General features: G+C 60.9%; 212 protein-coding genes, 2 tRNA genes, 1 rRNA gene and 1 pseudogene. 99 read left to right on the top strand and 117 right to left on the bottom strand.

Annotated features, from left to right (window positions below; genetic code table 11):
* The first annotated feature begins 43 nt into the window (after nucleotides 1–43).
* The 7 genes from IB244_RS13035 (at nucleotide 44) to hemH (ending at nucleotide 7991) form a co-directional block, all read left to right on the top strand.
* Nucleotides 44–328, top strand: a complete 285-nt coding sequence (locus tag IB244_RS13035) for a YciI family protein (protein ID WP_192304426.1) — start codon at nucleotides 44–46, stop codon at nucleotides 326–328.
* Between the two features lie 180 nt (nucleotides 329–508).
* Nucleotides 509–1447, top strand: a complete 939-nt coding sequence (locus tag IB244_RS13030) for an MBL fold metallo-hydrolase (protein WP_409564061.1) — start codon at nucleotides 509–511, stop codon at nucleotides 1445–1447.
* 100 nt (nucleotides 1448–1547) lie between these two features.
* Nucleotides 1548–2423, top strand: a complete 876-nt coding sequence (locus tag IB244_RS13025; RefSeq protein ID WP_192241591.1) for a heme-dependent oxidative N-demethylase family protein — start codon at nucleotides 1548–1550, stop codon at nucleotides 2421–2423.
* A gap of 133 nt (nucleotides 2424–2556) precedes the next feature.
* Nucleotides 2557–4008 carry a homospermidine synthase gene (locus tag IB244_RS13020; protein ID WP_062373039.1) on the top strand — a complete coding sequence of 484 codons (1452 nt, stop codon included), beginning with the start codon at nucleotides 2557–2559 and terminating at the stop codon, nucleotides 4006–4008.
* 170 nt (nucleotides 4009–4178) lie between these two features.
* Entirely contained in the window at nucleotides 4179–4547 is a 369-nt protein-coding gene (omp10, locus tag IB244_RS13015; protein WP_018859923.1) for an outer membrane lipoprotein Omp10, read from the top strand.
* 400 nt (nucleotides 4548–4947) lie between these two features.
* On the top strand, nucleotides 4948–6831 hold the full coding sequence (locus IB244_RS13010) for a bifunctional metallophosphatase/5'-nucleotidase (protein ID WP_169682318.1): 1884 nt from the start codon (nucleotides 4948–4950) through the stop codon (nucleotides 6829–6831).
* Between the two features lie 122 nt (nucleotides 6832–6953).
* Nucleotides 6954–7991, top strand: a complete 1038-nt coding sequence (hemH, locus tag IB244_RS13005; protein ID WP_169682321.1) for a ferrochelatase — start codon at nucleotides 6954–6956, stop codon at nucleotides 7989–7991.
* Here the strand turns inward: hemH and queE are convergent, their stop codons facing one another.
* From queE to queC, 3 genes are read right to left on the bottom strand one after another with little or no spacing between them, the layout of a single operon-like run.
* Entirely contained in the window at nucleotides 7992–8729 is a 738-nt protein-coding gene (gene queE / locus IB244_RS13000) for a 7-carboxy-7-deazaguanine synthase QueE (protein ID WP_113470646.1), read from the bottom strand.
* A complete protein-coding gene (gene queD / locus IB244_RS12995; RefSeq protein ID WP_018859919.1) occupies nucleotides 8726–9082 on the bottom strand; it encodes a 6-carboxytetrahydropterin synthase QueD in 357 nt (118 codons plus the stop codon). The genes queE and queD overlap by 4 nt, the downstream gene beginning before the upstream one ends.
* On the bottom strand, nucleotides 9082–9792 hold the full coding sequence (gene queC, locus IB244_RS12990; protein WP_018859918.1) for a 7-cyano-7-deazaguanine synthase QueC: 711 nt from the start codon (nucleotides 9790–9792) through the stop codon (nucleotides 9082–9084). Before queC ends, queD begins: the two co-directional genes overlap by 1 nt.
* Before the next feature lie 203 nt (nucleotides 9793–9995).
* Between queC and IB244_RS12985 the strand changes: the two genes are divergently transcribed.
* Nucleotides 9996–11003, top strand: coding sequence for an SPFH domain-containing protein (locus tag IB244_RS12985; protein WP_018859917.1), 1008 nt, complete (start codon nucleotides 9996–9998; stop codon nucleotides 11001–11003).
* A gap of 3 nt (nucleotides 11004–11006) precedes the next feature.
* Nucleotides 11007–11462 carry an NfeD family protein gene (locus IB244_RS12980; protein WP_018859916.1) on the top strand — a complete coding sequence of 152 codons (456 nt, stop codon included), beginning with the start codon at nucleotides 11007–11009 and terminating at the stop codon, nucleotides 11460–11462.
* On the opposite strand, the gene IB244_RS12975 is transcribed toward IB244_RS12980, so the two are convergent.
* Nucleotides 11463–12458, bottom strand: coding sequence for an SIS domain-containing protein (locus IB244_RS12975; protein ID WP_169682323.1), 996 nt, complete (start codon nucleotides 12456–12458; stop codon nucleotides 11463–11465).
* 125 nt (nucleotides 12459–12583) lie between these two features.
* Here IB244_RS12975 and IB244_RS12970 point away from each other — a divergent pair, with 125 nt between their 5' ends.
* Nucleotides 12584–14107, top strand: coding sequence for an outer membrane beta-barrel protein (locus IB244_RS12970; RefSeq protein ID WP_169682325.1), 1524 nt, complete (start codon nucleotides 12584–12586; stop codon nucleotides 14105–14107).
* 65 nt (nucleotides 14108–14172) lie between these two features.
* On the opposite strand, the gene galU is transcribed toward IB244_RS12970, so the two are convergent.
* Nucleotides 14173–15060 (bottom strand): UTP--glucose-1-phosphate uridylyltransferase GalU, encoded by an 888-nt coding sequence (galU, locus tag IB244_RS12965; RefSeq protein WP_007797839.1) that lies wholly within the window; start codon nucleotides 15058–15060, stop codon nucleotides 14173–14175.
* Between the two features lie 199 nt (nucleotides 15061–15259).
* Here galU and IB244_RS12960 point away from each other — a divergent pair, with 199 nt between their 5' ends.
* Both IB244_RS12960 and IB244_RS12955 read left to right on the top strand, forming a co-directional pair.
* Nucleotides 15260–16483: a lytic murein transglycosylase gene (locus tag IB244_RS12960; RefSeq protein WP_192304424.1), complete on the top strand. Its 1224-nt coding sequence runs from the start codon at nucleotides 15260–15262 to the stop codon at nucleotides 16481–16483.
* 61 nt (nucleotides 16484–16544) lie between these two features.
* Nucleotides 16545–17777: a DUF459 domain-containing protein gene (locus IB244_RS12955; RefSeq protein WP_169682327.1), complete on the top strand. Its 1233-nt coding sequence runs from the start codon at nucleotides 16545–16547 to the stop codon at nucleotides 17775–17777.
* A 118-nt stretch (nucleotides 17778–17895) separates the two neighbouring features.
* On the opposite strand, the gene IB244_RS12950 is transcribed toward IB244_RS12955, so the two are convergent.
* Together IB244_RS12950 and gltB are read right to left on the bottom strand one after the other, a co-directional pair.
* The gene (locus tag IB244_RS12950) at nucleotides 17896–19350 is read right to left on the bottom strand and encodes a glutamate synthase subunit beta (RefSeq protein ID WP_026372160.1); all 1455 of its coding nucleotides are present in this window, start codon (nucleotides 19348–19350) and stop codon (nucleotides 17896–17898) included.
* Between the two features lie 222 nt (nucleotides 19351–19572).
* Nucleotides 19573–24294, bottom strand: coding sequence for a glutamate synthase large subunit (gene gltB, locus IB244_RS12945; protein ID WP_018859910.1), 4722 nt, complete (start codon nucleotides 24292–24294; stop codon nucleotides 19573–19575).
* Nucleotides 24295–24834: 540 nt separating this feature from the next.
* On the opposite strand from gltB, the gene IB244_RS12940 reads away from it, so the two are divergent.
* Entirely contained in the window at nucleotides 24835–25884 is a 1050-nt protein-coding gene (locus IB244_RS12940) for a threonine aldolase family protein (protein ID WP_169682329.1), read from the top strand.
* 10 nt (nucleotides 25885–25894) lie between these two features.
* Here the strand turns inward: IB244_RS12940 and IB244_RS32765 are convergent, their stop codons facing one another.
* Nucleotides 25895–26023: a hypothetical protein gene (locus tag IB244_RS32765; RefSeq protein WP_019280707.1), complete on the bottom strand. Its 129-nt coding sequence runs from the start codon at nucleotides 26021–26023 to the stop codon at nucleotides 25895–25897.
* Nucleotides 26024–26292: 269 nt separating this feature from the next.
* Between IB244_RS32765 and IB244_RS12935 the strand changes: the two genes are divergently transcribed.
* Complete coding sequence (locus IB244_RS12935; RefSeq protein WP_192304422.1) at nucleotides 26293–26790, top strand: GNAT family N-acetyltransferase; 498 nt, start codon at nucleotides 26293–26295, stop codon at nucleotides 26788–26790.
* A 16-nt stretch (nucleotides 26791–26806) separates the two neighbouring features.
* Here the strand turns inward: IB244_RS12935 and IB244_RS12930 are convergent, their stop codons facing one another.
* A complete protein-coding gene (locus IB244_RS12930) occupies nucleotides 26807–27664 on the bottom strand; it encodes a LysR substrate-binding domain-containing protein (RefSeq protein WP_018859906.1) in 858 nt (285 codons plus the stop codon).
* A gap of 91 nt (nucleotides 27665–27755) precedes the next feature.
* Between IB244_RS12930 and IB244_RS12925 the strand changes: the two genes are divergently transcribed.
* Entirely contained in the window at nucleotides 27756–28760 is a 1005-nt protein-coding gene (locus tag IB244_RS12925; protein ID WP_169682333.1) for a bile acid:sodium symporter family protein, read from the top strand.
* Nucleotides 28761–28831: 71 nt separating this feature from the next.
* Here IB244_RS12925 and IB244_RS12920 read toward each other — a convergent pair whose 3' ends face one another.
* Nucleotides 28832–29299, bottom strand: a complete 468-nt coding sequence (locus IB244_RS12920; RefSeq protein ID WP_018859904.1) for an Hsp20 family protein — start codon at nucleotides 29297–29299, stop codon at nucleotides 28832–28834.
* Between the two features lie 464 nt (nucleotides 29300–29763).
* On the opposite strand from IB244_RS12920, the gene IB244_RS12915 reads away from it, so the two are divergent.
* On the top strand, nucleotides 29764–30738 hold the full coding sequence (locus IB244_RS12915; protein WP_192304420.1) for an alpha/beta fold hydrolase: 975 nt from the start codon (nucleotides 29764–29766) through the stop codon (nucleotides 30736–30738).
* A gap of 42 nt (nucleotides 30739–30780) precedes the next feature.
* Here the strand turns inward: IB244_RS12915 and hisN are convergent, their stop codons facing one another.
* Nucleotides 30781–31554 (bottom strand): histidinol-phosphatase, encoded by a 774-nt coding sequence (gene hisN, locus IB244_RS12910; protein WP_192304418.1) that lies wholly within the window; start codon nucleotides 31552–31554, stop codon nucleotides 30781–30783.
* 242 nt (nucleotides 31555–31796) lie between these two features.
* Complete coding sequence (locus IB244_RS12905; RefSeq protein ID WP_192304416.1) at nucleotides 31797–32678, bottom strand: N-formylglutamate amidohydrolase; 882 nt, start codon at nucleotides 32676–32678, stop codon at nucleotides 31797–31799.
* 188 nt (nucleotides 32679–32866) lie between these two features.
* Here IB244_RS12905 and cpdR1 point away from each other — a divergent pair, with 188 nt between their 5' ends.
* A complete protein-coding gene (gene cpdR1, locus IB244_RS12900) occupies nucleotides 32867–33229 on the top strand; it encodes a response regulator CpdR1 (protein WP_007527565.1) in 363 nt (120 codons plus the stop codon).
* An 83-nt stretch (nucleotides 33230–33312) separates the two neighbouring features.
* Nucleotides 33313–33387, top strand: a tRNA-Val gene (locus IB244_RS12895).
* Between the two features lie 126 nt (nucleotides 33388–33513).
* Here the strand turns inward: IB244_RS12895 and IB244_RS12890 are convergent.
* A complete protein-coding gene (locus IB244_RS12890) occupies nucleotides 33514–33834 on the bottom strand; it encodes a hypothetical protein (protein WP_018856621.1) in 321 nt (106 codons plus the stop codon).
* 145 nt (nucleotides 33835–33979) lie between these two features.
* Nucleotides 33980–34201 carry a hypothetical protein gene (locus tag IB244_RS12885; protein ID WP_025658946.1) on the bottom strand — a complete coding sequence of 74 codons (222 nt, stop codon included), beginning with the start codon at nucleotides 34199–34201 and terminating at the stop codon, nucleotides 33980–33982.
* Nucleotides 34202–34446: 245 nt separating this feature from the next.
* Here IB244_RS12885 and IB244_RS12880 point away from each other — a divergent pair, with 245 nt between their 5' ends.
* Nucleotides 34447–34926 (top strand): hypothetical protein, encoded by a 480-nt coding sequence (locus IB244_RS12880; RefSeq protein WP_018856619.1) that lies wholly within the window; start codon nucleotides 34447–34449, stop codon nucleotides 34924–34926.
* Between the two features lie 24 nt (nucleotides 34927–34950).
* Here the strand turns inward: IB244_RS12880 and IB244_RS12875 are convergent, their stop codons facing one another.
* The 3 genes from IB244_RS12875 to IB244_RS12865 all read right to left on the bottom strand — a co-directional run bounded on the left by IB244_RS12875 (nucleotide 34951) and on the right by IB244_RS12865 (nucleotide 36264).
* Nucleotides 34951–35649, bottom strand: coding sequence for a hypothetical protein (locus tag IB244_RS12875; RefSeq protein ID WP_018856618.1), 699 nt, complete (start codon nucleotides 35647–35649; stop codon nucleotides 34951–34953).
* A 136-nt stretch (nucleotides 35650–35785) separates the two neighbouring features.
* Nucleotides 35786–35971, bottom strand: a complete 186-nt coding sequence (locus tag IB244_RS12870) for a hypothetical protein (RefSeq protein WP_018856617.1) — start codon at nucleotides 35969–35971, stop codon at nucleotides 35786–35788.
* Between the two features lie 47 nt (nucleotides 35972–36018).
* Nucleotides 36019–36264: a hypothetical protein gene (locus IB244_RS12865; protein WP_192304414.1), complete on the bottom strand. Its 246-nt coding sequence runs from the start codon at nucleotides 36262–36264 to the stop codon at nucleotides 36019–36021.
* Between the two features lie 356 nt (nucleotides 36265–36620).
* On the opposite strand from IB244_RS12865, the gene IB244_RS12860 reads away from it, so the two are divergent.
* Nucleotides 36621–37712 carry a DUF475 domain-containing protein gene (locus tag IB244_RS12860; RefSeq protein WP_018856615.1) on the top strand — a complete coding sequence of 364 codons (1092 nt, stop codon included), beginning with the start codon at nucleotides 36621–36623 and terminating at the stop codon, nucleotides 37710–37712.
* Nucleotides 37713–37837: 125 nt separating this feature from the next.
* Here the strand turns inward: IB244_RS12860 and IB244_RS12855 are convergent, their stop codons facing one another.
* On the bottom strand, nucleotides 37838–38005 hold the full coding sequence (locus IB244_RS12855) for a hypothetical protein (protein ID WP_018856614.1): 168 nt from the start codon (nucleotides 38003–38005) through the stop codon (nucleotides 37838–37840).
* A gap of 215 nt (nucleotides 38006–38220) precedes the next feature.
* Between IB244_RS12855 and IB244_RS12850 the strand changes: the two genes are divergently transcribed.
* Entirely contained in the window at nucleotides 38221–38691 is a 471-nt protein-coding gene (locus IB244_RS12850) for a GNAT family N-acetyltransferase (protein ID WP_246734404.1), read from the top strand.
* Between the two features lie 175 nt (nucleotides 38692–38866).
* On the opposite strand, the gene IB244_RS12845 is transcribed toward IB244_RS12850, so the two are convergent.
* Genes IB244_RS12845 through IB244_RS12835 form a run of 3 tightly spaced genes read right to left on the bottom strand, consistent with a single transcriptional unit; the run spans nucleotide 38867 to nucleotide 41828 of the window.
* Complete coding sequence (locus IB244_RS12845) at nucleotides 38867–40384, bottom strand: tripartite tricarboxylate transporter permease (protein ID WP_018856613.1); 1518 nt, start codon at nucleotides 40382–40384, stop codon at nucleotides 38867–38869.
* Between the two features lie 11 nt (nucleotides 40385–40395).
* Complete coding sequence (locus tag IB244_RS12840; protein WP_018856612.1) at nucleotides 40396–40887, bottom strand: tripartite tricarboxylate transporter TctB family protein; 492 nt, start codon at nucleotides 40885–40887, stop codon at nucleotides 40396–40398.
* Nucleotides 40884–41828 (bottom strand): Bug family tripartite tricarboxylate transporter substrate binding protein, encoded by a 945-nt coding sequence (locus IB244_RS12835; RefSeq protein WP_025658942.1) that lies wholly within the window; start codon nucleotides 41826–41828, stop codon nucleotides 40884–40886. The genes IB244_RS12840 and IB244_RS12835 overlap by 4 nt, the downstream gene beginning before the upstream one ends.
* Nucleotides 41829–42143: 315 nt before the next feature.
* On the opposite strand from IB244_RS12835, the gene IB244_RS12830 reads away from it, so the two are divergent.
* Complete coding sequence (locus IB244_RS12830; RefSeq protein WP_025658941.1) at nucleotides 42144–42332, top strand: hypothetical protein; 189 nt, start codon at nucleotides 42144–42146, stop codon at nucleotides 42330–42332.
* Between the two features lie 15 nt (nucleotides 42333–42347).
* Here the strand turns inward: IB244_RS12830 and IB244_RS12825 are convergent, their stop codons facing one another.
* Nucleotides 42348–43415, bottom strand: coding sequence for an ABC transporter substrate-binding protein (locus tag IB244_RS12825; protein ID WP_192304412.1), 1068 nt, complete (start codon nucleotides 43413–43415; stop codon nucleotides 42348–42350).
* Between the two features lie 170 nt (nucleotides 43416–43585).
* Here IB244_RS12825 and IB244_RS12820 point away from each other — a divergent pair, with 170 nt between their 5' ends.
* The 5 genes from IB244_RS12820 (at nucleotide 43586) to IB244_RS12800 (ending at nucleotide 52389) form a co-directional block, all read left to right on the top strand.
* Nucleotides 43586–44263: a response regulator transcription factor gene (locus tag IB244_RS12820; protein WP_018856608.1), complete on the top strand. Its 678-nt coding sequence runs from the start codon at nucleotides 43586–43588 to the stop codon at nucleotides 44261–44263.
* Nucleotides 44260–45642: a sensor histidine kinase gene (locus tag IB244_RS12815; protein WP_018856607.1), complete on the top strand. Its 1383-nt coding sequence runs from the start codon at nucleotides 44260–44262 to the stop codon at nucleotides 45640–45642. Before IB244_RS12820 ends, IB244_RS12815 begins: the two co-directional genes overlap by 4 nt.
* A 111-nt stretch (nucleotides 45643–45753) precedes the next feature.
* The gene (locus IB244_RS12810; protein WP_018856606.1) at nucleotides 45754–49074 is read left to right on the top strand and encodes a DUF2126 domain-containing protein; all 3321 of its coding nucleotides are present in this window, start codon (nucleotides 45754–45756) and stop codon (nucleotides 49072–49074) included.
* A 13-nt stretch (nucleotides 49075–49087) separates the two neighbouring features.
* Complete coding sequence (locus IB244_RS12805; protein ID WP_169682337.1) at nucleotides 49088–51505, top strand: circularly permuted type 2 ATP-grasp protein; 2418 nt, start codon at nucleotides 49088–49090, stop codon at nucleotides 51503–51505.
* Nucleotides 51502–52389, top strand: coding sequence for a transglutaminase domain-containing protein (locus tag IB244_RS12800; RefSeq protein WP_169682340.1), 888 nt, complete (start codon nucleotides 51502–51504; stop codon nucleotides 52387–52389). The genes IB244_RS12805 and IB244_RS12800 overlap by 4 nt, the downstream gene beginning before the upstream one ends.
* Here IB244_RS12800 and IB244_RS12795 read toward each other — a convergent pair.
* Complete coding sequence (locus IB244_RS12795) at nucleotides 52373–52813, bottom strand: hypothetical protein (protein ID WP_162763411.1); 441 nt, start codon at nucleotides 52811–52813, stop codon at nucleotides 52373–52375. The genes IB244_RS12800 and IB244_RS12795 overlap by 17 nt on opposite strands.
* Before the next feature lie 38 nt (nucleotides 52814–52851).
* On the opposite strand from IB244_RS12795, the gene IB244_RS12790 reads away from it, so the two are divergent.
* From IB244_RS12790 to IB244_RS12760, 7 genes are all read left to right on the top strand, one after another.
* Entirely contained in the window at nucleotides 52852–55314 is a 2463-nt protein-coding gene (locus tag IB244_RS12790) for a glycogen/starch/alpha-glucan phosphorylase (protein ID WP_018856602.1), read from the top strand.
* Nucleotides 55311–57518, top strand: a complete 2208-nt coding sequence (gene glgB, locus IB244_RS12785; RefSeq protein WP_113470639.1) for a 1,4-alpha-glucan branching protein GlgB — start codon at nucleotides 55311–55313, stop codon at nucleotides 57516–57518. Before IB244_RS12790 ends, glgB begins: the two co-directional genes overlap by 4 nt.
* Before the next feature lie 20 nt (nucleotides 57519–57538).
* Nucleotides 57539–58801: a glucose-1-phosphate adenylyltransferase gene (gene glgC / locus IB244_RS12780; RefSeq protein ID WP_113470638.1), complete on the top strand. Its 1263-nt coding sequence runs from the start codon at nucleotides 57539–57541 to the stop codon at nucleotides 58799–58801.
* 3 nt (nucleotides 58802–58804) lie between these two features.
* The gene (glgA, locus tag IB244_RS12775; RefSeq protein ID WP_113470637.1) at nucleotides 58805–60247 is read left to right on the top strand and encodes a glycogen synthase GlgA; all 1443 of its coding nucleotides are present in this window, start codon (nucleotides 58805–58807) and stop codon (nucleotides 60245–60247) included.
* Between the two features lie 6 nt (nucleotides 60248–60253).
* Nucleotides 60254–61885 carry an alpha-D-glucose phosphate-specific phosphoglucomutase gene (locus IB244_RS12770; protein ID WP_018856598.1) on the top strand — a complete coding sequence of 544 codons (1632 nt, stop codon included), beginning with the start codon at nucleotides 60254–60256 and terminating at the stop codon, nucleotides 61883–61885.
* A gap of 9 nt (nucleotides 61886–61894) precedes the next feature.
* Nucleotides 61895–63859 (top strand): glycogen debranching protein GlgX, encoded by a 1965-nt coding sequence (gene glgX, locus IB244_RS12765; RefSeq protein WP_113470636.1) that lies wholly within the window; start codon nucleotides 61895–61897, stop codon nucleotides 63857–63859.
* 91 nt (nucleotides 63860–63950) lie between these two features.
* A complete protein-coding gene (locus IB244_RS12760) occupies nucleotides 63951–64436 on the top strand; it encodes a MaoC family dehydratase (RefSeq protein WP_062374398.1) in 486 nt (161 codons plus the stop codon).
* Here IB244_RS12760 and IB244_RS12755 read toward each other — a convergent pair.
* From IB244_RS12755 to IB244_RS12730, 6 genes are all read right to left on the bottom strand, one after another.
* On the bottom strand, nucleotides 64433–65566 hold the full coding sequence (locus IB244_RS12755; RefSeq protein ID WP_113470635.1) for a zinc-dependent alcohol dehydrogenase family protein: 1134 nt from the start codon (nucleotides 65564–65566) through the stop codon (nucleotides 64433–64435). The two genes, IB244_RS12760 and IB244_RS12755, sit on opposite strands and share 4 nt — an antisense overlap.
* An 82-nt stretch (nucleotides 65567–65648) precedes the next feature.
* On the bottom strand, nucleotides 65649–66044 hold the full coding sequence (locus tag IB244_RS12750; protein WP_018856594.1) for a VOC family protein: 396 nt from the start codon (nucleotides 66042–66044) through the stop codon (nucleotides 65649–65651).
* Between the two features lie 152 nt (nucleotides 66045–66196).
* Nucleotides 66197–66745 (bottom strand): sarcosine oxidase subunit gamma, encoded by a 549-nt coding sequence (locus tag IB244_RS12745; protein ID WP_018856593.1) that lies wholly within the window; start codon nucleotides 66743–66745, stop codon nucleotides 66197–66199.
* Complete coding sequence (locus IB244_RS12740; protein ID WP_192304410.1) at nucleotides 66738–69731, bottom strand: sarcosine oxidase subunit alpha; 2994 nt, start codon at nucleotides 69729–69731, stop codon at nucleotides 66738–66740. The genes IB244_RS12745 and IB244_RS12740 overlap by 8 nt, the downstream gene beginning before the upstream one ends.
* Nucleotides 69728–70069, bottom strand: coding sequence for a sarcosine oxidase subunit delta (locus IB244_RS12735; protein WP_018856591.1), 342 nt, complete (start codon nucleotides 70067–70069; stop codon nucleotides 69728–69730). The genes IB244_RS12740 and IB244_RS12735 overlap by 4 nt, the downstream gene beginning before the upstream one ends.
* 12 nt (nucleotides 70070–70081) lie before the next feature.
* Nucleotides 70082–71335: a sarcosine oxidase subunit beta family protein gene (locus tag IB244_RS12730; protein ID WP_018856590.1), complete on the bottom strand. Its 1254-nt coding sequence runs from the start codon at nucleotides 71333–71335 to the stop codon at nucleotides 70082–70084.
* Between the two features lie 441 nt (nucleotides 71336–71776).
* Here IB244_RS12730 and IB244_RS12725 point away from each other — a divergent pair, with 441 nt between their 5' ends.
* Entirely contained in the window at nucleotides 71777–73210 is a 1434-nt protein-coding gene (locus IB244_RS12725; RefSeq protein WP_409564060.1) for a DUF1254 domain-containing protein, read from the top strand.
* 89 nt (nucleotides 73211–73299) lie between these two features.
* On the opposite strand, the gene IB244_RS12720 is transcribed toward IB244_RS12725, so the two are convergent.
* From IB244_RS12720 to IB244_RS12710, 3 genes are all read right to left on the bottom strand, one after another.
* Entirely contained in the window at nucleotides 73300–73518 is a 219-nt protein-coding gene (locus IB244_RS12720; RefSeq protein ID WP_018856588.1) for a hypothetical protein, read from the bottom strand.
* 39 nt (nucleotides 73519–73557) lie between these two features.
* Nucleotides 73558–73797, bottom strand: coding sequence for a 30S ribosomal protein S21 (rpsU, locus tag IB244_RS12715; protein WP_007527643.1), 240 nt, complete (start codon nucleotides 73795–73797; stop codon nucleotides 73558–73560).
* A gap of 456 nt (nucleotides 73798–74253) precedes the next feature.
* Complete coding sequence (locus tag IB244_RS12710; protein ID WP_018856586.1) at nucleotides 74254–74463, bottom strand: cold-shock protein; 210 nt, start codon at nucleotides 74461–74463, stop codon at nucleotides 74254–74256.
* A gap of 442 nt (nucleotides 74464–74905) precedes the next feature.
* On the opposite strand from IB244_RS12710, the gene rpsU (IB244_RS12705) reads away from it, so the two are divergent.
* The 4 genes from rpsU (IB244_RS12705) to IB244_RS12690 all read left to right on the top strand — a co-directional run bounded on the left by rpsU (IB244_RS12705) (nucleotide 74906) and on the right by IB244_RS12690 (nucleotide 78811).
* Complete coding sequence (gene rpsU / locus IB244_RS12705) at nucleotides 74906–75118, top strand: 30S ribosomal protein S21 (protein ID WP_003585885.1); 213 nt, start codon at nucleotides 74906–74908, stop codon at nucleotides 75116–75118.
* A 134-nt stretch (nucleotides 75119–75252) separates the two neighbouring features.
* Entirely contained in the window at nucleotides 75253–76113 is an 861-nt protein-coding gene (locus IB244_RS12700) for a tetratricopeptide repeat protein (protein ID WP_018856585.1), read from the top strand.
* A 496-nt stretch (nucleotides 76114–76609) separates the two neighbouring features.
* Nucleotides 76610–78268, top strand: coding sequence for a sensor histidine kinase (locus IB244_RS12695; protein WP_018856584.1), 1659 nt, complete (start codon nucleotides 76610–76612; stop codon nucleotides 78266–78268).
* A 60-nt stretch (nucleotides 78269–78328) separates the two neighbouring features.
* Nucleotides 78329–78811, top strand: a complete 483-nt coding sequence (locus tag IB244_RS12690; RefSeq protein WP_018856583.1) for a DUF992 domain-containing protein — start codon at nucleotides 78329–78331, stop codon at nucleotides 78809–78811.
* A 51-nt stretch (nucleotides 78812–78862) separates the two neighbouring features.
* Here IB244_RS12690 and IB244_RS12685 read toward each other — a convergent pair whose 3' ends face one another.
* The 7 genes from IB244_RS12685 to IB244_RS12655 form a co-directional block, all read right to left on the bottom strand.
* The gene (locus IB244_RS12685; protein WP_018856582.1) at nucleotides 78863–79486 is read right to left on the bottom strand and encodes a LysE family translocator; all 624 of its coding nucleotides are present in this window, start codon (nucleotides 79484–79486) and stop codon (nucleotides 78863–78865) included.
* A gap of 81 nt (nucleotides 79487–79567) precedes the next feature.
* Nucleotides 79568–80962 carry an NAD(P)(+) transhydrogenase (Re/Si-specific) subunit beta gene (locus tag IB244_RS12680; RefSeq protein ID WP_192304408.1) on the bottom strand — a complete coding sequence of 465 codons (1395 nt, stop codon included), beginning with the start codon at nucleotides 80960–80962 and terminating at the stop codon, nucleotides 79568–79570.
* Between the two features lie 7 nt (nucleotides 80963–80969).
* Entirely contained in the window at nucleotides 80970–81368 is a 399-nt protein-coding gene (locus IB244_RS12675; RefSeq protein WP_018856580.1) for a proton-translocating transhydrogenase family protein, read from the bottom strand.
* A complete protein-coding gene (locus tag IB244_RS12670) occupies nucleotides 81368–82513 on the bottom strand; it encodes a Re/Si-specific NAD(P)(+) transhydrogenase subunit alpha (protein ID WP_018856579.1) in 1146 nt (381 codons plus the stop codon). Before IB244_RS12670 ends, IB244_RS12675 begins: the two co-directional genes overlap by 1 nt.
* Before the next feature lie 96 nt (nucleotides 82514–82609).
* Nucleotides 82610–82834, bottom strand: a complete 225-nt coding sequence (locus IB244_RS12665; RefSeq protein ID WP_018856578.1) for an aa3-type cytochrome c oxidase subunit IV — start codon at nucleotides 82832–82834, stop codon at nucleotides 82610–82612.
* Nucleotides 82835–83012: 178 nt separating this feature from the next.
* Nucleotides 83013–83765, bottom strand: a complete 753-nt coding sequence (locus IB244_RS12660; RefSeq protein WP_025658921.1) for an N-acyl amino acid synthase FeeM domain-containing protein — start codon at nucleotides 83763–83765, stop codon at nucleotides 83013–83015.
* 162 nt (nucleotides 83766–83927) lie between these two features.
* Nucleotides 83928–86231, bottom strand: a complete 2304-nt coding sequence (locus IB244_RS12655; RefSeq protein WP_026371718.1) for a putative bifunctional diguanylate cyclase/phosphodiesterase — start codon at nucleotides 86229–86231, stop codon at nucleotides 83928–83930.
* Nucleotides 86232–86562: 331 nt separating this feature from the next.
* Here IB244_RS12655 and IB244_RS12650 point away from each other — a divergent pair, with 331 nt between their 5' ends.
* Nucleotides 86563–87102, top strand: coding sequence for a TRAP transporter small permease subunit (locus IB244_RS12650; protein WP_018856575.1), 540 nt, complete (start codon nucleotides 86563–86565; stop codon nucleotides 87100–87102).
* Between the two features lie 20 nt (nucleotides 87103–87122).
* Nucleotides 87123–88670, top strand: a complete 1548-nt coding sequence (locus IB244_RS12645; protein WP_018856574.1) for a TRAP transporter large permease subunit — start codon at nucleotides 87123–87125, stop codon at nucleotides 88668–88670.
* A gap of 59 nt (nucleotides 88671–88729) precedes the next feature.
* On the opposite strand, the gene IB244_RS12640 is transcribed toward IB244_RS12645, so the two are convergent.
* Nucleotides 88730–89839 (bottom strand): TRAP transporter substrate-binding protein, encoded by a 1110-nt coding sequence (locus tag IB244_RS12640; protein ID WP_018856573.1) that lies wholly within the window; start codon nucleotides 89837–89839, stop codon nucleotides 88730–88732.
* Between the two features lie 298 nt (nucleotides 89840–90137).
* On the opposite strand from IB244_RS12640, the gene IB244_RS12635 reads away from it, so the two are divergent.
* The gene (locus IB244_RS12635; RefSeq protein ID WP_018856572.1) at nucleotides 90138–90917 is read left to right on the top strand and encodes a gamma-glutamyl-gamma-aminobutyrate hydrolase family protein; all 780 of its coding nucleotides are present in this window, start codon (nucleotides 90138–90140) and stop codon (nucleotides 90915–90917) included.
* 45 nt (nucleotides 90918–90962) lie between these two features.
* Here IB244_RS12635 and IB244_RS12630 read toward each other — a convergent pair whose 3' ends face one another.
* Both IB244_RS12630 and IB244_RS12625 read right to left on the bottom strand, forming a co-directional pair.
* Entirely contained in the window at nucleotides 90963–91637 is a 675-nt protein-coding gene (locus IB244_RS12630; protein WP_113470631.1) for a VOC family protein, read from the bottom strand.
* A gap of 122 nt (nucleotides 91638–91759) precedes the next feature.
* Entirely contained in the window at nucleotides 91760–92662 is a 903-nt protein-coding gene (locus tag IB244_RS12625; RefSeq protein ID WP_113470658.1) for an adenylate/guanylate cyclase domain-containing protein, read from the bottom strand.
* Nucleotides 92663–92954: 292 nt separating this feature from the next.
* Here IB244_RS12625 and IB244_RS12620 point away from each other — a divergent pair, with 292 nt between their 5' ends.
* Nucleotides 92955–93326, top strand: a complete 372-nt coding sequence (locus tag IB244_RS12620) for a hypothetical protein (RefSeq protein WP_018856569.1) — start codon at nucleotides 92955–92957, stop codon at nucleotides 93324–93326.
* 75 nt (nucleotides 93327–93401) lie between these two features.
* Here IB244_RS12620 and IB244_RS12615 read toward each other — a convergent pair whose 3' ends face one another.
* The 3 genes from IB244_RS12615 to IB244_RS12605 form a co-directional block, all read right to left on the bottom strand.
* The gene (locus tag IB244_RS12615; protein WP_169682347.1) at nucleotides 93402–94349 is read right to left on the bottom strand and encodes a 2-hydroxyacid dehydrogenase; all 948 of its coding nucleotides are present in this window, start codon (nucleotides 94347–94349) and stop codon (nucleotides 93402–93404) included.
* A 19-nt stretch (nucleotides 94350–94368) separates the two neighbouring features.
* Nucleotides 94369–95391 (bottom strand): LacI family DNA-binding transcriptional regulator, encoded by a 1023-nt coding sequence (locus tag IB244_RS12610; protein ID WP_018856567.1) that lies wholly within the window; start codon nucleotides 95389–95391, stop codon nucleotides 94369–94371.
* Between the two features lie 121 nt (nucleotides 95392–95512).
* Nucleotides 95513–96025, bottom strand: coding sequence for a MarR family winged helix-turn-helix transcriptional regulator (locus IB244_RS12605; RefSeq protein ID WP_169682349.1), 513 nt, complete (start codon nucleotides 96023–96025; stop codon nucleotides 95513–95515).
* Nucleotides 96026–96199: 174 nt separating this feature from the next.
* On the opposite strand from IB244_RS12605, the gene IB244_RS12600 reads away from it, so the two are divergent.
* The 3 genes from IB244_RS12600 to IB244_RS12590 all read left to right on the top strand — a co-directional run bounded on the left by IB244_RS12600 (nucleotide 96200) and on the right by IB244_RS12590 (nucleotide 99218).
* Entirely contained in the window at nucleotides 96200–96991 is a 792-nt protein-coding gene (locus IB244_RS12600; protein WP_025658912.1) for a creatininase family protein, read from the top strand.
* A gap of 125 nt (nucleotides 96992–97116) precedes the next feature.
* Nucleotides 97117–98229, top strand: coding sequence for a CobW family GTP-binding protein (locus tag IB244_RS12595; protein ID WP_018856564.1), 1113 nt, complete (start codon nucleotides 97117–97119; stop codon nucleotides 98227–98229).
* Nucleotides 98229–99218 (top strand): WD40 repeat domain-containing protein, encoded by a 990-nt coding sequence (locus IB244_RS12590; RefSeq protein ID WP_026371715.1) that lies wholly within the window; start codon nucleotides 98229–98231, stop codon nucleotides 99216–99218. The genes IB244_RS12595 and IB244_RS12590 overlap by 1 nt, the downstream gene beginning before the upstream one ends.
* 20 nt (nucleotides 99219–99238) lie before the next feature.
* Here IB244_RS12590 and IB244_RS12585 read toward each other — a convergent pair whose 3' ends face one another.
* The 3 genes from IB244_RS12585 to odc2 all read right to left on the bottom strand — a co-directional run bounded on the left by IB244_RS12585 (nucleotide 99239) and on the right by odc2 (nucleotide 102994).
* Complete coding sequence (locus IB244_RS12585; protein ID WP_192304406.1) at nucleotides 99239–100249, bottom strand: serine hydrolase domain-containing protein; 1011 nt, start codon at nucleotides 100247–100249, stop codon at nucleotides 99239–99241.
* Nucleotides 100250–101181: 932 nt separating this feature from the next.
* Complete coding sequence (locus tag IB244_RS12580) at nucleotides 101182–101772, bottom strand: GNAT family N-acetyltransferase (protein WP_018856560.1); 591 nt, start codon at nucleotides 101770–101772, stop codon at nucleotides 101182–101184.
* A gap of 88 nt (nucleotides 101773–101860) precedes the next feature.
* On the bottom strand, nucleotides 101861–102994 hold the full coding sequence (odc2, locus tag IB244_RS12575; RefSeq protein ID WP_025658907.1) for an ornithine/lysine decarboxylase: 1134 nt from the start codon (nucleotides 102992–102994) through the stop codon (nucleotides 101861–101863).
* Nucleotides 102995–103560: 566 nt separating this feature from the next.
* Between odc2 and IB244_RS12570 the strand changes: the two genes are divergently transcribed.
* From IB244_RS12570 to IB244_RS12560, 3 genes are all read left to right on the top strand, one after another.
* Nucleotides 103561–104454 (top strand): LysR family transcriptional regulator, encoded by an 894-nt coding sequence (locus IB244_RS12570; protein WP_018856557.1) that lies wholly within the window; start codon nucleotides 103561–103563, stop codon nucleotides 104452–104454.
* A gap of 87 nt (nucleotides 104455–104541) precedes the next feature.
* Nucleotides 104542–105183, top strand: a complete 642-nt coding sequence (locus IB244_RS12565; RefSeq protein ID WP_192304405.1) for a DUF1007 family protein — start codon at nucleotides 104542–104544, stop codon at nucleotides 105181–105183.
* Complete coding sequence (locus IB244_RS12560) at nucleotides 105177–106256, top strand: nickel/cobalt transporter (RefSeq protein WP_018856555.1); 1080 nt, start codon at nucleotides 105177–105179, stop codon at nucleotides 106254–106256. The genes IB244_RS12565 and IB244_RS12560 overlap by 7 nt, the downstream gene beginning before the upstream one ends.
* An 11-nt stretch (nucleotides 106257–106267) precedes the next feature.
* Here the strand turns inward: IB244_RS12560 and IB244_RS12555 are convergent, their stop codons facing one another.
* The 4 genes from IB244_RS12555 to IB244_RS12540 form a co-directional block, all read right to left on the bottom strand.
* Entirely contained in the window at nucleotides 106268–106483 is a 216-nt protein-coding gene (locus IB244_RS12555; protein WP_018856554.1) for a hypothetical protein, read from the bottom strand.
* The gene (locus IB244_RS12550) at nucleotides 106480–107172 is read right to left on the bottom strand and encodes a GNAT family N-acetyltransferase (RefSeq protein WP_192304403.1); all 693 of its coding nucleotides are present in this window, start codon (nucleotides 107170–107172) and stop codon (nucleotides 106480–106482) included. Before IB244_RS12550 ends, IB244_RS12555 begins: the two co-directional genes overlap by 4 nt.
* A gap of 70 nt (nucleotides 107173–107242) precedes the next feature.
* Nucleotides 107243–107953 carry a tellurite resistance TerB family protein gene (locus IB244_RS12545; RefSeq protein ID WP_192304400.1) on the bottom strand — a complete coding sequence of 237 codons (711 nt, stop codon included), beginning with the start codon at nucleotides 107951–107953 and terminating at the stop codon, nucleotides 107243–107245.
* Between the two features lie 107 nt (nucleotides 107954–108060).
* Nucleotides 108061–108699, bottom strand: coding sequence for a 2-dehydro-3-deoxy-phosphogluconate aldolase (locus IB244_RS12540; protein ID WP_018856551.1), 639 nt, complete (start codon nucleotides 108697–108699; stop codon nucleotides 108061–108063).
* 155 nt (nucleotides 108700–108854) lie between these two features.
* Here IB244_RS12540 and IB244_RS12535 point away from each other — a divergent pair, with 155 nt between their 5' ends.
* The 3 genes from IB244_RS12535 to IB244_RS12525 are packed head-to-tail and all read left to right on the top strand — an operon-like array spanning nucleotide 108855 to nucleotide 111224.
* Nucleotides 108855–109343, top strand: a complete 489-nt coding sequence (locus IB244_RS12535; RefSeq protein ID WP_018856550.1) for a CYTH domain-containing protein — start codon at nucleotides 108855–108857, stop codon at nucleotides 109341–109343.
* Nucleotides 109321–110286: a CHAD domain-containing protein gene (locus IB244_RS12530; protein WP_192304398.1), complete on the top strand. Its 966-nt coding sequence runs from the start codon at nucleotides 109321–109323 to the stop codon at nucleotides 110284–110286. Before IB244_RS12535 ends, IB244_RS12530 begins: the two co-directional genes overlap by 23 nt.
* The gene (locus tag IB244_RS12525) at nucleotides 110283–111224 is read left to right on the top strand and encodes a rhodanese-related sulfurtransferase (RefSeq protein ID WP_018856547.1); all 942 of its coding nucleotides are present in this window, start codon (nucleotides 110283–110285) and stop codon (nucleotides 111222–111224) included. Before IB244_RS12530 ends, IB244_RS12525 begins: the two co-directional genes overlap by 4 nt.
* Here IB244_RS12525 and IB244_RS12520 read toward each other — a convergent pair whose 3' ends face one another.
* The 3 genes from IB244_RS12520 to IB244_RS12510 all read right to left on the bottom strand — a co-directional run bounded on the left by IB244_RS12520 (nucleotide 111225) and on the right by IB244_RS12510 (nucleotide 115567).
* On the bottom strand, nucleotides 111225–113435 hold the full coding sequence (locus tag IB244_RS12520; protein WP_192304396.1) for an EAL domain-containing protein: 2211 nt from the start codon (nucleotides 113433–113435) through the stop codon (nucleotides 111225–111227).
* 166 nt (nucleotides 113436–113601) lie between these two features.
* The gene (locus IB244_RS12515; protein WP_018856545.1) at nucleotides 113602–114150 is read right to left on the bottom strand and encodes an NADPH-dependent FMN reductase; all 549 of its coding nucleotides are present in this window, start codon (nucleotides 114148–114150) and stop codon (nucleotides 113602–113604) included.
* A 43-nt stretch (nucleotides 114151–114193) separates the two neighbouring features.
* Entirely contained in the window at nucleotides 114194–115567 is a 1374-nt protein-coding gene (locus tag IB244_RS12510; protein ID WP_192304395.1) for a GH1 family beta-glucosidase, read from the bottom strand.
* A 169-nt stretch (nucleotides 115568–115736) separates the two neighbouring features.
* On the opposite strand from IB244_RS12510, the gene IB244_RS12505 reads away from it, so the two are divergent.
* Complete coding sequence (locus IB244_RS12505) at nucleotides 115737–116702, top strand: acetylxylan esterase (RefSeq protein WP_192304393.1); 966 nt, start codon at nucleotides 115737–115739, stop codon at nucleotides 116700–116702.
* Nucleotides 116699–117427 (top strand): esterase family protein, encoded by a 729-nt coding sequence (locus tag IB244_RS12500; RefSeq protein ID WP_018856542.1) that lies wholly within the window; start codon nucleotides 116699–116701, stop codon nucleotides 117425–117427. The genes IB244_RS12505 and IB244_RS12500 overlap by 4 nt, the downstream gene beginning before the upstream one ends.
* A gap of 17 nt (nucleotides 117428–117444) precedes the next feature.
* On the opposite strand, the gene IB244_RS12495 is transcribed toward IB244_RS12500, so the two are convergent.
* From IB244_RS12495 to IB244_RS12480, 4 genes are all read right to left on the bottom strand, one after another.
* Entirely contained in the window at nucleotides 117445–119046 is a 1602-nt protein-coding gene (locus tag IB244_RS12495; protein WP_192304390.1) for an ABC-F family ATP-binding cassette domain-containing protein, read from the bottom strand.
* 236 nt (nucleotides 119047–119282) lie between these two features.
* Nucleotides 119283–119666, bottom strand: a complete 384-nt coding sequence (locus IB244_RS12490; protein ID WP_018856540.1) for a hypothetical protein — start codon at nucleotides 119664–119666, stop codon at nucleotides 119283–119285.
* Nucleotides 119667–119792: 126 nt separating this feature from the next.
* Complete coding sequence (locus IB244_RS12485) at nucleotides 119793–120980, bottom strand: Gfo/Idh/MocA family protein (protein WP_192304388.1); 1188 nt, start codon at nucleotides 120978–120980, stop codon at nucleotides 119793–119795.
* 115 nt (nucleotides 120981–121095) lie between these two features.
* On the bottom strand, nucleotides 121096–122148 hold the full coding sequence (locus IB244_RS12480) for a sugar phosphate isomerase/epimerase family protein (protein ID WP_025658891.1): 1053 nt from the start codon (nucleotides 122146–122148) through the stop codon (nucleotides 121096–121098).
* Between the two features lie 285 nt (nucleotides 122149–122433).
* Here IB244_RS12480 and IB244_RS12475 point away from each other — a divergent pair, with 285 nt between their 5' ends.
* On the top strand, nucleotides 122434–124212 hold the full coding sequence (locus IB244_RS12475) for an adenylate/guanylate cyclase domain-containing protein (RefSeq protein WP_169682962.1): 1779 nt from the start codon (nucleotides 122434–122436) through the stop codon (nucleotides 124210–124212).
* Nucleotides 124213–124276: 64 nt separating this feature from the next.
* On the opposite strand, the gene IB244_RS12470 is transcribed toward IB244_RS12475, so the two are convergent.
* From IB244_RS12470 to IB244_RS12460, 3 genes are all read right to left on the bottom strand, one after another.
* Nucleotides 124277–125224, bottom strand: a complete 948-nt coding sequence (locus IB244_RS12470; RefSeq protein ID WP_016556996.1) for a substrate-binding domain-containing protein — start codon at nucleotides 125222–125224, stop codon at nucleotides 124277–124279.
* 88 nt (nucleotides 125225–125312) lie between these two features.
* Nucleotides 125313–126317, bottom strand: coding sequence for an ABC transporter permease (locus tag IB244_RS12465; protein ID WP_113471952.1), 1005 nt, complete (start codon nucleotides 126315–126317; stop codon nucleotides 125313–125315).
* Nucleotides 126318–126396: 79 nt separating this feature from the next.
* Nucleotides 126397–127920 (bottom strand): sugar ABC transporter ATP-binding protein, encoded by a 1524-nt coding sequence (locus tag IB244_RS12460; protein WP_018856535.1) that lies wholly within the window; start codon nucleotides 127918–127920, stop codon nucleotides 126397–126399.
* 170 nt (nucleotides 127921–128090) lie between these two features.
* On the opposite strand from IB244_RS12460, the gene IB244_RS12455 reads away from it, so the two are divergent.
* Entirely contained in the window at nucleotides 128091–129122 is a 1032-nt protein-coding gene (locus IB244_RS12455; RefSeq protein ID WP_018856534.1) for a LacI family DNA-binding transcriptional regulator, read from the top strand.
* A 45-nt stretch (nucleotides 129123–129167) separates the two neighbouring features.
* Here IB244_RS12455 and IB244_RS12450 read toward each other — a convergent pair whose 3' ends face one another.
* Both IB244_RS12450 and IB244_RS31885 read right to left on the bottom strand, forming a co-directional pair.
* Nucleotides 129168–129665, bottom strand: coding sequence for a winged helix-turn-helix transcriptional regulator (locus tag IB244_RS12450; RefSeq protein ID WP_018856533.1), 498 nt, complete (start codon nucleotides 129663–129665; stop codon nucleotides 129168–129170).
* 22 nt (nucleotides 129666–129687) lie between these two features.
* Entirely contained in the window at nucleotides 129688–129900 is a 213-nt protein-coding gene (locus IB244_RS31885) for a hypothetical protein (RefSeq protein ID WP_156828743.1), read from the bottom strand.
* Between IB244_RS31885 and IB244_RS12445 the strand changes: the two genes are divergently transcribed.
* Both IB244_RS12445 and IB244_RS12440 read left to right on the top strand, forming a co-directional pair.
* Nucleotides 129889–130413 carry a hypothetical protein gene (locus IB244_RS12445; RefSeq protein WP_018856532.1) on the top strand — a complete coding sequence of 175 codons (525 nt, stop codon included), beginning with the start codon at nucleotides 129889–129891 and terminating at the stop codon, nucleotides 130411–130413. The genes IB244_RS31885 and IB244_RS12445 overlap by 12 nt on opposite strands.
* Before the next feature lie 33 nt (nucleotides 130414–130446).
* On the top strand, nucleotides 130447–131073 hold the full coding sequence (locus tag IB244_RS12440; RefSeq protein WP_113471954.1) for an isochorismatase family cysteine hydrolase: 627 nt from the start codon (nucleotides 130447–130449) through the stop codon (nucleotides 131071–131073).
* Nucleotides 131074–131206: 133 nt separating this feature from the next.
* Here the strand turns inward: IB244_RS12440 and IB244_RS12435 are convergent, their stop codons facing one another.
* The 9 genes from IB244_RS12435 to IB244_RS12395 all read right to left on the bottom strand — a co-directional run bounded on the left by IB244_RS12435 (nucleotide 131207) and on the right by IB244_RS12395 (nucleotide 140357).
* Entirely contained in the window at nucleotides 131207–131677 is a 471-nt protein-coding gene (locus IB244_RS12435; RefSeq protein WP_018856530.1) for a cupin domain-containing protein, read from the bottom strand.
* A gap of 128 nt (nucleotides 131678–131805) precedes the next feature.
* Nucleotides 131806–132027, bottom strand: coding sequence for a hypothetical protein (locus IB244_RS12430; protein ID WP_018856529.1), 222 nt, complete (start codon nucleotides 132025–132027; stop codon nucleotides 131806–131808).
* Between the two features lie 80 nt (nucleotides 132028–132107).
* Nucleotides 132108–132500 carry an ester cyclase gene (locus IB244_RS12425; protein ID WP_026371712.1) on the bottom strand — a complete coding sequence of 131 codons (393 nt, stop codon included), beginning with the start codon at nucleotides 132498–132500 and terminating at the stop codon, nucleotides 132108–132110.
* A 109-nt stretch (nucleotides 132501–132609) separates the two neighbouring features.
* A complete protein-coding gene (locus IB244_RS12420; RefSeq protein WP_113471969.1) occupies nucleotides 132610–133386 on the bottom strand; it encodes a phosphodiester glycosidase family protein in 777 nt (258 codons plus the stop codon).
* 166 nt (nucleotides 133387–133552) lie between these two features.
* Complete coding sequence (gene xylA, locus IB244_RS12415) at nucleotides 133553–134863, bottom strand: xylose isomerase (protein ID WP_192304386.1); 1311 nt, start codon at nucleotides 134861–134863, stop codon at nucleotides 133553–133555.
* Between the two features lie 39 nt (nucleotides 134864–134902).
* Nucleotides 134903–136357 carry a xylulokinase gene (gene xylB / locus IB244_RS12410; protein ID WP_192304384.1) on the bottom strand — a complete coding sequence of 485 codons (1455 nt, stop codon included), beginning with the start codon at nucleotides 136355–136357 and terminating at the stop codon, nucleotides 134903–134905.
* Nucleotides 136358–136375: 18 nt separating this feature from the next.
* The gene (locus IB244_RS12405; protein WP_018856524.1) at nucleotides 136376–137401 is read right to left on the bottom strand and encodes a LacI family DNA-binding transcriptional regulator; all 1026 of its coding nucleotides are present in this window, start codon (nucleotides 137399–137401) and stop codon (nucleotides 136376–136378) included.
* 147 nt (nucleotides 137402–137548) lie between these two features.
* Entirely contained in the window at nucleotides 137549–139141 is a 1593-nt protein-coding gene (locus IB244_RS12400) for a DHA2 family efflux MFS transporter permease subunit (protein WP_018856523.1), read from the bottom strand.
* A 19-nt stretch (nucleotides 139142–139160) separates the two neighbouring features.
* Nucleotides 139161–140357 carry an HlyD family secretion protein gene (locus tag IB244_RS12395; RefSeq protein ID WP_113471957.1) on the bottom strand — a complete coding sequence of 399 codons (1197 nt, stop codon included), beginning with the start codon at nucleotides 140355–140357 and terminating at the stop codon, nucleotides 139161–139163.
* A gap of 154 nt (nucleotides 140358–140511) precedes the next feature.
* On the opposite strand from IB244_RS12395, the gene IB244_RS12390 reads away from it, so the two are divergent.
* The 3 genes from IB244_RS12390 to IB244_RS12380 all read left to right on the top strand — a co-directional run bounded on the left by IB244_RS12390 (nucleotide 140512) and on the right by IB244_RS12380 (nucleotide 142980).
* Complete coding sequence (locus IB244_RS12390) at nucleotides 140512–141183, top strand: TetR/AcrR family transcriptional regulator (RefSeq protein WP_018856521.1); 672 nt, start codon at nucleotides 140512–140514, stop codon at nucleotides 141181–141183.
* A 106-nt stretch (nucleotides 141184–141289) separates the two neighbouring features.
* Nucleotides 141290–142129 carry an AraC family transcriptional regulator gene (locus tag IB244_RS12385; protein ID WP_018856520.1) on the top strand — a complete coding sequence of 280 codons (840 nt, stop codon included), beginning with the start codon at nucleotides 141290–141292 and terminating at the stop codon, nucleotides 142127–142129.
* A gap of 101 nt (nucleotides 142130–142230) precedes the next feature.
* On the top strand, nucleotides 142231–142980 hold the full coding sequence (locus IB244_RS12380) for a TerC family protein (protein WP_025658875.1): 750 nt from the start codon (nucleotides 142231–142233) through the stop codon (nucleotides 142978–142980).
* Nucleotides 142981–143011: 31 nt separating this feature from the next.
* Here IB244_RS12380 and IB244_RS12375 read toward each other — a convergent pair whose 3' ends face one another.
* Nucleotides 143012–143944, bottom strand: a complete 933-nt coding sequence (locus IB244_RS12375; RefSeq protein ID WP_192304382.1) for a phytanoyl-CoA dioxygenase family protein — start codon at nucleotides 143942–143944, stop codon at nucleotides 143012–143014.
* 93 nt (nucleotides 143945–144037) lie between these two features.
* Between IB244_RS12375 and IB244_RS12370 the strand changes: the two genes are divergently transcribed.
* Nucleotides 144038–144865: a helix-turn-helix transcriptional regulator gene (locus IB244_RS12370; RefSeq protein WP_192304380.1), complete on the top strand. Its 828-nt coding sequence runs from the start codon at nucleotides 144038–144040 to the stop codon at nucleotides 144863–144865.
* Between the two features lie 57 nt (nucleotides 144866–144922).
* Here the strand turns inward: IB244_RS12370 and IB244_RS12365 are convergent, their stop codons facing one another.
* Both IB244_RS12365 and IB244_RS12360 read right to left on the bottom strand, forming a co-directional pair.
* Complete coding sequence (locus IB244_RS12365; RefSeq protein WP_192304378.1) at nucleotides 144923–146506, bottom strand: DHA2 family efflux MFS transporter permease subunit; 1584 nt, start codon at nucleotides 146504–146506, stop codon at nucleotides 144923–144925.
* A 23-nt stretch (nucleotides 146507–146529) separates the two neighbouring features.
* The gene (locus tag IB244_RS12360) at nucleotides 146530–147729 is read right to left on the bottom strand and encodes an HlyD family secretion protein (protein WP_192304376.1); all 1200 of its coding nucleotides are present in this window, start codon (nucleotides 147727–147729) and stop codon (nucleotides 146530–146532) included.
* Nucleotides 147730–147852: 123 nt separating this feature from the next.
* On the opposite strand from IB244_RS12360, the gene IB244_RS12355 reads away from it, so the two are divergent.
* Nucleotides 147853–148509: a TetR/AcrR family transcriptional regulator gene (locus IB244_RS12355; protein WP_018856514.1), complete on the top strand. Its 657-nt coding sequence runs from the start codon at nucleotides 147853–147855 to the stop codon at nucleotides 148507–148509.
* A gap of 9 nt (nucleotides 148510–148518) precedes the next feature.
* Here IB244_RS12355 and IB244_RS12350 read toward each other — a convergent pair whose 3' ends face one another.
* Nucleotides 148519–149067 carry a glutathione peroxidase gene (locus IB244_RS12350; RefSeq protein WP_018856513.1) on the bottom strand — a complete coding sequence of 183 codons (549 nt, stop codon included), beginning with the start codon at nucleotides 149065–149067 and terminating at the stop codon, nucleotides 148519–148521.
* Nucleotides 149068–149204: 137 nt separating this feature from the next.
* On the opposite strand from IB244_RS12350, the gene IB244_RS12345 reads away from it, so the two are divergent.
* A complete protein-coding gene (locus IB244_RS12345) occupies nucleotides 149205–149966 on the top strand; it encodes a DUF4239 domain-containing protein (RefSeq protein WP_018856512.1) in 762 nt (253 codons plus the stop codon).
* Between the two features lie 60 nt (nucleotides 149967–150026).
* On the opposite strand, the gene IB244_RS12340 is transcribed toward IB244_RS12345, so the two are convergent.
* Entirely contained in the window at nucleotides 150027–151061 is a 1035-nt protein-coding gene (locus IB244_RS12340; protein WP_026371710.1) for an aldo/keto reductase, read from the bottom strand.
* Between the two features lie 112 nt (nucleotides 151062–151173).
* Here IB244_RS12340 and IB244_RS12335 point away from each other — a divergent pair, with 112 nt between their 5' ends.
* The 4 genes from IB244_RS12335 (at nucleotide 151174) to lysS (ending at nucleotide 156758) form a co-directional block, all read left to right on the top strand.
* Nucleotides 151174–151728, top strand: a complete 555-nt coding sequence (locus IB244_RS12335) for a TetR/AcrR family transcriptional regulator (RefSeq protein WP_018856510.1) — start codon at nucleotides 151174–151176, stop codon at nucleotides 151726–151728.
* 99 nt (nucleotides 151729–151827) lie between these two features.
* Nucleotides 151828–153708, top strand: coding sequence for an SLC13 family permease (locus tag IB244_RS12330; RefSeq protein WP_246734403.1), 1881 nt, complete (start codon nucleotides 151828–151830; stop codon nucleotides 153706–153708).
* A gap of 79 nt (nucleotides 153709–153787) precedes the next feature.
* Entirely contained in the window at nucleotides 153788–155245 is a 1458-nt protein-coding gene (gltX, locus tag IB244_RS12325; protein WP_025658866.1) for a glutamate--tRNA ligase, read from the top strand.
* Nucleotides 155246–155261: 16 nt separating this feature from the next.
* A complete protein-coding gene (gene lysS, locus IB244_RS12320; RefSeq protein WP_018856507.1) occupies nucleotides 155262–156758 on the top strand; it encodes a lysine--tRNA ligase in 1497 nt (498 codons plus the stop codon).
* 66 nt (nucleotides 156759–156824) lie between these two features.
* Here the strand turns inward: lysS and IB244_RS12315 are convergent, their stop codons facing one another.
* On the bottom strand, nucleotides 156825–157550 hold the full coding sequence (locus IB244_RS12315) for a hypothetical protein (RefSeq protein WP_113471964.1): 726 nt from the start codon (nucleotides 157548–157550) through the stop codon (nucleotides 156825–156827).
* Between the two features lie 181 nt (nucleotides 157551–157731).
* On the opposite strand from IB244_RS12315, the gene IB244_RS12310 reads away from it, so the two are divergent.
* The 8 genes from IB244_RS12310 to IB244_RS12275 all read left to right on the top strand — a co-directional run bounded on the left by IB244_RS12310 (nucleotide 157732) and on the right by IB244_RS12275 (nucleotide 165216).
* Complete coding sequence (locus IB244_RS12310) at nucleotides 157732–158640, top strand: LysR family transcriptional regulator (RefSeq protein WP_018856505.1); 909 nt, start codon at nucleotides 157732–157734, stop codon at nucleotides 158638–158640.
* Between the two features lie 130 nt (nucleotides 158641–158770).
* A complete protein-coding gene (locus tag IB244_RS12305; protein ID WP_192304374.1) occupies nucleotides 158771–159931 on the top strand; it encodes an ABC transporter substrate-binding protein in 1161 nt (386 codons plus the stop codon).
* A 199-nt stretch (nucleotides 159932–160130) separates the two neighbouring features.
* Complete coding sequence (locus IB244_RS12300) at nucleotides 160131–161117, top strand: ABC transporter ATP-binding protein (protein WP_018856503.1); 987 nt, start codon at nucleotides 160131–160133, stop codon at nucleotides 161115–161117.
* Nucleotides 161114–162088, top strand: coding sequence for an ABC transporter permease (locus tag IB244_RS12295; protein WP_018856502.1), 975 nt, complete (start codon nucleotides 161114–161116; stop codon nucleotides 162086–162088). Before IB244_RS12300 ends, IB244_RS12295 begins: the two co-directional genes overlap by 4 nt.
* Complete coding sequence (locus IB244_RS12290; protein WP_018856501.1) at nucleotides 162078–162893, top strand: ABC transporter permease; 816 nt, start codon at nucleotides 162078–162080, stop codon at nucleotides 162891–162893. The genes IB244_RS12295 and IB244_RS12290 overlap by 11 nt, the downstream gene beginning before the upstream one ends.
* Before the next feature lie 15 nt (nucleotides 162894–162908).
* Nucleotides 162909–164336 (top strand): gamma-aminobutyraldehyde dehydrogenase, encoded by a 1428-nt coding sequence (locus tag IB244_RS12285; protein ID WP_018856500.1) that lies wholly within the window; start codon nucleotides 162909–162911, stop codon nucleotides 164334–164336.
* A gap of 70 nt (nucleotides 164337–164406) precedes the next feature.
* The gene (locus tag IB244_RS12280; RefSeq protein ID WP_018856499.1) at nucleotides 164407–164901 is read left to right on the top strand and encodes an ester cyclase; all 495 of its coding nucleotides are present in this window, start codon (nucleotides 164407–164409) and stop codon (nucleotides 164899–164901) included.
* Between the two features lie 141 nt (nucleotides 164902–165042).
* Complete coding sequence (locus IB244_RS12275; RefSeq protein ID WP_018856498.1) at nucleotides 165043–165216, top strand: DUF1328 domain-containing protein; 174 nt, start codon at nucleotides 165043–165045, stop codon at nucleotides 165214–165216.
* Here IB244_RS12275 and IB244_RS12270 read toward each other — a convergent pair.
* The 4 genes from IB244_RS12270 to IB244_RS12260 form a co-directional block, all read right to left on the bottom strand.
* On the bottom strand, nucleotides 165213–166094 hold the full coding sequence (locus IB244_RS12270) for an adenylate/guanylate cyclase domain-containing protein (protein ID WP_246733756.1): 882 nt from the start codon (nucleotides 166092–166094) through the stop codon (nucleotides 165213–165215). The two genes, IB244_RS12275 and IB244_RS12270, sit on opposite strands and share 4 nt — an antisense overlap.
* A gap of 23 nt (nucleotides 166095–166117) precedes the next feature.
* Nucleotides 166118–166459 carry a MerR family transcriptional regulator gene (locus IB244_RS32155; protein ID WP_162763489.1) on the bottom strand — a complete coding sequence of 114 codons (342 nt, stop codon included), beginning with the start codon at nucleotides 166457–166459 and terminating at the stop codon, nucleotides 166118–166120.
* Between the two features lie 38 nt (nucleotides 166460–166497).
* Complete coding sequence (locus IB244_RS12265) at nucleotides 166498–167136, bottom strand: DUF1345 domain-containing protein (RefSeq protein ID WP_026371708.1); 639 nt, start codon at nucleotides 167134–167136, stop codon at nucleotides 166498–166500.
* Between the two features lie 100 nt (nucleotides 167137–167236).
* Nucleotides 167237–167968 carry an SDR family oxidoreductase gene (locus tag IB244_RS12260; protein ID WP_025658861.1) on the bottom strand — a complete coding sequence of 244 codons (732 nt, stop codon included), beginning with the start codon at nucleotides 167966–167968 and terminating at the stop codon, nucleotides 167237–167239.
* Nucleotides 167969–168176: 208 nt separating this feature from the next.
* On the opposite strand from IB244_RS12260, the gene IB244_RS12255 reads away from it, so the two are divergent.
* Nucleotides 168177–169013 (top strand): amidohydrolase family protein, encoded by an 837-nt coding sequence (locus tag IB244_RS12255; RefSeq protein ID WP_026371707.1) that lies wholly within the window; start codon nucleotides 168177–168179, stop codon nucleotides 169011–169013.
* 58 nt (nucleotides 169014–169071) lie between these two features.
* Here the strand turns inward: IB244_RS12255 and tal are convergent, their stop codons facing one another.
* Nucleotides 169072–170037, bottom strand: coding sequence for a transaldolase (gene tal / locus IB244_RS12250; protein WP_018856492.1), 966 nt, complete (start codon nucleotides 170035–170037; stop codon nucleotides 169072–169074).
* A 355-nt stretch (nucleotides 170038–170392) separates the two neighbouring features.
* On the opposite strand from tal, the gene IB244_RS12245 reads away from it, so the two are divergent.
* On the top strand, nucleotides 170393–171376 hold the full coding sequence (locus IB244_RS12245) for a sugar-binding transcriptional regulator (protein WP_018856491.1): 984 nt from the start codon (nucleotides 170393–170395) through the stop codon (nucleotides 171374–171376).
* A gap of 20 nt (nucleotides 171377–171396) precedes the next feature.
* On the opposite strand, the gene IB244_RS12240 is transcribed toward IB244_RS12245, so the two are convergent.
* The 3 genes from IB244_RS12240 to IB244_RS12230 form a co-directional block, all read right to left on the bottom strand.
* The gene (locus IB244_RS12240; RefSeq protein WP_018856490.1) at nucleotides 171397–171876 is read right to left on the bottom strand and encodes a hypothetical protein; all 480 of its coding nucleotides are present in this window, start codon (nucleotides 171874–171876) and stop codon (nucleotides 171397–171399) included.
* 114 nt (nucleotides 171877–171990) lie between these two features.
* Entirely contained in the window at nucleotides 171991–172863 is an 873-nt protein-coding gene (locus IB244_RS12235; RefSeq protein WP_018856489.1) for a methylated-DNA--[protein]-cysteine S-methyltransferase, read from the bottom strand.
* Nucleotides 172864–172932: 69 nt separating this feature from the next.
* Nucleotides 172933–173430 carry a DUF2244 domain-containing protein gene (locus IB244_RS12230; RefSeq protein WP_026371706.1) on the bottom strand — a complete coding sequence of 166 codons (498 nt, stop codon included), beginning with the start codon at nucleotides 173428–173430 and terminating at the stop codon, nucleotides 172933–172935.
* A 22-nt stretch (nucleotides 173431–173452) separates the two neighbouring features.
* On the opposite strand from IB244_RS12230, the gene nth reads away from it, so the two are divergent.
* Nucleotides 173453–174235, top strand: a complete 783-nt coding sequence (gene nth, locus IB244_RS12225) for an endonuclease III (RefSeq protein WP_113471970.1) — start codon at nucleotides 173453–173455, stop codon at nucleotides 174233–174235.
* A gap of 34 nt (nucleotides 174236–174269) precedes the next feature.
* On the opposite strand, the gene IB244_RS12220 is transcribed toward nth, so the two are convergent.
* Nucleotides 174270–174983: a sulfate transporter family protein gene (locus IB244_RS12220; RefSeq protein WP_192304370.1), complete on the bottom strand. Its 714-nt coding sequence runs from the start codon at nucleotides 174981–174983 to the stop codon at nucleotides 174270–174272.
* A gap of 231 nt (nucleotides 174984–175214) precedes the next feature.
* Here IB244_RS12220 and IB244_RS12215 point away from each other — a divergent pair, with 231 nt between their 5' ends.
* Nucleotides 175215–176069 (top strand): MurR/RpiR family transcriptional regulator, encoded by an 855-nt coding sequence (locus IB244_RS12215; protein WP_025658852.1) that lies wholly within the window; start codon nucleotides 175215–175217, stop codon nucleotides 176067–176069.
* Between the two features lie 20 nt (nucleotides 176070–176089).
* Here IB244_RS12215 and IB244_RS12210 read toward each other — a convergent pair whose 3' ends face one another.
* From IB244_RS12210 to IB244_RS12175, 8 genes are all read right to left on the bottom strand, one after another.
* Nucleotides 176090–177673, bottom strand: a complete 1584-nt coding sequence (locus IB244_RS12210) for an FGGY-family carbohydrate kinase (protein WP_113471968.1) — start codon at nucleotides 177671–177673, stop codon at nucleotides 176090–176092.
* Nucleotides 177673–178362 (bottom strand): HAD family hydrolase, encoded by a 690-nt coding sequence (locus tag IB244_RS12205; protein WP_018856483.1) that lies wholly within the window; start codon nucleotides 178360–178362, stop codon nucleotides 177673–177675. The genes IB244_RS12210 and IB244_RS12205 overlap by 1 nt, the downstream gene beginning before the upstream one ends.
* Nucleotides 178363–178445: 83 nt before the next feature.
* Nucleotides 178446–179927, bottom strand: coding sequence for a mannitol dehydrogenase family protein (locus IB244_RS12200; RefSeq protein ID WP_018856482.1), 1482 nt, complete (start codon nucleotides 179925–179927; stop codon nucleotides 178446–178448).
* A 106-nt stretch (nucleotides 179928–180033) separates the two neighbouring features.
* A complete protein-coding gene (locus tag IB244_RS12195; RefSeq protein ID WP_018856481.1) occupies nucleotides 180034–181032 on the bottom strand; it encodes an ABC transporter ATP-binding protein in 999 nt (332 codons plus the stop codon).
* A gap of 18 nt (nucleotides 181033–181050) precedes the next feature.
* Entirely contained in the window at nucleotides 181051–181881 is an 831-nt protein-coding gene (locus IB244_RS12190; RefSeq protein WP_026371704.1) for a carbohydrate ABC transporter permease, read from the bottom strand.
* Nucleotide 181882: 1 nt separating this feature from the next.
* A complete protein-coding gene (locus IB244_RS12185) occupies nucleotides 181883–182755 on the bottom strand; it encodes a carbohydrate ABC transporter permease (RefSeq protein ID WP_025658847.1) in 873 nt (290 codons plus the stop codon).
* A 135-nt stretch (nucleotides 182756–182890) separates the two neighbouring features.
* Nucleotides 182891–184201: an ABC transporter substrate-binding protein gene (locus IB244_RS12180; RefSeq protein ID WP_026371702.1), complete on the bottom strand. Its 1311-nt coding sequence runs from the start codon at nucleotides 184199–184201 to the stop codon at nucleotides 182891–182893.
* A gap of 145 nt (nucleotides 184202–184346) precedes the next feature.
* A complete protein-coding gene (locus IB244_RS12175; RefSeq protein ID WP_025658845.1) occupies nucleotides 184347–185300 on the bottom strand; it encodes a sugar-binding transcriptional regulator in 954 nt (317 codons plus the stop codon).
* 222 nt (nucleotides 185301–185522) lie between these two features.
* On the opposite strand from IB244_RS12175, the gene IB244_RS12170 reads away from it, so the two are divergent.
* From IB244_RS12170 to IB244_RS12160, 3 genes are all read left to right on the top strand, one after another.
* Nucleotides 185523–186176 carry a response regulator gene (locus IB244_RS12170; protein ID WP_192304368.1) on the top strand — a complete coding sequence of 218 codons (654 nt, stop codon included), beginning with the start codon at nucleotides 185523–185525 and terminating at the stop codon, nucleotides 186174–186176.
* A gap of 2 nt (nucleotides 186177–186178) precedes the next feature.
* A complete protein-coding gene (locus IB244_RS12165) occupies nucleotides 186179–187513 on the top strand; it encodes an ATP-binding protein (RefSeq protein WP_025658843.1) in 1335 nt (444 codons plus the stop codon).
* A 72-nt stretch (nucleotides 187514–187585) separates the two neighbouring features.
* A complete protein-coding gene (locus tag IB244_RS12160; protein WP_018856474.1) occupies nucleotides 187586–188509 on the top strand; it encodes an ROK family protein in 924 nt (307 codons plus the stop codon).
* Nucleotides 188510–188553: 44 nt separating this feature from the next.
* On the opposite strand, the gene IB244_RS12155 is transcribed toward IB244_RS12160, so the two are convergent.
* From IB244_RS12155 to IB244_RS12130, 6 genes are all read right to left on the bottom strand, one after another.
* On the bottom strand, nucleotides 188554–191703 hold the full coding sequence (locus IB244_RS12155; protein WP_192304459.1) for an efflux RND transporter permease subunit: 3150 nt from the start codon (nucleotides 191701–191703) through the stop codon (nucleotides 188554–188556).
* Between the two features lie 26 nt (nucleotides 191704–191729).
* On the bottom strand, nucleotides 191730–192866 hold the full coding sequence (locus IB244_RS12150; RefSeq protein WP_192304366.1) for an efflux RND transporter periplasmic adaptor subunit: 1137 nt from the start codon (nucleotides 192864–192866) through the stop codon (nucleotides 191730–191732).
* 52 nt (nucleotides 192867–192918) lie between these two features.
* Nucleotides 192919–193527, bottom strand: coding sequence for a TetR family transcriptional regulator (locus tag IB244_RS12145; RefSeq protein WP_113472061.1), 609 nt, complete (start codon nucleotides 193525–193527; stop codon nucleotides 192919–192921).
* A gap of 295 nt (nucleotides 193528–193822) precedes the next feature.
* Complete coding sequence (locus IB244_RS12140; protein WP_018856470.1) at nucleotides 193823–194254, bottom strand: OsmC family protein; 432 nt, start codon at nucleotides 194252–194254, stop codon at nucleotides 193823–193825.
* Nucleotides 194255–194404: 150 nt separating this feature from the next.
* Entirely contained in the window at nucleotides 194405–195622 is a 1218-nt protein-coding gene (locus tag IB244_RS12135) for an adenylate/guanylate cyclase domain-containing protein (RefSeq protein ID WP_113472049.1), read from the bottom strand.
* Nucleotides 195623–195684: 62 nt separating this feature from the next.
* On the bottom strand, nucleotides 195685–196707 hold the full coding sequence (locus IB244_RS12130; RefSeq protein ID WP_192304364.1) for a LacI family DNA-binding transcriptional regulator: 1023 nt from the start codon (nucleotides 196705–196707) through the stop codon (nucleotides 195685–195687).
* Between the two features lie 94 nt (nucleotides 196708–196801).
* Between IB244_RS12130 and IB244_RS12125 the strand changes: the two genes are divergently transcribed.
* The 4 genes from IB244_RS12125 to IB244_RS12110 all read left to right on the top strand — a co-directional run bounded on the left by IB244_RS12125 (nucleotide 196802) and on the right by IB244_RS12110 (nucleotide 202287).
* The gene (locus IB244_RS12125; RefSeq protein WP_192304362.1) at nucleotides 196802–197983 is read left to right on the top strand and encodes a phytanoyl-CoA dioxygenase family protein; all 1182 of its coding nucleotides are present in this window, start codon (nucleotides 196802–196804) and stop codon (nucleotides 197981–197983) included.
* An 84-nt stretch (nucleotides 197984–198067) separates the two neighbouring features.
* Nucleotides 198068–198889 carry an SDR family oxidoreductase gene (locus IB244_RS12120; RefSeq protein WP_192304360.1) on the top strand — a complete coding sequence of 274 codons (822 nt, stop codon included), beginning with the start codon at nucleotides 198068–198070 and terminating at the stop codon, nucleotides 198887–198889.
* Nucleotides 198890–198988: 99 nt separating this feature from the next.
* The gene (locus IB244_RS12115) at nucleotides 198989–199900 is read left to right on the top strand and encodes an SMP-30/gluconolactonase/LRE family protein (protein ID WP_169682937.1); all 912 of its coding nucleotides are present in this window, start codon (nucleotides 198989–198991) and stop codon (nucleotides 199898–199900) included.
* Between the two features lie 143 nt (nucleotides 199901–200043).
* The gene (locus IB244_RS12110; RefSeq protein ID WP_192304358.1) at nucleotides 200044–202287 is read left to right on the top strand and encodes a glycoside hydrolase family 2 protein; all 2244 of its coding nucleotides are present in this window, start codon (nucleotides 200044–200046) and stop codon (nucleotides 202285–202287) included.
* 38 nt (nucleotides 202288–202325) lie between these two features.
* Here IB244_RS12110 and IB244_RS12105 read toward each other — a convergent pair whose 3' ends face one another.
* The 5 genes from IB244_RS12105 to IB244_RS12085 all read right to left on the bottom strand — a co-directional run bounded on the left by IB244_RS12105 (nucleotide 202326) and on the right by IB244_RS12085 (nucleotide 205395).
* Nucleotides 202326–202610: a hypothetical protein gene (locus IB244_RS12105; RefSeq protein WP_082728634.1), complete on the bottom strand. Its 285-nt coding sequence runs from the start codon at nucleotides 202608–202610 to the stop codon at nucleotides 202326–202328.
* 111 nt (nucleotides 202611–202721) lie between these two features.
* Nucleotides 202722–203420: a L,D-transpeptidase gene (locus IB244_RS12100; protein ID WP_025658833.1), complete on the bottom strand. Its 699-nt coding sequence runs from the start codon at nucleotides 203418–203420 to the stop codon at nucleotides 202722–202724.
* Nucleotides 203417–204379 (bottom strand): glycine betaine ABC transporter substrate-binding protein, encoded by a 963-nt coding sequence (locus tag IB244_RS12095; protein WP_025658832.1) that lies wholly within the window; start codon nucleotides 204377–204379, stop codon nucleotides 203417–203419. Before IB244_RS12095 ends, IB244_RS12100 begins: the two co-directional genes overlap by 4 nt.
* Before the next feature lie 112 nt (nucleotides 204380–204491).
* Nucleotides 204492–205136, bottom strand: a complete 645-nt coding sequence (locus tag IB244_RS12090; RefSeq protein ID WP_113472063.1) for an alpha/beta family hydrolase — start codon at nucleotides 205134–205136, stop codon at nucleotides 204492–204494.
* A 61-nt stretch (nucleotides 205137–205197) separates the two neighbouring features.
* A complete protein-coding gene (locus IB244_RS12085) occupies nucleotides 205198–205395 on the bottom strand; it encodes a hypothetical protein (RefSeq protein WP_018856458.1) in 198 nt (65 codons plus the stop codon).
* A 332-nt stretch (nucleotides 205396–205727) separates the two neighbouring features.
* Here IB244_RS12085 and IB244_RS12080 point away from each other — a divergent pair, with 332 nt between their 5' ends.
* Nucleotides 205728–206192, top strand: coding sequence for a hypothetical protein (locus IB244_RS12080; RefSeq protein ID WP_026371699.1), 465 nt, complete (start codon nucleotides 205728–205730; stop codon nucleotides 206190–206192).
* A 302-nt stretch (nucleotides 206193–206494) separates the two neighbouring features.
* Here IB244_RS12080 and IB244_RS32760 read toward each other — a convergent pair whose 3' ends face one another.
* The gene (locus IB244_RS32760) at nucleotides 206495–206623 is read right to left on the bottom strand and encodes a hypothetical protein (protein ID WP_018856456.1); all 129 of its coding nucleotides are present in this window, start codon (nucleotides 206621–206623) and stop codon (nucleotides 206495–206497) included.
* Between the two features lie 83 nt (nucleotides 206624–206706).
* On the opposite strand from IB244_RS32760, the gene IB244_RS12070 reads away from it, so the two are divergent.
* Both IB244_RS12070 and IB244_RS12065 read left to right on the top strand, forming a co-directional pair.
* Nucleotides 206707–207378, top strand: coding sequence for a VIT1/CCC1 transporter family protein (locus tag IB244_RS12070; RefSeq protein ID WP_018856455.1), 672 nt, complete (start codon nucleotides 206707–206709; stop codon nucleotides 207376–207378).
* A 424-nt stretch (nucleotides 207379–207802) separates the two neighbouring features.
* Nucleotides 207803–209329: an adenylate/guanylate cyclase domain-containing protein gene (locus IB244_RS12065; protein ID WP_312867222.1), complete on the top strand. Its 1527-nt coding sequence runs from the start codon at nucleotides 207803–207805 to the stop codon at nucleotides 209327–209329.
* Between the two features lie 59 nt (nucleotides 209330–209388).
* Here the strand turns inward: IB244_RS12065 and IB244_RS12060 are convergent, their stop codons facing one another.
* From IB244_RS12060 to IB244_RS12045, 4 genes are all read right to left on the bottom strand, one after another.
* Nucleotides 209389–209886 (bottom strand): DUF2971 domain-containing protein, encoded by a 498-nt coding sequence (locus tag IB244_RS12060; RefSeq protein WP_281419614.1) that lies wholly within the window; start codon nucleotides 209884–209886, stop codon nucleotides 209389–209391.
* Between the two features lie 409 nt (nucleotides 209887–210295).
* Entirely contained in the window at nucleotides 210296–211231 is a 936-nt protein-coding gene (locus IB244_RS12055; protein ID WP_018856452.1) for a DUF2950 family protein, read from the bottom strand.
* A gap of 34 nt (nucleotides 211232–211265) precedes the next feature.
* A complete protein-coding gene (locus IB244_RS12050) occupies nucleotides 211266–212693 on the bottom strand; it encodes a DUF3300 domain-containing protein (RefSeq protein WP_113472064.1) in 1428 nt (475 codons plus the stop codon).
* Nucleotides 212694–212739: 46 nt separating this feature from the next.
* The gene (locus IB244_RS12045) at nucleotides 212740–213054 is read right to left on the bottom strand and encodes a hypothetical protein (RefSeq protein WP_026371697.1); all 315 of its coding nucleotides are present in this window, start codon (nucleotides 213052–213054) and stop codon (nucleotides 212740–212742) included.
* 319 nt (nucleotides 213055–213373) lie between these two features.
* Between IB244_RS12045 and IB244_RS12040 the strand changes: the two genes are divergently transcribed.
* The 6 genes from IB244_RS12040 (at nucleotide 213374) to IB244_RS12015 (ending at nucleotide 220689) form a co-directional block, all read left to right on the top strand.
* Entirely contained in the window at nucleotides 213374–213715 is a 342-nt protein-coding gene (locus IB244_RS12040; RefSeq protein WP_018856449.1) for a DUF3302 domain-containing protein, read from the top strand.
* On the top strand, nucleotides 213715–214872 hold the full coding sequence (locus IB244_RS12035; RefSeq protein ID WP_192304354.1) for an HlyD family secretion protein: 1158 nt from the start codon (nucleotides 213715–213717) through the stop codon (nucleotides 214870–214872). The genes IB244_RS12040 and IB244_RS12035 overlap by 1 nt, the downstream gene beginning before the upstream one ends.
* A 104-nt stretch (nucleotides 214873–214976) precedes the next feature.
* Nucleotides 214977–216653 carry a SulP family inorganic anion transporter gene (locus IB244_RS12030; protein WP_018856447.1) on the top strand — a complete coding sequence of 559 codons (1677 nt, stop codon included), beginning with the start codon at nucleotides 214977–214979 and terminating at the stop codon, nucleotides 216651–216653.
* 15 nt (nucleotides 216654–216668) lie between these two features.
* Nucleotides 216669–217505, top strand: coding sequence for a polyphosphate kinase 2 (ppk2, locus tag IB244_RS12025; protein ID WP_018856446.1), 837 nt, complete (start codon nucleotides 216669–216671; stop codon nucleotides 217503–217505).
* Between the two features lie 52 nt (nucleotides 217506–217557).
* A complete protein-coding gene (locus IB244_RS12020) occupies nucleotides 217558–218697 on the top strand; it encodes an AI-2E family transporter (protein WP_018856445.1) in 1140 nt (379 codons plus the stop codon).
* A gap of 201 nt (nucleotides 218698–218898) precedes the next feature.
* On the top strand, nucleotides 218899–220689 hold the full coding sequence (locus IB244_RS12015; protein WP_192304352.1) for a hypothetical protein: 1791 nt from the start codon (nucleotides 218899–218901) through the stop codon (nucleotides 220687–220689).
* A 56-nt stretch (nucleotides 220690–220745) separates the two neighbouring features.
* Here IB244_RS12015 and IB244_RS12010 read toward each other — a convergent pair whose 3' ends face one another.
* Complete coding sequence (locus tag IB244_RS12010; protein ID WP_018856443.1) at nucleotides 220746–221696, bottom strand: hypothetical protein; 951 nt, start codon at nucleotides 221694–221696, stop codon at nucleotides 220746–220748.
* A gap of 942 nt (nucleotides 221697–222638) precedes the next feature.
* On the opposite strand from IB244_RS12010, the pseudogene IB244_RS12005 reads away from it, so the two are divergent.
* A pseudogene (locus IB244_RS12005) lies at nucleotides 222639–223139 on the top strand (IS30 family transposase); the annotation flags it as partial.
* A gap of 39 nt (nucleotides 223140–223178) precedes the next feature.
* Here the strand turns inward: IB244_RS12005 and IB244_RS12000 are convergent.
* The gene (locus IB244_RS12000; protein ID WP_272481247.1) at nucleotides 223179–224177 is read right to left on the bottom strand and encodes a sulfite oxidase; all 999 of its coding nucleotides are present in this window, start codon (nucleotides 224175–224177) and stop codon (nucleotides 223179–223181) included.
* Between the two features lie 385 nt (nucleotides 224178–224562).
* On the bottom strand, nucleotides 224563–225945 hold the full coding sequence (locus IB244_RS11995) for an FAD-binding oxidoreductase (protein WP_018856439.1): 1383 nt from the start codon (nucleotides 225943–225945) through the stop codon (nucleotides 224563–224565).
* Nucleotides 225946–226258: 313 nt separating this feature from the next.
* On the opposite strand from IB244_RS11995, the gene IB244_RS11990 reads away from it, so the two are divergent.
* The gene (locus tag IB244_RS11990; RefSeq protein WP_169684504.1) at nucleotides 226259–229774 is read left to right on the top strand and encodes an adenylate/guanylate cyclase domain-containing protein; all 3516 of its coding nucleotides are present in this window, start codon (nucleotides 226259–226261) and stop codon (nucleotides 229772–229774) included.
* Between the two features lie 41 nt (nucleotides 229775–229815).
* A complete protein-coding gene (locus IB244_RS11985) occupies nucleotides 229816–230076 on the top strand; it encodes a DUF4242 domain-containing protein (RefSeq protein WP_018856437.1) in 261 nt (86 codons plus the stop codon).
* Nucleotides 230077–230199: 123 nt separating this feature from the next.
* On the opposite strand, the gene IB244_RS11980 is transcribed toward IB244_RS11985, so the two are convergent.
* Together IB244_RS11980 and rrf are read right to left on the bottom strand one after the other, a co-directional pair.
* Nucleotides 230200–230276: transfer RNA gene (locus IB244_RS11980), tRNA-Met, on the bottom strand.
* A gap of 264 nt (nucleotides 230277–230540) precedes the next feature.
* Nucleotides 230541–230655: ribosomal RNA gene (gene rrf, locus IB244_RS11975) — 5S ribosomal RNA — on the bottom strand.
* Nucleotides 230656–230686: the final 31 nt, after the last annotated feature.

Below are 230686 nucleotides of genomic sequence, written 5' to 3'. Positions count from 1 at the left end.
TTCACATGCATCGGAACACAACACCCCGAAAGGAAATTCTGCGATGTTCATCCTCGCCCTGACCTATGTGAAGCCGAACGAGGAAGCCGACAGGCATATGGAGCCGCATATGGCCTGGGTCAAGGAAGGCTATGCAAAAGGCTGGCTCCTCGCCTCCGGCCGCAAGGTGCCGCGAACTGGCGGCGTGGTGCTCGCGGTCGGTCAGCATGCCGAAATCGAGGCCTACGTCGCAAAAGATCCCTTCACGGTGCATGGCATCGCCGAATACGAGATCACCGAGGTCGCCATCACCACGACTATCGAGGGATTGGATATTTTAAAGGGCTGATTCACAACCGGCGCACCGCCAATTCACTGTGCTCTACTTGGAGCACGGGCCGCCCCAAACTTAGGTGTACCTCGACCGCCAAAACGCTTCACCATAGAGTCCGCATGGTCCGTTGCCCGATATGTCTCTCACGAAAGACAGGAGCGCATTATGTCACAGGCTGAAGCAAAACGCGGTACGATGGGTCAGCAGAAGTCAGGTATGACCCAGAACAACACCTCACAGCCCGGAAGATTGCGGCCCGAAGAGTTGGTCCCGTCGCGCTACGCGGTCCGGGTCGGTGAGATTGACGTGCTGGTGGTCAGCGATGGGGTACTGCCGCTTCCAACCGCGATGTTGGGACATAACGCCGACCCGACCGCCCGGGCGGCTTGGCTTAAGGACATGTTCCTGCCGCCGGACGCTTTCGACTGGGCGCTGAACGTGGTCGTGGTGCGCAGCGGCGGGCAGACCATACTCATCGACGCTGGGCTGGGATTGGACCCGGACTTGAACTTGCCGCGGGCCGGGCAGTTGACCAAGCGACTGGAGGCGGCTGGCATCGATCTTGGATCCGTCACCGACATCGTGCTCACCCACATGCACATGGACCATGTTGGCGGGCTGCTCGTCGACGGAGTGAAGGAACGGCTGCGGCCGGACCTGCGGATTCACGTGGCGGCCGCCGAGGTCAAATTCTGGGAGTCGCCCGATTTCTCCCGCGTCTCGATGCCGCCGGGGTTCCCGGACGCGCTTCGGGCGGCCGCCAAACGTTTCACGGAAGAATACCGCAGCCATCTGCGGCTGTTCGATGAAGAGCAAGCGGTAGCGCCGGGCGTGGTCGCCACACGTACCGGCGGTCACACCCCTGGGCACAGCGTGGTCCGCGTGGCGTCCGGCAACGATCGGCTGATGTTTGCCGGCGACGCCGTGTTCGCGGTCGGGTTCGAACACCCCGACTGGTATAACGGTTTCGAACACGATCCAGAAGAAGCGGCCCGCGTCCGGGTCCGACTTTTGCGGGAGCTGGCGGAGACCGGCGGACTGCTGGTGGCTACTCATCTGCCGTTCCCGTCCGTTGGCCACGTTGCAGTCGAGGGCGACGATTTTCGTTGGGTGCCGGTCTTCTGGGACTACTGAGGGCTTGTCGGGTCAGGGCATGAGCCAAATCTGGCCCCATCCGGACAGTCTGTGGCGGACGGTCTTCCATCGGGGGACATTGGCGGCATAGAGTGCGATCATGACGCCTCTGACCTATACACCCTATGGCGGCTCCGCCCGGCCTTTCACCATCGGTTTGATGCCGCTCGATCCTAGCCGCTGGATCGAGCCGGATGACGATTGGGCCCGCTATGTCGGCGAGAAACGACGCCTGATCGAGACACATCGCGACGAGATCTTCGTTGCCGAGGCGGATACCGCGGAAGCACAGCAGGAGGTCTTCGATCTCCTGCTGGCTTATCTTGCGGAATATCATCCGAAGCTTGCCGACAGCGTTGCCCATGCAACCGAGCGGGATGCACCGCCCCTGCTGCGTGCCGGCCTGCTGGTGCAGGACGATCTCGTCATCATGCGACGTAGGGAAGACGGCTGGCATCTTGTCGCCGGCTTTGTCGCCTTCCCGTCCTCATGGTCGCTGCAGGAGAAGTTCGGTCGCCCGATGCAGGCAATTCACGCCGACGTGCCCGGTTTCGGCGAAGGTACGCGTAACGCGACACTCATCACCCGCATCTTCGATAACCTGCAGGTTTCGCAACCTGTGGAACGGCTGAACTGGTCCGTGAACGTCACGGATGAACTATTTTTGCCACTCTCCAAACACCGCCGCCCGCCGTCGGCCGACCCGTTCACGCTCGCCGAGCGCTTTGCTCGCGTCGAGCGCCAGACGCTGCACAAACTGCCGAAGTCGGGCGATATTCTGTTTACCATCCGCGTCTATGTCGATTCGATAGCCGCGATCGCCGACCACCCGAATGCCGCCAAACTTGCCGGAAGCTTCGCCGCGCAGCTGGATAGTCTCGATGAGCAGCAGGCGGCCTATAAAGGTCTGATACTGCAGAAGGCCGAACTCGTCGCGAAGCTTCGAGCGCTCGCGGACACCCTCTCTCCCGCCTGAGTTTTATGCTCTTGCTCTTTATTGTGACGCCGTTTTGTGGTTAGAGCCGATAATCTCGCATTCTCTGCGCAATTTCCAGATGAATTCCTAAAGGCCCATCGCCTTCGTCGCCTTCCACAGGAGAAAAGAAAGAATGACGGAACAAACCCACCCGGTATATGCCGAAATTACTGGCCCGATCGTGATGATCGGCTTTGGCTCCATCGGCCGCGGTACCCTGCCGCTGATCGAGCGCCACTTCAAATTCGACAAGAGCCGGATGGTAGTCATCGACCCGCGCGACGACGCAGATCACACCGAAATCATGGCAAAGCATGGCGTGAAGCACATCAAGGCTCATGTCACGAAGGAAAACTACAAGGAACTGCTGAAACCGCTTCTGACCGAAGGCAGTGGCCAGGGTTTTTGCGTCAATCTCTCCGTCGACACCGGTTCGGTCGACCTGATGAAGCTCTGCCGCAAGCTCGGCGCTCTCTACATCGATACCGTCATCGAGCCCTGGCTCGGTTTCTACTTCGACAAGAGCATGAAGAATGCCGACCGCACCAACTACGCACTGCGTGAAACTCTTCGCAAGGAAAAGGCGAAGAACCCGGGCGGTCCGACTGCTGTCTCCACCTGCGGCGCAAACCCGGGTATGGTTTCGTGGTTCGTCAAGAAGGCGCTCGTCAACCTCGCCAACGATATCGGTGTGAAGTTCGAAGAGCCGGATCAGCACGACCGCGAAGGCTGGGCGAAGCTGATGAAGAAGGTCGGCGTCAAGGGCATCCACATCGCCGAGCGCGACACGCAGCGTACCAAGCATCCGAAGCCGCTTAACGTCTTCTGGAACACCTGGTCGGTTGAAGGCTTCATCTCCGAAGGCTTGCAGCCGGCCGAACTCGGCTGGGGCACCCACGAAAACTGGATGCCGAAGAACGGCAAGAAGCACAAGAAGGGTTGCAAGGCTGGTATCTACCTCGAGCAGCCGGGCGCCAACACTCGCGTCCGCACGTGGTGCCCGACCCCCGGTCCGCAGTACGGCTTCCTCGTAACGCACAACGAGGCGATCTCGATCGCCGACTTCTTCACCGTTCGCGACAAGGACGGCGAAGTCACCTTCCGTCCGACCTGCCACTACGCCTACCATCCGGCGAACGACGCGGTTCTCTCGATGCATGAGATGTTCGGCAACGGCGGCAACCCGCAGCCGGTTCACCACGTTCTCGACGAGGACGAGTTGGAGGACGGCATCGACGAACTCGGCGTCCTGCTCTACGGCCATGAGAAGAACGCTTACTGGTACGGTTCCCGCCTGTCGCTGGAGGAAACGCGCCGCATCGCGCCTTACCAGAACGCGACGGGCATGCAGGTCACCTCCGCCGTTCTCGCCGGCATGGTCTGGGCCCTTGAAAATCCGACGGCCGGTATCGTCGAAGCCGACGAAATCGACTACAAGCGCTGCCTCGAGGTGCAGAGCCGGTACCTCGGCCCGGTCGAAGGCCACTACACCGAGTGGACGCCGCTGGAAGGTCGCCCGGGGCTCTTCCCGGAAGAGATCGACACCAAGGATCCGTGGCAGTTCAAGAACATCCTCGTTCGCTGATGCCAGCCCGAACCGCATTTGAAGATGCCCGCCTTGCGGCGGGCATTTTTGTAACGCCTGCTGTATAAATGCCGTCATGAGACCTTGAAGTCTTGCCTTAACTACCGGCTCGCGCCATGTGTTTCACAACCACACGGATAGTTCTCGTTCCGAAGCCCCGGGAGAAACTCATGAGAATCAGACCCCTCCTTGTCCTCATCGGCGCGTCCGCGGCGTTGAGCGCCTGCACCACGTCGTCGCCGCGCCCGGTACCGGTCGCTGCAACCCCGGCTCAGACAGGCGTTGAGGGTTCATGGTCGGATCCGAACGGCATCATCTCCACATTCCAGGCCGGAACCTTCACCACGCGCACGACCGACAGCAACCAGCTTCTCGCGTCGGGCACTTATGTGAACACCTCCCCGTCGCTGGTCGAGATCAACATGACCTCGCTGGTGCGCAAGACGCAATCCAAGGTCAACTGCGCGCTGGTGACCCAGAGCCAGCTCAATTGCACCTCCGACGCCGGTTCCCAATTCACGCTTACGCGCCGCATGTAGAGCTGTAAGGTTCGATTTGCGTTGGACTAAATGGTTCTGGTCTGCCAAAAGGCCCCGAGGACGCGACCGCCGTTATTTATAGAACGGGGTCGGGCGACCGATTGACGTCACGTTGCTGCCGCGAGATCACGCTGGCCGTCCTCAAATTCTCAACAAGCCGGTTTCAGAGGATGACTGCGTTCGCAGCCTGAGCGGATTTTCCTCGTTCGAAAAAAGAAAGCAGCTCTAGGGTTTGTTGAAAGCAGCCTCTCGCGAGGTTTTTCGTTTACCGCCCTTGGAATGCGCCGCTTCTGTCACAGCTTTTTCTCTTGCCGCCGCTAAATGCTTGGTGGAAACATTGATCACCTAGGGACGGCGGAGCGCAGGGGATATGGCTTCGCCGAAAAATCAGGAGAGCAGGATGACGAATTTTCAGTTCGGTCTGTTGACCGCGTCGATGTTGGCGCTGTCAAGCAGCGCCGCTTTTGCCGATTACGAACTCAATATCCTTCACATCAACGATTTCCATTCGCGCATCGAGTCGATCAACAAGTTCGATTCCACCTGCTCGGCCGAGGAAGAAGGCAAGAAGGAATGCTTCGGCGGCGCCGCCCGCCTGAAGACCGCGATCGACCAGCGTCGCGCCGCCCTGAACGGCAAGAACACGCTGCTGCTGAATGCCGGCGACAATTTCCAGGGATCGCTCTTCTACACGACCTACAAGGGCGCGGTCGAAGCCGAAATGCTGAATGACATGAAGTTCGACGTCATGACCGTCGGCAACCACGAGTTCGACGACAGCGAGGATGGCCTGGCGACCTTCCTCGACAAGGTGCAATTCCCAGTCATTTCGGCCAATGTCCTGGCCGGTGACGGCTCCAAGCTCGGCGATCGCATCAAGCCTTCGCTGGTGCTCGAGGTCGGCGGCCAGAAGATTGGCATCGTCGGCGCCGTGACCAACGATACCGAAGAACTGTCCTCGCCCGGCCCGAAGGTGATGATCGCCGACGACGTGCAGACCATCACCGCGGCCGTCGAAGACTTGAAGAAGCAAGGCATCAACAAGATCATCGCGCTGACCCATGTCGGCTATCCGCGCGACCTCGCAGCCATCGCCAAGATCCCCGATGTCGACGTCGTCGTCGGCGGCCATTCGCACAGCCTGCTGTCCAACACCGACCCGAAGGCGGAAGGCCCCTACCCGACGATGGTCGACAATCCCGGCGGCTACAAGGTGCCGGTGGTTCAGGCGGCATCGTACAGCAAGTATCTCGGCGACCTCGTCGTCACCTTCGATGACAACGGCGTCGTCAAGGACGCCAAGGGCGACCCGATCCTGATCGATTTCTCCTTCACTCCGGATCCGAGCCTCACCGCGCGTATCGCCGAACTCGCCAAGCCGATCGAAGAACTGCGCAAGAAGGTCATCGGTTCCAGCGAAGCCCCGATCCAAGGCGACCGCACTGTCTGCCGAGTCGAGGAATGCTCAATGGGCAACCTCGTCGCCGACGCCATGCTCGACCGCGGCAAGAGCCAGGGCATGAGCGTCGCCATCCAGAATGGCGGCGGTCTGCGCGCCTCGATCGATGCCGGCGACGTCACTCAGGGCGAAGTCATCACCGTGCTGCCGTTCCAGAACACGCTGGCGACCTTCCAGCTGACGGGTGCCGATATCCGCAAGGCTCTCGAAAATGGCCTGAGCCAGATTGAACAGGGCGCCGGCCGTTTCCCTCAGGTATCGGGCTTGAAATACACCTTCGATAAGACCAAACCTGCCGGCAGCCGCCTCGTTTCCGTCGAAGCGAAGGAAGGCGACGCCTATGTGGTGCTCGACGATGCTAAGACCTACGGCGTCGTCACCAACAACTTCATGCGTGCAGGTGGCGATGGCTACTCGATCTTCGAGACGGCGGGCAAGAATGCCTACGACTTCGGACCGGACCTCGCCGACGTGACTGCCGAATATCTTGCAGCGCACTCGCCCTACAAGCCTTATACGGACGGTCGCGTGACCGAAGTCGCAGCCTCCGGTACCCAGGCAGCTGCCACGACGGCACCCGCACAGGCCGCGCCCGCCTCCCCGGCAGCACCGGCCGCTTCTACGGCACCCACCGCGGCAGCTCCGGCAGCGCTCGCCCCGAATACGCCGACCAACCACGTCATCGCCGCCGGCGATACGCTTTGGGATCTCTCCAAGCAGTTCTATGGCGAGGGCGCGCTCTGGAAGAAGATTTCCGACGCCAACGGCACGCCGGCGCCACGCCACCTGACGATCGGTAAGGAACTGCAGATTCCGTCGAAGTAAGACGATTTGTCTCGATTCTGAAAGCCGGTCCGGGGTTCCGCGGACCGGCTTTTGTTTCTATAGGGTGAACCACCGAAGTCCGGCTGCGTGTGAGCCGGTCAGACAAGACACCAAGGGTTTAAATGACGACCATTGAAACTGCGCACCGCCCGGTGGACCACCCGCCCGTCAAATCAGGCAAGGTCGGCGTCCTGCTCGTTAATCTGGGCACGCCCGATGGCACCGATTACACGTCCATGCGCCGTTACCTGAAGGAATTCCTGACCGACAAGCGCGTCATCGAGTGGTCACCCTGGAAGTGGTACCCGATCCTCTTCGGCATCGTCCTCAACACGCGCCCGCAAAAGGTGGGCAAGGCCTATGAGACGATCTGGAACAAGGACAGGAACGAGAGCTACCTGCGCACCTACACGCGCAACCAGTCCGATCTCATGGCCGAACGCTTGAAGGACCTGCCAAACGTGAAGGTGGAATGGGCAATGCGCTATGGCACGCCCTCGATTCCATCGCGCATCGAGGCGCTGAAGGACGAGGGTTGCGATCGCATCGTTCTTTTCCCGCTTTATCCGCAATACGCCGCCGCAACGACGGCAACCGTCAACGACAAGGCCTTCCAGCAGCTACTGAAGATGCGCTGGCAGCCGGCGCTGCGGACCGTCCCTGACTATCACGACGACGAGACCTACATCGAAGCGCTTGCCAATTCGGTGAAGAACCATTTGGCGACGCTCGACTGGCAGCCGGACATGGTACTCGCCTCCTTCCACGGCATTCCTATGTCCTATTTCAAGCTTGGCGATCCCTATTATTGCCAGTGCCAGAAGACCGGCCGCCTGCTGCGCGAACGGCTGGGACTGCCGGAAGACAAGTTCATGGTGACCTTCCAATCCCGTTTCGGGCCGGAAGAGTGGCTGCAGCCCTATACCGACAAGACGGTGGAGAAGCTGGCCCAAGACGGCGTCAAGAAGATCGCCGTTCTGAACCCCGGTTTCGTGTCCGACTGTCTGGAGACACTGGAAGAAATCGCCGAGCAGGCCGCTCATTCCTTCCATGAGAATGGCGGCGAGAAGTTCGCTCACATCCCCTGCCTCAACGACAGCGAGGATGGCATGCGAGTGCTCGAAAAGGTCGTTCGCCGCGAACTGCTCGGCTGGGCCTGATCAGACGCCGCGCTTGTTGCCCCAGAGCAGAACATGCAACTGGGGCAGCACACGGGCCTCGAACCACCGGTCCTCGGTCACCTTGTCGACCAGCCACAGCATCCTGTCCATGATACCGTCGATATCGACGCGCGCATCGTCGTCGTCAGGCGGCGGAGGCGTGTGGTTCCCCGGCTGCAGATAGACGGGCAGATCGGGATAGCGCGCCGCCGCCTCGCGGGCATAGGCATAGTCGCGGTCGTCGAAGACGACGATCTTCAGCGCGATATCGGGCCCGCAGGCCGCCATCTTGAGACAGACCTCGAACGCATCCCAATCCGTCGCCATGCCGCTCGAGGGCGGCTTCGGGCTCAGCACCAGCACATCAAGATCGGCAAACCACTCCTTGGCGACGCTCCCCTGCGTTTCCAGCGCGAATCTGTAGCCTTGCTCATGCCCATGCGCGATCAGACCGCCAAGCGGCTGGATCGCCGGGTTGCCACCCGAAAGCGAGACCATCAGAGGCTTGCCGCCGGAGAGCCGCGTCACCTCCGCCCATATGCCATCGACGGTCATCGGCAGCCATTGATCGCGATACTCGCTATCCACAGCATGCAGGCTGTCGCACCAAGAACAGCGATAATCGCAGCCGCCGGTGCGAACGAAGACGGTCGGCAGGCCGATCAGGACGCCTTCCCCCTGGATCGTCGGCCCGAAGATCTCGCTGACGCGGATCTGGGCCTCGCGAGCCCCGCTCACGGTCGGTATTCCGCCCAGGTCTTCGGTGTCTCGCTGACGCGCACGGCGGAAGTCTCCGGCAGTCGCTCCTTGCACCAGTCGTAGAAGTGCTTGGCGAGATATTCCGAGGTCACGCGATCATGGCCGAACACCTCATTCAGATGCCGATGGTCGAAGCGCTCGTCGATGTAGCGCTTCAGCGGCGAAAGCTCTTGATAGTCTCGAACGAAGCCGTTCTCGTCGAGTTCGGCGGCGGCCAGTTCCACCACGACGATATAGTTGTGACCGTGCAGGCGAGCACACTGGTGATCGGCGGGCAGATGCGTCAGCTGATGCGACGCGGAAAAGTGAAACTCCTTGGTGATGCGAAACATCACTTCACCTCCCTGGCCGAATAGCCTGCTGTGGCCGCCACCCAGAAATCCGGATCCTCGTATTCCGTGGGGTCGGCGACGCCGGCCAGATGAAAGGCCTCGCGCCGCTCGACGCAGGTGCCGCACCGTCCGCAATGGCGCGTACCGCCCTTGTAGCAGGACCATGTCTCGGCAAATGGCGTCCCGTATTTCGCACCATCGGTAACGATATCGGCTTTCGAGACGTTGACGTAGGGAGCGAGCAGCGAAACACTGGCATAGCCATCCAGCGCCTGGTTCTGCATCTCCTGGAAAGCATCGATGAAGCCCGGGCGGCAATCGGGATAGATGAAGTGGTCGCCGCCATGCACGGCAACGGCGACCGCGTCGGCTTTCTGGGCCGCTGCGAGACCGAACGCGATTGCAAGCATGATTGCGTTGCGGTTCGGCACCACGGTCGCCTTCATCGTCTCCTCGGCATAGTGGCCGTCGGGCACGTCGACATCGTCGGTCAGGGCCGAACCCGTCAGGTGCCGGCCGATGGTGCGGATGTCGATGATCTGGTGCGGTACGCCGAGCCGCTTGGCGCAGGCTGTGGCAAAGTCCAGTTCCTTGCGGTGGCGCTGTCCGTAATCGAAGGAAAGCAGGCTGATAAGCTGATGCTCCGCCGCCACGCGATGGGCGAGCGAAATGGAGTCCAATCCGCCGGAGCAGATGACGATCGTCTTCATGATGAGGATCCCTTGTTTTGACCGGGTGGGCTGCGACCGGTATTTCCTGCGCGCCTTCTAATGCAAAGCGCTCCCGTTGTGAATAGTCGACTGACATCCCATATCGAATCCATAAACCGGATAGCTTCGCCAGCCGAAGATGCTGGCGTTTCAGGCCGGCTCGTCTAAGGTTGCATCAGTCGATTCTATCGCGGGGGAGTTTCATGGTTCTGAGTGGCTTCGATATCGTCGTCATAGCACTGGTGATCTTCGTCATCCTCGTGCTGTTTGCAGGCATCAAGATCGTGCCGCAGGGCTACCGCTACACCCTCGAGCGTTTCGGCCGCTATACGCGCACGCTGGAGCCCGGCCTCAACCTCATCACCCCCTTCATCGAGCGTATCGGCGCCCGCATGAACGTCATGGAACAGGTCCTGAACGTGCCGACCCAGGAGGTTATAACCAAGGATAACGCCTCCATCTCGACCGACGCCGTCGCTTTCTACCAGGTCCTCAACGCCGCCGAGGCAGCCTATCAGGTCGCGAACCTCGAGAATGCCGTCTTGAACCTGACGATGACCAACATCCGTACCGTCATGGGGTCGATGGATCTCGACGAATTGCTCTCGAACCGTGATGCCATCAACGACCGGCTGCTGCACGTCGTCGACGATGCCGTCCGGCCTTGGGGCATCAAGGTGACGCGCATCGAGATCAAGGACATCCAGCCACCACGCGACCTGGTGGACGCCATGGCGCGGCAGATGAAGGCCGAACGCGAGAAGCGCGCGCAGGTGCTGGAGGCCGAAGGCTCCCGTAACGCTCAGATCCTGCGTGCCGAGGGCTCCAAGCAATCGGCAATCCTGCAGGCCGAGGGTCAGCGCGAAGCCGCCTTCCGCAACGCCGAGGCTCGAGAACGCCTCGCCGAAGCAGAAGCCAAGGCAACCAAGATGGTGTCGGAGGCGATTGCATCGGGCAACATTCAGGCCGTCAACTATTTCGTAGCCCAGAAATATACCGAAGCTCTCACCGCGATCGGTACCGCCGGTAGTTCGAAGGTCGTGCTGATGCCGGTCGAGGCTTCGTCCATCATCGGCTCGCTTGGCGGCATTGGAGCGATCGCCAGGGAGGTCTTCGGCGACAACCCGACGCCGCCGCCACCACCACGCCAGCAGTCAACCCCGCGAACCACCCCGGCCGTCAACCCCTTCAACCCGCCAACGGAGCGCTGAGCCATGATCGCCAGCCTCGTCGCGGAACTCGGACCCTGGAGCTGGTGGATCGCCGGCTTGGTGCTGCTGGCCGCAGAATTGATCGCGCCGGGCGTCTTCCTTGTCTGGATCGGGCTTGCCGCCCTTATCGTCGGCATGCTGTCGCTACTGTTCTGGGACAGCAGCTTCTGGCTTTGGCAGGTTCAGGCCATCCTCTTTGCGCTTCTTGCAGTCGTGGCAACGGTGGTCGGCCGCAAGCTGACCCTGCAGCACGGTGAAACCGATCAGCCTTTCCTCAATCAGCGGGCCGAAAGCCTCATCGGGCGCACCGCGACGCTGGCGGAGCCCATCCGCGAAGGGCGCGGTCGTATTCGCCTCGACGATACGTTCTGGCTCGTAAACGGCCCGGACCTGCCTGTAGGCACCAAGGTAAAGGTGGTGGCGAGCAGCGGGCGCGATCTGACGGTAGAACAGGTCTGATCAGGCCACGCCGATCCGAAGCAGATCATGGAAGTGCACGAGCCCGATCGGGCGGTTGTCGTCGTCGACCACGATCAGTGCTCCGATGCTGTGCTGGTTGAGCATGGCAAGCGCGGCCGTTGCCAGCACTGTCGGCTTCACCGTCTTTGGTGTCCGCGTCATGATATCGTCGACAACGAGCTCGGAGAGGTTGCGCGTCAGGTTGCGTGCCAGGTCGCCTTCCGTGATGATGCCGCAGAGGCGCTCATCGTCGTCCAGAATACCGACGCAGCCGAAATGCTTCCGAGACAACGTCGAGATCGCCAGCGGCACCGGCGTTCCCTTGGCCACCAACGGGACGCGATCGCCCGTATGCATGATATCGGCGACATGGCTGAGACTCGCCCCGAGTTTGCCGCCCGGATGGAACACGTGAAAGTCGCGCGCCGTAAAGCCTCGTGCCTCAAGCAGCGCGATGGCAAGCGCATCGCCCATGGCGAGCTGCATCAGCGTCGAAGTGGTCGGAGCCAGCCCATGCGGACAGGCCTCTTCCTCGTTCGGCATCAACAGGACAATGTCGGATGCCGTGGCAAGCGACGATCTTTCGGAACATGTGACGGCAATCAGCGGAATCGAGAACCGGCGCGTATAGCCGATGATGCTGCGAAGCTCGGCACTTTCGCCGCCCTTGGAAAGGGCAAGGACGATATCCGTCGTGCCGATCATCCCGAGATCGCCATGGTTTGCCTCGGCCGCATGGACAAAGAAGGCCGGCGTTCCTGTCGACGCCAGCGTCGCCGCGATCTTCACACCGATGTGGCCGCTCTTGCCGACGCCTGTAACGATGACGCGACCGGTGACGCCGTTGATCGTCTCGACGGCCCGCATGAAAGGCCCGGCCAAGCCGTCGTCAAAAGCTCGCTCCAGGGCCTCAAGCGCCCGCCTCTCGGTGCCGATTGTCCGTTTCGCAGACTCCAGGACACCGTTTTCGATGACATTTACCGCTCTCTTGATCATGGCACTGCGTTAGCGGTTTTCATCCGCCGTGTCCATCGGCTGCCCTCACGGGCATCGCAGCGCAACGAATGGTTAACCACAAGCCTTTACGTTCGGGTAACGCTTCGACGCATGCCAGGATACACATGAGCCATTGGAAGGACACGAGCAGTCTCACGCCGCTCCGCGCGACGGGCTTTGCCGTGTCCATGGCTCTGATGGCAGGCACTTTCCTCGCGCCCCACGCCGTACTTGCGCAGTCGACGCCCGTTTCCAACAGCTCGATCCGCTCGTCCACCGCACCTGCTGCTGCGGCGGTGGAGGATGAAAGCGATATCCCTGAAACACCGGCCGGCACTATGTCAACGGCCGACAATGCGGCGCCAGCAGCCACTGCTGCGCCGATTGCGGCTGCCGATCAAAAACCGAGCGACGAGACGACCGGTGCGATCCTCGATGAGGACATGATACGCCTCAACACGCGCGAAGCGCCGCTCGACGAGCGGCTGCCGGCCCGCAAGCCGGAGCCGAATCCGGCGGCCGAGGAAACGCCGGGCATCAGCATCGGCACCTTCGTCCTGCGTCCGACCGTTACCCAGAGCATCAACACCGAGACGCAGAAGGACGCCGGCATCAAACAGACGCGTGGCTTCCTCGAAACGGATCTGCACGCCACGATGACCTCCGACTGGGCGCTGCACCAACTCACGGTGACCACCGACGGCGCCTGGCAGAAGAACGTCAGCGGCGAAGGCGAGGAACAGCCGGATTTCAGGATCGACGGCGACCTGCGGCTCGATCTTCCCGAGGATACGACCGCACATATCATCGGCGGCTACCATTTCTACCGCGAAGACACTGATGATCCGAATGCCATCCAGAACGCGGACCAGCAATCGGATGTTCAGGAATTCAGCACCGGCGCCTCGATCGAACGCGACTTCGGCATCCTGCGCGGCAACACCGCTATCGATGTCAGCCGTACGATCTATTCCGACGCGACATTGTCCGATGGAACGACCGTTTCGCTGGCCGATCGCAACGAGACGAGCGGCACGATCCGCGGCCGCATCGGCTACGAGCTTTCCCCGGCTCTCATCCCCTTCATCGAAGGCAATGTCGGCAAGACGGTCTATGACGAGAGTATCGATTCCGCCGGCTTCCGCAGGTCGGGAGATAGCTATGGCGCCAAGGTCGGCGTCGAACTCGATTTGGGTGAAAAGCTCCGCGGCGAGGTCGGGGTTGGCTATCAGACTGCCACCTTCGACGACGACCGCCTCTCGGACATCGACGCGGCCGTGGTGGATGCTCAGCTATTCTGGTCGCCGCTCAGAGGTACGGACGTCAACATCGGCCTGCTGACAAGCATCAACCCGTCGACCACAGCTGGCGAATCCGGCTACGTTTCGCATGCTTTGACGACGGGCGTCACGCATCAACTGCGTGATAATCTGACAGGCACTGTCCTCGGCGGCATCATCTATCGCGACTATCCGTCGGATAGCCCGACCAGCGACGAGACGGTCTACACCACGAGCGCCGGGCTGACCTGGAACATCAACCGCTACCTCGATATGACCAGCACCATTGGCTACGAGCTGACGTCCCGCAAGACAAGCAGCGATTCCGAGCAATGGCGGGCCGGCGTCGGTGTGAAACTGAAGCACTGAAACGAAATCCGCCTCCAAGTGGGAGCCTTGGAGGCGGACTAATTCGTTTGACAGGCAGGCTGGTTTCAGAGGCCCTTCAGCAGCGCCTTGAAGCCTTCCTCGACGGTCGGGCGGATGTCCGCACGTTCCAGGGCGAAGGCCACGTTGGCCAGGATGAAGCCGTCCTTGGCGCCGCAGTCATAGGTCGTGCCGCGGAAGTGATAGCCCGCGAACGTCTGGTCCTTCAGCAGCTTCAGCATGCCGTCGGTCAGCTGGATTTCGTTGCCAGCGCCTCGTTCCTGGGTTTCCAGGATCTTGAAGACTTCAGGCTGCAGGATATAGCGGCCGTTGATGAAATAGTTCGACGGTGCCGTGCCCTTGGCAGGCTTCTCGACCATGCCGGTGATGCGGAAGCCATCACCGATCGCTTCGCCGACGCCGACGATGCCGTACTTGTGAGCTTGATCCGGGGCGCATTCCTCGACGGCGATGATGTTGCCGCCGCTCTGGGCATAAAGGTCGATCATGCCCTTCATGCAGCCCTTGCCTTCGCTCTTCATGATCATGTCGGGCAAGAGCAGCGCAAACGGCTCGTTGCCGACGATCTCGCGAGCACACCAGACGGCATGGCCGAGGCCAAGCGGCTCCTGCTGACGAGTGAAGCTGACCGTACCAGCCTTGGGAAGCTGGCCAGCAAGCAGCGTCATTTCCGCCTGCTTGCTGCGCTCGCGCAGCGTCTGCTCAAGCTCGAAATGGATATCGAAGTAGTCTTCGATGATGTGTTTGTTACGACCTGTGACGAAAACGAAATGCTCGATGCCCGCTTCCAAAGCTTCGTCGACCACATACTGAATGATCGGTTTGTCGACGACAGTCAGCATTTCCTTCGGCACGGCTTTGGTGGCCGGGAGAAAGCGAGTCCCGAGACCCGCGACCGGAAATACAGCTTTGCGAACTTTTTTATGCTCTGCCACACAATCCTCCTGCGATAACTACACCGCTTGAAATAAAGGCATTTTTGATTGAACTAGATGCGATTTGCTACAGTTTTGCAAATGGTGACTGCGTTCCTACGTCATGGTAAAGAATTTGTTGACTTCGTTCAGGTAGTCTCAGGCCTGAGCGGAAATTTGCGCTCCGCTGTGCCTGAAACGAAAGGACGGATGACCGCCGATGACTCAAAATCACAGAAATTCCCTTCGTGGTCTTGCTATTGCACTCATCGTGACCGCGTCCGCCGGCCTGGCCCCCATCAACGCGAAAGCAGATCAGCGGTTCCAGAAGTGGATCGCGGACTTCTATCAAACTGCCGCTCAAAATGGCATCAGCAAGGCAACCTATCGCAAAGCCTTCTCAGGCGTCAGCGATCCGGATCCGACAGTGCTGGAAAAGGCTGCCTATCAGCCTGAATTTACAACGAAAATCTGGGACTACGTTGATTCCCGTGTAAATCCGTACACGGTGCAGATCGGCCGTCAGATGGCCGCCAAACATGCCTCGACGCTGAATGCGGTTCAACGCCAGTTTGGTGTGGACAAGACGATTCTCCTGGCCATCTGGTCGATGGAATCCAATTATGGCGCAGTTCTCGACAAGGACGACCGCCTGCACTACGTGCCGCGCGCCTTGGCGACCCTCGCCTATGCCGACGAACGCCGCGCGAAGTTCGCCAAGAAGCAACTCATTGCGGCGCTGAAGATCCTGCAGAATGGCGATATCTCGCCCGATGGCATGACCGGCTCCTGGGCCGGCGCCATGGGCCACACCCAATTCATTCCGACAAGCTACCTGCTCTATGCGGTCGACGCCGACGACAACGGACATCGCGACATCTGGAACTCCGTGCCTGATGCTCTCGCCACGTCCGCCAACCTGCTGCGGAAAAACGGGTGGGATGCCGGCAAAACCTGGGGCTATGAAGTGGTCGTGCCGCCGAATGCCAGAAAACAGGTCGGTAAAACGCATACACTGGCGCAGTGGGCCTCCCTCGGCCTTAGCCGGCCGAACGGCAAGAGCTTCCGCGATGGCGGCAGCAAGGCCGTGCTCAAGATGCCGGCCGGCCCCGATGGCCCGGGCTTCCTGATGACCAGCAATTTCTTCACCATCAAGAACTACAACGCGTCGGACAGTTACGCGATTGCGGTCGGACTGCTGGCGGACGAGATCGCCGGCTACGGCGGCATGAAGCAGCCCTGGCCACGACCGAACGGTACGCTTGATATGAAGCAAAAGTTCGAACTGCAGACGCGCCTGAAGACACTCGGTTATTACGACGGCGAGGTCGACGGGAACTTCGGCAGCGGATCCAAGGCCGCGATTGCCGCGGTCCAGGCTCGCATCGGAATGCAGCAGGACGGTGAGCCATCGCTGCCGCTCCTGAACGCGCTTCGCAAGTAGACGGAATAATCGGCAACATACACTTTTGGAGTGTGGACGCGAGTTCCCGCTCCATGCGAGAATGCCGGCAGATGCGAGGCTGCTGATTATGCGTAAACGAGTACACCGGGCAACGCTCCGCTGGGGTGCGATTGGCACCGCAACGTTGGTGCTCGTCTTCAGCGCGCTGCCGGTGCACGTGGCCGATGCGCAGGAGCGGTATTACTATCGCCGCTCGATTCTCGATTTTTTCTTTGGCCGTCGCTACATCCAGGAATATCCGCCACAGGCACCGTCTCAGAACGCGCCGCAGCGACAGCCTGCGCCGAGAAGGAAAGCGCCGTCGCCGAAGGCGGCTGCGGCTCCCCGTCCCGCCGCTCCCGTCGTCGTTGAGGAAAAGGCGGTCGAGAAGCTTGCCAACGCCCAGAAGATCCTCGTCGTCGGCGATTTTCTCGCCGGCGGTCTTGGCGTCGGCATGGACGCTGCTTTCAAGGATTCTCCCGGCGTCGTGGTCGAGACACATAGCAACGTCGCCTCGGGTCTGGTCCGAGACGACTACTATGACTGGCCGCAACAGCTGACAAAATTCATGGACGAGGCGAAGCCCGCCATGGTCATCGTCATGCTCGGCGCGAATGACCGCCAGCAGATGGTGACGGATATCGGCAAGGAGAAATTCAGGACCGACGGTTGGTATTCCGAATATCAGCGCCGCGTCGTGGCCTTCGGCCAGCAGGTCACCAGCCGCAAGATTCCGCTGCTCTGGGTCGGACTACCCGCCTTCGATTCGCCTGCGATGACCGCCGATGCCGTGCAGCTTAACCAGTTGTTCCGCAAGCAGATGGAGAGCGTCGGCGGCGAGTTCGTCGACATCTGGGACGGTTTCGTCAGCGAAGGCGGCGACTTCATCGTCACCGGCTCGGATATCAACGGCCAGCAGGTCCGCCTACGCACCTCGGATGGCATCAACCTCACGGAAGCAGGCCGGCGCAAGCTTGCCTTCTATGTCGAAAAGCCCGTGCGCCGCATTCTCGGGGTACAGGCAAGCCCGGACCTCGTCCGCCTTGACGCGGGCAATGCGCCGGTGATCGACGCTGTGGCAATGCCCGGCCGCACCGAGCCGATCAGCCTCTCCGATCCCAACCTGGATGGCGGCGCGGAACTTCTTGGCGGCAGGGCACTCCCGGTCAGTGCCACCAAGTCGCCACGTGATCTTCTGGTTCAGGATGGCGAGATGGCGGCTCCCCCTGTTGGCCGCGTCGATGACTATCGCATGGCTCCTGTGAAGCCCACCGCTCAGGTCACCATCAAATAGCCCGGCTGCATGAAGCCGCGCTCCAAAAACGCGCTCTTGATCTCAGTCGAACGCGAGGCTCACCAAACGAAAAAGGGCCGCTCAGAGCGGCCCAAAATCCAATCATCAACTGTGTCGCTTACCGCGGCAGAACCGTCGAGCCCATCAGGGCTTCGTCGATGGCGCGGGCGGCCTGGCGGCCTTCGCGGATCGCCCAGACCACCAGCGACTGACCGCGGCGCACGTCGCCCGCCGTCCAGAGCTTGTCGACCGAGGTCTTGTAGTCGCGGTCGTCGGCAACGACGTTGGTCGAGCCGCGACGGTCGGTGTTGAGCGTGAGCTTGCCGTCGAGTTCCTTGAGCACGCTGTCCTTGAACGGGCCGCTGAAACCGATCGCGATGAAAGCGAGGTCGGCCTTGATGATGAACTCGGTGCCGGCGATCGGCTTGCGACGCTCGTCGACTTCGCAGCACTTCACGCCGGTCAGAACGCCATCTTCACCGACGAACTCGAGTGTTGCCACCTGGAACTCGCGAATTGCGCCTTCCGCTTGCGAGGACGACGTGCGCATCTTCGTTGCCCAGAACGGCCAGACAGCGAGCTTGTCTTCCTTCTCCGGCGGCTGCGGGCGGATGTCGAGCTGCGTGACCTTCACCGCGCCCTGGCGGAACGCCGTACCGACGCAGTCCGATGCGGTATCGCCACCGCCGACGACGACGACATGCTTGGCGCCGGCGAGGATCGGGTCAGAGGCCCAGCCGACGCTGTCGATGTTTTCACGGCCGACGCGCTTGTTCTGCTGCACGAGGTAGGGCATCGCGTCATGGACGCCCGAAAGCTCGATGCCCGGGATACCCGCTTCGCGTGGCGTTTCAGAACCGCCGCAATAGAGAACCGCATCGTGGTCTGCGAGCAGCTGCTCGACCTTCACGTCGACACCGACATTGACGCCACAGTGGAAGGTGACGCCTTCGCCCTTCATCTGCTCGACGCGGCGATCGATGAAGTTCTTTTCCATCTTGAAGTCAGGGATACCGTAGCGCAGCAGGCCGCCGGGCTTGCTTTCGCGTTCGTACACGTGAACCTCATGCCCTGCGCGGCCGAGCTGCTGTGCAGCCGCCATGCCGGCCGGGCCGGAACCGACGATCGCAACCTTCTTGCCGGTGTGAACCGTTGCCGGCTGCGGACGGATGAAGCCGAGCTCGTAGGCCTTGTCAGCGATCGCCTGTTCGACGGTCTTGATCGCAACCGGCGTGTCCTCGAGGTTCAGCGTGCAGGCTTCCTCGCAGGGCGCCGGGCAGACGCGGCCGGTGAACTCCGGGAAGTTGTTCGTCGAATGCAGGTTCTGGATCGCCGCTTCCCAGTTGTTGTTGTAGACGAGGTCGTTCCAATCCGGGATCTGGTTATGAACAGGGCAGCCGGTTGGCCCATGGCAATAGGGAATGCCACAGTCCATGCAGCGCGCTGCCTGTTTCTGCACTTCCTGGTCCGACATCGGGATCGTGAATTCGCGGAAATGCCGGATGCGATCCGAGGCAGGCTGATACTTTGCCACCTGCCGGTCGATTTCCAGAAACCCTGTGACCTTACCCATATTTTCGTCCCTTACACTCATGACCGCCTCGCCTGCGGCCAGTTGTCCATCGTCAGCCTCGACAGTGGAGGCAAGTTGCTTCTTTCGACCGTCATCCAGCATATCCCTTGAGTGCTATCCACGCGTCTGCGCTGCCTGAGGCTGCTGCCGATCCGTGGGTCATTGAGATATTTCGGTCATCCGCCGCGCCAGCCTTCGCCGGCGCAACGGAAGTAAGCGTATTTACTCGGCCGCAATTCCCATGCGGGCGCGTTCCATTTCTTCAAGCGCACGGCGGTACTCGACCGGCATGACCTTGCGGAACTTCGGACGGTAGTCGGCCCAGTTGTCCAAGATCTGCTTGGCGCGGGTGGAGCCCGTATAGTGCAGGTGGTTGGAGATCAACTGGTAGAGGCGCTCCTCATCGTGGCGCGTCATGTCACCGGAGACGTCGACGCGTCCCTTGTGCATGAGGTCGCCGCCGTGATGATGCAGCTTCTCCAGCATGTCGTCCTCCTCAGGAACCGGCTCGAGCTCGACCATCGCCATGTTGCAGCGCTTGGCGAAATCGCCGGCCTCGTCGAGTACGTAGGCAACGCCACCGGACATACCGGCCGCGAAGTTACGGCCCGTTTGGCCGAGAACGACCACCACGCCACCCGTCATGTATTCGCAGCCGTGGTCGCCCACGCCTTCGACGATGGCGATCGCACCCGAGTTGCGGACCGCGAAGCGCTCGCCCGCGACACCGCGGAAGTAGCACTCGCCTTCGGTCGCACCATAGAGAACGGTGTTGCCGACGATGATCGACTCTTCCGCGACGATCTTCGAATTCTCAGGTGGCCGGACGATGATCTTGCCGCCCGAGAGGCCTTTGCCGACATAGTCATTGCCGTCACCGACCAGATTGAATGTGATGCCGCGTGCCAGGAAGGCGCCGAACGACTGGCCGGCCGTGCCCTTGAGCGTCACGTTGATCGTGTCGTCTTTGAGGCCGCGGTGGTTGTAGCGCTTGGCGACTTCGCCGGACAGCATCGCGCCAGCCGAACGGTCGACGTTCTTGATATCGACCTCGAAGGACACAGGGGTCTTCGAAGACAGTGCCGGCTCGGCCTCCGCGATCAGCTTGCGGTCGAGAACGTCGTCGATCGGGTGCTTCTGGCGTGATGTCCAGTAGGTCGCATCCTTCGGCGCCTCGACCTTGTGGAAGATGCGGCTGAAGTCGAGGCCCTTGGACTTCCAATGCGCCAGCATCTCGTCCTTCTCGAGCAGCTCCGAAGCGCCGATGATGTCATCGAGCTTGGTGAAGCCGAGCGAGGCCAAGATTTCGCGCACTTCGTTGGCGACGAAGAAGAAGTAGTTGACGACGTGCTCAGGCGTGCCCTTGAAGCGCTTGCGCAGGACCGGATCCTGCGTGGCAACGCCGACAGGACAGGTGTTCAGGTGGCACTTGCGCATCATAATGCAGCCGGCGGCGATGAGCGGCGCGGTCGCGAAGCCGAATTCGTCGGCACCGAGAAGCGCACCGATAATGACGTCGCGGCCGGTCTTCAGACCGCCATCGACCTGCAGGGCGATACGCGAACGCAGGCCGTTCAAGACAAGCGTCTGCTGCGTCTCGGCAAGGCCGATTTCCCACGGAGAACCGGCATGCTTCAGCGAGGTCAGCGGCGATGCGCCGGTGCCACCGTCGAAGCCGGAGACGGTGATGTGGTCGGCGCGCGCCTTGGCAACGCCGGCGGCGACCGTGCCGACGCCGACTTCCGAGACGAGCTTGACCGAGACATCGGACGTCGGGTTGACGTTCTTCAGGTCGTAGATCAGCTGCGCCAGATCTTCGATCGAATAGATGTCATGGTGCGGCGGCGGCGAGATAAGGCCGACACCCGGGGTCGAGTGACGTGTCTTGGCAACGGTCGCGTCGACCTTGTGGCCGGGCAGCTGGCCACCCTCGCCGGGCTTTGCGCCCTGCGCGACCTTGATCTGCAGCATATCGGCGTTGACGAGATATTCGGTCGTGACACCGAAACGTCCCGACGCGATCTGCTTGATCGCCGAACGCTCGGGGTTCGACGAACCATCCGGCAGCGGCATGTAGCGGTCGGACTCTTCGCCACCTTCGCCGGTGTTTGACTTGCCGCCGATCTTGTTCATCGCGATCGCGAGCGTCGTGTGCGCCTCGCGGGAGATCGAGCCGAAGGACATCGCGCCCGTCGAGAAACGCTTGACGATATCGGCAGCAGGCTCGACCTCATCGACCGAAACCGGCTCGCGGCCGAGCTGTTCGGCGCTCTTGATGTTAAAGAGGCCGCGGATGGTGTTCATGCGCAAGGCCGAGGTGTTCACCATCTCGGCGAACTCGCGGTAGCGGTCCTCGGCATTGCCGCGAACGGCGTGCTGCAGTGTGGCCACCGCATCCGGAGTCCAGGCATGGCTTTCACCGCGCATGCGGTAGGCATATTCGCCACCGATATCGAGCGTGGTCGCGAGCAGCGGATCCTTGCCGAAGGCGGAGGTGTGACGCGCAACAGTCTCTTCGGCGATCGCCGTGAGATCGACGCCTTCGATCATCGTCGCGGTACCGAAGAAGTACTTGTCAACCAGTTCCTGCTGCAGGCCGATCGCATCGAAGATCTGACCGCCGCAATAGGACTGATAGGTCGAGATGCCCATCTTCGACATGACCTTGAGGATGCCCTTACCGACCGCCTTGATGTAGCGGTAGACAACTTCGGAGGCGTCCACTTCCTTCGGGAACTCGCCCTTGGCATGCATGTCGAGCAGCGTGTCGAAGGCAAGATAAGGGTTGATCGCTTCGGCGCCGTAACCTGCGAGCAGGCAGAAGTGATGCACTTCGCGCGGCTCGCCGGTCTCGACGACGAGGCCGACCGAGGTGCGCAGACCCTTGCGGATCAGGTGATGGTGCACGGCAGCCGTCGCCAGCAGTGCCGGGATCGCTATACGATCAGGCCCGATCTGGCGGTCGGAGAGAACGATGATGTTGTAGCCGCCCTTGACGGCCGCTTCCGCGCGCTCGCAGAGGCGATCGAGCATCTCAGGCATGCCTTCGGCGCCACGCTCGACATCATAGGTGAAGTCGAGCGTCTTCGTGTCGAAGCGGTCTTCCGTGTGACCGATCGAACGGATCTTTTCGAGATCGCCGTTGGTAAGGATCGGCTGACGCACTTCCAGGCGCTTGGCGTTTGCCATGCCGGTATGGTCGAGAATGTTCGGACGCGGCCCGATGAACGAAACGAGGCTCATGACGAGCTCTTCGCGGATCGGGTCGATCGGCGGGTTGGTAACCTGCGCGAAGTTCTGCTTGAAGTAGGTGTAGAGCAGCTTCGACTTTTCCGACATGGCCGAGATCGGCGTGTCCGTGCCCATCGAGCCGACGGCTTCCTGGCCCGTGGTCGCCATCGGCGACATCAGGATCTTGGTGTCTTCGGTCGTGTAGCCGAAAGCCTGCTGGCGGTTGAGCAGCGACACGTCGCGGCGCAGCGCACGCGGCTCGACCGGCTTCAGGTCTTCGAGGATGAGCTGAGTGCGATCCAGCCAGTTGCGGTAAGGATGCTTGGTCGCGAGTTCGGACTTCACTTCCTCGTCGGAAACGATGCGGCCCTTCTCCATGTCGATCAGCAGCATCTTGCCCGGCTGCAGGCGCCACTTCTGCACGATATCCTCTTCAGCCACCGGCAGCGTGCCGGCTTCCGAAGCGAGGATGACGCGGTCGTCTGACGTGACGAGATAGCGGGCCGGGCGCAGACCGTTACGGTCGAGCGTCGCGCCGATCTGCTTGCCATCGGTGAAGGCGACAGCAGCCGGTCCGTCCCACGGCTCCATCAGGGCCGCATGGTATTCGTAGAATGCCTTCCGCTCGGCCGCCATCGACTGGTTGCCGGCCCAGGCTTCCGGGATCAGCATCATCACGGCATGTGCCATGGAGTAGCCGCCGCGCACGAGGAACTCGAGCGCGTTGTCAAAACAGGCAGTGTCCGACTGGCCTTCATACGAGATCGGCCAGAGCTTGGAGATATCCTCACCGAAGAGCGGCGAAGACACCGATGCCTGGCGCGCCGCCATCCAGTTGACGTTGGAGCGCAGCGTGTTGATTTCGCCGTTGTGGGCGACCATGCGGTAAGGGTGCGCCAGCTTCCAGGACGGGAAGGTGTTGGTCGAGAAGCGCTGGTGCACGAGGGCAACCGCGGACTCGAAGCGCGGGTCCGACAGGTCCTTGTAGTAGGCACCGACCTGATAGGCCAGGAACATGCCCTTGTAGACGACGGTCGCCGACGACAGCGACACCGGGTAGAAGTTGCTCTCCTCGCCGTCGAACTCGTCGTAGATGCGGTTGGAGATCACCTTGCGGAGCGTGAACAGGCGGCGCTCGAACTCGTCGTTCGTCGCCGCGTCCTTGCCAGCGCCGATGAAGACCTGAACGTGATGCGGCTCGGTGGCGGCGATGTCGGGCGCCTTCGACAGCGAGGAGTTGTCGACGGGCACGTCGCGGAATCCGATGAAGACCTGGCCTTCATCGGTGATGACGTCCTGGATCACCTTCTTGAAATGCGCGATCTGCTTTTCGTCGTGCGGCATGAAGATGTGACCCATGCCGTACTCGCCGACCTTCGGCAGGGTGATGCCCTGCTTGGCCATTTCCTCACGGAAGAAGCGGTCCGGGATCTGCACGAGAATGCCCGCGCCATCACCCATAAGGGGGTCGGCGCCGACGGCACCGCGGTGCGTCAGGTTCTCGAGAATGAAGAGACCGTCCTTGACGATCTGGTGCGACTTCTGACCCTTCATATGGGCGACAAAGCCGACGCCGCAGGCATCGTGCTCGTTGCGTGGGTCGTAAAGCCCCTGTTTTCGCGGCAGACCGGAGGCGAATTTACGCGTGTTGGCCGTCGCGCGCGTCGTTGCTGCTGCGAACTGGTCAAAACCCGTGGATGGCGTCTTCGTCATCTTTCCCTCCTGTCAGAGCCCGCGGGGCCGCGGGCGGCTTCTTGTCCCGCGCCGTCCCTGATCCTAGGTTCGGCGCGTGACAGCGCTGTTGCATTATCGAAGATCCGGTCGCCGGCGGCAGGCTCTCCAGGGAAAGCACCGTTGCGCTACCGCGCCTGCCATCCGCCTCCGCATGCGGGCTCTTACCCGCTTTTGAAGAACTATAGCGTGAAACCCCACGAGTGTAAGGTTTTTTGGCGCCTCTTCGGCCGTCGCGGCCAAAATAGGACAACAACACTGTCCTAATTCGCTTGATGTATGCCAGAAACATCCAGCCTTCGCAAGAGTGCAGATTCAAAAAATCGGCAGTTTGCGACCTAATATTGCTCAAACAGCCTATCGGCAAGACATAAAATTACACGTTTACGCATTATTTTGTTTATTGATTGCCGACGTCAATTTTTGTGATGGATTTCACGCCGCCCCTTTGACCAGCCGGAGCGTTGGCGTAATGTCGCCGCCGAACCTGATCCTCCACCACATCCCAAGCGGTCTCCTTTCATGTATTTTGCATCCGACAACTGGGCAGGCGCCCATCGATCCATCGCCGAACGTCTGCTCAGGGAATCCGACGGCTTTGCCGCGGCCTATGGCGCAAGTGATCTCGACCGGCGTGTCGAGCGCCGCTTTGCAGAAGTCTTCGAGCGTGAAGTCGCCGTTCTTTTCGTCGGCACCGGCACAGCAGCGAACTCCTTGTCGCTCGCGAGCGTCCAACGGCCGGGCGGCATCACCTTCTGCCATTCCGAAGCACATGTGATTGCGGACGAATGCGGCGCACCCGACTTCTTCAGCGGTGCCCGCCTGCTCGGCGTTCCTGGCCCGGAAGGAAAGATCGACCCGGAAAAACTCAGGGAAAGGATCGCGGAGTTCCCGCAGACGGCAGTGCAGCACGGGCGGGCAACGGCGGTCACGATCACTCAGGCAACGGAAGCCGGAACGGTCTACTCGCTCACGGAGATCGACGAGATCGCTGCGATCGCCCGAAAGGACGGGCTGCCGCTTCATATGGACGGCGCGCGCTTTGCCAATGCCCTCGTCTCCCTTGGTGTCAGCCCGGCCGAGATGACCTGGAAGCGCGGCATCGACATGCTGTCCTTCGGCGGCACGAAGAACGGTTGCTGGTGCGCGGAAGCGATCGTCTTCCTCAATCCGGAGCAGGCCAAGGAGATGCCGTTCATCCGCAAGCGCGCCGCCCAGCTGTTCTCGAAGTCACGCTTCATCGCCGCCCAGTTCGATGCCTATTTCGAGCACGATCTCTGGCTCGATCTCGCCCGCCATGCGAACGGTATGTCCGATCGTCTGCGCGCGGGCATCACCGCGAGCAACGCGTCCCGGCTGGCGTGGCCGACCTCGGCCAACGAAGTCTTCGCCGTCATTCCGAAAGGCGCGGCGAAAACGGCACAAGAAAAGGGCGCGAAGTTCTATGAATGGCCGGTGCCACCGGCCACACCCGAGCTTGTCGGCCGGGATGAGACGCTGATCCGCCTCGTCACCAGCTTTGCGACCAGCGAGGCAGATGTCGATGGTTTCCTGGACTGCCTCGCAAACTGAGTTCTGAGCCTCAATTCTGATGGCCTGTCACGGCGGATTGCGGCTTGCCACCATCCGTCGTTTTCGCGTCGTGTCCTGCCACGACAATCAGCATCACACAGGCAACCAGCCCGGATACGAAGAGTACACCATACGTCATCGGTCCGTTCTCCTTGCCCCGAAGATCGACCATGGTGATCCGAGCCTAGGCTCCGAACCTAACCAGATGCCTAAGTGGTACGGTTGAGGGCACCTTAAGATGGCAAGCAGGCCATTAACTTTTGGGCGAGGCAGCGAATGAACATTGCGCGGCAACGAAGCGTTATTGCGTGATCGGACCATGATTGATTGCCGATCTGCTGGCCACCATGCCGAGGTCGCGCTATCACGGGCCATGCCCTGATACCTGAAGACGACTAGAGAACGCCGATGGAAATCCGTCCTGAACAGCCGAGCGACATCGCGACGATCCGCCAGATTACAAAGGCCGCCTTCGCGCCGATGGAATACGGTAGCCAGACAGAGGCGGAAATCATCGACGCGCTCCGCAAGGCCAACGCGTTGAAAATTTCGCTCGTCGCCGTCGACGGTGGCGCAGTCATCGGACTTGTCGCCTTCTCGCCCGTCACGATCGATGGTGGCGACTACGGCTGGTACGGGCTTGGTCCGGTTTCGGTGCGACCCGACCGCCAGAACGAGGGCATCGGTGGAAACCTCATTCGCGACGGCCTGTTGCGGCTGACCGGTATCGGCGCCGGGGGCTGCGTTGTTCTCGGCGACCCCGGCTACTACGAGCGCTTCGGCTTCGAGAATGACGTCAATCTGATTTTCGAGGGCGTGCCGGCGGAGTATTTCATGCGCCAACGGTTCGATGGCCCGCTGCCTGTCGGCAAAGTCTGCTATCACGACGCCTTCACCGCCACTTAAGACGCCTTAACAGGTCTCATCCGCCGGAACCAAGACGACGTACCTTGCCGAGGATGTCCTCCGACAGCGCATGCACCAGCGCCTGGTCGGCGCCCTTGCGCGGCACAAGGACGAACTCCACCTCCTCGAGGATGGGAAGCCTATCGCGCCCGATCTCCTTCAGACCGGAAGGTGCCATGCTGCGCGGCTGCACCAGCACGCCCATGCCGGCCCGTGCGGCCGCCGTCAGTCCGCTGAGGCTGCCGCAGGTGCAGACGATCCGCCAGGCGACCTGGCTTCGGCCCAGGGCTTCGAGCGCGATGCTGCGCGTCACGCTCGGCGGCGGAAACGCGATCAGCGGCAGAGGCCCACCGCTTAAGACATGCTCCGGATCACGCGCCAGCCACACCAGCGGCTCACGGTAGACCAGCCGTCCGCGCGCATCGCCCAACCGGCGCTTCGCCAACACGAGGTCGATCTCGCCGTTGTCCTGCATTTCGTAAAGCGTTCCTGACAGGGCTACCGTCAGCTCGAGATCGACGGAGGGGTGCGAGCGAACGAAATCCTCGAGCACCGCCGGAAGCTGGCTGGTCACGAAATCCTCGGAGACGCCGAGCCGCAGGTTGCCGCGCAGATTTTGCCCTTTGAATTGCGATTGCACTTGCGCTTCGATCGCCAGCATCGCCCGCGCGTGGCTGAGCAACGCTTCCCCGTCTGTCGTCATGACTACCTTGTGGGTGTCGCGCGCCAGCAATCGCCGCCCGACCGCGCTTTCGAGCCGCTGGATGTGCTGGCTGACGGTCGACTGCCCGAGACCGAGCCGTTCGGCAGCCAGCGTGAAGCTTCCCATCTGTTCGACGGCAACAAAGCTGCGGAGTTGGGTAAGATCGAGCATGGTGATCCAGAAATACGATAACTGTTATTCCTTGCATCCTGTATCATAATGGAAGAAAGAGAAATGATCCACCGATCCGATGAGTAAAGCCATGCGCCGCTTCTTGCCCGATACATTTACGATCCTGCTCGTCTGCACAGTCATCCTCGCCTCATTCCTGCCGGCCACGGGCACCTTTGCCGGCTATTTCGGCATAGCGACGAACCTCGCGGTGGCCCTACTCTTCTTCCTGCATGGCGCACGCCTGTCCCGCGACGTCGTTATCGCCGGCGTTCTGCACTGGCGGCTGCATCTCGTGATCCTGCTGACGACGTTTGGCCTGTTTCCCATCCTTGGCCTCGGCCTTGGCTTTGTGCCGGAGTGGATTCTGCCGAAGCCTCTTTATCTCGGCATACTCTATCTCTGCGTACTGCCTTCGACGGTGCAGTCGTCGATCGCCTTCACCTCCATGGCAGGTGGCAACGTACCGGCCGCCATCTGCTCTGCATCGGCATCGAACATCTTCGGCATGTTCCTGACGCCGCTGCTGGTCGGACTGCTGTTTTCCGTCGGCGGCCATGGCGGCTTCTCATGGGAGGTGCTCGGGCAAATCCTCATGCAACTGCTGCTGCCGTTCATCGTCGGCCAGGTGCTGCAGCCATGGATCGGGGCCTGGATCCGCGCGAAAAAGACGCTGCTGATGCCTGTTGATCGTGGCTCGATCCTGATGGTCGTCTACCTCGCCTTCAGCAAGGCAATCGTTGAAGGGCTGTGGCACGAGTTCTCGGTCACCGACATCGCGGCCGTCATCATCGCCGACACGGCGCTGCTTGCCTTCGTATTGTGTTTCACCATGTTTGGCAGCCGCCTGCTCGGTTTCAACAAGGCCGACGAGATCACCATCACCTTTTGCGGATCGAAGAAGAGCCTCGCCAGCGGCGCGCCGATGGCCAGCGTCATTTTTGCCGGGCAATCGATCGGCGCGATCGTGCTGCCGCTGATGCTGTTCCACCAGATCCAGCTGATGGTTTGCGCGGTCATCGCACAGAAGTACGCGGCAAAGACGGCACATCGCATCACCACGCAAGAAACCGAGGAAGCGGCAAGCCCGGCTTGATGGCAGACAACAAAAAGGCGGCGCTCAAACGAGCGCCGCCGGCATGCTTGGTCTTGGGAGGACCGATTGGGTTAGTTGGTGACCTGTGCCTCGATGGCCTTCGGCGCGCTGACCGGCTCAGCCGCAATCGCGATCTTGCGCGGCTTCATTGCTTCCGGAATGCTGCGAAGCAGGTCGATGTGGAGAAGACCGTTCTTCAGCGAAGCGGCGGTAACCTCGACATGGTCGGCAAGCTGGAAGCGGCGCTCGAAGGCGCGCTTGGCAATGCCGCGATAGAGGAACTCGCTGCCATCAACCTTGTCTTCGCTCTTTTCACCCTTGACGGTGAGAGCGTGAGCCTGTGCCTCGATGGAGATTTCGGTCTCATCGAAACCGGCAACGGCCATGGTGATGCGGTAGGTGTTTTCACCAGTACGCTCGATGTTGTAGGGCGGATAAGTCTGGCCCTGGTCAGGTTGGCCGAGGCTGTCGAGCATGGTGAAGAGACGGTCGAAACCGACGGTCGAACGATAAAGGGGAGAGAAGTCTACGTGACGCATGATGTCCTCCTTAAGGAAGCGACGTGTTGCGATAGTTGCCCCTGAAACCCCTTGATCGGCAGCTTCGGGACGGTTTAGCAGGCCCGTTTGGCACCCGCAGGATTGAGATGGGGATGGCCTTTGCGCAGTTCAAGACCCTGGCGTTGGGAGGGAACTCACGCAGCGTGAACCCCGCATGAACAGCCGGTTCGGAAGCCATTCATGCGCAGGGGATTAGGAATCGTGCCTATCGGGTGACACTGGCCCGATGGCTGGAGTGTATCGTCCCTTCGTCTTCAGCCCGATCTCCAGCCGGCATCGCGGAACCTCAAGTTCAGCATGCCGGCTTTTTTTATGGCGTGACGGCAAAACGGCCAGCTTACGTTCACCGCCTGTTACCAAGCCTCTTTTCTTTGATTTGACAGCCCAATCAGCTATCCGTTTTACTCAATAGGCGAATCCGCGAAGCACACGATCGATCGGCCATGGAACAAGTTCTTTTCTCGACCCCCGAAAATCCGGCTCCGGAGAGCCGAACCGAAGGCTTCTTCGAAACGCATGACGGCCATCGGCTGCGCTATGCCGTCTTCCGCTCCGACGCGCCGGTGGCGAAGGGTACGGTCGTCCTCCTCCAGGGCCGCAACGAGTATATCGAGAAGTATTTCGAGACGATCCGCGACCTGACGGCCAAGGGCCTGTGGGTCGCGACCTTCGATCTGCGTGGCCAGGGCGGCTCGGACCGGCTTCTGAAGACGCGCACCTATGGCCATGTCCGCCGCTTCGTCGATTACGAGCACGACCTCGACACGTTCCTCGAGAAAATCGTGCTGCCGGATACCCGCCTGCCGTTCTTTCTTCTGGCGCATTCGACCGGAGCGCTGATCGCGATGTCCGCCGCCCCGTACCTATCGACACGTATCGAGCGGATGGTGCTGACGGCACCCTTTATTGGTCTTTCAGGTCAGGCAGCATCGGAAGGTACGATCCGGGCGCTTGCCGGGATCGCCTGTTCGCTCGGTCTCGGCTCGTTCCCGCTGACGCGCAAGCTCAAGGAGAAGCCGTTCAGCGACAACCCTCTGACATCGGACGAGACCCGTTTCGAGCGCAATGTCGCTGTTGCCGCCGCACATCCGGAGCTGACGCTCGGCCCCCCGACAGCGCGCTGGCTGCACGACTCGCTGCTGACGATCGACCGCGTAACCGCTCCGAGCCATTTGTTCTCGATCACCATCCCGACGGTCGTCATCGCGCCGACGCGCGACGCCATCGTGCCCTATATCGCGCAGGAGCGGATCTCGCGCTATTTCCGCGCCGCCCAGTTCGTGCCGATCAATGGTGCGCGGCATGAGGTGCTGCAGGAACGCGACGTCTACCGCAAGGCGGCGCTTGCCGCCTTTCACGCCTTCATCCCCGGCAGTGACGCCGAGGCCGTCGAGGAAGTCGAAGGGTTTGGTACCTAGCCCGGTCTCTATCCAAGCGACCGCGACAAATGCCGGTGGATGCTATCGATTGAGAACCGCCATCGCCTGCTCGTAGACGGCGCGGCTGCCGGCCGCAATGATCGAGCCGCCATATTCCGGACGCCCGCCATCCCAGGTCGTGATGATCCCGCCGGCATTCTCAATGACGGGGATGATGCCACCGACATCGTAGGGCTTCAGGCCGTTTTCGATCACAAGATCGACATGGCCGGCGGCGAGCAGCGCGTAGGCGTAGCAGTCCGTGCCATAGCGGAAGAGCCGCACCTGGCTCTCGATCTCACGGTATTTCTCCATCTCGACACCGGCAAACAGATGCGGCGAGGTGGTGAAGAGAATGGCGTTCGCCAGTGCGCCGCAATCGCGAACCTGCAGCCGCCGCTCCCCTTCCGGGCCGTTATAGATCGAACCGTTCGCATCTGCGAAATAGCTTTCGCCAGTAAAGGGCTGGTCGATCATGCCCATGACGGCCCGGCCGTTTCGCTGCAGACCGATCAGCGTTCCCCAGACCGGTACACCGGAGATGAACGCGCGCGTACCGTCGATCGGGTCGATCACCCAGACATATTCGCGGTCCAGGCCAACATTGCCGTGCTCTTCGCCGAGAATGCCGTGATCCGGGAAATGCTCCTCGATCAGCGCCCGAATGGCGACTTCCGCCGCCCTGTCGCCTTCGGTGACGGGGTCAAAGCCGCTCGATAGCTTGTTGGTCACGTCAAGTCCGGAACGGAACCGTGGCAGCGTTTCGGCCTTGGCGGCCTCCGCCAGGCGATTGAAGAACGAGCGATCAGGCAACATGGTGGAATCCATTGGTGGCGCGCGAGTGCCGCTTTTCATAGCCGAATTGCCGCCCGTTGCAAACGAGAGCGGCAGCTTTTAGCCGGCTGCTCAATATTTTTGCACTGCAAAATTTTGATTGACAATTGTGCACCGCAATAGTAGCTTTTGCCCACAGTCTTTGACTGTAAATGCCCTCCTTGGGTGTTTCCTCCCTAGACTTAGACCGCCGCGAGGCGGTCTCTTTTTGATGTCTTGAAGGCCTATTCGGCAGCGAGGGCGGTGTCGGTCGCGAACTGCGCCACATAGACCGCCATCTGGCGCATGAAGGCGGTGATCGCTGCGGCAACCAAGGCGAAGTCGGAGCGCTTCTCCAGCGTAACTTCGTCGACATAGATCGAGCGGTTCACTTCAATCTGCAGCGCATGCAGTCCACGCGACGGGCGGCCATAATGCTCCGTGATAAACCCGCCGGCATATGGCTTGTTGCGGATTGCCGTGAAGCCCATCTCCTCCAAGATGGCGACAGCCGCACGCGACAGCTCGGCCGAGGCACTGGTGCCGTAGCGATCGCCCACGATGAAATCCGGCCGCGCATTGGTGCCGGCGACGCGAACGTTGCCCGGCATGGAGTGGCAATCGATCAGCACGCCGAAGCCGAACTGGACATGCGTGCGGGCGATCAGCCGCCGCAACGCCGCGTGATATGGCTTATAGACGGCTTCGATTCGATCGAGCCCCTCCTGCACCGACAGCCGACGGGCATAGATCTCCATGTTCTCGGCAACGATGCGCGGAATGGTACCGAGCCCGCCTGCCACGCGCAGTGAATTGATGTTCGCGTAGGGCGGCAGCAGACCGTCGAACATGCGCGGATCGAGCTCGTAGGGCTCGCGGTTCACATCGAGATAGGCGCGCGGAAAGTTTGCAAGCAGGAGCGGCGCCCCAAGCGCGCTCGCATCGGCAAACAGTTCATCGACATAGTGATCCTCGGAGCGGCGGATGGAAATGCCCTCGAGCCTGGACTGAGCGATGAATTCGGGGGGATAGATGCGCCCGCTGTGCGGCGAGTTGTAGACGAATGGAATGGCGTGCGACGCAGGCTCCCGGACCTCGAAAAGTGCGTATTCAGGGATTTCGTGCACCCTTTTTTCCCTCTTTACCACATCAGGAGGCCATTGCTTCGCCCATGTTGCCAGTTGCAGCACTCCAAGTCCATACTATCTCATGGGGATGACGGCCCGGATGGCCTCTTCACCGGTTGTTTACTGGGCGAACTCTAGTGTAAATGGCTGGAGCCCAACGCATAAATTACTGATTAGCGGTCTGGATAATGACTCAGAAGATACTTCTTGCAGAAGACGACAATGACATGCGCCGGTTCCTTGTGAAGGCGCTTGAAAAGGCAGGCTACAAGGTCCTCTCCTACGACAACGGCGCCAGCGCCTATGACAGGCTTCGTGAAGAACCCTTCTCGCTGCTCCTGACCGATATCGTCATGCCCGAAATGGACGGAATCGAACTGGCGCGCCGCGCCACCGAACTCGATCCGGACCTGAAAGTGATGTTCATCACCGGATTCGCAGCCGTCGCCCTCAACCCTGATTCGAAGGCCCCGAAGGACGCGAAGGTTCTTTCCAAGCCTTTCCACCTGCGTGACCTCGTCGAGGAAGTAAATAAAATGCTTGCCGCATAAGGCTTCCGGCAAAGCATGTCACAAAACCGAAAAAAGCCTATTGACGGCAAAAAGGGTTTGTGGTCTATGCGCCGCCATCGGATGGGCGTGTAGCTCAGCGGGAGAGCACTACGTTGACATCGTAGGGGTCACAAGTTCGATCCTTGTCACGCCCACCATTCGAATTCAAAGGCTTAGCGGGAAACCGCTAAGCCTTTTTCGTTTCTGGGCCAGCCCAAACATTGATTGCACGCAGCCGACGCGCGGCAAGAGACGGATGGCCGTCTTCGCCTTTGCGTCGGCACCTACGGGTTATTGTAAAAGGACCCACTGTCGTAAGTGCAGGCGTAGTCGAGCGCGCATTGCTTGCCGGTCTTATCCCGGAAATTCGCGGTGGTGCGCGCGTAGCCCAAGCCGCATTTGGCGGGCGGATAGCGAAAGCTGCTGCCGCCGAAACCGGAACGGACGAAAACCTTCTTGTTCTGGCGGATGATCTGGGAAATCTGGCTGCACGTGTAAGCGCGGGCATCGACGTTCAGTGCTCCGGCAGACCATGCCGCGGACGGAAGCATCAACGCAGCGGCCAAGACCCCCGCACCGAAAGCCTTATTGAATGGCGTGCCCATCTCGCCCTGCCTGTAAGTGTGACCGAAGCTTGAATATACTCGTTTTCGGCGAAGCAACAAAACGGCGCTCCATTCCTTGCCAATGCGGAACGCCCGCCAAGGGGCGGGCGCTTCGTTCGGCTTTCGTGCACAACAGCAGCCCATGCTACATGCAGGCGGACGCGGACTTCATTGCCGCCTCGGCAAGCGCCCTCGTCTTGTGCGCGCCGCCGATAGCCATGGCGGTCTTGCCATCAGGACGCTTCGACACGACGCTGCATTTACTGTTGTTCGGAGAATGTTCTACGTAGTAGTGGCTGCTTGCGGCCAGCGCCGGTGCGACGCCGAAGGCCAGGATAGCTACGCTCAGAGCGATTTTCCTGATCATCGCATTCCTCCATCTTGAATCGGCCGGCAGTCTCGCTGCCAGACCAAAGCGTAGCTATCGCGCCCGATGAATTTGACGAAGCGGCATTTCATCGCATGCTCTCATGTCCGGACCAACGACCGCGCAGGAAGGCAGTCGATTGCCAAGTCCACAGGCCAAGCCTATCGACCAATTTCGAACACAGAAGAATGGCAAGCCGCTGCCGACACACTGCACCGCCGACATAAGCACTACGAGGTATAGAGATGAGACTGGCAACTTTGGCCGCCGCTTCGCTGCTCGCCGCAACACTGACAACCGCAGCGGACGCAGCCCCGCAGAACTTCCCCGGCGCTCCGGGGGCACTGACGCTCACCGGCAAATGCGCCAAGCTCGTCGTCGGCAAGGTCGACGCGACGAAGGGCTGCGAAGGCGAACTCGCGAGCGTGACGCTCGTAAATGGACAGGTCACCTTCATCTTCACCTCGGGCGGCAAGATGCTGGGCTTCCAGGGTGACGGCACGGCCATCAAGCCTGCTGCCAACGGCAATGCCCGAATGCCGCTCAACCTGGTGGTCACGGGCGTCGGCCAGAAGATGACAGGTCAGGTCAAAGTTGCCGGCACCTGCACGATGGGTAACCCCTACGGCGGCAAGCCGGTCGCCATCGAATGCTCGGCCGAGAGCAAGGACACCGCCTTTACCGGCAGCTTTCGCACCAACGGCAAGGCGCCGAAGCAGAAGTAGGCCGGCATACGCCGCGGGCTCGCCTCAGGCGCACCACGCGCCATTTGCGCCGGGTTTGCGGGCCAATCCCTCGTTGATCATCTGCGCGCCGATCGACCGACCATCGCGAGACACGACATGCGGGACGCCGCCCTTGCCAGGCTGCCCTGCCGGGTTCATCGCGAAGGATCCGGAGTTCAGGATATTCAGGAGCCGCAGCTTCGCGGCGAAGCCTAGCCGCTTCTCGTTGTCGCAACGGGCCGTCTCAATGCCGGGGCTCACGACGTCGGCAATGGCGATCTTCTCGCCCTTGTACCAGAACGTGCCTCCATCGGCGACGCAGTTGATGTGCTCGCCCTGGCCGCAATAGCCGAAGGCGGCCTTGCCGGTCTGCGCCTGCGCAGGGGAGAGGGAAACCGGCACCGCTTTTTCAAGGACGACAGGTGCCTTGGCCGGAATGGGCACGGCTGCAGGCGGCACCATGCGGGACACTGGCGCGATTGAAGCGGTCTGCCTCGGGCTCGGATCGCGTGCAGGTTCGCTTCGCGCGACCGGCGCTGCCCGAGAGACGATCGAGGCTGGCGCATGCGTGGCCAGCATCGGCTTCACGCTCTTCCAATTGTCGTAAGTCGCAATGCCCCCAACGGCGATGACGCCGATGATTGTCCAGGGGAGAGCGCTTCCGCCTCCCCTTGCCTTCGATCGTGCCGATGATTTGCGGCGGCGTGTCGCAGTCTTTGCCATCTATCCGATTCCCGTGAACACACGGATTATCGCCGGGCAATCCTTTCCGAAAGGTTGGCGACCACGTCATTTTGGTACAGACGTGATGATCCAACGCTCCTGCGAACGGGCGCGCAGTCGCAAAAGTACAAGATATCTAGAGCCGGGCGCCCGGGAACGTGGAGTCCGGCCTTGAGTGCGTCGGCGGGCTCCAACGAGACCTCAGTGAATTCGTGATCTCGATTCTTTCCAGATCGATCTGGATATCAGCGGCCGCGCGAAGCGCCTGCCATTCGATCTCGTGCTTCAGGCAAATGTCGTGCGGCACCAAAGTCGTCTTCATCTTTCCTCACCGGTTGTCGATAATACAGGGCGGCAGGCGTCGATAGGTCAGCGGATCGGCCTTGCGATCGTGGAATCCTCCTCGGCAGCAGGCTTCGACCCGCCTTTCGAAAGATCGCCGCCGGTGCAGTGAGCGGGGATATGGACGTCATCGAAAACGCCATGCGGCAGCGTCAGGTCGACGTGATGCGGCGGCAGCACTTGTGCCTTTTGCATTCGGTTGGGGCGCGCACGCTTCATGCGGTCCGATTTTTCCGTGCGCGTGTCGGGAGTGTGGGTCGAGGGGTGCATCATCGGCCTCCTTTTTATTGCGCATGCCACTGGTGAACGAAGGACTAACGACCTCGGCGCCGAATAGTTCCGAGGAAAAGAACAAACCGCATCGCGCCGCCTTGACTGGCGTGGCAAGTTCACTACCTTCGACTTATCCCGAGGCCTCGGACATCGGCCGACGGGTCAACCTGGTGCCGGGCCCCTCTGGCGAGAGTTTTTACGGCGCTCTCGTGATGTCGGTACCGCCTGCAGCTTAAGCCGGCGGATTTTTCATTGATGAAAAAGCTCACCATGCCTCACGCGCATGCCCTTTGTGGTATGTCGCTTTTTTCCCGCACATCCTTGTTCGACAACCTTCGTGGCTGCGAGGTGCGGCCATGACCAACGGTTCCCCGCAAAAATCGACGCTCAGCTATTTCCGCTGGGCCTTCATCGTCACCTTCCTCGGCCTCGTCCTGGGCGCAGCCCTCGGCTGGCAGACGACGGGCACGATCGGCGGCATGGCGACCGTCTTCTTCATCTGCACGGTGCTCGCCGTGCTGGAGATTTCGCTCTCCTTCGACAACGCCATCGTCAATGCCAACAAGCTCAAGGAGATGACACCGGTCTGGCAGCATCGCTTCCTCACCTGGGGCATCGTCATCGCCGTCTTCGGCATGCGTATCGTCTTCCCGCTCGCAATCGTCGCGATCGCCGCCCAAATCGGCCCGTGGGAAGCTCTGGTGCTCGCTGCCCGCGACCCTGCGGAATACGCCCGCATCATGAACGACGCACACCTGCCGATCGCAGCCTTCGGCGGCACCTTCCTGATGATGGTTGGTCTCAACTACTTCTTCAATCATGAGAAGGACGTCCACTGGATATCAGGGCTTGAAAAGCTCATGGCCCGCTCGGCCACGATCAAGGGCATCGAGATTGCCTTCGTGCTGGCGCTGGTCCTGGTGTTCTCGTCGTTCCTCGGAGAAGAAGAGGCCACAACCTTCGTGCATTGCGCCATCTATGGTCTTCTGACCTTCCTGGCGGTCGAGGTGATCGGCGGCCTGCTCGATGCGTCGCAGCAGACGATGAGCGCCGCCGCCAAAGGCGGTCTCGGTGCCTTCATCTATCTCGAAGTGCTCGACGCCAGCTTCTCCTTCGACGGCGTCATCGGCGCCTTCGCGCTGACGCAGAACCTCTTCGTTATTGCGATTGGCCTCGGCATCGGCGCCATGTATGTGCGTTCGATGACAATCATGCTCGTCGAAAAGGGCACGCTCGCGGAGTACCGCTATCTCGAGCACGGCGCCTTCTACGCAATCCTGATCCTCTCGGTGATCATGTATGTGCAGACGATGTACCATATTCCCGAGGTCATTACCGGCCTTGGTGGTGCCGCCCTGATCGGCATCTCGCTCTGGTCTTCCATCCGCCACAACAAGAAGGAACAGGCGGAAGAGCGCGCTGAGGCGCATAAGGAACTGCACGCCTGAGCTTGCAAGCCGCATTCACCGATGCGGCTTCATCAGAACAAAAATAAAGCCCGCGACCATCCGGTTGCGGGCTGTTTCGTATCCGGCGATCAGAGACCGCCAGCCGCGCCTAAGGCGCAGATAAGCTAGTGGTTGATTCTGCCGAACATGCTCGGGTCGATGCCGAGTTCGCGCAGATCGCGCGCCTTCGGGCGGCGGCCAGCTTCGATGGTGGCGCTCACAGCATTCGCAGCACCGATCATCGCAAAGGCGCGACCAAGGAAACCATCGCGAATGGACTTACGGAAGGACATTTTCTCTCTCGCTTTGCTTTATGATTGACCACTCATACATGTGAACGGAAGCGCGTCTTCACAAGCGACAGAAATTCAGCCCTGCCATGCAAGAACAAGCGATCGAGCGCAAAACGCGCCATGTGGTTGAGAAAACGCGACAAAATGAATGGAGGCATCAAATTGACAGGCTCGTTCACAATCAGACGCGCGCGCCCATCGGACGCCGAAGCGCTTTGCGAATTTGCGGCCAGCAGTTTCGGGCGACCTACGGCAGCGACACGCCCGCATCGGATCTCGAGTCCTACATCCAGGCGAATTTCAGCGCCGAACAGCAGAATGCGGAGATTGGCGACCCGTCAGCCGCTGTTTTCCTCGCCATGCTTGATAATCGCGTCATCGGATATGCTCACCTCATGCTGGATACAGTCGACAGACGATCGGCCTTCCTCAATCGAATTTATGTCCACACCGAGTGGAGGGGACGCGGATTGGCTATGGCCCTCCTCAAAACGGTCCTGCACGACGCGCATCAACGTGGCGCAACTCGCCTGGAGCTGACCGTCTACGAGCGAAACGCACGAGCCATTGCGTTTTATGAGAGGGCCGGCTTTGTCGTGACGGGCAATACGATCTTCGCGGTCGGTCAGGATTTGCAGAGCGACCTGGTGATGGAAATGAAGTTGGCCGAGCGGCCTAACAGCTGAACGGCGCGGCCAGCACACGTGACTGCCGAACAGCAGAAACTCCGCATTGGATGCGCCGCAGAAGCACCCGTGCCGTCCGCAGCAACCACCAATAACACCTTATCGTCACCAGACGAAAAGGCCGGCGATGTTTCCATCGCCGGCCGCAGTTGTGGGGTTCGGGCAGTCTTTTTCTTTAGTCCTCGTTCGCCGCAAGCTGCGACAGAACCTCGCCGCGTCCACGCAGGCGCAGGATCAGCGGGATGATGAAGGCGGCCGCAGCAACGATGAGCAGGCCGGCCGCAATCGGCGACATCACCAGAGTCGTCACGTCGCCCTGACTGATCGCAAGCGCGCGGCGCAACTGTTGCTCGGCCAGCGGGCCAAGGATGAGGCCGACAACAGCAGGCGCGATCGGATAGCCGAAGAGCCGCATGATGTAGCCGAGGATGCCGAAGGCGAGCAGCATGCCCAGTTCGAAGACCGACGGGTTGGCGCCGATCGTGCCGAGTGTCGCAAACAGCAGGATGCCGGCATAAAGCCACGGCTTCGGGATCGTCAGCAGGCGCACCCAGAGGCCGATCAGCGGGAGGTTGAGCACAAGCAGCATCGCGTTGGCGATCAGCAGGCTGGCGATCAGGCCCCAGACGATCTGCGGGTTGTTCGCAAACAGCAGCGGGCCGGGCTGCAGGCCGTATTGCTGGAAGCCGGCGAGCATGATCGCGGCCGTCGCCGTCGTCGGCAGGCCGAGCGTCAACAGCGGCACCAGGGTCCCTGCCGCCGACGCATTGTTCGCGGCCTCCGGACCGGCCACGCCTTCGATCGCGCCGTGACCGAACTCCTCGGGGTTCTTCGCCAAGCGCTTTTCCGTGGCATAGGAAAGGAAGGTCCCGATCTCGGCACCGCCGGCAGGCATCGCGCCGATCGGGAAGCCGATCAGCGTGCCGCGCAGCCACGCCTTCCAGGAGCGGCCCCAGTCCTGCGCCGTCATCCACAGCGAGCCTTTGACCGCCTCGACCTTCTCCTCGATGCTGTTGCCCTGGGCGGCGATATAGAGTGTCTCGCCGATCGCAAACATCGCGACCGCAAGCGTCGTCACCTCGACGCCATCGAGCAGATCGGGGACGCCGAAGGAAAGACGCGCCTGTCCCGTCTGCTGGTCGATGCCGACCATGGCAAGGGCAAAGCCGATGAACAGCGATGTAAGCCCGCGCAGCGCCGAATCCCCGAAGGCCGACGAGACGGTCACGAAGGCGAGTACCATCAGCGCAAAATATTCACGCGGCCCGAAAATCAGGGCCAGCTTGACGATGTAGGGAGCGATGAAGGCAAGGCCGAGCGTCGCGATCAGGCCGGCGACAAACGAACCAATCGCCGCTGTCGCGAGCGCCGGCCCGCCGCGGCCCGCGCGGGCCATCTTGTTGCCCTCAAGGGCCGTAACGATCGAGGCGCTTTCGCCAGGCGTATTGAGAAGAATCGACGTCGTCGAGCCGCCATACATGCCGCCATAATAGATGCCGGCAAACATGATCAGCGAGCCAGCCGGATCGAGCTTGTAGGTAACAGGAAGAAGAAGGGCGACGGTCAGGGCGGGGCCAATCCCCGGCAGCACGCCGACCGCGGTGCCGAGCGTCACGCCGACGAGCGCATAGAGCAGGTTCATCGGCTGCATGGCGACCAGGATGCCCTGGAAGAGGAATTCGAAGGTGCTCATCGCATCCAATCCTAAAAGAAGATGTGTTCGAACGGTCCGGCCGGCAGGGTCAACTGCAAGAGCTTTGCGAAGATCACCCAGACGACGAAGCTGAAAGCGATGCCCGCAGGGATCGAGATCCAGAGCTTGCGGCGTCCGAAGCCGGCAGCCGTAAAGGCAAAGAGAAGGCCGGTTGCGATCGAAAAGCCTGCCGTCTTGAGAAGCAGCATCTGCGCGGCAAGGCCGGCGACGACCCAAACTACAGGCGCGATTTCCTGATGCTCGCGCTCGGGAAACTCGCCACGCCAGGCTTCGAAGATGGTCCAGATGCCGAGGCCGATCAGCCCGAAGGCGACCACCTTGGGCGCAGTTGCCGGACCGATGCGGTCATACTGAGCGATGGCGCGCATATGCGAGGCATCCCAAAGCATGACGGCAGCGACGACGAAAAGACAGATGGCAATGACCAGCGCCGCCCAGTCAGGGCGGCGCTTCGTTGCCAAGGGTTCGTTACCCCTGCTCATTGAACAAGTCCGATCTCTTTAAGGATGCCTTCGGTAGCCGAAACGTCCTTGTCGAGCTGCGCCTTGAAGGCGTCGCCGGCGAGGTAGGTGTCAGCCCAGCCCTTGCTCTTCAGGATTTCCTGCCAGCCGGCGGACTTCGAGAGCTTATCGAAATCAGCGGTGATTGCAGCCGTCTGCTCGGCCGAAAGACCAGGGGCGGCGGCAACCATGCGCCAGTTCTCGACAGCGACATCGAGGCCCGATTCCTTCAGCGTCGGCGCGTCGACACCCTCGATGCGCTTGTCGCTGGAGACAGCCAGGAGCCGGAGCTGACCAGCCTTCACCTGCGATTCGAATTCGCCGTAGCCGGAAATGCCCGCGGTCACCTGTCCGCCGAGGATAGCGGCCAGGGCTTCACCGCCGCCGGAGAAGGCGACGTAGTTGATCTTCGTCGGATCGACGCCGGCAGCCTTGGCAATCAGTCCGACCGCGATGTGGTCGGTACCGCCTGCCGAGCCGCCACCCCAGGAAACCGAACCCGGATCCTGCTTCAGCTTGGCAACGAGATCGGCCATCGTCTTGATGTCGGACGCAGCCGGGACAACGATCGCCTCATACTCGCCGGTAAGGCGGGCAATCGGCGTGACGTCCTTCAGCGTGACCGGCGACTTGTTGGTCAGGATAGCGCCGACCATGACATAGCCGCCGACGATCAGTGCGTTCGGGTTGCCGTTGTTCTGGCCGGTGAACTGCGCGAGACCGATGGTGCCGCCGGCGCCCGGAACGTTCTGTACCTGAACGTTGCCTGAGATGCCTTCCTTCTGCATCACGGTCTGCAGCGAGCGGGCCGTCTGGTCCCAGCCACCGCCGGGAGCGGCCGGCGCCATGATGGTGTAGTCCGCCGCATAGGCCGGCAGGGCGACCGCAGCCGCGAAAATGGTTGCAAGAAGAGTATGCTTCACGAGTGTGTCCTCCGTGGGCGCGGCTGAGAAACCGCGCGTTGTTCTCGATGGAATCGGGAAGGACACCGCAGACGGACTCCAAGGTCCGATATGGCTGGCAAGCTCCTCCCGAAACTTCACCTCTCCGCCTCCACGGAGCTGAAGTTCTGCAAAGCGGACCACAACAAGCTGTCATTTAGCTGACATCGATCAACTATCCAGCCCGCGATGACACTTTTTTGCCGCAATTACCCTGGGCGAAAACAGACGCAAAATGCCACCATCCGTGGAACCTGGAGGCGGTTTGTGCGTTATGGCGCTCAGGAGGATTGCCCCATGAGTTCTCACGTCGATAACAAGCAGATCGAAAATGAGGGCTTACGCCAGGTGTGGAGTGTGCACGATTTTGCACGCCGGCACCGGTTGGACGAGCAGGAGGAGAAACGTCTTCGCTCGCTCTTTGGGTCATACGCGACGAAGCAGGAACTGCTGGCCAACGCCCAGCGGCCCTGCATCTTCCGCTAATCATCCACGGCGATTTTACTGCGTCCGCAGAACTTCGTTCCAGTGCGCGATCAATCGCGCGCGCTTCACCTGGTCCAGATAAACCATCAAGCCCGGGCTGACAGGCACCGGCCGCAACTGCGCGCCCAAGAGCTCCTGCATCGTGTTGGCGGTATTCTCGCCGGCGACCTCCGGGCTGACAGCGGGAATCTGCAACTCCCGCGCCATGATCGTCTGGCCCTCCTTCGACATGAAGAAGGATAGATAGCGCCGTCCGAGTTCCGGTTCGCCCGCCGCCTGCGGCACCAGGCCGATGCGCGACATCACGACCGTATAGTCTTTCGGCAGCACGATCCCGACATCGGGATGACGCTTGGCCCAATCGGCGGCGTAGGACCCGAGGATGTTGTAGCCGAGCACGAAGCGGCCGTCCGATACGCGCTCCAGGATGGCCGAACTGGTGGAGTATAATTTGACGCCGGCCGCCCCCATGGCGCCGATAACGGACCATATGTCACCGAACTGTTCCTGGTCGCGTGCCATGAACAGGAAGCCGACGCCGGAGCGCTCGATATCATAGGTGCCGATCCGCCCATGGATCGCGTCACCCTTGCGCTTGAGGTAATCGACGAATTCCGCCCGCGAACTCGGCGGCGGCTCCGTCGCGAAGCTCGGCTTGTGGTAGACGAACACCGCCGGCTCGAAGGTCAGCGCGTAGGCGGTATTGCGCCAGTTGGCCCATTTCGGCCAGCGCGCGCTCATCGGCAGGTTGCTCACCTGCGCATAGCCGTCGTTGGAGAGCTTGACCTGCAGATCCATGGCCGAGGAGAAGGCGAAGTCCGCAGTGCGTTGGCCGGCATCCGTCTCCCGCACGATGCGGTCATAAATTTCCCCGGTCAGCATATCCTCGTACCTGACCGCCACGTCCGGATTGGCTTCCTGGAACCCATGGATCATCGGCTGCGCCAGTGGCTCGTCGAGCGATGAATAGACAACCAGCGTCGGGGCCTCGGCATTGCCGGAACGCGCCGGGTAGAACACCTCATCCGCAGTGGCTAGGCCGGGACAGAGCAACAGGCACGCAAGTAAAGAAAGTCTCCTCATGAGAGGACAATGCACCAGCAACCGGGATCCGGCAAGCGAGCCGCATCCACCCACAGCGCCCCGAAGGCGGCTGGTACGACCGCAGCAGCAGCACACTCACCAGACACAAAAAATGGCTATGACATCTTCGCCGCCACCCTGTATCCTCTTCAAAAATCAAGGGAACATCCGTGCGCATTCTATTGGTGGAGGACAATATCGCGCTGGCCGACGGGCTTTCGGCCATCCTGCGAGGCACCGGCCATGCCGTCGACGTCGTGCATGATGGCGCCTCCGCCAACGCTGTCACGGCGGCCGAGAATTTCGATCTCGTCGTGCTCGACCTGAACCTGCCGGAAATGGATGGCCTCGAGGTGCTGCGCGCCATGCGCGCCAGGCAGAACCAGTCGGCAGTGCTGATCCTGACGGCGCGCGGCACGCCGGAAGAGCGCGTCAAGGGTCTCGATCTTGGTGCCGACGACTACCTTATCAAGCCCTTTGATATCTCCGAATTCGAGGCCCGCGTCCGCGTGCTCCTGCGCCGCCAGGCGGGTCTGCATTCGGCGACTGTCAGTTTCGGCGGCCTTTCACTCGATCTAAATTCACGCGCCTTCTCCGCCGGCTCGACGCCGCTCGACATTCCCGCCCGCGAACTCGGCCTGCTGGAAATCCTCTTCATGCGCGCCGGCAAGGTTGTCGCCAAGGAAGCGATCATTCAGTCGCTGACCGCCTTCGACGACGACATCTCGGCCAATGCCATCGAGCAATATGTCAGCCGCCTCAGGAAGCGCCTGTCGCCCTATGGGCTGACGGTGAGGACTGCGCGCGGCATTGGCTACTATCTCGACAAACTGCCAGAGGCCTCATGACAACGGCCTATTCGCTCCGACGAAGGCTCCTGTTCTGGCTGCTGATCTCGACCGCCATCATCGGCATGGTCGCGCTCGCGGACACTTATCGCGAAGCGGTGCAGACCTCCAACATCGTTTCGGACCGCGTGCTGGCCGGCTCGGCACTCGCCATCGCCGAACGCGTGGTCGTGGCGGAAGACGGCACTCTCGAGGTCGACATCCCCTATGTGGCCCTTGAGATGCTGACATCGGCCGCGCAGGACCGTGTCTTCTATCGCGTCGACGGACCGCCCGGAAAATTCATCACCGGCTATCAGGCGCTTCCGGTCCTCGCCGAAACCGTAGGCGACACGGCAGGCTTTGCCGATGATACCTTCCGCGGCGAACCGATCCGTGTCGCAACGCTCAAGCGGTCAGCCTCAACAGGCATTCGCTCCGTCCCCTTCGCCGTGACCGTTGCCGAAACCACGATCGCCCGCCGTCAGCTCGCCCGCGCCATCCTCTTCCGCTCGGCGCTGCGTCTCTCCCTTATGATCGCCGGCGCCGCCGTCATCGTCTGGATCTCGGTCACGGTCGCGCTCCGTCCGCTGTACAAGCTGCGCGATGCGATCGGCGAACGCAGTCCCGACGACCTGCACCCGATCGAACAGGCAGTACCAAGCGAGGTCCAGCCGCTCGTCGATACCGTCAACGGCTTCATGGTCCGCTTGCAATCGGCGCTCGATGCACTTCGTAACTTCACCGGCAACGCCAGCCACCAGCTGCGCACGCCGCTTGCGATCATCCGCACGCAGCTCGCCCTCTCCGCTCGCGCGAGCACATTGGCCGAAGCGCAGGGCTCCGCCCTGAAAGGCGATCAGGCCGTCGCCCATGCCGAACGCATCCTCGCGCAATTACTGCTGATGGCGAAAATCGACGCTGCAACGGCGAAGGAGGCGCTGACCGCATCGTCGATCGACCTGACAGCCATTGCCCAGGACATCACCGGAGAACTTATCCCGACCGCCGCCGAGGCCGGCATCGACCTCGGCTTCGAAGGCGACCGCCCTGCCCTCGTCCGTGCCGAGCCGCTGCTGATCGGCGAACTCTTGCGCAACCTTGCCGGAAACGCCATCGCCTATGCCGGCAAGGGCGCTGAGGTGACCGTTCGGATATCCGAGACCGACGATGCCGTCCGCCTCGAAGTCGAGGACAACGGCCCCGGCATTCCCGCAGAGACGCTCGCGGCCGTCCGGCAGCGCTTCTCGCGCGGCAGCAACTCCGGCGCGCCGGGCGCCGGGCTTGGCCTGCCGATCGTCGAGGAAATCGCCGGCCTCTTCAACGCATCGCTGACGCTGGAGCCCGGCGCACATGGCAGGGGTCTCACGGCCTCCGTGACGTTTGCGAAGGCGACGTAAAGGCTTAGCCGGCTCGGCCTTACCGCCTTGCATTCTTTCGCTGCATTGCACACACTACCCTTCGGGAACAGCAAATGCCGTACAACGATACGGCAGCGGATAAGGCCGTCCATGTCGATCAAAGCCAGCATCTATCACCTGACGCATTACAAATACGACAAGCCGGTCCGCCTCGGACCTCAGATCATACGCCTCAAGCCAGCGTCGCATTCCAAGACGCGGGTGATCAGCCATTCGCTGAAGGTTTCGCCGTCGAACCATTTCGTGAACCTGCAGCAGGATCCCTACGGCAATTATCTGGCCCGCTACGTCTTCCCTGACCCGGTGACGGAGTTCAAGATCGAGGTCGACCTCGTCGCCGACATGACGGTCTATAACCCCTTCGATTTCTTCATCGAGGAGAGCGCCGAGATGTGGCCCTTCTCCTATCCCGAGGAGATCAGGGACGACCTGAAGATCTACATGCAACCGCAGCCGGTGGAGCCGGCGCTGGCTGCCTATCTCGCCGGCATCGACCGCACTCCCATGCGGACCACCGACTTCATCGTAGGGTTGAATGCGCGGCTGAAGAACGACGTCGAATACGTCATCCGCATGGAGCCCGGCGTCCAGACGCCGGAGGAAACGCTGAAGCTGGCGCTTGGCTCCTGCCGCGACTCGAGCTGGCTGCTGGTCGAGATCCTGCGCAATCTCGGCTTCGCCGCCCGCTTCGTCTCCGGCTATCTCATCCAGCTCACCCCCGACCTGAAGGCGCTCGACGGGCCCTCCGGCACCGAGGTCGATTTCACCGACCTGCACGCCTGGTGCGAGGTCTATCTCCCCGGCGCCGGCTGGGTCGGCCTCGACCCCACGTCTGGCCTGCTCACCGGCGAAAGCCACATACCGCTCGCCGCCACCCCGCACTACCGAAATGCCGCGCCGATATCAGGCGCGCTTTACGGCGAGGCCAACACCGAATTCGCCTTCGAGATGAAGGTCTCGCGGGTAGCGGAGCACCCGCGCATCACCAAGCCTTTCTCCGACGAAAGTTGGAAGGAGCTCAACGAGCTCGGTGCCAAGGTCGATAGCATCCTGCAGGCCGGGGATGTCCGCCTGACCATGGGCGGCGAGCCGACCTTCGTTTCCATCGACGACTTCGAATCCGAGGAGTGGAACACTGCCGCCGTCGGCCCGACCAAGCGCGAGAAGGCGGATGTCCTCATCCGCAAGCTGCGCGAGCGCTTCGCTCCCGGCGGCTTCCTGCATTACGGCCAGGGCAAGTGGTATCCGGGCGAAAGCCTGCCGCGCTGGACCTTCTCACTCTACTGGCGCAAGGACGGCAAGCCGATCTGGCAGAACCCGGAGCTCATCGCCGGCGAGGGCAAGGACACCGGTGCAAAGGCAGATGACGCCGCCAACCTTTTGAATGCCATCGCCAGGGAACTGGCGATCGAGACCGACATGGTGCTGCCCGCCTACGAGGATCCAGCCGAATGGATCATGAAGGAAGGCAGCCTGCCCGAAAACGTCGACCCATCCAATTCCAAGCTGAAGGACCCGGAAGAGCGTAGCCGCATCGCCCGCGTCTTCGAACGCGGCCTGACCGTACCGACCGGCTACATCCTGCCGGTGCAGGCCTGGAACGCGCGCGCCTCTAGCACGCGCTGGGTCAGCGAAAAATGGAAGACCCGCCGCGGCAAGATCTTCCTCGTTCCCGGCGACAGCCCCGTCGGCTATCGCCTGCCCCTCGGCACCCTGCCCTATGTGCCGCCGGCGCGTTTCCCCTATATCCACCCCGCCGACCCGTCGATTCCGCGCAATCCGCTGCCCGAAGTCTTCGTGCCATCCGGCCGCGCCATGCCGGAAGCCTCCCGCCACAGCGACGACAGCAGCCAGAACCGCGTTGAGCAAACCGTCGGCGAGATCGGCGGCGCCGTGCGCACCGCAATCTCGGTCGAACCGCGCGACGGAAGGCTCTGCGTCTTCATGCCGCCGGTCGAGCGCATCGAGGACTATCTCGAACTGATCGCCGCCGCGGAGAATGCAGCGACCGAACTCGGCCTGCCCGTCCATATCGAAGGCTATTCGCCGCCGCAGGACGAGCGCATCAATGTCATCCGCGTCGCCCCCGATCCCGGCGTCATTGAGGTCAATATCCATCCCGCTTCCAACTGGCAGGATTGCGTCGACATTACGATGACGATCTACGAGGAAGCCCGCCAAAGCCGCCTCGGCACCGACAAGTTCATGATCGACGGGCGCCACACCGGTACCGGCGGGGGCAACCATGTGGTCGTTGGTGGCGCCAATCCGGGCGACAGCCCCTTCCTGCGCCGCCCTGACCTGTTGAAGAGCCTGGTACTGCACTGGCAGCGCCATCCCTCGCTCTCCTACATGTTCTCGGGCATGTTCATCGGCCCGACCAGCCAGGCGCCGCGCATCGACGAAGCCCGTCACGACAGCCTCTACGAACTGGAAATCGCGCTCGCCCAGGTCCCCGCGCCGGGTCGCGGCGCGCAACCCCTCCCTTGGCTGGTGGACAGGCTGTTCCGCAATCTGCTGACCGACGTCACTGGCAACACGCACCGCGCCGAGATCTGCATCGACAAGCTGTTTTCGCCGGATGGCCCAACCGGACGGCTCGGCCTCGTCGAATTCCGCGGTTTCGAAATGCCGCCGAACGCACGTATGTCGCTTGCCCAGCAACTGCTGGTCCGCGCGTTGATCGCCCGCTTCTGGCAGCACCCTGCGGACGGCAAGTTCGTGCGCTGGAGCACGTCGCTGCACGACCGCTTCATGCTGCCGCACTTCATCTGGGCCGATTTCCTCGACGTGCTCGGCGACCTCAAGCAGAATGGCTTCGACCTCAGCCCGGAATGGTTCAAGGCACAGCTTGAATTCCGCTTCCCCTTCTGTGGCGAGGTCGAATACGAAGGCTCTAAGCTCGAACTGCGGCAGGCGCTGGAACCCTGGCACGTCATGGGCGAGGAGGGCGCGATCGGCGGCACGGTCCGCTATGTCGACAGCTCCGTAGAGCGCCTGCAGGTCCGGCTGGAAACCAGCAATGCCTCCCGCTACACCGTGACCTGCAACGGCCGCACGGTTCCGTTGAGCTCGACCGGCACGGCGGGCGTCTCGGTCGCTGGCGTTCGCTTCAAGGCATGGCAGCCTGCGTCGGGATTGCACCCGGTTTTGCCGGTCAATACGCCGCTCACCTTCGACATTTATGATACATGGTCGAAGCGTTCGATCGGCGGCTGCATCTATCATGTTGCCCATCCGGGCGGGCGTAACTATGAGACCTTCCCGGTCAATGGTAACGAAGCGGAAGCGAGACGGCTGGCGCGATTCGAGCCGTGGGGGCATACGGCAGGCGCATTCATTCCGCGTGCCGAGACAGTTTCACCGGAATTCCCGCTGACGCTCGATCTTCGACGACCGGTGGGAATCTAAGCACTAGGGCGAAATGGGCAAGAAACCGACGGCAGAACTGAGGGAAGAGCCAGCGATCCGCACCGGAAACGATGCCGTGCTTGACTACACTCCTCTGCCCGGCGTCGCCGACGAGATGGTCGACACCAACGGCGCCATCCGCCCGGTCTGGCAGCGCTTCTTTTCGCATCTGAGCGGAATGCCCGAAAAGGAGCTGACCGAACGCTTCACCCGCGCCGACCGTTACCTGCGCGACGCCGGCGTTTTCTACCGAGCCTACGGCAGCACCGGAAGCGCCGAGCGCTCCTGGCCCCTCTCGCACGTTCCGGTCCTCATTGATGCGCGCGAATGGGAGGCGGTCTCGGCTGGGCTCGTCCAGCGCGCCGACCTGCTGGAAGCGATCGTTGCCGACGTCTACGGCCAAAATCGCCTTGTCGCGGAGGGCGTGCTGCCACCGGCCCTGATCGCTGCCAACCCCGAATACCAGCGTCCGCTTGTCGGCGTCACCCCGGCCGGCGGTCACTACCTGCATTTCTGCGCCTTCGAGATCGGCCGCGGTCCTGATGGAAACTGGTGGGTCCTCGCTGACCGTACGCAGGCGCCGTCTGGCGCCGGCTTTGCGCTTGAAAACCGCGTGGCGACGACCCGCGCCTTCTCCGATATATACGCTGAGACGCCGGTTCATCGCCTCGCCTCCTTCTTTGGCGCCTTCCGCGATGCGCTGCAGGGCATGAAGCACAGCGGCGACGACCGCATCGCCGTGCTGACGCCGGGCCCCGCCAACGAAACCTATTACGAGCACGCCTATATCGCCCGCTATCTCGGCTTCATGCTGCTCGAGGGCGAAGACCTGGCTGTCGTCAACGGCAAGGTGATGGTCCGCACCGTGTCGGGCCTGAAGCCGATCACCGTGCTTTGGCGCCGCCTCGATTCGGCCTATTCGGATCCACTGGAACTGAACCAGAATTCACATATCGGCACGCCCGGCCTCGTCGAGGCTCTGCGCGCCGAAAGCGTGACCATCGTCAATGCACTCGGCAGCGGCATCATTGAAACACGCGCGCTGCTCGCCTTCATGCCGACCATCTGTCGTCGTCTGTTTGGCGAAGAGTTGAAGCTCCCCTCGATCGCGACCTGGTGGTGCGGCCAGAAGGGCGAACGCGAACATGTGGCGGCCAACATCGAAAAGATGGTGATCGGTCCGGCCTATTCGCGCGCACCGTTCTTCGATGACAGGGGCGAATCCGTGCTCGGCTCGACCTTGCGCGCCACGACCAAGGATTCGATCGGCGATTGGTTGAACTCCGACGGCGCCAAACTTGCCGGGCAGGAAGTCGTAACGCTATCGACGACCCCGGCCTGGATCGACGGCAAGCTGACGCCGCGGCCGATGTCGCTACGCGTCTTCGCCGCCCGCACGGCCAATGGCTGGCAGATCATGCCGGGCGGCTTTGCCCGCATCGGCGGCAGTGACGACGTTTCGGCCATCGCCATGCAATCGGGTGGTGCCGCCGCCGACGTCTGGATCGTCAGCGACAAGCCGGTGGAGCAGCACACATTGCTGCCAGCGGAAGGCAGCTTCACCCGCAACATGCCGGGCAGCCTGCCGAGCCGCGCGGCCGACAATCTCTTCTGGCTCGGCCGCTACATCGAGCGCGCCGAAGGGGCGCTGCGCATCCTGCGCGCCTGGCACGCCCGCTTTGCGGAAGCCGCCGATCCGAACCAGCCCCTGTTGGCCGACGTGACAGCCTATCTGGCCGCCGTCGATATCGACACCGAGGAAGCAGTCCCGGATACGCTAATGCGCAACATCGACAGCGCCGTCTATTCCGCCAGCAACATTCGCGACCGTTTCTCGCCGGATGGCTGGCTGGCGCTCACTGATCTCGCCAAGACGGCGCGACGGTTCCACGAGACGATTTCTCCCGGCGACGATGCAAGCCACGCGATGACGATTCTGCTGCGCAAGCTCGCGGGCTTCGCCGGTCTGGTGCACGAAAACATGTATCGCTTCACCGGCTGGCGTTTCCTCTCGCTCGGCCGCCATATCGAGCGCGGGCTGCACATGACACGGCTGCTCGGGCACATGTCAGGGCCGGACGCCCCTGATGGCGCGCTCGACATGCTGCTGGAGATCGGCGACAGCGTCATGACCCATCGCCGCCGCTACAACGTCAACACCGCTCGCCTCACGGTCACCGATCTGCTCGCGCTCGATCCGCTCAATCCACGCTCAATTCTTTTCCAGATGAACGAGATCCACCGCGAGGTGGAGCAGCTCCCGAACGCACTCGTCAACGGCCAGATGTCGCCCTTCTATCGCGAAGCGATGCGGTTGCACTCCGGCCTTGCCGTGATGACGCCGGAGACGATGAGCGTCGATGTCTACCGCCGCCTCGAACGCGAGCTGGAGCATCTGTCCGACCTCCTTGCCCACACATATCTCGGATGACCCAGGTGCTTTACGATCTCTCGCTGCACATGGGATACATCTACGACACGCCGGCCTCTGGCGCCCGCCACATCATGCGGCTGATGCCGCTGTCGCTGCCGAACCGGCAACGGCTGGTGGCCGGCTCGATCAAGGTTTCGCCGACGCCGGATGAACAGGCGCACTTCGTCGATTTCTTCGAGCACCCCGCGACTTCCTTCATGCTGCGCGCGCCGCATGAAAAGCTGGATATCCGCATGCATGCCCGCGTGCAGGTGGAGAGCCATTCGATCGCAGCGGATTTTTCCCCCGTGCTCGCAAAGCTTCCGAATGAGGTCGCAGGCGTCTGGTCGCTGAAGCCCGACGCCCCGCATCATTTCCTCGGCAATAGCCCCCGCCTTTCGGACACACGCGCGATCTCGGACTATGCGAAGGCCTGCGCCGAACCGTCATGGACCGTGCTGCAGATCGCCACTGCGCTATGCGCGAAAATCCATCTGGATTTCACCTATGATGCCGAAGCGACGACCGTCGATACGACGCCGCTTGAAGCCTTCCAAATAAAGCGCGGCGTCTGCCAGGACTTCGTCCATGTCATGATCCTTGCTCTGCGTAGCCTCGGCATTCCCGCCGGATATGTCTCCGGATTCCTGCGCACCATTCCGCCGCCCGGCAAGGAACGGCTGGAGGGGGCGGACGCCATGCATGCGTGGGTCAGGGTCTGGTGCGGCGAAACGATCGGCTGGGTCGAACTGGATCCGACGAACAACATCCCGGCCGGCACCGACCACATCGTCGTTGCCTATGGCCGCGACTACGCCGACGTCGCCCCGGTCATCGGCGTGCTGAAGAGCTACGGCGGCCAACGCGCTGTCCAGGCCGTGGATGTCATTCCGTTGGGATAATTGAATAGCCGATAGAATTCAGATCTTTACCGTGGCGTTCATGGTGCCGCAAAAGGTCAAGGACCTCCTTGCCTCCTGCGGGACCACCCCGAGCAACGCCTATCAGCCCAATAGCATGGCTCAGCTGGTTGCGGACTTGGGCCATGGCCGCCAAGGCGACGAGCTCGCGACCCGCCTGACGAACTGGTAACAGCAAAGACCCGCAAACAACAAAAGCCGCCCCGGAACAAACCGGAGCGGCTTTTCGTTTGCCTGCAAAAACGCGCATATCAAATTCGGAAAACCGATTGAAATCAAGCTCTTTCCGCAGCGGAGCGCCAAGCCTCGGCAATTTTTTCGTTTGGGTAATTCCTTTGTTGCAAGTGCGTTGTAACGATGCATAAACTGCGTGTTTAGTGCGCGGCAAACCGATTGAAATTGGCATAACGTACTGAAACCAAACAGAATTGGCGAGGACTGACGATGAACACCGTTTCGAAGCCGACAATCCCCTCCCCCGCGCCGCGCAGCTCCAAGCCAGAAATTCTCGCCGAAGAAATCATCGAACGCCTGACCTACCGCATCGGCAAGGATGCGAAGGTCGCCAAGCCGCATGACTGGCTGACGGCAACCATCCTCGTCATACGCGACCGCATCATCGACAAGTGGATGGAGTCGACCCGCAAGGTCTACGCAACAGGCGACAAGCGCGTTTACTACCTCTCCCTCGAATTCCTCATCGGCCGCCTGATGCGCGACGCCGTCTCGAACCTCGGCCTCATGGAACAGGTTCGCGACGCGCTCGCCTCGCTCGGCGTCGATGTCTCTGTCATCGCCGGCCTCGAGCCTGACGCCGCTCTTGGCAACGGCGGCCTTGGCCGTCTCGCCGCCTGCTTCATGGAAAGCATGGCGACCGTCGATGTCCCGGCCTATGGCTACGGTATCCGTTACGTCCACGGTCTTTTCCGGCAGCAGCTTGCCGATGGCTGGCAGGTGGAGTTGCCGGAAAGCTGGCTGGCGCACGGCAATCCTTGGGAATTCGAGCGTCGCGAGAGCGCTTACGAAATCGGCTTCGGCGGCACCGTCGACGTGGTCAATAGCCCCGAGGGCGAGCCGCGCTATGTGTGGAAACCCGCCGAGCGTGTCATCGCCGCCGCCTTCGACACTCCGGTGGTCGGCTGGCGCGGCAAGCGCGTCAACACGCTGCGCCTCTGGTCCGCGCAGCCGATCGACCCGATCCTGCTCGACGCCTTCAACGCCGGCGACCATATCGGCGCGCTGCGTGAGAGCAACAAGGCCGAAAGCCTGACGCGCGTTCTATATCCCGCCGACGCGACGCCGGCCGGCCAGGAACTGCGCCTGCGCCAGGAATTCTTCTTCTCCTCCGCTTCGCTGCAGGACATCCTGCGCCGTCACCTGCAGCAGTATGACGATTTCACCTCGCTGCCCGACAAGGTGGCGGTCCAACTGAACGACACGCATCCGGCGGTCTCGGTCGCGGAACTGATGCGCCTGTTGTGCGACGTGCATGGTCTCGACTTCGACCAGGCTTGGGACATCACCCGCGGCACGATCGCCTACACCAATCACACCCTCCTGCCGGAAGCGCTGGAAAGCTGGCCGATCCCACTGTTCGAGCGCCTGCTGCCGAGGCATATGCAGATCATCTACGCGATCAACGCCAAGGTGCTGCTGGAGGCGCGCAAGACCAAGACCTTCTCCGAAACGGAAATCCGCTCGATTTCCCTGATCGAGGAAAGCGGCGAGCGCCGTGTACGCATGGGCAATCTCGCCTTCGTCGGCGCTCATTCGATCAACGGCGTTTCGGCTCTGCACACCGACCTGATGAAGGTCACCGTCTTTGCCGACCTGCATAAGCTCTATCCCGACCGCATCAACAACAAGACCAACGGCATCACGCCGCGCCGCTGGCTGCAGCAGTGCAATCCCGGCCTGACCTCGCTGATCCGCGAAACGATCGGCGACGACTTCCTCGATGACGCCGAAAAGCTGAAGCCGCTCGACAAGTTCGCGAATGATGCAAGCTTCCAGGAGAAGTTCGCGGCGGTGAAGCGCGCCAACAAGGTGGCCTTGTCCAATCTCGTCGCCAGCCGCATGGGCATCAAACTCGATCCGTCGGCTATGTTCGATATCCAGATCAAGCGCATCCACGAGTACAAGCGGCAGCTGCTCAACATTATCGAAGCAGTCGCGCTCTACGACCAGATCCGCTCACATCCAGAATTGGACTGGGTGCCGCGCGTCAAGCTCTTCGCCGGCAAGGCGGCGCCGAGCTACCATAACGCCAAGCTGATCATCAAACTGATCAACGACGTCGCCCGCACGATCAACAACGACCCGGCCGTCCGCGGCCTGCTGAAGGTCGTGTTCGTGCCGAACTACAACGTTTCCCTTGCCGAGGTCATGGTGCCGGCCGCCGATCTGTCTGAGCAGATCTCGACTGCTGGGATGGAAGCATCGGGCACCGGCAACATGAAGTTCGCGCTGAACGGCGCGCTGACGATCGGGACACTCGACGGCGCCAATGTCGAGATGCGCGACCATGTCGGCGAGGACAACATCATCATTTTCGGCCTGCGTGCCGACGAAGTCGCCGCCGCCCGTGCAGATGGCCACAATCCCCGCGCCATCATCGAAGCGTCGCGTGAACTGTCTCAGGCACTCCAGGCCATCAGTTCCGGCGTCTTCTCGCACGACGATCGAAGCCGATACGCTGCGCTGATCGAAGGCATTTACGCGCATGACTGGTTCATGGTGGCGGCCGATTTCGATGCCTATGCGCAGGCGCAGCGCGATATCGACCAGCTCTGGACCGATCCGTCGGCGTGGAACAAGAAAGCGATCTGCAACACGGCTCGGATGGGCTGGTTCTCATCCGACCGCACGATACGGCAATATGCCAAGGAAATCTGGAGAGCCGGATGAAAGCGCCGAAAGCCACCCCTGAAGTCAGACTTCCCTGGGAGATTTCGGCAGACGAGATAGCGGCAATCCTCGCAGGGTCGCATTCCAATCCCTTCGCCGTTCTCGGCGTTCACAAATCGGGAAACGCCTACGTCACCCGCTGCTTCATTCCGGGCGCCGAAGAGGTGACCGCGATGGCGCTCGATGGCAGCGTCATCGGCGAATTGAAGCAGCAGCATTCTGACGGCTTTTTCGCCGGCGAGGTTTCGGTGACGAAGCAGCAGCCGGTGCGCTATCGCGCGCGACGCGGCGATGCCGAATGGGCGGTGACCGACCCTTACAGCTTCGGACCCGTCCTCGGCCCGATGGATGACTATTACGTGCGGGAAGGTTCCCATCTGCGCCTCTTCGACAAGATGGGCGCACACTGGATCAAGCACGAGGGCGCGCAGGGGATCCATTTCGCCGTCTGGGCGCCGAATGCTCAGCGTGTCTCGGTTGTCGGTGACTTCAATGGCTGGGATGGTCGCCGCCATGTAATGCGCTTCCGCTCCAGCGCCGGTATCTGGGAGATCTTCGCTCCTGACGTTCCGACCGGTGTCGCCTACAAATTCGAAATCCGCGGCCACGACGGTGTGCTGTTGCCGCTAAAGGCCGACCCTTTCGCCCGACGCAGCGAACTACGCCCACAGACGGCCTCGGTCGCGGCATCCGAGCTGCTGCAGGAATGGGACGACGCAGCGCATCTGAAGCACTGGAGCGAAACCGACAAGCGTCGTCAGCCGATCTCGATCTACGAGGTTCATGCCGGCTCCTGGCAGCGGCGCGACGATGGCTCGTTCCTCTCCTGGGACGAGCTTGCCGCCCGTCTAATCCCCTACTGCGTCGACATGGGCTTCACCCATATCGAGTTCCTGCCGATTACCGAGCATCCCTATGATCCCTCCTGGGGCTACCAGACGACCGGGCTCTATGCGCCGACCGCCCGCTTCGGCGAGCCGGAGGGTTTCGCCCGCTTCGTCAACGGCTGCCACAAGGTCGGCATCGGCGTCATCCTCGATTGGGTGCCAGCCCATTTCCCGACCGACGAACACGGTCTCGGCTGGTTCGACGGCACGGCGCTCTACGAGCATGCCGACCCGCGCCAGGGCTTCCACCCCGACTGGAATACGGCAATCTACAATTTCGGCCGCACCGAAGTCGTTTCCTATCTGGTCAACAACGCGCTTTACTGGGCCGAGAAGTTCCATCTCGATGGTCTGCGCGTCGATGCCGTGGCCTCGATGCTCTACCTCGACTATTCCCGCAAGCACGGCGAATGGATCCCGAACGAGTACGGCGGTAATGAGAACCTGGAGGCTGTGCGCTTCCTGCAGAACATGAACACCCGTATCTACGCCGAGCATCCAGGCGTCATGACCATCGCCGAAGAATCGACCTCCTGGCCGAAGGTGTCGCAGGCGGTGCATGAAGGCGGCCTCGGCTTCGGCTTCAAGTGGAACATGGGCTTCATGCACGACACACTGAGCTACATGAGCCGTGAGCCGATCCACAGAAAGCATCATCACAACGAGCTGACCTTCGGCCTGCTCTACGCCTATTCGGAAAACTTCGTGCTGCCGCTCTCCCATGACGAGGTGGTGCACGGAAAGGGCTCGCTGATCGCCAAGATGCCCGGCGACGACTGGCAGAAATTTGCGAATCTGCGGGCCTATTACGCCTTCATGTGGGGCTATCCGGGCAAGAAGCTGCTCTTCATGGGTCAGGAATTCGCGCAGTGGAGCGAGTGGAACGAGGCAACCTCGCTCGACTGGAACCTGCTGCAGTACCGCATGCACGAGGGCATGCGCCGGCTGGTGCGCGACCTCAACTTCACCTACCGCAGCAAGCCGGCCCTGCACGCCCGCGACTGCGAGGGCGATGGCTTCGAATGGCTGATCGCCGACGACCACGAGAACTCCGTTTTTTCCTGGCTGCGCAAGGCGCCAGGAGAGAAGCCGGTCGCCGTCATCTGTAATCTGACGCCTGTCTATCGCGAGAACTATTCCGTGCGCCTGCCGACCGAGGGGCGCTGGCGCGAGATACTGAATACCGATGCCGACATCTATGGTGGCAGCGGCAAGGGCAATGGTGGCCGCGTGCAGGCCGTCAACGCCGGCGGCAGCATTGCTGCATCCATCACCTTGCCGCCTCTGGCGACGATCATGCTTGAACCCGAGAACTGACGACTGGTGGGAGGATAAAAATGGTAGAAAGACGTGTTCAGCCACTTGCCCGCGACGCAATGGCCTATGTTCTCGCTGGCGGCCGGGGAAGCCGCTTGAAAGAGCTCACCGATCGCCGCGCCAAGCCGGCGGTCTATTTCGGCGGCAAGACCCGTATCATCGACTTTGCGCTGTCGAACGCGCTGAACTCGGGCATCCGCCGCATCGGCGTCGCCACCCAGTACAAGGCGCACTCGCTGATCCGCCATATGCAGCGCGGCTGGAACTTCTTCCGCCCCGAGCGGAACGAAAGCTTCGACATTTTGCCGGCCTCCCAGCGCGTCTCGGAGACGCAGTGGTATGAAGGCACCGCCGATGCGGTCTACCAGAACATCGACATCATCGAGGACTATGGCGTCGAATACATGGTCATCCTCGCCGGCGACCATGTCTACAAGATGGACTACGAATACATGCTGCAGCAGCATGTCGATTCCGGCGCCGACGTCACGATCGGCTGCCTGGAAGTCCCGCGCATGGAAGCCGTCGGCTTCGGCGTCATGCACGTCGACACGACCGACCGGATCATCGACTTCGTCGAGAAGCCCGCCGATCCGCCGGGCATTCCCGACAAGCCGGAATTCGCGCTTGCCTCGATGGGCATCTACGTGTTCCACACGAAATTCCTGATCGACGCACTGCGCCGCGACGCCGCTGACCCGAACTCCAGCAAGGATTTCGGCAAGGACATCATCCCTTACATCGTCAAGAACGGTAAGGCCGTCGCCCATCGTTTCGCCAACTCTTGCGTCCGGTCGGATTTCGAGCACGAGCCCTACTGGCGCGATGTTGGAACGATCGACGCCTATTGGCAGGCCAACATCGACCTGACCGCGATCGTTCCGGAACTGGATATCTACGACAAGTCCTGGCCGATCTGGACCTATGCAGAAATCTCGCCCCCGGCGAAGTTCGTCCATGACGACGAAGACCGCCGCGGCTCTGCCACATCCTCCGTCGTCGCGGGCGACTGCATCATTTCCGGCGCAACGCTGAACAAGAGCCTCCTCTTCACCGGCGTTCGCGCCAATTCCTACTCCAAGCTCGAAGGTGCCGTCGTTCTCCCGAGCGTCAAGATCGGAAGGCACGCCCAACTCAGAAACGTCGTGATCGACCACGGAGTCGTCATTCCTGAAGGCCTCATCGTCGGCGAGGATCCGGTTCTAGATGCCAAGCGTTTCCGCCGCAGCGAGGGCGGCATTTGCCTCATTACCCAACCGATGATCGACAAGCTGGGCCTGTAAGCCATGAAAGTTCTTTCGGTTTCGTCCGAAGTCTTCCCGCTCGTCAAGACAGGGGGCCTCGCCGATGTGGCGGGTGCCCTGCCGATCGCCCTTGAGCGTTTCGGCATCGAAACCAAGACCCTCATGCCGGGCTATCCGGCCGTCATGAGGGCTATCCGCAATCCTGTAGTCCGACTCCAATTCGACGATCTGCTCGGCGAACCGGCAACCGTGCTCGAAGTCAAGCACGACGGGCTCGATATCCTCGTGCTCGACGCCCCCGCCTATTACGACCGGTCGGGCGGCCCCTATCTCGACGCCACCGGCAAGGATTACCCCGACAATTGGCGCCGTTTCGCGGCTCTGTCCCTGGCCGGCGCCGAGATTGCCGCGGGGTTGATGCTGGACTGGCGGCCGGACCTCGTGCATACGCATGACTGGCAGTCGGCAATGACCTCGGTCTACATGCGCTACAATCCGACGCCGGAATTGCCGAGCGTCCTGACCATCCACAACATTGCTTTCCAGGGGCAGTTCGGCGCCGATATCTTTCCGGGTCTTCGTCTGCCGCCGCACGCCTTCGCAACGGAAAGCATCGAATATTACGGCAATATCGGCTTCCTGAAGGGCGGCCTGCAGACTGCACACGCCATCACCACTGTCAGCCCCTCTTATGCCGGCGAGATCCTGACCACCGAGTTCGGCATGGGCCTCCAGGGTGTCATCGCAAGCCGAATCGATTCACTGCACGGCATCGTCAACGGCATTGATACCGAAGTCTGGAACCCCTCGACCGACCCGGTTGTCCACACGCATTACAACAGCAGCATGCTGAAGAGCCGCGTCGAAAACCGCAGCTCGATCGCTGAGTTCTTCGGACTTCACCACGACAACGCGCCGATCTTCTGCATCATCAGCCGCCTGACCTGGCAGAAGGGCATGGATGTCATCGCCGCCACCGCCGACCAGATCGTCGACATGGGCGGCAAGCTGGCCATTCTGGGTTCCGGAGACGCGGCGCTCGAAGGGGCACTGCTTGCCGCCGCCGCCCGTCACCCCGGGCGGATCGGCGTTTCCATCGGCTACAACGAGCCGATGTCCCATCTCATGCAGGCCGGTTGCGACGCCATCATCATCCCGTCCAGATTCGAGCCCTGCGGCCTGACGCAGCTTTACGGATTGCGCTATGGATGCGTGCCGATCGTTGCCCGCACCGGCGGGTTGAACGACACCGTTATTGACGCCAACCATGCCGCGCTTGCGGCGAAAGCGGCAACCGGGATACAATTCTCGCCTGTAACTCCATCCGGTCTGTTGCAGGCGGTCCGCCGCGCGCTACATCTCTACGCCGATCAAAAAGTCTGGACCCAATTGCAAAAGCAGGGCATGAAATCGGATGTTTCGTGGGAGAAGAGCGCCGAGCGCTATGCCGCCCTCTATTCAAGCCTCGCCCCTAAAGGCAAGTGAGAGAAAATGATAAAATCCGTACCCACTACGCCCTACCAGGATCAGAAGCCCGGTACCTCCGGCCTGCGAAAGAAGGTTCCGGTATTCCAGCAGCCGAACTATGCCGAGAACTTCATCCAGTCGATCTTCGATTCGCTGGAAGGCTTTCATGGCAAGTGCCTCGTCATCGGCGGCGACGGACGCTACTACAACCGGGAAGTCATTCAGAAGGCGATCAAGATGGCCGCCGCCAATGGCTTCGGCAAGGTGATCGTCGGCAAGGGCGGCATCCTGTCGACCCCGGCAGCCTCCCACATCATTCGCAAATACAAAGCCTTCGGCGGCATCATCCTTTCGGCCAGCCACAATCCCGGCGGTCCAACCGAAGATTTCGGCATCAAGTACAATATCAACAATGGCGGCCCCGCGCCGGAGAAGATCACCGACGCGATCTATGCGCGCACGAAGGTGATCGACACCTACAAGATCGCCGATTTCGCGGACGTCAACCTCGACCGCATCGGCAAGGACGAACTGCCGGGCGGCATGATCCTCTCGGTGCTCGATTCGGTGGAAGACTACACGGCTCTGATGGAAGAGCTGTTCGACTTCCCCGCGATCCGCAACCTCATCAGCCTCGGATTCCGCATCGCTTTTGACGCAATGAGCGCCGTCACCGGCCCATATGCCAAGGAAATCTTCGAAAACCGTCTCGGCGCGCCGTCCGGTTCGGTCCGCAATTTCATGCCGCTGCCCGACTTCGGCGGCCACCATCCGGACCCGAACCCGGTTCACTGCAAGGAACTCTACGACGAGATGATGAGTGATGATGCGCCCGACTTCGGCGCGGCATCCGACGGCGACGGCGACCGCAACCTCATCATCGGCCGCGGCATCTTCGTCACACCCTCCGATAGCCTCGCGATCCTTGCCGCCAACGCCCACCTCGCGCCCGGCTATTCCGGTGGTCTCGCCGGCATCGCCCGCTCCATGCCGACCTCAGGTGCGGCCGATCGCGTCGCCGAGCGCCGCGGTATCGGCATGTACGAGACGCCGACCGGCTGGAAGTTCTTCGGCAACCTGCTCGACGCCGGCATGGCGACGATCTGCGGCGAGGAAAGCGCCGGCACCGGCTCCAACCACGTGCGCGAGAAGGACGGCCTCTGGGCGGTTCTGCTGTGGCTGAACATCCTTGCCGTTCGCGGCGAAAGCGTTCAGGACATCGTCACCCAGCACTGGCAGACCTACGGCCGCAACTACTATTCGCGCCACGACTATGAAGGCGTCGATACTGACGCGGCGAACGGCCTGATCGCAAACCTGCGCAGCCAGCTTGCGTCGCTGCCGGGCCAGAGCTTCGGCCCGCTGAAGGTCGAGAAGGCCGACGACTTTGCCTATCACGACCCAGTCGACAAGTCGGTCAGCGAGCATCAGGGCATTCGCGTCCTGTTCGAAGGCGGTTCGCGCGTGGTCTTCCGTCTCTCCGGTACCGGCACATCCGGCGCCACGCTGCGTGTCTATCTCGAGCGGTACGAGGCGGATTCGACCCGCCACAACATCGAGACGCAGGAAGCGCTCGCCGATCTTATTGCTGCCGCCGAGACCATCGCGGGCATTCGCAGCCGCACGGGCCGCGACGCTCCTTCCGTGATCACCTGACCGAACGGCATGGCGGCGGGTAGACCCGGGCAAGGCGGAGCAACCATCCTCGAGACCGGCGTTGATTTCGCCGTCTGGTCGCGCAAGTCAGGACAGATCGAGCTGTGTCTGTTCGGCGACGACGACAAGGAACTGGCCCGCCTGCCGATGAAACGAGGCGATGACGATGTTCATCGCCTTTTCGTCGACGGCTTGAAGGAAGGTGCGCGCTACGGCTACCGCGCCGGCGGCGTCTATGCGCCCGACGACGGCCTCTGGTTCGACCCGTCGAAGCTGCTGGTCGATCCCTACGCCAAGGAACTCGATCGCCCCTTCCACTACGATCCCCTGCTCGGCACCTCCGGCGCCGAGACGCAGCACCTCGTGCCGAAGGCGATCGTCACCCGCGATGTCCCCGTGAAGCCGGGAAAGCCGCTCTTCAAGCCGGGTGGCTTCATCTACGAGGTTGCCGTCCGACCGTTCACCATGCTGCATCCGGATGTTCCCCAAGCGCAGCGCGGCACCGTCGCGGCTTTGGCGCATCCTTCAGTGATCGCGCATCTGAAGCGCATCGGCGTGGATGCGGTCGAGTTGATGCCGATCACCGCCTGGATCGACGAGCGCCACCTGCCGCCGCTCGGCCTCAGAAACGGCTGGGGCTATAACCCCGTCGCCTTCATGGCGCTCGACCCGCGGCTCGTGCCCGGCGGCATGGCGGAGCTCCGCGACACCGTGGCGAAGCTCCACGCCGAAGGCATTGGTGTCGTCCTCGACCTCGTCTTCAACCACACCGGCGAAAGCGACCGCTTTGGCACGACGCTGTCGCTGCGCGGCCTCGACAACCTCTCCTTCTATCGGCATCTGACCGACCGGCCAGGCGAATTGGTCAACGATACCGGAACGGGCAACACCGTCGCCTGTGATAACCCCTATGTCAGGCAACTGATCATCGACAGCCTCCGCCACTTCGTGCTCGGCGCGGGCGTTGACGGTTTCCGCTTCGACCTTGCCCCCGTTCTTGGCCGAACCGCTGGTGGCTTCGAGGCCAACAGCGAAACGTTGATGGCAATGCTCGCCGATGACGTCTTGTCGGACCGCGTAATGATCGCCGAGCCTTGGGACATCGGTCCTGGCGGCTACCAGCTCGGTAACTTCCCAGCCCCCTTCCTCGAGTGGAACGACCGCGTTCGTGATGACGTCAGGTGCTATTGGCGCGGCGACGATCACAAGACCGGACCGCTCGCAACTGCGCTGGCCGGCTCCTCGGACATATTTTCCCGCAACGGTGCGACCGGGACGCGCAGCGTCAACTTTCTTGCCGCCCATGACGGCTTCACGCTCCGCGATCTCGTCTCCTATAGCGGCAAGCACAACGAGGCGAACGGCGAGCAGAACCGCGACGGCCACAACGAGAACCACTCCTGGAACAATGGTGCCGAGGGCGAAACGCACTACCCCGATATCATTCGCAGACGCCGCGATGACCTGAAGGCGCTGCTCTCCACGCTCTTTGCTACGCGCGGCAGCATCATGCTGACGGCAGGCGACGAAGCAGGCCGCACCCAGCGCGGCAACAACAATGCCTACTGCCAGGACAATGAGATCACCTGGATGGACTGGGCGGCGCTCGACGATGAGCTCATCGCCCATACCGCTTTGATCTCAAGCCTGCGCAAGCGCTTCTCCGTGTTCTCGGAAACGGGTTTCTTCGATGGCCATGGCGACGTCGAATGGATATCGCCTTCGGGCCAGCCGATGAGCGTGCAGGAGTGGGAGACCCCGAACTTTTCCACGCTTGGAATGGTGCTGTCGACGCGCGATGGGCAGGGCGGAAAGCCCGCACGGCTGGCCGTGCTTTTCAATCGCTCGGGCGGCGAGGAAATTTTTGCATTGCCCGGGCCGTCCTCATGGCGGCTGCTCGCCCCCAATGGTCAGGAAAAATCCGCGACATCGGCCATCGTGCCGCGCCGCTCGGTCGCTTTCTATCTCGGATAGTTAACCGGCCAGGCCCCTGCCTGCAATTCCTTGTCGCAATTGTCACAATCCCATTGTAAGGCTTGCGCAGCCGCTTTCTCATGAGGAATCAATGGTCAAGGAAATTTCGCTCGCGGATGTGCGCGGGCTCATCGGCACTGAAACCGGCCTCTCGGACTGGATTGTCGTCGATCAGGCAATGATCGATGCCTTTGCGCATGCAACCGACGATCATCAGTTCATCCACGTCGACCCAGAGCGCGCCGCCACGAGCCCATTCGGCGGCACCATCGCCCACGGATTCCTCACCCTCTCGCTGCTTTCAGCGATGAACTACAACAGCCTGCCCAAAGTCCGTGAGCAGACGATGGGCATCAACTACGGCTTCGAGAACGTCCGCTTCCTCTCGCCTGTCAAATCGGGGGCACGCATCCGCGGCCACTTTATCCTTGCCGAAGCCCGCTTTCGCGGCGCCGGCATGTTGATGACGACCTACGACGTCTCGATCGAGATCGAGAACGAGAAGAAGCCGGCGCTCACCGCGCGGTGGATCACCATCATCCAATTCGACCCAAAAGACCGGCCCGAAGAAGCCTAGTGCGCTTCGAAATCGATGACGTGCCGGATCACCTCCCCGGCATGCAGCCGGTCGAAGGCTTCGTTGATCCCCTCCAGCGGACCTGTTGAAGACAACAAGCGATCCACCGGCAGCTTTCCACGCCTGAAGAGCCCGACAAAGCGCGGAATATCCCGGCTTGGCACGCAGCTGCCGAGATAGCTCCCGAGCACGCGCCGCTCCTCGGCGACCAGGCTGACTGCGGGGATTGCGAACTGACTGGATGGACTAGCCAACCCTGCGGTAACCGTCGTTCCGCCGCGCCGCGTGATGCGGTACGCGAGATCAAAGGCCTTGACGGCTCCGGCCATCTCGAGCGCGTGGTCGACGCCGCCCTTTGTCGCCTCGCGGATTTGCTCCACAACGTCAGGGTCACTGGCGCGAAAGACGTCTGTCGCCCCAAGCGAACGCGCGATCTCGAGCTTGTCAGGAGCAAGGTCTACCGCGACAACGCGTTCGGCCCCGGCCGCCACGGCGCCAAGCACCGCGGCCAAGCCGACACCACCCAAACCGACAACAGCGACTGTCTGCCCCGGCTGCACATGACAGGTATTCACCACGGCGCCAACGCCCGTCAGCACGGCGCAGCCAAACAACGCGGCGTGAGCGAACGGGATATCGCGGTCAATGCGAATCGCCGAATGGCGCGAGACCACGGCATGGGTGGCAAAGCCCGAGACGCCGAGATGATGATGGATCGGCACCTCATCGCAGCTCAGTCGCCACTCGCCCGACAGCAGCGTGCCCTTTCCGTTGGCATCGGCGCCGGGAATGCACAGCGCCGGGCGTCCCTCGGCGCAGGGCAGACAATGGCCGCAGCTCGGCATGAAACTCATCACCACATGATCGCCGGGCGTCAGGTCATGGACATCGGGCCCGACCGCTTCCACGGTGCCGGCCGCCTCATGTCCAATCGCCATCGGCACCGGACGCGGCCTGTCGCCGTTGATGACGGAGAGATCGGAATGGCAGAGCCCGGCCGCGCCAATTCGAACAAGGATCTCGTCCCGCCCCGGCGGCGCGAGCTCGAGTTCTTCGATCGTGAGCGGCCGGCTCACCGCAAATGGCGGCGCGACCGGCGATCGGCGCAAAACCGCGGCACGTATTTTCATGAACTCCTCCCGCGAACGGTTCCGGCAGACTAACCGCTCGCAAAAGCCAACCGCAACAGGACTTTAGGCTGCGGCGATTGCGCTATGGTGCACCGTTGATTTCAACGATGTTGCGATCAGGATCGAGCAGGTAGGCCTGCGGAAAACCGGCCGGCCCGGTACGCCTCACACGCAGCCGCCGGGGATCTCCCTCGGGCGCATCCTCGCGAAAACCCTTTGCGATCAGTCCCCGGATACATCCCTCGAAGTCATCGGTATGGAAGGCGAAATGTCCGTCGGCGGTATCGATGGTCGCCACCCGCCGGAACGTCCCAACCGGATTGACGATGATGTGGACCTGCAGCGCTCCGCAGGCAAACCAGGCTCCGTCGGTACTGAAAGGAGGCCTCTCGATCCGCTCGAGACCGAAGATATCGCGATAGAAGGCAACCGATCGGTCGAGATCCGTCGTGACGATGGAAACGTGATGCAGCATCATTGAGGACACCCCGCAACGTTGCGGCTACGCTCCGACAAAGCCGCACGCGATGGCGAATGATGGCATGAATGACACCGGTCTTGCAACTTGAAGCCGAATGGGGACGGCACAAGAGCACCGTCCCCCAATCGGGAATTCCAGTTCCGTGGCGCTTAATGCGCGGCGTCTTCGGCACCCTCGGCCAGCAGGCCGAATACGAAATCGGCGAACGAACGCCAGCACTCGACACGGAACGTATCGTCCTCGGTGCGGAAGAGCACGATCTCGGCCTTGCCGAAAATCGTGCGCGAGCAGGCGCCGACCGGGAAGGCATCAAGCGACAGATCCTGCGGGCAACCCGCGGAGATCGTCGCCTCGGCCCCGGGACCGGAGACGATGATCGCGACGTTGCGGTGCGAGACATCAGTTGCCGAATGCAGCACGTCCGCCTTCGTGAGCGCGCCCATCAGGTCTGCACCGGACTCATCGATAACGAGCCATTCATCCGGCCCGAGCCAGAGGGCGGCACGGCCACCCTTGCGGCCGGAGGTCTTCGGCGAAGACGGAACCGTGACCCCAAGAGCGGAGGACAGAGCCTTGAGGGATCCGGCGGGCGCACGGAGCGCGATGCGGGTGGCGGCCGGCGCTGCCGTCAGCCGTACCGTCGCCGAGCCGCCATGACGACCTGAGAGCACCGACTTGCGAACTGCCGTATCAGCCATTGATGCGGCCTCCTTCCTTGTCAAAGAACACCATGTCAGTCACCTCGACGGCGATCGTCTTGTCGGGCATAGGCACATAAAGTGTCTCGCCCATCCGCTTGCGGCCATCGGCGACCAGCGCGAAGGCGATCGACCTGCCGAGATTTTCCGACCAGTAGGACGAGGTCACATGGCCAAGCATCGTCATCGGCTTCGGCTCGTTCGGATTGGCGACGATCTGCGCGCCTTCTTCCAGCACCAGCTTCGGATCCTTGGTGACGAGGCCGACCAACTGCTTGCGGCCTGCCTTCACCAGATCCGGGCGCTTCAGCCCACGAATGCCGACGAAGTCAGTCTTCTTCTTCGAGACCGCCCAGGAAAGACCAGCATCGTCAGGCGTGACGGTGCCATCCGTGTCCTGGCCGACGATGATGTAACCCTTCTCGGCGCGAAGAACGTGCATCGTCTCGGTGCCGTAGACGCAGGCGCCGAGCGGCTCTGCATTGGCCCACACGGCTTCCAGAACGGACTGGCCATAGTCGGCCGGCACGTTGATTTCGAAGCCGGTTTCACCGGTGAACGACACGCGGAACAGCCGCGCCGGCACGCCCATGACCGTGCACTCGGCAACGCTCATATGCGGGAAGGCCTCGTTGGAGATATCGATGCCTTCGACCAGCGGGGCGATGATCTCGCGCGCCTTCGGACCCTGTACAGCGATGACGGCCCACTGTTCCGTCACCGAGGTCAGCCACACCTTCAGATGCGGGAACTCTGTCTGCAGATAGTCTTCCATGTGGTGGAGAACGCGCGGCGCGCCGCCCGTCGTCGTCGTCACGTGGAAGCGATCGTCGGCCAGACGCCCGACAACGCCGTCGTCATAAACGAACCCGTCCTCGCGCGTCATGATGCCGTAGCGGCACTTGCCTGGCTTCAGCGTGTCCCAGGCGTTGGTGTACATGAGGTTCATGAAATCGGCGGCATCGGGGCCGACGATCTCGATCTTGCCGAGCGTCGAGGCATCGAACACACCGGCGACATCGCGCGCCGTCTTGCATTCGCGGGCGACCGCCTGGTGCATCGTCTCGCCGGCGCGCGGATAGAACCACGCACGCTTCCAGTTGCCGACATCCTCGAACACCGCGCCATGGGCCTCTTCCCACTGGTGCAGCGGCGTCTTGCGCGCCGGATCGAACAGATCGCCGCGCGAATGCGCGATCAGCGTGCCGTAGGTGACAGGCGTGTACGGCGCGCGGAAGGTGGTGAGACCGACCTGCGGGATTTCCTTGCCCAGCATCTCGGCGGCGATCGCCAGGCCGTGCATGTTGGAGAGCTTGCCCTGGTCGGAGGCCATGCCGTTCGTCGTGAAGCGCTTGATATGCTCGATCGAGTGCATCCCCTCGCGCACGGCAAGGCGAATGTCCTTGGCGCAGACGTCGTGCTGGAAATCGATGAACGCCTTGGCGCTGGTCTCGGGACCTGCGCCTTCAGCAGCGCCAATCATGCCGCCCGTCCACTGATGGGCTTGCTCAGCCGTGATGCTGATCTTGCCGCCGGAGGGCTTCCCAACTGCCTGCGCCATCAGCTCGCCGGCCGCCAGCGATTCCTCGATCGTCTGCTGCAGATCGTCCGTGCCGTTGCAGGCGCCGACAGAAAGGCAATCCTGCGCGTACGTGCCGGGCAGGAAGCGCTGCGTCTCGGGCTCGAACGCCACCTTGCCGCGCGACTGCGAGAACAGGTGCACCGAAGGCGTCCAACCGGCCGAGACCAGCAGCGCGTCGACCGCGATCTTGCGCGGCGAGCCGCCGCCATTGCGGGCAACGGTCATCGACGAGATGCGGAGCTTGCCTGACGTATTGACCACGGACTGACCGGTGAGAACATCGATGCCGAGCGAACGGGCTTCCGCCAGAACGGCCGCACCCGGCGTCTGCCTGCAATCGACGATCGCGGCGATCTCGACGCCTGATCGTTTCAGGTCGAAGGCGGCCTCATAGGCCGAGTCGTGCGCCGTATAAACGCCGACCTTCTGGCCGACGGCGACGCCATACTGGTTGAGATACATGCGCGCAGCCGATGCCAGCATGATGCCCGGACGATCGTTGTTCGGGAACACCATGTGGCGCTCGATCGCGCCGTTGGCGAGGATGACGCGCTTGGCGCGCAGCTGCCACAGACGCTCGCGCGGCAGGCGGCGGCCAGGGTTCGCGACATGGTCGGTCACGCGCTCGGCGAGACCGACGAAATTGTGGTTGTAGTAACCGAAAGCAGTGGTGCGGGTCAGAACCTGCACATTGTCCATTGCCTTCAGCGTGGCGACCGTCTTCTGCGCCCACTCATAACCGGAAAGGCCGTCGATCTTGACGCCGCTGTCGTAGCGCAGCGCGCCGCCGACATCCGCCTGCTCGTCGCAGAGGATCACCTTGGCACCGGATTGCGCCGCCGCCAGTGCCGCCGAAAGACCGGCGATCCCGGCACCGACGACGAGCACGTCGCAATGCGCATAACGGCCGGCATAGTGATCGGGATCGGCTTCCTTCGGCGCAACGCCGAGGCCCGCCGCACGACGGATCATCGGCTCGTAGAGGTGCTTCCAGGCCGCCTTCGGCCACATGAATGTCTTGTAGTAGAAGCCCGCCGCGAAAAACGGGGACATCAGATTGTTGATGCCACCGATATCGAAGGAGAGCGATGGGAAACGGTTCTGCGATTCGACGATCATACCGTCGAAGACTTCCTGCACGGTGGCACGCACGTTCGGCTGTTTGCGGGCGCTGTCGCGCGCAACGTCGATCAGCGCATTCGGCTCCTCGGCGCCGGCCGAAAGGATGCCCCGCGGACGGTGATACTTGAACGAGCGGCCGACCAGATGGATGTTGTTGGCGATCAGCGCCGAGGCGACGGTATCGCCTTCGAGCGCCGTGTAGCTCTTGCCATCGAAGGTGAAGCGCGCGGTTCTGGCCGGCGTCAGGCGACCCTTGCCTGCAATACGGTTCGTGCCGCTCATTGTGCCTCTCCTTCGAGCTGTTCGTAGGTCTCGACGGGAGCATGCGGAACGGCTGCTTCGCCGATCGTGGGCTTCGGCTCGCCTGCCTTGTAGGTCTTGATGAACTTGTCGCTGATGGTATCGCGCGCCGCATTGAAGAAACGGCCGCATCCGTGCTGGTGGCGCCAGCGCTCGAAGATCAGCCCCTTCGGGTTGTCGCGCAGGAAGAAATATTCCTCGAACGCCTCGTCGGAGATGTCGGCGATATTGGTGGGACGGGCGATATGGGCATCGCCGGCACCGCGGAATTCGAGCTCGGAACGCTCTTCCTGACAGTATGGGCAGTAGATAAGAAGCATGATGTCCTCGTGTCAGTGCGCGACGGCGGCGGCGGCGGCTTCGTCGATCAGACGGCCGGTGCGGAAGCGGTCCAGCGTCAGGCCGGCATTGAACTTGTGTTCCTCATCGCGGGCGATGAGGTGCGCGAAGAGATTGGCCGAGCCCGGCGTCGCCTTGAAGCCGCCGGTGCCCCAGCCGCAGTTGACGTAGAGACCCGGAACCGGCGTCTTCGACTGAATCGCCGAACGGTCCGGCGTGTTGTCGACGATGCCGCCCCACTGGCGCATCATCTTGACGCGGCGGAACATCGGGAAGAGCTCGCAGATGGCATCGAGCGTGTGCGTGATGATCTGCAGGCCGCCGGTCTGGCTGTAGGAATTGTACTGGTCGGTGCCGGCGCCGATGACGAGCTCACCCTTGTCGGACTGCGAGATATAGGCGTGCACGGTGTTGGACATGACCACGCAGGGGAAGATCGGCTTCAGCGGTTCGGACACCAGCGCCTGCAGCGGGCTCGATTGCAGCGGCACGCGCACATCGGCCATCTTCATGACCGTGGTCGTGTGACCTGCGGCCGAAACGCCGACCTTCTTGGCGCCGATGAAGCCACGTGATGTCTCGACACCGGTAACGCGACCATCAGGGCCGCGTCGGATGCCGGTGACTTCGCAGTTCTGGATGATGTGGACGCCGCGATCGGACGCCGCACGCGCGTAGCCCCAGGCCACAGCATCGTGACGCGCCGTGCCGCCGCGACGTTGGAGGGCGGCACCGTTGATCGGGTAGCGGGCGCTGGCTGAGATATCGAGCGGCGGACAATAAGCCTTCGCCTGCTCCGGCGTCAGCCATTCATTGTCGATGCCGTAGAGGCGGTTGGCATGAATGTGGCGCTTGAAAGACTGCTGGTCGTGCACATTGTGCGATAGCATCATCACGCCGCGCGGCGAGTACATAACATTGTAGTTGAGATCCTGCGAGAGGTTCTCCCAGAGCTTCATCGAATGCTCGTAGATGTGCATGCTCTCTTCATAGAGATAGTTCGAGCGGATGATGGTCGTATTGCGACCCGTGTTCCCGCCGCCGAGCCAGCCCTTTTCGAGCACCGCAACATTTGTGATGCCATGCTCCTTGGCGAGATAATAGGCCGCACCCAGACCATGCCCGCCGCCACCGATGATGATGACGTCGTATTCGGCGCGCGGTTCCGGTGAAGTCCACTGCTTCTCCCAGCCCTTGTGACCCCTCAGGGCCTCCCTCGCCACGGCAAAAACCGAGTATCTGCGCATCCGCCTTCATCTCCTTCAGGGGAAAGGTCCCTTCTCGTCGGCCATACAAATCGCAAATCCAAAAGCGGCACAACGTTTCTTTTGCGACGCGGACCGGCTTTTGTTTTGACACGACGGGAGAATGCAGCAGGAGACGTCGGGTCGTTCTCACCCCGACTTGAAAAACGTTGAGTCACTTTCCGACCCGCGCAAACCGACCCGTGCAAACAGTGGTCAACCCTCAATGCATTTTAGAACACTTGAATTTACAATTCCTGAGCGCATATTTTCAGTCAGCGCGAGACCGCCCTCGCGCACCAGAAAATCACGTCTTTCGCATGAGTCGAACCGGTGCAGCCTCGGGAATAATCTACAACACGCGCCACCACCCCAGGTTTGCATCAATTGGAACGGACCGCCTCAACAAGGAGGATTGTTGCGCCGGTCGTTGGGAGGGTTGCAATGACATTGCGTGCTATCAATTTCGCTGCCGGTCTATTTTTAACCGGAGCGTGCATTGCCGGGCCTGGTATGGCCGCCGACCCCATAACCGAGGCGGAAGCCGCGGCCATCGGGGTTGATGCCTACGTCTATCTTTATCCGCTAGTCACCATGGATGTGACCCGTGCGCAGGCGACAAATATCGAAGCGGGCAAGAAGATGGGCCGTGGACCGGCCAATGCGTTCACCAATGTACCGGAATTCCCAACTGCTGAATTTCGAGATGTCGTCCGACCGAACTTTGACACGCTCTATTCCGTTGCGTGGCTCGACATGACCAAGGAACCAGTCATCGTGTCGGCGCCTGATACCGACGGTCGCTACTTCCTGCTGCCGATGCTCGACATGTGGAGTGACGTATTCGCCTCGCCCGGATGGCGGACGACCGGAACCGCGAAGGCGGATTTCGCGATTGTGCCGCCTGGATGGAGCGGCAAGGACCTGCCGGCCGGCGTACAGCGCATTGACGCACCGACGCCCTTCGTCTGGGTCATTGGGCGCACGAAAACGGATGGGCCGGCCGACTATGACACGGTCCACAAGATCCAGGCAGGCTACAAGGTCACGCCGCTGTCGCAATGGGGGAAGGCGGCAGAACCGGTGAAGGTCACGATCGATCCCAAGATCGATATGACGACGCCTCCCAAGAAGACTGTCGACGGCATGACCGCGGCGGATTTCTTCGCCTATGCGTCCGAGGTCATGAAACATAATCCGCCTCACATCACCGACCAACCGATCATCGCGCTAATGAAACGGATCGGCATAGAGCCGGGAAAAAGCTTCGATAAGACCAAGATCGATCCAACCGTCGCCAAGGCATTGGAAGCGGTTCCCGCCAAAGCCCAGAAGCTGATGGACTGGAAAGTTCCGACGCTTGCCCGCGTCGCCAACAATTGGTCGATGAACACCGACACCATGGGCGTCTACGGCAATTACTACTTGAAGCGGGCGATCGTCGCGCAGCTCGGGCTGGGCGCAAACCTGCCAGAGGACGCGATCTATCCGCTCAACCTCGGCGACGAGAAGGGAAACCCGCTAAACGGAGCGAACAGCTACAAAATCCACTTCGACAAGGCGAACCTGCCACCGGTCAAAGCGTTCTGGTCCGTCACGCTCTACGATCCCGAGGGATTTCAAGTCGCCAACAGCCTGAACCGATTTGCCGTCAGCAGCTGGATGCCCTTCGCCTACAATGCGGACGGTTCTCTTGATCTCTACTTCCAGAACAAGAGCCCGGGCGAGGACAAGGAAGCGAACTGGCTACCGGCACCTGCCGGGCCGTTCAACCTGACAATGCGCCTCTACGGACCGGAGAGCGAAGCCTTGACAGGAAAGTGGAACCCGCCGGTCGTCGAACTGGTGCCCGCGCTCCAACAGGTGACAGCACAGTAGCGATTTCGCGCGTGCCTCGAGCGATCCACATGGGTATCCCCATTGGGTTGAGAGGGCCCTCGCGCGCTGGCGCGAGGCTGCTGGGAGGATCAAACCGACTTGGGCGCAGTCCGCCGCTTCTTGGCAGGGGCGGCGGCTGTTGGTGCTTCGGCTTCTTGCTGCAAGCGTAGCGCCCTGAGCTTCTCGGTCTTCTTTTCGCGAGCCGCGGCTTCTGCCGTGATGATTGCTTTCGCTGTCGTATCAGTGGCAGCCGCCTTGTCGCGCGGGGAGAGCTTGGCCGGATTGAAGAGTTCGTCTTTTGAAGTCATCTGGTCTCTCTATCTAGACGGAGCTCGCCTCATGGCAGCTCAGCGAGCCGGACGGACTGCCTTCTTCGGAGCCGGAAGGAGACCTTCGCGCTGCAGCTTCTTGCGCGCCAGCTTGCGCTGACGGCGAACCGCTTCCGCCTTTTCGCGAACACGCTTCTCGGACGGCTTTTCATAAGCGCTACGCGCCTTGAACTCGCGGAACAGACCTTCGCGCTGCATCTTCTTCTTCAGGACGCGGAGTGCCTGGTCGACATTGTTATCTCGAACGAGAACCTGCAAATTCTTTCCTTTCGTGCGGCAAATCTGTTTGCCGGTTGGTCAGAGTGGAAGCTACTTCCGTACCCTGATGCTTGAAGTTTTCAACCAGGATCCGCCCTGGATATCCGCGTCGGCGTCAACTCTCGGCGTAGGGGATACCGACTGGTTCATGTCGATATCGCTCTCAAGAATCCGCCGATCGAAGTTTTCCGTCTCGAACCGGACCCGATACTGCGGGCGACTCCCGTCTGACGGTAGAACTACCGCGATCTTGCAGGTCCTGCGCGCCTCTTCGGTGCGAACGAGACCGTCTTTCAGAACGATAGTGTCGCCGACAGCGTATCTTGGCATTCGTGCCATTTGGTTCCACCGAACTGTCTTGAGCGTCAAAAACATAAAAGGCCGGGTTTGACCCCGACCTCCGCCATCAGGCTCTCAGCTGCCAGTACATCCGTGGTCAGCCGGGCCGAATGAGAATTAGGCTGCGCGCAGGTTGTCGGCAGAATTCTTGCCAGACTTCTTGTCGCGAACGAGATCATAGGTGATCTTCTGTCCATCGGACAGGCTTCCCAAGCCAGCGCGCTCAACAGCGGAAATGTGGACGAAAACGTCCGTGCTGCCGTCATCCGGCTGAATGAAGCCGAAGCCCTTGGTGCTGTTGAACCACTTAACGGTACCTGAATTCATAACGATCTCCTTTCATAGTCGTTACTGCCATGCGTTCATTCACAAGGCTAAGATCGATTTTGAGAGGAAATCTGACGGAGCTTGACGCTCTTTCACAAAGGTCACAACCAATAGTCGATTAGCTACATATAGCGCAAACTACGAAATAAACAAGGCAAGGAAGCGTGCTATCGGGGTTTTGGGCAGTTCGCGCAACGCGGATCGACAGCACTCCGAAACACCCAGCTACGCTGAATGGCCCCATTGCGCTCCCATAAAAGCGCCTTCCCTGGGATAAGAAACCGTTTTTTGCGGCAAGAACCGCCGGAACATATGGACTTCGCCCCACCGTTCTGCTATCCGCATCCTCAATCGCAAGGCTGCTGCCGCGCGAACTGTATATTTTTTGCCTCTGGCGCCGTGCTGACGCCGGCATCAACCAAACCAAAGGAACGTGATTCTCGTGCAGGTACTTGTCCGCGATAACAATGTCGATCAGGCTCTCCGCGCTCTCAAGAAGAAGATGCAGCGCGAAGGTATTTTCCGCGAAATGAAGATGCGCGACTACTACGAAAAGCCGTCGCAGAAGCGCGCTCGCGAAAAGGCCGAAGCCGTTCGCCGTGTTCGCAAGCTGGCTCGCAAGCGGGCACAGCGCGAAGGTCTCGTCGCACGCTAAGCGTAGCTGTCGTTATTTCGACGTTTTCAGATGCATGTTGGCGGGGGCGAACTATTCGCCACCGCCTTTTTATTGCTGCTGAAGCTTGCCCGTCCTTGAAGCGGACCGGCTGCACTGGGGGAAAACGAGCCCGCATGGCTGACATCACCAAGACCCGCTCTCTGCGTTCGCCGAAAATCGCCGTTCTACCGGTTTTCGCAATCGTCACCGCGCTAGGCCTTGCCGGCTGCACGACAGGCAGCACCTCGGATGCCGTCATCCGCATCGACAAGGCGCAGGGTTCGCAGGAAAACATCGCCTCGCTGACCTCAGTCATCAATGCCAATCCTCAGGATCCGGAAGGCTACAACGTCCGGGGCTCGGCCTACGGTCGCGGCGGCGACTTCCGCGCGGCGCTGAACGACTTCAACAAGGCCCTGCAGATCAACCCACGCTTCTATCAGGCCTACGCCAACCGCGCGCTGGTCTACCGCAACATGGGTCAGCAGCAGCAGGCGATCCAGGACTACAACAGCGCCCTGCAGATCAACCCGAACTACGACGTGGCGCTGATCGGCCGTGGCAATGTCTACCGCTCCGCCGGCCAGGACGATGCCGCCTACAACGACTTCAACAAGGCGATCCAGAACGGCACGACCGACGGCCGCGCCTATCACAATCGCGGTCTGATCTATCAGAAGCGCAATCAGCAGGATAAGGCGATCGACGACTTCTCGAAGGCGATCTCGCTCTCGCCGAATGCGCCTGAACCCTATAACGGCCGCGGCATTTCCTACATCGCGCTGAACGACGACGACAACGCATTTGCCGACTTCAATCACGCGATTGAGCTCAACGGCAACGTCGCCGAATCCTGGGCCAACCAGGCGCTGGTCTACGAGCGTCGTGGCGAAAAGGACAAGGCCGCCCGCTCCTACCGCCATGCAATCGGGCTCGACCCGAAGTACCAGCCGGCGAAGGACGGTCTTGCCCGCGTCGGCGCGGCCACCGGCTAAGGCACTACAGGCGACCTGCCAAACGGGCCGACGGTAACATCATCGCCGCTCAGCGGCACCTGGTGCCGGCAGCACGCGGCTCGGCGTGGATCTTTCGCCGCCCCGGCCCTTTCCTCCCCCCTCATCGCGATCGGGCCCGAACGGCCTTGCGGTGCCTGGCGCGCTCCCGAGTGAGCTTGGCGCCGTTTGTCAACCACTCGCCTCTTACGAGATTTTTATGAGCGATGCGGCCTCCGTTTTTCGTTCCCTTCCGCCTCGGAAGCTTCGATTGACGCCACGGTTGAACAAAAATTTGCGAATTGCCGGACGACATGTTTTAGTGTGTTGCAAGCACCATTACCTGTCCCTAACATTGCCGTGGGTTTCGATAGCAGGCTATCAGGAGAGCCGGGGGCGCGTTGAAGGCAATTGCGGTGGTCCAGATTTTTGCTTTCATGCCTGTAAACGGTTGGCGAACCGGTGATTTCGGCTGCATAAGTCAGCGGGGTACCGGCTCATGAAAGGCCGTTTCCGCTTCTTTCCGAAGGCATCGATCGGGACCTACCTGATCGCGATGGCACTTGCGACGGCCTTGCCGATTTTCGCACTGGTGGCACTTCTGCTCGCGCAGCTGGAAGACAACCAGCGCTCAACTCTGAGGCGTGAAACGGCCCAGGATGCGACCGCTCTCGCCCGCTCCATCGATCGCCAGCTTCAGGACATGGCCACAACTTTAAGGTTGCTATCGAACTCGCCGGAACTGGAGAATAACGACTTCGCCTCCTTCCACGCTCGCACCGAGACGTCCCTGCGTACAGACAATCTCTACGTCATCGCAGTTGATGAAACAGGGCAACAGCTCTTGAACACCCGTCGGGACTATGGCGAACCGCTGGGCAAGGCCGGCAATCTCCCGTCCGTCGAGGCCGCGATCAAATCCGGCCGAATCGAAGCGTCCGATGTGTTCATGGGACGAACTAGCGGCGAGTTCGTCTACAACGTCACCATGCCGATGCAGGCCGGCAAGGTCAGGGCGCTGATCATAACACAGAACGCCGGGGACCTTGCGAAGCTGGTCACCACCGAAGGCCTGCCGAACGATTGGTCTGCGGCGGTCATTGATCAGAGTGGGCATGTGGTGGCTTCCGCCGGCGCCACGAATATTGGCTTCGGCCAACCTTTCAATCCAGACATCCTGCCTTCCCTGGTCAATTTCAGCGGCGTCTACGAGAACAAGCAGGTATTGCCGAACGCGATGCTCGGCTATGCGCAGATTCCGGGTTGGTCCTGGAAGACCGTGATATGGGGCCCCGTCGCCACGGCGCAGTCTTCTATCCTGACGACATGGCGCTTTCTGATCATCGGCGGCCTGGCGCTGATGCTTGTCGCGATCCTGGCCGCCTATATCGTTGCGCGTCAGGTGCGCACGACGATCCGCTCAATCGCCGACATGGCCATTCGGATGGGCGAAGGCCACATCGTGGCCCCCATCGAGACCAGCGTCATCGAAGCGAACCAAGTTGCGGTCGCGCTCTCCAACGCTTCTTTCGACCGGAGTCAGACGGAAGACCGCCTGCACTTCGTGATGAACGAACTCGTGCACCGCACCAAGAACCTGCTGACCCTGGTGCAGGCGATGATGCGCCAAGTCGCCAAGCGCGCGGACAGCGTGGAGGCATACCAGGCAGCGGTTGTCGATCGCCTCGAAGGCCTGTCCCGGTCGATCGACCTGCTCACCAGCGAGCAATGGGCCGGCGCATCGCTGCGCCGCGTGATCGACATCCACTTCAAGGGCTTTCCGCAGGCTGCCGAGCAGACCGAGATATCTGGCAAGGATTTTGTCCTCAAACCCGACGTGGTGCAAAATCTCGGTCTCGTCCTGCATGAACTTGCCACGAACTCGGTAAAGTACGGTGCCCTTTCCGTGCCGCATGGCCGCGTTCGGCTGAGCTGGCGGGATGCCCAGAACGAAGAGCGCAACGAACCTCTTGTTGTCTTCACGTGGGAGGAGCGTGACGGTCCGGTAGCGCGCGCTCCCGAGAATTCCGGCTTTGGGACGACCATCATCAAGAATCACGCCGCCGCCGCTTTTGGTGGGACCGTGGAAATCGACTTCCCGCCAGAAGGCTTTTACTGGGCGTTGACGGCTCCTCGTCGCAACCTCGAGCGTGCATAACGCACGGAACAATTAACACTGGACCTTCGTTTCCGACAGGCTACTCGAAAGGAGAAGTCCATGTTCAGGGAAACGATGATTGCCGCGGCGGCTGCCGCAGTAGCCGCCATCGCAAACCCGGCAAGTGCCGCAAACTACATCACCCTCGGCCAGCTCGTCTGCGGATCGCAGGGTGGTCAGGGACTGATCGTCACCTCGCAGAAGAACCTGCTCTGCACCTTTACGCCGGCGGAGGGTGGCCCGAAGGTCGTCTATGCCGGAACGATCCAGAAATTCGGATTGGATGTCGGCCAGACCGGCAAGACTGTGATGATCTGGCAGGTTCTGGCCAAGACCGGAACCGACATTCCCGATTACGCGCTGGCCGGTGAGTATTACGGCGTAGGGGTCGATGCAAGCTTCGGCGCCGGCGCTGGTGCCAAGGTCATTGCCGGCGGCACCAACCAATCCTTCATGCTCCAGCCGTTGAACGTTCAGGCTCAGGAAGGCCTGAATCTCGCGCTCGGCGTGGAGAAACTGACGCTGGCGCCGGCCGCCACCTGATCTCAGGTCGCGCCGAAGAGGAGAGAGGCACCCGCCTCTCTCCTTTCCGTGTCAAGCGGAACGATGCGTCAGCGCAAGAGCGCCGCCGAACAACATCATCATCGAGCCGCTGATCCGATTGACAAGGCGAACCGCCCAGGCATTGCGCATGACGCCACGCAGTCGCGAGCCGACGAAGGCATAAATGCTGATCGCCCCGACCTCCAAGACCAGGAAGATTGCTCCGAGCGTGAAGAAACTCTGCCAGTAGGCATTGCGTTCGACGAACTGCGGCAAGAAAGCCGTGAAGATCAGGATCGCCTTGGGGTTGCTCGACGCAACAAGAAACTCCTGCCGCACATACGCCCTGAACGTTGAAGGGTGATGGGCAGCCGCCAGTTCCGACACATCCACCTTCGCGCGGAACAGCTTGAAACCAATCCAGAGCAGATAAGCGACACCCAGCCACTTCACGATCGAGAAGGCCACGCCTGAAGCCATCAGGAGGGCGCCGAGACCGAAGGCCGTGATGGCGATCATGATCGCAAAGGCGACGATGCGCCCGGCGGAGGCTGCAATTGCCATGCCCATTCCTGCGCGCGCACCGATCGTCACCGAGAGCAGGTTGTTCGGACCAAACGCCATGTTCAGCGCAAAACAGGCGGGAACGTAGAGGAGCAGCGTTTCGAGGGACATGACATCACCGTGCAAAACAATGGGCGCGGTCCAAGTCCGCGCCCTTGTAGTTTAATCGAGATCAAGCATGCTGGCGACGCTTCAGTGGCCGATCGCCTTGTTGATTTCTTCGGTGACCTTCTTCGCATCTCCGAGCAGCATCATCGTACCGTCCTTGTAGAACAGCGTATTGTCGATACCGGCGTAACCGGAGCCGAGCGAGCGCTTGACGAAGAGGCAGGTCTTGGCCTTGTCGACATCGAGGATCGGCATCCCGTAGATCGGCGAGGTCTTGTCATCGCGCGCCGCCGGATTGGTGACGTCGTTGGCGCCGATGACATAGGCGACGTCAGCCTGCGCGAACTCCGAGTTGATGTCCTCAAGCTCGAAGACCTCGTCATAGGGCACGTTCGCTTCAGCAAGCAGCACGTTCATGTGACCCGGCATACGGCCCGCGACCGGATGGATCGCGTATTTCACCTCGACGCCGTTCTTCTTGAGATTGTCGGCCATTTCGCGCAGCGCATGCTGCGCCTGCGCCACCGCCATGCCGTAACCCGGCACGATGATGACCTTCGAGGCATTTGCCATCAGGTAGGCGGCATCCTCGGCCGAACCGAGCTTGACCGTCTTGTCGGAATTATCCGCGCCGCCCGCGACCGTCTCGCCGCCGAAGCCGCCGAGGATGACGGAAACGAAGGAGCGGTTCATGCCCTTGCACATGATGTAGGAGAGGATCGCACCGGACGAACCGACCAGCGCGCCGGTGATGATCAGCGCCAGATTGCCAAGCGTGAAGCCGATGCCGGCGGCCGCCCATCCCGAATAGGAATTGAGCATCGACACGACGACAGGCATGTCGGCGCCGCCGATGGGCACGATCAGCAGTACGCCGAGTGTCAGTGACAGCGCGACGACCGCCCAGAAATCGAAATGACTTTCCGTTGCGGCGAGGCCGATGATGAAGAGCACGATCAACACCAGCAGGGCGATGTTGATCAGGTGACGGAAGGGCAGCAGGATCGGCTTGCCGGACATGCGCCCGTCGAGCTTCAGGAAAGCGATGATCGAGCCGGTGAAGGTCAGCGCGCCGATCGCAACGCCGAGCGCCATTTCGATCCGCGCCTCGGTGTGAATGCCGCCGATATTGCCGATGCCGAAGGATGACGGCGTATAGAGCGCCGAGGCCGCCACAAGCACGGCGGCAAGGCCGACCAGCGAGTGGAACCCTGCAACCAGCTGCGGCATCGAGGTCATCGGGATCACGCGGGCGATATAGGCGCCCGCGCCGCCACCGATGGCGAGACCTAAGACGATCAGCACCAGCCCGCCGAACGAGGGTGTCGCCAGCGTCAACGTGGTGAGGATCGCGATCCCCATGCCGGTCATGCCGTAAAGATTGCCCTTGCGGCTGGTGGCCGGATGGGAAAGACCGCGCAATGCCAGGATGAAAAGCACGCCGGAAACAAGATAGAGAAAGGCTGCGATACTGTTCATGCGGTCCTCACTTGTCCTTCTTCTTGTACATCGCCAGCATGCGCTGGGTGACAAGGAAGCCGCCAAAGATGTTCACGGAGACGAGGACCAGGGCGATGAAGCCAAAGCCGGTCGCAAGCCCGCTGGTCGAAATGCCGACCGCCAAAAGCGCACCGACAACGATTACTGACGAGATCGCATTGGTCACCGCCATCAGCGGCGTATGCAGCGCCGGCGTCACCGACCAGACGACGTAATAGCCGACGAAGATCGCCAGCACAAAGATCGCGAACTGAAACACGAAGGGATCGATCGCACCGCCGGTTGCAGCACTTGCCGCCTCTGGAGCATGGGCGGCCGCGGCCGCCACGGCATTCACGGCCTGGTTCAACTGCTCCAGCGCCTTGTCCATTGCTTCACTGGCCATCAGTTATCCCCCTTCTTTGCGCCGAACGCCGGGTGCACGACATTGCCTGCATGTGTCAGCATCGTCGCCTTGATCAGTTCGTCCTCGAGATTGAGCGTGACCGACTTCGTTTCCTTGTTGACCATGGTCTCAAGGAAGGTGACGAGGTTCTTGGCGTAGAGCTGGGAGGCGCTGGCAGCGATCCTGCCGGCCATATTCGAAAAGCCGATGACGCGCACGCCGTCGACGTCGGCGACCTTGTTCGGCTTGACGCCTTCGATATTGCCGCCGCGCTCGACGGCAAGGTCGACCGCAACCGCACCCGGCTTCATCGATTTCAGCATCTCACGCGAGACCAGCTTCGGAGCCGGACGCCCCGGGATCAGGGCCGTGGTGATGACGATGTCCTGCTTGGCGATATGATCGGCCACAAGGGCGGCCTGCTTCGCCTGGTATTCCTTGGACATTTCCTTGGCATAGCCGCCGGCCGTTTCGGCCGCCTTGAACTCTTCGTCTTCGACGGCGATGAACTTGGCGCCCAGAGAGGCAACCTGCTCCTTGGCCGCGGGGCGAACGTCGGTCGCCGACACCGCGGCGCCGAGACGGCGCGCCGTGGCGATAGCCTGCAAGCCGGCAACACCAGCGCCCATGACAAAGACCTTGGCCGCGGGAACGGTGCCGGCCGCCGTCATCATCATCGGCATGGCACGGTCATAAACCGCAGCCGCTTCGATGACCGCCTGATAGCCTGCGAGGTTTGCCTGCGAGGAAAGAACGTCCATGGACTGCGCTCGGGTGATGCGCGGCATCAACTCCATAGCGAAACTGGAGAGCCCGGCCTTGGCCATGGCGGCGATCGCTTCGTCATTGCCGTAGGGATCCATGACCGCGATGACGACCGCGCCCCCCTTGTAGCCGCCGATCTCCTCGTCCGTCGGACGACGGACCTTCAATACCACATCCGCGGTCGCCGCCGCACCGATCGAGCCAATCCGCGCGCCGACCGCTTCGAATTCCGCATCCGGAACTTTCGACTTGGTGCCCGCTCCGGACTCGACGACGACGTCGAGACCGAGCCCAATCATCTTCTTTACGGTCTCGACGGACGCAGCGACGCGCGTCTCATCCCCCGTGGTTTCCTTCGCCACAAAAACAATATTGCCCAACCGCCCCTCCTCCGGGTCAGCCAGCCTGCCGCAGGTCCCCCTGCTCAGCCCGAACATTCAGTCAAAGCTTGGAAAAGCGCCCTCCCCGCGCCGCGCTTAACGCAGCAGAACGAGGCCGGCGATGAAGACGATTAGCAGGACAACGAGGCCGCCGAGGAAGCCAGCACCGGTGAAGAAGCCAGCCGTCATGCCAAGCAGGAGAGCGACGAGAAACAGCGTGCCGTACTTAGCAGCGGCAAGGAACATGAGGTAGGTCTGCTCGTGTTCCTTATAGTCCATCGGCGCGCCGACTTCTGCAGGTCCGGTGTGATGCTCAGCCATGAATATCGTCTCCCTCAAAATGCCTGGCCGGTTTGAGACGCGGCCACGAATGCCATTATTTCCCAAGGCTTGCGCCTGGAAATTCCCTTGTCAGGCATTACACAAAGCCTGGGAAAAGCGCAATGCAGGAGAATGCCGCAGTTAGTGCGACACTCTCCATTTCGCGATGCATCGCAGATCAGAGGGGGAGATCCGTCCCAAGCTGACCGTTCGGCACGAAGCGAGCTGTGGGGATGATCGTGAGGGGCGGCAGCGTGTCCTCCGGAATGCGCGAGAACATCATGCGCTGTTCGCTGGCGCTGGAGATAAAGAACGGATAGCGCGTCAGCAGCTTGCGCCCCACTTCAATCACGTTCGTTGCCATCAACGTCATGTCGATTCCGTAGTTCTTTGCCAGCTGACCGGGCACGATCGTATCGGCATAGAAGACCCGCTTGTAGAATGCGGCATGCGGAGGCCGGCAGAACTGAAGGACGCGGTCCGCGCGGAAGTATGCGGCCGCGACGATACTGGGTCTCAACGTCAGATAGGGAATCCAAGGCAGATCGGCCGTCAGATCAGGATCGGCGGCAAACCGCGCCGGATCGATCAGTGTCAGCCCGGCATCGAGCAGCGCGTCCATCGCCCACGGAAAGGCACCCGCGGACTGGCTGACGCGATGCTCAGGTGTAACATAATGGAGCCGTATCGTGCTGACCAACTCGCCGTAATAATAAATACCGAAGACATGCGCGTGACTGTCGAAATCGGTCGCGTCCAACAGTCCCTTCGGAGCCAGTGCCAGCACGTCATGGGCCTTGTAAGCCTTGTAGCGCAGGCGCTCCACCTCGATCATGTCCTCGCTGCTTTCCATGCGGCGGTATTCAATATGATCTAGAATTCCAAGAAGCTTATTACTGAAATCGCTCGTTGTTACAGGAGTATCCACCATGGTTCCTCGGCTGATCGGTTAATAATTCATTAATCATCCGAAAAAACAGCCGACGGCAAGGAACCAACGATAATTTGCGTTATATTTGAATTGTTAAGGTTAACGGCGTTCGCCAGGGAACGGAGCGGCATGGGCCGCTTCCACAAGCTGAAAATTTGAGATTCAGGCTACCTTAGGGCGGCGGCGCGGGGTGGGGCCGCCCGCAAGGCTCTGCGAAAGGATCGCGATATTTTGCGCCGGAACGGCCGGCGAGAAAACATAGCCCTGCACGAGATCGGTCGCACGATACTTGTTGAGAAGGGCCAACTGCTCGGTCGTCTCTACACCTTCGGTGACGATCTTGAGGCCAAGTTCACGCGCCAGATTGACGGTACCGCGCAGCAGTTTGAGGCGGCGGTCGTCCTCGACGATGTTTCGCAGGAAGGACCGGTCGATCTTGACGATATCAAGCGGAAGCGTGTCGAGGTAACTGAGGCTCGAGAAACCCGTGCCGAAATCATCGATGGCGATCGTGATGCCGCGCGCCCGCAGGTCCGCCAGGATGGCGCGCACAGCGGCCGGCTCGTCGATCAAGCAACTCTCGGTGATTTCGAGATGCAGTCGCTCGGGCCCCAGACCCGAGGCGCTCAGTGCTTCGGAAACCGCGGAAAGAATGTCTGCATCCCGCAGATCTCTGGCGGAAAGGTTCACCGAGACCGCGATATGCTCGGGCCAAGTCATACAATCTGCGCAGGCCTTCATCAGGATGAAGCGTGTGATGTCCGAGATGATGCCCATCTCTTCCGCTAGGCGGATGAACACGTCGGGCGGAATGGCACCCTTTTCCGGATGCACCCAGCGAGCAAGCGCTTCGGCGCATTCAATACGCGAGCCGTCGGCCTTGAACATCGGCTGGTAGGCAATGCTGAGCCCCTGCATCCCGACCGCTTCGCGCAGATCGGCCTTGAGCTTCTGCTGCTCGATGTAGCGGCCATCCATCTCGCGCTCGAAGCTTGCAATACCGCCGCGCTGTTTCGACTTGCTTTCGAACAATGCCAGGTCGGCTTTGATGCTCCACTCTTCCATCGCGAAGGCATCGCTTTCAAGAAGCGCAAAGCCACCGCTCAGCGAAACCAAGAAGGTCACGTCATCGGCTTCGTAGTTGCCTTGGATGGCAGCATGCAAACGACGAACTTCTGCGTCCAGCGCTTCCATATCCTTCGCATGCGGGAAGAACAGGATGAACTGGTCACCCATCAGACGGCCGACGATGGCCTTGCGCGCCTGCTCCTCGATGCGGTTGGCGATAGCGCAGAGAAGATGGTCGCCGGTGATATGGCCGCGCATGTCGTTGACGTGTTTGAACTCGTCGATATCAAGCACCATGAACGCAACAGGCCCGCGTTTTTTCGGGTGCTTGTTCAGATAGTCCTGCACGAGATGGCTGAAATACTCGCGGTTCGGCAACCCGGTCAGAGCATCGAATCGAACCATGTGCAAGATCTTCTGCTCTGCCTTCACGCGGCTGGACACGTCTTCGAAGATCAGCACCGCGCCGCCATCAGGCCGGCGGCTTGCGGAGAATTCAAGCGACAGATCCTCGGGAAAATGGATGAGCATGCGTGACAGCTTGCCATCGGCGACCTGGGTCATCTGGCGGAGGATGAGCTCCGGCTGCGTGGAATCCATAAAGCTGTAGCGGGCGCCGTAACGCAGGACCGCGCTGAGGTCGCGCTCCTTCAAGCGCTCGGGGTCGCCGATCTTCAGAAGTTCGCAGGCCTTGCGGTTGATCACCTGGATACGGTTTTCGGGATCGACCATGACGAGGCCATGCGGCATGTTATTGAGCGCTGTATCGAAACGGTCGGCGATCACGGTGATTTCCCGGCGCGCAATGACATTCTCGTAGAGAAACTCGCGCACCCCGTTGGCCATCGCCCGTGTCGTCAGCCAGAATGGGATGAGAAAAATCGACAGGATTCCACGATAGAAGTCCAGCGCCATCAGGCTGCAGATGATCATCGGCAGGCAACAAGAGAAGGTCTGCAGGTCGATCGCCATGCGCGAACCGTAGTTGCGGCCGACGACGGAAACCATGGTGGCCATGGTCACGGCAATGCAGGCGAGCTCCGCAAAACCATCGCCCAAGAAGAATATGGCATAACCGCTGGCAATGCCCAGGAGTGTCGTGGTGCCGGCAGCGCCGGCCACGAGAATTCGCTCCCAATGCTGGATTCCGGCGTACGAGAGTCTTTCTTTGTCGACGCGATCGAACTGCCAGAAGATCGCCATGCGTCCGCCGAACACAAGGACGAAGGCAGCGGCGAGGATGAGATACAGGAAAGACTGCGTCTTGGCGGCGATTGCGAGGCAAGTCGCCGCGTGAACGATAACACCGACGAGCAACGTCATGCGGTTCCCAGAAAGGGAACTCACAAACGACAGATACACATCCGTTGGAACCCTGCCCGGGTTATGTGGCTTCATCCATGCTTTTCCTGTGCGGCGAGACCTTACTGCGAACCCTTTAAAAATTGATTTCGTCCAAACCATAGATTTGGTTGAATTTTTTAAAACCATAACGCGAAAATCCTGGTTTCATAAAGGTTTACGCAGCTACAAGGAGATCTTTGATTCCGGGCCTGCCATGCTCGATTGTCGGCAGTGCCAGGGAGTCGTCGGCAGTGCCTGCGGCGTGCGCTTCGCATAAGACTATATTCCAACACGCCCCCTTTAATCTTCCAATTTGAAACACCCTAGTCTACCAATCCAGAGAGGAGAACGTGTCGAAACAGGCACGATAAAAAGGGGGAAAGGCATGCCGGCTTTGCTGACGGTCAGCCGGCTGATCGATGCGGTCAGCCAATTCATGGGCAAACTGTCCGAATACATGGTGCTGCTCTGCTGCCTGATCAGCGCCGCCAATGCACTCATCCGTTACTCGTTCAACTATAGCTCCAACGGCTGGCTCGAGATCCAATGGTATCTCTTCGCCTTCATCGTTGTGCTCGGTGCAGCACACACGCTGCGTATGAACGAACATGTACGCGTCGACCTCATCTACGGCTCCGTTTCCGACAAAGCGAGGATCTGGATCGATATCATCGGCCTCATCGTCTTCCTGATCCCGGCCTGCATCTTCCTGACCTGGCTCTGCTGGCCCTTTTTCCTGTCCTCTTACCAACAGCATGAGATCTCTGCCAATGCCGGCGGCCTGATCCGCTGGCCGGTCAAGTTCATCCTCGTTCTCGGCTTCGGGCTGCTGTCGCTTCAGGGGATCTCCGAGTTGATCAAGCGGATCGCCGCCCTGACCGGCTACATCCTGATCGATACGAAATACGAAAAACCGCTGCAGTAAGCCGGACCGGAGGAACACCATTGTTTGATTTCGGCATTATTCCGCCGGCGATGTTCGTGGGCATGGTTCTATTCATGCTCTACGGCTTTCCGGTCGCCTTTTCGCTGGCTGCCGTCGGCCTGTTCTTCGGCATCATCGGCATCGCCACGGGACATTTCACCGAGGCCTTCCTGCAGGCCCTGCCGCTGCGCTTCTTCGGGATCGTTTCCAACGACCTGCTGCTCGCCATCCCCTTCTTCACCTTCATGGGCGCCATACTGGAGCGCTGCGGACTGGCTGAAGATCTGCTCGAGGGAACAGGCAAGCTGTTCGGCCGCGTTCCCGGCGGCCTTGCCTACGCGGTAATCCTCGTCGGCGCCGTGCTTGGCGCCATCACCGGCACCGTTGCGGCATCCGTCATCACCATGGGCGTAATCTCGCTGCCGATCATGCTGCGTTACGGCTACAGCCCGAGGCTGGCCACCGGCGTCATTGCCGCCTCCGGCACCATTACCCAGGTCATTCCGCCGTCCCTGGTGCTGGTCGTCCTTGCCGACCAGCTCGGCAAATCGGTCGGCGACATGTATCTCGGCGCCATCGGCCCCTCGATCCTGCAGGTCGCGATCTTCATGGGCTATATCCTGATCCTGTCGATCCTGAAGCCGGCCTCTATGCCGCCGCTGCCGAAAGAAGTGCGGGGCGACTTCAACTGGGCGCTGCTCCTGCGGGTATTGTCCGGGATGATCCCGTCGATCGTGCTGATCTTCCTGGTTCTCGGCACGATCTTCATGGGGCTCGCAACCCCCACCGAAGCCGGTGCGCTCGGTGTTGTCGGCGCAATGGTGCTTGCCGCCATGCACCGCCGCCTCACCTGGCCGCTGATGCAGGAGGCCATGCGCTCCACCATGCACATCACCTCGATGGTGGTGATGATCCTGATCGGCTCGACCTGTTTCAGCCTGGTCTTCCAAGGCATGGACGGCTCGCGCTGGATCGAACACATGCTGTCGGGCATCCCCGGCGGCCCGGTCGGCTTCCTGATCTTCGTCAACATCTTCATCTTCGTGCTGGCCTTCTTCCTCGATTTCTTCGAGATCGCCTTCATCGTCATTCCGATGCTGGCGCCGGTCGCCTCAGCCCTCGGCATCGACCTGATCTGGTTCGGCGTGCTGATCTGCGTCAACATGCAGACGAGCTTCATGCACCCGCCCTTCGGCTTCGCGCTTTTCTACCTGCGCTCCATTGCCGATCGCAGCGTCAAGACGTCGGACATCTACATGGGCGCCCTGCCCTGGGTCTGCATGCAGCTGGTCCTCGTCGCGATCGTGATCTTCTGGCCACAATCGGTAACGTATTGGCTGGACAAGGGACCGAAAGTCGATCCGAACTCGATCAAGATCGAAGTGCCGGGCTTCGGCGGCAACGGCTTGTCGCTGCCCCCGCTGGGAGCCCCGGGCGGCGGCCCACCGCAAATGCCCGGACTGAGCTTGCCGCCGATGAACGGCCTGCCCGGCCAGCCGCCCGCGCCGGCACCCGCAACGCCCGCGCCGCCTGCAACGGACCTCAGCCAGCCCCCGAAGATAAACTGACAACAAAAAGCCCCGGACCAAAATCCGGGGCTTTTTCTTTGTCCGAACTGGACTGTCGGTCAAATCTTGCCGGCGCGCTGCTGGATCATCATGAACGTGTCGAAGGTGTACTCCGACAGCTGCGCCCAGAGATACGCATCGCGCTTGAACGCGGTCTGATCCTCGTAGATCTTCTTGAAATACGGGTTCGAGGCCGAAATCTCGGCGTAGATCCCGAGGGCAGCCTGGAAGCAGGCTTCCATGATTTCCTGGCTGAAGGGACGAAGCGTGGCGCCCTCCGCCACCAACTGCTTGAGTGCCGTGGGGTTCTTCACATCGTACTTTGCCATCATGTTTGTGTTGGCAAAGGCGCAGGCATCGGTCAGTGCCGCCTGATAGTGCTTAGGCAGGCTGTTCCACTTTTCGAGGTTGAAGAAGGCGTGGACCGTCGGGCCGCCTTCCCACCAGCCGGGGTAATAGTAGTACTTCGCGACCTTGTGCAGGCCGAGCTTCAGGTCGTCATAGGGACCGACGAATTCTGAAGCGTCGATCGTGCCCTTTTCAAGGGCCGGATAAATATCGCCGCCGGCGATCTGCTGCGGAATGACGCCAACCTTGCTGATGACCTGGCCGGCAAGACCGGCAATACGCATCTTGACGCCCTTCAAGTCGTCAAGCGTATTGATCTCCTTCCGGAACCAGCCGCCCATCTGGGCGCCCGTGTTGCCGGCCGGCAGGCCATAGATGCCCTGCGTGGCGTAAAACTCATTCATCAGCGTGTTGCCGTTGCCTTCGTAGAACCAGGCATTGGTCAGGCGTCCGTTCAGACCGAATGGAATGGCAGTGCCGATCGCGTAAGTCGGATCCTTGCCAACAAAGTAATAGGAGCACGTGTGCGCGGCCTCGACCGTGCCGGCGCTGACGGCATCGGCGGCCTGCAGGCCCGGAATGATTTCGCCGGCCGCAAAAGGCTGAATGGTGAAGTTGCCGTCGGTTGCCGCGGCAAGGTGCTTGGCAATGTCATCCGCAGCGCCATAGATCGTATCGAGGCTCTTCGGGAACGACGACGTCATGCGCCACGAAATTTTAGGGTTCTCTTGTGCAATGGCGGGTGCTGCCAGTGCACCCGCAGCAGCAACGGCGCCGGCGCCGGCGGTTCCTGCCTTCTTCATGAATGAACGACGATCCATCAAAAACCTCCCGTATAGATGGCACTGCGAGGCGAACCCTCGTCTCTACCCGCAGCAATGGCGGGAAGCTAAGCACGGTGGCGACCGTGTTTCAAGCACTGTGCCATTAGTCTTTGGCATCACAACGGCAATATGGCGGCGAAGTGCATTTCCATGAGAATCAGCAGGTTAGCGGTAATTTGCCGGAGCCGGCGGCCACGACTGCCGTAATTCCGCCCGCGATTGCGCCGAGACGTTGACTTCCGGGCCGTTCTCGGCTCTCTCAATACACCAATTCCATCTTCCGACCGGGGTTAAAATGACGAAGCCGATCGTCGCCGTTCCTGCCGATATCCGCACCTTCGACGGTGCCACATGGCACGCCGTCCAGCATCAGTATGTGCGCGCGGCACTCAATGCCGCCGGTGTCATGGCCTTCATCATTCCGGCCTTCGAGGAAGGATACGGAACCGACGCGATTCTGGACCGCGTCGATGGCGTTCTCGTCTCCGGTTCGGCCAGCAACGTCCACCCGTCTTACTATGGGGCAACGGCGACCGATGCCGACGGCCCCTTCGATATCGCCCGTGACGCCACCGCTCTGCCGTTGATCCGCCGTGCCATCGACCGCGCCATTCCCTTGCTCGCAATCTGCCGCGGCATTCAGGAACTCAACGTCGCAATGGGCGGCACGCTTGCCAGCGAAATCCAGGACCAGCCAGGCATATGGGATCATCGCACCCCGGCCGAGGTAGACCGTGACGGCAAGTACGCGATCCGCCAAAGCGTCTTCGTCAAGGAAGGCTCCTGCATCGCAGGTATCGTCGGCCCCGGCGAGATCAGGGTGAACTCACTGCATCGCCAGGCGATCGCCAAGACCGCGCCGCGCCTGCAGGTCGAGGCCGTCGCCGAGGACGGCACGATCGAGGCCGTGTCCGTGATCGATGCCCCGGCCTTTGCGGTCGGCGTCCAGTGGCACCCGGAGTACTGGGCCGAGACCGACAAGCCGTCCAACCAGATCTTCTCTGCTTTCGGCGATGCGGTCAGGGATTACGCGGCAGGCAAGCTCGCCAAGGCGGCGGAAAAAACCCCCGCCTGATTGGCCTGCCAGTTGCGCGGCCCTTTATGGCTGCACGGTGAAAACCTACGATGACAGCGGCTTGCCCGCCTGTTCGCGAACCATGTATTCCGCATACCAGGTCGGCCAGTCTTCATCGCGCTTGCCGATGCGCTTCTCATGTTCTCCATGAGCGGCTTCCGCACGGCGCAAGGCCGCGGCGAGATCGCTGGCAGACGAATACATCGTTTCATCAGCATCTATGCGCCCAGGCAGTCGGGTCGTGATCTCCTGAAACAGCCAGCCGTTTCCATCCGGATCGCTGAATGAAGCAAACGAGCCGTAGCTCTTGCGCTGGGGATGCGGACCTCTCACGCGTGCATTTTCGCCGGCATGATGGAAGACGCCACCGGCATCGTGGAAGACATCACTCAGCGCGACGCCGCGTTCGGCGAGCTCGGCACGAGCGGCTTCGACATCGGAAACGATCAGATGGAGGCCCTGCGCCGTGCCGGGCACGGCCGCCGTCACGTTCTTGCCGAAGATGACGGAGCAGGGCGAGCCCGGAGGCGTGAATTGAATGACCCTGAAATCGTCGCCCGTGACGAAATCGGCATCCAGCCGCCAACCGAGATTGCTGTAAAACTGCTTGGCACGGTCGACGTCCGAGACCGGGATGACGATGACCTCGAGCTTCATGGCGGCCGTCCGCATTGCCGGGGTCCTGGCCGCAGTCTCGCTGTGCCCAGAGGTATTGCCCATGTTCAGCTCCCTGGTTTGGATACTTCGAGATTGGCAATAAAACTTGGCGAGTGGATCACAGCGACCGCAGGCAGTCGAATCAATTTGTCCCATCCGAGCACGGCGGATAGGAGCTCCTGCGTTTACCTTCGCATCGCCCACCGCAGGCCGACGGCGACCGCCAGGCCCAGCAGCGGCCACATCGCCCAGAACACCCCGTGCCATGTCAGCAAGTTGATGATAACGATACTAATGCCGATAACGGCCAAGCCGGCAAGACGCTGGTCGAAGCGGCTCTGATTCCGGTTCCAGGCCATCGCAGCGACGAAGGCAAGGCCGAGGAGCGGCCAGACGGCCCAGAACTCGCCCTGCCACGTCAAAAGATTGATCACGACCAACGCGATCGCGACAACCGCGAACACCCCGCCAATCTTCCGCACCCTCGGTGCAAGGGGGCGCCCCGGCGCAGGCGCCGCAGCCGCCGGCAACGGGCGAGCGGGTGGTGCGGGCGTCGTGGACACGTCGTCTCCGATCCGCACAGCATAGCTCGGCACGGCCTCGCTAACGTTCTTCACCGTCAGTGGCCCGAGAAAATCGAAGCCGACGGCGACCTTGTTGCGGACCTGGTCGTAGACTGTGTTGGAGATCACGATGCCGCCCGCTGCTGCGGAAGCCTGAAGCCTGGCGGCGATATTGACGCCGTCGCCGTAGAGGTCGTCACCCTCGGCGATGACATCGCCGAGATTGATGCCGATCCGATAGAGCATGCGTCCTTCCGCCGGCCGGGCGGCGTTTATTCCGACGAGTTCGTTCTGGACATCGATGGCAGCGCGCACCGCTTCGACGACGCTCGGAAATTCCGCGATTAGGCCGTCGCCCCAGGTATTGATCACCCGACCGCCATGCGCGCCGATCAGCCGCGACATCGCATCGCGCGACCACTTCAGCATGGCAAGGGTACCCTCCTCGTCGGCGCCCATCAGCCGCGTATAGTCCTGGACATCGGCCGAGAAGATGGTCGTCAGCTTGCGTCGCATTTCATTCATCGGATTGCGATCCACCCTGGGTTTGGCAAGACAGTTTGCAGCAGCAGCCATCTGATAGGGAGATTTCCCCATTCGAAAGTTCTGCAATAGCTGACCACACTTTTCAACGCATACGCGAACAATGCCCTGGGCGCTTCCAGCAGAAAGATGCGCGTTGCGTGCGATCGAGTAAAACAAATCCGAATGCGCACCGCTGTCAGCGAGACCATGGAACCGCCAAGTCGCAGGAACGTTTCTTGCTCACATCGGGCGCTACCAGCATCCCGCTGGCACTCCTGAACAGGAGGTAACCATGAAAACGCTGATCGTCTCTGCCGGCCTGTTGGCTGCAACCGCCTTTGCGGCGTTTGCGGCGGAACCGGCCAAAATGGTCGATACGAAGATGGGCAAGATCCTGGCAAACGCCAAAGGCATGACGCTCTACACGTTCGACAAGGACGCCATGGGCAAATCGAACTGCGACGAGGCTTGCCTGAAGAAGTGGCCAGCCTTCCACGCCGCCGCCAAGGCCAAGGCCGAAGGCGAATGGACACTCGTCAAGGCGGCCGACGGCAAGGAAATGTGGGCATACGAAGGTAAACCACTTTACACGTTCGCCGGAGACAAGAAGCCCGGCGATATGACAGGCGATGGCGTCGGCGGCGTCTGGCACGTCGCCAAGTAGCCAGGCACAGTAGACTGGGGTGAGGCCGACGGTCTGTCCGCGTGCGCGCCTCATCCCGGCCCGAGATTGAGATAATCAGCCCTTCGCTGGTGTTTCCGGAACTGGCGTCAGCGGCCGGCCCTTCCCGAACCACTCAACGAGATTGTCAACCACCAGATCCGCCATCGCATTGCGCGTCGGCACCGAGCCTGAGGCGAGGTGCGGCAGGAGCACGGCGTTCGGAAGATCGAGCAGCGAAGCCGGCACGTTCGGTTCGTTGTAGAAGACGTCGAGGCCGGCCGCGCCGATCGTTCCCGCCTTCAGTGCCGCTGCAAGCGCTCCTTCGTCAACAGTCCACCCGCGCCCGACATTGATGAACACGCCGTCGGGGCCGAGCGCCGAAAGAATGTCGGCATTGATCGTCTTGTGCGTCTGCTGCGTCTTCGGGACGATGGAGATCAGCGTGTCGACGGCTTCCGCAAGGTCCTTCAGCGACGGGTAGTAGCCATAGGGCGCGGTGGCATGGCGCGAGCGAGTATGATAACTGATCTTCACCTTGAACGGTTCCAGGCGCTTGGCGATCTCCTGGCCGATGCGGCCAAGGCCATAGATCCCGACATGCCGCCCCTTCAGGGAGAAGCGCGACAGCGGATAGTTCTGCCCGGGCTTCCAGTTGCCGGCCCGCAGCCAGTTCTCGGCACGAGGAAGCTCTCGCACCGCGTTGAGGAGCAGTCCGATCGCCGTATCGGCGACCTCGTCGTTCAGCACATCGGGCGTGTTCGTGACGATGATACCCTTGGTTGCCGCATGCTTGGCATCGACGCCGTCATAGCCGACACCGAAGCTGGAGATCAGTTCGACCTTCGGAAGACTGTCGATTGCTGCCGAATCAAATGTGCCGGAAACGGCGACACCGCGAATCTTTCCAGCGGCCTCCGCGTCAAGCGTCGAGGGATTGGCTTCGACAACGTCGAAGCTCTCCTTCAGGCGCGTCAGGACGCGTTCGTGTATCTTCCCGGGAACGAGAACGGCGATGCGGGACATGGCACTTCCTCTTGGCTTGCTACGGGCGCGGTCGGTAGGGGCTGGTCGACTGGCGGATGCGCATCTCGGGCTTGATCAGATGGATGCCGTCGGGCTCGTGGCTGCCCGCCAGGCGATCGAGAAGCGCGCGGGCAGCAAGGCGTCCGACTTCCGCCTGGCCATTCCAGACGGTGGTCAGCGCCGGCATCGATATTGACGCTTCCTCGAGGTCGTCATAGCCGGTGACGGAAATGTCCTTGCCGGGAACGAGACCGGCGCGGGAAATGCCGTTCATCAGGCCGATCGCGACGAGATCGTTCCAGCAGACCGCCGCCGTCGGCTTTTGCGGCAGCGACAGGAAATGCACCGCCGCTTCGAAACCACCCTGCATCGAGCGCGGACCGGGAATGCGTAGACCCGGATCAACATCGATGCCGGCCTTGCGCAGCGCATTGACGTAGCCCTGATAGCGATCGCGTCCCGTCGACGTCTGGTCGGTACCGCCGATCATGGCGATCGAGCGATGGCCAAGGCCGATCAAATGGTTGGTGGCGAGCGAAATGCCGTAGCTGTCGTCGCCGCGATAGGTCGGAAGGTCCAATCCGTCCAGCGAGCGGGCCACCAGGATCGCCGGCATGCCGTTGTCTTCCGCAAGCTGCATATCCTCCGGCGGCGTACCGATCGCCGGGGACATTATGACACCGTCCCCACCGAGCTGCAGCAGCGTTTCGATGAAGGTGCGCTGCTTTTCGACGGAGTCGTAATGGTTCGACAGAATGAAGGTGTGCCGACTGCGATCGAGCTCGCTTTCGATCGCCTTCAGGATTTCGCCATAGAACGGGTTCATGATGTCGTGGACGACGACACCGATGATGCCAGAGCGGGACGTACGCAGGCTGGCGGCGCGGCGGTTATAGATATAGCCAAGTGCGCGGGCCTGTTCCTTGATTTTGTCCCGGGTGGCACCAGCCACGAGCGGGCTGTCACGTAAGGCAAGAGATACGGTTGCTGTGGAAATGCCGAGCGTTTCGGCGATCGTCGAAAGCTTTATCTTTTGAGCCACGTGTCCTCCCCAGGCAACGCGCGGTTGTCCTTGCGCCCAACCATTTCAAGAGTCGAGCACTATTAAAATGTTTAATTAAAAGATTAAACGCAACGAAGCAATTCGTAATTTCACAAATCTGTCAGATTTCCTCAGGCTCATCGAGAGGGATGGCGGCGGACTGCAAGTTGCCGTCGATTGCCTTCAACAGACGGACAAGATTGCGAATTTCCTTCTCGGAGAACTCCTGGGTGGCCATGCTGTCGCACGCCGAGGACGCCATTTCGATTGCCTGGACGCTGCCGCGACCGAGTTCAGTCAGATAGACCTTGGTCAGGCGGGCATCGTCGGCATCCGGCTTGCGTTCGAGGAAGCCTTGGGCTTCCATGCGCCCGATCGTGCGCGTCATGGTTGGCGCCTTGACGCCGAGCTTCTGTGCCAACCCGCCTGCCGTCATCCCGTCGGTTTCCGCGAGCAGCAAAATCACGCCGTCCTGGCCGGCATAGAGACCGCTTTCAAGCAGGTTGCGAGACAGCACGGTGCGCATCGAGCGGGCCGCCTGTGTCAAAGCCGGCGAAAGATCTACAACCGTATATTCGGTCTGGTCCTTCTTCTTGGATTTCTGCTTCTTACCGTCCTTGTGCTTCTTCCCCATCGCGATTCCTTTGACTTTGCCGTGTTGCGCATCCCTCGCCTTGCAAGGGAGCCGGAACATTCATAATCATCTCCCCTAAATCGATTTTGGTTTAAGGGCTTATGCGATAAGCATTGAGAACGCTGCGCTATCACATTGCGCATCATCTCGTCATAAACAAGAGGGCTTAGCCGGATGAATGTGCCTTCTCGCGACTTCGAACACAACGATCCGAATCTCTCCCCCTCGGACCGCAGTCGGTGGATCGCAATCCTGCCGCTTGGCGCCCACGAGCAACACGGACCTCACCTGCCCTTCGACACCGACGCATTGATTGCAGCCGGCATCGTTGCCCGGCTCAAGGCTGCAATTCCCGCCGCCTCGCCGGTCACGTTTCTGCCGACAGAAACAGTCGGCTATTCGATCGAGCACATGGACGTGAAGGGTACGCAAACGCTGACATATGGAGAGGCCATCCAACGCTGGCTCGGCATTGCCCGGAGGCTCTCGGACATGGGCATTCGCAAGTTGGTGATGTTGAATGCCCATGGCGGCAACTCACCGCTGATGACGATCGTTGCGACGGAGGCCCGCGTCCGGTTCAACATGCTCGCCGTCGCCACGAGTTGGACGCGCTTCGGCGTTCCCGCCGATGTCATCTCGCCCGAGGCAAAGGCGATCGACATCCACGGCGGCGACATCGAGACGTCGGTGATGCTGGCGCTTCACCCGGATAAGGTCGACATGACCAAGGCTGCAGACTTCCCGTCCCGACAGTCGGATTTCGCTGCCCGCTTCAAGCATCTGCGTGCCTATGGCCCGCACGCCTTCGGATGGAAAATGTCTGACCTTAGCCCATCGGGCGTGGCGGGCAACGCGTCGCTGGCGACGGCGGAGAAGGGCGAGGCGCTGATTGCGCAGTCCGTGAGGGGGCTGGCCGAACTGCTGCAGGACGTCGATGCATTCGACGCGGCGGAGCTCGATTGAAACCATCGCCGGTGCGATGTGATCTTATAACATACAAAACCCTTTGAACTGCCGCCCGCAACTCCTTATATGAGACCGACGAATTTTCAGCCCCGCCCCCGGGCGTGCCATCTCTCGAGGTTCTTATGACCGACGCGATCCCCACCCAGCAGAAGCCTATCCCCGTTACCGTTCTCACCGGCTACCTCGGCGCCGGCAAGACGACCTTACTCAACCGCATCCTGTCGGAGAACCACGGCAAGAAATATGCGGTCATCGTCAACGAGTTCGGCGAGATCGGCATCGACAATGACCTCATTGTCGAATCCGACGAAGAGATCTACGAGATGAACAATGGCTGCGTCTGTTGCACCGTGCGCGGCGACCTGATCCGCGTTGTCGAAGGCCTGATGCGCCGCCCCGGCCGTTTCGACGGCATCATCGTTGAAACGACGGGCCTTGCAGATCCTGTGCCGGTCGCCCAGACCTTCTTCATGGATGACGACGTGCGCGCCAAGACGGAACTCGACGCGGTTGTCGCTCTCGTCGACGCCAAGCATCTGCCGCTGCGCCTGAAGGACAGCCGCGAGGCCGAAGACCAGATCGCCTTTGCCGACGTCGTCCTGATTAACAAGACCGACCTCGTCACGCCGGAAGAGCTGGCGCAGATCGAGGATATCGTTCACGCCATCAATCCCTCGGCCCGCGTCTACAAGACCAGCCGCTCGGGCGTCGATCTGGCCCGCGTTCTCGATCAGGGGGCTTTCAACCTGGAGCGCGCGCTGGAGAACGATCCGCACTTTCTTGATCATGACCATGACGATCACGTCTGCGGTCCGGATTGCGACCACGACCACCATCATCATCATGCGCATGATCACGACCACGATCATGACCATCACCACCATGATCATGATCATGACCACCATCATCATGGCGCCATGTCGCCGATCCATGACGTGACGGTGCAGTCGGTCTCGCTGCGTGGCGGCGAAATGAACCCGGAACGCTTCTTCCCCTGGATCCAGAAGATCACGCAGACTCAGGGGCCGAATATCCTGCGCCTCAAGGGCATCATCGCCTTTAAGGACGATCCCGAACGCTACGTCGTTCAGGGTGTCCACATGATCATCGAAGGTGACCACCAGCGCCCTTGGAAGGACGGCGAGAAGCATGAGACCCGTCTCGTCTTCATCGGCCGCGAACTTGATCACGAAAAGCTCGAAGCTTCCTTCAAGGCGTGCGAGGCGGCGGCCTGATGCCCACAGTTGCCCCGTTTGATCTCGACGGCCATATCCTGGCCGTCGAATTTTTAGGTGACACCCCCTTCTTCGCCAATGCCGCCGGCACCATTCACCGCCTCGACGGCGGCGAGAAGGTGACCGAGGCCCATCAGGGCATGCTGAGCTGCATCCGCGACCCGTATAGCGAAAGCCTGATTTCCGGCGGTGAGGACGGCAAGGTGCTGCGCATCGGAGCCGATGCCGGGGTGACCGAGCTTGCAAACGCGCCGCGCAAATGGATTTCCCAGCTTGCTGCCGGCCCGCAGGGCGCCGTCGCCTACTCCTACGGCAAGAGCGCTCTCGTGCGCCTCGCCGACGGCACGACCAAGGAATTTACCGAAGAGCGGACCGTCGAAGGTCTCGCCTTCGCGCCCAAGGGCATGCGCATTGCCGCCGCGCGCTACAACGGCGTGTCGCTGCATTGGGTCGGCACCGCTGCCAAGCCGGTCGACCTCGAATGGAAGGGCGCCCATACCGGCGTCACCTTCTCGCCTGACGGCAACTTCCTCGTCACGACGATGCAGGAGAACGCACTGCACGGATGGAAGCTCGACAGCAAGGCCGGCGCTGAAGCCCGGCACATGCGCATGACCGGCTACCCCGCCAAGGTGAAGTCTCTCTCGTGGTCCGCGAAGGGCAAGTGGCTTGCCTCGTCAGGTGCGCCGGCTGCGATCGTCTGGCCATTCCAGGGCAAAGACGGCCCGATGGGCAAAGCGCCGCTCGAGCTCGGCACCCGCGCCAACATCATGGCGACCTCAGTGAAGTTCCACCCTGTCGAAGACATCCTGGCGATCGGCTTCATCGACGGCATGATCCTCGCCGTCCGCATTGCCGACAGCAAGGAAGCGCTGCTGCGCCGACCCGGCAAAGGCGCGATCACGTCGATGAGCTGGAGCAAGAACGGCAAGCTGCTGGCCTTCGCTTCCGAAGCCGGCGATTGCGGTGTCGTCGATATCGCAGCCTAAGCTTTTGCGCGGCTGTGTTATCAGGACAGCCGCGCCGCCTCGATAATCTCCGCAAGAACGCCATGCAGCGCATCGCGGTAGCCGGTGCGCGCCGATGGGCCGCTCTCGTCCGATGTCATGACAACAGTCATGCCGAGCGAGGGGACGATGTAGAGCATCTGGCCGCCATATCCCCAGGCGAAATGGACCTCCTCGCCGCCAATCTGTCGCGAGAACCAGCCGTAGCCATAATCGTCGCCGGAGAAGCGCGAATTGGTGCGGTGCTGCCACGATTGCGCGATCCAGTCCGCAGGCACGACCTGCGTGCCATCCGCAGCCTTGCCGCCGTTGCGATAGAGTTCGCCGAAAGCCAGCAGCGAGCGGGCCGTCATCGCCATCTGGTTCCCGCCGAGATAGATGCCCTGCGGATCGCGCTCCCAGGCGCCGATCCTAAAGCCGCTAACGGGTGCCAGCCATTCGCGGGCGAGCGCCAGCGTCGACCTCCCGCTGACCTTCGTCAGGATCGCCGAGATAAGGTGCGTGGAGGCGGTCGAATAGAGCATTTGACCGCCAGGCGCGTCGTCGAAAGGTTGGGCAAGGGCAAAACGCACCCAGTTGCGCGAGGCAACCCAGCGCCCGTAATTGGGACCAGACAGGCGACCAAGCCCCGCCTGCATCGAAAGTAGGTTGCCGATGGTGATCTCGTTAAGCCGCGGATCGGGATCGGCAGGCAGATCAGCTTTCAGGATCGGAGCGATCCGTTGGTCCGGGCTTTCCAGCAGTTTCTTTTCGATGGCGATGCCGACGAGGCATGAAATGATCGATTTGGAAGCGGACTTGATGTTGACTGACTCAGTCGCGGCGTGGTCGCCGTAGCCCTGTTCCGCCACCGTCCGCCCATCCCTGGCGACGATCACGGTTCTCAGCGGCTTCAACTCCACGCGTGAGGACAAGCTCTCGAGCAAAACTGCCGTCCGGCCGTTCTCCGGCTGTGCAACGGCAGCGAGCGGCGACAGCAGGAAAGCGACGAGCAAAGCGAGGCGCGTGATCATTTCGCTGAGCTAGCGTAGGCAGAACGCAAAATCATCGTCCGCCCGATGCGGCTCACGCGGACGTGAAAATTTATGATCGGCAGGGACGCGTCTGATGAACACGACCACAGGCGTAGGCCGCCATCCCGCAGGCAGCCCAAGGCGCCGCGCGAAGCCATGCTTCGTGACGGTTTTCCCGATAGGAGTGGGCAGGCGATTTGGGGTAGCGGAATGGGATGTCAGGCTGCATCGCCTGCCCGATTGCGGCGAGCTTTCCGGCTTCTCAAGTTCGACACGAGCGTCTCCCGATCCCGATTCCCCGATGGATCTTCAACCCTGACGGTATCCGACCCAGCCTCGGCAACCATCATCGAGCGCCGAAATATGAACGGAAGGCGGACCGGTTCATGAACCCGGCTCCCTGCCAGATGACGAGGAGATTATAGGGCGACCACGCGCCAGCGAGGAAAACCAATGCCCAAACTTTCATCTATATGCTTGAAATAATTGCAAATTCGTGAGAACAAATCAGGAATTTCGCCCACTTTGGGGCGAAACTCAGGTGTTGCTAAAATATCATTAATTTTTGCTCTCACAGTTTTTTGTTCATCTGGCGTTCAGAAAACTCTTTGGAAAGCCACTTTTTGAGCCCACATTGGACTCCTGAGAATAGGAGTGCATGAATGATTCTAAGGGCCACTGCCGCAGCGACTATATTCGCGGTTTATGCTTTCACGATGTTCTTCATCGCCGCTATACCTGAAAATGTCGTTCAGACTGCCGGAACTCAATTGGTCGACACAAGCGTCGTCAAATAATTGAAGCCTGAGGGGGCACGCAGTCATAAAAGTTTAGGCTAAGCGTTCGTCCGGTTTTCCGGCGCCTCCTAAACTTGATTTCCGAAAAACGAGAAAACAAAAGGCCCCTCCCCATCAGGGGAGAGGCCTTGCCGATCACGCCGCCCTGCGGACCGGGGCGCTTGCCAGCATCCGCCCCGAGGGGACGATCATGCCGGCCGCACCGTCAAGCCAGCCCTCGATGAGCTCCAGCGCCAGGAAGCGCGAGCGTTCGAAGGGACCCGGCATGACGAGATGTTGAGCCTTCCCGGAAAAAAAACCGAAACGTTCGTAGTAAGGGGCATCGCCGACGAGCAGGATCGCGCCATGCCCACGGTTCTTCGCTTCCAGCATGGCGGCGCGCATCAGCGCCGAACCGACGCCCTTGCCCTCGAAGCTCGCATCAACCGCCAGCGGCCCGAGCAGCAGCGCGTTGATCGGCGTGCCTTCGGCGTTGACGCCGGCCTCGACGTTCCACAGGCGCACGGTGCCGATGACATGGCCGTCGCGATCGCGTGCAACCAGCGCCAGGCCTTCAGCCGGCACACGGCCGCGGCGGATCTTTTCCGACGACTTCTTGCGGCGGTTCGCGCCCATGGCACGATCCAGCAGGTTTTCGCGAGCCACGACGTCGCCAGCGTTCTCGGCGTCGATGGTAAAGACAGAAGGCGCAAAAAATGCGCGGACAGAATCAAGAACAGCGGCCATCGTGGCCTCCCGTACCCAAAACCGATATGAGCGGCGATTGATATGAATTGTGAGAATGCCGCCCCGGCTGGCTACGGGGCTGGCAATATTAGATGACGTAGGCCTTCAACGGCTCGAAGCCGTTGAACGCGACCGCCGAGTAGGTGGTTGTGTAGGCCCCGGTGCCTTCGATCAGGATCTCGTCGCCAATCGAAAGGGAGATCGGCAGCGGATAAAGATTCTTCTCGTAGAGCACGTCTGCGGAATCGCAGGTCGGGCCGGCAATCACGCAAGGCTCCATTTCGTCGCCGTCGCGCTCGGTCCGGATCGGGTAACGAATGGCTTCGTCCATCGTCTCGGCGAGACCGCCGAACTTGCCGATGTCGAGGAACACCCAGCGGGCTGCGTCGTTGTCCGACTTCTTCGAGATCAGCACGACCTCAGTCTTGATGACACCGGCGTTGCCGACCATGCCACGGCCCGGCTCGATGATCGTCTTCGGCAGGTTGTTGCCGAAGTGGTCACGAAGGCTCTGGTAGATCGCACGACCGTAAGCTTCCGCCGACGGAACATCACGCAGATACTTGGTCGGGAAGCCGCCGCCCATGTTGACCATCTGCAGGTGGATGCCCTGCTTGGCCAGCTGAACGAAGACGCGCTTGGCGTCGGCGAGAGCCGAATCCCAGGCATCGACCTTGGTCATCTGCGAACCGACGTGGAACGACACACCGTAGGACTCGAGGCCGAGCTGATGCGCGTAGACGAGAACGTCCACAGCCATCTGCGGGACGCAGCCGAACTTGCGCGACAGCGGCCATTCAGCACCTTCACCATCCGTCAGGACGCGGCAGAACACGCGGGCGCCGGGAGCGGCACGCGAGATCTTCTCGACTTCCTCGTGGCTGTCGACCGCAAAGAGGCTGACGCCGAGCGCATGCGCGCGGGCAACGTCGCGTTCCTTCTTGATCGTGTTGCCGAAGGAAATACGGGCAGCGGTTGCACCGGCATTGAGCGCCATTTCGATTTCAGCGACTGACGCGCAATCGAAGCTCGAGCCCATGTCGGCGAGCAGCTTCAGGACTTCCGGAGCCGGGTTTGCCTTGACGGCGTAGTAGATCGCGCTGTCCGGCATGGCGTGACGGAAAGCAGAGAAATTATCGCGCACGACGTCGAGGTCGACCACGAGGCAGGGACCGTCGGGACGTCGGGTTGCGAGAAAGTCGCGGATGCGCTGGGTGGTCATATCGATTCCCTCTTCCAATTCCAGAGCTCCGGAAAACCGGAGGACAAAGGGCAATCAATCGCTCGCATAGGAACCAGCCGGTGGAGACCCCGGAACCTTAGCAAGCGCTTGATAGCGCAAATGATGGATCAACGCCGCGAAAGCGACATGGATCCGGCTTTGTCTGCCATGGATTGGAGGGAGCTCCCTACCGCACTTCCGGCAATGAAGGTGTGCCTCTTCAGTAACCCCCGCTGATGGAAAGCAGGGAGAGAACAAAAAGGCCCGCACCGTCGTTGCTTCAGGCGTCCTCGCATTTTCCGGTTGGCCAGAATAGCGACTGGAGGGGTTAATTCCAGGTACCTTACCGATTTCCTCACCAATTCGAGGGTTCGGCGGACACCCATGGGCACGTGCGACTTTGGGCTGACCACGAGATAGGAATATTCGCCGTCATAATCAAGCGGTTTTTTCGCATCTCCCGGCAGAAAATATTTGAACAATACACCGCAATTTGTTCAACGTGGTAAAACGGCCCGCAACCGACTGATTTGAATGGTGGTTCGGCGCTTTTTCAGGAGATCGTCATGGACACCCTCACCCGCATCCGCGCCTTCATCGATGTCGTTGAAGCAGAAGGCTTTTCGGCTGCGGCGAGGCGCACCGGCCGCTCCAAGGCGCTTTTGTCGAAATATGTGCGTGAATTGGAGGACGAACTCGGCGCCCTGCTGCTGAACCGGACGACCCGCCAATTCTCCATGACCGAGGCCGGTCATACCTACTACCGCACGGCATCCGACATCCTGAAGGAGATCGACAACCTCGCCGATCTCGTGCGCGAGAATAACGCCCAACTGAAGGGCCGACTGAAGGTCTCGGTGCCACGCACCTTCGTCGATGCCGAGGTCGGCCAGTCGCTGATCGACTTCGCCAAGGAAAACCCGGATCTCGCGCTGGAGATCGCCGCGGACGACCGATTCGTCGATCTCATCGAGGAAGGCTTCGATGTCGCCATTCGCGTGACCAAGCTCGAGGACTCCGGCATGATCGCCCGCAAGATCTCGGATTTCCGCGTCCATCTTTGCGCGACACCCGACTTCGTGGAGCGCCATCCGGATCTTGCCCACCCATCGGATCTGTCGAACGTCCCCTTCATCGTCGACACCAACTCGCGCAGCCAGGGCAGCATTCGCTTCTACAATCCGGACAGCACATCTTTTGCCGTTGCGGTGACAGGCCCCATGGAGGTCAACAGCCCACATGCGACGCTGCGCGCCGCACTGTCAGGCATCGGCGTCGCGCTGATTCCCGATTTCATCGCCCGCAAGCCGATCGAGAGCGGCGAGCTGGTGACGCTGTTCAACGATTACATTCCGACCGATCGCGGTATCTATGCCGTCTACCCCCATCGCCGCTACTTGCCGGCCAAGGTCCGCATCTTCGTCGACTACCTTCACAATTGGTTCAAGAAGCATTCCTGACCGCTTCCCGTCTGGGGCCGGTCCCAATTCCGTCCCATTTACTGGCGAGGAATCAGGTGAGTTTGGGATCCCGTAGTAAGAGCACGCATGAAGAAATCGACATTCCTGATGGCGTCGCTCCTGTCGCTTTTGCCAGCCGCAGCCTTTGCACACCCGCATGTGTTTGTCGAAGCGCGGCTGGAGGTCGTCGCCGATGACGACGGCAACGTTGCTGAACTGCGCAACGTCTGGCGCTTCGACGAGATATTCTCGTCGTCCGTCGTGATGGATTTCGACAAGAACACCGATCTCAAGCTGGACCCGAACGAGCTGGCCGAGGTCGGCAAGACCGTGCGGGATTCGCTGGTCGACTACGACTACTACATGAACCTTACGATGAACGGTAAGAATATAAAGGTCGAGAAGCCCGACCTGATCCATGTGGACTACAAGCAGGGTCAGTTGCTGATGTTCTTCGCCGTCAAGCCGGCAGAAAAGATGCCGCTCAAGGGAGGCCTTACCTTCGGTGTCTACGACCCGACGCTCTACACCTCGATCGACTTCCCGACCGACAACGAGCTGGTTCTGGTCGGCGACCGGTTCAAAAGTTGCAAGCACCAGGTCGTCCGCCCCGATGCCGACCAGGTGATCGCCGAGAACAAGCAGTCCTTGACCGACGCTTTCTTCAACGACCCGACGGGGACGAACATGTCGAAGCTCTTCGCGACGCGACTGGATCTCACATGCTGAGACACCGGCTTCGGCCGATTGCGCTCGGCGCCGCATTCGTGCTGGTCGCGGGCATGGCCGTTGCGCATGCGCAGTCGCCGCTCGGCATCGGCACATCGGAACCGAGCTTCCAGCCGACGGGCGGCCCGCTTGCTCCCCTCCTCCTCTATGTCAATGCACAGCAGCAGGCCTTCTATCGTGCCCTGACGGGTGCGCTGCGAGCCATGCGTGCGGATTCCTGGCATCTCTGGGCGCTGATCGGCCTCTCCTTCGCCTATGGCGTCTTTCACGCCGCCGGCCCCGGGCACGGTAAGGCTGTTATCTCCTCCTACATGATCGCCAATGAGATCGAGCTGAAACGCGGCGTATCCATCTCCTTCGTCTCCGCCTTCCTCCAGGGATTTGTCGCAATCGCACTTGTCGGCGGCGCATGGCTGGTGCTGCGCGGCACCGGCATAAGCCTGACGGCCGCGACGCAGGCGATGGAGATCGCCAGCTTCATCCTAGTCATCCTCTTCGGTTGCTGGCTGTTGTTCCGCAAGCTGCGGGGGATCATTGCAGGCATGCCACGCCGTGAGGTCATGGCAACGTCGTCTGGCCCCGTCAGCATGATGCTGGACTGGCAGGACAATGCAGCGCAGAAGCAAGGTTCGAGCTACGCCTTCGGTGAAGCACAGGCGCTCAGAGCCGGGCACAAGTTCATTGCCGGCATGGCCTGCGAGACCTGCGGCCAATCGCACATGCCCGATCCGTCCCTGCTCAAGGCCGAGAAGTTCAATGTCCGCGAAGCCTGGTCGGCCATCATCGCCGTTGGCTTACGCCCCTGCTCGGGCGCGCTGCTGGTCATGACATTCTCGCTGCTGAACGGCCTCTATCTCGGCGGCGTGCTATCGGTGATCGCGATGTCGCTTGGCACCGCGATAACGGTCGCGATGCTGGCAACGCTCGCGGTCACTGCCAAAGGCACTGCGATGCGCCTCGCCGGGCGCGGCTCAGCCGCGTCGGTGTGGATCGGGAATACGATCGAAATCCTAGGCGCCCTGCTGGTGATTGCCATGGGCGCACTGCTGCTCGGCGCCTCGCTACAGGGCTAGAGCCTACGGCGCTATTTACCGCGCTGGCGCTGATATCGCGCCCTCAGCCAGAAGACGACGAAAAAAGCCAGAACCAGGCACGCGCCGACACCAGCCGCCAGATACGGCGAGTAGCTGCCAAGTGCGAGAATGATGGCCGGCATGAAATAGAGCACGAGGCCGGCGGCCATAAGGATGATGGCCGCCGCAATTGCCTGCGAACGGCCTTCCGATCTCGGATCCGTCACTCTGTCGATTCCTTGGTCAGCTCGGCGCGGATTTCCTCCAGCCGCCGCTTCTGCTTGCCGTCTGCATCAAAATTGCTGGGAGACAGCCAGGCCTCGAACGCTGCGTTCAGGACAGGCCATTCGGAATCGAGCATCGAAAACCAGGCCGTATCGCGATTGCGGCCCTTGGAAATCATGTGCTGGCGGAACACGCCTTCGTAGGTGAAACCATAGCGGGCCGCCGTCGTCTTGCTCGCCTCGTTCAGATTGTCGCATTTCCACTCATAGCGCCGGTAACCGAGATCCTCGAAGACATGCTTGGCCATCAGATAGTGAACTTCGGTGGAGAGCGGCGAGCGCTTCATGTCGGCACCGTGCGCGACGCCGCCGACCTCGACCACGCCATTGGCCGGATCGGCCCGCATGTAGTTCGCCATGCCGACGATCTTGCCGGAGCTGTTGTCTCGGAAGACATGCGTCAGCCAACCCGATTTGGCGACCGACTGAAGCCAGGCGGCGAAGTCCTCGGTACCTGTAAAATCGGGCTGCGAGAAGTAGCGCAGCAAGGGATTGATGGCCATGCCGCCAAGTCCGTCCCACAAAGCCTGCAGATGCTGCTCGCGGACATAGGGTTCGACGGTGACAAAACGCCCCCTGAGGGTCACCGGCTGGGGTGCCGGACAGCCCTTGAAATTCGATAGATCGCGCATACGCTCCTCCGGGTAAGGAGACATGGCTTAGGCCAGCCGCCTGGGAAAGGCAACTGGCCGAATGATGCTTTTAGAGGCTGACCTTGGCGGAGGACACCGTCGCCTCGATGTGGTCGACCAAAGCATCGGGAAGGCCAAGGCGACCAGCCAGCAGGTCGAGATAGCCGCGCTCGGCGCGCGAATCCGGCTCAATGGTCAGGCGTGACGCGGTGTAGAGCTCCACCCGCTGCTCCTCAGTCTCGGCGGCGGCAACCAGTGCGTCGAGATCCGTCGGCTGCGACAACTCCCGTTCGATGAAGAAGGCGGCTTCGGCGGCGACATCCGCGGCCTTGATCTTCTCGAGGATTAGGGCGCGTTCGTCATCGTTGACATGGCCATCGGCCTTGGCCGCGGCGATCATGGCGCGGATGAGAACGAGGACGAATTCGTTGCTTTGGGCGGGGGAACCGGTGCCGAAGCCGGAGTCAGCGGGGGGCGGCAGCAAGGCCGTCCTTGGTGGGGGCGCATCGGACGGAGTGGCCGGCGCCTGCCCTGCCTGATAATTCTTGTAGGCCTGATAGCCGAGACCCGCGATCGCAGCGAGACCGCCGATAGTAAGCGCATTGCCGGCAATGCTGCGTCCAGCCTTGGTCCCGAGCAGAACGGTTGCCAGCGCACCGGCTTTCCACGGATTGTCCTTGGCCATCTGGATCGCGTCGCCCGCCCGGTCCTTGACGGTACCGCCGACACCCGGCACCTGCGAACCCAGAAACTGCTCAAGAAGCTTCTTCGCGTCGATCATTCCTCATCATCTCCCTGTCTAGAGGCCAAATGGGAGATAGGTGCTGACGCCCAAAATACAAATGCAGGCGGAAATTCCGCCTGCATCAAATGCCGTTTATCCTGGAATCAAGCCTTCAGTGCAGCGGCTTCCGACGCGAGCTTGGTGATGCCGGCCCAATCGCCCGCAGCAACCAATTCCTTCGGAGCCACCCAGGAGCCGCCGACGCAGATAACGTTCGGCAGCGACAGGTAATCCATCGCATTCTTCAGCGAGATGCCGCCGGTCGGGCAGAAGACTGTACCTGCGAGCGGCGAAGACAGCGCCTTGAGATAGGCAGCGCCGCCAGCCTGTTCTGCCGGGAAGAACTTCAGCACCTTGTAGCCTTCCTCGCGCAGCGCCATGACCTCGCTTGCGGTCGCAGCACCCGGCAGCAGCGGAACGGAGGAATTGCGGGCCGCATCCAGCAGCTCCTGCGTCGCGCCCGGGCTGACGACGAATTTCGAGCCGGCAGCGACCGCGGCATCCCAATGGGCGGCGTTGAGAATAGTGCCGGCACCCACCTCAGCGCCTTCGACCTCGTCGGCAACGGCGCGAACGGCATCGAGGGCGGCTGGCGTGCGCATGGTGATTTCGATCGCCTTCAGGCCGCCTGCGACAAGAGCACGCGCCAGCGAAACCGCGGACTTGACGTCATCGACGATCAGAACCGGTACAACAGGCTGAAGTTTCAGGATGGAAAGGAGCTTTTCTGTCTTTTCGCCCATGGCCGCTTGATCCTTTTGAAACGATTGAATTCGGGTCTCGAAATACCTCCAAGGGTGCGCTTTGTCGAGACAAAACCTATCCTCGTAACAGAATGGGTACCCATAGCGGGAAAATTAGGCTAGCGTAATAAAATCGTCACAAAAGGTCATCGGAAATGGCGAAAGAAATCGAGCGGAAGTTTCTAGTACGCAGCGATGCATGGCGTTCCGAAGCCGAGACGAAATCGAAGCTACGGCAGGGCTACATTGCCTCCATGGACGACCGATCGGTCCGCATTCGTGTGCTGGATGACAAGAAAGCACGGCTGACGGTCAAGATAGGCCGCAGCACGATGACGCGCGACGAATTCGAGTACGATATCCCTGTTGGCGACGCTGAAGAGCTCTTGAAGGAGGCAGTCGGCATTGTCATCGAGAAGACGCGCCACCGCGTCCCCCATGATGGTTTTGTCTGGGAGGTCGATGTCTTCGCCGGCGAGCACCACGGACTGGTGATCGCAGAAGTCGAAATGGATTCGGAAGACGACAATCCAACGCTGCCCGCCTGGATCGGCCGTGAAGTTACAGGTGATTTCCGCTACTCAAATCAGGCCCTTGCCACCGAATTCGAGCACGATAGGCATGCCTTTTCGCATACGGCCTGACCACCATCTCACAGACGAATTTCGTAGAGCGGCCGCTGGCCACCTGCAAGAGGCGATAGACATTATTGAAGAGAGGCCGAATGGCACGCACGAGGCCATCCATGACTTCCGCAAGAACCTGAAACGCGTTCGCTCGCTCTATCGCCTCGTCGCCAGGGACATCCCGGCCTTTCGCGAGCGGGAGAACGCCAGGCTCCGCGACGTCGCCAAATCCGTCTCCACAATCCGTGATGCCGCGGCGCTGATCGACACTGCCGTCTACCTGAAGGAGAACGCGCGCGATGCCGAGGAGGGTGAGACACTCGGCCGCATCGTCTCTGCACTCGAGATGCGCCGCGATCGTATGCTTGGGGCCGCCGAGAGCGGCCTGGAGCAGCGGCTATCGGAAATACCCGGCATGCTTGGGGAGGCCATCGCCGCGCTCGACACAATCGAGTTCAACGGCCGTCAGAGCAGGAATGCGCGACTGATCGCCAAAGGCTGGCGAAAAACCGTCCGCGGAGCGCAGAAAGCAATTGCCTCCTGTCACGACGAAGCCTCGGCGGAAACCTTCCATACATTGCGCAAACGGACGCAGGACTACCGCGCCTATCACACTCTTCTCCGCCCCCTGTGGCCGACGGCAATGAAGGCGAAGTACGAAGCGGCCAGCCAACTCGTTGATCTGCTCGGTCACGTCCACGATCTCGATGTGCTCTGCGAACTCGTCGAGGCAGAGCCGCACCTTTTTCCGGGTGCGGACGATCTCGCCCGTCTGCTCGACGCCATCATCTTCCGCCAGCAGGAAGATCGGAATGCAGCGCTGGACCGTGCCGAGGATGTGTTCCCGAAAGATTATGACAAGGAAGCGGACCGGATCGCGCTGCTCTGGAGGGCCGTTGCTAACCGCGACGATCCCGCCGATTGCGTTCGCGGGCCGAAACCTGTATTTCCAGCCGCATGACAGACACGCTGACCCAACCGACGGCAGCGGCGAGCCCTTTTCTCGTCGCGGCGCTTTACCATTTTGTTTCCGTGCCGCGCTTCGAAAGCCTGCGCGAGCCGCTGCAGGCACTTTGCGAAGACAATGGCGTGAAGGGTACGCTGCTTCTGGCGCACGAGGGGATCAACGGCACGATCGCCGGACCGGACGCGGGCATCAAGACAGTGCTCGCCTACCTGTGCGCGCAGCCGGAATTTGCCGCGCTCGAGCACAAGGAAAGCCACGCATCGAAGATGCCATTCCTGCGCATGAAGGTGAAGCTCAAGAAAGAGATCGTCACCATGGGCGTCGAGAACATCGATCCGAACAAGGTGGTCGGCACCTATGTCGCGCCGCAGGACTGGAATGCGCTGATCTCCGATCCCGACACGATCGTCATCGACACGCGCAACGACTATGAGACGGCAATCGGCATCTTCCGCGGTGCTGTTGACCCGAATACGAAGACCTTCCGCGAGTTTCCGGACTGGGTGCGCAACAATACCGGCCTGCACAACAAGCCGAAGATCGCCATGTATTGCACCGGCGGCATCCGCTGCGAGAAGGCAACCGCCTTCATGAAGGAGCAGGGCTTCGAGGAGGTCTATCACCTCAAGGGCGGCATCCTGAAGTATCTCGAGGAAGTCCCGCAGGAAGAAAGCCTCTGGGATGGCGCCTGCTTCGTCTTCGACGAGCGCGTCTCGGTCGAGCATGGCCTAAAGGAAGGCGAACACAAGCTTTGCCACGCCTGCCGCAATCCGATAACAGCTGAGGAGATCACCTCACCTCACTACGAGGAAGGCGTTTCCTGCAGCAACTGCTACAGCACGCGCAGCGAAGACGACCGCCTGCGCTACCGCCAGCGGCAGCATCAGATCGCGCTCGCCAAGAAGCGTGGCCAAAAGCACATCGGAACCTGATTAGGCGGCGTTGGTGCGGCGGGTGGTGACCTTTGCCGCGCGCGACCGCATCAGCCGTTCGGTGATCTGATCGGCCGGCATCGGCCGGCCAAAGAAGTAGCCCTGTAACGTATCACAGCCGAAGAGCCGCACCGCTATGCCCTGCTCTTCGGTCTCGATGCCCTCGGCCGTGACCGGAATGTCGAGCGAGCGGGCAAGTGCCACCGTCGCCTGCAGCATTTCGCGTTGGCTGTCGCTTTCCAGGATGTCCATGACCAGCGAGCGGTCGATCTTGATGCGGTCGAAGCCGAACTGGCGCAGGTAGCCGATGGAAGAAAAGCCCGAGCCGAAGTCGTCGAGCGCAACCTTGACGCCGAGTGTCTTCAGTCGCTCGATCGCCTGCCGGGTACGCTGAGGGTTCTGGATCATGTAACCTTCGGTGACTTCAAGGGTCACCCGCTTGGCCTCGATCTCCGTCTGCTTCAGCACGTATCGGACATAGTCGACAAAGGCCGGGTTACGGAACTGCCCCGGAGAAACATTGACCGAGATGCGCAGTTCCGGCCATTGCTTGGCTGTCTCGCAGGCCTTGCGCAAAACAAAGAGCCCCAGCGCTTCGATAAGCCCGCTGGTTTCCGCAATGGGGATAAACACTTCAGGCGAGACCGGCCCGTGACCCGGGCGGTTCCATCGCACCAACGCCTCGACGCCCGTCATTTCATGGGTCGCAGCATCGATCAGCGGCTGATAGGCAATCTGCAAATCACCGCCTTCGATCGCCATCCGCAAATCGAGTTCCAGCGCATTGCGCTCGGCCCGGTCGGCGTCCATGGCTGGATCGTAAAGCGTCATGCGTGCACGGCCGGCTTCCTTGGCCTTGTACATGGCAAGGTCAGCCCGGCGCACCAGTTCCTCGCGGTCGATCGCACCACCCTCCGACATGGCGATGCCGATGCTTGCACCGATGACGACGACGCGCCGGCCGATCTCCAGCGGTTCTGCGAGGAAGTCCAGGATCTGCTCGGAAAGCTGCAGGGCAACGGCGTGCTCACTTTCGGAGACAAAAGCGATGGCGAACTCGTCGCCGCCGATGCGGGCGAGCACGGCGCCCACAGGAATGAGCACGTTGAGGCCAGCTGCGACCGCGCGGATCAGCTGATCGCCGGTGCCATGACCATAAGCGTCGTTGACTTCCTTGAAGCCGTCGAGATCGAGATAGAGGATGAGCACATTGCGATGCGTTTGCGCTGCCTCGGCAACGAAGGCGTCGATCGCGGTTCCAAGCCCATCTCGGTTCAACAGGCCGCTCAACCGGTCACGATTGGCTTCCTCTCGGGCAATGATTTCCTCGGCCTTGAGGCGGCGTAGCGCCAGCCAACCGATGATGAGAAGAACGATGAAGAACAAGCCGACAAGTCCGAGTGCCTTGACGACCATCGGACGAACTTCGCCATAGCCGATATCTCCGGGCCCCCGCGACAGCCAGATGAGCTTGCCGAGCATGGCCGCTTTGGCGTCGGCGATCGCCACCGAATACGGGGCTTCGAAATCAGGGGCGACCAGCTTCAAACCGTCGACCACATAGGTCGCGCCAAGTTCGGCCACCCTCTCGGAACCTAGGTGGCGGGCAAAGATGAGATAGCGATGTTTTCCTGCCGGCATAGCGAGCGCGCCGGATTTCTCGCGCACCAGCGCGACGCCGACCGCCGCAATACCGGATTTGGTATCGACGAAACCTGTCGCCTCCGGGTTGTCCTGCAGGCCCGCCGCTTTCACCTTGTCGAAGAGTGACCAGAGCGCGGGCGAGAAGAAATCGTCCAGCGCGCCTTCCATCGGCTTGCCTTCCTGATAGGCCATGATCGACTTCTTCTCGTCATCGATCACGATTGCCATATCGAAGAGGGAGCTGTTGACCGACATTTCGCCGTAGTTGCTGATCGTCCAGGCCATGCCATCGGCGGCATAGACGTTCACCGCGGCATCGTCCCAGGCTGCATAATCGTTGAGCGTCGCGCCCAACTGCATCTCGAAGGTCTTCAGGGCGCCGGAGACAGTTTCACGGGAGCGCTCGTCATCCAGCACGTTGGATCGATCCGCAACGCGCTCGAGCGCGCTCAACACGAGCGTCGTGACAATTGCGACAACAATGGCAAAGGAGAAAAGCACGCCGGCGACCGTCGCATGACGACCGATGCCCGATACTTTCTTGTTGCCCCCGAAAATTGCCCGCATTCATTGCTCCCCGATCACGGAAGTCTGCCAGCTAGGGCTCAAAAAACGGTTAAGGGATCGATGTAACGATTAATCATCGGCGATTTTTTCGCCATAACCGCTAGCCCCCAAAACGTCAGGAAAATACATTGATTACGCAATGTTTTCCGCAACTTGACGGAATGAGTCAGACGCCAACGCGATTGATTGCAGCGCAGAATTTTACAAGCACAGATACGAGAAGCCCGCTTTTCACGGCTTCGGCAAGGACGTCAGATTGTCCGCCATCCGTCTTGCCAAGCAACGAGATCTTTAGAAAAGCCTCGTCGACAAGCCGCAGCGACATCGTCTTCAGTACTTCGGTCAACTGCTCGAGGGCGAAATCGCCGCGATGCGAGGCATGCGCAATCATTGCGGGCTTGAACGGCACTTCGTCGCGGGAAACGAGCCAATCAAGCGCGTTCTTCAATCCCCCGGGCAGGCCATGGGCATATTCCGGACATGCGACGATAATGCCGTTGGCCGCACGGATCTTGGCTGCAAACTCTTCGACGATCGCTGGCGTGTTCTCGCCCTCGCGGTCCGGGTTGAAGATCGGCAGCTCGCCGATCAGCTCGCAGATCTCGACTACGACGCCTGCGGGCGCATTATCCCGCAGGGCTTCGAGCAGCCGGCGATTGGTCGAAGCCTTTCGCTGGCTGCCGCAGAGCGCATAGAGGAAGAGCGGCTTTTCCATGCGCACGGTTTAAGCCACGGCGCCGATTCGCGCCATGCGCTCGTCAGGTGCTCTTGTGGTTGCCCTTCGGGAACTGTGCCGCAAGTTCGCTGTACCACTTGCCGCTCTTCTTTACCGTGCGGACCTGGGTCTCGTAATCAACATGCACGAGGCCGAACCGCATCCGGTAGCCCTCGGCCCATTCGAAATTGTCCATCAGGCTCCAGGCGAAGTAGCCGCGCATCGGATACCCGTCCTTGATCAGGTCGGCGACGGTATCGAGGTGCTCGCTGTAATAGTCGAGGCGCGGCTGGTCGTCGACCTCGCCGTTGACGACGTCCATGTTGTAGCAGGCGCCGTTCTCGGTGATGTAGCACTCCGGCAGCTCGTAGCGGCGATAGAGATCCTCGACGACGTTCTTCAGGCCAGGCGCATATACTTCCCAGCCGATATCGGTCTTAAAGTCGCTGACGCGTGGCGCCTCGACAGTCCAGGGGAAGTCGCCGTTCTTTGCCGGATCATCAGCAACTCGCAACGGCGTGTAATAGTTGAGGCCCCACCAGTCGAGCTTCTGATTGATGATCTTGAGATCACCCTCTTCCACAACGGGCATGCGCTCGCCGAGTGCTTCCAGGAACTCCTTCGGGTACTCGCCCTTGAAGACCGGATCGAAGAAGGCGCCGTTGTGGAACTGGTGCGCGCGTTCGCCAGCCGCAATGTCGGCAGCGCTGTCGGAGCCCGGCATGACGGACATGGCGTTGAGCACGAGGCCTACAGGCACGTTGGGCGCTTCCGCGCGGATCGCTTCGACGCCGAGGCCATGCGCGAGATTCATGTGGTGCATGGCGTGAAGCGCTGCCTGCATATTGCGTTCGCCCGGCGCATGAATGCCATAGAGATGGCTGAGCCAGACGATGCACCATGGCTCGTTGAAGGTCGCGACGCTATCGAGGCGGTCGCCGAGGCGGGCCATCACTGTCTTGGCGTAGCGCTGGAATGCATAGGTCGTCGAGCGCGCCGTCCAGCCGCCGTCGCCGGCGAGAAGCAGCGGCAGATCCCAATGGTAAAGCGTTGCGAAGGTCTTGATGCCACGCGCCTTGCAGCCATCGACGAGACGATCGTAGAAATCGAGGCCCGCCTCGTTTACCGGGCCGGTACCATCAGGAATGATGCGCGGCCAGGCGATCGAGAAGCGGTAGGCGTCGACGCCCATGGACTTGATGAGATCGAGGTCCTGATCGAGCCTGTTATAGTGATCGCAGGCGACATCGCCATTGTCGCGGTTGAATACGCGACCCGGCATGTTGCAGAAGGCATCCCAGATGGAGGGCTTGCGGCCGTCTGCCTTGGAAGCGCCTTCAATCTGAAACGCCGCCGTCGCAACGCCGAACGTGAAATCGCCCGGGAAGCGGGCAGCAAGGGTCTTCGGATCGATCATGAAAATCCCGTTCTTCATGGTTTCAAGAGGCGGTTTAGCCAAGCGGACCGATGTTGTACAGCGTGGAAATGACAATGCTGTAACGTTTCAGGTTAGCCGTTCCGGGGGCGCCTTGCGCATCAGGCGCTCCCGCCTTGCATTGCGCGCCCTTTCGCGAAACAACCCTCCCATGAGCATTCCCACCACACACCCCTTCGCCTTTAACCCCACCTACGGCATGACCCTTGCCGACCTCCGAGCGATCGTTCCGCCCGAAGCGCCGCCGGGGTTCGATGCGTTCTGGCAGGCCCGATACGAAAGAGCGATCGCCACCGACCCGCAGCCGGTGCTTCGAAAGAGCAGCCTGACGCATCCCGACTGGCAGGTCCTCGACATCACCTACACCTCGACCGGTGGATTCGAGATCGGCGGCTGGCTGCTCCTGCCACGGCGGCTGCCGGTGCGCCGCGGATTGGTGGTGGGCCACGGCTATGGCGGCCGCGATGCGCCCGATTTCGACCTGCCTGTCGAGGAAGCTGCCATTTTCTTCCCCTGCGCCCGTGGCCTGTCGCTCAGCGCCCGCCCGCCCATTCCGGCCGATGCGTCGGGGCATGTCCTGCAGGGTATCGACAACCCGAACACCTACATCATCGGCGGCTGCGTCGATGATCTCTGGCTTGCCGTCTCGTCGCTTCTCACACTTTATCCATGGCTCTCAGGCCACATCGGCTACAGCGGCGTCAGCTTCGGCGGCGGCATCGGCGCGCTGGCGATCCCGTTCGATCCGCGCATCGATCGCGGCCACCTCGTCGTCCCGACCTTCGGCGACCGGGAGCTATGGCTGACGCTACCGACCGTCGGCAGCGCAGATTCCGTGCAGACATACCAGACGACACATGGAAGCGTTCTCGAGACCCTGCGGATGTTCGACGCGGCCAGTGCCGCAAGCCGGATCGAGGTGCCGATGCTCGCAGCCGTCGCCCTCTTCGACCCCGCCGTCGCGCCGCCCTGCCAGTTCGCGGTGGCCAACGCCCTTCCGACATCAAAATATAATGAAACCTTCATATTGGATGCGGGGCACTTCGATTATCCCGGTAGCACTGAGCAGAACGCGATACTGCGCGAGAAAGTCCGAGATTTCTTCAAGGTGTTATGAACCGGGAATATCTGCGCTGGCATAGTCCACGCCTGCATCGCGAGATGGAACTGCTGGTGTTCGGCCATGCCGGCGCCAAGGTCCTGATGTTTCCGACCCGCGAGGGACGTTTCTGGGAATACGAAAGGCTCGGCGTGGTCGAAAGCCTTTCCGACAAGCTGCAAGCCGGCCAGCTGCAGCTCTATTGCATCGAGGGGCTGGCCACAGAGACCTTCTACGGCTTCGACCGGCATCCGGCTGACCGAATCCGCCGCCACACGGCCTTCGAAGACTATATCCTGAACGAAGTCCTGCCGCTGATGGCATCGAAGAACGGACATGAGTGCACCATCGTGCATGGCTGCAGCCTCGGCGCCTTCCAGGCCGCCAGCCTGGTCTTCCGGCATCCGCATCTGTTCCGCAAGCTGGTTGCCTTCTCCGGCCGCTACGACCTGACGATCAGGGTCGACTCCTTCGGCGATCTGTTCGACGGCTATTACGACGACACGGTCTATTTCCACACGCCGACGCACTTCCTGCCGGGGCTAAACGGCGGCTGGCAGCTGGATAAGCTGCGCGAGGTCGAGATCGTCCTGACCATCGGTGACGCCGACCCCTTCCTCGACAACAACTATCACCTCAGCCGGCTGCTGGCGGAGAAGCAGGTCGGCCACCAGCTGCATGTCTGGGAAGGCCGCGCTCACCGGGCAGGCGCCTGGCGCAAGATGGCCGGCCTTTACATCTGACCCCGCACCCGGCCCGCCTAGAGAAGAAGCTCTTCGCCAAGCGGAAGCTGAAGCAGACGCGATATGCCGATATTCTCCAGAAACACCTCGTCGTGGCTGACGACAAGCAGCGCTCCGTCATAGGCCTGCAGCCCCGCTTCTACGGCTGCAATGGAATCGATATCCAGATGGTTGGTCGGTTCGTCGAGGATGAGCAGCGGCGGCGGCTTTGCGCCACCGAGAACACAGGCAAGACCGGCGCGCAGCAACTGCCCGCCCGAGAGCGTCGACACCTGCTGCAGGGCGGCATCCGCCCGGAACATGAAACGCGCCAGCGCCGCACGGCAGGCATTCTCATTGGCCTGGGGATTGAGATTGCTAAAATTCTCGCGGATCGACAACGATCGATCGAGCAGACTGACACTCTGATCGAACAGTGAAAAGCCGGTCATGACGGAAACGGTCCCGGACCACGGCTGCAGCACGCCTGTGATCAGCGCCAGCACTGTCGTCTTGCCGGAGCCGTTCGGCCCGGCGATCGCGACGCGATCGGGGCCGGTCATGGCAAAAGAGAGGTTTCGGATGATCGGCGCCTCGGGCCGATAGCCCGCGGTGACGCGCTCCAACCGCAAGACATGCCTGCCGGGCGGCAACCCGGTTGACGCGAGCTGCGCTGAAAAGGGCTGCAGGATCTCGATCCGCTGCCGCGCCGCGGCCGCCTCCTCCACCGCCTCCTCGCGGCGTTTTTCGCCAAGGCGAACCTTGTTGCCGCTGGTGTTTTCCGCCGCCCGCTTGAGGCCACCGGCGACGATACGCGGCATATCGCTTCTTGCCGCCTTCTTGCGGCCGTTGCGATCGCTGCGGGCCTGTCGTTCCGCCGCGACCTGGGCGCTGCGGACCACACCGGCAACACGCCGCTCCGCGTCCGCGAGGTCGTGCTCGGCGGCGGCGAGCTCAAGCGCCTTGCGCACCTGAAAGGCGCTCCAGTTTCCACCATATCGCCGGGCACCGAGGCTGGTGATCTCGACGATCGCATCCATGGTATCGAGCAACTCCCGATCATGGCTGACGACGATGGCGCCGGCGCGCCAGCCGGAAAGCAACGTGATGATAGCCTCCCGCCCATCTCGGTCGAGATTGTTGGTCGGCTCGTCGAGGATCAGGAAATCGGGATCGGAGAAGACGAGGGCCGCAAGACCCACACGCGTCCGCTGGCCGCCGGAAAGCGAGATAAGCAACGTCTCCGGTTCTGCGTCCAGCCCGACGCGTTCGATCGCCGCGGCGATACGCGCCTCGATCGTCCAATCAGCAATGGCGAGTTCGTCGGCAGTGGCGTCGCCAGCTTCGGCGCGGCGAAGGATTGCGAGCGCATCACTGGCATCGAAGAGATCGGCGACCGTTGCACCCTCCTCCACCTGGACCGACTGGCGCAGGATGCCGAGCCGTCCGCCAAAGGCAATGCTGCCGGATTGCGGCTGCAGTTCGCCAGAGACGAGCTTGAGCAGCGTCGTCTTGCCGACACCATTGCGGCCGACAAGACCGGTTCGCTCGGCGCCGAAGCTCAGATCGAGATGGGAAAGAAGGGGTCGCCCGTCAGGCGTGGACCACAACAGATTGGATAGGGTAATGGATGCAGGCATGGATAAAGGACTCCCGAATGGCAAGGCGAGCTGGCGTTGCGATCGGCGTGGAATCCATTGCTGCACACATCCTGTTGGTATTGGCGATGGCCGCAATCTAGGCGGGCAGAGGGCTGAAATCAAGGCGATATCGGGCGGAACCGCAAACCGGCGACGGTCCGTGCCTGACCTGGCCACCCTTTGCCGGATAAATCGAAGCGGGCTTGCACTTCGGCGTCTCAATGACGCCGTGCTGGTTAGGGCCCCTTCGCTGCGTCCTTGACCTTCACGGCCATTGTCACTGCGGCATTCACGAGGATTTCGTTGCGCCCACCGCGATTGAGATCCACGCTGCTGGTGAGGTTGGTGATCTGGCAGCTTTCGGCCAGTGCCTGCAGGATGAGATCACATTGCTCGCTAGCCATCGTGTAGAGCCCTTTCTGGGCTGCCTTGATCTGTTCACCGATTTCCTGCCCGACCTCAACAGGCACCGAGAGGGACATCGTCGTCTGCACCTTGACCGTGCCGAGAGCACGCTCGCCGGCGTAGAAGTTCGGTGCGCGGTTGGGGACTTCCTGCGACAATGCCGGAAACGCAGCGAGCGCAAACGCGCATGTCAGAACTTTGGCAGAAACTTTCATCGACCATCTCTCCATGTGGTTGCGCGCATTTTCTGCCATAGCATTGTTAAACGACAATGAGCGCGCATCCTAATATTCTAGGAAACGCGCTCATTAGTTTTATCCGTCAGAGTAGTCGAGTGAGGATCAGACCTTGACCCAGGCACCGTTCTTCTTCGAAGAAGCCACACAGGCTTCGACGAAGGCAACGCCCTTCACGCCGTCATCAACGGTCGGGTAAACGACGGCCTTGTCGACCGCCTTGCCCTTCTTGTGCGCGTTGATTGCGTGCGCAGCTTCCGTGTAGATCGTCGCGAAGGCTTCGAGATAGCCCTCCGGGTGACCGGACGGGATGCGCGAAACGCGGGCCGCCGCCGGGCCGGAACCGGCGCCGTTGCGGGTGATCAGGCGCTTCGGCTCGCCGAACGGCGTAAACCACAGATAGTTCGGATCGGCCTGAACCCATTCGAGACCGCCCTTGGTGCCATAGACGCGGACCTTCAGACCGTTCTCATGGCCGGGGGCCACCTGGCTGCACCAGAGCATGCCCTTGGCCGCCTTCTCCGACCCCTTCGCCTTGAAGCGAAGCATAACGTGAGCGTTGTCGTCCAGCCGCCGGCCGGGCACAAAGCTGTCGAGATCCGCAGCCAGGCTGTCGAGTTCGAGGCCTGATACGAAGGACGCGAGGTTATAGGCATGCGTGCCGATATCGCCGGTCGAGCCGCCCGCACCCGACTGCGCCGGGTCGGTGCGCCACACGGCCTGCTTGGCGCCTGTCTGCTCGACGGCCTCGGTCAGCCAATCCTGCGGATATTCGGCCTGGACGATCCGGATGTCGCCGAGTTCGCCATTGGCGATCATCTCGCGTGCCTGGCGAACCATCGGATAGCCGGTGTAGTTGTGCGTGAGGATGAAGAGAGCGCCGCTCTCGTCGGCGACCTTCTTCAGCTTCTTGGCGTCGGCAAGGTTCGAGGTCAGCGGCTTGTCGCAGATGACGTGAATGCCGCGACGCAGGAATTCCTTCGCGGCGTCATAGTGCACATGGTTCGGCGTGACGATCGAAACCGCCTCGATGCCGTTCTTCAGCTTGGCTTCGCGGATCGCCATCTCGCGATAGCTGGAATAGATGCGCGACGGATCGAGGCCGAGGTCGCGGCCCGATGCAATCGCCTTTTCCGGCGTTGACGACAGCGCGCCTGATATCAGATCGTACTGGTCGTCGATGCGGGCCGCGATGCGGTGAACGGCGCCGATGAACGCGCCGGCACCGCCGCCGACCATGCCGAGACGGATGCGCGGTTCGCGCGCCTGTTCTGTAGATGCTTCAATTGCCATTGGTTCCTCCTGAATTTGCGTAGGGCAGAAACAGCCCTTCCCTCGGTCGGCTGGGGAAGGGAGAGCCCTTCCCCGCTGCGTTCCAATCAGCCCTCCTGTCGAGAGGGCCGCGGCCTCAGAGACCGAGCATGCGGCGGTTGGCCGCCTGGTCCGTACCGCCCGCTGCGAAGTCGTCAAACGCCTTCTCGGTGACGCGAATGATGTGCGCCTTGACGAACTCGGCACCTTCGCGGGCGCCATCCTCCGGATGTTTCAGCGCGCATTCCCATTCGACCACGGCCCAGCCGTCGAAGTTGTTGGCCGTCATCTTCGAGAAGACCGCGCCGAAATCGACCTGGCCGTCGCCGAGCGAACGGAAGCGGCCGGCACGCTCGACCCAGCCCTGGTAACCGCCATAGACGCCCTGGCGACCGGTCGGGTTGAACTCGGCATCCTTGACGTGGAACATCTTGATCCGGTCCTTGTAGATGTCGATGTTGTCGAGGTAATCCAGGCACTGCAGCACATAGTGCGACGGATCATAGAGCATGTTGGCGCGCGGATGGTTCTTCACGCGCTCGAGGAACATCTCGAACGTGATACCGTCGTGCAGGTCTTCGCCCGGATGGATTTCGTAGCAGACGTCGACGCCGTTTTCGTCGGCATGGTCGAGGATCGGCGTCCAGCGCTTGGCAAGCTCGTCGAAGGCGGTTTCGACAAGACCGGCCGGGCGCTGCGGCCACGGATAGATGAAGGGCCAGGCGAGCGCGCCGGAGAAGGTCGCATGTGCCTTGATGCCGAGGTGCTTGGACGCCGTCAGCGCCATCTTGACCTGTTCGACAGCCCATTCCTGACGCGCCTTCGGATTGCCGCGCACCTCAGGTGCTGCAAAGCCGTCGAAGGCTTCGTCATAGGCCGGATGCACGGCGACGAGCTGGCCCTGAAGATGGGTGGAAAGCTCGGTGACTTCGACGCCGTTCTGGCGTGCGACGCCGGCGAATTCGTCACAATAATCCTTCGAGGACGCTGCTTTCTTGAGATCGATCAGCTGGCCCGCCCAGGTCGGAACCTGCACGCCCTTGTAGCCGATGTCGGCTGCCCATTTGGTGATCGAATCCCACGAATTGAAAGGCGCGGCATCGCCCGCGAACTGGCCAAGGAACAGGCCTGGACCCTTGATCGTTTTCATGTCAATTCCTCCCTAAAAGATGACCGTAAACGTTTTTGATAGTGTTCTAGCACGCGATTTGAAGTCTGCAAGCCGATTTCGGCGAAACTACAAATCTTCCCCACCGGGCGGAGATCGAAGGCGGCCGACTTAACCACGGTCGGTCTCGGGCTGCAAGATGTACGTACCGCATTTCTCGTCGCCACACCGTCACGATGGGGACGCCGGCCGGCGAACCCATCGCTTCTTACTGCGGTGGACATCGCGCAGTGCCGTGTTACTGTCTTGAAACCAGGAGGGTGGCGCATGACGCGGCGTCTGGCAGCAATCTTGGATGCTGATGTGGTCGGCTTTTCCCGGCTGATGGGCCTTGACGAAAGCGGCACTTTCGCAATGCTGAAAGCGCACAACAGCGAAGTCATTGTCCCCAGCATCGGCAGACATCATGGGCGCGTGGTCAAATTCGTCGGCGACGGCACGTTGGCTGAATTTGCGAGCGTCGTCGATGCCGTCGGCTGTGCCATGGACATCCAGAGAGCATTGCTTGCGCTGAATGAGGCCGTCGAGCCGGATCGGCGCATGTTGTGGCGCATCGGCATCCACGTTGATGATGTGCTGGTCGAAGACGAGGACATCTTCGGCGACGGCGTGAATGTCGCCGCAAGCCTGCAGGCGCTGGCGCCTCCAGGCGGCATCTGCGTCTCCCAGCAGGTCAATGACCAGATCCGGTCGAAGCTTGACTTCAGGGCGATTGATTTCGGCAACCGCAAGCTCAAGAACATCGAGCGACCGATCCGTGTCTGGCGGTGGACGGCGGAAAGCGAACCGCCTCCCTCGCCTGCCGCGCCGAAGGATCCGGTCACAGGCCCCGTCCGCAATCGGCCCTCCATCGCGGTGCTGCCCTTCAGCAACATGTCGAGCATCGAGGGCCAGGAACATTTCTCGGATGGCTTCACGGACGAGCTGATCGCCACGTTGGCGCGCTGTCGCTGGCTGCTGGTCGCAGCCCGTAACTCGTCGTTCAGCTACAAGGGCCGGCAGGCCAATGCGCAACAGGTAGCGGAGGACCTTGGCGTCAAGTACGTGCTGGAAGGCAGCGTGCGCCGCGCGGCAGATCGCGTTCGCGTCACCGCGCAATTGCTGAACGGCACGGATGGCACGCTGCTCTGGGCGGAACGCTACGACCGGACGCTGGCCGACATCTTCGAGGTTCAGGACCAGCTTGCCTCGGAAATCACCGGCACGATCGAGCCGGAACTGGGCTCCATCGAATTCGCCGCCCTTCGTGGCCGCACGGTGTTCGACATGGATGCCTGGGAAATCTACCTGAAGGGCCTCTGGCATCTCTATCGGTTCACGCTTGATGAATTGAAGACCGCCAAGGCGCTCTTCGAGCAGGCAATCAGTATTGACCCGACGTTCGCGCAGGCGCAGGCGCGACTGGCTTATGTTCACATTCAGCTCGGCTGGTATGGCCCCCTCAATGAACGCGCGGAGCGGATCTGCGATGCGATCGAGCTTGCCGAACGCGCGATCATATCCGACCAGAGAGAACCCGCGGCGCACCTCGCCCTGGGAAGGGCGCTGGCGCTTGATGGCGCGACGGAGGCCGGGCTTGTGCATCTGCGCAACGCCTTGCAGCTGGACCAGAGCTTTGCGCAGGCTCACTTCGCGCTCGGTCAGGTCCTCTGCTACGTCGAACGCCCTGCGGAAGGCATAGAGGAGATCAAGGAAGCGTTTCGGCTCAGTCCTCGCGACCCGCATCTGTGGACCTTCCATAACGTTCTCGCCATCGCAAACTATCAATTGGGCAACATGGCGGAAGCGGCCAAGGCAGCGCGCGCATCGCTCCGCTCGCCGAACGCCACCTTCTGGCCAGCGATCTTTCTGGCTGCCGCCCTCGGAAGGGTGGGTGGCGAAACCGACGAGGCGCGAGAAGCAGTTGCGAGGCTTCATCGCTTCCGGCCGGGGATGACCTGCACTGACGCCCGCCGAGAGTTCTATTTCGGCGATAATCCCGTCATGACCGAAGCCTTCATCGACCGCTGCATCACGGACCTCGCCAAGGCCGGCCTGCCGGACTAGCAAGCGACACTGTCAAAGAAAGGCGCCCGTCCTGTCGAACGGGCGCCGCATTAGATTCTTCGGATCAGAACGGAGAATCCGGGAAGTAGAAGTCCTTCGCATTGTCCTTCGTGACAAGCGTCGCGTCGAGGACGAAGGTGCCGCGAACCGGAACCTGGCCGTAGAGACCAGCAGCCGTCAGCTCCATGGCCGTGCCAACCATTGCCGGCGGATAAAGAACGTCGACCGGGATCAGCTTGTCGCCGTCCATGACCTTCTTGACCATGTCCTTGGAGCCGGCGCCGGCGACAACATACTTGATGTCGGTACGCTTGGCCTGCTCGATCGCCTGCAGCACGCCGACAGCCATGTCGTCGTCCTGGCACCAGACCACGTCGATCTTCGGGTACTTCGTCAGATAGTCCTGCATGACCTTGAAGGCATCGTCGCGGTTCCAGTTACCGTACTGGCGGTCGAGAACCTTGACCTTGGAGCCGGCAATGCCCTTGTCGAAGCCGTCCTGGCGCTGCTGATCGATCGGGATAGGCAGGCCGCGAATGACGACGACTTCGGCGTCCGGCGTCTGCGCAGCGATGTACTTGCCAGCGACTTCACCGAGCGCCGGGTTGTTGCCAGCGACATAAAGGTCACGGACGGTGTCATCGTTGGTCGAGGGCGCACGGTCGACGAGCGCGACGTACTTGCCCTTACCTTTGACTTCCTTGATGGCGTTGACGAGCGGATCCGGATCCGACGGCAGGATGACGAGGGCGTCGATGCCCTGTGTATCAAGGTCCTGCACAGCGTTCGCCTGGCTGGCGGCGTCCGGCGAAGTCTTGACGATGACGTTCAGGCCCGGATGCTGTTCCATCAGTTTCTTGGCGATGCGTTCGGCGTGGAACACGACGCCCGAGGTCCAACCATGGTCGGCTGCCGGAATCGAGACGCCGATGGTGAACTTCTTGTCCTGTGCGTATGCGGTACCCGCCAGCGTGACGGCCGCAACCGCAAGACCCAACATGAGTTTGCGCATTCTATTTCCTCCCAATAAACGTCAGGGACTTTTCCTACCCGTCAACCGGACGCCCTGTGATCCCGGCCAATTCCTGGAACCAGTCCGCTTACGATTTGCGGACCAGCGAGCGCTGCACCAGCATGGCGATGATGATGATCGCACCCTGGATCGCACCGATGAGATATTCGCTGATGAAGTTCGACAGCAGCATGATGTTACCGACGAGTTCGAGAATGAAGGCACCGCAGATGGTCCCCCAGACGCGGCCAGCGCCGCCCTTGAGCGCCGTGCCGCCGACGACTACGGCGGTGATCGCCTGCAGTTCCCAGAGAATGCCGGTTGTTGCCGAGGTCGAGCCGAGGCGCGGCACATAAAGCAGCACCGCGATGGCAACGCAGAGCCCCTGGATGACAAAGGCGATCGTGCGCACGCGATTGACCGCAATGCCGGAGTAACGCGCGACATCACTATTGGAACCGACAGCAACGACATGGCGACCATAGCGCGTGCGGTAGAGAATGAAGGCCGCAACGGCAGTAACTGCCAGGATCACGACGATCGGAACCGGCACGCCGAAAATGCTGCCGAAATAAGCCGGACGGTAAAGCGTCTGGATGTCGGCCGAGCGCAGCGTGATCGCGCCGCCTTGGCTAAGCCATGTCGTCAGGCCGCGATAGATGCCCATGGTGCCGAGCGTGGCGATGAACGGCTCGATCCTGCCGACCGTGGTGATCAGACCATTGGCCAGTCCGCAGAGCGCACCGGCGACGAGCGTAAACACGACCGCGGCCGCCAGCATCAGTGTCGGGTCGGCAATCACGCCGGAATTCATCAAAAGGATCATCAGGCTGGCGACAAAGGCCACCATCGAGCCGACGGACAGATCAAGATCGCCTGCGGAAATCACGAATGTGGCGCCGACAGCGATAATGGCGATAAAGGCGCAGCGCGTCGCGACGTTGGCGAGGTTGGTGATGCCGATAAAGTTCGGATTGACCAGCGCGCCGACGATCAAGAGCAGTATCAGGGCTGCAAAGGGCGCGACCGCCCTGAGATCGATATCCCGCCAGGGGCGACGGCTGATTTCCCTGGTCTCCTCGTTCACACTCATCTCCAAACCAACCTCCCGCCCTCAATTCGATGGGCATCATACTTTACGGCGCGCCGAGCGCAGCGCCTCCCCGCCACCGTCAGGCGGCTTTCTTCTTCAATCCGGCGGCGTAGCGCATGATCTCCTGCTCGGAAATCTCGTCGCCCTCGAGCACGCCGACGATCCGTCCCTCGCGCATCACGGCGACGCGCGTGCAAAGGCCGATCACCTCCGGCATCTCCGAGGAGACGACAATGATGGATCGACCGTCGCGCGCCAGCGCGGAGATGAAATGATAGATCTGCTGCTTGGTGCCGACGTCGATGCCCCGCGTCGGCTCGTCGATGATGATGATCTCGGGCTCGGTCTCCATGACCTTAGCAAGCAGCAGCTTCTGCTGGTTGCCGCCCGACATACGCCCGGCAACGATGTTGGTGTCGCGAACCCGGATATCAAAGCGCCGCCTTGCCTTGGCGAGCGCCTGCGCCTCGCTGCTCGGGCTGAGATAGCCGTGTCGCGAATGCTGGCCGAGCGATTGCAGCGTCAGATTGGTCATCATGCCGGAGCGCAGAAGCAGGCCCTTCGACTTCCGATCCTTCGTCATGTAGGCAAGGCCGGCGCGATTGGCGGCATGTACATCGCCTGACGGAATCGATTCACCGCCAATGTGGACCTCGCCCGCGGCACGGTTCCGAAGCCCGGCGACCGCCTCCATCAGCTCCGTGCGACCGGAGCCAATCATGCCTGAGAAGCCGATGATCTCACCCTTGCGGACCTCGAAGCTGGCATCCTGAACATAACCCGTCGAGACACTTTCGACCCGAAGGACGATTTCCTCGTCGACATTGGGCTCGACCTTGGTCGGATAGAGACTTGAAAGCTCGCGCCCGACCATCAGCTGCGCGATGGATTCGCCGTCGAGCATCGCCGTCGGCGCAGTCTTGACCCACTGGCCATCGCGCAGCACGGTCACCCGGTCGGTGATTTCCATCACCTCGTCGAGCTTATGCGATACGAAGATAAAGCTTGTTCCCTTGTCACGCAGCTTGCGCACCTGCCGGAACAGGAAGTTCGTCTCTTCGCGCGAAAGCACGGCTGTCGGTTCATCCATGATGACGACGCGGGCATCGCGACTGATTGCCTTGGCGATTTCCACCATCTGCTTGTCGGCGATCGACAATGTGCCGATGATGGCATTCTCGTCGACATGCGAACCGAGCAGATCGAGTGCCTTGCGGGTCTCGGCGCGCATGTGTTTGCGGTCAAGCACGCCGAACCGCGTGACTTCGCGGCCAAGGAAAAGGCTCTCGGTCACCGTCAGATGTTCGGCAAGATTGAATTCCTGGTGGATGAGAACGATGCCGAGCGCTTCGGCCGCGCCGTTGGCCGGCAAGACGACCGGCTGGCCGTCGAGCAGGATCTCGCCCGAACTCGGCTGCTCGAAACCGGACATGACCTTGACCAAGGTCGATTTGCCCGCGCCGTTTTCACCCATGAGAGCATGGATCTCACCGGCACGCAGATCGAAATTGACACTGAAGAGGACTTGCACGCCGCTGAACGACTTGCAGATGCGCCGCGCGGACAACACCACGGGCGCGGTGTCGGCAGAATCCACACTCATTGACTGATTTCCTCCCTGCGGCTCCCATCCGCTTGAAGCCATATGTAAACCTTTACACGACGTATGTAAAGGTTTACATCATTGTTACACACAGATCTGCAGGTCGGCGCGTTTGACCTCCCGGCAAGTCTGTGTAGTGTCGCGGCGAAGGCATCCCAAGGCAGGACGCAGTGTCGAATTCCACGCCCGCAACCATAGAAGACGTCGCTCGGATCGCCGAGGTTTCGATCGCGACGGTATCGCGGGCGATCCACACGCCGGAGAAGGTCGCCAACTCCACGCGCCTGAAGGTCAACCAGGCAATCGCCATCACCGGTTACACGACCAATGCCATGGCGCGCAGCCTGCGGCTCGGTCGGTCGAATATGATTCTCGTGGTTGCTCCTGACATCGGCGACCCAAACTTCTCCAACATTCTGGTCGGCCTCGAGAACGAGGCGCGCGCCCACGGCTATGGCATCCTGATCGGTCACACGCAGAACGATGCGCAGCGCGGCCTCGAATATCTGAAGTTCCTGAATTCCAACCAGGCCGCCGGGCTGATCCTCTTCACCGGCATCCTGCCCTTCGGCCACCAGACGATGACCGCCCGCCTGCCGCCCAGCGTCGGGGTCTTCGAGCCGGTTTTCAACGGCGGCATTCCTTATGTCGGCGTGGATGATGTGGAAGGCGCCAGAAAGGCCGTCGATCTGCTGCTGGCAGAGGGCCATCGCAAGATCGCCTTCATCGGCGATTCGCGCACACGCCTTGCCTATAGCCGCCGGCGTCAGGGCTACGACGCGGGGCTCGATGCGGCGGGCGTTGCGCCAGATATGCGCATCGTGCTCGAAGGCGATGGAACGCTAGAGAGCGGCCGCCATGCCGTCGAGCAGCTCTTCATGCGCGACACGCTGCCGACCGCCTTCATGTGCGTCAACGACCAGACGGCGATCGGCGTGATGATCGGACTGAATGCCCGCGGTTACGACATTCCGAAAGACTTCTCCGTGACCGGCTTCGATGACGTGCCGCAGGCCGTGTTCATGTCGCCGCCGCTGACCACCATCCGCCAGCCGCGAACCTTGATCGGAAAGCAGGCCATGGCGCTTCTTCTGGAATTCCTGTCCGACGGCCAACCGGCGGAAACCGAAATCCTGCTGCGCCCGGACCTAGTGGTACGCAACTCCGTTGGCGCACCATCGCGTCGCTGGACGAAACGCTAAAGCGAACGGCGTAGCGTCCGCACCGTCGATACAATCAAACATTGATCATCGACTGCCCTTGAATGCCTCCCATCGCGCGTCCCGTTCGCGCTGATAGGCCGGATTGAGCTCAGTACTCAAATCTTCCCGTCTTATCGGCTGGCCGCACGATTCGCATGTCGGCCCAAGCCCCGCCGGCTTGCCGCAGCAAAGGTGCGTGTATTGCACGGCGCGGCCTTCGTCACCCGACTTCAGCCAGGTCTCGCCCCAGGCGCGCAGCGCCAGTATCACCGGGTAGAATGCTTCGCCCTTTTCCGTCAGGTGATACTCGTAGCGCGGCGGCCGCTCGCTGTAGCGACGGCGCTCCACAATGCCTTCGGCTTCCAATGACTTCAGGCGCGTTGCGATCATCTGCGGGGTCCCGCCAGTTTGCGCCTGAATTTCTTCGAACCGGTGACTGCGCATGAACAGCTCGCGCAGAACAAGCACGGTCCAACGATCCCCGACAACCGCCTCCGAGCGAGCAACCGGGCACAGCGTGTCTGGTGCAGAATCTTTCTCCATAGCGTAACTTTCTTTTTCATAGTTACTTGTAGATATGATTTTCATAGTTAATATAAGGAGTCATTAAAGCAAGCGCAACCGGCCATCTGGCCCGCGCTGAAAGGAGCGACATGGCCCAAGCAGGAGCATCGGCAATGCAGGCGCATAGCACTGCCCACTCAAAGGAGTTGCGTGGCGACGTCGCGCCGAAATCAAGCTCATCCAGCAGCGAAAGGAACCCGTCATGAGTGATCATGAAATCGTCGATTCAAGCTTTACCGCCGTCATCAACGCACCGATCGAGAAGGTCGACATTCCGAAATGGTGCTTCACGCTCCCCGAAGACGAGTACCAACGCTGCTCTCCGGCACACATCGCCGCCGGCTTTACGACGGCCCCCGACGGTAGGCGCATGTCGATCAATGTCGAGACGATCGGCGGCAGCCTGATGGTTCAGCACTATGTCGAGACCCTGGGTGAAAAGGATCACCTGATCCTGGAATCCGTTTCGGATATAGTCACGCCGACAGGCCGCACGACGATCCATGTGCTTTGGGAACTCAGCGTCAAACGAATCGACGATCAGACCTGCGAATTCACGAACCACGTTCGGTCCAGAGCAACGGAAGAATTCAAGGCCTTTCTCGATAGGCAGGGCATTCCTTTCGACGTCTTTCGCGCACAGCGTCAGCCGATGTCGATTGCGCACAACAAGGGCGAAACGCCACTCTTTGCGGCCAGCATCGAGCGTGCCGCACTTCGCAACTAAGTCCCGAAACACCTCAGCTTATTGGAGACAGTCATGTCAAAGCCGAATTACAGCAAGCAAACGACCGCCTTGCTCCTCGTCGATCCCTTCAACGACTTCCTGTCCGAGGGCGGGAAGGTTTATCCGCGCCTCAAGCCGATCGCCGATGAGGTCGCGCTTCTCGATAACCTCCGCCGGCTGGATGGCGCCATACGCGCGGCGGGCATTCAGGTGGCCATCGCCCCGCACCGGCGGTGGGAGCCGGGTGATTATGAGGATTGGGATCATCCCAACCCCACCCAACAACGGATCATGCACCAACACCAGTTCGCGCGCGGCGAATGGGGTGGCGAATGGCACCCGGATTTTGCGCCGAAACCTGGCGACATCGTCGCCAAGGAACATTGGGGGCAAAGCGGCTTCGCCAACACCGACCTGGATTTCCGACTGAAGCAGAAGGGCATCACCCATGTGATCGTGGTCGGACTGCTGGCCAATACCTGCATCGATACGACCGCCCGCTACGCCATGGAGCTTGGCTATCACGTGACTCTCGTGCGCGATGCGACGGCCGCCTTCTCGCATGAATTGATGCACGCCGCACACGAGCTCAGCGCGCCGACCTTCGCACATGCGATCCTGACGACCGACGAAGTGATTGCGGCCTTGCCCACGGCGTAACGACTGCATTGGAAGGCGCGCCGGTTCTCCCACCGTGCGCGCCAAGAGGCAACGTGACGCCGCCATCCGACACCGGCCGGGACGTCCCGCCGCGCTTGGCGGCGGGAGCAATTGGCATTCACCCGGCAACTGGCTATTGCGACTTCTGGGGATCATCCGCCGGGTTGACGTACTTGATGCCCCAAGGGCCGTTCGTGTTGATTTGGAGTACGGTCTCATCGTCGAAGTAGACGAAATGCGCCGTGCCCGGCGGCAGGGCAAAGAAACTACCCGCAGCCAGTGCCTTCGTGGCACTCCGATCAGCGGTTTTGCCCATGCCAAATTTGGCAGTCCCGGATAGGATCGTCACAACTTCATAGCCAGGATGTGTATGCGGCGGGATCGCATATCCCGACGGCACCTTTAGCCGAAGCGCAAACAAGCCTTTCTTGGTGGGATTGCCGAACAAGACCGCCGCTTGTGCTCCGGCCGGAAGCACCTTGGGGGCCTCGACCCACTTGATATCACCGGGAGCGAATATAGTGTGCGCATCCTCCGCCAGAGCGAGCGATGCAGCCCCGCAGAATCCAATCAAGCCGACTGCGAATATCGATGCGATCTTCATGATATCCTCCCTCTCGCCAGGCCTTCAACCTCGGCTGAGCGCTGGGGCAGGCTCGCGAAAGCCAAGAATACGTCCGCGGACCATCTCTAGGCAAGCGTTCTTCGGTCGTCCGACCGACCGCCGGCAGGTCATTTCACCCGCTTGAACACCCATTTCACGACGTATTCGCCGCTTCGCTTCATCTTGGTTTTCGTCTTGACCTGCACCGGCCCGCCCAGAGCAGCCTCGGCGGCTTCAAACGCCTGGCGTGCCTCGGCCATGGCCGCGTGATAGGCGCTGTTGTCGCGCTTGGGACTATCGGCGACGGCCTGCACGAGGGCGGCGCTCCAATCACGTTCACTGTCGCTCATTTATCAACCCCCGTTCGCAGCAAGGCGGTCTACGCTCTCGAGCCTTGGCTGCGCAAGCGCGAATGATTGAAGCGGCGGCGTCATTGCTGCAGCTGCGATGCGATTGCCGCCTTGTCGATGACAGACCAGACCTCCTCGATCCGCCCGTCCCGGAACTCATAGAACACGTTTTCAGTGAACGAGACCCTCTTGCCGTTCACCGGCATGCCAAACAGGAGCCCTTTCGGCGTGCAATCAAACCGCAGGCGGCTTCCCACGCGGGGCGGCTCGGAAATCAGGAAATCGATGTCGAAATGTAGGTCCGGAATCGCAAGAAAGTCGCCCTCCAGCATCTGGCGATAGCCGGACAGCCCGATTCGCGCTCCATTGTAGTGAACATCGGGATGAACGAACTGGTCGAGCGCCGTCCAATTCTGGCGGTTCAGACAGGCGATGTAGTCTCGATAGACGGCAGCAAGGTCGGCTTTGGACACGGCATCGCCTCCGGGTGTTATGGTCCCGAGGCCAAGTAGGATGACGCCGAGATTTGGCAACCGCATATCGGGATGATCCGACCGCTTCGAACGCGACGCAGCCCCTGCGTCACTCCACCAGCCCGAACATAGGGCCGAACCCGCCATGCCAGGATTTGTCGTTGCGCCCAAGGGCCGGACTGTAGAGCCCGACACCGCGGCCACCGTCGAGAAACAGCGCATTCGGGCAGGACAAATGATCGCGGAACAAGCGCGCGAAGTCGTGGAAATTCACCCTGTCTTCACTGACTGCGAAGCGCACCGCGCCATCGGCGCAGATGCCGACCCCGCCACGACGGGTGCGGTCCGTCGATCCGACGATAAAGATCGGGTTCAGCTTGTTGCCGATGACCAGCATCGGACCGGACTGGGTGGCGAACCGGACCTCCGACCGGCGTTTCAAAAATTCTTGCGTCGGAAGTATTCCGGTGGCGGCGCCATCGATGAAGAACACGCCATTCGGCTTTTTATAGAAGTTCGGCACGGGACCCGAGGCGGCGCCGTCTCTCTCGGTGCGGTTGACGGGCCGCAATTCCTGGCCGTCTTCCACATAGAGGCCGATCGGCGAAAAATCAGGCAGATACATGCCGGCATTGACCGCGAACGCCAAGGTCTGTCCCTTGTTGCGAACGGCCTCGGCGACGCTGGAGAAATCCCGATAAGGCTCTCCATCCGCGTTCTTCCAGAACAAGCGCAGATCGCCTTCTTCTTTCTCGACGGTGCAGACGATATAGGCCTCCCCTCCGAAGGTATCCTGCACGCAGGGCTGGGGGGAAGCTGCCCCTACAGATATCGCCGCTGCCAACATCGCTGCTATGGCAAGCATGCCCTGTCTGAGATAGGCCATCGTAGCCATGCCCTTCTTTTCAGATCGCCATCCGGCCGCCCGCAGTGTACCCTTGGCATCCTATCTCGCCTGAATCGTCAAGGCGACGACCGCGCGCCGTCCCCATCAACGAAAAAGGGCCGGCAAGCTCTCGCTCCCGGCCCTCTCCTCCACAATCAACCGCCGATTAAACGTAACGGTTGACGATGTTTTCGAGCAGTTCCTGCTTGCCGGACTTCGGCTGCGGGTTGATGTCCTTGGCTTCGACCCACTCGGCGATCTGCTCGAGCGAGTATTCGCCGCGGGCGAGCTTCTGGCCTTCGGCCGAATCCCAGCCGGCGTAGCGGGCATCGAGCGGGCCGGACAGAGCCTTGTCCTCGATCATCTTGGCAGCAGCGTTGAGACCGCGGGCGCAGGCATCCATGCCGCCGATATGGCCGATCAGCAGATCTTCCGGATCGAGCGACTGGCGGCGAAGCTTGGCGTCGAAGTTGGTGCCGCCGGTGGTGAAGCCGCCGCCCTGCAGGACGTAGTAGTAGGCGAGCGCCATTTCCGGAACGTTGTTCGGGAACTGGTCGGTATCCCAGCCCGACTGGTAGTCGTTGCGGTTCATGTCGATCGAGCCGAAGATGCCGAGCGCGTTCGCGAGTGCCAGTTCGTGCTCGAAGGAGTGGCCGGCGAGGATCGCGTGGCCCTGTTCGATGTTGACCTTCACTTCGTTTTCGAGGCCGTGCTTCTTGAGGAAGCCGTAGACCGTCGCGACGTCGTAGTCGTACTGGTGCTTGGTCGGCTCCTGCGGCTTCGGCTCGATGAGGATCGTGCCCTTGTAGCCGATCTTGTGCTTGTACTCGACGACGAGGTTGAGGAAGCGGCCGAGATGGTCGAGTTCCTTTTTGAGGTCGGTGTTGAGCAGGGTCTCATAGCCTTCGCGGCCGCCCCAGAGAACGTAGTTCTCGCCACCGAGCTTGGCCGTGGCGTCCATGCAGGTCTTAACCGTCGCGGCGGAGTAGGCGAAGACTTCCGGATCCGGGTTGGTGGCCGCACCCGACATGAAGCGGCGGTTCGAGAAGAGGTTCGCGGTACCCCAGAGCAGCTTGACGCCTGATGCGGCCTGCTTTTCGGCGAAGTAGTCGACGATCTCGTTCAGGTTCTTGGTGTTTTCGGCGAAGTTCTTGCCTTCCGGGCGCACGTCGGCGTCATGGAAGCAGTAGTAGGGCGCGTCGAGCAACTGGAAAAGTTCGAACGCAACGTCGGCCTTCAGCTTGGCGGCCTTCATCGTATCTTCGAACCAGGGGCGCAGGAAAGTCTGGCCGCCGAAGGGATCGCCGCCCTGCCAGGCGAAGGTGTGCCAGTAGGCGACCGCGAAGCGCAGATGATCTTCCAGGCGCTTGCCGAGAACGACTTCGTCCTTGTTGTAGTGGCGGAAGGCCAGCGGGTTCTTGCTGTCCGGGCCTTCATATTTGATCTTCTGGATGTCGCCGAAAAATCCGGTGCTCATGTCCATGTCTCCTTGGGTTTCGGGATTGTTGTTCTGGGTTCAGTGCTGCAGCGATTTGATCGCCGGATAGAGAGCGCGATAGCGCTTGTAGGAATCTTCGTAAGCGCCGGAGAGCGCCGCGACGGGCTCGATCGTGCCCGCCGTCTTCGGTGGTGTGCAGACCGCAACCGGATCTGCGCCAGTCGCGGCGATCAGGCCGAGGCGGGCCGCGCCAAACGCTGCGCCGAAGTCACCGTCAGCCGGCAGGTCGACCGGCACACCGAGCGCCGTAGCAATCGAGGCCAGCCAATAGCGCGAGCGCGAGCCGCCGCCGATCGCGGTGACGCGGGAAATATCCGTGCCCGCAGAACGCAGCGCTTCGAGATTGTCGCGGATCGCGAAGGACACGCCTTCGAGAACAGCCTGGGTCAGCACCACGCGGCTGCTCTCATGCTCGAGGCCGATGAACGCACCGCGGATGACGGCATCGTTGTGCGGCGTGCGCTCGCCCGAGAGATAGGGAAGGAAGGTGACGCCCGACGGCGCTTTCAGCGTTTCACCGAGTTCAGTGGTCAGGTCAGCCGCCGACTGTCCCGTGACGCTGGAGTGCCAGTTCAGCGCGTCCGTCGCCGAGAGGATGACGCCCATCTGATGCCAGGTATTCGGCAGCGCATGGCAGAACGCATGCACGGCGCTTTCCGGCTTCGGCAAATAGGCCGCATTGGCCGCGAAGAGAACGCCCGAGGTGCCAAGCGACACGAAGGCCGCGCCATCGCTGACCGTGCCCATGCCGCAGGCGGAAGCGGCATTATCGCCGGCGCCGCCGGCAACGACGACACTTCCGGAGATTCCCCACTTGCTGGCCAGCTCGCCGCGCAGCTTGCCGCCCTGCTCCGTGCCTTCGATCAGATGAGGCATCTGCTTTTCATCGAGGCCGGTGACCGCAAGAAGCTCTGATGACCACTTGCGCTTGCCGGTGTCGAGCCACGAGGTGCCGGCAGAGTCCGACATTTCCGAAATGTGCTCGCCGGTCAGCCAGAGGCGCAGATAGTCCTTCGGCAGCAGCACCTTGGCGACCTTGGCGAAGATTTTCGGCTCATGCTTGGCGACCCAGGCAAGCTTTGGCGCGGTAAAGCCGGGGAAAACGATGTTGCCGGTCAGCCTGCGGAAACGCGGATCGGAATCCAGCGCGGCTGCCTCGACATAAGAGCGCGTATCGTTCCACAGAATGCAGGGGCGCAGCACCTTATCCTCGGCATCGAGCAGGGTTGCGCCGTGCATCTGGCCGGAAAGGCCAATGCCCTTCACGGCAGCGAGTTCCTTCGGATGCTTTGCCTTTAACCCGGCTACAGCCTCTTCCGTCGCGCGGATCCAGTGCGAGGGCTCCTGCTCCGACCATCCGGAATGCGGGCGCGAGACGTCGAGCGAACCATTGGCCGAGCCTATGATCTTCTGATCGCCATCGATCAGCATGGCTTTGACGCCGGAGGTTCCGAGATCGAGACCCAGATACATGTGTTTCTCCCTTTGCCGTTACGGCAGATTATCTTTCAGAAATATGTCGAGGCGGATGCGCTCCTGCGCCTCGATGACGGAAAGTCCGTCCGCCTTCGCCTTGAGGACGCGGATAGCGCTGCGCACCTCATGGCCTGCATTCTGGTTCAGAATTGCATCAATCGTTCCATCAAGGAGCGCGGCGCGAGTATGGGCCGTCAATTCGTGCGCGACGACCGTCAGCGACCGGTCGACCGCCTTTTCCTTCAGTGCCTTGATCAGGCCGCGATTACCGGCGCCGAGGCTGTAGACGCCGATGATGCCGCTTTTCTTCGACAACGCATCCGCCACCAGCATATGCGCCATGTCAGGATCGTCGCGCCCCTCAATGACGGGAAGGATGGAGAGCGATGGAAACTCCGCGGCCATGACGGCAGCAAAACCCTCGAGGCGTTCGCGATGGTCGCGGACCAGCATCGAGCCGGCGAGCACCGCGACCTCCCCCTTGCTGCCGCCCAAGAAACGCCCCAGCAGCCGTGCGGCTGTGCGTCCGGCGGCAATATTGTCGACACCGGCATAGTGATGCCGCTGCGAACCGGTGAGATCCGAAACCAGCGTCACGACGGGAATACCGTCCTTCACCAGCCGATCGACAGCGTCGCGCACCTCAGGCGCATCGGTGGCGACAAGCGCGACCCCCGAAGGCCGCTCTTCTCCAAGTTCGTCCAGAACCCCGACGAGCGCGCCCGGATCGAACGCCGGCACCTCGACGGTGCGGATTTGCGTTCGCTCCACGGACGACCGCGCAATCGCGGCTTGCACCTCGTCATTCAGCCCATGCATGAAAGAATTGTCGCTGGTCGGAAGGATGAACACGAGCGGATAGGTCCGGCCCTTGGCGAGATTGGCAGCGGCAACGTCCCTGACATAGCCGATCTCGCGAATGGCGTTCTCGACCTTCTCGCGCGTCACGTGACGCACGCCCGGCCGCTGGTTCAAAACCCGGTCAACGGTTGCCAGGCTGACGCCTGCCGCAGCAGCGATATCGTGGACTGTTGGTCTCATCTCTCCTCCTGACGAGACCTTTAGCTCCAAATTTGATGTACGTAAATCAAAAACTGCAAACGTTTCCGTTCACGTCAAATCTTTATGCAAAAAATGAGGGCCGGCGTGGTGTCCCAGGCCGGCCCTAAACCCTGATTTCAAGAGTGGTCAGTGGCCTCCGCCGCCACCACCTCCGCCTTGGGGTGCAGGCTTGTCCAGCATCGCGACGCCCAGGATCATCGCCAGGAACAGCACGGTCAGCATCAGGAAAACATCACTGAAGGACAGGACGATTGCCTGCTTCGTCACGAGCCCGACCATCTGCTTGATGGCAACAACCGCGCCATCCATGCCGTAGGCGTCGAAGTTCGCCGCCATGTTGTTCATCTGGTCGATCGCGGCGGGATTTCCCCAATCGATATTCTCGCGCAGCCGCTCGTAATGAACATCCTGCCGGTTCGTCAGCACGGTGTTGATGATCGCCAGCCCCACGGCGCCGCCGAGGTTACGAGTCAGGTTGAAGAGGCCCGACGCGCCGCGCATACGGGCCGGCGGCATCGTGCCGAGCGCGATATTGTTGATCGGCACCATGCACATCATCAGCCCGAAGCCGCGGAAGATCTGCGGAATGAGGAGCTCGTAGAAGTCCCAGTCCTGGGTCAGATGCGTCATGATGTAGGTACCGGCCGCGAAGCTGGCGAAACCGATCACCATCATCAGCCGCAGATCCATCTTCGTCGATAGCTTTCCGGCAATTGGCGCGGTGAAGAACATCGCGAGGCCCGATACGAACATCGTTTCGCCGATCATCAGCGAGTCATAGCCGCGAATGCGCCCGAGGTAGACGGGGTAGATATAGGTCAAGCCATAGAGGCCGATACCCATGACGAAGGAAAACACGGAGCCGAAGGCAAAGTTTCGGTTCGTGAAGGCCCTCAGGTCGACGACCGGGAAATCAACGGTGAAGGCCCGATAGAAGAAGACAACGGCAGCGATTGCAGAGGCGATCGCGCCCATGAAGATATAGCTGTCGTTGAACCAGTCGTTGGAATTGCCTTCCTCCAACACATACTCAAGCGCGCCGAGGAAGACGCCCATCGACAACAGGCCCCACCAATCGAACTTCTTGATCAGCGCGAATTCCGGCTTATCGAAATCGATGAAATTCCAAGTGACGATCGTCACAATGATGCCCGGGACAATGTTGACCAGGAACAGCCAGTGCCACGAGAAGGCGTGGCTGAGATAGCCGCCGACCGTCGGGCCGATGGTCGGAGCAAGCGTGGCGATCAGGCCGATGATCGGCGAGACGATGCTGCGCTTGGAGGGCGGGAAGATCGTGAAGGCTGCCGCAAAGACCGACGGAATCATGCCGCCGCCGATGAAGCCCTGGATGGCGCGGTAGACGATCATCTGGTCGATGTTCGTCGCCGTAGCACAGAGCGCGCTCGCCATGGTGAAGCCAGCAGCGGAAGCCGCAAACAGGTATCGTGTCGAGACGATGCGCGCGAGCGTGCCCGACAGCGGAATCATGATGACTTCGGCGATCAGATAGGAGGTCTGCACCCAGCCGATCTCGTCCGAACCAGCGCTGAGGCCAGCCTGGATTTCGGCAAGCGATGCCGACACGATCTGGATATCGAGGATCGACATGAACATGCCGAGCACCATCGCGAAGAACGCGATGAGCTTGCGTGGATCCATATGATCCGTGGCCGCTGGAGTGGCCGGAACGGTTCCAACTGTTGCGCTCGCGGCCATCGGCCTACCTCGTCAGGATTTACTTGGTCGCATCCGGCGCCGTGCGCGTGTCGACATCAACAACCACGCTCAGGCCTGCGCGCAGGCGACCGCTGTCGAGAGCATCCTGCGGCAGCGAGATACGAACCGGCACGCGCTGAATGATCTTCGTGAAGTTGCCCGTGGCGTTTTCCGGGGGCAGCAGCGAGAAGACGGAGCCGGAAGCCGGCGAAATCGATTCAACCGTGCCGACGATCGGATGGTCGCCATAAGCATCGACATGCACGTTGACCTTGGAGCCCGGCACCAGATGTTGGATCTGCGTTTCCTTGAAGTTCGCGTCGATAAAGAGCTGACGAACCGGGACGAGCGCCATCAGACGCTGGCCGGGCGACACCAGATCGCCCTCCTGCACCGAGCGATTGCCGACGACGCCATCATAGGGCGCTTTCAGGACCGTGAAGGAGAGATCGCGGGCAGCCTTGTCGCGCGCAAGCTCGAGCTGGCGGATCGTGCCTTCGGCCTCGCGGCGCTGCGCCTGCAGCAGCGTTACATTTGCTTCCGCGGATGCGATCGCCGCATCACCGCCAATCAGGTTTGCCTTTGCCTGGTCGAGAGCAATGTTCGCGGCGTCGAGGTTAGCGGTCGTACCGACAGACTTGGATTGCAGTTCCGCGGCGCGGGTCTGTGTGATCTGCGCACCGCGAACGGTGGCTTCCAAAGCCGTCTTCTGGGCCTTGGCCTGGTCGAGGCTTGCCTGACCACCGGCAATCTGCGCGTCAATACGCTGCAGCGAGAGCGTTTCGGTATCGAGAGAAGCCACCGCCTGATCGAGGGCGAGCTTGTAGTCGCCGTCGTCCAGCGAGGCCAGAACGTCGCCGGCCTTGACATTCTGGTTGGCAACGACGTTCACCTTGGCGACATAGCCGGTAACCTTCGGCGAGATCGTCGCGATATCGCCTTCGATGTAAGCGTCGTCGGTCGAGACCAGGAAACGGCCCGTCGTCCACCAATCGTAGCCGTACCATGCGGCGCCTGCGAGCAGCGCAAGGCCGATGATTGGCAGGGCAAGACTGCGCTTTTTCTTCTTCTCAGCGGGAACGGCCTGCGTGTCGGCAGGAGCCTGCGGCGCGCGCGGTGCTTCCGCGGTGGGGACTGCTGCTTCCTGAGCCTTGCCCTCGGTTTCAGCAGGTTCGCTGACGATGCGGGCAACATTGGCTTTTGGACTGGACGACATGGGCGACTACCGGCAAATTGAGTGAATTTAATCGAACTGAACGGTTCGGTTCAGTTGACATAGAACCTTTTTCCATTCATATCAAGCTGTATCGAACCACCCGGTTCGATTTTATTAACGAAAAGTTCGCTGATGCGGATATGGTTAAGGAGCTATGACAGAGCTTTCCGATACGCGCGTGGATGAGTTTCCCTCGACAGGCGGCCGATGGGCCGCGGGCGAAGACCCTGCCAAGCGCAAACAAATTCTCGACGGCGCCCGCCGCGTTTTCATGAAACTTGGCTTCGATGCCGCGAGCATGAACGATGTAACGCGCGAGGCGGGAGTTTCAAAAGGAACGCTCTACGTCTACTTCGCCAACAAGGAAGAGCTCTTCACCGCGATGATGGAGAGCGAGCGCGCGGCGTTCGTCGCCAGCGTGCGCAATACTCTCAAGGAATCCAATGATCCCGACGTTGCGCTGCACGACTTCGGGATGACCTTTGTCAGCCATCTGACCGAGGATAAGGTCATCAATGCGATGCGTACGGTCATCGGCGTCCGCGACCGCATGCCGCATCTCTGTCAGCGCTTTTTCACCGGCCCCGAGAACATCCGGACGGTGCTGAAGGACTTCCTGACGAGCCAGGTCGAGGCCGGCCGTTTCGAGATCGACGACATAGAGCTTGCCGCCCGCCAGTTCCTGGAGCTCTGCGGCGGAAGCTTCTTCAAGCTGCGGCTGTTCGGCGACATGGACGCCCCTCCTCCGCGCGAGGAGATGGATCGCGTGGTCAACGGCGCCATCCGCGTCTTCACCGCCGCGTACGGCACCAAGAAGCGATCCTGAACCCACACCTTTGATTTCTTTCTCCGTCCGCGCCAGAATCCCGCAACAGGGATCAAACGCGGCCTGCTGCCCTTCGCTATGAAGGGAATGCAGCCAGGGAGAAGAAATGAGCGCCGTCGGACGTGCGATCTGGTTCATCGAAAGTCATTTCGGCAACGACATTACTCTGGAAGAGATTTCGGACGTTGCCGGCCTTTCGCGCTACCACCTCTCGCGCGTCTTCGGACTCGTCACCGGGCATTCGATCAGCGGCTATATCCGCGCCCGCCGTCTGAGCGGCGCGGCACGGACGCTCGTCGATCAGCCGGAGAGCATTCTCGAGGTTGCCCTCGACGCGGGTTATGGCTCGCACGAGGCATTCACTCGCGCCTTTCGCGACCAGTTCGGCCTGACACCTGAGGCCGTCCGCAAGCAGGGGCACACGCGCAACCTCGCACTACTGGAGCCGATCAGAATGGATCCCGCCCGCCTTCCCGAACTCGAGCCGCCACGATTTGAAACCTTGCCGCCGATGCTATTTGCCGGCTTGCAGGAGACATATCCCTATGGCGGCAATGCCGCGATTCCCTCGCTCTGGCAAAAATTCAATGTTCATTTCGGCAGCATTCCCGGCCAGGTCGGCAATGTCGCCTATGGCGTCTGCACGCACATCGAGGGAGAGACAGAGAAATTCCGCTACATGGCGGCCGTGGCTGTCGACGACAGCAGCGACCTGCCGGACGGCTTTGCCACGTTGAAGATACCCGGTCAGCGGTATGCGGTCTTTGCTCATCGCGGCCACGTCTCCGGCATTCCCGCTACGATGCACCAGATTTTCGGGAGCTGGATGCCGAACGCAGGCATGGAGTTCGGCAACATGCCCGACATGTTCGAGCGTTACGACGACCGCTTCGACCCCTATACCGGCATGGGCCTGACGGAAATCTGGATTCCCATAAAGGAATAAAACGCGCCTTGCTTTCGTATATCCCCTTGCGCGCTTGCCAAGGCAGGCCGCGTCCGTACATTGCGAGCGTCAATTTGTGTGGCGCAAGGGGATAAACGCCGATGCAAGACATTATGATGCTCGTTCAGGACCCGGCCGCCTGGGTGGCCCTCATCACTCTGGTGGTGATGGAAGTGGTCCTCGGGATCGACAACCTCATCTTCATCTCGATTCTCACCAACAAGCTGCCACCTGAGCATCGCGAGAGAGCACGCAAGGTCGGCATCGGCCTTGCCCTCGTGCTGCGACTTGCCCTCCTCGGCATGGTTGCCTGGATCGTTACGCTGACGACGCCGGTCTTCGAACTGTTCGGTCACGGCTTCTCCTGGAAGGACATCATTCTGCTTGTCGGCGGTCTGTTCCTGTTGTGGAAGGCGACGAAGGAAATCCATCACAACGTCGATCCGGCCGATCACAACGAGGATTTCATTGTTTCATCAGCAACAAGAGGCGTTACCGCAGCGATCGGCCAGATCCTGCTGCTGGATATCGTCTTCTCGGTCGACAGTATCATCACCGCCGTCGGCATGACCCCACACGTCCCCATCATGGTCGTCGCCGTCGTTGTGGCCGTAACCGTCATGCTGGTCGCGGCAACGCCGCTCGCGAACTTCATCGAGAGGAACCCGAGCATCGTCATGCTGGCGCTGGCCTTCCTGATGATGATCGGCATGACGCTGTTCGCAGAGGGCATGGGCTACCATGTGCCGAAGGGCTACATCTACGCCGCGATGGCCTTCTCGGCGCTGGTGGAGGTGCTCAACATGTTCGCCCGCAATGCCCGTCAGCGGAAAAAGCAGGGCGGCCACTGAGTCGCCATGGGCACGGCAATGGGGCCGTGCCCTAGAGCATGTCCCCCAGGGTCCAGTGGTTGCCCCATCGGGCATCGATCTCGTCATCGACGTTTTGATAGCGGATATCCGTCGACAGTCTGATCCTGTTCGAGGCGCTTTGGTTCGTGGTCGAGGCGTGGATCATGTAAGGGCTGTGCAACACGACATCGCCGGCCTCGTAGTCGGCGACCAGCCAGCGCGTATCGAAGCGCTCTGCCATGTCGGGCAGGTCCTTCGATACCCAGCCGCCCTCGGTCATGTTGCGGTTGAAGGCACTGATCTTTTCTTCCGCAGACAGGTCGAGGCTCTTTCTGGAAAACTCCTCCTCCATGCGCACACCGATGGCATGCGAGCCCTCGAGGTACACGAGACCACCCATGTCGACTGGGGTGTCGCCGATCGGAATCCAGGCCGTCACCAGCCGGTTGGTGCCGCCACGTAGATAGACCAGATCGTAATGCGCCGGCGTCGCTGTCGTCGTACCGGGTTGGGTAAAGCGCATGATCTTGCGTTTGTGCAGGTAGGAGATGCCGGAAAGAAACTCATCCATGAACTGCGCAAGCCGCGGCTGCGCGCAAAAACCCTCGAAGGCGACCGAGCGGACGAGCGACATCAAAATGCGATCCACCTGGCCTTTGTCCAAACCCGTGCCGGCGGATAGCCCGAGCATCGGATCGGTGCCTGGCGCGACGAGCCCGCCGCGCGCCAGATGCGAAAAAACCCAGCCGCGAAACGCATTGACCACTTGGGGATCGAGAAAGCGCTTCAACCAGACATAGCCGTTTTCGTGATAAAGCCTGCGGATCGCCTCCACGCCGATCGACGGATCCGTCGGCTTGAGTTCGCCCAACCGGTTCGCTGCGGTCGAAAGGACTTTCCCGTTGGCGACCAAGTCGATCGCCGGTGGTTGAGCTGGCCGCTGATCCAGGGCAAGACTTGACATTTCGATCACTCCAAAAGCGAAATGGACGATGCATATGTGAGACACTGGAGATAAACTTGCCATGGACGGAAAGAGCGACTGGACTTTTCGCTCATGACTGAAGCGCCGATCGCTCTCTATCGTTGGCCCTCTTCCGAAGGCATGGCGCTCGCCGTCACGGGGTTTGGCCGGCAGCGCATCGGAACGCGTATCACCAACCGCCGCCTGCCAATGCACGCGGTCGTCCTTGTCGAGGCCGGGGATGGCACGCTGCAGACAGCGAAGGCGGGCCTTCAAGAGATCAACGGGCCGTCGCTCTTCTGGTTGCCGGCCGGCACATTACATTCCTATGGCCCGACGAACGGAACGAGCTGGGAGGAGAGATGGGCTCTCTTCGAGGGGACGCTGATCGCAGACCTGATCCGCCAGCGCCTGATCTCGCCGACAGAACCGGTGGTGCGTCTACAGAACATGCGTGAGATGCAGCACCTCTTCGGCGCGCTTCATTCCGACTTTGCCGCAGGCGATCCGCTCAGCCTCGCTTCGGCGGCAGCGACGCTTCACCGCATCGCCGTCCAATCCGTGCGCCATGCGAACGCCGGCGGCGACAACGGGGCGAACGTCGAGATCGAGTTGATCATCGAGACCTTGCAGCGCCGGGCGTTCGAGCCGGTGGACATGCATTCGCTGGCACAAGAATTCGGCATGTCGCCGGCAACGCTGCGGCGGCATTTCCAGGCTGCCCTCGGCCTGTCGCCGAAGGCTTTCCAGCTGCGCCTTCGTATCGATCAGGCCAAGCAGCTGCTGACGACATCGGATCGGTCGATCGAGGCGATTGCGTATGCCGTCGGTATTGACGATGCCTTCTACTTTTCGCGGCTGTTTCAGGATCGCGAACACTGTTCGCCAAGCGAATTCCGCCGTCACTACCGCAGAACATGACTGTGGCCGGATCGAGTCCGGCCGCAGTCATGCATTGATTCGGTTCAATTGCGCTGTTCAGTGGGCGCCGGCGCCGCCACCGGGCTGCGCCTTGCGCGTGAGCAACAGGGCGAAGGCGGCAATGGCCAGCACGACGCCGATCACAGCGAAGGTGTCGCTAAAGCCAAGGATCAGAGCCTGGCGTCTGACGATCTGACCCAAGGCGACGATGGCTTTCTGGCTGGCGACTGCCGGATCGGAGACGCCGTGTGCCAGGAAGTAGTTGGTGGTTTGGGCGAGGCGATCACGAACCTCATCGCGAGCCAGCGTTACAGACTGCCCGATGATATTCGAATGGAACTGCTCGCGCTCGGTCAGGATCGTGCCAAGCGACGCCGTGCCGACCGCGCCGCCGAGGTTGCGCAGCATGTTCGTCAGGCCCGAGGCAGCCGCCGCATCCGACGCAGCAATACCAGCGGTCGTGATTGCGGTGATCGGGGTCAGGACCAGGGCCTGGCCGATCGCCCGCACGATGTTCGGAATCCAGAACTGATCACCGGCGTTGTTCGCTGACAGCGTGATGTTCATGAAGCAGCTGATCGCGAAGATCGAAATGCCGAGGAAACCGATATAGCGGGCGTCGAAGCGCTTCATCAGCAGCGGAACGAGGGGAATGAGCAGCAGCTGCGGCAGGCCGGTCCAGGCCAGGACATTGCCGATCTGCTCGGCATTGTAACGCTGCACCTGTCCCAGATACTGCGGCAGGATGTAGACGGTCCCGAACAGCGCGACGCCGACGAGCACATTGACGGCGACGCCAATGCCGAAGTTGCGCTGCTTCAGGAGACTGAGCTTCACCAGGGGCTTTTGAACCGTCAGCTCGATCCAGATGAAGGCAGCGAGGAAGACGAACGCCACGATGCTGAGCTTGACGACGAAAGGCGAGGAGAACCAGTCCTCCTTGTTTCCCTCCTCGAGCACCGTCTGCAGGGCGGAAAGGCCGATCGCCATGGTAACAATGCCGGCCCAGTCACCTTCCTTCAGCAGGTGGAGCTGCATCGGCTGCTTCTCGAGCGTCAGGGCAAGCGCAGCGGCCATGATGGCGCTCGGGAGCGCGTTGATGAAGAAAATCGTCTGCCAGCCGTAGTTCTCCGTGAGATAGCCGCCGATCGTCGGGCCAATGGCCGGGGCAAAGGTGACGGACAGGGCAAAGAGTGCGAGGCCGCGAGGCTGCTGAAACTTGGGCAGCTTGGTAAGCACCATGGTGAACGCCATGGGGATGAGGACACCGCCGGCAAATCCCTGCAGGCCACGCAGCAGAATCATCGTGCCGAGATCGTGGGCGAAGGCACAGGCGATCGAAAAGATCGGGAAGAGAACCGAATTGACGAGAATGTAGCGGCGGAAGGAAAAGACGCTGCTGAAATACGCCGTCAGCGGAATGACGACGATCTCACCGATCAGATACGACGTCGAGATCCAGGCGCCGTTGTCAACGCCGGTGCCGATGCCGCCCTCGATATCGAGGAGCGAGGCGTTGGTGATCTGGATGTTGAGGATTGCCATGAACGCGCCGATCATCCCGGCAAGTACGGCAATCCAATCCTTTACGCTGGCGCCCGGCTGGGAGACAGGGGCAACGGTTGCAGTTGTGGTAGACATGGCACCACCCTCATCCTCTCCGGTCAGGCCCCATCGGCCGCATCGGCGGCCTTGGTGTTGATGCTTGGCTGCACCGACATGCCGGGGCGAAGATCGCCGGCTGCTGCTCCATTGCCGTCGAGCACGATCTTGACCGGGATACGCTGAACGACCTTCGTGAAGTTGCCGGTGGCGTTGTCCGGCGGCAGCAGCGCGAATTCCTGGCCGCTGGCCGGTGCGATGCTGTCGACGTGACCGTGATAAGTGCGGCCCGGGAAAGTATCGACTTCGATCTCGACAGGCTGGCCGGCATGCACGTCGGTCAGCTGCGTTTCCTTGTAGTTCGCAACGATATAGGCCGCGCTGGTGGGAACGACCGACATCAGCTGCGTGCCTGCCTGGACGTACTGGCCAACGCGCAGTGTACGGTTGCCAACGGAGCCATCGACCGGCGCCACAATCGTGGCATAGGAGAGATTGAGTTCGGCCTGGCGCTCAAGCGCCTGGCTGCGGGTGAGCGCAGCCTTTGCCTGGGCAAGCTCGGCATTCAGAAGATCGACCTGCTTTACGGCTGCATCGAGGGCGGCGCTGTCGCGCACGATGGTCGCCTGTGCTGCCGCGATCTGCGAGGCGGCCTGCTGCGCGGTCTGGACCGGGGCGTAACCGTTGGTGGCCAGGCTCGAATAGCGCTTGTTGTTCTGCTCGGCGAACGTCTCGTTGGCCTTGTCGACCTCGACCGTGGCGCGGGCGGCGGCGATCGTCGATTGCTGGATTTGGAGGGCCGCCTCCTTCGCATTCAGCGTCGCCGCCGCGGCGGCAACGTCGGCCTTCGCCTGGTCGAGCGCGGCCCGGAAGTCGCGATCATCGATACGCGCAAGCGGCTGCCCCGCCTTGACGGTCTCGTTGTCGTTGACGAGTACCCGGGCGATGTAGCCGGAAACCTTCGGCGCGATCGCACTGTTGTCCGCCTTCACATAGGCGTCGTCGGTCGACACGTGGAAGCGACCGACCGTCCAGTAATCGTGTCCGTAGTAGGCACCCCCGGCCACGATCGCGAGGGCGGCTGCGCCAAGCAGGAGCGACCGGCCGGGTCGCTTGCGGGCTTGCGGCACGTCAGCGGCAGCGCGTGGCGCCTCCGCGTGCGGCGGCTTGCTCGCTTCAAGCGTTTCCGGGATCACCTCTGCGACCGCTACGGCGGTTGGATCGGCGTTGTTGTTCAGAGCATGCAGCTTCTGGGCGGTCATTGTTTTCTCCGGATCATGGCCGCCGTCGCAAGCGATGCAGCCTCTGATGCACAAAATGGAAAATTGACGTTTTCCAAAATATGCTCTATAAAATGGATGTCAACTTGAATTTGGAAAATACAGATGGTCCAAAATCACAAGATCGAGAGAAGGCCGCGCGGCAGACCGCAGGCGCGGTGCGACGAGGACACCAGGAGCGTCATCATCGAGGCTGCCAACAAGCAGTTTCACGCGAACGGATATGCAACGGCGTGCATCGCGGATATTGCGCAGGAAGCGGGCGTCTCGACGAAGACGCTCTACAGGCTGTTTCCGACGAAAGCCGACCTCTTTTCCGACCTGATCACCGATCGCATTGGACGCTTTTTGCTGGCTCTCGACCCGACTACGCTTGCCGCGGCCGATCTTCGCCAGGGACTGGAGCGGATGCTGATGGCTTACGGCATGCTGACGCTTTCGGACGACACAATCACGATGATGCGGCTTGTGATCGGCGAGTCCGACCGCTTCCCCGAGATCTCCGCTTCCTTCTACGAAAAAGCCATCGTCCGAACGAATGCGCTGATGGAGGGGTGGCTGCGCAAGCAGGTTGATCGCGGCGTCATCGCTCTCGAAGACCCGCATGCGGCCTGCGGCATGCTGCGCGGCATGATGGCCATGGAGCCCCAGCGCGCCGCCATGCTGCGCCAGCAGCCGGCGCCGGGGATTGAGGAGATCGCGGCCCGGGCGAAAATGTGCGCCGACCTGTTTCTGAACGGCGCAGCAGTCGCTCCGGCTTAATAGCCGGTCTTAGGCGGTCTTTGAAAGTTCCTTGTCGATGGCCGAAACCAGTCGCTGGTCATCTGCCGTCACGTCAGGCGCAAACCGCGCCACGATCTTGCCATCGCGACCGATCAGGAACTTTTCGAAGTTCCAGAGAATTTCACTCTTATCGTCGGTCGCCAGGCCATTGCTGCGCAGCCGCTCCCGCATCGGACCTTCGCCGACGGCAGTCCCGGCAGCCGCCGTCAGGTTCTGGTAGAGCGGATGCTTGTCCCCGCCCTTGACGGAGATCTTCGAGAAGATCGGAAACTTCACGTCATAGGTCAGCGTGCAGAACTCGACGATCTCGGCATCCGTACCCGGCTCCTGCCCCTTGAAATTGTTTGCCGGAAAGGCGGCAATCACGAAGCCGCGCTCTCGCTTGTCCTCATAGAGCTTCTCAAGCCCTTCATATTGAACGGTGAGGCCGCATTTGGAGGCGACATTGACGACCAAAATCACCTGGCCGCGGTGATCGTTCAGCGTTGTCTCGCGACCATCGGCCAGCTTCACCGGTATATTCAAAAGGTCCGTCATCGCTATCTCCACCATGAATTCCGCCGCGGAAGCTATACCCAACGGAGCGTTTGTCCAGCGGGCAGATCCGGTCCACTGACAAAATCAATTAAAACAGCTAGTTTGCGCGTCGAGAGCACGGGAGGGCGCAACGAAAGATGGCACTGGAATCGCTGGTGGCGGCCGTTGTCTTTGCTTTGCTCATGACAGCCTCGATCGGAACGATGCTGACCTATTCAAAGCTGCCTGTGCATCACCGGCAGGACGAGACCAACACCGTCGTTCGGCTCGTCGCCAACATCTTCGTCGTCATGACATCGCTGGTCTTCGGCCTGATGATCAATTCCTCGAAGAACACTTTCGGCGAGATCGACAAGAACGTTCACGCGTTCGCAACCCAGATCATCCTTCTCGACCGGACCTTGCGGACCTATGGCCTCGAGGCCACGGAAACTCGCAAGCGTCTGGAGAACTACGTCGAAAAGGCTCTCACCAATCCGGCACGCGCCGCGCCGGATCCGCTGGTCAAAAGCGACCGCACAAGCGAGATTGCCCTCAACGCCGTCGGAGACAGTCTGGCACTGATCGTGCCTTCCGACCCGGGCCATGTGGTGTTGTGGAACGACGCTCGCCAGCAATATCAACGGATCGTCGAGCAGCGCTGGGTCATCGTGGAACAGTCGGAAGGCGTCATCCCAAGGCCGCTCATAAGCATGCTGACGGCGTGGCTGACGTTGATCTTTGCGAGCTTCGGCTATCGCGCGCCAAGAAACATCATTGTCGTGCTGATGTTCACCATCTCCGCGCTCCTGATATCGCTATCGATCTTCATCGTGCTGGATATGGATATTCCATTCTCGGGCTGGATCCAGATCTCCGACACACCTCTTCGCAGGGCGCTTGCCGAGCTTCAACAATAGCAACTGCGAAGCACCGCGCCGTCCTGGAAGGAGCGACCCAGTGTGGCCACGGCATCACAGTTAGCGAACCGCAATCGTCGGCCAGTCGATGAGGTCGGCCTTTGCACCGGCCAGCGTGTTGCGGCTCTGGGAGACCACATCGTGGGGAAAGCCGAGCGATATCGCGCTCGCGTCATCGAGGCGCCGAACCTGCTCCTCACTAAGCTTCACGTCCAGCGCGGCAAGGTTGTCGGCAAGCTGCTCAGCCGTTCGCGGCCCGATGATCGGCAGCGTGCCCTTGTGCAGCACCCAGGCGATGGCGATCTGGCCGGCCGGCACGCCGGTTTCCTCGGCGATTGCCAGAACTGTATCGACCGTTGCCGTCTTGCGCGCATCGCTTTCGGAGTGAATGACGACGCCGAGCCCCTGCTGGCGGCCAGTTTCGCCCTTGCGGTACTTACCGGTCAGCAGCCCGCCGCCGAGCGGCGACCAGCCGACAGTACCAAGGCCAAAGGCCGCCGCCATCGGCAGCAGCTCGCGCTCGGACGTACGCTCGACGAGGCTGTACTCCAGCTGCAGAGCCGACAGTGGCGCCCAGCCACGAAGCTCGGCAAGCGTGGCACCAGTCGCCACGCGCCAAGCCGGGAAGTCGGAAAGTCCGGCATAGAGGATCTTGCCCGAGCGGACGAGATCATCGAAACCTCGCATGATCTCGTCGATCGGCGTTACGGCATCCGGCATGTGCGCCCAAAGAAGATCGATCCGATCGGTGCCGAGCCGCTTCAGGCTTGCCTCGACCGACTGAACCATGGCCTTGCGGCTGTTGCCTGTACGCTGGAGGCCGGCCGCGTGACGATCACCGAGCGAGAACTTCGTCGCGACGACCATGTCATCGCGGTCGCTCGCGATGAACTCGCCGACCATCGTTTCCGACTGGCCGAATTGATACTGGTCGGCCGTGTCGATGAAGTTGCCGCCGGCGTTGCGGTAGCCATCGAAGACCACCTTGGCCTCCTCGCGACTGGAACCGTAACCCCAGCCCGTCCCGAAATTGCCTGTGCCAAGTGCCAGGCTGGAGACACGAAGTCCGGTTCGGCCGAAAATCCTATAGCGCATTGTCATTGCCTTCCTTGCTTCCTTGGTCAATTTTAAATGACGATCGTCATTCATTTGCATTTAAATGACGGACGTCATATAATTTGTCAAGAACAAATGATGAGAGCCTCAAATGCGCCCAACAAAGGAACAGGCGAACCAGAACCGCCAACGGATCATCGACACGGCCGGTCGGCTCTTTCGAGAGAAAGGAATTCATGCTGTCGGCGTCGACGAAGTAATGAAGGGCGCCGGATTGACGCATGGTGGTTTCTACGGCCACTTCAAATCGAAGGGCGACCTTGCCGCGGAAGCCGTCAGCCACGCCCTTTTGGAAAGCCTACGTTCCGAACCCGCCTACGCCACGCTCGGTGCGTTGGCGAAGAATTATCTATCGAGGGCACATCGAGATGCGGCGGACAGCGGCTGCACGGTTGCGGCTCTTGGCCCGGAAATCGCCCGCCTCCCCAAGGGGCAGCGCGGCGGGATCACCGACTACGTTCGCGCACGCATCGAGCAGGTCGAACAGATCCAGGCGCAGCAGGGGCAAACGGTCGATCGCGGCAAGGCCATAGCAGATCTCTCAAGCCTCGTCGGAGCCCTCGTCATGGCGCGCGCCGTCGATGACCCTGCCCTCTCGGACGAAATCCTCACTGAAACGATCCGTATCCTCGACGGGCGGCGTTAGGAACTTTGCCCGCGGCGCGGCATTGATTAGTCCAGCGGAGCTTACAGTTATCGGTACGGCGGGCACTCGCCGGTGCCGACCTCAAGTTGCTGGAATCGCATGACAACGCAGCAGATCCTCGCCTTCGGGCTCATCGGCCTGATGATGGCAGTCTTCATCTGGGATCGGTTTCGCTATGACCTGGTTGCCTGTTGCACTCTCGTGCTGGCCATCTGCGTCGGTATCGTGCCTTTCAACCGGGCATTTTCGGGCTTCAGCGACGACATCGTGATCATCGTCGGCAGCGCCCTCATCGTCAGCGCCGGCGTGGCGCGCTCGGGGATCGTCGATACAACGATCAAGCGCTTCTTTCCGAACCTGACCAAGCTGCATGCGCAGCTCGCGCTGCTGCTCATTGTCGTCGCGCTTCTGTCGGCCTTCATCAAGAACATCGGCGCGCTTGCGATCATGATTCCAGTCGCCTTCCAATTTGCTCGAAAAAGCGGGAGGTCTCCGTCGCTTTACCTGATGCCGATGAGCTTTGCCGCGCTACTCGGCGGGTTGATGACGCAGATCGGCACCTCACCAAACATCGTGGTCTCGCGGCTTCGCGGCGAAATCACCGGGACGCCTTTCACGATGTTCGACTTCACACCCGTCGGCGCGACGCTTGCTCTGGTTGGCATCGTCTTCTTGATCCTTTTCCACTGGCTCGTTCCCGAACGGCAGAACGAGAACCCATCGCTTGAGGAAGCGTTGGATTTGAAGAACTATTTCTCCGAAGCAACGGTGGTCGAAGGCTCCGGCTTCGAAGGCAAAAAGCTCAACGAGCTCCTGCAGCTCGGCGATGGAGAAGTGGTCGCAACCGCGATCCTGCGCGGGCATTCGCGCCTCGCGCCGTTCCCCGACGTTCTCCTGAAGCCGGGCGACACGATTCTGCTGGAAGGGCGTCCTGAAGCCCTGGATCGCGTCGTTTCCAACGCCAAACTCAAACTTTCAGGCAAACCGATCCCCGAAGCAAAGACGGAGGGCGACGTGACTTCGATCGAAGCAGTGGTCTCCTCCGAGTCCATGCTGATCGGGTGGTCCGCGCGCCAGCTCTCGCTCTGGAACCGCCGGCGCATCAACCTGCTTGCGGTCAGCCGGCACGGGCACAGGCTGACCGAACGGTTGAGCGAAGTCACCCTGCGCGCCGGCGATGTTCTTGTGCTGCAAGGCAGCCGTCGAAACCTGCCGGGCTTCCTGCAGGAATTCTCCTGTCTCCCATTGGCGCAGCGCGAAATCATGCTCGGCACGCCGCGCAGAGCTTACGTACCGCTGCTGATCCTTGCGACAGCGATGGGGATGACGGCGGCCGGAATGGTTCCGGTTTCGGTCGCCTTCTTCTGCGCCGCGCTGGCGATGGTCGTTTTTCGGGCCATCCCCCTTGCCGAGGTCTACAAGGCGGTGGACGGCCCGATCCTCATCATGCTTGCCGCGCTGATCCCCGTCTCCGACACATTGCGAACGACCGGCGGAAGCGATCTGATTGCCGGGTGGCTGGGGCACTTCGCCGCCCAGATGCCGCCCTTCGGCGCGCTGACTCTGATCGTCATCACCGCCATGGCGGTAACGCCGTTCCTCAACAATGCGGCAACGGTTCTGGTCATGGCGCCAATTGCGGCGAGCTTTGCCCACACGCTCGGCTATAGACCGGAGGCCTTTTTGATGGGGGTCGCCATCGGCGCTGGCTGCGATTTCCTGACGCCGATCGGCCACCAATGCAACACGCTGGTCTTCGGTCCCGGCGGCTATCGTTTCAGCGATTACCCCCGCCTCGGCCTGCCGCTGTCATTCGTCATCGTCCTCGTCAGCGTACCTGTCCTGCTCTACGTCTGGCCTGTCCATCGATGCGATCGCCCATTTTCCTTGACGCGCGCGGTCGAATATGGCCTTAAGGCCAGCCAAATGGGCAATCGGCGGATGAACGGGGGCAGTGCCCTTTTCCGGCCGGTTTCCTGATCCAGTTATCTGCATTCTTTCCGGCCGAACGTCGCTTTCTCAGGCAAGCCGTCCGGCATTCATTTGACGGGCACATAAAATGACAGCTTCCGGCGTCCGCGTCCGCATTGCTCCCTCGCCGACCGGCGAGCCGCATGTCGGCACTGCTTACATCGCTCTCTTCAACTACCTTTTCGCCAAGAAGAACGGCGGCGAGTTCATTCTGCGCATCGAAGACACCGATGCGACGCGCTCGACCCCGGAATTCGAGACCAAGGTGTTGGACGCGCTGAAATGGTGCGGCCTCGAATGGAAGGAAGGTCCTGACATCGGTGGCCCCTACGGCCCGTACCGTCAGTCCGACCGCAAGGACATCTACACCCCATACGGCCAGGAACTGCTGGACAAGGGGCATGCGTTCCGCTGTTTTTGCACGCCTGAGCGTCTAGAGAAGATGCGCGAAGAGCAGCGCGCCGCCGGCAAGGCGCCGAAGTATGACGGCCTCTGCCTGAAGTACTCGGCCGAAGAGGTCTCCGCGAAGATGGCCGCCGGCGAAGGCTCCGTGATCCGCATGAAGATCCCGACCGAGGGCTCCTGCGACTTCACCGACGGCGTCTATGGCGATGTCAGCATTCCGTGGGATTCCGTTGACATGCAGGTCCTGATCAAGGGCGACGGCATGCCGACCTATCACATGGCAAACGTCATCGACGACCATCTGATGCGAATCACCCATGTCGCGCGCGGCGAAGAATGGCTGGCATCCGTGCCGAAGCACATCCTGCTTTACCGCTACTTCGGTTGGGAGCAGCCGGTGTTCATGCATCTGTCGCTGATGCGCAATGCCGACAAATCGAAGCTCTCGAAGCGCAAGAACCCGACGTCAATCTCCTACTACTCCGCTCTCGGCTATATCCCGGAAGCGCTGATGAACTTCCTCGGCCTGTTCTTCGTGCAGATCGCCGAAGGCGAAGAGTTGCTTGATATGGACGAGCTTTCCGAGAAGTTCGATCCCGAAAACCTTTCGAAGGCCGGCGCCATCTTCGACATCCAGAAGCTCGACTGGCTGAACGGCCGCTGGATTCGTGAGAAGCTGTCCGAAGAGGAGTTCCAGGCCCGCGTGCTCGACTGGGCGATGGAGAACGATCGCCTGAAGGCGGGCCTGCGCCTGTCGCAGTCGCGCATTTCCAAGCTCGGCGAACTACCTGACCTCGCAGGCTTCCTGCTGAAGTCCGACCTCGGCGTTGACCCGTCGGCCTTCGCCAAGATCAAGTCACCGCCGGAAGAGATCCTCGAGATCCTTAACACCGTCCAGCCGGATCTCGAAAAGATCCTCGAATGGAACGTCGAGACGATCGAAGCCGAGCTACGCGCCATTGCCGACCGCATGGGCAAGAAGCTGAAGGTCGTCGTGGCCCCGCTCTTCGTCGCAGTATCAGGCTCGTCGCGCTCGCTGCCGCTCTTCGACTCGATGGCGATCCTCGGCCGTTCCGTCGTGCGTCAGCGGCTGAAACTGGCCGCCCAGGCAGTTGCCTCCCTCGTCGGCCCGAAGAACTGAACCGGACGTTTGCATCATGACTGAAAAGACCGAAACAGCGACCCTTTCCTCCGACGCGACCGAGGTCCGCGCCCAGAAGCTGAAGCTGCTGCGCGAACAGATCGGCGAGGTCTATCCGGCGCATTTCCACCGGACCATGACCAATGCCGAACTGGCGGAGAAGTACAAGGACCTCGAATCCGACGTCGAGACGCAGGATGTCGTGACCGTTGCCGGTCGCGTCTATTCCTCGCGCAACTCCGGCATGTTCATGGATATCCATGACGCCTCGGGCAAGATCCAGATCTTCAGCCACAAGGACGTGACGCCGGAAGAAGCCCGCAACATGCTTGGCATGATCGATATCGGCGATATCATCGGCGTGACCGGCACGGTGCGCCGCACGAAGCGCGGCGAGCTGTCGATCAACGCTCGCGAAATCACCATGCTGACGAAGTCGCTGCTCCCGATGCCGGAGAAGTGGCACGGCGTTTCCGACGTCGAGATCCGCTATCGCAAGCGCCACCTCGACATCATGACCAACGAGGAATCGAAGCTCCGCTTCCAGCAGCGTTCGAAGATCGTGTCCGGCATCCGCCGCTTCATGGAAAACGACGGCTTCATGGAAGTCGAAACGCCGATGTTGCACTCGGTCTATGGCGGCGCCACCGCCGAGCCGTTCAAGACGCATCACAACACGCTGAAGCTCGACATGTACCTGCGCATCGCGCCGGAACTGTACCTGAAGCGGACGTTGGTCTCCGGCCTTACCGACAAGGTATTCGAGATCAACCGCAACTTCCGCAACGAAGGCGTCTCGACCCGGCACAATCCTGAATTCACGATGATGGAGTGCTACTGGGCCTATGCCGACTACGAGGACATCATGGACCTCGTGGAGCGGCTGTTCGAAAGCCTGGCACTGTCGATCCACGGCACGACGGAATTCCCCTTCGGCGACAAGACGATCTCCTTCAAGGGGCCGTTCAAGCGCGTGCCGATGCCAGACGCCGTCAAGGAAGTGACCGGTATCGACTTCCTCGCCATGAAGACCGACGAGGAAGCCCGCGCGGCTGCCAAGGCCGCCGGCTTCGAAGTCGAGAAGGACTGGACCTGGGGCGAATGCCTTGCCTTCATCTTCGAAGAAAAGGTTGAGGCCACGCTCATTCAGCCATCACACGTCACCCACTTTCCGAAGGACATCTCGCCCTTCGCCAAGGAAGTGCCAGGCGAGCGGCGCCTTGTCGAACGCTTCGAGACCTACTGCAACGCCTGGGAACTCGGCAACGCCTTCTCGGAACTCAACGATCCGGAAGAGCAGCGCCGCCGCATGGTCGAGCAGCTGGAGCAGGCGCACGCCCGCGGCGAAAAGGAAAAGCAGCTGGACGACGAATTCCTCGATGCGATCGACCAGGGCATGCCGCCCGCCGGCGGTCTCGGGATCGGCGTCGACCGCCTGATCATGCTGCTCACCAACGCCCCATCGATCCGCGACGTCATCCTCTTCCCGGCTCGACGCAGCAAGGCCGACTGAGCCGGCTTACCTGGAATAGAAAAAGGCGGCGACCCGTTGGGCTCGCCGCTTTTTTGTTGGAAAGGGTTAGTGGCCGGCTCCGGGCGCGGCTTCCGGCGCAGCAGGCTCTTTGGCAGGTGCGGAGCCATGTTCGCCGCCTTCCGCGGGCTTTACTTCCTTTGCCTCTGCTGTCTTCGCAGTTTTCTTGCCCTCTCCTTCGCCGCCCTTGGTAGCGGCAACGGCGATGGGATCGATACAGTCCGAATAGTCCCTGAAGGACGCGTTCATCGCGGTTATCTCGTCCTCGGGTAGATCGACGCGTTCGCCGAAGAACAGCCCGTTGTCCGCCGCCTCCCCGTCATAGTAGCGGGCGGTGTAGGTCTTGGCTTCCGTGCTTTCGAGGACGGGATCGGGATGCGGAATATAGACGACGTCAGCGCCGATCGCCCTGCCGCGAATATCCGAGCGCAGCGTCGGTCCGTTGGTATCGAGAACGACGACTTGCACGAGATCGGGCCTCTGCGCATCGTAGATCGTCTTGGCGACGCGAAGCGCGGTCTTGACGCGAGTCATGCCATCGGTCGGCTCGGTCTTGATATATTTACGGATCCAGACGCGGTTCTGCTTCTTGATGGTGACGAGATTGACGTCGGTGCAGGAGAGGCCGTTCATCGTCTCTGCGGAAGGGCCAAGGAGCCTATCCTTGCCGATAAAAAGCGCGGCACCGCCGGAGACGCCCCCGAGAAGGGCGACGCCAGCGATGATAAACACCAATTTCCGGGAAGGCCGGAAGATGCGCAGTAGGGCCTTCACGCCAACTGCTCCGCCATTAACAAGCTCCAACGCAATACGAGTGGTTTCGACGCTAGAGAAATGACGTTTCCGAATACTTAAACGCGGGCTCTAAGTTTGCATCAGTATGGGATTAACACCAAAAAAGGTCCAAGCTTTCCCTATGCTTGCCAATGTCCTCACGGCCATGCTCTAACGGCTGATGGCCTTCACGCTTCGCCAGATCCAGTACTTCGTTGCCGTCGCCGAGCAGGGCTCTGTAACGCGCGCCGCGCAGAACCTTTCGATCTCGCAATCGTCGGTCACGGAGGCCCTCAAGGAGCTTGAAACCGACCTCGGCGTCGAGCTTTTCGAGCGTCATCCACGCGGCCTGACGATCACCCACAATGGCCATCAGTTCCTTCGCCATGCGACGAAAATCCTGGCAAGCGTGACGGATGCGCGCACCAGCTTTTCCGGCAAGCAGAACGAGATCTCCGGCAAACTCAACATCGGCGTCACCTCGCTCGTCGCCGGCTATGTGCTCTCCGACCTCCTGGCCCGCTATCGCCGCGCCTGCCCGGGCGTCGAAGTCAGCGCAATCGAAGACAATGGCGGCTATCTCGAGCACCTGCTGGTCGGCGGCGAACTGGATGTGGCCGTCATGGTCATTTCCAACCTGCGCGACCGCATGGCCCTGCAGGCAGAGATCCTGGAGACGTCACCTTACCGGTTGTGGTTGCCCATGGGCCATCCACTCGTTTCCGCCGACATCATTTCCGTGGCGGACATCGCTCGCGAACCGCTGATCATGCTGACCGTCGACGAAATCGAGGAAAACACCGGCAAGCTGCTGTCGGCGCTTGGCGCACGGCCGCATGTCGCCTTCCGCACGCGCTCGGTGGAAGCGGTACGCAGTCTGGTCGCGACCGGTGCCGGCGTGGCGCTATTGCCCGACCTGGTCTATCGCCCCTGGTCGCTGGAAGGCGACCGAATCGAGAGCCGTGACGTGTCCGGCTCCCTTCCGGTCGTCCAGGTCGGCATGGTCTGGCGAAAGGGCTCGAGTTTGCCGCAAGCGGCGCGCGACTTCGTGGGCATCGCAGAAGCCCTGCGATCCGGCCGGCCCCGGTGATCCTTCGGACGATATCGGAAATTCCGATATCGCCTTTCTGATAAATGAATTTGCGAAACCGGAAAATTCAGCGCACCTTTCAACCGGGAACATAACGCCACGAAAAGTGGCAACAACCGGGAGACATCAGATGAAATATCTTCTGAAATCGTGCACTGCTGCCCTCGCGAGCGTGAGCTTCGTGACGCAGGTTGCCGCAGCCGAACCGCTGAAGGCGCTTGGCAAGGGCGAAGGTGCTGTCAGCATCGTAGCCTGGGCGGGCTACATCGAACGCGGTGAAAGCGACAAGAGCTACGACTGGGTCACCGGCTTCGAAAAGGAAACCGGCTGCAAAGTGTCGGTCAAGACGGCGGCGACCTCCGACGAAATGGTCTCGCTGATGAACGAAGGCGGATTCGACCTCGTCACGGCCTCCGGCGACGCGTCGCTTCGCCTGATCGCAGGCAAGCGTGTCCAGCCGATCAACACCGATCTCATCCCGAGCTTCAAGAACGTCGATCCGCGCCTGCAGAAAGGCGCATGGTACACGGTCAAAGACGTCCACTACGGCGTTCCCTATCTCTGGGGGCCGAACGTGCTGATGTATAACACCGATGCCTTCAAGGATAAGGCACCGACCAGCTGGAAGGTCGTTTTCGAGGAAGAAACCCTTCCCGACGGCAAGTCCAACAAGGGCCGTGTCCAGGCCTATGATGGTCCGATCTACGTTGCCGATGCCGCTCTCTTCCTGATGGCGCACAAGCCGGAACTCGGCATCAAGGATCCCTATGAACTGAACGAAGACCAGTACAAGGCGGCGCTCGACCTGCTGCGCGGCCAGCGCAAGCTCGTCTCCCGCTACTGGCACGACGCGATGATCCAGATCGACGACTTCAAGAACGAAGGCGTCGTGGCCTCCGGTTCCTGGCCGTTCCAGGTCAACCTGATGCAAGCCGACAAACAGAAGATCGCCTCCACCTTCCCGGAAGAAGGGGCCACCGGCTGGGCTGACACGACCATGCTGCATGTCGACAGCGAACACCCGAATTGCGCCTACATGTGGATGGAGCATTCGCTGCAGGCCAAGGTCCAGGGCGATGCCGCTGCCTGGTTCGGCGCCGTTCCTTCCGTTCCCGCTGCCTGCAAGGGCAACGAGCTGCTGACCGACGAGGGTTGCTCAACGAACGGTTATGATCACTTCGACAAGATCAAGTTCTGGAGAACGCCGACGGCCAAATGCGCAACGCAGGGCGAGTGCGTACCGTATCACCGTTGGGTCTCCGACTATATCGGTGTGATCGGCGGACGATAATCCGCCCGCACAACCTCTCCTTCTCCGCAAGCGGAGAAGGCGCCCGCTGAGGGCAAGGCGAGGGGACAATGAAGACAAGAGCGAAACGTCCGAGCGCTGGGGGCAACGACGGAACGCCGAATTGTCCCCTCGTCGGGGCCCCTTGGGCCGCATCCTTCCCGCTGGGAAGGTGAAAGACGCAACATCCCGGAGTTTTACAATGATTCCCGCCGTCCGTTTCCAACAGGTCTCGCGCCATTTCGGGCCGGTCCGCGCCGTCGACAGCGTCGATCTCGAAATCGCGCCCGGCGAGTTCTTCGCCATGCTTGGCCCTTCCGGCTCCGGCAAGACAACCTGCCTGCGCCTGATCGCAGGCTTCGAGCAGCCGACGGGCGGCCACATCGAAATCTTCGGTGAGACCGCCGAAGGCATCCCGCCCTATCGCCGCAACGTCAACACCGTCTTCCAGGACTACGCGCTCTTCCCGCATCTCAACATCCTCGACAACGTCGCCTACGGGCTGATGGTCAAGGGTGTCGGTAGGCCAGAGCGCACCAAAGCCGCCGAGCAGGCGCTGGAGCTTGTGAAGCTTCCCGGTTACGGCGCGCGCAAACCCGGACAGCTCTCCGGCGGCCAGCGGCAGCGTGTGGCGCTCGCCCGCGCCCTCGTCAACAAGCCGAAAGTCCTTCTCCTCGACGAACCGCTCGGCGCGCTCGACCTGAAGCTGCGCGAGCAGATGCAGGAGGAATTGAAGAGCCTGCAGCGCGCGCTCGGCATCACCTTCATCTTCGTCACCCACGACCAGGGCGAGGCCCTGTCGATGGCCGACCGCGTCGCCGTCTTCAACAACGGCGGCATCGTCCAGGAAGGTACGCCGCACGACATCTATCGGCGCCCGAAGACGCGCTTCGTCGCGGATTTCGTCGGCTCCTCCAATGTCATTGCGCCCGATATGATGACCGCGCTCGGCGGCGAGAAGCGCTGGGCGAGCCTGCGTCCGGAAGCGATCCACGTCGCCGGCGAAGGCGTTGAGGCGCGTGTGGAGCATGCAAGCTTCCTCGGCGCGGCAACCCGCCTCTCGGTCGATATCCGCGGCACCCGCCTGCACGTCATGCTGCCGGCCGGCGCCAACGTGCCGGATGTCGGCACAAGCGTCCGCCTCGTCTGGCAGCCCGTCGACGTGCATTACATGGATGACGCAGCATGACAGCGCTTGCCCTCACCAAACCGGCGGAACTGCGCGAGACCTCGATCCTTCCCGGTCGCGGCGGTTTCTTCGGACAGCTCTCGGACGCCTTCTGGCGCCATCCTAGACTGCTGCTCTTCCTGATGCTGACGCCGCCGCTCCTGTGGCTCGGCATCATCTACATCGGCTCACTGATCGCGCTGCTCCTGCAGAGCTTCTTCTCGATCGATGATTTCTCGGGCCTGGTGAATTACGAGTTCACGCTTGCGACCTATGCGCAACTCCTCAGCCCGACGAATTTTGACATCATCATCCGCACCATCATCATGGCGGCGCTGGTGACACTGGCTTCTGCCGTCGTCGCCTTTCCCATCGCCTACTACGCTGCTCGCTATGCGCAGGGCAAATGGAAGGCGCTGTTCTACCTCGGTGTCATGCTGCCGCTGTGGTCGAGCTATCTCGTGAAGATCTACGCCTGGAAACTCATCCTCGCGAAGGAAGGCATCCTCACCTGGATCTTCGAGAAGCTGCACCTGTCCTGGCTGCTCGACGGCATCCTCAACCTGCCCGTTGTCGGTGGCAATTCGCTGTCGGTCAGCTATCTCGGTACGTTTGTCGTCTTCGTCTATGTCTGGCTGCCCTACATGATCCTGCCGACACAGGCAGCACTCGAACGCGTCCCAGGCAACCTGATCGAGGCGTCGTCTGATCTCGGCGCCACACCGAGCCAGACCTTCCGCACCGTACTTTTCCCGCTGGCGCTGCCCGGTATCGTCGCCGGCTCGATCTTCACCTTCTCGCTGACATTAGGCGACTACATCATCCCGCAGATCATCGGTTCGTCGCGCCTCTTCATCGGCCAGGCGGTCTATGCCCAGCAGGGCACCGCGGGCAACGTCCCGCTCGCGGCCGCCTTCTCCGTCGTCCCGATCGTCATCATGGCCGTTTATCTCTGGCTGGCCAAGAAACAGGGGGCCTTCGATGCGCTCTGACCGTTCCCAGCGTTCACCGCTGCTTCTAAAGATCGCCGCAGCCGGTGGCCTGCTCTTCCTACACCTGCCGATCCTCTTGATCTTCGTCTATGCCTTCACGACGGAAGAGAAGAGCTATCAATGGCCGCCACCGGGACTGACGACGCAATGGCTCGCCATCGCGTGGAACCGCCCGGATGTCTGGTCAGCGCTCGGCCTCTCCGTGCAGGTCGCCTGCATCGCCACCGCGATCGCGCTGGTGCTCGGCACGCTCTGCGCAGCCGCAGTAAGCCAGACGAAGTTCTTCGGCCGTGAAGCAATCTCGCTCCTCGTCATCCTACCGATCGCGCTGCCCGGCATCATCACCGGCATTGCACTGCGCTCGGCCTTCAGCCTGTTCGACATTCCATTTTCGGTCTGGACGATCGTGCTCGGTCACGCGACCTTCTGCGTCGTTGTCGTCTACAACAACGCCGTCGCCCGCTTCCGCCGCACCTCGGGTTCACTGATCGAGGCATCGATGGATCTAGGCGCCGACGGTTTCCAGACCTTCCGCCACGTCATCCTGCCGAACATCGGGACCGCGCTTCTGGCCGGCGGCATGCTCGCCTTCGCGCTGTCCTTCGACGAAGTCATCGTCACCACCTTCACCGGCGGCCAGCAATCGACGCTGCCGATCTGGATGCTCGAAGAACTCATCCGCCCACGCCAACGCCCGGTCACCAACGTGGTCGCGATGGTCGTCGTGCTCGTCACTTTCCTGCCGATCCTGGCAGCCTACTACCTCACTCGCGACGGCGACCAGGTCGCCGGAGCCGGCAAATAATTAAGGGAGAACATCATGGACACCGCGATGCTGATTGGGTCCCGTTTCGAAGCGGGCACGGAAACGGAAGAGCACATCCTGAACCCGAAGACGGGCGAGACCGTGCTTGACCTGCCGGAAGCCTCGCTTGCCCAGATCGACGCTGCCGTCGACGCCGCAGAATCCGCATTCCAGGACTGGTCGCAGACGACACCGGGCCAACGCTCCAGCTACCTCCTCAGGATCGCCGATGCGATCGAGAAGGACGCCGAGGGGTTTGCCGCACTGGAAGCCCTGAACTGCGGCAAGCCGATCAATGCCGTGTTGAACGACGAAATCCCGGCAATCGTCGATTGCTACCGCTTCTTTGCAGGCGCCGTCCGCAATCTGCACGGCCCCGTCGCCGGCGAATACCTGCCTGGTCATACATCAATGATCCGCCGCGATCCGGTCGGTATCATCGGCTCCATCGCGCCGTGGAACTATCCGCTGATGATGATGGCCTGGAAGCTGGCTCCGGCAATCGCCGGCGGCAACACCGTCGTCTTCAAGCCCTCCGAACAGACGCCGCTCACCGCACTTAAGATGGCGAAGCTGCTTGCCGATATCCTGCCGGAAGGCGTCGTCAACGTCATCCTCGGCCGCGGCGAGAGCGTCGGCAATGCCCTGATCAATCATCCGAAGATTTCGATGGTCTCGATCACAGGCGACGTCGCTACCGGCAAGAAAGTTCTGCAGGCAGCCGCCAAGACCGTGAAGCGCACCCACCTGGAACTCGGCGGCAAGGCGCCGGTCATCGTCTTCGACGACGCCGACATCGACGCTGTTGTCGCGGGCATCCGCACCTTCGGCTACTACAATGCCGGCCAGGACTGCACCGCCGCCTGCCGCATCTACGCCGATGCGAAGGTCTACGACAGGTTCGTCGCCGACCTCTCCTCAGCCGTCTCCTCGATCAAGTTCAATCAGGCCGACGACACCGAGAACGAGATCGGCCCACTGATCTCCAAGCGCCAGCGCGACCGCGTCGAAAGCTTCGTCGCCCGTGCGTCCGAACACAAGCACATGGAAATCACCACCGGTGGCAAGACCTCCGGCGACAAGGGCTTTTTCTACACGCCGACGGTCGTCGCCGGCGCCACGCAGGATGACGAGATCGTTCGCCGCGAGGTTTTCGGTCCGGTCGTTTCCGTCACCCGCTTCACCGATGTCGAGGATGCCGTCACCTGGGCGAACGACAGCGACTACGGCCTCGCTTCGTCGGTCTGGACCAAGGACATCAGCCGCGGCATGAAAACTGCCGCCCGCCTGCAATATGGCTGCACCTGGATCAACACGCACTTCATGCTCACCAACGAAATGCCGCATGGCGGCCTGAAGCAATCAGGCTATGGCAAGGACATGTCCGTCTACGCACTGGAGGACTACACCGCCGTCCGGCACGTAATGATCAACCACGGTTGATCCCGCGCGGCCGGGCCGACGGGCGGGCCGTAACCTGCAAACAAGAACATGCAACAAAAGGGGAGTCGAAATGAAACGCCGTACCATTCTTGCCGCCTTCGGTGGCATCTGTCTCGCCTCGACGCTTTCGGCCATGCCGGTCTATGCGGCCGATCAGACGCCGGTTGAGGTCGTTCAACAGTACCTGGCCGCATGGAACGCCCACGATGCCGGCAAGGCCGCTTCCTATTTCGATGACAAGATCAGCTACTACGACGCATCGGTTGGCAAGCCGACCGTCGGCAAGGCCGAGGCCAAGGCGGCCGTGATCGACAACTTCATGACCGCTGCGCCGGATCTGAAATGGGAGATGCGGGGTGATCCGATCGTCAGCGGAAACAAGGTTTCCTTCGAGTGGACCTTCTCAGGGAAGAACAGCGGTCCTTGGGCCGATGGGACCAAGGCAACCGACAAGTCCTTCTCCTTCGACGGTGCCTCGGTCTTCGTCATTGAGAACAACGTGATCAAGCAGCAGTCGGACTACTACGACGCCCTTGGCTTCTACAAGCAACTGGGCCTGATGTAACATGGCAGCCGGCGGCGCTCCCCAGGGGCGTCGCCAACGCTTTCAGCTACCGCTGCGGGCTGCGCCCACCGGTTGCGTAAAATATGGAACAAATTTCCTCGCCCTGCGTCATCTAAACGATGAGCAAAAAGGAAAAAATCCATGCTTAGATGGGCTCTCATATTCTTCGTTATTTCGCTGATTGCCGGTTTCTTCGGCTTCTCCGGCATCTCGGCCGCAACGGCAACGATTGCTCGCGTTCTCTTCGGCATCGCGCTGGTGATCTTCCTGATCTTCCTGATTCTGGCGCTGATGGCCGGCAATGCGGTGCTTTAACCTGCCGCCGCGCGTTGGGCGGCAAAGAGAGGCACCGAGTCCTTGAAGCCTTTCAGGGAAACAGCTCCCAGACCCTGGAAGGCAAGACCGCGTGCTGCCGCTTCCGCGGCAGCACGCGTATTGAGGCAGACAAGTGTTTGGGACGGCCCGGCAACGGCCGAAACGCGCGCCGCGAGATTGACCGTCCGGCCGAAAATATCCCCGTCACGAGGCACAACCTGCCCCGTCGCTACACCGACCCGCACAGGCGGCAACTCATCCAAACGGCTCTGCTCCACCAGCGATAGCGATGCTTGCACCGCCGACGCTGCATCCGGAAACAGCATCATGACGCCGTCGCCCAGTGGCTTGACGATACGTCCGTCGAACGCGCATGAAAGCCGTTGGGCGATTGCTTCAAAACGGGCGGCCTTCTCGGCGGCAGACACATCGCCAATCTCACGCGTCAAGCCCGTGAAGCCGGAAAGGTCGGCAAAGGCCACGGCCGGCAGGCTGTCCTCGTCGCCAGGCTCCAGCCCGTGTTCGCGCAGGGCATCCTGCAGCCTTCCGACGATATTGTCGAACACCGCCTCCTCCAGCATCCGCCGCTGCAGCAGGAACAGCATCCGGAAGCCGATCCGCTGTAGTGCCAAGCGCTTGGTGGCGGCAACCTCGAAAAGATGATGGTAGCTAAGGCCCGCATTCAGCATCGGCTCTTCGACCTCGCCGCGGAAGAGGTCGCGCATCGTGTCGACACAGCGGCGAACCGACTGACCGAAAACGCGCAGCACCCGCTCCATCCCGACAACGGAGGCACCAAGCTGCCTGCACTCCGCCAACAGCCAGATAAATTCCGCATCGTCCTCGCGAAGCGGTTGATCCGCTGAAAGCGGCGGCAAGCTGGCGCATGCCCTTATGCCATTCAGCTCGTCGAGATCCAGTTGCCCTGCCGCCACCTCGGCCGAAACAACGCCTCGGTCATCGCTACGGGCTCGAACATCAGCTGATTGGCGAACTCCAGAGTAAAGATCCGCCGCCTCAGACCTTCCGCCAGCACATCGAGGCTGATGCCGGCTTCCTGCAGGGCAACTATCAATCGGAGCCGGCTGACATCGCTTGCGGCATAGCCTGTGTATCCAGGACCAATGATCTCTAGGCGCTCGAGATCACGCAAGCGGGCATCGTCACAGCCGGCAAGGACCAACAATCTCTCACACGGCAATGCTTCCATCACCGCAACCTCTGGGGGATGAGATTGCTTCATACATCAAATCCGTGTGTCCCTCCACGCAGCCAAAGGCGTTAGAGCAGACTTGCTCCGACATTGATGGCAAGGGCCAGGATCGTCGTATTGAACAGGAATGAGAGGATGGAATGCAGGAGCGTCAGCTTGCGCATGGTGACCGATGTCGTCGCAACGTCGGCCGTCTGTGAGGCAACGCCGATCGTGAAGGAGTAGTAGAGGAAGTCCCAATAAATAGGCTCGTCATTGCCTTCCGGAAACTTCAGCCCTTCCCCCTTGGCCTCTCCGCCATAGAAGCGATGTGCGTAGTGCACCGTGAACAAGGTGTGCAGGAATGCCCAGGAGATCAGGATCGTGGCGATTGCACCAAGCGATCGTACGAGCGCCTCGCTTGCGTCAGCCCCCTTGGCTGCATGAAGTTCCAGCGCGATACCGGCAATGCTGGCGAGCGCCGCCAAAATAGACAGCGCCATGAGGAAGACGTCTGAAAGGTCGAGATCCTCAGCTCTCTCGCGGATGCTAGCGACGGTCGCGCGCAGCATTCGGCGCCAGGTGAGCGCCGTAAAGACGATGGCGCCGGCGTTCCAGCCAAAAATCAGGTTCTGCGGATTGACCTCGCGGCTGGTGAGCAACAGGAAAGTCACGAGTCCAGCGGTCACGGCGACGACGAACACCATGTGTCTGCGTAGTTGCTCCATGACCTGACTTTCCCGGCGCCCAGCGTCTGCCGCCGTCACAATCCTACCGCTGCAAGATTGCCTTTGATATCAGTTTGATGGCGGCAGGAGCAATATGGCTTTAGCCGGTCCAGCCGCCATCGACGACATGGATCTGGCCCGTCGTGAAGCCTGCCTCGTCACCGGCAAGATAGGTCACCAGAGCGGCGATCTCCTCGGGTGTGGCGATGCGACCCATCGGCTGGCGGGCGATGAAATCCTTCAGTGCCTTTTCATAGTCGCCGGTCGCACGCAAGCGCTCGTGCAGCGACGGGCTGTCCACGGTACCGGGGCAGATCGCATTGGCGCGGATACCCTTGGCAACAAAGTCGGCGGCAATCGACTTGGTGAGGCCAATCACGGCTGCCTTCGATGCACTGTAGGCAAAGCGATTGGGAACGCCCTTCACACTGGAGGCGACCGAAGCCATGTTGACGATCGACCCCTTCCCCTTCTCCAGCATCCCGGGAAGGAAGGTACGGCAGGTCGTATACATCGCCTTGGCATTCAGGTTAAAGGAAAAGTCCCAGTCCTTCTCCTCGCATTCGAGGATCGAGCCTGCATGAACGAAGCCTGCGCAATTGAAGAGAACGTCGATCGGGCCGATCGTGGCTGCGAAGGCACGGACAGCGTCGCCATCGAGCGCATTGAGGACATGCTTCTCGGCGCCTTCCAGGGTGGAAAGCGTGTTTTCGTTGATATCGGTCGCATAGACATGCGCGCCGAGTGAAATGAAGCGCTCAGCGCTTGCTCGACCGATACCCTGACCTGCCGCCGTGATGACGACTTTCTTGCCTTCCAGACCGTGGCTCATACATCCTCCCAAATTCCGGCGCTTGCGGCGCATTCATTCATATGCAAACAATATATTCAGATTGGCGTCAACCTGATGGAGCGAGGTTTGCGCCGGAAGCCTAGTTGATCTTGTGTGGCCGGGCATGAAAAATCTGGTGGCCGAAAAGCCAGTCGGCGCCGCCGCCGCACCTTGCGGCAAACAGCATCGCATGAATGGGAGGAACCGCATGCACTTCGACACACACCTGCACATCGTCGACCGGCAGGCGCTCGACTATCCCTGGCTCTCCGGCGCGGGTGATCTTAATCGTGACAATCTCTACGAAGACTATGCGCGCGATGCGCTACGCTGCGGCATCTCCAATGTGCTGCACATGGAAGTGGACGTTGCACCGGCGCGTATCGACGACGAGACGAATTACGTCAGGGAAGTCAGCCGCCGCCAGGGCAGTCTTGTGCGTGGCGTCATCGCCGCCTGCCGGCCGGAAGAGGATGGTTTCGCGGCCTATCTGGAGCGATCGGCTGCCGATCCCTTCGTCAAAGGCTTCCGCCGCGTCCTCCACGTGGCCCCGGACGACACAGCCGCCCGACCGCTGTTTCGCGAGAACATCAAGCGCCTCTCCGGCACCCGCATGACGTTCGATCTCTGTGTCTTCCCGCATCAATTCGAGACCATCCTCGCGCTGGTCGATCACTGCCCGGATGTTCGCTTCATTCTCGACCATTGCGCCAACCCGCCGATCAAGGATGGGATGAGCGACGTCTGGCGCAAGGGCATCACGGAATTCTCCCGCCGCTCGAACGTGACGGCAAAGATTTCAGGCGTCATCGCCTATGGGGATCTCGAAAACTGGTCGGTCGAGAGCCTCCGCCCGTATGTCGAACATACGATCGGCAGCTTCGGTTGGGATCGCGTCGTCTGGGGCAGCGACTGGCCCGTTTGCACGCTCGGCGGCGGGCTGGCACCCTGGGTCGCTGCCACCCATGCGCTGACCTCGGGCTGCAGCCCGGAAGAGCGCGACAAGCTCTATCAGGCCAACGCCAAGCGCATCTGGTCGATATGACACGAAAAAGGGCGGCACCGAATGGCACCGCCCTTCTTGGTTGGAGCGCTCGTAAGCCTTAAGCAGCTGCGAGCTGCAGTTCTTTCTGAACGTTGCTGCGAAGCGTACCAAGGTCCTTGGCGAAGGCACGGATGCCTTCGGCGAGCTTTTCGGTCGCCATCGCGTCTTCGTTCATCATCCAGCGGAAGATCTTTTCGTCGACGGTGATCTTCGGGGCAGGCTTCGTCACATCAGGCGACAGCTTGCGCTCGAGCTTGCCCTGATCGTTGGAGAGTTCGTCGAGCAGGTTCGGCGCGATCGTCAGGCGATCGCAACCGGCCAAGGCTTCGATTTCGCCGGCGCTGCGGAACGAGGCACCCATGACGATCGTCTTGATGTCGTTGGCCTTATAGTAGTTGTAGATGTCGCGGACGGAGATGACGCCCGGATCTTCCTCAGGCGTGAATTCCTTGCCAGTCGACTTCTTGTACCAGTCGAGGATGCGGCCAACGAACGGCGAAATCAGGAACACCTTGGCGTCAGCGCAGGCAACCGCCTGGGCCTTGGAGAACAGAAGCGTCAGGTTGCAGTCGATGCCTTCCTTCTGCAGGATTTCGGCGGCGCGAATGCCCTCCCAGGTCGAAGCCAGCTTGATGAGGATGCGGTCACGCTCGATGCCGCGTTCCTTGTAGGCAGCGATGATCGAACGGGCCTTGGCAAGCGACGCTTCGGTATCGAAGGAAAGGTCCGCATCGACTTCGGTTGACACGCGGCCCGGAACGAGCTTCACGAGCGCAGCACCGACGGAGATCGCCAGGCGATCGGCAACGGCGGCGGAAACGGCCTCCGGATTGCCGCCCTGCTTCTTGCCCCAGGCAACAGCTTCCTTGACGGTATCTGCGAACATCGGCGTACCGAGTGCCTTCAGCACGATGCTTGGGTTCGTCGTGCAATCGACGGGCTTCAGACGGGCAACAGCCTCGATGTCACCGGTATCGGCAACGACCGTGGTAATCTCGCGGAGGTGGTCAAGCTTGGATGTCATGGTTACTGGTCCTTTTGACTTGAGCTGCGCGCCGATGCGAACTTCGCCCGGCAAATAATCTACGAATGGGCAGTCTGCGAGCCGCCTGTGTAAGCAGCGGTCGCGTCATCCCCGCGAAACGGCGTCACGCCTCGGCCGCCAAGTGCCGATGGGACGTCCCGCTTACCTGCACATTACCTCCTCGGTCGCACGGATGCGACTTCTTGGCGGCGACTATCACTATTCCCCGCCAGATATGTCAAGGACATTTGTGCATTTCAATTGACATAAGTGTCACACCCGTCATTATCGGCGGAACAACGAACCTGTCCTGGCTTGATGATAGATCTAGGGCGCAATTCGCTCCGGAGGAGATGTGGTCAAGCTCAAACGTGGCACGCATACGGCTTATTCCGAAGCATCCTCCCTTAGGTTGCGTGCGGCTTGGCTCTATTACAATCAGGGACTGACGCAGAAGGATGTCGCCGAACAGCTCGGCATCAGCCGCACGACCGTGATCCGCCTGCTCGACGAGGCGATGAAGCGCAGCGAAGTGCAGATTTGGATCAACGACTCGATCGGCGATTGCGTCGAACTTTCGGTAAAACTCGAGCGCGCCTATGGCCTCGACGAAGCGATCGTCGTGCCGGCGCCGGCGCAGCCTGACGCCAACTCGCTGGCAAAAAGCGTTGGCCTTGCGTTGGGACAGTTCCTCTCCGAGGCCATTCCAGACGACTACACAATCGGCGTCGGCTGGGGCCGAACCATGACGGCTTCGCTCTCAAGCTTCCGGCCGCCCCGCCGCGACAATTGCAAGGTCGTCTCCCTCCTCGGAGGCGTCGTCGCCGTCCACCAGACGAACCCGATCGACTACACCTGGCGCCTCGCGAGCCAGCTCGGCGCCGAATGCTATATGTTCCTTGCCCCGCTTCTGGTGGATTCTACGGAAACGAAGCGGAACCTCATCGAGAAATGTGGCCTGGACACGATCTATCGGCTGGCGGAAACGCTGGATCTCGCGATCGTCAGCTGTGGCGACATCGGCCCGCACTCTACCTCCCTGTCGGAAGGGTGGATCTCGAAGGCCGAGCTGCAGCAGCTGATCGACGCCGGCTGCGTCTGCGACACGATGTTCAACTTCCTCGACAAGGACGGCAACACAATCGATCACTCGATCAACAGCCGCGTCATGTCCGTGGATCTCGACACATTGAAGAGGGCCAAGCACATCGTGCTGTCATCCGGCGGCACGCATCGCGCGGTCGCAATCCGTGCCACCATCAAGCGGATCGGCTGTAACACGCTGATCACAGACGAGGGTGCCGCCAAGGCTCTGCTGGGCCTGGCAGAGGCGGCTTAGGGGCGTTTAGCCAGCATCCGCTATCGCAGCTGGCACAGATGCGATAGTTGCGATTGCGCCCAGTTGCGCCCGAAATCCTGGGTATCCGGCAGTGCCGATAAAAGACTTCCGATCTCGCCATCGATTTCTAGATGGGTGTCCGTGATCCTGCATGCACCCACATCAAGGGCGACGGTGGCAACAACCTTGCCTTCCACCGGCGCCATCTGGAAGAGCGAATTGTCGCCAGTTTCGCAGGTCAATAGCGCCGTCGCCCTGATGGATGCGAGACTGTCCCCCGTCGAACAGACATCTGCAGACACAACCTTGAAGCTGCTGGTTCGATTGGGTCCCACGGGAAGCTGTTCGCATAACTGCGCGGTCGATATCGCGCGCGCCACATCCGGCCATTCCGGGCTACTCATCGCCGATTTGCAGCCCGCCCAGGCCGGAACCAGCGACATCGCAAGCAGGCCAACGGCAATGCCGACGACCTTGCATGGCTTTTCTCCAGGGTTCATTTCCGCCTCCTCGAGTCCCAGCCATGGAATCAAGCAGGTGAATCCTGAGTTTTTGATGGCAGGACTCCCGAGGGAGGAAGCGTATCCACAGGTTGGATCGATGCGTCGCCGCGATCAGGCGTGCGCCGCCTCCCAGCCGAGCATGGCCCGCTTGCGCGTCAGGCCCCAATGGTACCCCGTCAACGCCCCGCTTTTGCCGAGCGCGCGATGGCAGGGAACCACGAAGGAAATCGGATTGGCGCCGACCGCCGCACCAACCGCGCGCATCGCTGTCGGTCGGCCGATGTCGTGGGCGATGTCGCTGTAGGTGACGGCCTTGCCGAAGGGGATCTTCAGCAGGCTTTCCCACACCTGCACCTGGAAATCGGTGCCGATCAGCACGACACGCAGCGGCTGGTCCGATGTCCAGCGGCCCGGCTCAAAGATCCGCGTTGCGTAAGGTGCCGTCGCTTCGATATCGTCGACATAGGTCGCATTCGGCCAGCGGCATGTCATATCATCGAGACACGCGGCCTCGTCACCGTAATTGCTGAAAGCAAGCCCCGCGAGGCCACGGTCCGTCGCCATCACAAGCGCAACCCCAAAGGGTGAAGGATGGAAGCCGTAGCGGATCGTCAACCCACCGCCTTTGGCCTTCCATTCGCCGGGCGACATCGCCTCATGCGTGACGAAGAGATCGTGCAGGCGGCTGGGGCCGGACAGCCCGACCTCGATCGAGGTCTCCAGAAGGGGCATAGCTTCCTCGCGTAGAAGCCGCTTCGCGTGGTCGAGCGTGACTGCCTGCAGGAAAGCCTTCGGAGACAGGCCGGCCCACCGCGTAAACGTCTTCTGCAACTGCGTCGGCGACTGATTGAGCCGCGCTGCGATCGTCTCCAACGACGGCTGATCGCGATAGTCCTCGGTGATGAGTTCGATCACCTGGCGCACGGTCTCGTAATCAGAGCCATCAGGCGTGATGTCTTTGTTCAGCTTGGCTACCATATTCATGATCTTTCTCCTTGTACCAAGGAGATAGTCAAGTGACCCCTCGCAAGCCACCCGATTCTTGCGTGCCGGTCAAATCCGTTGTTTGACGGTGGCAAGCGCCCCCTTGAAGGCCTTAGCGAAGCTCTCGCGATCATCGGGATTGAGGAAGGAGCCGATATCCGTGCCCCTTCCTTCGCCGGAAATATACATGGAAAGAATGCCTATCTCCTGATGTCTGCGAACGAAGAAGCGCGTCCAGAAGGGATTGAAGTGATGCTCGATCATCCGACCGGAGGGCGCGAACTTGCGGACGGAAATATCCGTACGCGACACGGTCACTTCCTCCCGCGCGCGGCCAGACCGATAGTTCAGCCAGAAGGCGCCGTAGAGGAGCAGAAAATCAAGCCCGAAGAAGAAGCCGATCGGCCAGGCGCCCGTCACGACGAAGAACATGCCATACAGGCAGCAAACTGCGCCGGTCAAAAGCAGCAACACCTTGAAACCCTTGCGGCCAAGCGACCGGTAAGGAAAAAGCTCGGCGGCAAAAACAGGTTGTTCGTCGGCTTTATCGGCGTTGCTTTCCATCATGGCTGGCAAGTATAGGTTTTCCATGCCAACTCCGAAACTCAAATCCGCCGTCACATCGTCGCAGAACTCAAAAGTGATCGTTCGCCAGAAGAAGCCGGCAACGGTCCGTTCTGCCTATTCCGAAGCCGAGCGCGAGGAGATATTCCGTCGCTTCTCCATCCAGCGGCCGGAGCCGAAAGGCGAACTGGAACACACGAACCCGTTCACGCTCGTCGTCGCTGTAGCCCTCTCCGCCCAGGCGACGGATGCCGGCGTCAACAAGGCGACACGCGCACTCTTCAGGGTTGCCGACACGCCCGAAAAGATGCTGGCACTCGGCGAGGAGCGGGTGCGCGACTACATCAAGACGATCGGCCTCTACCGCAACAAGGCGAAGAACGTCATCGCTCTCTCACAGATGCTGGTCGAGAAATTCGGCGGCGCTGTGCCGCAAACGCGTGACGAGCTGGTGATGCTCCCCGGTGTCGGCCGCAAGACCGCCAATGTCGTGCTCTCCATGGCTTTCGATCAGGCGACGATGGCGGTGGACACACACATTTTCCGCATCGCCAACCGAATCAAGCTGGCGCCGGGAAAGACGCCCGACGAGGTCGAGGAGCGGCTGATGAAGGTGGTACCGAAGCACTATCTCTATCATGCCCACCACTGGCTGATCCTGCATGGCCGCTATACCTGCAAGGCACGCAAGCCGGAATGCGAGCGCTGCGTCATCGCCGATATCTGCAAGTCGCCGGAAAAGAGCTGCGACGTGCCGGCGCCGCTGGTCGAGCTACCGCGCCAAGTGGTTGGAGAGGCCGTCGAGTAAGTCTGCGGCAGATCGCGGCGCTACCGATTTGGCCCTACCCGCGAAAGCCCGCGTCCTCGCGCGAAACCAGCTTGTGCAGGTGCACCATCAATCCAGCGGCGAAAAGCGGCGTCAGCAGATTGACGATCGGGATGGCAAGGAAGCCCGCAATAACAAGCCCCGCAAGGAACACCGTCGCCGCATGTTTGGCCCGAAACGATCGTGCCTCCTGCGGCGAACGAAACCGCATTGCAGCAAACTCGAAGAATTCGCGGCCGAGCAGGTAGCCGTTGACGAGGAAGAACGCGATTATGTTGACGCCCGGCACGAACAGCAGAAAAAGCGCCACGATGTTGCCGAGGATAACCACGCCAAGAAGCTTGATCGAGCTTGTGAGCGCCGGACCGAGCGGCATCGCCGTTCCAGACTGATCCGAGGGATAATCCCGTCTTTCAATCACCTCGGCCACATCGTCGAGAAACAGGCCGGCAACCAATGCCGTCACCGGTGACAGCAAAAGCGCCAGGCCAAGTGCAAGGCCGAGGCTGGCTGCGATCGCAAACACGAAGCCGAGCCACCCTCCCCAGTCCGGCATGGCGGGAAAGAAACTGGCAATCCACGGGAAGACGTACGATATGAACGCACTGCGCAGCGCCAGCCAAAGCCCGACGAGCAACAGGAGGGTCAATCCCAGGACCTTCCAGAACACTGACCGCGTCTCTGGCGCGAAAAGATTGATGAGAGATAGGCGGGCCGCCTGAAAGATCATTCCGAGGTCTCCGGTTGCAACAACCATGTAGGAATCCGAACTTTGAACGGCAAGGCTGAAACAAACTCGGATGACTAGCCCAAAACTTGTCGGAAAATCTATGTTACTATATAGTAATTTATCAACTATGATTGCTTGATCCTGAAACGCAGCTTCCGGAATAGTTGCAAACGACAAGCGTTGGCCATGCGTATCCGAGAAATGCTTTCGGGAAGATCGGGACGGGCCAACGTGGAAGATTTTGTTCAGAAGCTCCGCCAGTATGCCAAGTCCGGCACGCCGGCCGAACGACGAATCGCGAAATATTTCTCCGAGCATCTGAACGACCTGCCGTTCGAAACAGCCGCGTCGGTTGCCGATCGGCTGGATCTGAGCCCCATGACGGTGGGCCGCTTTCTACGCGCGCTCGGCTATCAGGGGCTCGACAGCGTCAAGGTCCATATCCGCGAAACAACCACCATTTCGCCAATGCAGATGCAGGCATCGCTCACCCAGCTGCAGGCCGACGCTTCTGCCGGCAAGCCGCTCGCGGTACTGGTCTCCGAGCAGATCCAGGCGCTGCACCATATCTACCATTTGACGGGCCAGCCCCTCTGGAATGAAGCCGTGTCGATGATATCATCCGCTCATGAGGTTCTTGTCGCCTCGCATGCTCATCTTTCCGGCTTCGCGTCCCACTTTGCTCAGCGATTGACCCATGCGCGCGACGGCGTCCACGCGCTTGATGGAACGGGCAGCCGCTTCGCCGAACTCTTCGCACGGCTCGATGGCAATGACGCCTTGCTGATCGTGATCGACAGCCGGCGCTTTGGCAAAGCCCGGCTGCTGGCCCGGACGGCACGGCGCTATGGATACAAGGTTATCTTGATTACAGCACAAGGCACCAACTGGATTCCGGATCAGGCCAATATCGTACTCGCCCTTCCGCCTGCCCGATCCGATGACGAAGACAACCTGCCGCCGCTGATGGTCCTCCTCGACTGTCTGTCGGAAGACGTTGTCACTGCGGCCGGCGAAGAAGCAGGCGCCCGCACCCGTCGCATGGCTGAATTCGGCAGCATGCTTGGAGACGGCGGAAACCGGTAGAGTCTTCCAGGATTAGGCGCCTACTCCATCGCTTCCAGTTCCGCGCGGTGGCGATACATGGCAAGCAGCCGGCGATAATCCCGGTCATAAAATGCCTGCTTGGCTGTATCCGGCAATCGCTCTTCGCCACCGGAGTACATGGCCGCCCCTGCTTCTGCGAGATCTCGATAGAGACCGCACGCCACGGAAGCGGCCATCGCCGTACCGAGGAGCACCGCCTCGTTCATCTTCGGCACAACGACCCTGCAGCCGGTTGCATCGGAATAGAGCTCCATCAGCACCGGATTTTTCACATGGCCGCCTGCGACATGCAGGGTGTCAGGCACATAGCCATATTCCTTCATCCGCTCGAGGATGTGACGGATCCCGAGCGCGATCGCGACTGCTGCGCGCCAATAGAGCGCGCAGAGTCCGTCGAACGACGTGTCGAGCGTCAGGCCGCTGATGCTGCCGACGGCATGCGGATCGGCGAGTGGCGAGCGGTTGCCGTGAAAATCCGGCAGTATAAAGATGCGGGCACCGAACTCGTCGCCCTCCTCGGCGCGAAGCTGCGCAATACGCTCGACGATCTTCTGATGCAGCGTAGCCGTTGGCTCGCCACCGGCTGCGTGCATCCGCACGATATGATCGAGCAGCGCGCCCGTTGCCGATTGCCCCGCCTCGACAAGCCAGGATTCAGGAAAGACGGCTTCGTAATACGGCCCCCACATGCCGTGGCTCGGTTTGCGCTCGCGCGAGAACGAAACGATGCAGCTCGAGGTGCCGGCGATCAGCGCCAATTGGCGTTCCAGCCTGTGAGCATCCTGCGCCTCGCCGCCAAGCGCACCCAGCGCCCCGGCATAGGCGTCGATCATGCCTGAGGAAACATGGCACGCCGTCGTCAGCCCGAGCGCCGAGGCGGCCTCTTGCGTCAGCGTCCCGACACTCTTGCCGACCGGCACCGTTTCCTCCGGCAGCCGTCCGCGATCCAGTAGGTCATCGAGCCCAATCCGCTCGAGAAAATCCTTCCGCCACCCTTTGTCGAGATGTGCGAGATAATTCCACTTGGCCGTCAGCGTGCAGCGCGAGCGGGCGAGCGCGCCAGTTGCTTTCCAGGTCATGAAATCGGCGAGGTCGAACAGATAGCCGGTGTTCATCCAGGTGCCGGGCAGCTTCTTCTTCAGCCACATCAGCTTCGGCATTTCCATTTCCGGCGACATGAAGTGCCCGGAGTGCTCCAGCACGGGATGTTCCGTCGCCGTGCAGAAATCGGCTTCCTTCAGCGCCCGGTGATCGAGCCAGACGATCGTATCGAAACGGCGCTCTCCGCCGGTGGAAACACTGATCTGGTTGCCGTCGACATCGCGCACGACGAGCGAACAGGTAGCATCGAAACCGATCGCGCCCACCGATGCTGGCGCCGCGCCTGATTGCTCCATCGCCTTGCGAACGGCAATGCAGACCGCCGACCAGATGTCTTCGGAGTCATGCTCGGCGTGGTTTTCACGCGGCCTGTTCATGATGATCGGGTGTTCGGCCTTGCCCAGCAATGCGCCGCGAGCGTCGAAGACGCCGGCGCGCGCACTGCCCGTGCCGATATCAACCGCAACCACATGCTGAGGCATTAAAGGTGCATCCCGTCCTGCTTATGTTTGCGGACAAGGTGTATTAAATCCGGCATGGCGTCAAACACGGCTTCGGGAGAAAGTCGGTCAAGTTCAGCGCGATAGCCGGAAAAATTGGCGTGTGATCCGCCCGTGAAGGCAAACACCCTCATGCCCGCTGCCTTCGCCGCCTCGATCCCGGCGGGGCTGTCCTCCACGACCACGCAATTGGCGGGCTCTACGTTCATTTCGTGCGCCGCATGCAGGAAGAGATCGGGCGCGGGCTTGCCATGCTTGACCATGGTTGCGCTGAAGATATCAGGCAGCCGGTCGATCAGGCCGGTGACCGTCAGCGACAGGCGGATACGCTCGACTTGGCTGGAAGAGGCGACGCAACAGGGAATGCCGAGGGTGTCGATCGTCTCGGCGATCCCGGCCATCGGCTTCAGCTCCCTGCGAAACCGGGCGTAGAGATCGGTGCGGATTTGCTCAAGAAATTCCTGACCCGGGTGGACGTTGTATTCGGTCTTCATCGTCTCGATGACAGTCGCGAGACTTCGCCCGAGGAAACGGCCATAGACCTCTTCCTCGGTAATCGGGACATCGAGATCGTTCATCGCCTTCACGAGAACGCTCACCGATATCGGTTCGCTATCGACGAGCACGCCGTCGCAATCAAAGATGACGAGCCGTGTTTCAGCCTCAGCCATGGCAGACCCAATCGCAGTTGGTGCAGGAAGATGCATCCGCCGGATAAGGCGGAAGCCGGCGGCAGGAATGCCGCCAGTGATCCTTACACAGCAAGCTTGTTATCAAGATAAAGCTGCAGGGTTTCACGCGTGCCCTTTTCCCACAGGGTTTTCAATGCGTGGGCAAAGCGCTTTCGGAACAGCTCGGATTTTGACACCTCGCCAAAGGTGTCGTCGAAAACGAGGAACGCCATCGGATTGTCCTTGGCCTTCAGTGCGGCCGCATGCAGCCGATCGGCGCTGGCGTCGTTGAAGACGATGTCCTTGCCGCTGTCCGTCTTGCCGGCAAAATAGCGGCACCACAGAGCAGAAACCAGCGCGAGCCCGACCACGTCCCGCCCCTGGTTCAGATTGTCGAGCGTAGAGGGCAGGATGAATTTCGGCTGTCGGTTCGATCCGTCCTGTGCCAGGCGCGGGATGGTGTCGGCAATCTTCGGATTGAGAAGCCGATGCTCGATCAGCGCGAAATAGTCCGTCAGCGAGGTATCCGGGACCGGCGGAACGATCGGGATGATCTCATCCTTCTCAAGTTTGGCGAGGAAGGCACGGATCAACGGATCCTCCATCGAGTCGTGCACGAAATGGATATCCATCAGCGCTGCCGGATAGGCGATCGCCGCATGTCCCCCGTTCAGAATGCGGATCTTCATGTGCTCGTAGGGCGTTACATCGGGCACGAAGGTGACGCCGACCTTCTCAAGCGCCGGCCGCCCCGCCGTAAACTTGTCTTCCAGCACCCACTGCTTGAACTCTTCGCAATAGACGGGCCAGTTGTCCTCGATGCCGAAGGCGTCCTTCAACAAGTCGATTTCGCGCTGACCCGTTGCCGGCGTGATGCGGTCCACCATGGCATTCGGGAAGGCGACGTTCGCCTTGATCCAGTCGGCAAAGGCAGGATCGGAGAGACGCGCCGTGCCAACGACGGCATTCGACGTGACGACGCCGTTGTGGGGAATGTTGTCGCAGGACATGACGGTGAAAGGCACGATGCCCTTCTCCTTGCGCGCCTTGAGACCGGCGACGACAAGGCCAAAGACGGTCTTCGGCTCGGCAGGATTCTGGCCGTCCGCAGCGATCGCCGGATGACCGGGATTGAATTTGCCCGAGGCGTCGATGAAGTAGCCGCCCTCGGTAATCGTCATCGAAACGATGCGGATCGCTGGATCCGCAAGCTTGGCGATAATCGCCTTGGCGTCACCGACCGGCAGGATGTCGATCATCGGCGCCGTAACGCGCGCAGCAGTCTTGTTGTTGTCCTGCTCGACGACCGTCGTCAGGAAATCCTGGGCGGCGAGCTTCTCGCGCATTGCGGCGTCGGAAGGGAGAATACCCGCGCCGATGATCGCCCAGTCATGATCCTGACCCAGATTGAACAGGTCGTCCAGATAGATCGCCTGGTGGGCGCGGTGGAAATTGCCCACGCCGAAGTGCACGATGCCCGCCTTCAACGACGCCCGCTCGTAGGTCGGTACGGCGGCCGTTTTTGCCACCTCGGAAAGCGTTGCCAGCGATAGTTTGCACGTCATGTTTCAGTCCTCTTGAAGGTCTTCGGGATCGGCTAAGATCCCGGCATCGGTACGCCGGGCGCTTTGTCCGGCGTGCGCTCTTGTCCCCAACCCGGCAGCAATGCTCTCAGATGGTGAGACCACCCTCGTTGAATTTGTGGATCCGCGTCTTGTCGGGAGTCAGATAGACGACATCGCCGGCCTTTGCCGGGAAATCGCCGCCGCCACGCGCGGTGACATGACCAATACCCTCGACATCCACGTGCAGGAAGGTGTCCGCGCCGAGATGTTCGGCGACCATGACCTTGCCCTTCCAGTCGCCGCTTTCGGTCGACAACAGCACATGTTCCGGCCGCACGCCGATCGTGTGCGCTCCGAATTGCGCGGCATACTGGCTTTTGACGAAGTTCATCTTCGGCGAGCCGATAAAGCCCGCGACGAAGAGGTTTCGCGGCTTGTGGTAGAGTTCAAGCGGTGAGCCGACCTGTTCGATATTTCCACGGTTCAGCACGACGATCTTGTCGGCCATGGTCATGGCTTCCACCTGGTCGTGGGTGACGTAGATCATCGTGGTCTTCAGCTGCTGATGAAGTTCGCTGATCTCCAGGCGCATGTTGACGCGAAGGGCGGCATCCAGGTTCGAAAGCGGTTCGTCGAACAGAAACGCCGATGGCTGGCGTACAATCGCGCGGCCGATGGCGACGCGCTGGCGCTGGCCGCCCGAGAGCTGGCGCGGCTTGCGCTCAAGATAGTCGGTGAGGTTGAGGACGCGTGCGGCGTCTGCGACCTTTCTGTCAATCTCGGCCTTGTCGACGTTGGCCATCTTCAGCGGAAAGGCGATGTTGTTGCGCACGCTCATGTGCGGATAGAGCGCATAGGACTGAAACACCATCGCAAGGCCGCGCTCTGACGGGGCTTTCTCGGTTGCATCCTTTCCGTCGATCACGATCTTGCCATCCGACACGTCCTCGAGGCCCGCAATCAGCCTGAGCAGAGTGGACTTGCCACAGCCCGAAGGCCCGACGAAGACGACGAACTCGCCGTCCTTGATGTCGAGGTCGATCGACGGGATGACCTTGGCTTCGCCGAAGACCTTCGAGACTTTTTGAAGGGTAATGCTGCCCATGTTTCTCTCCGTAGTGTCTTATTTCACCGCGCCGAAGGTCAGGCCGCGGACGAGTTGTTTCTGCGAGAACCAGCCGAGGATCAGGATCGGGGCGATCGCCATGGTCGATGCTGCCGAAAGCTTGGCATAAAACAGGCCTTCGGGGCTGGAATAGGAAGCGATGAACGCCGTCAGTGGCGCTGCTTTCGAGGCAGTGAGGTTCAGAGTCCAGAAGGCTTCGTTCCAGGCAAGGATGATGTTGAGAAGCAGCGTCGATGCAATGCCCGGCACCGCCATCGGCGTAAGCACGTAGATGATCTCCTTGAAGAGCGAAGCACCATCCATGCGGGCCGCCTCAAGTATCTCGCCGGGGATTTCCTTGAAGTAGGTGTAGAGCATCCACACTATGATCGGCAGGTTGATCAAAGTGAGAATGATCACCAGACCGCTGCGGCTGTCGAGCAAGCCAAAATTTCTGAACATCAGGTAGATCGGGATGAGCGCCCCGACCGGCGGCATCATCTTCGTCGACAGCATCCACATCAAGACGTCCTTCGTCCGCTTGGTCGGCGAAAACGCCATCGCCCAGGCGGCCGGGATCGCGATGATCAGTCCGATCAGCGTCGAACCGAAGGAAATGATCACCGAGTTCATGAAGTGACTGAGGTAGTTCGAGCGGCTCTGCACTTCCGCGTAGCTCTCGGTCGTCCAGTGGAAGAACAGGAACTGCGGCGGCGAGGCGATGGCATCCGCTTCCGTCTTGAAGCTCGTCAGGAACGTCCAGAGGATCGGGAAGAAGATCAGGATGCCGAGCGCCCAGGCGACCGCCGTCATGACCATTTTGCGTCGAGTTGAGACCTTTCTAGCCATCTTAAGCCTCCAGATTCTTGCCAACAAGGCGCACGAGGAAGATCGCAACGATATTGGCAAGGATAACCGCGACGATACCACCCGCCGAGGCGCCGCCGATATCGAATTGCAGCAATGCCTGCGAATAGACGAGGAAGGTAAGGTTGGTGCTTTGCGTGCCAGGCCCGCCGTTCGTCGTCACCAGGATTTCGGCAAAGACGGAGAGCAGGAAGATCGTCTGGATCAGAATCACAACCGTGATGGCGCGGGCCATGTGCGGCAGGATGATGTAGAAGAATTTCGAGATCGCGCCGGCGCCGTCCATTTCGGCAGCTTCCTGCTGTTCTTCGTCCAGTGACTGAAGGGCGGTGAGCATGATCAGCGTCGCGAAAGGCAGCCACTGCCACGCGACGATCAGAATGATCGAGAAGAGCGGCGCGTTGGCAAGCCAGTCAAAGGGTTGCAATCCAAGCGCCTTGGCGAGATGTGCGAAGAGCCCGTTGACCGGGTTCATGAACATGTTCTTCCACACCAGAGCCGCAACCGTCGGCATCACGAAGAAGGGTGCGATCACCAGGATGCGAACGATCCCCTGCCCGTAGATATCCTGGTTCAGGAGCAGCGCAAACGCGATGCCGCCCACGACAGTGATCAGGAGCACGCCGAGCACCAGCAGCAACGTGTTGATCAAGGCGGCGATAAAGGCCGGGTCGGTCAGAAAATATTTGTAGTTCAGGAAGCCGACGAAGGTTTCCATGCCCGGGCTGAGCAGATTGTAATTCAGCAATGAGAAATAGATCGTCATCACGAGCGGGACGATCATCCACAGGAAGAGAAGCACAACGGACGGTGCGATCATCATTCGCGCTGCGGAGCGGGTGTGTAACGTTGCCATGGCGATGACCGATCCTCTTCAAAAGGGCAGACGGCTGCAGGGCAGCTAAGAAAAAAGGGGCGCCGACGCAATTTGGGCATTCGGCGACCCAGATGGGCGGGGTCTCAACTCCCCCGCCTTCTCAGGAGGTTTTACCTATTTGATATAACCAGCCTTGGTCATTTCGCGGGTCGTCAGCTGCTGCGCACTCTGCAGTGCCTGGTCGACAGAAACCTGTCCTGCAAGAGCTGCGGAGAACTGCTGTCCGACGGCCGTGCCGATGCCCTGGAATTCAGGAATGGCGACAAACTGGACGCCGACATAAGGGACCGGCTTGACGGTCGGCTTTGTCGGGTCAGCCGCGTTGATGCTGTCGAGCGTCATCTTCGCGAAAGGCGCCGCCTTCTGGTAATCCGCGTTCGCATAGAGCGAGGAGCGGGTACCGGGAGGTGCATTCAGCCAGCCTTCCTTCTCGGCGACCAGGTTGGTGTAATCCTTGCTGGTTGCCCAGGCGACGAACTTCTCGGCCGCTTCGACCTTCTGCGAGCCTGCCGGGATGGCGAGGTTCCAGGCCCAGAGCCAGTTGCCGCGCTTGCCAAGGCCCTTGTCCGGAGCCAGAGCGAAGCCGACCTTGTCAGCCACGGTCGATTCCTTCGGGTTGCTGACGAAGGACGCAGCAACGGTCGCGTCGATCCACATGCCGCACTTGCCGGTCTGGAACAGCGCCAGGTTTTCGTTGAAGCCGTTCGACGAAGCACCGGGAGGTCCGGCGTCCTTCATCAGGTTGACGTAGAAGTTCAGCGTGTCCTTCCACTCCGGCTGATCGAACTGCGGCTTCCACTGCTCGTCGAACCAGCGGGCGCCGAAGGAGTTCGACATAGCCGTCAGGAAGGCCATGTTTTCGCCCCAGCCAGCCTTGCCGCGCAGGCAGATGCCGTAGATTTCCTTGTCCTTGTTGGTGATCTTCTTCGCGGCATCCGCGATGAAATCCCAGGTCGGCGCGTCAGGCATCTTCAGGCCGGCGGCGTCGAACAGGTCCTTGCGGTACATGACCATCGAGCTTTCGCCGTAGAACGGCGCTGCGTAGAGCTTGCCGTCGGTGGTCAGGCCGCTGCGGATTGCCGGCAGCAGGTCGTCGGTATCGTAGTTGGCGCCGAGATTGTCGAGTGGCAGCAGCCAACCCTGCTTTGCCCAGATCGGAACTTCATAGGTACCGATCGTCAGAACGTCGTACTGACCGCCCTTGGTTGCGATGTCGGTCGTAACCTTTTGGCGCAGGACGTTTTCTTCGAGCGTTACCCACTCGAGTTCAATACCGGGGTTCTTTGCTTTGAAGTCATCCGTCAGCTTCTGCATCCGGATCATGTCGCCGTTGTTCACGGTCGCGATGGTCAGCGTTTCGGCCGAAGCCATGCCGGCAAACGCCAGTGCTGAGCAGGCGCCCAGCAGGAGAGTTCTCAATGTCATATCTTCCTCCCAGAAGATGAGTGCGAGCATTCGCTTTGCTCATGAGCAATTACTCACCCGCAGGCAAAGAATGTCAATCACCATTCGTTGCTGCATCAGCGAACAATGGTGTTATCTAGCTGATTTTAAAGAAATAAATATTTGCTCATGCCTTGAGCAAATACTCGGCAGTATCCTCATCGGTGATCAGCGCGTTGATCTGATGGCCTATTACAGCAGCCTTGATCGCCTTGAACTTGCGCTTTCCCTTGCCGATTCCGATAACCGTCGACGACTCGCGTGAGGGAATCGAGGCCGAGGCTACCCGCTCGTTGATCGGGTTGTCGAGAAGCTTGCCCTCGCTGTCGAACACCCAGCCGCAGATCTCGCCGACGGCACCGTTGCGCATCAGCTCCATCATCTCGTCTTTCTCGAGAAATCCGTCGACGCAAAGCGGGCCGTCGATGCCGAGCTCGCCGATGCCGACGAACGTCACGTCCGCCTGCGCGCTGATCTCGAGTGTCGAGCGAACGAGCTGCTGGCCATGCAGGGTTTCCCGTTCCGCCGCCGACGTCACGAGAACCGGCAGCGGCATCGGGAAATGCCGCGCCTTCACCGCGTCGGCCATGCTGAAGATGACGTTGTAGTAGGCCGCCGAACCGTCGGGCGCGATGTTGCCGGTCAACGATACGATGCGATGGTTGGGACATTCGATGGCGGGCAGTTGATCGACCGCCGCCTTCAACGTTCTCCCTGTGCCGACCGCCAGCACGATCGGATCCGGCCGCTTCAGCCAGCGCTCGATCTCCGCTGCGGCGGCCTCCGCGATGCCGACCGTCGCCGAACTGGAACCGGGATCGCTCGGGACGACCTCGACATGCTTCAGGTTGAACTTCTTGCGCACCGCATTGGCGAGTTCGAGGCAGGCAGCGATCGGATGGTCAAGCCGCACCTTGATCAGCCGTTCGGCGACCGCGAGCGACACCAGCCGTTGGGCCGACTGCCGGGAAATCCCCATGGAGGAAGCAATCTCATCCTGCGTTCGCCCCGCCACGTAGTAGAGCCATCCCGCACGCGCCGCGTCATCCAGCCGTCCCGAAGTCTCGGATTTTCGTACCATCAAGTCTCTACCATGCTGAAAGGGGCGGCCACCGCCGACGGGAAGATGTACATCGCGCCAAATCAAACCAGAATTCGGGCAAATGTCGAGTGCATTGAGAAATTGCACAGCCTATTTTGGCTTGGAGCTGGAGCCGGGTGCCATCTGCTTGTCATCTTTGTCGATCAAGCCTTGCTTGACCGAAGGTTGAACTGCGAGCTAACTGGCACCGAGGAAAAAACTGTGCGAATTCTGCTGGTTGAAGATGACAGGATGATTGGTGGAGCAGTGCGGGATCACGTCGCCGCTGCCAATCATGCCGTTGACTGGGTGCAAAATCTCGCCGATGCCGAGGCCGCCGCTCGACCTGTCGATTACGGGCTGATCCTTCTCGATCTTCAGCTCCCGGATGGCAGCGGCGTCGAGTTTCTGCGCCGTCTTCGCGAAAGGGGCCTGAAAACGCCCGTCATCATATTAACCGCGCGCGATCAGATCTCGGATCGTATCGACGGACTGAACGCCGGCGCCGATGACTATCTCGTGAAGCCCTTCAATCTGGACGAGCTGGAAGCGCGCATCATGGCCGTCGCGCGCCGCTACGACGCCAATCCGCATCCGGTGATCCGCATTTCCGATATCGAGATCAACCGGCCACTGCATCAGCTCTCCGTGGCCGGCGAGCCGATCATCCTGACGAGCCGCGAGTGGGCGGTGCTCGACCTCCTGACGGCGCGCCCGGGCGCGATCGTTCCAAAGGACCGGATCGAGGAAGCGCTCTATGCATTCGGCTCCGAAATCGAAAGCAATACGGTCGAGGTATATGTGAGCCGCCTGCGCAAGAAAATCGGCAAGGACCGTATCCGCACGGCACGCGGCATCGGCTACACACTCGGATGAAAATGAAACGTGAACGCAGCATCACCGGCCCGTTGATCCTTGCCCTGACGACCGTATTGGTTGTCTCCTGGCTTGCAGCGATCGGCCTGAGTTTCCGCGTGATGCAGCATGAATTCGATGAAATTTTCGACGCTGCCCAGCAGGAGACGACCGAGCGCCTGCTGGCGCTTATCCTAGCCGAGCTGAACCAGGGCACAGATCGCGATCCACGCAACATGGCAATGTTCGACGCTGCCGCCAGACGCGAGTATTTGACCTATCAAGTGCGCGACGCCAGCGGCAAGGTCGTGTTGCATTCGAATGACGCTCCAGCCGAGCCGTTCGACGCGCCGCTGAGCACCGGCTTTCACGATACACCAACGGCCCGGATCTACACCGAAATGGCGGCCGACGGCTCGCTGTTCCTGCAGGTGGCCGACCGGTTCAAGAACCGGAACGAAGCCGCGCGCGAAAGCGCCGTGACGCTGCTTATCCCCCTGGCAGCACTGATTCCCGCCAGCATCTTTGCGATCTGGTTCGTCGTCGGGCGGGCGCTGCGGCCGATTGAGGCGCTCCGGCGAGACATCGGGACGAAGGACAGCGGCAACATGGTTGAGGTCGATGGCCAGAACCTGCCGGTCGAGCTTAGGCCGATCGCTCGATCGGTCAACCTCCTCCTCGGGCGCCTGCGAGCGGCCCTCGAAGCGGAGCGCGAATTCACCGCCAACAGTGCGCATGAGCTGAGAACGCCGATTGCCGGTGCGCTGGCACAGACCCAACGGCTTGCGGAAGAATTGCCGCCCGGCCCAACGCAGGATCGCGTACAGCAGGTCGAAGCCTCATTGGTCAATCTCAGCCGGTTGGCGGAAAAGCTTCTGCAACTGTCACGCGCCGAGGCGGGTATCGGCGGGAGCTCGAGCCCGATCGACCTGCGTCCTGTCCTCGACATGGTCGTCACCGACTTCCAGCGCGACAGCCGTACGAACGGCAGGCTCAAGTATTCTGCTGCGCCCGATGCAAAGCTCGTCCGCAACGCCGACATGGATGCCTTCGGCATCGTCACGCGAAACCTGATCGAGAATGCCCTGATCCATGGCGATCCCGACCTGCCGGTCAATGTCAGTCTCGAAAGTGGCGGCATCATCCGTGTCGTCAACGGCGGGCCACCGATCCGCGAGGCCGAGATGGCGGGCCTGAAGAAGCGCTTCCGCCGCGGCAAGACGACAGCATCCGGTTCGGGCCTCGGGCTCGCCATCGCCGACCGTATCGTCTCCCAGATGGGCGGTACATTGGAATTGCGCTCCCCGCCAGCTGGCGAGAAAGCCGGCTTCGAAGCCAAGATGACCCTGCCTGCCTGACCCGGATTTGGCTTGCAAAACCCGCGGAAGGGTGCGAGCAGACGCAGAGGCCATCCAACCAGCAGAACCCGAATGATCATCTCTTTCGACATCGGCGGCTCCGCCATCAAGGGCGGAGTGGCGCACTCCGAAGCCGACATCACGCCGCTCGGCCGGCGTCCCACCCCCAAGGACGATTTTGCCGCATTCGTCGACACGCTGCGTGCCATCATCGCGGAAACCGGCGAGCAACCGACACGCCTGGCCTTCTCGATCGCCGGCGTCGTCGATCCGGATACGCAGCGGCTGACCTGCGCCAATATTCCCTGTATCCACGGCCGCAACCTCGCCGCTGATCTCGAGGCCGAACTTGGCCTGCCCGTCCTAATTGCAAATGACGCGGATTGTTTCGCTATGGCGGAAGCCGATCTCGGCGCCGGGCGCGGCCACCGCATCGTTCTGGGCGCCATTCTCGGAACCGGCGTCGGCGGTGGCGTCGTCGCAGATGGCCGGCTGATCAATGCCGCGGGCGGCTTTGCTGGCGAATGGGGTCATGGCCCGGCGCTGGCATCTCATGCCGGCAATCCGCCGGTTGCCATTCCGGCCTTTCCCTGCGGCTGCGGCCAGACGGGCTGCGTCGATACGGTCGGCGGCGCCCGCGGCCTCGAGCGGCTGCACAAAACGCTGCATGAAATCGACCTGTCCAGCCAGGAGATCATCGATGATTGGCTGAAGGCTGAGGCCAAGGCGGCTCGCACCATCGATGTCTTCGTCGACCTCGTCGCCTCGCCACTCGCCCTGACGGTGAATATCACGGGTGCCACCATCGTGCCCGTCGGCGGCGGTCTTTCGAATGTCGAAGAGCTGCTTGCGGAGCTGGACAAGGCTGTCCGTCAGCGCATCCTGCGCAAATTCGATCGCCCGCTCGTGGTCCGCAGCGAATGCCGCGTCGAGCCGGGCCTGATCGGCGCCGCACTGCTCGGCTTGAAAGCGGAAGCCGCGGAAACCACGGTCTGACTAACGAAAATGGCGCGGTTCTCACCGCGCCATCGTCTTTCCCGTCATTCGGCCGCCAGGGCCGGCGGGTGCATTTCCTCCGCGTCTTCAGGTGCGTTGCCGTTTGCGACACCGTCCTTGGCCGCAGCTGCTTTCGGCTCCTTGCCGAAGAAGAGGGCGTAAGCGGCGGGCAGCACCAGGATTGTCAGCACCGTCGCGACAAGGATGCCGCCCATCATCGCATAGGCGAGCGGACCCCAGAAAACGCCGCGCGAGATCGGGATCAGCGCCAGGACAGCCGTCAGCGCCGTCAGCATGATCGGGCGGAACCGCCGCACGGCAGCACCGACGATCGCTTCCTGCCTGTTCATCCCCGCCTTGATGTCCTGGTCGATCTGGTCGACGAGGATAATCGAGTTGCGGATGATGATGCCGAGCAGCGCGATGACGCCGAGGATGGCGACAAAGCCGAACGGAGCGCCCGATATCAGCAGGGCCGCAGCCGCACCGATGATCCCGAGCGGACCGGTCGCCAGCACCAGCATCGCCTTGCCGAAGTGCTGCAGCTGCGCCATCAGCAAGAGGACGATGACGACGAGCATGATCGGTGCCTTGGCCGCGATCGAGGCTTGGCTTTCGGCGGAATCTTCCGCGCCACCCTGGATCTCGATCTTGTAACCGGCCGGCAGGCTGTCTCGTAGCGGCTGCATGTCGGCATACATCTTCATAACTACGTCGTTCGACTGGACGCCATCCGGCAATGTTGCACGAACGCTGATCGTCGGCAGACGGTTGCGCCGCCATTCGATCCCCTGCTCCAGAACGGGCACCACCTTGGCAACCTGGGAGACTGGGACGAAGCCGCCGAAGTCCGTCGGCACGTAGACCGAGTTGACGGCCGACAACAGCGAGCGATTGGTTTCCGGCTCACGGGCGACGATCGACACCGTCTCCTCGCCGTCACGGAAATCATCGAGCGGGGCGCCGGAGACAGCCGTTTGCAGCATCTGGCGAACACGCTGCGACGTAACGCCAAGCGCACGGGCACGGTCCTGATCGATCACCAGCTTCATCGCCGGCACCGGCTCCAGCCAGTCGTCGTGGATCGCACCGAGTTGCGGATTGGCTTCAAACTTCGCCTTCACCTCGTCGGCGATTCTGCGGACTTCCTGACGATCCGGTCCCATGATGCGCATCTGCACCGGCCAGCCCGTCGGCGGGCCAAGGAACAGACGATCGACCTTGCCTCTGATATCAGGGAAGTCTTCCGCAAGGATGGTCCGCAGCTTGACAATCAACCGCTCGCGCGCCGGCTCGTCGTTTGCCATGACGAGAAGCTGCGCGAAGTTCGGATTGCGGAGCTGCTGGTCGAGCGGCAGGAAGAAGCGCGGGGCGCCCTCGCCGATGTAGGTGGCGACGAACTTCTTGTCCTTGTCATCCATGATCTTGGCTTCGAGCGCTTTTGCCTGCGTCTCGACTTCCTTGATGCTGGTGCCCTCTGGCAGCCAGAGATCAACAAGGATTTCCGGGCGCGAAGATTGCGGGAAGAAGTTCTGCGGGATGAACTGGAACGCCCAAAGGCTGGTCGCAAAGGTCACCAGCGTCATGGCAATGACGATCATGCGATGGCGCACCGCCCAGCTGACCGTCGCTCTCAGGCGATGATAAAACCGCGTGTCGAAGGCATCGTGATGCTCGCCCGCATGGTGGCGCTGCTTCAGGATCATGTAGCCGAGCCATGGCGTGAAATAGACCGCCACGAACCATGAGACAACCAGCGCAATGCCGACCACGTAGAACAGCGTACGCACATATTCGCCGGCGGTCGACGCCGCAAAGCCGACCGGGATGAAGCCCGCGGTGGTAATCAGCGTGCCGGTCAGCATCGGGAAGGCGGTCGAGGAGTAGGCAAAACTGGCCGCTTCGATCTTTACAAGGCCTTCCTCTAGCTTTCGCTCCATCAGCTCGACGACGATCATGGCATCGTCCACGAGTAGGCCGAGCGCGATGATGAGTGCGCCGAGCGAAATGCGCTGCAGATCGATGCCGAACTCGTACATGATGGCGAAGGTCGCTGCCAGCACGAGCGGGATGGCGATGGCGATAACGAGACCAGAGCGCCAGCCGATCGACAGGAAGGAGACGATCAGCACGATGATCAGGGCCTCGCCAAGCGCATGCATGAACTCGCTGATCGCATCGGTGACGACGTCGGGCTGGTTGGAGATCTGGTCGACGGCGACACCGTAGGGCAGTGATCCCGCGAACCGCTCGTAGGTCGATTCGACATCCTTGCCGACATCGGTGACCTTGAAGCCCTTGGCCATGACGACGCCGACCTGGACGCTTTCATGCCCGTTGAAGCGATACTTGCGCTGATAGGGATCCTCGAGGCCCGAATAGACGGTAGCTATATCGCCAAGACGCGTGACCTGATTGCCGGCCTTTAGCCGCAGTTCGCGGATGTCCTCGGCCTTCGTTACGTCGCCTCCGACGGAAATCCGCACCGAACGTGTGCCGGTGTCGACGGAGCCGGCCGGATCGACGCTGTTCTGTCCCTTGATCGCGTTCTGCAGGTCGAGCACGGTCAGTCCGCGTTCGGCCAGAGCCTTCGAGGATACGTCGATGTAGATCTTCTCTGGCTGATCGCCGATGATGACAGCCTTCTCAACGCCCGGCGTCGTCAGAAGCATGTCACGCGCCTGGATGGCGAATTTCTTCAGCTCCGGATAGCTGTAACCTTCGCCGCTGATCGAATGCAGCGTGATGTAGGTATCGCCGAACTCATCGTTGAAATAGGGTCCAAGCAGCCCTTCGGGCAACTCGCTGGAAATGTCGCCGACCTTCTTGCGCACCTGGTAGAAGGCGTCAGCGACCTGCTGGCTGTTGGTATCGCCCTTCACCTGCAGGGTGATGATGGCGCTGCCGGCCCGCGTGTAGGATTTCACCCAATCGATATGCGGCGTTTCCTGGAGCTTGCGCTCGATCTTGTTGACGACCTGGTCTTCCATCTCCTGGATGGAGGCGCCCGGCCAGATGGCCTGCACGACCATGACGCGGAAGGTGAAGTCCGGGTCTTCCTTCTGGCCCATGCGCATCAAGCCAAGGACGCCGGTGATCAGGATCAGGCCGAACAGGAAGCGTGCAATGCTCGGATGGCCGATCGCCCAGCGTGACAGGTTGAAGGGGCGCTTTTCGGCGTTGGAGTTGTCCATGGTCATAATCCTCTCCTGACCAGGCCTTAACGGATGACGTCGGCGGTTTCGGCCTGCGCCGACTGCTGTTCGGGCAGCTTGACCTTCAGGTTCTCGGCCATGAACTGCGTGCCGGCCGCGACGACGAGGTCGCCGGTTTTCAGGCCGTCGGCGACGTGGACGCCAGCGCCGGTGAAGTCCGTAACCTTGATTTCGCGGGCATGGACGGTCGATGCATTGCGATCGACGATCCAGACGATCTTCTTGCCATCCTTCTCGGCGAGCGCGCTGAGCGGAATGGCGACGTTGGTCTCGGCATTGCCAACGGCGGCCTCGATCGTCGCCGTCATGCCGAGCAGCACGCGATCGTCGTTCGGAAGGCTGACGCGGACCGAGAAGGTGCGCGACTGCGCATCGGCACTGCCGGAAACCTCACGCACCTTGCCATCGAGCACGAGCTTGTTGTCCGACCAGAAGCTGGCCTTGACGGTCTTGCCGGGTTTGAACTGCGCGATGTCGTTCTCCGGAACGGCGATCTGCACTTCCTTCTCGCCATCAAGCGCGACGGTCGCGACAGGCGTGCCAGCCGCGACGACCGCGCCTGTGTCGGCGCTGATCGAGGTAACGATGCCACTACGGTCGGCCTTCAACTCGGTATAGGCGACCTGGTTCCTAGCCTGGTCGACCGACGACGCCGCGGCATCGCGCGTCGAGACGGCCTGATCATAGCTAAGGGCTGCCTGCTCCATCTGCGATTTCGCCGTGACACTCTTGTCGAACAGTTGCTGCGCGCGTTTGTTGGCGAGATCAGCGGTTGCCACGCCCTTTTCGGCGGCGGCGAGGTTCGCCTCGGCGGTCTTGACCGCCAGTTGATAGTCCGTCGGGTCGATTTGGGCGAGCAGATCGCCCGGCTTGACGCGATCGCCGATGTTGACACGGCGGTCGGTGATCTTGCCGGCGACCCGGAAGCCGAGGTTCATCTCGACACGAGCCTTCACTGCACCGGAATAGTCCAGCGCGCGGGTATCGCCGGCCTCGGCAATCTCCACGACCTTTACCGGCCGGATGACCTCTTTCGTCTCGGCTTTCTTCTCGTCGCTGCATCCGGATACGGCAAGTGCGACGGCGCCGAGGAGCGCGAGACTGACTACGGACGGCAACTGAACTCTCTTCAGCGAAATCATCTTTCGCACTCCTGAAATCGGCTATCGGTTGATTTGCGGCCCTTGCCGCGAATTATTTCTTTAGCGCCCTGATCGAGAACTCGACCAGTTCGTCGACGGTGGCGCGGTTGGTCTTGGCAAGACATTGCGCCACCATCTGCGGATGACAGAGGCTGATTGTTGCAGCCCCGAAGCAGCGGGACGCGACATCCGCGTCCTGCTCGGCAAACTCGCCGGCAGCGATCCCCTCACGGATCACTTCGGCGAGCAATTCATGAATACTGTCGATATGCCTTTCGATGACGTGCCAGTCGCGCTCGATGGCGACGATGACCATCTCATGCACTTTTTCCTGATCGAGCATGGTGTCGACCGTAATCTGATACTGGCCCTGCACAAAACGTCGCAGCCGGTCGGAAGCGCTGATCGGCAGGTGGCAGACGTCGTACGCCATCTGGTAGCTGTGAACCAGCATACGGCCACAGATCGCCTGGTGGATCTCCACCTTCGAGGCGAAGAAGCGATAGACGTTGGCCGGCGACATGCCGAGATCACGAGCGATGTCTGCCACCGTCGTCTTCGAATACCCGTAGTGACGGAAAAGCCGCTCGGCAGCGTCGAGAATGCGGGTCACATTCTCCTGGCGCGTTATTTCGATCGTGTTTTCCGCAGCATCGTTAATCAATTTTGCGCACTCACTTACGACTGACGATTTTTGAATTTCGTCAGTCGTAAGACATCATTCGTAATTTGTCAAGGTTTGGCCGCATCTGAGACTCACGGCCGATCTGGTGTAAATAGGATGGGCATCTGCCAACTCTCGCCGTTCCCGCTTATCTGCGCGCGTGGCGAGCACGGAAAATCGCCCCGACGGCTTGGGCCGCAGGGCGCATAGATTCAGTCGATCGAAGCTTGGAAAGATGGACAGGTGACGAAGTGCCGACACCTCGGTGCGGCACTCGGTCTCACCTCAAGGCTCAGGCGAGCTTGACGTCGAGCGAGATCGGGACAGCCGAAAGGGCCTTGGAGACAGGGCATCCGGCCTTGGCCTTGTTGGCGAGCTCGATGAATGTCCTTTCATCGGCATTCGGAACCGTGCCGGTCAGCGTGAGATGGATCGCCGTGATGGCAAAGCCGCTCTCTACGCTCTCGAGCGTCACCTTTGCCGTCGTTTCCATATCGGTCGCCTTGAGACCCGCCTCCTCAAGGATCAGCGACAAGGCCATCGTGAAGCAGCCGGCATGCGCCGCCCCGATCAGTTCCTCCGGATTTGTCCCTGGGATGCCTTCGAAACGGCTCGAAAAGCCGTAGGGATAGTGTTTGAGCGCGCCACTCTGCGTGGAGATCTGCCCCTTGCCGTCCTTCAGTCCACCGGACCACTGCGCTGAACCTGTACGATTGATCTGCATGCCGTCCTCCTGTTTTGGATGAGAGAAAGCGGGCTGTCGCCGCTTCGCCCGATCTACGAGGCAACCCGCCTCTTCGACCGATATAATCCTCTATCGGCAGAAGGCGACAACGCCGTGAAATTTCTTCTGACGGCGCACGGACAGAAGGCGTCAGATCTCGATTCGCGCCGTGTCGAGCGTATAAAGCTCCTGCGCGCGCTTGACGCCACGGAGCGCGTAACGGCCGATGCAGGCCAGCGCGCCGCGTTCGTTCTCCGGGATCGTCGCCGCAAACTCCGACGACATCAGCACGTTGAGATCGACCGATCGGCACATCGAGGCAATCCGGCTGACTTCGTTGACGGCGGGGCCGATGACGGTAAAGTCCAGTCGCTCGCGGCTGCCGATATTGCCATAGAAGACATCACCGATGTGCAGGCCGATATAGACCTCGGTCGTCGGCCGTTCTTCCAGCGCGCGCTCATCGTTCAACGCCTTCAGCTTCTGCCGCAGCAATCGCTCGGCTTGCAGCGACGCAGCACAGGCATCGGCAGGCTCGTCCGCCTTGAAGATCGCCAGGACACCGTCGCCGATCAGCTTCAACACATCGCCACCGGTCTCATGGATCGCGGAAATGACCACATCGCTATAGGCGTTCAGCATCGGCAGGATTTCTTCCGGCGGCGCGGTGTCGGATATTTTCGTATAGTTCAGAAGATCCGAGAACCAGAGAGCCGCCGAGATCCGCTCCGACTTGCCTCGGGTGATTTTGCCTTCCAATACCTGCCGCGCGGCGTCATCGCCAAGATAAACCTCCGCGATGGTCCTCGCGATACGCGCCAGCGCGATACACTTGATCGCAAGGGCCAACACCGGCACCAGCTTCCGCAGAATGATGAGATCGTGATCAGAAAATCCCTCGGGATGGCGGGTCGCGAAATGAGAGAAGAAGCAATCCATCTCGCCGATCGTGCCGGCCTTGGCAAACCGGTGGACCATCGCGACGAAATCGGTGTGGCCCTGCGCCTGCATCGTGTCGAGCATGGCGAAGTCGGCCGGATCGCCAAAACCGATGCGCCGTCTGACCTCGTTCTCCTCTCCCGCCCACAGATAGTAGAAGGCGGAACGTTGCCAGCTCTCCAATGCCGGTCCTTCGCTGGTGGAGCCATACTCGAATTCGGTCTCGATCTCCTCCTGGCTGTCCCAACGGAACGCCCGGCCTTCGTGTACGGGATGCAGTGTGTCCATCAGAGCCATGCCGCGATCGAGCGGCAAGCCACGTTCGCGGCAGGCGTCGCAGAAGCCGGTCAACAGTTCGGCCTCCGACGCGCCCTTGAGCCCCTGCTCCGTCAGCCAGGCCGCAACTGTCCCTATATCGCTGTATTCCATACCGTTTCCCTCGCTCCTGCGAAAGCACTATCGCGATTTTACCGCTAAGGGAAAGGCAAACCTCAATAGTTAGCAGGCATGTTGTAAGGTGTAACAATCTCCAGCGACGACAATGCCGGAGGCGCAATTCCGCCCCTGACAGAACGGCCCATGACGGCGCGAAAGGCCGAGCGGGCATCCGTGCGCAGATCGTGGTGCAAGACGAAGCCGATCTTGCGGTCGGCAAGCAGCGCGCGATTGTCCGCATCGAGATCATGCGCGACGAACACGCGGATCGGCCGCTTCGCCGCCTCGAAGGCGGCCAGCACCGCCTGGTTTCCGCCGCCGATGGAATAGACCGCGTTGATCGCCGGATCCGCCGCGATTGCACGAGCGGCCAGCGTGCCCGTCGCTGCATCCGTTCCGTGGCCTTCGCTGATTTCGATCATCCCAATCTGGGGATAGCGTTCGCGCAGCACGCGGCGAAAGCCCATCTCGCGCTCCTCCTCACCGCGAAATCGACCGCTGGAGAGCGTGACGAGAACCCGCCCGGGCGCGTGGCCGAAATGCTCGCCAATAAGATAGGCTGCAGTCTCACCGGCCGCTCGATTATCAGCGCCCGCGTAAGCACTGCGGGAAGAATTTGGCAGGTCCGTCACCAAAGTGACTACCGGAATGCCGGCGTCCGTTGCGCGGGAAACCGCAGCAGTGACCTCCGGAACATCCGGTGCTTTCAAGACGATGCCGTTCGTGCCGCGCAGCCGGACCCGGTCGAGCAACTGCACCAGCTCTGCCTGCTTCATCACCTCGGCGAAATGGAAGCGGCACCGGAACACCGTCGGCAGAAAGGTGGCGACCTCCGCCTCAAAGGCATCGCGAACGGCGGTGCTGAAGCGGTCCGGCGTTTCCATCACGACATCGATGGCGAGCTTCCGCCCGCTCACCTCGCCGCCGATCTGCTGCTTTTCCAGCTCTGCGATCGCAGCCTGCACCCGCATCATCGTCTGATGCCTGACGCCACTCCTGCCATTGAGAACGCGATCCACCGTCGCTGTGCTCAGCCCGGCCTGGAAGGCGATATCCTTGACGAGAAACCGGTGTGCCACACAATCCGTCTTGATGGTTTTTTGATGGATTCCTGATCTATAACACACCAGTCGGCGGCGTATAGTGCCCTCATCGGAAAGGGAGGAGCACCTGATGAAAACCGACAACCTTCAGAAATTGCGCGCCGATCGCGTCTGGCTGACCGAGGATGCTTGCGATCTCGGCGACTTCCGCAAGCTTGCCGAAAAGACAACGGCTCTCGCCGACTATCCGACGGCCGACGCCGTCGAAAAGAACATTCTGATTTATGATAGCCCCAAGGTCGCTGCAGCGATCGCCAGCGGCCGCAGAGCGGTTCTCGCCGAGATCTGCGAAGCCTTTGGCGACGGCCCGGGCGTCGTCGTTTTCAAGCGCGCCTACAGGGATCCCGGCGTCATCGACCGCGCCAGCGCAATATTCAGCGAGATCATCGAGGAGCAACACCGAACCGCGAGCGGCGGCGGCGATCACTTTGCTAAGCCGGGTGCCAATGACCGCATCTGGAACTCGCTGGAAAAGCACTGCCTCGCCGATCCCGAGAACTTCGCCGAGTACTACGCAAACCCCATCGTCGCGATCGCAAGCGAAGCCTGGCTGGGCCCAAGCTATCAAATGACCGCCCAGGTCAACCGGGTCAATCCGGGTGGCGCGGCACAGTCCGCGCACCGCGACTACCATCTCGGCTTCCAGTCTTCCAAGGTGATCGAGCAATTCCCGGCGCATGTGCACCGGCTCTCGCCGGTGCTGACGCTGCAGGGCGCGATCACTCATTGCGACATGCCGCTCGAAAGCGGTCCAACCCTCTTCCTGCCGCACAGCCAGACCTATGAGCCGGGCTACCTCGCGCTCAAGCGCCAGGAGTTCAAGGACTATTTCGAGACGCATCATGTCCAGCTGCCGCTCGAAAAGGGCGACGTGGTGTTCTTCAATCCGGCGCTGTTCCACGCGGCTGGTACGAACCGCTCGACCGACATCAAGCGCGTCGCTAATCTGCTGCAGGTCTCCTCGGCATTCGGGCGGGCAATGGAGACCGTGAACCGCGAGCGCATGAGCGCCAAGCTGTTCCCGGCTTTGAAGGCCCTGAGGGGCAAGCTGTCCGAAATCGAGATCGGCTATGCCGTTGCCGCCTGCGCCGAGGGCTACTCGTTCCCGACCAACCTCGACCGCGACCCACCGCTTGGTGGCCTCGCGCCGAAGACGCAAGCGCAGCTGATGCACGAGGCGCTGCGGGAGGATTGGGATGACGCGCGGTTCCTCTCGGCACTGGCGCAACAGAGCGAGCGGCGACTAAGCTGACGCATCCGCATTGACGAAATCAGCTCCCGGCGCCTTGGTGCCGGGAGCTTTCGGCATATAGGCCATCATTCAAAGGAGGAGTACATGACAACAAACCACAGCCGCCTCGACGGCAAGATCGCCATCGTAACCGGCGGCACTCAGGGACTCGGGGCAACGATCGCCCGCCTCTTCGCCGAGCGCGGCGCCAAGGGCCTTGTCATCTGCGGCCGCAACGAGCAGAAGGGAAAGGCCAAGGCCCATGAGATCGCTGCCGCCACCAGGGCCAAGGTCGTTTATGTGAAGGCCGACCTTGGCCAGGTCGAGGATGCCAGAAACGTCGTTCAAGTCTGCGACGAGACATTCGGTCGCGTGGATGCCTTGGTGAATGCGGCCGCCATCACCGACCGCGGCACAATTTTGAACACCAGTCCGGAGCTCTTCGACGCCATGTTCGCCGTCAATGTCCGTGCCCCGTTCTTCCTGATGCAGGAGACAGTAAAAGTGATGCGGCGCGAAAAAATCGAGGGTACCATCGTCAATATCGGCTCCATGTCGGCCAAGGCAGGGCAGCCCTTCATTGCCGCCTATTGCGCCTCGAAAGGTGCACTGGAAACCCTGACAAAGAACACCGCCTACGCGCTTCTACGCAACCGCATCCGCGTCAACGGCCTCAATATCGGCTGGATGGCCTCCGAGGGCGAGGACCGCATTCAGCGGGAATATCACGACGCACCGGCTGATTGGCTGGAAAAGGCGACCGCGGCCCAGCCGTTCGGCCGCCTCGTGGATCCCGAGGAAGTGGCGCGTGCCTGCGCCTATCTTTCCTCGCCGGAATCAGGCCTCATGACCGGGTCCGTGATCTGCTTCGACCAGTCGATCTGGGGCGCCTATGACGGCTCGCCGCATCCGGACACAGCCCTCTAAAAAATGCAGAGCCCGGCGCTTTTGCCGGCGCCGGGCTCTGGAACACATGACCGTTTACGTTTACGAAGATCGTCACATCGCTTTGGGAGGAGCTGACCCGTGTCAGAAGATGCGCTCTATGACATTCGTGACGACCGTTTCCGTGGCTTGATCGCCGGCAGCGCCCGGCTGGAAGAACTTTATAGCGGCTGTCGTTGGGCAGAGGGTCCCGTCTGGTTCTCGGACCTCAATTGCCTGATCTGGAGTGATATTCCCAATGAGCGGATGATGCGCTGGGTGCCCGACGGTAGCGTTTCAGTTTTCCGCTCTCCCTCGAATTACGTCAACGGCAACACCCGGGACCGCCAGGGCCGGTTGGTTTCCTGCGAGCACGGCGGCCGCCGCGTGACTCGCACTGAATTCGACGGCCGCATCACGGTGCTGGCCGACAGCTACAAAGGCAAACGCCTGAACTCTCCGAACGACGTCGTCGTGAAATCGGACGGCTCGATCTGGTTCACCGACCCGACCTACGGCATCATGTCCGACTACGAGGGCCATAAGTCCGAGCCCGAACAGGAAACCCGCAACGTCTACCGCATCGACGCATCGACGGGCGAGATCGAAGCTGTTGCCACGGATTTCATTCAGCCCAACGGCCTAGCCTTCGCGCCGGATGAGAAGCAGCTCTACATCGCCGATTCCGGCTCCCGAAACCATGATGTCCCCCGCCACATCCGCGTTTTCGACATCGTGGACGGCAAAAGGCTCGCGAACAGCCGGTATTTCTGCTCGATAGACAGCGGCGTGCCGGATGGGTTCCGTTTCGATGTCAGCGGCAATCTCTGGACCAGCGCTGCCGATGGCGTTCACTGCTTCGCGCCCGACGGCACGCTCCTCGGCAAGATCAAGGTGCCGCAGACGGTCTCGAATATCGCCTTCGGCGGCGTAAAGAAGAACCGACTGTTCATCACCGCCACCCAATCGCTCTATTCGATTTACACCACGACCAACGGCGCCCAATATCCATAGGATAGCATCGCGCGCCACTAGGACGTCAGCGCTGACTACCAGTTAGCCATCTCCAATCCAGAAAGAACCATCGATGCTTGAGTTTCCACGCGCCCTTCAGCAGCGCCAATCTGTTCGCAACGCCTTTTGCATGGGAGCCTGAGATGCGTTCCGTCGTCTCTTTCAACGAGAGCTGGAGTTTCCACGAGGGTTACGGCCAGCGCCTGCTCGGGAGCTTCGATGGCTCAGCGACCGTCAGCCTGCCACACACGGCCGTTGAACTGCCGTTCAACTACTTCGACGAGACAAGCTACCAGCGGGCGTTCACCTACCAAAAGATCCTGCGCTGGATGCCGGAATTCGAGGGCCGTGAGGTCTCGCTTGTCTTCGACGCCGCCATGGCCGATGCCGTCGTCTATTTGAACGGTGAAGAGATCATCGCGCACAAGGATGGCTACACACCGTTCGAGGCGCGCCTCAACGGCAGCCTGGTGGTCGGCGACAATCTGATTACCGTGAAAATCGACGGCAGCGAAAACCCTGAAATCCCGCCCTTCGGCGGCCGCATCGACTACCTGACCTATGCCGGCATTTACCGTGACGTCTGGCTGAAGGTCACGGACCCGGTTTCCATCGCCAACCTGAAGATCGAAACCCACAATGTGTTGGCGGAGGAAAAGTCGGCAAGCGTGCGTGTCGATCTTGCCAATCTGCAACAACTCACCTTCCTGGGCTCGGTATCCGCATCCCTGAAGGATGAGGATGGGCGCGTGCTCGCCACGGCTTCCGCGGAAACGACCGGTGAAGATGTTACTCTCTCTTTCAATGAGCTGACCGGTATATCGCTCTGGGATATCGACAATCCGGCGCTTTACGAAGTCACCGTCGAACTGAAGACAAGTCACGGTTCCGACCGCGTCTCGTCGCACTTCGGCTTCCGCACCGCCGAGTTCACGATCGAAGGCTTTCTTCTCAATGGCCGGCCGCTGAAGCTACGCGGTCTCAATCGCCACCAGGCTTTCCCCTATGTCGGCTATGCCGCTGGCAGATCGGCCCAGGAACGCGACGCCGATATCATGAAATCCGTGCTGAAGTGCAATATCGTCCGCACGTCGCACTATCCGCAATCGAAGTGGTTCCTCGATCGGTGCGATCGCATTGGTCTTCTGGTCTTCGAGGAAATCCCAGGCTGGCAGCATATCGGCGACGTCGAATGGCAGCAGGAATCGATCCGCAACGTGCGGCGCATGATTGAGCGCGACTGGAACCATCCCTCGATCATCATCTGGGGCGTTCGCATCAACGAATCACAGGACAGCCACGATTTCTATGTCGAGACCAACCAACTTGCCCGTGAACTGGACCGTACGCGGCAGACCGGCGGCGTCCGCTACATAACCGACAGCGAACTGCTCGAAGACGTCTACACGATGAACGACTTCATCCTCGGCAACGAGGAACTGCCCGGCAACAACCGCCCGCGCACGGCGCTTCGTCCACAGCAGGAATCCACCGGTCTGTCGTACAAGGTGCCCTACATGATCACCGAGTTTGGTGGCCACATGTATCCCACCAAGATCTACGACCAGGAGGCTCGCCAAGCCGAGCATGTCCGCCGACATCTCGAGGTGCTGAACGCAGCCTATGGCGATCCTGATATCGCGGGTGCGATCGGCTGGTGCATGTTCGACTACAACACCCACAAGGACTTCGGCTCCGGCGACCGCATCTGCTACCACGGCGTCATGGACATGTTCCGCGAGCCGAAGTTTGCCGCCTATGTCTACGCGAGCCAATGCGATCCGTCCGAAGAGGTCGTCATGAAGCCCGTCACCTTCTGGGCTCGCGGCGAGCGCAACATCGGCGGCGTTTTGCCGTTGATCATCCTGACCAACTGCGATGAGGTCGAATTGCGATACGGCGCGGTGACGAAGCGGATCGGCCCGGACCGCGAGAACTATCCGCACCTGCCGCATCCGCCTGTCGTTCTCGACCACCGCCATTTCACGCCGGACGAGCTTGGCACGTGGGGGCTTGAATGGATCGATGGCGAATTCACCGGCTACATTGCGGGCGAGCCGGTTGCCAGGTTGACGCTCGCGGCCGACCCGCTGCCGACAACGCTGCAGGTCGTTGCCGACAGCCCGACTTTAAAGGCCCGGGAGCGCGACACGACCCGCGTCATCATCCGCGCGCTCGATCAGCAGGGACAGCGCCTGCCCTTCATGAATGACAATGTCACCCTGCACGTCGACGGACCGGCGAAGATTGTCGGGCCGGCATCGATTCCGCTACAGGGCGGCACGGCCGGCTTCTGGTTGGAAGCGACAGGACTGACCGGCGCGATCAGCGTACAGGCGAACTGCAGCCGGCTCCCTGCCGTCAAGATCGAACTGACCGCCGTTTGAGCATAATGGCGGTACGCCCGACCTCGCGGGGCGTGCCGTCAGCCGGACCGCGCCGGCTGCACTGACCGGACTGTGCCGTTGTTGTCGACGATGCAAGAGAACTTCTTGCCGCCGGCATCGAGATCGACGCCGAAGGTGCCGTCGGGCAGTTGACGGGAGGCCGTGGGCAGTACCTTGGCGTTCGCGCCGGCAATTCCGGCCGCCGAATTGGCGCAGAGTAGCTGGAGATCCGCCGGTGCGGTCTGCAACGTGGTGCGGGCCATGCTGTCAGGCGCTGGCGGCGTCGGCGGCGTGCAGGCGCCAAGCAACGCCGCGCTCGCCATTGCCGTTATCGCCCAGCCGATCGAAATTCCCCTCGCGATTCTCTGCCCCAAGATCCTGTCCCCCGACTAGCGTTGTTTTCTCCATTTCCGGCGCTTGTGCCGGACCTATTGTCAGACGCCCTTGTAGAGCGCCGCCCCCTGCATCAGCACGATGACCTTGGCGCCAATCTTGATCCGCGAGGCGAGGTCGACGATGTCGTTATTGTTCATACGGATGCAGCCGGAGGAAACGTCGAGACCGATGGTCCAAGGTTCCGCCGTCCCATGGATGCGATAGATGGTGTCCTGGTCGCCTTCGTAGAGGTAGAGCGCCCGGGCACCCAATGGATTTTCCGGTCCGCCCGGCATCCCGGCTGCCCACTTGGCCGCGTTCGGGTCACGCGCCACCATTTCGGCCGGTGGTGTCCAGGTCGGCCATTCCGCTGTCCGGCCCACACGCACGATCCCGGCCCAACCGAAGCCTTCGCGCCCGACGCCGATACCGTAGCGGATGGCCTGCCCGCCAGGCTGGGTGAGGTAGAGGAAATGCTGGTTGCCGTCGATGATGATCGTTCCTGGCGGCTCCGCGGTCCTGAAGGTCACGGTCTGCATCCGGAATGCTTCCGGCGGTTGGTTGTTGCGCGCGTAGTACTGGCGAGCTTTCTTCTTGTCGTAGTCGACCCAAGTGTGCGTCTTGGAGTCATAGATCTGTGTCTGAGCCCAGGCAGCCAGGGGGCCGAGGCAGGCTGCCGCAGCAAGCAGAGCCAAAGTCAGCTTGCGCGGCCGGATGGCCTCTTTCCTCTTCACCGGAAATTTGCAGCGTGCCGTCATTGCTTAGCCCACCCATCCACGCGCTTTGCGTTGTCGGCGACCCATTTTTTCGCGTAGTCGAGCGGCGGTATGCGGTCGACTTCAAGCGCATAGCTCATCGCCGTCGCCTCCTCCGGCGTCAGATCGACTTTTTCCAGAAACGCCGCGATCTCGGGGCGTTTCTTGGCGAAAGCGGCGCCGTATCCGATGCGGAAGTTGGCTGTATCCCAGGCCGTCGATGCGGAGGACTTGGTGACCCAGAGCGGATCACTGGGACCGACGAGCTTCCACTTGCTGGCATCATGCGGGGGCTCGGTAAGGCGGACGATCCTGTGCAGGTCAAAGATGAAGTGCGGCGCGTAGCAGGCAAAGACAAGCGGCTGGTTTGTTGCGATCGCGATATCCAGCCCCGCCATGGCGACTTCTTCTTCCGACTCGACCAGCGTCAGGTTCTTGGCGTAGCCGTAGGTGTTTGCCCGCACCCGCTCGATCCCCGTCGAAGCCCAGGTCGGCGCGCCGAGCCACAGCTCGCCCTTGCCGTCACCATCAGTGTCGAGAATCTTTGTTTTCTCCGGATCGCTGAGATCCGCGATCGACTTCAGCCCCTTTTCGGCGGCAGCCGGCGTCGCGCAGATGCCCTGCCATGCCGGCACGCCATGCTTGGCGAGAACCACGGCACCCTTTTCCGTGACAAAGGTTTTGATGACATCTTCGAGGTTCGGCTGCCAGACCTCCGGCTGGATGTCCACCGTGCCTTTCTCCATGCCATTGAACGCAAGTAGCGTCCCGAGCTCCTGCACATCGGCATTGAGCCCGAATTCCTTGGCAATGCTGACCTTGAGAATATTCGCCGTCGCCTGCCCGGAAGGCCAGTTCGGCATCGCGATCACGAGATCGGCGGCGAAGGCGGCACTACTCATCGCAAGCGCTGCGGCGAGAATGGATGAGAAGAGCCCTGAACATGCTACGCACTTCGTCATGCTTGCCCCCAAACATGCGAGAAAGGATCGTAGAAATGCACGTCACATCTTGCAGGCGAACATGCATAAAGCATTTGCATGCGTCAAGTCGAATTGACGTTCGCACCCGGTCCTAGCGAAGGCAGTTTTCGTCTGCCCAAGCCTTGACGCTCGCTGCCATCGTGGCGAGATGATCGGCGACGGAGAAGCCGGATATCTTCTTGCGCGGCGCGAGATCGTGGTCGCCATCCTCGAGCCAACGCAATGATATTGCGGGGGAAAGCGGATAGGTCTCGACCTCCTCGCGCGTACCGAATTCGTCGCGCGTCCCCTGGCAGATAAGCGTCGGTGAACGCAGGTTTCTCAGATGCGCGGTGCGCAGCTGTTGCGGCTTGCCGGGTGGATGAAAAGGATAGCCAATGCACAACAATCCACAGATCGCGCCTTGGTCATATAGCTCGTCGGCAATTATGCTGGCCACTCGTCCGCCCATGGATTTGCCGCCGATGATGAGCGGCCCGCTGCTCGCGACCTCCTTTACCGCCTCCATGTATTCGGGGATGAGGGTCTCGGCTTTCGGCGGCGGTTTTCTTGCATCCGACGTCCGCCGCGCCGCCATGTAGGCGAACTCGAAGCGCGCGATCCGGAAGCCTTTACCGACAAGCGCCTCGGAAGCCGCCGTCATGGACTTCGAGTCCATCGGTGCGCCGGCACCGTGGGCAAGCAGGATGGTGGCTGGGGGATTGTCCGGGCCGGTGATCAGAAACGTCTCGCTCATCGCGATGTCATAGCGCAATGAGCGAAGCCTCACCATATCGGACGTGCAAGGTGATAGCCGGTCAATGGAATTTCGGCATGTCGGGAAGCGCCGAGAATTCTTCGCTGATCATTTCGCTCATGGCGACCAGGATCTCCTTGCGGGAGAAGCCCGACCGTTCGAGTTGCAGGATCATTTGGTCGAGATCCAGTTCGAGCTGACCGCGACAGCAGGCCACCCGATCGGCAGAAACGAGGAGAACTTCTTCAAGAATTAGCATCGCTTCGCTCCTAATTTCCAGAAGCAACCTGCGACTGCGCTAAATGTTCCAGGGACCGCCAGCAACATTTCCTGAACGGCGACTGCGGGATTTTATTACAGATTACTAATTAATATGCGGTCGACGCCCCTTCGATCACCAAATGTCCATGCCGCACTTGGCGGCTTCCCCCCAGGGGCCGTTTCAACTCTGTCTGCCGAGCACATGCACTGGGACAAGATCAGCCAGTGGCCCACGGCGTAATATACCGTATACTACCTCATCCCCTGTGTATTTTACTGCCTTGACGCCCGTACTCATCTTATCCTTTGGAAAACTCGGAGGACATGGCGATGACTGCAAACGAGACGACCCCTCAGTCGATGACCAGTGCCGAAGATCTGCGCAAGCGTGCCCTTGAACTTCAGCTTGCGGAGATGGAACGCGACGACAAGATAAAGGCCCGCGAGGCGACGAAACATGCAGAGTTCGTCGAGGATTTTTTCCAGAAGCATATCGGCGAGACAGAGCGGGCGGTCATCAAACGGCTGGTGATGAAAGCCGCCGCGGACGGAAAATACGAAGCGATGGTCTACAGCTTCCCGTCGAGCCTCTGCTCGGATGGCGGTCGACACATCAACAACAACCTGCCCGGCTGGCAGAATACCCTCCAGGGCAAGGCAAGGGAACTTTACGATCTCTTCGAGACGGCGGCCAAGCCCCAGGGCTATGGGCTGAAGGCGGTGATCATCAATTTTCCGGGGGGCATCCCCGGCGACGTCGGCTTCTACCTGACCTGGGAGCCGCCCGTCGAATAATTCGGAGCGGAAAGCGCGCGATACCGGCCGACAGGGTTTGCGAACGTCCTGCGCTTTGCGGGGTAAGCGGGGAGAAGCTTGGCCCTCCGCGCCAACGGAGCACGCGATGCCACGGTGCGCCAAGACGGCATGGAAGCGCACAGCACTCGCCAGGACGTATTCTCAAGGCATCGGAGCCCGTGGCGATGAAGGCGATTGAAGCATATTGCGAACGCATCTCCTGGCCGTATCGCTCATTGCAGTACACCACCACCTCCGCCTCGAGGTTCGAGCAAAGCCGTTCAGATTCAAGGATGCGCCGCTCATCCGTCGAGCTGGCCGAGGAAGCGCTCCAAGGCGTCGACCCCCAGGTCGTAGGACTCGAAAAGAGCGCTCAATGTCTCGCTTGCCACGGAGACAAGACAGCGACGGATCTCGGGGATCCTCATCATTAGTTTTGCGTCCGCGCTGCTTCGTTGAAGTCGTGGATCGTTCCATATGAGGAATTCAGCAGCCGCGAAGGAGCAGGCATTTCATGGCATCCGGCAGGCCACAGATCGCGGATGTAATCGACCCGGGTGATGCCCTCGGCGAAGTCCTCTTCGGACTGATTATGGCGCTGACATTTACCGTCGGCTCACGGGTCATCTTCACCGAAGGGGGCCTTGACGTCCGCGAGCTGATCGTCGCGACCATCGGCTGCAACGTGGCATGGGGCATCATCGACGCCGTGCTGTTCGTCTTAGGCGTGGTATTCTACAAGAGCCGGCGCGGACACGTCTTTCGGCAGGTCAGGGCCGCTCAAAACGAGCGGGACGCCATTGCTGCGCTCCGGAAGGAATTTCCGATCGACGGCGAACCGCTAGTTTCCGCGGCAGCGGATGAAGAGGCACTCTACCAAGCCATGCTCGGCCTCGCGCGGCGAGGAAGCCCTGCCAACACTCGTCTGTCGAGAGATGATTTTCTCGCCGCCGTCATCGTCTTTCTCCTGGTATCGGCGACATCGCTGCCTGCGGTTATCCCCTTCTTCATGATCAGCAGTGCGGACCTTGCGCTGAGAACCAGCAATTTTCTACTGGTTGCCCTGCTCTTCCTGACAGGCTGTGCCTGGGCGCATTTTTCGGACGCAAAGCCGCTCAACGCAGGCATAACGATGACGTGCCTAGGCCTCGCGCTGGTCGGCATTGCGATTGCTCTCGGGGGGTAGGGATGGTGGACCGCGCTACGCCACCGCCCGCGACAGGGACCAGGAGTGCATCGGACTGGGCATTTCCCCTGCGATTGCACCTCAGCGTCATCATTGTCGGGCTGCTGGCTTGCACGGCGCTGCCGCTCGTGTGGATGGCATATACCCAAGGCAAGGTGACCGCCCTGTCCGCTGGCGAAGCACAAATGCGTCAACTCGGCTTGCGCACCATCGAGAACTACCGCGATGTGTTCAACGGCGGATACACCGCGATCGAGACGGCCGCCGCCGTCCCGCAAATGCTCACGCCGCCACCCCAGGATCTGCCGGCGAAGCAGGCCCTGCTGCTGCGAGAACTGAAGTCGTCCTTCCACATAGACGGGGTCTATGTCGGCTTTGCTGACGGGACGTACATTCAGGCCACCAACCTTGCGACAAATCCGGCGTGGCGCGACGCCTTGAATGCTCCGGCCGACGCCGCATTCGCGGTTCGTGCGATCACGAAGGTCATCGGTATTCCAGTGACGACCTGGACGTTCTTCGACCAGGACATTCGACCTCTCGCTCGGCGCGCAGACGGCGACGAGTCTTCGACCCGCGGTCCCGGCCCTGGTACAAGGCCGCCGTCTCGGAGGGCCGGACGACATCGGTCGGCCCCTATGTTTCCGCTGCGACCAACTACCTCACCCTGACGTTCGCTACGCCCGTAGCCGGGAAGGACCAGGTCGTTATCGGCACCGATGTGATGCTTGTGACCTTGGGAGAGGTTGTCGATACCGGGACGATCTCGGAAGCGGCGCATGGCTACGTATTCGACAGCACTGGCCGCCTGATCGTTCACTCCGACCCCGTGATCATGACGAAACTGCGCGATCAGATGCGTCGCGGGAGGCTGATGTCTGTTGCAGACGTGGCAGCGACAGACCCAGCCATCCCGGCCGTCGCGAATCTGGCACAGGACCGCAGCCGGCCGGATGGCGATGTCTTCCGCTTTCTGGTGAATGGCCGCGAGTATCTGGCCCAAAGCTTTCGTGCGGAAATAGCCGGCATGCTGAAAAACTACACGGTCGTCATCGCAGCACCGCTTGACGACCTGGTCGGTCCTGTCGAGCGGACCCTGAGGCGCAATCTGGCTGCCGCAGCCGCCTTCCTGTCGGCGGGCGCGATCGCCGCGATCATCATCTCCCGGTTGATCAGCCGCTCGCTCTATGCGTTGGCCGACGAGGCGAGGCAACTGGGCAATCTGGAATTCAAACAGAGCCGCGTCTCGCGCTCCTGGATATCCGAGGTGAACGCGCTCGGCAAAGCGCTCGGTTCCGCCCGTGATACCATCCGGATGTTCTCGCTCTACGTGCCGCGTGAACTGGTCCGCAGGATTGTCATGACAGGCCAATCAGCGATCGGCTCCGCCTCCAGGCAGGAGATCACTGTCCTCTTCACCGACATCAGAGAGTTTACCACCATCTCCGAACGGCGCTCGCCCGAAGAGGTCGTCGCCCTGCTTTCCACCTATTTCGAAACCCTCAATATGATTGTCGAGCGCCACGGCGGTACCATAGTGCAATATATCGGCGACTCCGTTTTGGCGATGTGGAACGCACCGGTTCATGACGAGCGGCATATCGAAAACGCCTGCCGTTGTGCCTTGTCGATGAAAGCGGCGATCGACGAGATGAATGCTTCCAATCGCGCCGCCGGTCGCCCCGAACTCGTTACCCGCTTCGGCCTGCACACCGGACCGGCCGTCGTCGGCAGCGTCGGCGCCGAAACCCGCCGGCAATACACCGCAATCGGAGACACTGTAAACATCGCCTCGCGACTGGAGGGCCTGAACCGCGACTATGGAACCTCGATCCTCGTCAGCAGCGCGGTCCGCAACGCAGTTGCGGAGAATTTCAGTTTCCTGCCTATCGGCACTGTCAGCGTCAGGGGCCGAACGGGGCAGACCGAGCTTTACGAGCTTCGGGGCTAGTATCGCTCGAACAATCCGTCCATTGCAGGAAGGCTCTTGGCCCCTGCCAGAGAGCGCGGCTATAGCGATCGGTAGGGGATATCGGATGGCCTTGAGGCTTCTACGCTCAGGTGCCTCGTGGCGATCGAAGCTGCCTGGAGTATTCGCTCTTTCTGCAGGCTGGGTACCGCGATCACCGTCTCAAACCCGAGGTTTGTGCGGCCCTCACTATCGTTGCCCAGATCAAGGTCGACTTCAAAATAAGACACCAGCATCGTCGCCGTCCCACGGACTCTCACGGACTGATGGTCACGTGGTACGAACTTCGAAATGATGCGCCATTCGCACTCCTCACGAAAGGACGGATCCTTGAAGGCACAGGCTAGCTGCTGGTAACGAGTGACAATCTGGTTTGCGAACTCTTCGACCCGTTCATCGTCCAAGGGCGTTTTCTGGCTTTGCTCATAGATACACTTGACAAGGCGGAAGCCCGCCCTTTCGGCAACCCTTTGCAGGTCGCTGACGACAAATCCCAAGCATACTCCTCCACCCGCACCATAGCCCCTCCATTGGCTCAGGAGATCGTCGTCCTCCGCAAAGGACGCCGTGTAGACATATCCCCTGCTGGAAGAAATCGATGAGAGAGGCTACCCGAAGCAATATGGCCTGCTGTCTTGACGATGCGGCCTTCGCACGCTTCTGCCTCCGCCTTCAGGTAGCCCAGCCCATATACGAACTCCCTCTGAATCATTCAGATAGTGGATGTTTGTCGCCCATATCACTTTCGAACTGACAATACCGAGAAACCCTTGAAGTGTCGTGTAGTGGAAAAGGCGCGGCCGCAGTGTCGCGCTCGCCCTGCCGGCTGACGTCGGCAGAAGCGAAAGGTGATCGTTAATCATATTTGGCGTCAGTCGAGCTCCGTTGAGGCGAAACCACGCTGGAGCCTTTCAGGGCTAAATTGAACCGTTCTGCCAGAACCACACCTCAGTCGCGCACGACCGTCCAGTTGTCGTCGGGGTTGAACTCCTTGATCGCCGCGGCGCGCTGCTCGGTCTCGGGCCCCAGATCTCGCTGGTAGACGATGTTGGAACCGTTGACGACGAAGGTCTGAGCCCCGGTCACGTGATACTTGACCGGCCAGGCGATCAACGCAAAACCGCCCGTCATGTTGCCATTGATGATATAGCTCTGCTTTCCACCGATCACGTTGGGGCCCTGGGCCGTCAGGATGCGATAGCGGTAGCCATAGTAGCCTTCGCCGCGCTTCGCCTTACTGAAGGCGGCCGTTTCGATCAGGGGCCCCGCCGGGCTTTCTTCATCAAAGGCACCGGGCTCCCAGTAGAGGCCGTCGCGTTGTCCCGGGGTGCTGATCAGCTTCTGCGCAAATTCGAAAAGTCCGTCCTCGTCCTCGTCGATTTGCGCGTACGCGTATTGGGCGTTCACATAGTCATGCATCGTCTGGATTGTCGCCAGTTCGCTCTGACCGACACGGCGGTTGACGATCTCCTGCAAACCGACCTCGGTATCGAATGCCCATTTGCCGTCCTTGTTCTTCGACAGAGGAAAGGGCAGCGGCCACATGACGTCGCCAATCAGAACCACCTTGCGATCATGGAGGTCCTGCAATTGCAGTTGGCGCAAAGCGCCCTCGCGGATCGTTTCATAGCTTAGCATCGCCTCCTTGCTGGATCGCAGTTTGGCCGCGTCCAGACCGAGAAGGCTCGCGAGGCCATCGATATCATTGGCGCTCAACACCGTCTTGAACCGCTCAAGCGCCGCCGATGGGTCATCGAATGACGGCGGCGTACCGGCCACGAATTCCTGAAGATTCGTCTGAATCTGCGACATCGACGGGGCCGCCCACGCCAGGGAGAGAGCCGTTCCGAGCAACAGCGGAATCAACTTAAACTGTGGTCTCATGGTTTATCTCCGGAAATCTGAATAGCTGGACACCCTATCGCCGACCGCCGCCGCGACCGCCACCTCCACGCCCCCCACCGCCGCCGTGTGGTATCGGGCGCGAGCGTTGAGCGGAGGGACGTGGACCACCCCGTTGCCCGCCTCCCATGCTCTGTCCGCCTCGCTGGGAAGCCACCGCTTCACGCCGGCCGGACTGCACGTTGCCGAGGGCGCTCGGTTGGCGCGAACGGTTGTCGGGCCGCGCCGCCATCTTCGGTGCGCTTGGCTTCTTGACTGCCGGCTTTGATGGACGGTTGGCAGCATTGCCCGGTCGATTGGCGGCATTTCCTGGACGCGCATCCACGCGATTGCCCAGATCGCCCGGACGGGCATCCGGACGCGCCCCACCCGGCCGGTTGGCGACAGCATCGCCTGCCCTCGGATTTGCCCTCAGGCCCTCCGCAGTGCTCTTTCGAATATCGTCAGCACGTGTGCTGACATTTCTGGCTCCTTGTCCGCGGTTCGCCTGCCGGTCGCTGACCTTATTCTTGAGCTGGTTGCGGTTGTCGGACTGCAGGCTGGATTTGATCGCCGAACGATCGATGTTGGCGAGCTGATCCCTGTCGATATTCAGCTTGCTGCGATCGACCTTGGTCCAGTCGACGTCGTTCCATTTGACCTTGCCGTTGAAATTTCGGTCGTTAAAGCAGTTGTTGCAGTCGATATCGACATCGCCGCCCCAATTGCCGCCCCAAACGCCCCAATCGTCCCAATTGACGATGGCAGCCCAGGCGACGCCCGTCACCGCGGCGGCAAAGAACCCGGCACCCGGATAATAGTAGCTGTCGTAAGAATTGGGATAGTAGGAGATCGGAGCGGCCGTATAGCCTGGCTCATAGAGCATTTCGGGTGGATATTGAGGGATATAGACCTTCTCGGGATTGGTCGGTCGTATGACGACGTTCTCGTTCTCAGTCACGACCGTGATCTTGTCGTCGGTCTTGATGACGTTCTTCGCCACCGCTTCGTCGCGAAGCTGCTGAATGGCGATCAGTACATCCTTTTGCTGGTTTGTAAGCGCGTCACCCAGCGATTGAGTCCAATCGAGATCGTCGCTCATCATCTTGACGATATCTGGATAGTTGAGGAGCGAGATGACACTTCCATCCCAATCATCCTTCGGCTTGAGATCGGCGTCTTTCTTCTTGGCCTCCAGGAAACGCTGAGCCTCGATGACCTGCACCGGAAACAGTGAAGCCGCCGAGATCGCCGCCACGAGCTCGTCCGGATAGAGGGCGATGCGTGCCACAAGCACTTCAAGCTCATTCTCGGAAAGCAGAGCGGCCTCCGGCGCCGTCGTCTCTGTCGAGGCGAGTTTCTGTGTGGGGGTCGCGGTCTGTGAATACGCTGGCGGGCCGGGATGCATCGAAATGATTGCCAGCGCAGAAAGCCCCGCAAGCAATCTCAAATATCTTGCTTTCACCACGCAACGACCTCCTCTGAATCAAAACAAATTTTGGGTAAGTGCCTCACGGAGATTTTGGTCTGGTGTCCGAAGGCCGCCTAAGCATCACGATTTTCGATTGTGCGAGCGCCTCACCCATTTCCTTCAAAAGGGCTTCAACCAGTGCGGCATATTCTTGCCGCCGCGCTTCGCGCACGCTTTCGGGAAGGCGCTCGATATGCGTCAAGGTTTCCACCGCGATTGCCAGATCCTCGCACATGCTGTGAAACGCGTCGCTCCCGTAAAAGAGCCGCTGCACCAGCTGCGCCTGGCCAGGAAAGTGCGCCTCGGCCCTTTCGAGAACCGACAAAGGTGTAGAATTGCTATCTCCCGAAACCATCCCCGCCCCGCTGTCAAATGCGTTAAGCAGAGTTGCATCATATAGCGTCAGCCCGGAATGGCGGCGTAACTTACGCGATCCTACGTTCGGCGGAGTTTTCCCTTATGCGCCTGTCGCTCCTGCCATCCTCCATCGATCTGCTACGGCGACCATCCAGGATCATCTTCAGCAGCTGCACCTTTCGTCAGACCAATAGAGGATACGTGATGCTACGGGTCTTTGCGCCAAAGTGGGTCTAGTATCCGCAGGTCGACAGCAAGCGAACGGGCGGCCAGACCAAGCCGAAGAGGCGGCCAGACCAAACCGAAAAGGAGGAACGGTGTTTCTCGACTATTTTGCACTGGGAGTGTTGCTCTTCGTCGTAGTCACTCTGTTCTATGCAGTGATCGCGATCCACGACATCCCACACCTGATCGCCAAGGCCAGGAACCATCCGCACCAGGACGCCATCCACGTTGCCGGATGGGTGAGCCTGTTCACGCTGCACGTCATCTGGCCCTTCCTTTTCATCTGGGCCACCCTTTACCGCGAGGATCGCGGTTGGGGCATCCGGACGGATGGCAAGCTATCCCCAGAAGCCGAAGCCAACGCTGAAATTGCCCGTCTCCACGCACGGATCGCGGAACTCGAGGCTCCAATGGCAGAGAGGGAGAAGGTCTGATGGAATTACTCCTGATGCTGACCTACGCGGCTTTTTGCTTCGCGATCTTCAAGTTGTTCAGAATTCCAGTGAACCAGTGGTCGCTTGCGACGGCTGTCCTCGGCGGCATATTCATCATTGCCGGGCTGGTGCTGCTCATGAGCTACAACCATCCCTATTCCAGCGATGGGCGCATTTATTTTACCTCGGCTCCGGTCATCCCGGTCGTGGGCGGCCAGGTCGTAGAGGTGCCGGTCACGCCAAACGCTCCGTTGAAGAAGGGCGATGTTCTCTTCAGGATCGATCCTCGGCCCTATCAATATGCCGTCGATGAGAAAACGGCGTCGCTTGCCGAAGCCAAGCAGACCGTCCTGCAGTTGAAGGCTGCTCTCGATGCCGCCAATTCGGCCGTAACAGGTGCGGAAGCATCTAGGGACCGCTCGCTGCAGGCCTTCGAAAAGTTTCAGGCATCGAATGAAAACGCAAAATCCAGCGGCAGAGGTGCCGTCTACTCCGAACTCGAAGTCGAGAACCGGCGCGGCATCTACCTGACGGCCGAGGCCGCCGTCGATACAGCCCGTGCTCAGGCGGCGCAAGCAAGGCTCGCCTACGAGTCCGAGATCAACGGAACGAATCCCACGGTCGCGCGGCTGGAGGCAGAGTTGGCGAACGCGCAATACGAGCTTGACCAGACGACCGTGCGCGCACCGAGCGACGGATACGTGACGCAGGTTTTCCTACGTCCCGGCATGATGGCGAATCCCCTGCCCTTGCGGCCGGTGATGGTCTTCATCAACAGCGAGGACCGGTACCTCGCTGCCGCCTTCATTCAGAATTCGCTCCAGCGCGTGCGGGTTGGCGACGAGGCCGAGGTGGCGTTCAAGGCCGTCCCCGGCAAGATCTTCAAGGCGCGCGTCCGGGAAGTCATCGATGTGATGGCGCAAGGCCAGTTGCAGCCAGGCGGCGCGCTGATCGACCCGCAATCGCCCGAACGGCTGTCGCCGGGGCAGACACTGGCGGGTATCGAAATACTGGAGAGCACCGACGGGTATCAACTGCCCGGCGGTGTGGTCGCCGAGGTCGCGGTCTACACACATTACTGGCACCACGTCGCTCTCCTCCGAAAGGTCCTGCTACGCATGAGCAGCTGGATGAACTACGTCTTCCTCGAACACTGAACGCATCAACAATTTCCGGTCGTTGCCTGGATGCGGCGGCCGGACAAGCTTGGAGATCAACCACGAGAGAGAAGAGGGAGCCCGAGTTGATAGGCAGCCTACCAATGTTGCGGGGCCTGGCCGGTTTCAAGAAAGACTGGCTTCGTAGCGATATCCCTGCCGGGTTGTCGATCGCCGCGGTGGGTTTGCCGAGCGCCATTGCCTATCCGGCGATTGCTGGCCTGCCTCCAGAGACCGGCATCTATGCCAGCATCGTTGGGCCGATCGCCTACGCACTTTTCGGCCCTTCCCGGCTCTTGGTCGTCGGCCCCGATGCCGCAACGATGACGGTGCTTGCGGCTGCGATGACCGTTATCATCGCGGCCGATCCGGCTGCTGCCAACATTGACCGGGTTGCCATCGCATCGGCGCTCGCCCTTGGCGTCGGCGTCTTTTGCATCGCCGCAAAACTGCTGCGCCTCGGCGTCCTCGCGAGCTTCCTGTCGCGCCCGATCCTGGTGGGCTTCTTTGCCGGCGTGTCGCTTTCCATCCTCGTCGGGCAGATCAGCCGCTTCACTGGTGTAAGGATTGAGTCGGATGGTCTCCTTGCGCCGGTTGCCGAAATTCTTGGCAAGGCCGCCTTGATCCACTGGCCGTCGCTTCTCTTCGGTCTCTCCATGTTTGCGCTGCTTTGGATCGTCAAGGCGTTCCACCTCAAGGTTCCGGGTCCTGTGCTCGTGGTTGTTATTTCCGTCATTCTCTCGGCGCTTTTCGACTTCCAGGGACGTGGCATGGCTGTCGTGGGCAATATCCCAAGCGGCTTCCCGAGCTTTTCCCTGCCGGCAATCCATCAGATGCCGCTCGATAAGCTTGTGCTTGGTTCGGCCGCGATCTTTCTGGTGAGCTTCGGCGCCGGCATCGTGACCGCGCGAAGCTTCGGATCGCGCACTGGTGAAAACGTCAATGCGAACCAGGAACTGATCGGTCTCGGCGCGGCCAACATCGCGCCCGGCCTGTTCGGTTCCTTTCCCATCAGCATGTCGGACTCGAGAACCGCGATAAACCTCTCCACGGGCGGCGTCTCCCAGCTGGCGGGACTGGTCTCAGCTGCCACGCTGATCGCCGCTCTTGTATTCCTCCACAGCGCTCTGCGGATCCTGCCGATCCCCGCGCTCGCAGCCATCCTTGCAAGCGCCGCCATCAGCCTCATCGATATTCAGGAACTCAAGAAGATCTGGCACATCAGCCGCATGGAATTCGTCTTTGCGCTGATCGCCATGTGGGGCGCAATCAGCTTCGGCGTCCTCAACGGCGTGGTCGTTGCCGTTGCCGCAACCTTCGTCTACCTCCTGCGCAAGACGATGTTTCCGCGTGACAGCCTCCTTGGTCACATTGCCGGACGGCACGGCTTCTTCGAGCTCGCCCGCTTCCCGGAAGCGCGCCCCGTCGAAGGCGCTGCCGTCTTCGCCATCCAGGGCAACATCCTGTTCTACAACGCAGACTATGTCCGCATGCGACTGACGGAGGTTGCCAGAGAGCTTGCTCCCGGAACCAAGTGCTTCGTTCTCGACGCCGGTGCCATCACGCACGTTGATAGCACAGGTGCGCTCGCACTCGACGCTGTGGCCGATGACTTGGCCAAGCGGGACATCGTCTTTGCCATTGCTGACGTCAGCGAGGAGAGTCGCGGCATCCTGGAGCGTGCCGGGTTCATCAAGAAGATCGGCGCCCACAATCTTTTCAATGGTCGGGAAGAGGCCCTGCGCGCGCTCATGGGCAATGTCGCAGGGAATGCGCGTTAAACAATGGAGGGAACGATGGACGAAGCATACGATCCGAAGCAAGAGGTTCCAGCGGAACGCAAGGGCAAGCATAAGAAAGCCAAGTCCTGGGACTACGACAAGGAAATCAGGCGACTGCAGATCGAACTGGCGAATCTGCAGGCATGGGTAAAGAAGTCGGGCGCCCGGATTGTCATCATCTTCGAAGGCCGTGACGCCGCCGGCAAGGGAGGGATGATTAAGCGGATAACGGAAAAGGTCAGCCCGCGTGTATTCCGCGTCGTCGCCTTACCCGCTCCCACCGATCGCGAGAAAACCCAGATCTACATGCAGCGCTATATTGCGCATTTGCCGGCAGCCGGCGAGGTCGTGATCTTCGACCGCAGTTGGTACAACCGCGCCGGCGTTGACCGCGTCATGGGCTTCGCCAGCGAGAAGAAGGCTCAGCGCTTCCTGGAACTTGCGCCCCGCTTCGAGGCGGCCATCGTCGAAAGCGGCGTTATTCTGCTGAAGTATTTCCTGACCGTCAGCGAGGAAGAACAGGAACGCCGCTTCAAGCGCCGCATCGACGATCCGGTTCGGCAGTGGAAACTCAGCCCCATGGACGTAGAGTCCTACCAGCGCTGGTGGGACTACACGCGAGCCTATGACGAGATGCTGCGGATGACGGACAGCAACCACGCGCCGTGGTGGCTCGTGCCTTCCGACGACAAGGAGCGCGCCCGGATAAACTGCATCTCCCATATCCTGCAGTCGATCCCCTACGAGCGGGTAAAGTTCGACGCGCCGGATCTTGGCAAACGGCAGAAGCGGCCATCGAACTATGTCGAGGATCAGAGCGTCAGGCATGTTGTGCCGGAGACGACTCGATGACGCCTGATCCGTTCAGGCATGCACTGTGGAAAACCGTGGAATAGGCTACGCGATGCAGCAACAGAAGAGCGGGACCGCGGCAGAAGCCGGTCCCGCGCAGATTTCGGTAGAGGCACGGGTCAGCGACTTGGTGCGGATCGGCATCATTGGACTATTCGCCTATTGGAGCCTGCAGCTGATTGCGCCATTCGCGCTGATCGTCATCTGGTCCGCGATCCTCGCGGTAGCGCTCTTTCCGATGTTCACCGGTCTGTCCAGACTTCTAGGAGATCGGCCCAAGCTTTCGGCCACCATTATTGTCATAGCGTGCCTTGTGCTCATAATCGCGCCATTGGCGCTTGTCGCGGTCAATTTCGCCGATGCAATCCTGGCTCTCGTGGCGCAATTGAAGTCCGACAATTTCACCTTGCCCGCGGCTCCTGAGGCTATACGTGGTTGGCCAGTGGTCGGCGAGCGCCTTTACGCCGGCTGGAACCAGGTCGCCGGCAATCTCGCGGCAGCAATCATGAAATTCCAGGCGCCTCTCCGCGAGGTCATGGGAGTCATCATCGCCAAATTTGCAGCAATCGGCGGTGGGGTGCTGAGCTTCGTCGCGTCGGTCATTCTCTCCGGCATCTTCCTCACCATGTCCCCCCGCCTTGCAGCAACGATTCAGGTATTGGCGGGCCGCATCGGCGGAGAGAGGGGGGTTGGCTTTGCGCGGCTGGCGGGATCAACGGTTCGCAACGTCTCGCGCGGCGTCATCGGCGTAGCCTTGCTTCAGACGCTCCTATGCGGCCTGTGCTTTGCCTTCTTCGATATTCCGGCGCGCGGAGCCCTGACTTTTGCCGTGTTCATGCTTTGCCTGATGCAGCTTGGCCCTGGCCTCGTTCTTATCCCGGCCATCATCTGGGCATGGTTCTCCTGGCCTGCATCGATGGCCTTTGCCTTCACTGTCGTGGCGATCCCGATCACGGTCGTGGACAACGTGCTGAAGCCGATCTTGATGTCCCGAGGGCTTTCAACTCCGATGCCGGTAATCCTCATCGGCGTCATCGGCGGAACTCTCTCGCATGGCCTGCTCGGCCTGTTTCTGGGGCCAATCGTGCTCAGTGTCTTTTACGAACTGCTGCGCGCCTGGGCTTGGCCATCAGAGACATTGCCCGGGGCTACGGCTGCCCCGGCGATGGCAGAGAACACCGGCACGGATTGAATTTTATCCAACGCTGCACCTATCGATCGGTTTGATGGACTGTTCTAGGCCAAAACCAGTGACCCAAATCGGACTGCACCGCGCTCAACCGGCGGGTAACCATTTGAAGGTGTATCGTATGTAGCGGTTGCAGCCACCGGCAGTTCTGAGCTAATACTATATTCAGCTAAAATATTTGCGTGATCTCGTTAGGGCGTCATCATGAGCAGCGCAATAGCCAAGCCCTCGAAGCCGACGGCCGAGGAAATCTACGACCAACTTGAACGGATACTGGCGAGCGAAGAATTCCATTCGCCGGAGCGGGGCCGCAAGTTTCTGCAATTCATCATAAGCGAAGCCTTGGCAGGCCGATCGGAATTCCTGAAGGCCTTCACAATCGCCAATGAGGTCTTTGGTCGCCAGGTCAATTTCGACGCCCAGAACGATCCTGTCGTCAGGATCGAAGCAGGCCGAGTCCGCCGAGCACTTGAACGCTACTACCTCATCGCCGGCCAAGCGGACGAGGTAACGATTACGATCCCCAAGGGTGGGTACAGGCCGTGCTTCGAATATGCTCACAACGTTCCGACACCGTCGCTCGCGGCGCCGCAGTTTGATCTCGCGCCAGCGATCGAGCGTCACCGTGACACCGGGCCGCTTCACAGCCTCGGCCAATCTTTCGGCCGCCCTCAATTATCGACCACGCTGACGCTCGGCACCGCCCTTTTGCTCGCGGCAGCTTCGCTTTATATCGTCCTTCCACAGGCATTGTCGGGGTGGCACCAAAATCCCTCAGGCGCCTCGCCGACAGAAGCGGCCGAACCCAGAGTCATTGTCGAGTCCTTTGAGGATGAGGGTTCCGCAAATGCTGCTTCCGACATCGCGCGTGGCCTGAGGGACGAGATTATCGGCAAGCTAGCAAAGTTCGATGACATCGTCGTTGTCGCGGATGCGTCGAAGGCCGAACAACCGAGCCCGAATGCTTATGGTTTGCAAGGCAATGTCCAACTCGACGGGCCAAGATTGCGGCTTGTCGCCCGGCTCGTGCGCCAATCCGACGGTGCAGTGATTTGGGCGAACAATTACGACGCGGACCTTCGCGCGCAAAGCAAGCTCGAGATCCTGACCGGCGCCGCTGAAGAGATCGCCAGCACTGTCGCGGAACCATATGGTGCGGTTTTTCAAGCCGACACCGACGCACTTGCCCGGCATCCGCAGAGCGGAGATGCGGACGCCTATGCCTGCAGATTGGCTTACTATAGCTACCGTAGGTCGATGAATGCCCAGACGCACAACACGGCGCGCGACTGTCTGCAACGAGCGACAGAGCTGTTTCCGAAAAGCGCTGCCTCCTGGGCGCTTCTGTCCCTCACCTACCTGGACGAGATGAGGTTTCGTTATAAGCTCGGCACATCCTCAGCGGACGAGACGCTGGAATTAGCCGCCAGCGCGGCGGAGCGGGCAGCCTCGCTTGCCCCAAACGATGCGCGTGTCCTTGAGGCTCTCATGCAGGTGAGCTTTTTCAGAAATGATGTCGACAAAGCCCTTCAGGCGGGTGCGGCAGCCTATGCCATGAACCCCAATGATACCGAGGTCGCGGGGGAATACGGGTTGCGGCTGGCCATGTCGGGGAAATGGCAGTCAGGCTGCGAGCTGATTTCGAGCGCCGTCAACAAGAATGCGGGCCCGAGGGGATACTACGAAGTGGGCATGGCATTGTGTGCCCTGATGAGGAATGACGTCCGGGCCGCGGAACTGTGGTCTCGCATGTCCGACCTGGAATACAATCCCACGCATCACCTCGTGCTCCTTGCTATTCTTGGCACGGCCGGGAAAACGGCTGACGCCAGGCAGGAACGGGAATGGCTGAATGCCCATGCATCCGGATTGATGAAGAACATCCGCAAGGAGGTTTCCTTGCGTCTGCAGCGCCCGGAAGATCAGGAAGCATTTTTCAAAGGTCTACGAGCCGCAGGTGTCGCAATCGAACCCGCCGCGGACACCGGTAAATAAGTTCGACGCTGCAGCATCTGTGGCATCTGCACTCTCTATATGGAAGGAGGCTGACCCTACTGCCTCCGAGATATCGCATCCGCGATCAGCCGGGCGATTTCATCCTGCACGTCAAGAATGCGTCCTTCGTCAAGGTTTCTGTCATAGGCGCCTGTCCAGACAACGGTTCCGTCGGCTCGATCAACCAGCCGGATTTGGACATGCAACCGCTTATCCTCGGTGCCCACGCTGCCCTGGATGGAGAGTGACGGTTGGTTTGGCGCCGCGATATGCGCCTTCGGCCCAGGCGTCCTGACAGCGATTGATTTGACCTTCGTCAGTTCCACAATGACGCCATCCGTCAGACTCTTGGCGATGCCGGCGTCGCCATTGTCCCGACCTATGCCGACCAAAGGCTCCACGACGATCTGCGGCCGCATCTCATCTCCCGCAGGCAAAGGTGTGCCCGACGAAGGGTTCAGTGAAGCAACCAGTTCTTGGAGCGGCCGCATCAGCACCAACATGCCCATGGCGGCGATGACAAGCAGGACACCAACCGGCAGGATAAAATCCCGGTAGGCAAGCGGACGTTTATGTTGCGCCACCGGCGCCTCCTGCACGTCGACATCTTTTCCCGGCGAATGACGTCCTGACGCAATCTCTGACTGGCTTGCGGTGAAACTCGGTACGTATCCACCCTTGGGTATGGCGATGTGTATGGAATCGCTTTGCCCGACCACGAGGTAGTATCGCTCCAGGGCGCGGCGAATACGCCCTGTTTCGATACGAACGACCGGATCGTTTTGGGCATCAAAGGAAGCATCTCGGCCGAAGACCGCCTGCGCAATGGTGTAAGCCTTCAGATTCTCTGATCGTCCCGCCAGTGCTTCATCGACGACATATGCAAGAAATCTCCGACTACGCTCCGGAACCTGAAACTCGGCGCTCGACAAGATGCGATCAAGCTGATCACGAACCCTTTCGGGTTCCAGTGACAGATCATCGCCTTGTCCGCCCCGCGAACTCATGGCTCCCTCCCGTAAACATATCGCTCTCACAAGCGCTCAAGGCGACGTATAGGGCTTGCGACCCGACCGGTCGCTCTGTCTCGCAGACTGTGCCGCGACGAACTTAAGACTCTCAGCTGCCTGTCGACGGGGTAAACGTCGTGTAGATCCCCAATGCTCTGGGGCTTCATTTTGGAATGATATGGAATCCATAGATGCGATAGCAAGTCGGGAACAACCACACACTCCCGAGTACTTGAAATCGCGGCGACCAGCGGCAAGGCCGATCACTTTCACAAGCAGACCCTGCGCTCCGCACTCGAGCCCAGGCTGGTCAGAAGTCTTGTCATCAAGGAGATTCGCGCCCGGTTATTGTCTGGGCTTTTTGGGTTCCCGCAGACCCCGGCTCGTCAAACCCTCAACTGGCGGGCTGAGCTCGGCACGTCTGACACTTCGCCACCAAGGATGCGGTCAGCAAACGACAGGTTGGAAACCCCGTAGCGCTTCAATAGCTCAGCGTCTTCATTGGCGCGAAACTCGGCCTGGTGCGAGGGTGACGAGAAATACTTCCCAATCAAAATCGGCAGACGAATGCTTCTCAGGTTCCTTTGCTGGAAACATGTTCCAGAACAACGCATCGCCGATCGACTTGATGATGGAACCATCGGCAAAGTCGCTCGGATAATAGTTCCCGATTGCCTTGGAATTCCAAAGCTTTGCCGGGCCGAATGTGCCACGTTCCCCGGTGCCCGATCCGAGTCTAAGGCGATCACGCGGCTTCGGGGGCCAGTCCGGCTCGTATTCGGATGCGGTCAGAATCGGGGCTTTGAAAGGCTCTTCAAGATGTGAGTTGTCAAAGCATACCAGCCATTCGCCTCCGACCAGCACTGCGGAGGAGGCGCACGCGGTGCCGACCAACAACTCGACTGTATTCGTAGCCAGCCGGTCGTCGAGATTGAGGTTCTAAGCGAGAGGCCTGCGTCCGCTGACGACCGTGCAGTCCCCGGTCACTGGGAGGGCGATCTTATCGGTGGGTCGAAGAACAGTTACATCGCGACGCTGGTCGAGCGTCACTCGCGCTACGTCATGCTGATCAAGGTCGCCAATAAGGATACCGAAAGCGTAGTTTCTGCGCTGATAAAGCAGTCACAGAAACTGCCGGGCGAACTCTACAAATCATTGACCTGGGATCGGGGCAAGGAGTTGGCTGACCATCAACGACTGGCAATAGCCGCTGACGTTGAGATTTACTTCTGCGATCCCAGATCACCCTGGCAGCGCGGTTCAAATGAGAACACCAATCGATTGCTGCGCCAATACCTACCGCGCGCCACTGACCTGTCCGTACATAGCCAAGCCCAGCTCAATGCTATCGCCAGGCAGCTCAACGAACGTCCAAGAAAGACCTTGCTTTATCAGACGCCCGCGCAAAAATTTGCAGAATGTGTTGCGGCGATCAATTGAACCCACTGCCATAAGCCGCCATTCCGCCCACGCGGGTGATTAGATCACGAATTCCTCCGCGTACGTCTGTGGCTCGGGAACGACCGTAACATCCACCGGAATAATCCAATTGGCCGCGTAGCTCTCGCAGTCGGAACGCGGGAGGTCGGGCTGCACGCACCCCGCCCCATCGATCGCGCGACATCGCAGTATATATCGCCCCACTTTTTCAGGGGTCCACATGTACTCCCACAAGCGCCATGCGAAGGGACATTCTGTTTCGAGAAGCCTTCCCTCGCGCCAGCCCCTGCCATCTCCGGTGCAGACCTGCACCTGCCGGATACCAGCCTCTCCGCTCCAGGCGGCTCCGAAAATCCGGCACGGTTGGCCGAGGATGAGATGCGCCCCCTGTACGGGACGCGCGATCTGCGCTTTGACCTCCATCTCCGTAAGGGGGACCAGCCTAGGTTCCCCAAGGCTGCGCTCCCAACGGAAATAGTCGCGCGCCTGCCAGTAGCCAAGGAACGGTTGCTCCACAACCGTGATATGCGTGATCCACTTGACCCAAGCCATGCCGAACCAGCCACCCACCACCGCGCGTAGCGGGTAGCCGTGATCGCGCGTCAACGGTTCGTCGTTCATCGAATAGGCAAGGATCGTGCTGTCAGCGACGGCCTTCTCCAGCGGTAAACTGCGGGCAAAAGCGATGGGGCCTGGAGAAGCCGTTTTCTTGTTCGCGTCGACGACGCCGCTGTCGGCGCCTACGAGCAGAACCTCACGTGCGGTTCGCCTAACGCCCGCCATTTCCAAAATCTCGCGCAGAAGAACACCCGTCCACGCGGCGTTGCCGACGGCCCCGTTCTGCCACTGCAACCCCTCCTTCGCCGGCACATAGTAGACGCGCCCATTCCCTGCGCACTCGACGACGGCGGTGAAAGTCGTGCTCTGCATCGCCTTGATGCTGTCGAGGTCAAGTTCGATCGGCCGCTCCACCGCCCCGTCAACGCGCAATCTCCAGTCTCGCGCATTGAGGTCCGGTGACGGAAAATGGTTTCGCACGAAGAACAGCTCCGTTGGGATCCGCCAATCGGAGAGCGACGCAAACGGAAACTCGATGTTCTGTGGGGATTTCTGTCGAACTATTAGACTGGGTTGCTGTGGTGTCGGCATCGTCCTCGTCTCTCCTTCCAAGAGCACAACGTCGGCTCGGTCGCGCGAATTCCGGTTCGATCACACCGCCCCTCGCCGTGCGTCTGTCGCATTCCGCTTTCGGGCCGCATTCTAGCACATACCGCACGTTCCTCGGATCGATCTCGAACGGCAGCAAAGGGCCGCAAGCGGCCTCGGCGGGTGACGCCATTACGCCAAAGGTGTACATTGGCAGCCACCATCGCAGTGGCCGCCAGGATCGAGGAAGCGCCTTTCAGTGACGCCCCTCTCGGCGTCAGGCGGCAGGGCGAATATTGTGGTTCATCCGAAACAGGTTGCTCCCGTCGTACTTCTTTTTCAGGTGGACAAGACCCTCGTAATTGTCGCCATACGTGGCCTTCAGGCGCAAATCGCCTTCGTCGTCCATCATGAAGTTCGGGTAAGCGCCGTCGAGGTTGAACGGGTGGACCGCCTGCCAGTAGTCGGTCGCCCATTTTTTCAGCGTCGCCGCCTGGCGCGGATCGGCGTCAACGCCGGCAATAACCATCGACCATGTGGCATCCCGGCAATTCCACGCCGTTTCATCTCTTGCCTTGCGATGGACGGCGGCATCGATCGGGTAGAGGTGCATGCACGAGGGTTCGCTGGGTGCCTTGGCCACCTGCTCGATGTGTGCTTCGATCGCCGCGTCCGGAAGCGTCTTCACAAAATCACCCTTCCAGTACCATTGAAGGCCCTTCGGAAAGAGTCCGTCGAACATGCCTTGAAGTGTCGGGTACGGGATCGGACCGGCAAAATCGACAATCGGCTGCGGGAGCGCCCTGCGGACGGCGTTAACTGCCTTCTCCCCGTCGGCGACCGCTCCATTGTAGGAAACGAGAAGCACGCAGATCTTCTTGCCACGATGCTCCACCGGGAACGGATCGGCGGAGGGAACCGTCTGCAGCCCAAGGAAGACGTAGAACTCGTCCGGCGCAGTCGCCAAAAACTCGCGGTACCAGCGCATCACCGTCGCAGCATCCTTCAACTCCCAGAAGATCGGACCGGCATAAACGCTGTCCGCAGGGTGCGCCTCGAACAGAAAACTGGTGACCACACCAAAGTTGCCACCGCCGCCGCGCAGCCCCCAGAACAGATCCGGGCGCTCGGCCTTGCTGGCGGTGACGAGCGTGCCGTCCGCGAGCACGACGTCGGCCTCGATCAGATTGTCGATGGCAAGCCCATATTGGCGGGTGAGGTATCCGTGGCCGCCGTTCAGCGTCAGGCCCGCCACACCTGTGGTTGAGACGACACCGAAGGGGATGGCAAGCCCAAAGGCGTGGGTGGCATGATCGACCTCGCCGGTCGTACACCCGGCCCCTACACGAACTGTCCGCTTGACGGGATCGACGCGCACACCCCGCATCGGCGACAGGTCGATGACGATGCCGTCGTCAACGCTGGCAAACCCAGCCCCGTTGTGGCCGCCGCCCCGGACGGCGATCGGAAGTTCGTTGTCGCGGCCGAAGTTCACGGAGGCAATCACGTCCGCAGCATCCGTACACTTTGCGATCAAGAGCGGCCGCTTGTCGATCATGGCGTTGTAGAGCCTGCGGGCGTCCTCGTAGTCGGCATGGTCGCGCCCGATAAGAGCACCGCGAAGAATCTGTGTGAACTTCCCGATATTTTCGCTGATCATAACACCCTCCTGAAGCCGAGCCTCCGAGCTCATGACGTCGAATCGAATACTGACGAGGGGCGTTTGAAGGATGATGCGCTGACGACTGAATTCGCTCCCCACAGCGGTCGATTGCGACTTCGAAGAATGCGCTGCAAGATGCGGATAGTCTATAAAGTGTTGGCGCTGAAATGCCGCATGATCTGCGAGGGCTGCGTTCGCAAATTCGCCATCGATTGCTCGGCCTGTTCAACGCGAGCGGCTCCCGGCACTGCGTGGCAGGATGCCGACGTTCGTGGTATTTTTCGGGAACGGTTGAGCGGATTGAAAGTCGATGCAGACGATTGAGGATTGGCTAGCCCAACTCGGTCTCGGCAAGTACGCCGCGGCCTTCATCGAGAATGACGTCGATCTGCGAGCGCTCCCTCATGTCGCGGAATCCGACCTCCGTGAACTCGGCGTCTCGCTTGGTCACCGGAAGATTATTCTAGCCGCGATAAACGGACTTGCGCAGCAACCTCCGGACGAACAGCAGCCCGCTCCCGTCGCGACGGACGCTGCGGCTGACCGACGGCTGCTCAGCGTGCTCTTCTGCGACCTCGTAGGATCGACTGCGTTGTCGGAGCAACTCGACCCGGAAGACATGCACGAGCTGATCCGCCGTTATCAGGATAGCGTCGCGGGCGCAGTCACGCGGTTCGGAGGCTATGTCGCCAAGTATCTCGGAGATGGCGTGCTTGCCTATTTTGGGTGGCCCATGGCTTATGAGGACCACGCCGAGCGCGCGATCCGGGCCGGTCTCGAGGCGATAACCGCCGTCGATGCGCTGCAGTCGCCCAACCAGCGGGGACTGAAGGCTCGGATCGGGATCGCATCCGGGCACGTGGTCGTTGGCGACACCGATGGCAGCGCGAAGGAGCGTGGATCGATCGCCGGCGACACCCCAAACTTGGCGGCACGTCTGCAGGGGGCGGCCGCCCCAGGGCAGATCGTGGTCTCGAACAGCACCCGCCGCCTCGCCGGGCGGTCGTTCGAAATCGCCAGCCTCGGCGAGCGGACGCTGAGAGGCTTCACCTCGCCCACTGCGCTGTTCGAAGTCCGCGGCGAGCGAGAGGTGGACAGCCGTTTCGAAGCCGCGCATTCCAGAAAGCTCTCGAAATTTGTCGGACGTGCCAGCGAGATCGGGCTACTGCTCGAACGGTGGGAGCTGGCGAAGGCCGGCCAAGGACAGATGGTCTTTTTGTCGGGGGAGGCGGGCATCGGAAAATCCCGTCTTGTCGAAGCCTTCGAAGAACATCTGCGCGAGACAGAGCATGAACTCATCCGATTGCAGTGCTCGCCCTATCACGCCACATCGGCCTTTTACCCGATCGTCGAGCGACTGAGCCGGGTCGCGATGTTTACGCCGGCAGACGACCGAAACACGCGAGTCGAGAAGTTTCGCACCCTTGTCAGCCGCTACGGCGAAAGGCCCTCGGAAGTTGGTGCGATCTATGCGGAGCTGCTTTCGCTCGATGGCGGTGACGAGTTCAAGCCGCTAAATCTCTCCGCCCACCAGCGTAAGGAACTTCTCGTCCGCACCCTCGCGAACCGATTGCTTCTTGCGACCAGAATCGCACCGGTGCTCATGGTCGTAGAAGACGCACACTGGATGGATCCGTCCACCATCGAATTGCTAGAAGAACTCGTCGGCCGGCTTCACGGTACGGCCGCCCTCGTCGTCGTCACCCATAGACCGGAATGGAGCGCGGACTGGGCCAGTGGATTGTCGCAGTCGACAACACTCTCCATTGGACGTCTGACTAGGCAACAGATGCGCGAGCTCATCGGATCGATGGACTGCGACATTTCCGAACAGCTTGCCGAAATGATCTTAGAGCGAGCGGACGGCGTGCCGTTGTTCATAGAGGAGTTGACCCGCACGATCATCGAGAGCGGAACGTCACCGTCGCTCAACGTAGAGATCCCGGACAGCCTGCAGGGTTCTTTGATGGCTCGTCTCGATCATCTAGCGGCAACAGCCAAAGAGGTCGCCCAGATTGCTGCCGTTATTGGCAGGGAGTTCGATCGTGGCCTTCTGTCGAAGATTGCAGGTCTCGATGATCGGATCCTCGAGAAAGCACTGCACCAGCTTGTTTCCAGCCAGATCGTCGTCGGAGGCGGTGTCTTGAATGATACCCTCGTTTTCCGTCATGCGCTCATTCAGGATGCCGCCTACCAATCGCTCCTCAACCGGCGGCGGCGACATTTCCACGAGGAAATCGCCAAGGTTCTCGTCGACCAGTATGCCGATGTCGCTGCCACGCAGCCCGAACTCATCGCCCAACACTACGAGAAAGCGCAACGGGTCGAACTCGCGCTTCCATACTGGATGAAAGCTGGAGAACGAGCCCTTGCACGATCCGCCAACTACGAGGCGGTCGACCATTTCCAGAACGCACTGTCGATCGCGGAACAGTTGCCCAACGAGCCCGGCCACCAAACAGACCTTCTCGCAGCAGTCCTGAAACTAGGCGACGCCCTGTACGCTGCCGGCCGCATGACGGATTCGCTGGCGAAATACAGGCTGGCCGCCCCATTGGCACGCAAAGCGGCAGACACTCAGGGCTTCGTTCGCGCAGTGATCGGCCTCGACGGCTCCCAATTTCTCTCCTCGAACTCGCTTGCCGAAACACTGCCGCTTCTCGAGGAGGCCATGGCGATGGTTGAACCAGCGGACAAGAAGTCGCGGTGCCAGATTCTCAGCCACCTCGCGCGGGCTTACGCCTACCTCAGTGACAGCGAGAGGGCCGCAAAATGCCATAGCGTTGGAATAGAACTTGCCCGGGAGGTTGGCGACAAGACTTCTCTTGTGGAGCTCTCCGTTCTCCCGCTCCTGACAGCCTCACCGGTTAAAACCGCCACGGAGAAAAACAACCGGATGGCCCGCATTGACGAAATACGACGCCTTGCGGGCGAGATCGACGATGACGATGTGCTAACCAGGGCGCTTTCCATTGACACCTACGTCTCGACTGAACTGGGCGAGCGCGCACGGGCCGATCGGGCGGTCGACGCCCTGGAGGAACTCGGCACCAAGCGCCAGCATCTCAACGTCCAGTTCTACGCTCGGATCGCAAGAGCGATGATGGCCATCCTCGATGGGAGGTTCACCGCCGCCGAGAAGCTTGCCGAAGAAGCGCTGAAGCTGGGCAAGCACACCCTTGGCGTGGCACCCGAAGGTGTCTACGGCATGCAAATGTTCGCGATCCGCCGGGAGCAGAGCCGTCTCTCGGAGGTCGCACCGGTCATGAAATTGTTGATCGAGGAAAACCCGGACGAAATCACCTGGCTGCCGGGCTTCGCGTTGGTCGCCTTTGACCTGGGTTATCGGGAAGCCGCCCAGCGGAGATTGGAAGAGCTTTTCAGCACACGCTTCACCCTGCCGCTTGACGGAAAACGAAGCGCATCCCTCTCGTTTCTAACAGAAGTCGCCGCCGGCCTGGGGGACATGGAAGCGGCCAGGACACTCTATAAGCTTATGCTCGACTACAAGGAGATGACCGTCACGATAGGTATGGCGACTGTCTGCTTCGGTGCCGCAAGCCGCTATCTGGGCATGTTGTCCGCCGCGCTGGGTGAATTCGATCGGGCGTCAAAGCACTATGAGCATGCTCTCGAGATGAACTCGGCGATCGGCTCGCGACCGTGGCTCGCGCACACGCAGGCAGAATATTCCGATTTGCTAATGAAAATAGGTAGCAGAGCCGCGATAAAGAGAGCAATGTCCTTATCCGAGCATGCCCGGTCAACTGCGGCCGAACTGGGAATGGTCAGGCTGCAACAGCGACTGAAGCAGACCATTCATTAGGATCAGAGGTTCGCCGCTTTGGGTGAGAAGAGGGTCTCATCATGCCACGCTATATCATCGAAAGAAACTTTGCCGAACAACTCCAACTGTCGAAAGAGGGAGTCGAGGAAATCAACCTGATCAACGACGAGGAAGGGGTGAAGTGGATTTTTTCGTTCCTCAGCGCCGACAGGAAAAAGACATACTGCCTTTACGAAGCGCCAAATCCTGAAGCCATTCGCGCCGCGGCAAGGAGGAACAATGTCCCCGCGGATGTGATCATTGAAGTTGGCGGGGAGATCGGCCCCAATATGTTTGCATAGCCCTGCCCGACCGCCCCTCCCGGCTGCACCTGCTTGAGCTACCGAATTTACGCGTGAAGGCCGTCCGCCTATGCGGAGGAGGTTTCTGTGAGGCGACTTGACTGGCAAATATTCAGGTTTTGTTGGTTGCGGGGGCAGGATTTGAACCTGCGGCCTTCAGGTTATGAGCCTGACGAGCTACCGGGCTGCTCCACCCCGCGCCAAGTGCAAAACCCTTTGGGTTTTGTCACGGTGCGTAAACTGCGAAGCAGTTTACGCTACTGCCCGAGCAAATTGCCGAAGGCGATTTGTCTCGTGTAAGGGACGCACTGCATGTTTCCGGACCCATTATAGCACAAAGGCCGCTTTGTGGGCGGCCCTTTTGATCGGCTTAGGGCCGTTTTCGTGATGAGAAGATTTGTTTGTTTCACATGCAGCTTTCGAATGTCTTCGACATTCGGCGCATGTGTTGTTGCGTTTAGCAGACCTGGCAGCGACCGACTCTCCCGCGTCTTAAGACGAAGTACCATAGGCGCTGGGGCGTTTCACGGCCGTGTTCGGAATGGGAACGGGTGCAGCCGCCCCGCCATAACCACCAGGTCAGCGAAGCGCAACAAATGAGAAGCTGGTG

The sequence above is a fragment of the Rhizobium sp. RHZ02 genome (assembly GCF_014851575.1).
Classification (GTDB): domain Bacteria; phylum Pseudomonadota; class Alphaproteobacteria; order Rhizobiales; family Rhizobiaceae; genus Rhizobium; species Rhizobium altiplani.
Note: the sequence above shows the minus strand (reverse complement) of the source record. Positions and strands in the feature narration are given on the sequence as shown.

Coding starts and splice junctions, on each gene's coding strand:
- IB244_RS13035 (WP_192304426.1), top strand. CDS start 44: ATGTTCATCCTCGCCCTGACCTATGTGAAGCCGAACGAGGAAGCCGAC.
- IB244_RS13030 (WP_409564061.1), top strand. CDS start 509: ATGGGTCAGCAGAAGTCAGGTATGACCCAGAACAACACCTCACAGCCC.
- IB244_RS13025 (WP_192241591.1), top strand. CDS start 1,548: ATGACGCCTCTGACCTATACACCCTATGGCGGCTCCGCCCGGCCTTTC.
- IB244_RS13020 (WP_062373039.1), top strand. CDS start 2,557: ATGACGGAACAAACCCACCCGGTATATGCCGAAATTACTGGCCCGATC.
- omp10 (WP_018859923.1), top strand. CDS start 4,179: ATGAGAATCAGACCCCTCCTTGTCCTCATCGGCGCGTCCGCGGCGTTG.
- IB244_RS13010 (WP_169682318.1), top strand. CDS start 4,948: ATGACGAATTTTCAGTTCGGTCTGTTGACCGCGTCGATGTTGGCGCTG.
- hemH (WP_169682321.1), top strand. CDS start 6,954: ATGACGACCATTGAAACTGCGCACCGCCCGGTGGACCACCCGCCCGTC.
- queD (WP_018859919.1), bottom strand. CDS start 9,082: ATGTTTCGCATCACCAAGGAGTTTCACTTTTCCGCGTCGCATCAGCTG.
- queC (WP_018859918.1), bottom strand. CDS start 9,792: ATGAAGACGATCGTCATCTGCTCCGGCGGATTGGACTCCATTTCGCTC.
- IB244_RS12985 (WP_018859917.1), top strand. CDS start 9,996: ATGGTTCTGAGTGGCTTCGATATCGTCGTCATAGCACTGGTGATCTTC.
- IB244_RS12980 (WP_018859916.1), top strand. CDS start 11,007: ATGATCGCCAGCCTCGTCGCGGAACTCGGACCCTGGAGCTGGTGGATC.
- IB244_RS12975 (WP_169682323.1), bottom strand. CDS start 12,458: ATGATCAAGAGAGCGGTAAATGTCATCGAAAACGGTGTCCTGGAGTCT.
- IB244_RS12970 (WP_169682325.1), top strand. CDS start 12,584: ATGAGCCATTGGAAGGACACGAGCAGTCTCACGCCGCTCCGCGCGACG.
- IB244_RS12960 (WP_192304424.1), top strand. CDS start 15,260: ATGACTCAAAATCACAGAAATTCCCTTCGTGGTCTTGCTATTGCACTC.
- IB244_RS12955 (WP_169682327.1), top strand. CDS start 16,545: ATGCCGGCAGATGCGAGGCTGCTGATTATGCGTAAACGAGTACACCGG.
- IB244_RS12950 (WP_026372160.1), bottom strand. CDS start 19,350: ATGGGTAAGGTCACAGGGTTTCTGGAAATCGACCGGCAGGTGGCAAAG.
- gltB (WP_018859910.1), bottom strand. CDS start 24,294: ATGACGAAGACGCCATCCACGGGTTTTGACCAGTTCGCAGCAGCAACG.
- IB244_RS12940 (WP_169682329.1), top strand. CDS start 24,835: ATGTATTTTGCATCCGACAACTGGGCAGGCGCCCATCGATCCATCGCC.
- IB244_RS32765 (WP_019280707.1), bottom strand. CDS start 26,023: ATGACGTATGGTGTACTCTTCGTATCCGGGCTGGTTGCCTGTGTGATG.
- IB244_RS12935 (WP_192304422.1), top strand. CDS start 26,293: ATGGAAATCCGTCCTGAACAGCCGAGCGACATCGCGACGATCCGCCAG.
- IB244_RS12930 (WP_018859906.1), bottom strand. CDS start 27,664: ATGCTCGATCTTACCCAACTCCGCAGCTTTGTTGCCGTCGAACAGATG.
- IB244_RS12925 (WP_169682333.1), top strand. CDS start 27,756: ATGCGCCGCTTCTTGCCCGATACATTTACGATCCTGCTCGTCTGCACA.
- IB244_RS12920 (WP_018859904.1), bottom strand. CDS start 29,299: ATGCGTCACGTAGACTTCTCTCCCCTTTATCGTTCGACCGTCGGTTTC.
- IB244_RS12915 (WP_192304420.1), top strand. CDS start 29,764: ATGGAACAAGTTCTTTTCTCGACCCCCGAAAATCCGGCTCCGGAGAGC.
- hisN (WP_192304418.1), bottom strand. CDS start 31,554: ATGTTGCCTGATCGCTCGTTCTTCAATCGCCTGGCGGAGGCCGCCAAG.
- cpdR1 (WP_007527565.1), top strand. CDS start 32,867: ATGACTCAGAAGATACTTCTTGCAGAAGACGACAATGACATGCGCCGG.
- IB244_RS12890 (WP_018856621.1), bottom strand. CDS start 33,834: ATGGGCACGCCATTCAATAAGGCTTTCGGTGCGGGGGTCTTGGCCGCT.
- IB244_RS12885 (WP_025658946.1), bottom strand. CDS start 34,201: ATGATCAGGAAAATCGCTCTGAGCGTAGCTATCCTGGCCTTCGGCGTC.
- IB244_RS12880 (WP_018856619.1), top strand. CDS start 34,447: ATGAGACTGGCAACTTTGGCCGCCGCTTCGCTGCTCGCCGCAACACTG.
- IB244_RS12875 (WP_018856618.1), bottom strand. CDS start 35,649: ATGGCAAAGACTGCGACACGCCGCCGCAAATCATCGGCACGATCGAAG.
- IB244_RS12870 (WP_018856617.1), bottom strand. CDS start 35,971: ATGAAGACGACTTTGGTGCCGCACGACATTTGCCTGAAGCACGAGATC.
- IB244_RS12865 (WP_192304414.1), bottom strand. CDS start 36,264: ATGATGCACCCCTCGACCCACACTCCCGACACGCGCACGGAAAAATCG.
- IB244_RS12860 (WP_018856615.1), top strand. CDS start 36,621: ATGACCAACGGTTCCCCGCAAAAATCGACGCTCAGCTATTTCCGCTGG.
- IB244_RS12855 (WP_018856614.1), bottom strand. CDS start 38,005: ATGTCCTTCCGTAAGTCCATTCGCGATGGTTTCCTTGGTCGCGCCTTT.
- IB244_RS12845 (WP_018856613.1), bottom strand. CDS start 40,384: ATGAGCACCTTCGAATTCCTCTTCCAGGGCATCCTGGTCGCCATGCAG.
- IB244_RS12840 (WP_018856612.1), bottom strand. CDS start 40,887: ATGAGCAGGGGTAACGAACCCTTGGCAACGAAGCGCCGCCCTGACTGG.
- IB244_RS12830 (WP_025658941.1), top strand. CDS start 42,144: ATGAGTTCTCACGTCGATAACAAGCAGATCGAAAATGAGGGCTTACGC.
- IB244_RS12825 (WP_192304412.1), bottom strand. CDS start 43,415: ATGAGGAGACTTTCTTTACTTGCGTGCCTGTTGCTCTGTCCCGGCCTA.
- IB244_RS12815 (WP_018856607.1), top strand. CDS start 44,260: ATGACAACGGCCTATTCGCTCCGACGAAGGCTCCTGTTCTGGCTGCTG.
- IB244_RS12810 (WP_018856606.1), top strand. CDS start 45,754: ATGTCGATCAAAGCCAGCATCTATCACCTGACGCATTACAAATACGAC.
- IB244_RS12805 (WP_169682337.1), top strand. CDS start 49,088: ATGGGCAAGAAACCGACGGCAGAACTGAGGGAAGAGCCAGCGATCCGC.
- IB244_RS12800 (WP_169682340.1), top strand. CDS start 51,502: ATGACCCAGGTGCTTTACGATCTCTCGCTGCACATGGGATACATCTAC.
- IB244_RS12795 (WP_162763411.1), bottom strand. CDS start 52,813: ATGCCAATTTCAATCGGTTTGCCGCGCACTAAACACGCAGTTTATGCA.
- IB244_RS12790 (WP_018856602.1), top strand. CDS start 52,852: ATGAACACCGTTTCGAAGCCGACAATCCCCTCCCCCGCGCCGCGCAGC.
- glgB (WP_113470639.1), top strand. CDS start 55,311: ATGAAAGCGCCGAAAGCCACCCCTGAAGTCAGACTTCCCTGGGAGATT.
- glgC (WP_113470638.1), top strand. CDS start 57,539: ATGGTAGAAAGACGTGTTCAGCCACTTGCCCGCGACGCAATGGCCTAT.
- glgA (WP_113470637.1), top strand. CDS start 58,805: ATGAAAGTTCTTTCGGTTTCGTCCGAAGTCTTCCCGCTCGTCAAGACA.
- IB244_RS12770 (WP_018856598.1), top strand. CDS start 60,254: ATGATAAAATCCGTACCCACTACGCCCTACCAGGATCAGAAGCCCGGT.
- glgX (WP_113470636.1), top strand. CDS start 61,895: ATGGCGGCGGGTAGACCCGGGCAAGGCGGAGCAACCATCCTCGAGACC.
- IB244_RS12760 (WP_062374398.1), top strand. CDS start 63,951: ATGGTCAAGGAAATTTCGCTCGCGGATGTGCGCGGGCTCATCGGCACT.
- IB244_RS12755 (WP_113470635.1), bottom strand. CDS start 65,566: ATGAAAATACGTGCCGCGGTTTTGCGCCGATCGCCGGTCGCGCCGCCA.
- IB244_RS12750 (WP_018856594.1), bottom strand. CDS start 66,044: ATGATGCTGCATCACGTTTCCATCGTCACGACGGATCTCGACCGATCG.
- IB244_RS12745 (WP_018856593.1), bottom strand. CDS start 66,745: ATGGCTGATACGGCAGTTCGCAAGTCGGTGCTCTCAGGTCGTCATGGC.
- IB244_RS12740 (WP_192304410.1), bottom strand. CDS start 69,731: ATGAGCGGCACGAACCGTATTGCAGGCAAGGGTCGCCTGACGCCGGCC.
- IB244_RS12735 (WP_018856591.1), bottom strand. CDS start 70,069: ATGCTTCTTATCTACTGCCCATACTGTCAGGAAGAGCGTTCCGAGCTC.
- IB244_RS12730 (WP_018856590.1), bottom strand. CDS start 71,335: ATGCGCAGATACTCGGTTTTTGCCGTGGCGAGGGAGGCCCTGAGGGGT.
- IB244_RS12725 (WP_409564060.1), top strand. CDS start 71,777: ATGACATTGCGTGCTATCAATTTCGCTGCCGGTCTATTTTTAACCGGA.
- IB244_RS12720 (WP_018856588.1), bottom strand. CDS start 73,518: ATGACTTCAAAAGACGAACTCTTCAATCCGGCCAAGCTCTCCCCGCGC.
- IB244_RS12710 (WP_018856586.1), bottom strand. CDS start 74,463: ATGAATTCAGGTACCGTTAAGTGGTTCAACAGCACCAAGGGCTTCGGC.
- IB244_RS12700 (WP_018856585.1), top strand. CDS start 75,253: ATGGCTGACATCACCAAGACCCGCTCTCTGCGTTCGCCGAAAATCGCC.
- IB244_RS12695 (WP_018856584.1), top strand. CDS start 76,610: ATGAAAGGCCGTTTCCGCTTCTTTCCGAAGGCATCGATCGGGACCTAC.
- IB244_RS12690 (WP_018856583.1), top strand. CDS start 78,329: ATGTTCAGGGAAACGATGATTGCCGCGGCGGCTGCCGCAGTAGCCGCC.
- IB244_RS12685 (WP_018856582.1), bottom strand. CDS start 79,486: ATGTCCCTCGAAACGCTGCTCCTCTACGTTCCCGCCTGTTTTGCGCTG.
- IB244_RS12680 (WP_192304408.1), bottom strand. CDS start 80,962: ATGAACAGTATCGCAGCCTTTCTCTATCTTGTTTCCGGCGTGCTTTTC.
- IB244_RS12675 (WP_018856580.1), bottom strand. CDS start 81,368: ATGGCCAGTGAAGCAATGGACAAGGCGCTGGAGCAGTTGAACCAGGCC.
- IB244_RS12665 (WP_018856578.1), bottom strand. CDS start 82,834: ATGGCTGAGCATCACACCGGACCTGCAGAAGTCGGCGCGCCGATGGAC.
- IB244_RS12660 (WP_025658921.1), bottom strand. CDS start 83,765: ATGGTGGATACTCCTGTAACAACGAGCGATTTCAGTAATAAGCTTCTT.
- IB244_RS12655 (WP_026371718.1), bottom strand. CDS start 86,231: ATGAAGCCACATAACCCGGGCAGGGTTCCAACGGATGTGTATCTGTCG.
- IB244_RS12650 (WP_018856575.1), top strand. CDS start 86,563: ATGCCGGCTTTGCTGACGGTCAGCCGGCTGATCGATGCGGTCAGCCAA.
- IB244_RS12640 (WP_018856573.1), bottom strand. CDS start 89,839: ATGGATCGTCGTTCATTCATGAAGAAGGCAGGAACCGCCGGCGCCGGC.
- IB244_RS12635 (WP_018856572.1), top strand. CDS start 90,138: ATGACGAAGCCGATCGTCGCCGTTCCTGCCGATATCCGCACCTTCGAC.
- IB244_RS12630 (WP_113470631.1), bottom strand. CDS start 91,637: ATGGGCAATACCTCTGGGCACAGCGAGACTGCGGCCAGGACCCCGGCA.
- IB244_RS12625 (WP_113470658.1), bottom strand. CDS start 92,662: ATGAATGAAATGCGACGCAAGCTGACGACCATCTTCTCGGCCGATGTC.
- IB244_RS12620 (WP_018856569.1), top strand. CDS start 92,955: ATGAAAACGCTGATCGTCTCTGCCGGCCTGTTGGCTGCAACCGCCTTT.
- IB244_RS12615 (WP_169682347.1), bottom strand. CDS start 94,349: ATGTCCCGCATCGCCGTTCTCGTTCCCGGGAAGATACACGAACGCGTC.
- IB244_RS12605 (WP_169682349.1), bottom strand. CDS start 96,025: ATGGGGAAGAAGCACAAGGACGGTAAGAAGCAGAAATCCAAGAAGAAG.
- IB244_RS12600 (WP_025658912.1), top strand. CDS start 96,200: ATGAATGTGCCTTCTCGCGACTTCGAACACAACGATCCGAATCTCTCC.
- IB244_RS12595 (WP_018856564.1), top strand. CDS start 97,117: ATGACCGACGCGATCCCCACCCAGCAGAAGCCTATCCCCGTTACCGTT.
- IB244_RS12590 (WP_026371715.1), top strand. CDS start 98,229: ATGCCCACAGTTGCCCCGTTTGATCTCGACGGCCATATCCTGGCCGTC.
- IB244_RS12585 (WP_192304406.1), bottom strand. CDS start 100,249: ATGATCACGCGCCTCGCTTTGCTCGTCGCTTTCCTGCTGTCGCCGCTC.
- IB244_RS12580 (WP_018856560.1), bottom strand. CDS start 101,772: ATGGCCGCTGTTCTTGATTCTGTCCGCGCATTTTTTGCGCCTTCTGTC.
- odc2 (WP_025658907.1), bottom strand. CDS start 102,994: ATGACCACCCAGCGCATCCGCGACTTTCTCGCAACCCGACGTCCCGAC.
- IB244_RS12570 (WP_018856557.1), top strand. CDS start 103,561: ATGGACACCCTCACCCGCATCCGCGCCTTCATCGATGTCGTTGAAGCA.
- IB244_RS12565 (WP_192304405.1), top strand. CDS start 104,542: ATGAAGAAATCGACATTCCTGATGGCGTCGCTCCTGTCGCTTTTGCCA.
- IB244_RS12560 (WP_018856555.1), top strand. CDS start 105,177: ATGCTGAGACACCGGCTTCGGCCGATTGCGCTCGGCGCCGCATTCGTG.
- IB244_RS12550 (WP_192304403.1), bottom strand. CDS start 107,172: ATGCGCGATCTATCGAATTTCAAGGGCTGTCCGGCACCCCAGCCGGTG.
- IB244_RS12545 (WP_192304400.1), bottom strand. CDS start 107,953: ATGATCGACGCGAAGAAGCTTCTTGAGCAGTTTCTGGGTTCGCAGGTG.
- IB244_RS12540 (WP_018856551.1), bottom strand. CDS start 108,699: ATGGGCGAAAAGACAGAAAAGCTCCTTTCCATCCTGAAACTTCAGCCT.
- IB244_RS12535 (WP_018856550.1), top strand. CDS start 108,855: ATGGCGAAAGAAATCGAGCGGAAGTTTCTAGTACGCAGCGATGCATGG.
- IB244_RS12530 (WP_192304398.1), top strand. CDS start 109,321: ATGCCTTTTCGCATACGGCCTGACCACCATCTCACAGACGAATTTCGT.
- IB244_RS12525 (WP_018856547.1), top strand. CDS start 110,283: ATGACAGACACGCTGACCCAACCGACGGCAGCGGCGAGCCCTTTTCTC.
- IB244_RS12520 (WP_192304396.1), bottom strand. CDS start 113,435: ATGCGGGCAATTTTCGGGGGCAACAAGAAAGTATCGGGCATCGGTCGT.
- IB244_RS12515 (WP_018856545.1), bottom strand. CDS start 114,150: ATGGAAAAGCCGCTCTTCCTCTATGCGCTCTGCGGCAGCCAGCGAAAG.
- IB244_RS12510 (WP_192304395.1), bottom strand. CDS start 115,567: ATGATCGATCCGAAGACCCTTGCTGCCCGCTTCCCGGGCGATTTCACG.
- IB244_RS12505 (WP_192304393.1), top strand. CDS start 115,737: ATGAGCATTCCCACCACACACCCCTTCGCCTTTAACCCCACCTACGGC.
- IB244_RS12500 (WP_018856542.1), top strand. CDS start 116,699: ATGAACCGGGAATATCTGCGCTGGCATAGTCCACGCCTGCATCGCGAG.
- IB244_RS12495 (WP_192304390.1), bottom strand. CDS start 119,046: ATGCCTGCATCCATTACCCTATCCAATCTGTTGTGGTCCACGCCTGAC.
- IB244_RS12490 (WP_018856540.1), bottom strand. CDS start 119,666: ATGAAAGTTTCTGCCAAAGTTCTGACATGCGCGTTTGCGCTCGCTGCG.
- IB244_RS12485 (WP_192304388.1), bottom strand. CDS start 120,980: ATGGCAATTGAAGCATCTACAGAACAGGCGCGCGAACCGCGCATCCGT.
- IB244_RS12480 (WP_025658891.1), bottom strand. CDS start 122,148: ATGAAAACGATCAAGGGTCCAGGCCTGTTCCTTGGCCAGTTCGCGGGC.
- IB244_RS12475 (WP_169682962.1), top strand. CDS start 122,434: ATGACGCGGCGTCTGGCAGCAATCTTGGATGCTGATGTGGTCGGCTTT.
- IB244_RS12470 (WP_016556996.1), bottom strand. CDS start 125,224: ATGCGCAAACTCATGTTGGGTCTTGCGGTTGCGGCCGTCACGCTGGCG.
- IB244_RS12465 (WP_113471952.1), bottom strand. CDS start 126,317: ATGAGTGTGAACGAGGAGACCAGGGAAATCAGCCGTCGCCCCTGGCGG.
- IB244_RS12460 (WP_018856535.1), bottom strand. CDS start 127,920: ATGAGTGTGGATTCTGCCGACACCGCGCCCGTGGTGTTGTCCGCGCGG.
- IB244_RS12450 (WP_018856533.1), bottom strand. CDS start 129,665: ATGGAGAAAGATTCTGCACCAGACACGCTGTGCCCGGTTGCTCGCTCG.
- IB244_RS12445 (WP_018856532.1), top strand. CDS start 129,889: ATGAGTGATCATGAAATCGTCGATTCAAGCTTTACCGCCGTCATCAAC.
- IB244_RS31885 (WP_156828743.1), bottom strand. CDS start 129,900: ATGATCACTCATGACGGGTTCCTTTCGCTGCTGGATGAGCTTGATTTC.
- IB244_RS12440 (WP_113471954.1), top strand. CDS start 130,447: ATGTCAAAGCCGAATTACAGCAAGCAAACGACCGCCTTGCTCCTCGTC.
- IB244_RS12435 (WP_018856530.1), bottom strand. CDS start 131,677: ATGAAGATCGCATCGATATTCGCAGTCGGCTTGATTGGATTCTGCGGG.
- IB244_RS12430 (WP_018856529.1), bottom strand. CDS start 132,027: ATGAGCGACAGTGAACGTGATTGGAGCGCCGCCCTCGTGCAGGCCGTC.
- IB244_RS12420 (WP_113471969.1), bottom strand. CDS start 133,386: ATGGCCTATCTCAGACAGGGCATGCTTGCCATAGCAGCGATGTTGGCA.
- xylA (WP_192304386.1), bottom strand. CDS start 134,863: ATGAGCACCGGATTTTTCGGCGACATCCAGAAGATCAAATATGAAGGC.
- xylB (WP_192304384.1), bottom strand. CDS start 136,357: ATGTATCTGGGTCTCGATCTCGGAACCTCCGGCGTCAAAGCCATGCTG.
- IB244_RS12405 (WP_018856524.1), bottom strand. CDS start 137,401: ATGAGACCAACAGTCCACGATATCGCTGCTGCGGCAGGCGTCAGCCTG.
- IB244_RS12400 (WP_018856523.1), bottom strand. CDS start 139,141: ATGGCCGCGAGCGCAACAGTTGGAACCGTTCCGGCCACTCCAGCGGCC.
- IB244_RS12395 (WP_113471957.1), bottom strand. CDS start 140,357: ATGTCGTCCAGTCCAAAAGCCAATGTTGCCCGCATCGTCAGCGAACCT.
- IB244_RS12390 (WP_018856521.1), top strand. CDS start 140,512: ATGACAGAGCTTTCCGATACGCGCGTGGATGAGTTTCCCTCGACAGGC.
- IB244_RS12385 (WP_018856520.1), top strand. CDS start 141,290: ATGAGCGCCGTCGGACGTGCGATCTGGTTCATCGAAAGTCATTTCGGC.
- IB244_RS12380 (WP_025658875.1), top strand. CDS start 142,231: ATGCAAGACATTATGATGCTCGTTCAGGACCCGGCCGCCTGGGTGGCC.
- IB244_RS12375 (WP_192304382.1), bottom strand. CDS start 143,944: ATGTCAAGTCTTGCCCTGGATCAGCGGCCAGCTCAACCACCGGCGATC.
- IB244_RS12370 (WP_192304380.1), top strand. CDS start 144,038: ATGACTGAAGCGCCGATCGCTCTCTATCGTTGGCCCTCTTCCGAAGGC.
- IB244_RS12365 (WP_192304378.1), bottom strand. CDS start 146,506: ATGTCTACCACAACTGCAACCGTTGCCCCTGTCTCCCAGCCGGGCGCC.
- IB244_RS12360 (WP_192304376.1), bottom strand. CDS start 147,729: ATGACCGCCCAGAAGCTGCATGCTCTGAACAACAACGCCGATCCAACC.
- IB244_RS12355 (WP_018856514.1), top strand. CDS start 147,853: ATGGTCCAAAATCACAAGATCGAGAGAAGGCCGCGCGGCAGACCGCAG.
- IB244_RS12350 (WP_018856513.1), bottom strand. CDS start 149,067: ATGACGGACCTTTTGAATATACCGGTGAAGCTGGCCGATGGTCGCGAG.
- IB244_RS12345 (WP_018856512.1), top strand. CDS start 149,205: ATGGCACTGGAATCGCTGGTGGCGGCCGTTGTCTTTGCTTTGCTCATG.
- IB244_RS12340 (WP_026371710.1), bottom strand. CDS start 151,061: ATGCGCTATAGGATTTTCGGCCGAACCGGACTTCGTGTCTCCAGCCTG.
- IB244_RS12335 (WP_018856510.1), top strand. CDS start 151,174: ATGCGCCCAACAAAGGAACAGGCGAACCAGAACCGCCAACGGATCATC.
- IB244_RS12330 (WP_246734403.1), top strand. CDS start 151,828: ATGACAACGCAGCAGATCCTCGCCTTCGGGCTCATCGGCCTGATGATG.
- gltX (WP_025658866.1), top strand. CDS start 153,788: ATGACAGCTTCCGGCGTCCGCGTCCGCATTGCTCCCTCGCCGACCGGC.
- lysS (WP_018856507.1), top strand. CDS start 155,262: ATGACTGAAAAGACCGAAACAGCGACCCTTTCCTCCGACGCGACCGAG.
- IB244_RS12310 (WP_018856505.1), top strand. CDS start 157,732: ATGGCCTTCACGCTTCGCCAGATCCAGTACTTCGTTGCCGTCGCCGAG.
- IB244_RS12305 (WP_192304374.1), top strand. CDS start 158,771: ATGAAATATCTTCTGAAATCGTGCACTGCTGCCCTCGCGAGCGTGAGC.
- IB244_RS12300 (WP_018856503.1), top strand. CDS start 160,131: ATGATTCCCGCCGTCCGTTTCCAACAGGTCTCGCGCCATTTCGGGCCG.
- IB244_RS12295 (WP_018856502.1), top strand. CDS start 161,114: ATGACAGCGCTTGCCCTCACCAAACCGGCGGAACTGCGCGAGACCTCG.
- IB244_RS12290 (WP_018856501.1), top strand. CDS start 162,078: ATGCGCTCTGACCGTTCCCAGCGTTCACCGCTGCTTCTAAAGATCGCC.
- IB244_RS12285 (WP_018856500.1), top strand. CDS start 162,909: ATGGACACCGCGATGCTGATTGGGTCCCGTTTCGAAGCGGGCACGGAA.
- IB244_RS12280 (WP_018856499.1), top strand. CDS start 164,407: ATGAAACGCCGTACCATTCTTGCCGCCTTCGGTGGCATCTGTCTCGCC.
- IB244_RS12275 (WP_018856498.1), top strand. CDS start 165,043: ATGCTTAGATGGGCTCTCATATTCTTCGTTATTTCGCTGATTGCCGGT.
- IB244_RS32155 (WP_162763489.1), bottom strand. CDS start 166,459: ATGAAGCAATCTCATCCCCCAGAGGTTGCGGTGATGGAAGCATTGCCG.
- IB244_RS12265 (WP_026371708.1), bottom strand. CDS start 167,136: ATGGAGCAACTACGCAGACACATGGTGTTCGTCGTCGCCGTGACCGCT.
- IB244_RS12260 (WP_025658861.1), bottom strand. CDS start 167,968: ATGAGCCACGGTCTGGAAGGCAAGAAAGTCGTCATCACGGCGGCAGGT.
- IB244_RS12255 (WP_026371707.1), top strand. CDS start 168,177: ATGCACTTCGACACACACCTGCACATCGTCGACCGGCAGGCGCTCGAC.
- tal (WP_018856492.1), bottom strand. CDS start 170,037: ATGACATCCAAGCTTGACCACCTCCGCGAGATTACCACGGTCGTTGCC.
- IB244_RS12240 (WP_018856490.1), bottom strand. CDS start 171,876: ATGAACCCTGGAGAAAAGCCATGCAAGGTCGTCGGCATTGCCGTTGGC.
- IB244_RS12235 (WP_018856489.1), bottom strand. CDS start 172,863: ATGAATATGGTAGCCAAGCTGAACAAAGACATCACGCCTGATGGCTCT.
- IB244_RS12230 (WP_026371706.1), bottom strand. CDS start 173,430: ATGATGGAAAGCAACGCCGATAAAGCCGACGAACAACCTGTTTTTGCC.
- nth (WP_113471970.1), top strand. CDS start 173,453: ATGCCAACTCCGAAACTCAAATCCGCCGTCACATCGTCGCAGAACTCA.
- IB244_RS12220 (WP_192304370.1), bottom strand. CDS start 174,983: ATGATCTTTCAGGCGGCCCGCCTATCTCTCATCAATCTTTTCGCGCCA.
- IB244_RS12210 (WP_113471968.1), bottom strand. CDS start 177,673: ATGCCTCAGCATGTGGTTGCGGTTGATATCGGCACGGGCAGTGCGCGC.
- IB244_RS12205 (WP_018856483.1), bottom strand. CDS start 178,362: ATGGCTGAGGCTGAAACACGGCTCGTCATCTTTGATTGCGACGGCGTG.
- IB244_RS12200 (WP_018856482.1), bottom strand. CDS start 179,927: ATGACGTGCAAACTATCGCTGGCAACGCTTTCCGAGGTGGCAAAAACG.
- IB244_RS12195 (WP_018856481.1), bottom strand. CDS start 181,032: ATGGGCAGCATTACCCTTCAAAAAGTCTCGAAGGTCTTCGGCGAAGCC.
- IB244_RS12190 (WP_026371704.1), bottom strand. CDS start 181,881: ATGGCTAGAAAGGTCTCAACTCGACGCAAAATGGTCATGACGGCGGTC.
- IB244_RS12185 (WP_025658847.1), bottom strand. CDS start 182,755: ATGGCAACGTTACACACCCGCTCCGCAGCGCGAATGATGATCGCACCG.
- IB244_RS12180 (WP_026371702.1), bottom strand. CDS start 184,201: ATGACATTGAGAACTCTCCTGCTGGGCGCCTGCTCAGCACTGGCGTTT.
- IB244_RS12175 (WP_025658845.1), bottom strand. CDS start 185,300: ATGGTACGAAAATCCGAGACTTCGGGACGGCTGGATGACGCGGCGCGT.
- IB244_RS12165 (WP_025658843.1), top strand. CDS start 186,179: ATGAAACGTGAACGCAGCATCACCGGCCCGTTGATCCTTGCCCTGACG.
- IB244_RS12160 (WP_018856474.1), top strand. CDS start 187,586: ATGATCATCTCTTTCGACATCGGCGGCTCCGCCATCAAGGGCGGAGTG.
- IB244_RS12155 (WP_192304459.1), bottom strand. CDS start 191,703: ATGGACAACTCCAACGCCGAAAAGCGCCCCTTCAACCTGTCACGCTGG.
- IB244_RS12150 (WP_192304366.1), bottom strand. CDS start 192,866: ATGATTTCGCTGAAGAGAGTTCAGTTGCCGTCCGTAGTCAGTCTCGCG.
- IB244_RS12140 (WP_018856470.1), bottom strand. CDS start 194,254: ATGCAGATCAATCGTACAGGTTCAGCGCAGTGGTCCGGTGGACTGAAG.
- IB244_RS12135 (WP_113472049.1), bottom strand. CDS start 195,622: ATGGAATACAGCGATATAGGGACAGTTGCGGCCTGGCTGACGGAGCAG.
- IB244_RS12125 (WP_192304362.1), top strand. CDS start 196,802: ATGAAAACCGACAACCTTCAGAAATTGCGCGCCGATCGCGTCTGGCTG.
- IB244_RS12120 (WP_192304360.1), top strand. CDS start 198,068: ATGACAACAAACCACAGCCGCCTCGACGGCAAGATCGCCATCGTAACC.
- IB244_RS12110 (WP_192304358.1), top strand. CDS start 200,044: ATGCGTTCCGTCGTCTCTTTCAACGAGAGCTGGAGTTTCCACGAGGGT.
- IB244_RS12105 (WP_082728634.1), bottom strand. CDS start 202,610: ATGGCGAGCGCGGCGTTGCTTGGCGCCTGCACGCCGCCGACGCCGCCA.
- IB244_RS12100 (WP_025658833.1), bottom strand. CDS start 203,420: ATGACGGCACGCTGCAAATTTCCGGTGAAGAGGAAAGAGGCCATCCGG.
- IB244_RS12095 (WP_025658832.1), bottom strand. CDS start 204,379: ATGACGAAGTGCGTAGCATGTTCAGGGCTCTTCTCATCCATTCTCGCC.
- IB244_RS12090 (WP_113472063.1), bottom strand. CDS start 205,136: ATGAGCGAGACGTTTCTGATCACCGGCCCGGACAATCCCCCAGCCACC.
- IB244_RS12085 (WP_018856458.1), bottom strand. CDS start 205,395: ATGCTAATTCTTGAAGAAGTTCTCCTCGTTTCTGCCGATCGGGTGGCC.
- IB244_RS12080 (WP_026371699.1), top strand. CDS start 205,728: ATGACTGCAAACGAGACGACCCCTCAGTCGATGACCAGTGCCGAAGAT.
- IB244_RS32760 (WP_018856456.1), bottom strand. CDS start 206,623: ATGATGAGGATCCCCGAGATCCGTCGCTGTCTTGTCTCCGTGGCAAGC.
- IB244_RS12070 (WP_018856455.1), top strand. CDS start 206,707: ATGGCATCCGGCAGGCCACAGATCGCGGATGTAATCGACCCGGGTGAT.
- IB244_RS12055 (WP_018856452.1), bottom strand. CDS start 211,231: ATGAGACCACAGTTTAAGTTGATTCCGCTGTTGCTCGGAACGGCTCTC.
- IB244_RS12045 (WP_026371697.1), bottom strand. CDS start 213,054: ATGGTTTCGGGAGATAGCAATTCTACACCTTTGTCGGTTCTCGAAAGG.
- IB244_RS12035 (WP_192304354.1), top strand. CDS start 213,715: ATGGAATTACTCCTGATGCTGACCTACGCGGCTTTTTGCTTCGCGATC.
- IB244_RS12030 (WP_018856447.1), top strand. CDS start 214,977: ATGTTGCGGGGCCTGGCCGGTTTCAAGAAAGACTGGCTTCGTAGCGAT.
- ppk2 (WP_018856446.1), top strand. CDS start 216,669: ATGGACGAAGCATACGATCCGAAGCAAGAGGTTCCAGCGGAACGCAAG.
- IB244_RS12020 (WP_018856445.1), top strand. CDS start 217,558: ATGCAGCAACAGAAGAGCGGGACCGCGGCAGAAGCCGGTCCCGCGCAG.
- IB244_RS12015 (WP_192304352.1), top strand. CDS start 218,899: ATGAGCAGCGCAATAGCCAAGCCCTCGAAGCCGACGGCCGAGGAAATC.
- IB244_RS12010 (WP_018856443.1), bottom strand. CDS start 221,696: ATGAGTTCGCGGGGCGGACAAGGCGATGATCTGTCACTGGAACCCGAA.
- IB244_RS11995 (WP_018856439.1), bottom strand. CDS start 225,945: ATGATCAGCGAAAATATCGGGAAGTTCACACAGATTCTTCGCGGTGCT.
- IB244_RS11990 (WP_169684504.1), top strand. CDS start 226,259: ATGCAGACGATTGAGGATTGGCTAGCCCAACTCGGTCTCGGCAAGTAC.
- IB244_RS11985 (WP_018856437.1), top strand. CDS start 229,816: ATGCCACGCTATATCATCGAAAGAAACTTTGCCGAACAACTCCAACTG.